The sequence below is a fragment of the Bradyrhizobium sp. LLZ17 genome (genome assembly GCF_041200145.1).
Lineage (GTDB): Bacteria > Pseudomonadota > Alphaproteobacteria > Rhizobiales > Xanthobacteraceae > Bradyrhizobium.
On the sequence record NZ_CP165734.1, the window covers coordinates 6,816,545 to 7,047,230 of the forward strand.

A 230,686-nucleotide genomic window follows, 5' to 3' on the forward strand; every position below is an offset into this window, starting at 1 on the left:
GGCCGACTTCATGCGGCAGGTGGCGAAGATCTGGCTCGCAGTCGGGATCGGCGGACTTCTGTTCCGCACCGTGCACCTATTCTTCATCCGCGACGTCGAGACCGGCCTGGTCTGGATGACCAAGATCCTGACCGACCCGTTCCACGACCTGATGCTGTATCGCGCTGCTCCGCTCGCGCTGATGCGTGGCGAGCTGATGGATCCCGGCCTGCACCTCAACCCCGAGCACACGCTGGGCCTGATCGGCGAGCCCACGCTCGAAGAGCAGCACGCCTGAACGCGCCGTTGCCCAGACCACAAATATCTATTGCGTGCGTCATGCCCGGGCTCGTCCCGGGCATCCACGTGTTGGGGACTTCCTCGCCTCTCATCACGTGCGGGGAAGTGGAATTGAGCGCCGCCACAGACGCCGTCATTCCGGGACGATGCGCAGCATCGAACCCGGAATCTCGAGATTCCGGGTTCGGCTCTTTGAGCCGCCCCGGAACGACTGTGGCTTGCAGTGGAGAATCGACCTCAGCGTCCAAAGCGCTTGGCCAGCATCTCTTTCAGGATCTGCCGCTTGATGGCCTTGTTGGTGAGCACGCCGTCATGCCACCAGAAGCCGTCGGCCTTCATCTTTTCGGCGGCGCGGACGAAGCGGTCGGCGACTTCGGTGAAATCGGCATCGCTGTAGTTCAGGCTGAAGATCAGCCGTCCGCTGCCGACCCAGCTCAGCGACAGGCCTTCGGCCCGCAAATAATATTGCAGCATCCAGTTGTAGCGGGACGGTGTGGTGTATTTCACCGTCCAGATCGACGACAGGTTGGCGACCTGCACCGGCAGGCCTGCGTCGGTCAGCATCCGGTTGAGCTGTTGCGCGCGGCCGTTCCAGGTCTCCTCCAGCCCGTCATAGATCGCGCGGAAGTTCGGGCTGGCGAGCCGGCTCAGGAACTCGTCCATCGCCGTCATGACGTAGGGATGCGAATTGAAGGTGCCGCGGGCAAAGCAGACGTCGGCGGGACGATCGTCGCGGAAGCGGCGCATCAGCTCGCGTCTGCCGCAGACCACGCCGACCGGCAGGCCGCCGGCGAGGCTCTTGCCGTAGGTCACCATGTCGGCCTTGACGTGGAAATATTCCTGGGCGCCGCCGGCGGCGAGACGAAAGCCGACGAAGACTTCGTCGAAGATCAGCACGATGCCGCGCTGGTCGCAGACCTCGCGCAGCTGCTTCAGCCATTCGGTATAGGCGGCGCGATCGAAATTGGCGCCGCGGGACGAGTCGACCAGCGCGGAATCGCCGGGCGCGTTGCCGTTCGGATGCAGCGCCTGCAGCGGATTGACCAGCACGCAGGCGATGTCACGGCGGGTGCGCAGCACGTGCAGCGTCTTCTCGGACATTTCGGCAAGCGTGTAGGTCTCGTGCGCGGTGACGGGATTGCCGACGCCGGGCTGCACGTCGCCCCACCAGCCGTGATAGGCGCCGGCAAAACGAACCAGATGCGTGCGTTTGGTGTGGTAGCGCGCAAGCCGCACCGCCTGCATCACGGCCTCGGTGCCGGACATGTGGAACGAGACCTCGTCGAGGCCCGAGATCTGGCACAGCCGCGTGACGTTTTCGAGGATGACGGGATGGTAGGGTCCGAGCACCGGTCCGAGCGCGTGCGCTCGCTTCTCGGATCCCTCGATGCACTCCTTGTAGAAGTCGTTGCCGAAGATGTTGACGCCGTAGGAGCCGGTAAGATCGTAGAAGGTGTTGCCGTCGACATCAGTGACGGTAACGCCGCGCGAGGACTCCATGAAGGTCGAGGTGCCCAGATGCTCGCGGACCAGGCGCGAGAACTGGAACGGCACGCGATAGCTTTCGGTGAAATTCAGGTCGGAGATCTTCTCGGCTGCTTCCTTCGTCATCGTGCGGCCCTTGGGGTAGCGCTCGGCGTAGAGGGATGCGAGACGGAAGAAGGCATCCTTGCGCTGCATCACCACATTCGCCGGCGCGCCGTCGCAACCGAAATACTGATCGCCGGTAAACTCGTAGAACGGCAGCAGCCGGGCCACCCGGCGCGACATCTTGGAGTGCCCGGCGAGCGACCGGTGCTTGGCGCGGGACAACGCAATCCGCGCCTTGATCTTCGGAAAGGCGGCGGCAGCGGACGCTGCGGCGGCCACGGACATCGAGAGAATCGGGAGTGTCGTTTCCATGACAACAAGCGCTAATACTGCGAGCTGACAGATTCATGACAGTCAAAGCCCTCATCGCCTCTTTCACCCAGCAGGAAGACCTCAACTTCCTGCTGACCAATCGCATCCCCCGCGCCGCGCTGACCCGCTTCATGGGCTGGTTCTCGAAGATCGAGAATCCGCTGCTGCGGGACGGCTCGATCGCGCTGTGGAAGCTGTTCTCCGATCTCGATCTGTCGGAGGCCAAGAAAGATCATTTCAGGAGCCTGCACGATTGCTTCACCCGGGAGCTCAAGCCGGGCCTGCGGCCGTTCGATCCGGACCCCGCGGTGGTCGCGAGCCCCTCGGACGGCATTGTCGGAGCCCACGGACGGATCGCCGACACCGAGCTGTTCCAGGTGAAGGGCGCGCCCTATTCGCTGCTCGACTTGCTCGGCGATCCCGCGCTGGTCGAGCAGCACCGCAACGGAAGCTTCGTGACGCTGCGGCTGACCTCGAGCATGTATCACCGCTTCCACGCCCCGTATGATGCGCATATCGATCGCGTCACGTTGATCCATGGCGACGTCTGGAACGTCAATCCGATCGCGTTGAAACGGGTCGAGCGGCTGTTCTGCAAGAACGAGCGTGCGGTGATCCGCACACATCTGTCGACCGGCGAGGCGGTGACGCTGGTGCCGGTCGCGGCGATCCTGGTCGCGAGCATCCGCCTGCATTTCCTCGATACGGTGCTGAACGCGCAGACACGCGGCCGGGTCAACTTCCCCTGCGACGTCAAGGTGAGCAAGGGCGAGGAGCTCGGCTGGTTCGAGCACGGCTCGACCATCATCATCCTGGCGCCCGGCGATTTTACCTTCTGCGACGGCATCACTGAGGGCACGCGCATCCGCGCTGGAGAAGCGTTGCTGAGGAAACACTAGCCTTCAATCTGCCGCGTCGGCCGCCTATATCGTCGGCGGGGCTCTTCGACGATACGGATGTGGTTATGGCGCGGGCGCCGGTCATCGCGGCGGGTGGTATTGTGCTGCGGCGTGGCGAGACGCCGCTGATCGCGATCGTGCGCCAGCGCAAACGCAATGAGTGGGTCTTGCCCAAGGGCAAGCTCGACGACGGCGAAACGCCGAAGCAAGCCGCGCACCGCGAAGTGCTGGAGGAGACCGGACACGAGGTCGCAATCCATGAGTTTCTGGGGACGCTCGTCTACCAGTCCGGCGGGCGCTCCAAGGCCGTGCATTTCTGGCGCATGGAAGCCGAGGGCGGCCAGGTCCGAATGCTGATGAACGACATCAAGGCGGTCGACTGGCTGCCGCTGGAGCAGGCGATCGCGCGGCTCTCGCGCGAATATGAGCGCATCTTCCTGACCCAGATCGGCCCGATCGCGCTCGCGGCCGCAGGCGTTGTGCCCGATGCTGAAATCATGCCGCCGCCCGCGACCGGGAATGTCGATGCAGCGATGCAGAGGTTGAGGCCGGCCAAGGCTGCCTCGGTCGGCGAACTGCGCCAGGGCTTGTTGCAGAAGATGAAAGCGTGGCTGCGCGGCGAGGCGTGAGCCGTAACGAGAGGACTATCGCGCCGCGTTGACGGTGCACCCTCGCCCCTTGTGGGAGAGGGTGGCTCGCCGCAGAGCGGCGAGACGGGTGAGGGGTCTCTCTCCGCGTGCAAGCCCCTCGCATTGGAGTTCGCTGAAGCAACCCCTCATCCGGCGCTTCGCGCCACCTTCTCCCACAAGGGGAGAAGGAAGAGGTCACCGCCGCTCGTTTTTCTCTCTTGGCGCCTGCTTGCGCGGCGCTGCGGGGCGTTGCGCGCCGGGGATGCGCTGCTGGAATCCACCCGGTCGCTGCATGCCTGGCTGTTGAGCCGGGGCCGGCTGGCCCGGCTGCAATCCGGTGCGCGGCGGTTGCGCCTGCGGCGCTGTACCCGGCTGCGATGGCACGACTCCGCCAGGCTGCGCCGGAGTCTGTCCGCCGCGCAGGGGCTGGGTCTGCTGTGCGCCGCCGGGTTGCGTGCCTGCTCCGGTGCGCGGCGCGCCTGCCGGTTGACTGGTGCCCTGCTGACCCTGGCCCGCGCGCGGCGCGGCCGGCTGCGCGGGGCCGCCCTGACGTTGCGGCGGCTGCACGCCTTGGCGATTCGGCGCTCCGGGCTGCTGCTGGCCTGGACGATTGTTCTGTCCCGGCTGGCCGTTCGGCCGCTGCGGTTGTTGGCCGGGCGTGGTGGTCGGCCGCAATTGCTGCTGCCGCGGCGGCTGGGCCGGTCGCGGAATGCGGCTGCTCGCGGCGGGATTGGCGCGGCGGAACTCGCGCTGTTCGGTGACGATCTGCCGGCCGGTGGCCTGCGCCGCATGCACCTGGCTGACGAAGCCGCGGTCGCGCGCGATCTGCTGCGGCGGAATCGTGATCGGGATCGCCGCAAAGCGCATGCCGCCGGCGCCGACTGCACCGGGCCGGATCGCAAAGCCGCTCGCGGCTTGCGTCAGCGCGCCGAGCCGCGCGCCGCTGCTGCGGTCGTTGACGTCGATATGCCCGACCCGCCCGTCGGCATCGGGATAGAGCTTGATATTGACGTTGTTGGCGGTGCTCGCGGCCGCATTCTCGGGGACGTCGACCACGCCGGTGGTGCCGCGGATACCGAGCGTTGCGGTCGGCGTCGCGATCTTCATGTCGCCGGTTTTCGCCACCGCCGCCGCAACGAAGGCGACCGTGCCCTTGCCGATGTCGAAGATCGCCGAATTCTGCTTGCCGCCGTCCTCGTAGACGTAGTTGTCGATGGTGATCTTGGCGCTGGCGGAAAGGTTGAACGTGGTCGCATCGTTGAAGGTGATGCCGAGCGCGGAGCTCGACGAGGTCTGCACGACGTCGTTGAGATAGATGTCGTCGCGCACTTTCAGGGGATATGAATTCTTGTCGCGGATCACGGTCGCGATTCCCGTCACGGTCGCGACGTTGCCGATCGGCTCGACAGCGGCAGGCTGCGCATCCGCCGCCGGCGCCGGAGAGGCCGATGGTGTCGGGGACGGAGCGGGCGTCGGCTGTGCTTGCGGCTGCGCCTGCGCAAGCTCGATCGTGTCGGACGCACACGCATTGCCCGCGCCGGCCAGCGGCAACACCAGCAGCGGAAGCGCAAACACGAAGCGGCGCCAAGCCACCATCAAAGTCACAATGAAGTCCCGGTGAGAGCGCGAGGGCGAGATCGACCGATATCAACCGGAGCTGGCTGAATGGCGGATGAACATCTGTTGCATAGGAGGGGCCAACGTTCAAACGCCACGTCCGGCGTCAGGGCAGGGCTATCGCATATGGGATTTGGGCGCTGTGAGCGCGCGCCTCGTCCTTCGAGACGACCGCTTCGCGGTCTCCTCAGGATGAGGCTAATCGGAATCGGAGCCCGTTGAACTGCTGCCGCAAACTCGGTCCTCATCCTGAGGGCCCGCCAAAGGCGGGCGTCTCGAAGGATGGCCACAGAGAAATCTGCCTCATATGCGATGGCCCTGTGGTGTCAGGGAATGGGTCTGGGATATTTCAAATGGTCATGCCCGGGACAAGCCCGGGCATGACCATGAGTATGCCGTTGCGACCGCGTTACTCTCAGCTCACCCGCTTCCAGGTCTGGCCGCCGCAGAACATGCCGCCGAAGGCGCAGCCCTGCACGCGCATGGCATTCGGACCCCTCATCGCGATCGTGGAGTCGTAGTTGCGGCCAGAGTTGGGATCGTGGATGCGGCCGCTCCACTTGGCGCCGTCAGGCTTCATGTTGATCAGGATCCGCTCATTGGTTTTCTCGGCATAGCCGCAGAGATTGGTGCCGCACTGCTCGACGCGGACGTTGCCCTTGTTCTCTTCGGTCGCCCACACGCCGAGCGGCGTGTTCGCGGCCGGCGCAGGCGCAGCGGCGATCGGAGCCGGAGCGGGCGCATCAGCTGGTGCAGTCGCAACCGGCGCGGGCGCGGCAACGGGCGGCGGCTGCATGGTCGTGTCGACGGACGGCGCGGCAGCAACAGTCGTAGCCGGGGTAGCCGGAGCAACCGCCGGGGCTGCCGGAACAGTCGCCTGCACTGGCGGCGGCTGCACCGGCGCCTGCTGCACCGGCGCCGGCGCGGGCTGCGTCGTCGCGCTCGGCGTGGTGTCGTCGTCCTTGGAGCCGAGACCGTTGAGGTTGATGTTGTTCAGCTTGATCGGCTTGTCCGAGAGGCCGGGCGCCATGATGGTGATGCAGTCGAGCGAGGCGCAGTTGCGCGGCGTCTCGATGCGGACGCGCTGGCCTTCGATCTGAAACGAGATCGAATTGCCGGCATGGGCTGTGGCGGTCGAAGCGAGGAAGAGCGCGGTGGCGGCGATGTAGAGCTTGTTCATGACAACCTCCCAGAATTCATGGTCCCGATGACCTGAAGTCGGTGAACGACTGAATGTGGTTCGACCCTAGGCCGGGCTGGTGCCATGTTCTGTGATGAAGGTCACAACGAATCCGGGGCCGCCAGAGTGAGGCAAGCGCACGTTCAGCCGCCATTGGATTGCGTCAATTTTGAATGCGGCAAACCGCCCGGCGACCGGTGAGCCCTGATCGATGCGAGCGACGGCGCTGCTAGACCATGCCGAGCACGATGGCGCCGACGAAGGCCATGGCGAGGTACGCGGTGATAACGCTCAGTCTTCCGACGAACGTCATGACGCTGCTCCGTGGAATCGCTCTCTCGGGCGCGCTGCTTTGCGCGCCACGATCATGGTTAACAGAATGTTACCTCCCGAAAAAGTCAGCCTCGCTGTCATTCGTCTCCCCGCGGCGAGAACCAGGCGCCCCCGCATGGTTAAGGAAGCCTGAAATCAACACGTTGAAGAGTCTTTAAGTAAATTCACCGAACGTGCGCGCATGACGCGCGGAGTTCGTTTGTATCTCGTCGGCTCCATCGTCCTTGTTTCGCTCGCGGGTTGCGGACGCGGCTTCTTCCAGGCCGAACGTGAACCGTGGCGGGCCGAGGCCGAGGCGGCATGCCTGAAATCCGGCGCGGTCAAGGAGAGCGCGGACATTGTTCGCATCGATCCGATCTCCGGCCCGGGCATGTGCGGCGCCGAGTTTCCGCTGAAGGTCGCGGCCATCGGCGAAGGCTCATCGAGCTATGGTTTTGCCGACGAGGAGTTGCGCCCGCCCGGCAGCATCGGCAACCAACCGCGCTGGCCGGTGGCCCAGCCGCAGTCGAACTATCCGCCGGCCGGCTATCCGCAGCGGTCGAATTATCCCGAGAGCGCGGTGCGCCAGCCCTCCGGTTATGGCGGGTCTTCCGGCCCGGTGTCGCTCAGCGCGCCCGGCGTGGCCCCGCAGGAAGACGAGATTGATTTGCCGCCCGAAGGCACCGACGCCGCGGGTGCCGCGCGCTACATGAATGCGCCGAGCTATCCCGCGCGGCAGCCTACGCCGTACTCGCAAGCCCCTGCGCAGCAACCGCCACCACGCTTCGGTCCCGCGCAGGGCAACCCCGTCACCGCTGTCGGTCCAGTCGCAGTGAAGCCGACCGCGACGCTGGCCTGTCCGATCGTGTCCGAGCTCGACCGCTGGTTCGCCGACAGCGTGCAGCCCGCAGCGATGCGCTGGTTCGGCGCCCGCGTGGTCGAAATCAAACAGATCTCCGCCTATTCCTGCCGCGGCATGAACGGCAACCCGAGCGCCCACATTTCCGAGCACGCATTCGGCAATGCGCTCGACGTCGCTGCCTTCGTGCTCGCCGACGGTCGCCGCATCACCGTGAAGGACGGCTGGCGCGGCATGCCGGAAGAGCAGGGCTTCTTGCGCGACGTGCAATCCGGTGCCTGCGCGCATTTCACCACGGTGCTCGCGCCGGGCTCGAACGTCTACCACTACGATCACATCCACGTCGATCTGATGCGCCGCGCCAGCCGCCGCCTGATCTGCCAGCCCGCCGCCGTTTCCGGCGAAGAGGTCGCCGCGCGCGCGGGTGGCCGCAATCCTTACGCGAACGCCCGCGATCCCTCCGTCACCGGCTCCCTCGGTGCGCACAAGAGCAAGCACGAGAAGATCAACGAGGAAGACGAGTTCTCGGACGATTAGGCGTCGCGCGCAGTACGCCGCATCTTCAGCAGGGCCAGGCTGGGGCGCAAAAATTTGCGCGGCCGGGATTTTAACCCAAGTCGTTGAATTGCGATCATTAATCGCTCCCTGACGGGTTTCGCCGGGAGTTGGCACAGTCGCTGCAATGAGAGTGCTGCAACGAAGCGGCGCTGCCGGCGCTGTGAGCCAACGGAACCGTCATGCAGATGCCAGTGACCCCGCCTCACTCCGATCTCGAGCAGCGCGTGCTGTCGCGCATCACGGAGCAGCGCTGGCTCGAGCTGGCATCCGAGTTGATCCGGACCGGCCAGCCGCGCTCCGGCAACCCGCTCGATCCCGACCTGCCGCCCGCGGAGGAAGAGGCCATCTCCATGCTGGTCGCCGGCAAGCTCGAAGCTATGGGCATGGAGGTCACCAAGCACAGCGCGCAGCCGCATCGGCCGAATGTGCTCGGCGTCCTCAGGGGACGCGAGGGCGCGCCCTCGCTGATCCTCAACGATCACCTCGACACCTATCCGGTCGCCGAACCCGAGAAATGGCACATGACGGATTTCGATCCGTTCAAGGCCACCCGTCACGGCGACCTGCTTTATGCGCGCGGCACCTCCGATACGCGCGGCAACCTCGCCGCGTCGCTGCTCGCGGTGCAGGCGCTCGTCGAAGCCGGCGTCAAGCTCAACGGAACCCTGATGTGCTGCTACACCGTCGACGAGGAGCGCAACGGCACCGAAGGCTCCATCTACATGCTCGACAAGGTCGGCCTCACGGCGGATTACGAGATCACCGCCGAGCCGACGGCGTGGGGCGACGCGTCCAGCGATTGGGGCATGAACCTCTCGGTCGCCAATTCGGGCCATTGCCTGATCGAGGTGGCGGTCCAGGGGATCAAGTCGCACATCTGGCGCCCGGACATCAGCGTCAATGCCATCATGGAAGCGGCAAAGCTGTTGCCGAAGCTGCAGGACATGGCGTTCACGCATGTGCCGAGCAAGTTCATGGGGCACACGCCACCCTGCTGCTCGGTGGTGCGAATCCGCGCTGGCTTGCCCGGCGAGATGCAGTTCTCGCCCGATGCCTGCACCATGACGCTCGCAGTCGTGGGGATCGTGCCCGGCATGACGCTTGCGAGCGTGATCTCGGACATCGAAGGCCTCGGGCACGAAACATTTGCCGGCCTCAACGATGTGAAGGTCGAAGTCCGCCAGGTCCCGGGATCGCTGTTCGTCAACGCCACCGAGCCGGTGCCGATCGAGGAAGAGCCTTGCCGCTCCCTGCGCGCGGTCTACCGGCGCCTGATGGGGCGCGAGCCCGGCGTCAATCGCAAGAACGCCTTCAACGACACCATCCGCTTTCGCGAGGCCGGCATCAATGCCGTGACCTTCGGCCCCGGTGAGGACGGCTGGGCCGTGGACAACGAGAACATCTCGATCACCAAATCGGTGATGGCAACGCGGATCTACGCGCTGACCATCATGCAGATTCTGGGAGTGCGCATATGAGCGTCGAGGCGAGCCACATGGTCATTCCGATCTCCGCGGATCGCACCCGACGGGGCAGCCTGCGCCTTCCGAAGATCCCGCGATCCATCCTGCTTTCGGCGCTCACCGTCGCCGTGCTGCTGGCGACATGGACCGTCGTGACGGAGATGGGCTGGGCCAACGAGCTGTTCCTGCCGAAGCCGCAGGCGGTGTGGGCTGCGTTCGTCAAGACCATGACCAAGGGTTATCAGGGCGCGACGCTGCTCCAGCATCTCGGTGCGAGCCTGTATCGCATCCTCACGGCTTTCGCGCTGGCCTGCATCGTCGGTATTCCGCTCGGCGTGCTCATGGGCGTGTCGCGCAATGCACGTGCGCTGCTCAATCCGCTGATCGAATTCTACCGGCCGCTGCCGCCGCTCGGTCTCTATACGCTGCTGGTGATGTGGCTCGGCATCGGCGAGAGCTCGAAGCTGTCGCTGCTGTTCCTCGCCGGCCTGCCGGGGATCGTCATCTCGACCATCCAGGCCGTCACCAGCGTCGATCCTGTCTATGTGCGCGCCGCGCAATCGCTCGGCGCGACCCGTCGCGACCTGCTGTTCCACGTCTATTTGCCGGCGGCGGGACCCTTGATCCTGGCCGGCATGCGCATCTCGCTCGGCTTCACCTACACCGTTCTCGTTGCCGCCGAGATCGTCGCGGCATCCGCCGGGATCGGCTGGATGATCTGGGATGCCGCGAAATTCCTGCTGTCCGACGTGGTGATCATGGGCCTGATCGTGCTCGGCCTCACTGGCGTTGTACTCGACCTCGCGATGCGCGCCATCGCGAAATTGCTGATGCCGTGGGCCTGAATTCAATTCTGATCGAGGGGAAATCGATATGATCAAGAGACTTGTTGCCACGCTCGCTGTCACAACGCTGGCGCTTACGGCCATCGCGCGTGCCGAGGACAAGCCGACCAAAGTGACTGTCGGCTATCTCAACCTGGTGAACGCCCAGCTCGTAACGAAACATCTCGGGCTGCTCGCCAAGGAGATGCCGGGTATCGATATCAAATACGTCAAGATCGGCGGCGGCGGCGACATGCTACGCGCGATCGCCGGCAACGACCTCGACTTCGGCGGCCTCGGCAATCCGCCGACCGCGATCGGCACGACCAGGGCTCTGCCGATCAAGGGCATTCTCGTCATCAACATGCTCGACTATGTCGAGGCAATGGTGGTTCGCACCGACAAGAACATCACGTCGCTAAAGGACCTCAAGGGCAAGACGGTCGCGGCCCCGTTCGGCTCGACCACGCATTATCTGCTGCTTCAGGCGCTGAAGGACGAGGGCGTCGATCCCACCTCGCTGAAGATCCTGGACCTCGCGCCGTCGGACATCGCGGCGGCCTGGCTGCGCGGCGACATCGATGCCGCCTGGTTCTGGGAGCCCAATCTCGACAAGGCCGTGAAGAACGGCGGAAAGATCCTCGTGACCTCGGGTGAGATGGCAAAGCGCGGGTACCCGACCTGGGACATCGGCGTGGTGATGAACGCGTTCGCGGAGAAATATCCGTCTTACGTCGAGAAGTTCGTCAAGGCCGAGTGCGAAGGCATCGATTTCTGGCTGAAAAACCCGGAGAAGACGGCCGAAATCATCGCCGAAGAACTGTCGCTGCCGTTGCCGGATGCGACCCGGATGATGAACGGCACCGGGATGGTCCCCTGCAGCAAGCAGCTCACGGAGGAGTATCTCGGCACGTCGGCGAAGAAGGGCAAGTTCGTCGAGACGCTGCTGTCGACCGCCGACTTCCTGGTCAAGCAGGAACGCCTGCCGAAACTGCTGCCGCGCACCGACTTCGAAACCTTCATCCAGCCCGCCTATCTCGAAAAGGTGGTCGGCCACTGACGAGTTGGACGCGATCATGGGGTGGCAGCCCGTCCTGAGTATGTGCGCTGCGTTGCAATCCGACCGGAGACCTCCTAGCCTTCGAGGCAGTCACTCGAAGGGAGAGCGATTGTGGGGCGCAGTGATGCGCATGAGGTGGTCGATGCTCTTGAGCCGTGCGCCGAGCTGCGAACGGCCGGGACTGGACGTTATGTGCTGAAGGCCCTGGACAAGCCCGATCTCGATCTGGTGATGCGGACCGGCCGTCTCGCGACCTATCAGAACCGCGAATATCTGTTGCGCGAAGGCGCGCCGGCGGACGGCATCCACATCATCCTGAGCGGAATCGTCGAGAGCACACATGCAGGCACGCAAGGCCGCGAACTGATGCTGTCGACCTGGGAGGCCGGCGACTTCGTCGGCGCTCCCTATATTCTCGGCGATCACCGCCATAGCTGGTCGGCACGCGCGCTCGGCCGGGTCGAGGCGCTGCATCTCGACCAGGACGCGGTCCGCCGGCTGATCGCGCAATCGCCTTCATTCGCGGTGGCGCTGATCGAGTGCCTCGGCTTCAAAGGTGAGACCTATTCGATGCTGGCGCAGACGCTGGCGGGCCAGAAAGCGGCCGAACGGCTGGTGCTGCTTCTGGTCAAGCTGTGCGAGAACGCCGCCCAGGACGAGCACGGCCCGATCTCGCTCGGCCGCATCACGCAAGCCAATCTCGCGCGCATGATCGGTGCGACCCGCCAGTCGATCAGCCTGATCCTCAATCGTCTCCAGGACGATGGCATCATCTCGACCGGTCCGACCAAGATGGTCGTCAACGATCTCGCCGCGCTGCGCAAGCAGGTGACCGAGTAGGCAAGTTCATTTCGCCCGATAGGCCGCCAGAAACATCCGCGTCGCGCTGTCGACGACTTCGGCGATGCGTTCTTCCGACGGCAGCGGTGCGGCCTGGAAGACGAAGGGGAGAAACAGCGAGGCCTTGGACAGTTCCATGAACTGCGAGGCGGCAAGATCGCAATCGTCGATCTTGAGATCGCCGGAGGCGACATGGGCCTTGAGATAGTCGGACAGTCGGTTGATGGTCTTGTCCAGCACGCGCAAGTAATAGCGGCGGCCGACATCGGGCATGCGCTCGGCGATCGCCATCACGGTGCGGATCGCCGATCCGCCGCCGGGCCGGCAGAGCAAATGGATGTAAGCCTGGCCGAAATCCTTCAGCGTGGTCTCGGCATCGCGGGCTGGGTCGAAATTGAACACGACCTGCCCGTGCTGGAGCGCTTCCTGCTCGAGGATGGCTTCGAACAGCGCCGACTTGTCGGCGAAGTAGACGTAGAGCGTGCCCTTGGAGACGGCGGCGGCGCGCGCGATCTCGCCCATGCTGGCGCCATCGAAGCCGAGATCCATGAACACCTTGCGGGCACCGTCCAGGATCTGGCGGCGCTTGGAGCTGTCCTCCTCCGGGACGAGGTCCCGATGTTCGCGGCTGGTGACAACCATTGGTTCAGCGTCTCGAAAGGTTTTTGGGTCGGGTCCAGGGCCTTGAAACCCGAACAAAGGATTCGGCCCTGTAGGGTTCGTCCCGGACATTATCTATATTGACCGAACCGTTCGGTCAATGGTATTTGGGATGGGCGAGGGGGACCCGGCTGCATGACGGCCCTCCCTGTTCGTGCTCTTTATTGGGGAGGCCGTGATGGCCGTATCGAGAGATCAGGCTGCGCGCGTCCTCCGTCAGGAAGCGGTGGAGACGGCGGCGGAGCAGGCGGGCAGCGAAGCTGGGACCGAGAAACCGGCCCCGCCTGCCGAGCAGTTGCGCTCTCATGTGGCCGAAGAGACCAAGCGCCGCACCAGCGAAGCGCCGGAGAAGCCCGTGACCGACAAGCCGGCCCCGACTGCTGCTGCGGGTGCTCCCAAATCCGGCAAACGCAAATTCGTCATGATGGGCATCGGCCTCGTGCTGGCGCTCGCGGCGGCGAGCTATGCCGGTTACTACACGCTGGTCGGACGCTTCTTCGTCTCGACCGACGACGCCTATGTCCGCGCCAACAACACCATGCTGGGCGCGCGCGTGGCTGGCCATATCTCCACGATCCTGGCGACCGACAACAAGCTGGTGCATGCCGGCGACACCATCCTGCGCATTGACGACGGCGACTACAAGATCGCGGTCGACGCCGCGGCGGCCAGGATAGCGACCCAGCAGGCCACCATCGACCGGATCGGTCGGCAGATCGCGGCGCTCGACAGCCAGGTCGTGCAGGCCAAGGCGCAATTCGTCTCGGCAGAAGCGGGCCTCAAGCGCGCCGATCTCGACTATGAGCGCCAGCAGGCGCTGAGCAGCAAGGGCTTTGCCTCGCGCGCCACGTTCGAAACCTCGGAAGCCGGACGCGATCAGGGCGCCGCCGCGGTCAAGGCCGCGCAGGCCGCCTACGACGTCTCGGTCAGCAATGTCGACGTCGCCAAGGCGCAGCAGGCCGAAGCGCAGGCGCAGCTCGCCGAGCTCAAGACCACGCTCGCCAAGGCCGAGCGCGACCTCTCCTTCACCGCGGTACGCGCGCCGGTCGACGGCATCTTCTCCAACCGTCTGGTCAGCGCGGGCGACTTCATCGCCGTCGGCCAGCGGCTCGGCAATGTCGTACCGCTCGACGACGTTTATATCGACGCCAATTTCAAGGAAACTCAGCTCAAGCGCATCCGCCCCGGGCAGCCGGTGACGATCAAGGTCGATGCCTACGGCATGCGCAAGTTCTCCGGCGTCGTCGACAGCATCGCGGCGGGCGCGGGCTCGGTGTTCACGCTGCTGCCGCCGGACAACGCCACCGGCAACTTCACCAAGATCGTGCAGCGCGTGCCGGTCCGCATCCGCGTGCCCAAGTCGGTCGCAAGGCAGAACCTGCTGCGCGCCGGCATGTCGGTCTATGCGAGCGTCGACACCAACAAGGGTGCCGCCGACGCCGACAGCGAGATCGATCTCGACGATCCCACCATGATCCATCCGCAGTAGGATTGCTGCAATGAGGTCATACGCACTCTTGCTCCAGGCGCAGGTGCGCTCCCTCTCCCGCTTGCGGGAGAGGGCTGGGGAGAGGGTGTCTCCTCCAGGGAGACTCTCCAGGAGGATAGAGCCCTCACCTGACGCGCTCTTTGAGCGCGCCGACCTCTCCCGCAAGCGGGAGAGGTGCACCGACCCCGCGGCTTGCAGCGATCAGAGCTGACAGATGGCAACCGCCACGACTGCTTCACCTGCCATGATGGCGGCCGACGTTTCGGAGCGCATCGCGCCGAAGCGGCTGATCGCGTTCATCGTCATGGTGTTCGGGATGTTCATGTCGATCCTGGACATTCAAATCGTCTCGGCGTCCTTGAGCGAGATTCAGGCCGGCCTGTCGGCAAGCTCGAGCGAAGTCTCCTGGGTCCAGACCGCCTATCTGATTGCCGAAGTGATCGCGATCCCGCTATCGGGATTCCTGTCGCGCGCCTTCGGCACGCGGCTGCTGTTCGCGATCTCGGCGGCCGGATTCACCCTGTCGAGCCTCGCCTGCGGTTTTGCCACCACGATCGAGGAGATGATCCTCTGGCGCGCGCTCCAGGGTTTTCTCGGCGCCGGCATGATCCCGACGGTGTTCGCCTCCGCCTATACAGTTTTCCCGCGTTCGAAATTCCACATCGTTGGTCCCATCATCGGTCTGGTCGCGACGCTGGCGCCGACGATCGGACCGACGGTCGGCGGCTACATCACCGATCTGATGTCGTGGAATTGGCTGTTCTTCATCAACGTCGTGCCCGGCATCGGCATCACCCTCGGCGTGCTGGCACTGGTCGATTTCGACGAGCCGCATTTCGAGCTGCTCGACCGCTTCGACTGGTGGGGTCTGATGTTCATGGCCGGCTTTCTCGGCACGCTGGAATATGTGCTGGAGGAAGGTCCGCAATATGAATGGCTGCAGGACACGACCGTGGCGATCTGCGCGTGGATCTGCCTCGTCTGCGCAATTGCCTTCTTCGTGCGCGTCTTCACCGCCGCCGAGCCGATCGTCAATCTGCGCACCTTCACCGACCGCAATTTCGCCGTCGGCTCGACGCTGCAATTCTGCATCGGCATCGGCCTCTACGGCCTGACCTACATCTACCCGCGCTATCTCGCCGAGGTGCGCGGCTACAGCGCGCTGATGATCGGCGACACCTTGTTCGTGTCGGGCATCACCATGTTCCTTGTCGCGCCGCTGGTCGGCCGGCTGATGGCGAGCGTCGACATGCGCTACATGATCGCGTTCGGCCTGGTCGTGTTCGCGCTCGGCTCCTATCAGATGACCTGGATCACGCGCGACTACGACTTCTACGAGCTGCTCGTGCCGCAGATCCTGCGCGGCATCGGCATGATGTTCGCGATGGTGCCGACCAACAACATCGCGCTGGGCACGCTGGCGCCGGAACGGGTGAAGAACGCGAGCGGCCTGTTCAACCTGATGCGCAATCTCGGCGGCGCGGTCGGGCTCGCCGTCATCAACACCGTGCTCAACGACCGCACCGACCTCCACATCGCCCGCCTCCAGGACCGCGTGACCTGGGGCAACACGACCGCGACCGAAACGCTGAACATGTTCATGCAGAAATTCCAGGGGCTCGGCGACTCCTCGCTGATGGCGATGAAGCAGCTCAGCCAGATCGTGCACCGGCAGGCCGTGGTGATGAGCTTCGGCGACGCCTTCTTCATCCTGACGCTGTTCTATCTCGGCCTCAGCCTGCTGGTCACGTTGCTGAACAAGCCGGCCTCGCCGTTCGGCGCCGGCGGTGACGCGCACTGACGCTACGCAAATGGGACGAGCCATACACTCGGTGTCATCGCCCGGCTTGACCGGGCGATCCAGTATTCCAGAGACATCAGTAGCTTAAGGAGAAGCCGCGGCGTACTGGATGCCCCGGTCAAGCCGGGGCATGACAGCGCAGAATGGGGGAGCGGCGGTTGCACACCACGGCATCCCGCATCAAATTGCAACACTCGCGCGCAATCTCGCGCGGGCCCCGTTGCAAATCGCGGACGACACATCTATAAAGCGCGCCTCATTCATTGAAACCGGGGAGGGATTTGCATGATTTCGTCGCATTCGCAGATCGTACGCCCGCGCTCGATGATGTTCTGGCTCGGTATGTGCTCGGCCCTGTAGAGGCCCTTTCCGCCAGTTTCGATTGGGCCCCAGGGTCCCGATCTCTCCGCTTCCCAAGTCCAAGTCAAAGTTGAATGACGCCGTTTCGGCCCTCGCGGCCGGGCTGCGTCCATCGATGGAGCCGGCCCGCGCCAGAGCGGCCGGATGATGCCATGACCACTCTGTCCAAACGGCCCGCGGCGATCCGCGTGGTGCTGCCGTTCGTATTCCGGCACTGGCTCAAGCAGCCGGGGCGTACGCTCGTCGTTGCCGGCAGCCTGTTAGGGGCGACCGTGGCCGACCTGTTCATGCCGGTGTTCTCGGGGCACCTGATCGATGCGCTGACGCGCGGCCCGTCCGATCCCGAGGCGCGTCACGCGGCGCTGATCGCGTTGGGCGGCATCGTCGTCCTCGGCGCGGCCTCGATGGTGCTGCGGCTGACCGGGCTCCAGGTGATCGTGCCGTTCACGCTCAAGATCATGTCCGATGTGGCGCAGGATGCCTTCATGCGTGTCCAGCGCTTCTCGACCGATTGGCACGCCAATTCGTTCGCAGGCTCCACGGTGCGCAAGGTCACCCGCGGCATGTGGGCGCTCGACCTGTTGAACGACACCATCCTGCTGGCGCTACTGCCTTCGCTGTTCGTGCTGGTCGGCTCGATGATCCTGCTCGGCGTGCACTGGGCCTCGCTCGGCGCGGTGATCGCGCTCGGCGCGGCGACCTATGTCATCACGACGGTGCTGTTCTCGACGCGCTACATCGCGCCGGCCGCTCGAGTCTCCAATGCCTGGGACACCAAGGTCGGCGGCACGCTGGCGGATGCGCTGACCTGCAATGCGGTGGTGAAATCGTTCGGTGCCGAAGCGCGCGAGGATGCGCGGCTTGCACGCGTGATCAAGCGATGGCGCGTGCGGGTGCGGCGAACCTGGTTGCGCTACAACTACACCGCCATGACGCAGCTCTCGCTGTTGTTGTGCCTGCGGGGGTCGGTGATCGGCGGATCGGTGCTGCTGTGGATGTCCGGGCATGCCTCGCCCGGCGACGTCACCTATGTGCTGACCAGCTACTACGTCATCCACGCTTACTTGCGCGATGTCGGCATGCACATCAACAACCTCCAGCGCTCGGTCAACGACATGGAGGAGCTGGTGGCGATCCATGACGAGCCGATCGGCATCGCCGATGCCGCCGGGGCGCGGCCGATCGCGATCGTTGGCGGCGAGATCGTGTTCGACGACGTCACGTTCCACTATGGCGGCCATCGCGCGCCGCTGTACGACGGGCTGTCGGTGAGGATCCGTGCCGGCGAGCGCGTCGGCCTGGTCGGCCGCTCCGGCTCCGGCAAGACGGCTTTCGTCAAGCTGGTGCAGCGGCTCTATGACGTCAGCGGCGGCCGCGTCCTGATCGACGGGCAGGACATCGCCAAGGCCACGCAGCAATCGCTGCGCAGCCAGATCGCGATCGTGCAGCAGGACCCGATCCTGTTTCACCGCTCGCTCGCCGAGAACATCGCCTATGGCCGGCCTGGTGCCAGCCTGGAGGCGATCGAGCAGGCGGCGCGGCTCGCCAATGCGCACGACTTCATCCTGCGTCTGCCGAAGGGCTACGGCACGCTGGTCGGCGAGCGCGGCGTCAAACTGTCCGGCGGCGAGCGGCAGCGTGTGGCGCTGGCGCGTGCTTTCCTGGCGGATGCGCCGGTGCTGATCCTGGACGAGGCGACGTCGAGCCTCGATTCGGAATCGGAGGCGCTGATCCAGCAGGCCATGGAGCGGCTGATGAAAGGCCGCACCTCGATCGTGATCGCGCACCGGCTGTCGACGGTACGCAGCCTCGATCGCATCCTGGTGTTCGACCGCGGCGAGATCGTCGAGCAGGGCACGCACGGCCTGCTCGCGGCCAAACCGAGCGGCATCTATCGCAGCCTGTTCGAGCGCCAGGTGGTGGAGCTCGGGCATATCGCAGCAGCGGAATGAAAAATGGCGCGTGGCCGACGGAGCAGTCTCCGGAAAGCCACGCCGCCAGGAATGGACTGACATGAAAGACCTGACACGCGGCTCCATCGTGAGCCACATCCTGCACATGGCGCCCCCGATCATGGTCGGCATGGTCACGATCATGATCTGCCAGCTCGTCGATCTCTACTTCGTCTCCGGATTGGGCGATGCCGCGGTTGCGGGGGTCGCCGGGGCCGGCAATGCGGGATTTCTCGTCAACGCACTGATGCAGGTGCTCGGCGTCGGCGCGGTGGCGCTGATCGCGCACGCCGTCGGACGCAAGGACCGCGACGATGCGAACCTGATCTTCAATCAGGCGATCGTGCTGTCCGTGGTGTTCGGCGTGTTGACCCTGGTCGCGGGTGCCGCGCTGTCGCGGCTCTACATGCGTTCGATCGCCGCGGACCAGGCCACGATCGAGGCCGGGACCACTTATCTGTTGTGGTTCATGCCGGCTCTCGCGCTGCAATTCGCGACCCAGGTGATGGCATCCGCGCTACGGGCCACCGGCATCGTGCGGCCCGCGATGATGGTGCAGGCGCTTGCCGTCGGCCTCAACATCGCGCTGGCGCCGGTCCTGATCATGGGCTGGGGCACCGGCTATCCGCTCGGCGTTGCCGGTGCGGGGCTGGCAAGTTCGATCGCGGTGCTGATCGGCGTTGCGATGCTGCTCGCGTATTTCCGCAAGGTCGAGCGCTACGTCGCGTTCAATCCGGCGCAGTGGCGCCCGCAGCTACGCCATCTGAAGCGCATCCTCAATGTCGGTCTGCCCGCCGGCGGCGAGTTCGCGATGATGTTCATCTTCATGGCGGTGGTCTATTACGTGCTGCGCGATTTCGGCGCAGCGGCGCAGGCGGGTTTCGGGATCGGGCAGCGCGTCCTCGGCCTGATCCAGATGCCCGCGCTTGCGGTTGCGCTCGCCGCCGGGCCGATCGCTGGCCAGAACGTGGGTGCCGGCAATAGCGCGCGCGTGCGGGAAACCTTCGTCAAGGCCGCGCTGATCGCCAGCGGTGTGATGATCGGCTTCCTCTGCGTTGCGCAGTTCAAGCCGGAGCTCTTGCTCGCCGGCTTCTCGAACGACCGGGAAACCATGGCGATCGCCTTCCTGTTCCTGCGGATCATCTCGCTCAACATGGTGGCCCAGGGCCTGATCTTCACCTGCTCGAGCATGTTCCAGGGCCTCGGCAACACCAAGCCGGTGCTGTGGAGCTCGGCAACGCGCGTATTCACCTACTCGCTGCCTGCCCTCTGGCTCTCGACGCGGCCGGGCTTTCGGATGGAGCACGTCTGGTACCTGTCGCTCGCGGCGACCACGTTGCAGGCGTCTCTCAGCTTGTGGCTGCTGCGCCGCGAATTCAGGAAGCAGTTGGGGCGTCCGAAAGAGAAAGTTGCAGAACCGGCGAGCCCTGAGCCCGTCGTGCCGCTCGCACGTGAGCCCGCGTAACGACAGCATGTTTCATCCCAGCAGCTCCGGCTCATTTGCCGGGGCTGTCAGGTGTCGCTAGAGCGTACTGATACTGTTCCAGACGAGGCCGACGCCCGACAGGAACAGGAGGCCGAGCACGACGTCGCCAAAATGCTTGTCGCTCAGCGCGTGATAGACGCGCGCGCCGGCCCATGCGCCGATCAGCGTGCCGGGAAAGGCGACCAGCGCGAGCCACACCACCTTCAGCGCGACCAGGCCCGACGTCGTCTGCAACACCAACGCGGCCGCGAGCACCGTGAAATTGAAGAGCTGGAAGATGCCGCGCCGCTCGTGCTTGTTCCAGCCGCGGATGTTGGCCCACAGGATCGGCAGCGGCCCGGACAATCCGGCAAGGCCGCCCAAGATGCCGCCGGCAAAGCCGATCGCGCCGTCGGCGATGCGGCCGCCGAACTTGATGGCGAGCGGCTTCTTGTTCAGATAGAGCGCGGTCGAGAAGATCAGCAGTAGCACGCCGACGCTCAGCTTGAAGATCTTTGGATCGGCGGAAGCCACCATCATGGTGCCCAGCGGCACGCCGACCAGCCCGCCGATCAGGAACGGCCAGACCAGCGAGAGGTCAAAGCTCTTCCACATCGACGGCAACGTCGAGGTCTGTGCGATCACCGAGCAGATCAGCACCAGCGGCACCGCGAGCGAGGGCGGCAGCACGTATAGCCAGATGCCGAGCGCCATCAGCGCCGTGCCGAATCCGGCCAGCCCCGAGACGAAGCCGCCGGCCAGCGCGCCGAACAGCAGCAGCGCGTAGTTGGACGTGTCCACCAATCAATCCCTGTCGTTACCGGCCATCGCGAACGGTTGATCGCCGTCTGCGGCATAGCACGGCGGCGGCGGGGAGCGTCAATTCAGTGCTATCCGTCGCCGCGTGCCTGCAGTGCGCTCCCGCCACCCGTATCAGCATCAACGAATTCTGCTACACGATCTGCCTCGTGTCGGCGGGCCTGTGCAGCGCGCTGACGAGGATGCGCAGCGCCTCCGTCAATTCCGGTCGGTTGCGCGCCGCGCCGAGCGAGACACGCGCCGCATGGGGCGGTATTCCGTCGACTGCGAAGGCATCGCCGGCAACGACCGCGAGCCCATTTCGCAACAGATGCGCCGCGACGTCGGGCCGCCCATCGGGTAGTGTGAGCCAGAGATGATGGGCGGTTGGCTTGGCCAGGAACTGAAAGCCCTTCAGCGCGCGCTGCGCCAGTTGCTGGCGCCCGACGGCCTCGTTGCGGATGGCGGCGATAATGCGATCGGCGATGCCGTTCTCCAGCCAGTGCGTCACCAGCGCGACCATCAGCGGCGGCGGCATCTGCACATTGGCTTGCAGATAGCCGCGCATCTCCTGCTGCGAATGGCTGTCGGGCGTCAGCAGATAGGCGACACGCAACGCCGGCGCGATGCATTTCGACAGCGTGGTCGCCAGATATGTCCGCTCCGGAATGAGATTGGCGATTGGCGACGCCGCGCGATCGAGCAGCCCATAGGCGTCGTCCTCGATCAGCAAAGTGCCGGCATCGCGGATGATCTTCGCGATCGCGCCACGCCGCCCGGCGGAGAGCGTCGCTGTGGTCGGATTGTGCAGGGTCGGAATGAGGTAGACGGCCTTTGGCTTGTGCGTGCGACAGGCCTTTGCCAGTGCGTCGGGAACAATGCCGCCCTCATCCATGGCCACGCCGACGAGCTTGACGCCGAGCCGCGCGGCGGCAGCCTTGATGCCGGGAAAGGTGAGCGCTTCCGTCAGCACGACATCGCCGGGCCGCGCGAGATCGGCGAGCAGGTTGAACAGAATCGTCTGTGCGCCCGGAAAGATCACGAGCCGGTCGGCATGCGCATGCGGAACGCGGGCGCGCAGCCATCGCGCCGCGACCTCGCGCTCATGTACGCTGCCGCCGGGCGGCTGGTAGTTGAGATACGCCGTCAGGCCCGATTGCGCGCGGATCGCCTCCAAACCGGTCATGATGCGCTCGTCGAGCTGCGCCTCCAGCGGATGCGGCGGCACGTTCATCGAGAGGTCGATCGCGACGGGATGCGGCAGATCGACCGCGCGGCGGGCGCTGGTCTCGGACACAAACGATCCCTGGCCGACGCGGGCCTCCATGATGCCGCGGCGCCGCGCCTCGGTGTAGGCGCGCGTCACAGTGGTGAGGTCGATGCCGAGGGCTTTTGCCAGTGCGCGCTGGGTCGGCAATTGTTGTCCGCGCACCAGCCGGCCGGCGGCGATGTCGGCCTCCATGGCCTCGACGATGCGCTGGTAGCGCGGCCCGCTCAGCTCCGAGATTGTAGGGGTCCAATCCATGCAATTTAAGCCGTATCGTTTGAATGTATGGATGCAAGATATTATTGTACGGATCGTGCAAAAGGAAGAGGTGTGGCCATGGCGACGGTCTCTCTGGCAAAGGCGATGTGGCGCGGCTTTCGCGGCAAGTGCCCGAACTGCGGCGAAGGGCACGCGTTCGGCCGCTTCCTGAAGGTGGCCGATAGCTGCGACCATTGCGGCGAGGAGCTGTTTCACCAGCGCGCCGACGACTTTCCCGCCTATCTCGTGATGGTCGTGGTTGGCCACCTCGTGGTGCCGGCGATCCTCGCGGTCGAGACTGCTTATGCGCCGGCCGTCTGGCTGCAGCTTGCGGTGTGGCTCCCGGTGACGCTGTTTGCCTCGCTCGCGCTGCTGCAACCGACCAAGGGCGCGCGCGATCGTCGGGCTGCAATGGCAGATCGGCATGCATGGCTTCGAAGCGAGCAAGCTGCGGCGTGAGGCCGGCCTGCTTGCGCCGGTTCTAGTGAAGGCGCAGACGCGCGCGGCGTAAGCAACGTTTACATCCCGGGCTCGGCCGCTACACTCCATCGCATCAACAAAAGCGATGGAAACGCCGATGACCGCACGCTCGAAGACCTTCCTGCTCTGTCACGGTGCGTGGTCCGGCGGATGGTCCTGGAAGAAGATGCATCCGCTGATGGCGCAGGTCGGGCACCGCCTGGTCACGCCGACCTATACCGGGCTCGGTGAGCGCGCGCATCTCGCAGGTCCAGCGATCGATCTCGATACCCATATCCAGGACATCCTCAACGTCATCAAGTTCGAGGACCTCCGCGACCTCGTGCTGCTCGGCCACAGCTATGGCGGCATGGTCGCCACGGGTGTTGCCGATCGCGCGCGAGAGCGCATCACGCAACTGATTTATCTCGACGCCTTCGTGCCGCGCGACGGCCAGTCGCTGTTTGATCTCAATGAAGGCGGGCGTGAGCCGATGCGCAAGGCAGCAAGCTCGGGTGACGGCTATCGCATTCCGCCGAACCCGCCGCCGCCGGATACGCCGCAAGCCGATCTCGACTGGCTCAATGCGCGCCGCGTGGCCATGCCGATCAAATGTTTCGAGACGAGACTGAAGCTCGAACACGGCGAGCCGGCGATGCCGCGCAGCTACATCTACTGCAAGCGCATTCCACCGGGCGATGTGTTCGGGCAGTTCGCCAAAAGGACCAAGAACGAAGATGGCTGGCGCTATGTCGAGCTGGAAGCCAGTCATGCGCCGAATGTTACCGCGCCGGAGGCGCTGATGGGCGTGTTGAGCGAGATCGTCGGCTGACTCACAGCCGTCATTCCGGGGCGTGCGCAGCACGAACCCGGAATCCATCAGGCGGCAGAGTCGGTGGACGAATGGATTCCCGGTTCTCGCTTCGCGAGCCCCGGAATGACGGCGGTGGTCTAAAATGGTGAGGGGCCCGGCACGTTAGCGCCGAACCCCTCGTTGCTTCCTTAGCAAGACGCGTTTTCTTCACGCGAACCGGAAAACCACTTCGCGCGAAAACGCTTTAGAGTATCAGCCGGCCTGTAAGCCGGGTTCTGTAGGGCACCGCCTGCTTGCGCCGGCGATACGTGACGGCCATTCCTCTGGGACCATGTTTGCACATGGCCTCGAGCAACCTACCCGGACGGCGGGCCTGACATCGCCCCGCGGCGTTATCGCTTGCGCGATCGGCCCGCATTTGCCGTCCCTATTCGGTTTTGCTCCCGGTGGGGTTTACCATGCCGGCTCCGTTGCCGAAGCCGCGGTGCGCTCTTACCGCACCTTTTCACCCTTACCCGCCTGCGCAGCTTGCGCTGCTTCGGCGTGGCGAGCCCGAGGGCCTGTCACGCCATGGCCCCGAAGGGGCGAAGGCGGGCGGTTCGTTCTCTGTGGCACTTTCCCTGAGGTCACCCTCGCCGGACGTTATCCGGCACCGCATGTCAAGGGAGCCCGGACTTTCCTCCCCGGCGGCCTTTCGGCACTTGCAGGGGCGGCCGTCCGGCCGACTGACGGCTTACGCATGGGCCATTTGTGACGGTTCCGTCAAGCGGAGATCGCCGCGCACGCGGCCTGCAAATAATTTATCCTGAAGATGTCGTCTGGTGTGCACCCCGTTCGACTGGGTGTCGGCGATCCAGCCGAACAACAGGAGCTAAGGAATGCAATATCTGCTGCTGATCTACCGGAACGAAGCGAAACTGAGCAACATGTCCCCCGCCGACCGTCAGGCGGTGTCGGCGGAGTACGGCGTTTATACGCAGTCCATCATCCAGAGTGGCAACTTCAAGGCCGGCGACGGACTTCAGCCGACAACGACGGCGACCACCGTGCGCGTGCGCGAAGGAAAGACCCTGACGACCGACGGCCCATTTGCGGAGACCCGCGAACAGCTCGGCGGCTATTATCTGGTCGAGGCCAAGGATCTCGACACTGCCATTGCCCTGGCTGCGCGGATTCCCGAAGCCAGGGAAGGGTCGATCGAGGTCAGGCCGGTCATGATCTACAAGTGATCTCTCCTGCCGACATCGAAAAGATCTTCCGCGACGAGGCGGGGCGGGCGCTGGCCACGCTGATCCGCCTCGTCGGTGATTTCGATCTTGCCGAAGATGCGCTCCAGGACGCCTTTGCCGTCGCGCTGGAGCGCTGGTCGGCGTGCGAGGTCCCCGACAATCCGCGCGCCTGGCTGGTCAACGTCGCCCGCAACAAGGCAATCGACCGCATTCGCCGCCAGGTTGCGTTTCGCGCCAGGCAGCAGGCGCTGGTGCACGAGCTCGAGCTCAATGCCCAAGGGCCCGACGAGCCGGCGGCGACACTCGACGACGATATGCTGCGGCTGATCTTCACCTGCTGCCATCCGGCGTTCGCGGCCGAAGTCCGGGTCGCGCTCACGCTGCGCACCGTCTGCGGCCTCTCCACAGCGCAGGTGGCGCGCGCGTTCCTCGTCGGCGAGGAGGCGATGGCACAGCGCCTCGTCCGCGCCAAGCAGAAGATCAGGCTCGCCGGCATTCCCTACGAGGTGCCGGAGCATGCCGCGCTGGCGCCGCGGCTCAACGGCGTGCTCGCCGTGATCTATCTCGTCTTCACCGAAGGTTATGTCGCGACCTCAGGCGCGGATTTGATGCGGCCCGATCTCGCGGTCGAGGCGATCAGGCTCGGCCGGTTGCTCGACCGGCTGATGCCGGATCGCGCCGGGATCAAGGGCCTGCTTGCGTTGATGCTGCTGCACGATGCGCGCCGCGCCGGGCGCGAAACGGCTGCGGGCGACATCGTGCTGCTGGAAGAGCAGGACCGTTCGCTGTGGGATCGCGCGCAGATCGAGCAGGGATTGCAGTTGGTGGACGACGCGTTGCGCGTGCCCGGCCGGCCGCAGCCCTATGTGGTGCAGGCGGCGATTGCCGCGCTGCATGCCCGGGCGCCGAGCTTTGAGCAGACCGATTGGCCGCAGATCGCGGGGCTCTACGAAGTGCTGCTGCGTATCAGTCCGTCGCCGGTGATCGAGCTCAACCACGCTGCCGCAGTCTCGATGGTCGACGGTCCTGCGCGCGCGCTCGATCTCGTGGATGCCATCGCGGCACGCGGTCGGCTCGATGGCTACGAGCTGCTGCCGGCGGTGCGCGCGGATTTGTTGCGAAGGCTTGGGCGCAAGGAGGAAGCGCGCGAAGCGTACGCAGCGGCGACCGGGGCGACGCAGTTGGAGCCGCTGCGGAGGCTGTATGCGCGGCGGGTGAGGGAGATGGACTAGCGGCCACATCCTCCGTCATTGCGAGCGCAGCGAAGCAATCCAGTCTGCCTCCTCTGAAACAGTCTGGATTGCTTCGTCGCAAGAGCTCCTCGCAATGACGAGCCTGTGGTTAGCATCGTCACTTTGATGCGACGTTGGTCCCTTCCGCCGGCAGGCTCGCCAGCAGCGCCTGCAAGGTCGACAGCGTCGAGTGATCGGCGACACCGTCGAGTCGCGCCGGGCGGAAATGGCGCTGGAAGGCGGTGACGACTTCCATCGTCGATGCGTCGTATTTGCCGGTCAGCGGCACGCCATAGCCATATCGGGCGAGTGCCTGCTGCAGGCTCAGCACCTCGTCGCTGATGGTGCCGAGCATCAGGCTCTCGCCGCGCACCACGGGTGCGGGCGTGACCCAATGACCGACGCCGGAATTGGCCAGCGAATGCCACGGAAATTTTTCGCCGGGGTCCTTCTTGCGCGCGGGCGCCACGTCGGAATGACCGAGCACCCGCTGCGCCGACACTTTTCGGCGAAGCATGATGCCGCGGCAAAGCGCGATCACGGCCGCGATCTGGCGCAGCGGGTACTCGGGATAGCCCCAATCGTGGCCGCGATTGACGATCTCTATCCCGATCGAGCAGGAGTTGATGTCGTCCTCGCCGGCCCAGGACGAGACGCCGGCATGCCAGGCGCGCCTGGCTTCCGGTACGCATTGCACGATGCGGCCGTCCTCGAGCACGACGTAATGCGCCGACACTTCGGTCCCTGCCGTGCACAGACGCGCCAGCGCGCCCTCGACATCGGGCATGCCGGTGTAGTGCAGCACGATCATGTCGGGCTGCCGTCCCTTGTTGCGCTCGCCGTGATTGGGCGAGGGGATGATGTCGGAGACGATCGAGGAATCCGGCTCGAACGTCCGCATGTTCGCCGCGGCCTTGGGAACCGGGAGAACGCGCTGACGCTTCGAGTCAGTTCCAGACGGCGTGGACGGACCGGACGGCATAAACAGCTCAAGTCGGACAGGGGAGTGGGCCAAGCCCTTCTCTTTACTATTCCTTTACCGTCCGCTTCGCGCAATCGCGCGGTGCGGTTAACGGGTGCATTTTGGGCTTAGTGTGTGGATGACGCATCACCGTCCCTTCACCTTTTCGACTTGTAACCGAGCGATCAACGCTTTCTTAACGCTAAGGGCCGTTACTAAGAGGTGAAGAGCCGACCCGCGTCCGGAGGCGGCCAAAGCGTTCTTGGCTCGAAATTCCATGGCTGCCCGACAAATTCCACTGGGAACACCGGGCGTGCCACCTGGGACGACCGGGCTCGGCAAGCATGCTGGACAGAGGTTGGGTCGTGGAACCGCCGCGACGCGGAATCATTCGAGGCGTGATGGGCTTTCTCGCCCCCGATATCATCCGGTCGTTCGGCAGGCACGGCGCATGAGTTCCGTGCCCCACATTCCCGTGCTTGGCCGCGAGGCGATCGATCATCTCGCGCCGCGCGAGGGCGGCATCTATGTTGATGCGACGTTCGGCGCCGGTGGTTATAGCCGAGCGATACTCGACGTGCCGGGAACCCGCCTGATCGCGATCGATCGCGATCGCACGGCGATCGCCGGTGGCGCCGAGCTGGTCGAGCGTTCCGCCGGCCGGCTGACGCTGGTCGAGGACCGTTTCTCGAATCTCGCCGAGGTCTGCGCGACCCAAGGCATCGACGCCGTCGATGGCGTGGTGATGGACGTCGGCGTCTCCTCGATGCAGCTCGACCAGGCCGGCCGCGGCTTCTCGTTCCGCCTCGACGGGCCGCTCGACATGCGGATGGGGCAGGCGGGGCCGACCGCGGCTGACATCGTCGCCCGCGCCTCGGAAAGCGATCTCGCCGACATCATCTATCTCTTCGGCGAGGAGCGGCATTCGCGACGCGTGGCCCGCGCCATTGTGGCGGACCGGCAGGAGACTCCCTTCACGACGACGCGGTCCCTCGCCGATCTCGTCGGCAGGGTGGTTCGCTCCAAGCCGGGGGACATTCATCCGGCGACCCGGACGTTCCAGGCCCTGCGCATCTTCGTCAATGAAGAGCTCGAGGAGCTTCAGACCGCGCTTGCGGCGGCCGAGCGCGTGCTCAGGCCGGGCGGCCGTCTCGTGGTCGTCTCGTTTCATTCGCTGGAAGACCGCATCGTCAAGAATTTCCTTAGCCTGCGCTCAAAGACCGGCGGCGGCTCGCGGCATCTGCCGGAAATGGCGCAGGCGGCGCCGAGCTTCGAGCTGTTGACGCGGCGGCCGGTCGTCGCCGGCGAGGAGGAAATCGCGCACAATCCGCGCGCCCGTTCCGCAAAGCTGCGCGCCGCCGAACGCACCTCGGCGCCGGCGCATGAGGACAGCGAGCCGTCCTCCTGGCCAAAACTCTCCGACGTCATGAGGGGTGGCTAGCGCATGCGCATCATCCACCTCCTCGTCATCGGCGCGCTGATCTTCGCGGCGGCCTATGTCTACCGGATCAAGATGGACTCCACCGCCCGCACCGAGAAGGTGCTGCGGCTGCATGCGGAAATCCGCGAGCAGCGCGACGCAATCGCGTCGCTGCGTTCCGACTGGGCCAAGCTCGACGCGCCGTTACGCTTGCAAGGCCTCGCCGAGCGGCATCTGCCGCTCAAGCCGATCAACGCCACGCAATATGACTCATTGAAGAACCTGCCCGAGCGGCCGCCGCGCTTGTTCAGGCCGGGCGAGCCCGATCCGATCGGGTCCATGATCAGCACCATCGAAGCCGCGAGCGATCCGGATACGGTGACGGGCTCCGTGCCTCATCCCGAGGACAAGCAATGAGTCCCGCGACCCCTGCGAAACCCGTTGAACCCTGGCGGCAGCGATTGATCCGCAGCCTGCTCTACGGGCGCAATGTCGATCGCGCCGCGAAGGCGCGGGCACGCGTCGGGCTCGCAATACTCGCCTTTGCGGTGGTCTACCTCCTGATCGGCAGCCGGCTCGTGATGTTCGCGATCGGCGCCGACGCCCACAGTGCGCGGCGCGCTGCGGCGCAGGAGGTGGTTGCGACCGCGCGGCCCGACATCGTCGACCGCAACGGCGCGATCCTCGCGACCGACGTCAAGGCGTCGAGCCTGTTCGGCGAGCCGCGCCGTATCATCGACAAGGACGAGGCGATCGAGCTTCTGACCGCGACCGTGCCCGACCTCGACGAGGCCGAGGTGCGCGAGCGCCTGTCGTCGCGCAAGGGTTTCGTCTGGCTGAAGCGCGAGATCACGGCGAAGCAGCAGCAGGACATCCACAAGCTCGGCATTCCCGGCATCGGCTTCCTGCGCGAGAACAAGCGCGTCTATCCGAGCGGCAACGAGGTCGCCCACCTCATCGGTCTGGTCAACATCGACAACCAGGGCATCGCCGGCATGGAGAAGTGGCTCGACAATCAAGGGCTCGCCGATCTCCACCGCGCGGGCTTCGCCACCGACCGCCTGCAAAAGCCGATCGAGCTGTCGGTCGATCTGCGCGTCGAGCACGCGCTGCGCGACGAGCTGTTGAAGGCCAAGGCGAAGTTCCACTCCAAGGCCGCGTCCGGCCTTGTCACCAACGTCAACACCGGCGAGATCGTGGCGATGGTGTCGGTGCCGGATTTCGACCCGAACAATCCGAAAGAAGCCCACGATCCCGATCGCATCAACCGCCTGACCACGGGCGTCTACGAGATGGGTTCGACCTTCAAGGCCTTCACGCTGGCGATGGCGCTCGATACCGGCAAGTACGGTCTCGACTCGATGTGGGACGCACGAGGGGCGCTGCACTACGGCAAATTCGCTATCCATGACGATGAGCCCAAGGGCCGCTTCCTCTCCATGAAGGAGGTTTTCACCTTCTCCTCCAACGTCGGTGCGGCGCGGATTGCCCTTGCGCAGGGCGTCGAAGCGCACAAGGCATTTCTGCGCAAGATGGGGCAGCTCGATCGGCTGCGCACCGAACTGCCGGAGAGTGCCTCGCCGATCCTGCCGCGGCGCTGGAGTGAGCTGAACACCATCACCATCGCGTTCGGCCACGGCATGGCGGTTGCGCCGTTGCAGGCGGTGATGGGCGTCAGCGCGCTTGCGAACGGCGGTCTTCTGATTCCGCCGACCTTCCTCAAACGCTCGGAGGAGGAAGCACGGGCCATCGCCAAGCGCGTGATCAAGCCTGAGACCTCGGAAAAGATGCGCTTCCTGATGCGGCTCAACGCCGAAATCGGCACCGCGCGCAAGGCCGACGTGAAGGGTTACTACATCGGTGGCAAGACGGGGACCGCAGAGAAGGTCGTCAATGGCCGTTATGCCAAGAAGCGCGTGCTGACCGCCTTCACCGCGATCCTTCCGGCGGACAAGCCGCGTTATCAGCTCCTGATCATGCTCGACGAGCCGCAGCCGCTGAAGGAGACCTACGGCTTCATCACCTCGGGCTGGAACGCCGTGCCCACGGCCGGCAATGTCATTGCCCGCATTGGACCGCTTTTGGGCATCGAACCCCGCTTCGACCTGCCGCCGTCCGACCGCCTTATTCTTGCGGCATCGAGAACAACTCAGTAATCAACGGGGAAGCCATTGCCGCCGTTGAGTCGGGGTTTCCCGAAGATTGGGCCTCCACCACGGCGTCTCGACTGGAAGACCATGAAGCTGCGCGACCTCTTAGGTCAGGATGTCCTGGGCAATGATGCCGCAATCGAGCCCGCCGTTGCGGCGGTCGACGTGACGGGGCTTGCCCTCGACAGCCGTGCGGTCAAGCCGGGGGATTTGTTCTTTGCGCTCGCGGGCAGCAAGACCGACGGTGCACGCTTCGTCGATGCTGCCATCGCCGCAGGTGCGGCGGCGGTCGTCGGCGATCATGCGCCAGCCGGTTGCAAGGTGCCCTTCATCACCATTGCCAATCCGCGCCGCGCGCTGGCGCTGGCCGCGGCCAAATTCTTCCCCGCCCAACCTGCGACGATAGCCGCGGTCACCGGCACCAGCGGCAAAACGTCGGTCGCCGCGTTCACGCGCCAGATCTGGGAGCGGCTCGGGCATGCCTCGGCCAGCATCGGCACCATCGGCCTGGTCTCGCCGAAGCGGACGGTCTATGGCTCGCTGACGACGCCGGATCCGATCGCGCTGCATCGGCAGCTCGACCAGATCGCCCACGACGGCGTCACGCATCTTGCGTTCGAGGCGTCCTCGCACGGGCTCGATCAATATCGCCTCGACGGCGTGCGCGTCTCGGCCGGCGGCTTCACCAATCTCTCGCGCGACCACATGGATTACCATCCGACCGTCGCGCACTATCTTGCAGCGAAACTGCGGCTGTTCCGGGAGCTGGTCGCGCCGGGCGGCGCGGCCGTGATCTCGGCCGATCATGATTGCTCGGCCGAAGCGATCGATGCGGCGAAGGCCCGCGGCCTGCGTGTGATGGCGGTCGGCCGCAACGGCGATGGCGCCGGCGAGGGCATCCGCCTCACCGAAGCCGAGGTCGATGGTTTTTCGCAAAAGCTTGCACTGGAGCATCGCGGCAAACGTCATGCGATCCGGCTGCCGCTGGTCGGCGAATTCCAGATCGAGAACGCGCTGGTGTCGGCCGGGCTTGCCATCGGCACCGGCAGCGATGCGGCCATTGTGTTCGCGAGCCTCGAACATCTCGAAGGCGCCAAGGGGCGCCTGGAGCGTGTCGGCGAGCGCAACGGCGCGCCGATCTTCGTCGACTACGCGCACAAGCCCGATGCGCTGGCCAAGGCATTGCAGGCGTTGCGGCCTTACGCCAAGCGCAGGCTGGTCGTCGTGTTCGGCGCCGGCGGAGATCGTGATGCCGGCAAGCGGCCGATCATGGGCGAGATCGCGGCGGACAATGCCGATCGTGTCATCGTCACCGACGACAATCCGCGCAGCGAGAAGCCGGAAGCCATTCGCGCCGCCATTCTCGCGACCGCCAAGGGCGCCCGAGAGATCGGCGACCGTGCCGCCGCGATCCGCACGGCGATCGAGGAACTGGAAGACGGCGATGCACTGCTTGTCGCCGGCAAGGGCCACGAGACCGGGCAGATCGTCGGCGGCGAGGTGCTGCCCTTCAGTGATCACGAGGCGGTCGCCGCCGCATTAGCGTCGAGGGTCGCATGAACGCGCCGATATGGACCGTGGCCGAAGTCGCACGCGCGCTGGGCGCTGCGGGTTCGTTTCCGGTCACGCCGATCGACTTCGTCACCCAGGACAGCCGGCTGGTGAAGCCGGGCAGTCTGTTCGTCGCACTGAGCGGCACCCCGAGCGGCGGCTTCATCTCCGCCTTCGCCAGCGCGCGAGACGGCTGGGAGTTCGCGGACAAGGCGGAAGCCTCCGGCGCGGTGGCAATGATCGTGCCGCACGAGATCGCGGGCATCCGCATTCCCCAGATCGTCGTCAAGGATACGCTGATCGATGGCTTGTGGGGTCTCGCGCGCGCTGCACGCGCGCGCTTCAACGGACCTGTGATCGGCCTCACCGGCAGCGCCGGCAAGACCAGCACCAAGGAATTCCTCGCTGCCTATCCCGGCGCCTATGCGAGCCCGTCGAGCTTCAACAATTTCTGGGGCGTGCCGCTGACGCTGTGCAATGCCAGGCCCGATGCCAGTCTCTGGGTTGTCGAAATGGGCATGAACCAGCGAGGCGAGATCGCGCGGCTCAGCGACTTGACGCGGCCGACGGTCGCGCTGGTGGTCAACGTCCAGCCCGTGCATCTGGAAAAGCTCGGTTCGCTCGACGCGATCCGCCGCGAGAAGGTGTCGATTGCGCTCGGTCTGCGGTCGGATGGTGTGCTGGTACTGCCGGCCGGGATCAAGGCACCCGACTGGAAGGGCAAGGTGGTCCGTTTCGGCGAGAGCGCCGAAGTGCACGAGATCACGCACGCGCCGCACGGCGAGAGCTGGCAGGTGGTCGCCGCGATCGGCAAGACGGAAATCGCGTTCAGCCTGACCCCGGGGGCGCCGCACCGGGTGCAGAATGCGCTGGCTGCGCTCGCCTCGATCTATGCCGCGAAGCTCGATGCGGCGACGCTCGCGATCAAGTTCGATCGGGTCGGCATCATGACCGGCCGAGGAGTCGAGCAGGCGGTCGGCGGCGTCACCGTGATCGACGACAGCTTCAACGGCAATCCGGCCAGCGTGGCTGCTGCGCTGCAAAGCCTCCAGGCGCGACACATGAGCGGTGGCCGCCGCATTGCGGTGCTCGGCGACATGCTCGAGCTGGGCGACGACGCGCCCGGCTATCACACCGGCATGGCCGCGCATCTTGCCGGTATCGACGGCGTCTATTGCGTCGGTCCCCTGATGCGCCACCTCTACGACGTGCTTCCCGCCGGCAAAGGCCTCGGCTGGCACGACGATCCCGCCACGCTGAAGCCGAACGATGTTGCGTCGCTCCTGAAGGCAGGCGATGTCGTGGTTGTCAAGGGCAGCAAGAAGATGTTCTGGGTCAACAAGTTTGTGCCTGCCCTAGTGGCCGCCTTGCAGGCAAAGGCGTAAACTGCTTGGAAGCGCTGTTCCCATTCCCAGCTTGTTGCGGAGCGACGCTAGCAGGTTTCTTGTGGTGAAGTTTGCTAGAGGTCGCCCGCCCCATGATGAAGACCAGCCAATGCGCGCGAGGCGAGTCTGCGTCTGAAGAAGCCCGCGTGCGAAAGGCGCCATAGGATCGTCTGAATGTTTTACTGGCTGATCGAACTCTCCAACACATTTCCGGGCTTTGGTGCGATTTGCACCGTCTTGAACGTCTTCCGCTACATCACATTCCGCACCGGCGGCGCCGTCGTCACCGGCGCGCTGTTCGTGTTCCTGTTCGGGCCCTGGATCATCGATCATCTGCGCATCCGCCAGGGCAAGGGCCAGCCGATCCGGGCCGACGGCCCGCAATCGCATCTCAGCAAGAAAGGCACGCCCACCATGGGTGGGCTGATGATCCTGTCCGGCCTCACGGTCGGCACGGTGCTATGGGCCAATCCGCTCAACCCGTATGTCTGGATCGTGCTCGCGGTGACGCTCGGCTTCGGCTTCGTCGGCTTCTATGACGATTACCTCAAGGTGACGAAACAGACCACGACCGGGTTCGGCGGCAAGCTTCGCCTGCTGATCGAGGGGGTGATCGCGCTGGTCGCCTGCTACGCGTTGGTGCGGCTGAACCGCGATCCCGCCTCGACTGCGCTGACGATTCCCTTCTTTAAGGACACGGTCCTGCATTTCGGCTGGTTCTTCGTCGTCTTCGGCGCCTTCGTCATCGTCGGCGCCGGCAACGCGGTGAACCTCACCGACGGCCTCGACGGCTTGGCAATCGTCCCCGTGATGATCGCGACCGCGAGCTTTGCCATGATCGCCTATCTTGCCGGCAACGCGGTGTTCGCCGATTACCTCCAGATCAAATATGTCGCGGGCACCGGCGAACTCGCGGTGCTCTGCGGCGCGCTATTGGGAGCGGGCCTCGGTTTCCTCTGGTTCAACGCGCCGCCGGCCTCGATCTTCATGGGCGACACCGGCTCGCTTGCGCTCGGCGGCATGCTGGGTGCGATTGCGGTCGCGGTGAAGCACGAGATCGTGCTCGCGGTGATCGGCGGATTGTTCGTGTTGGAGGCGGTCTCGGTCATCGTGCAGGTGGTGTCGTTCAAGCTCACGGGAAAGCGCATCTTCCGCATGGCGCCGATCCACCACCATTTCGAGCAACTCGGCTGGACCGAGCCGCAGATCGTGATCCGGTTCTGGATCATCTCGGTCATGCTGGCGCTCGCCGGGCTGTCGACGTTGAAGCTGCGGTGATGATGGTCTCGGTGAATCAAACTTGCCGTCTTTCCGGGGCGACGCGTCAGCGTCGAACCCGGATCTCGAGATTCTCTGGTGCGCAATTGCGCACCATAGTTCTCGCTTCGCGAGCCCCGGAATGACAGAGCCGCCATCATGATCCCCGTCACCTCCTTTGCCGGCAAGACGGTCGCGGTGTTCGGCCTTGGCGGCTCGGGGCTGGCATCCTGCCATGCACTGAAGGCCGGCGGCGCCGAGGTGATCGCCGGTGACGACAGCGCCGAGAATGTCGCCAGGGCCGCCCAGGCCGGGTTCGTCACTGCGGATTTGCGCAACGTCTCCTGGGGGAATTTCGCGGCTCTCGTGCTCGCGCCTGGCGTGCCGCTAACTCATCCTGTGCCGCATTGGAGCGTGCTGAAGGCGCGCGAGGCCGCAATCGAGGTGATCGGCGACATCGAACTGTTCTGCCGCGAGCGGCGGCGGCATGCGCCTGATGCGCCGTTCGTCGCGATCACCGGCACCAATGGCAAGTCGACCACGACGGCGCTGATCGCGCACCTGACCAAGGTCGCCGGCTACGACACCCAGATGGGCGGCAACATCGGCACCGCGATCCTGTCGCTGGAGCGGCCGCGCATGGGCCGCGTCCACGTCATCGAGATGTCGTCCTACCAGATTGACCTCACGCCCTCGCTCGATCCCTCCGTCGGCATTCTGCTCAATGTCAGCGAGGACCACATCGATCGCCACGGCACCATCGCGCATTACGCCGCGGTGAAGGAGCGCCTTGTTGCCGGGGTGCAGGCCGCTGGCACCGCGATCGTCGGCGTCGACGACGGCTTCTGCCGCGATATCGCCGACCGGCTCGACCGCGCGGGCAAGAACGTGGTGCGCATTTCCGTCAAGAACCCGCTGGCGAGCGGCATTTATGTCGAGCACAGCACGATTATGCGCGCCGCGGGCGGCGCGAAGAGCGAGGTCGCGAAGCTCGGCGGCATCGGTTCGTTGCGCGGCCTGCACAATGCGCAGAACGCGGCGTGCGCCGCAGCCGCCGCGCTCGCGATGGGCATCAGCCAGGATGTGCTGCAGGACGGCCTGCGCAGCTTTCCGGGCCTCGCCCACCGCATGGAACAGGTCGGCCGCCGCGCCAACGTGCTGTTCGTCAACGATTCCAAGGGCACCAACGCGGATGCCACTGCACATGCGCTGTCGTCCTTTGCCGACATCTTCTGGATCGCCGGTGGCAAGCCCAAGGCGGGGGGATCACCAGTTTGACCGGCTACTTCCCGCGGATCCGAAAAGCCTACCTGATCGGCGAAGCCGCGCCGGAATTTTCCGCCACGCTGGGCGCCCAGGTCCCGCACGAGATCAGTCAGACGCTCGATGTCGCGGTCGCGCAGGCCGCGCGCGATGCGGAAGCATCAGGCTTGACCGAGCCGGTAGTGCTGTTGTCGCCGGCCTGCGCCTCCTTCGACCAGTATCGGAACTTCGAAATCCGCGGCACCAGGTTCCGCGAGCTGGTGCAGGCGCTGCCGGGTGTGAAGCCGGCGGTGTGAGACGCGCAGTCTCCTCATGCCCGCAGTCATCGCCCGCGAAGGCGGGCGATCCAGTACTCCGTGACAGCTGTGATTCATCGAGAAGCCGCGGCGTACTGGATGCCCCGCCTTCGCGGGGCATGACGAGCATTTGAGGCGGCACTCTCCTTCTATCGCCAAACATCCACTGTTCCTTAACCCTCCGGTAACCAACCTCGGCGACCAATGGACCGACCTCTGTCCGAAAGTCGGCCGCGCATGCTCTCCCGTGAAGAACGCACCCCCTTTACCGAGTGGTGGTGGACCGTCGACAAGCCGCTGCTCGGCGCGATCCTGGTGTTGATGCTGACCGGCGTCATCCTGTCGCTGGCCGCGAGCCCGCCGGTTGCGACCCGCATCGGGCTCGATCCCTTCCACTTCTTCAGCCGCCACGTGCTGTTCCTGTTGCCGTCCTGCATTGTGCTCGTCGGCGTCTCCTTCCTGTCGCCGCGGGCGATCCGGCGTTCGGCGCTGATTATCTTTGCCGTCAGCATCATCCTGATCGTGGTGACGCTGGCTATTGGCCCCGAGGTGAAGGGCTCGCGGCGCTGGATCACGCTGCTCGGCGTCAACATCCAGGCCTCCGAAATCGCCAAGCCGTCGTTTGTCGTCATCGCGGCCTGGCTGTTCGCGGAATCGACCAAGCGCCCGGAGATGCCCGCGACCTCGATGGCGCTGGTGCTGCTGTTGATGCTGGTCTCGCTGCTGATCATGGAGCCGGATTTCGGCCAGACCATGCTGATCCTGATGGTGTGGGGCTCGCTGTTCTTCATCGCGGGCATGCGCATGATCTGGGTGTTCGGCCTCGCGGGCGCCGCCGCCGCGGGCCTGTTCAGCGCCTATCTCTTCGTTCCCCACGTCGCCGGACGCATCAAGCGCTTTATGAACCCGGCCTCCGGCGACACCTTCCAGGTCGATACCGCGATGGAGGCTTTCTACAACGGCGGATGGTTCGGGCTCGGGCCGGGCGAGGGCATCGCGAAACGCAGCCTGCCGGACAGCCACACCGACTTCGTGTTCGCGGTGGCCGCCGAAGAGTTCGGCATCATCCTGTGCCTCGCCATGCTGGCGCTGTTCGCCTTCGTCGTGATCCGCACCCTGTCGCGCGCCTATTCCAATGAGGACATGTTCTCGCGTTTTGCGGCGTCCGGCCTTGCCATCCTGTTCGGGGTGCAGGCCGCGATCAACATGTCGGTCAACCTCCAGCTCATCCCAGCCAAGGGCATGACGCTGCCCTTCATCTCCTATGGCGGCTCCTCGATCGTGTCACTCTCCTACGGCGTCGGCATGATGCTGGCGCTGACCCGGCTGCGACCGCGCACCGAGGTCGAGGCAAGCGGCCACGCTGAGGCGATGCGCAGCTACGCGTAGTTCTTCGTCATTGTGAGCGCAGCGAAGCAATCCACGAATCCTTTCGCGGTGGCAGTCTGGATTGCCTCGCTGCGCTCGCAATGACGGGAGAGACACTGTAAAACTTCCCCAGCATGGACAATTCTCCCTTGATTCTGCTCGCCGCGGGCGGCACCGGCGGCCATTTGTTTCCCGCCGAGGCGCTTGGGGTCGAACTGATCCGGCGCGGCTTTCGCGTGCGCCTCGTCACCGACGAGCGCGCGCTGCGCTATAGCGGTCTGTTCAGCAAGGACATGATCGACGTCGTCGCGAGTGAAACCGCGCGCGGCCGCAATCCGTTGCAGCTCGCCTATGCCGGGCTCACGCTCGCCACCGGCACGCTGTCCGCATACCGCTTGATCAAGCGATTGAAGCCGGTCGCTGTGGTCGGCTTCGGCGGCTATCCGACATTGCCGCCGCTGGTCGCAGCAAAATTGGCTGGCGTGCCCGGGATCATCCACGAGGCCAACGCCGTGCTCGGCCGCGCCAACCGGTTTCTCGCAGGCCGCGTCCGCGCGATCGCAACATCTCTGCCGGGCGTGCTCGACCGCGATCCCGCGCTATCGGGCAAGACCACGACGGTCGGCACGCCGATGCGGCCGGCGGTCCTTGCCGCTGCCGCCATGCCATATGCCGCACCCGAAGTGAATGGTCCGCTGCGCCTGCTCGTCGTCGGCGGCAGCCAGGGCGCACGCATCATGGCCGATGTCGTGCCGGGCGCGATCGAACGGCTCGAGCCCGCGCTGTGGGGCCGGCTGATCCTGACCCAGCAGGTGCGCGACGAGGACATGGCGCGCGTGCGCGCGGTGTACGACAAGCTGAAGATCAATGCCGAGCTCGCGCCGTTCTTCACGGATTTGCCGGCGCGGCTCGCCTCCAACCATCTGGTGGTGTCGCGCTCCGGCGCCGGCACCGTGGCCGAGCTCGCCGCGATCGGCCGGCCCTCGATCCTGGTGCCGCTGCCGGGCTCGATCGACCAGGACCAGTTCGCCAACGCCGGCGTGCTGGCCAAGGTTGACGGCGCGATCTCGCATCCCGCAGCCCGAGTTCTCGTCCGACCGGCTCGCCGCCGAGATCTCCGCCTTCGCCGCCGAACCCGCGCGTCTTGCCGCCATGGCAGGGGCGGCCCGTAGCGCCGGCCGGCTCGATGCGGCGGAGCGGCTGGCTGATCTGGTGGTCAAAGTCGCGGGAATCTGAGCCTAAACGGACCGATTTTCGTATTTTTGCCGTCATGGCCGGGCTTGTCCCGGCCATCCACGTCTTGCATGAAGTAGCTTGGGATTCGTGGATGGCCGGGAGCACCTTGCGCAAAGACGCGCTTCGCGCTTATGCCCGGGCATGACGACGGAACGACGGAACAGAGCATGAGACTGCCGCGCGAGATCGGACCCATCCACTTCGTCGGGATCGGCGGGATCGGCATGAGCGGCATCGCCGAGGTGCTGGTCAATCTCGGCTACGCGGTGCAGGGCTCGGACGCCTCGGACAATTACAATCTCGACCGTCTGCGCAAGAAGGGCGCAAAGGTCTCGGTCGGTCACGCCGCGGAGAATGTCGATGGGGCCGCGGTCGTCGTGGTGTCCTCGGCGATCAAGCGCGACAATCCGGAACTGATGGCCGCGCGCGCGCAGCGCATTCCGGTGGTGCGCCGCGCCGAGATGCTGGCCGAGCTGATGCGGCTCAAAAGCTGCGTTGCGATCGCCGGCACCCATGGCAAGACCACGACCACCACGATGGTCGCGACGCTGCTCGACGCCGGCGGGCTCGATCCCACCGTCATCAATGGCGGCATCATCAACGCCTACGGCTCCAACGCGCGCCTCGGCGCCGGCGACTGGATGGTGGTGGAAGCCGACGAGAGTGACGGTACTTTTTTGAAGCTCCCGACCGAGGTCGCGATCGTCACCAATGTCGATCCCGAGCATCTCGACCACTTCAAGACTTTTGAGGCCGTGCAGGACGCGTTTCGGCTTTTCGTGGAGAACCTGCCGTTCTACGGCTTCGCCGTGATGTGCATCGATCACCCCGTCGTGCAAACCCTGGTCGGCAAGATCGAGGATCGCCGCATCATGACGTATGGCGAGAATCCGCAGGCCGATGCGCGGCTGGTCGATCTCACGCCGATGGGCGGCGGATCGAAGTTCAAGGTTGCGTTCCGTGATCGCAAGTCCGGCGCTGTGCACGAGATCGCCGATCTCATGCTGCCGATGCCGGGCCGCCACAACGCGTCCAACGCGACGGCCGCAATCGCTGTCGCGCGCGAGCTCGGCGTCTCCGATGATGCGATCCGCGCGGCGATCGCTGGCTTCGGCGGCGTCAAGCGCCGCTTCACCAAGACCGGCGAATATAACGGCGTTGCCGTGATAGACGATTACGGCCATCACCCGGTCGAGATCGCGGCGGTGCTCAAGGCAGCGCGCGAATCCACCAACGGCAAGATCGTCGCGGTGGTGCAGCCGCATCGCTACACCCGCCTGCAATCGTTGTTCGAGGAATTTTGCACCTGCTTCAACGATGCCGACGCGGTGATCGTCGCGGACGTCTATGCCGCGGGTGAGACTGCGATCGAAGGCATCGACCGCGATCATTTTGTCGCGGGCCTGCGCGCGCACGGCCACCGCGAGGTGATCCCGCTGCCGGCGGCGACTGAACTCGCGGGGATCGTCAAGGGATTGGCGAAGTCGGGCGATCTCGTCGTGTGCCTCGGTGCCGGCAACATCACGCAATGGGCGTATGCATTGCCGGGTGAATTGAAAGCGTTGGGGTGAGGGCGGTGGGATTTCCCGACATCACCCCCGCTCTCAAAGCCGCGATGCCCGAGCTGCGCGGCCGCCTGCTGGCGAACCAGTCGCTCGCTGAGCTGACCTGGTTTCGCGTCGGCGGTCCGGCACAGGTGCTGTTCACACCGGCCGATGAGGACGATCTCGCTTATTGCCTGGCACATCTGCCGAGCGACATCCCGGTCTACGTCGTCGGGGTCGGCTCCAATCTCATCGTGCGCGACGGTGGCATTGCCGGCGTTGTGATCCGGCTGGCGCCGCGCGCCTTTGGCGATGCGAGTGCAAGCGGTGACGTCGTCACGGCCGGCGCGGCCGCACTCGACAAGCGCGTGGCGGAAGTGGCGGCTGGCGCTGATATCGCCGGCCTCGAATTCTACTTCGGCATTCCCGGCACGATCGGCGGCGCGCTGCGCATGAATGCGGGCGCCAATGGTGGCGAGACTAAGGACGTGCTGATCGAGGCGCGAGGTGTCGGGCGCGACGGCACGAAGCATGTCTTCACCAACGCCGAGATGAACTTCGTCTATCGCAACAGCGGCGTCGATTCCTCCATCATCTTTACGTCCGCGCGCTTTCGCGGCGAGATCAGGGATCCTGATGCGATCCGCGCGCGCATGGCGGAGGTGCAGAGCCACCGCGAGACCGCGCAGCCGATTCGGGAGAAGACCGGTGGCTCGACCTTCAAGAATCCGCCAGGCCATTCCGCCTGGAAACTGATCGACGCCGCCGGCTGCCGCGGCTTGCGCGTCGGCGGCGCGCAGGTGTCCAAAATGCACTGCAATTTCCTGATCAACACGGGCGAGGCCACCGCGCACGACATCGAGACGCTGGGCGAGACCGTGCGCGAACGGGTGAAGGCAAACTCTGGAATTGAGCTACATTGGGAAATCAAGCGGATCGGGATTTCCCTCTAACAGTCATTCCGGGGGCGCGCAGCGCAACCCGGATCTCGAGATTCCGGGTCTGGTGCTTGCGCACCATCCCGGAATGACGAAATGCGAGGCAGCGAATGCGCATCACCATCCTCTTCGGCGGCTCCAATCGCGAGCGTCTGGTTTCGGTCGCCTCCGCACAGGCGCTGCATCAGGCGCTGCCCGAGGCCGATCTCTGGTTCTGGGATATCGAGGATAAGGTCCACACCGTTTCCTCGAAGCAACTGCTTGAACATGCCCGTCCTTTCGAGGACGAGTTCAAGCCGGGCACGCGCGGCATTGCGCTGGAGCAGGCGCTCGACCAGGCCAAGCTGGAAGATCGCGTGCTGGTGCTCAGCCTGCATGGCGGCCGTGCCGAGAACGGCGAATTGCAGGTGATGTGCGAGGCGCGCGGCGTGGCCTTCACCGGATCGGGTTCGGCCTCCTCGCATCTCGCCTTTGACAAGATCGCCGCCAAACGGTTTGCCGCCTTCGCCGGCGTGACGCCGCCGGCGAACATTGCGCTCGACGACATCGACGAGGCCTTTGCCGAATACGGCCGGCTGATCGCAAAACCGGCGCGCGACGGATCGAGCTATGGCCTGATCTTCGTCAACGCCAAGCAGGATCTGGTCGCCGTCCGCAACGCGGCGAAGCACGAAGAATATGTCGTCGAGCCCTATATTGCCGGTGTGGAGGCGACCTGCGGCGTGTTGGAGCGGCCGGACGGTTCGATCATCGCGCTGCCGCCGATCGAAATCATTCCGGGCGAAGGCAATTTCGACTACGCAGCAAAATATCTCTTGAGTTCGACCCAGGAGATCTGCCCCGGGCGCTTCACGGCGGAGGTCACGGCCGCGCTGAAGCAGCAGGCGATGCTGGCGCACCGCGCGATGTCCTGCACCGGCTATTCCCGTTCCGACTTCATCGTCTCGGACAAGGGCTTGGTTTATCTCGAAACCAACACGTTGCCCGGGCTGACCAAGTCCTCGCTCTATCCCAAGTCGCTGAAGGCCGAGGGCATCGCGTTCGTCGACTTCCTGCGCGGCCTGATCGAGCTCGCTGAGCGGCGGGTGCGGAAATAATTAGGATTGGTTAACGCGTCCAAGGGCGAAACGGCCCGGTTTGGCGGCCAAAACCGGTCAAATGCCGGACATCGCGGCATAAATGCCTCACAGGGCTGGGCAAAAAGCATCCCGCGTTAACGAACTTTACCTTTTGTTTACCAGGAAGTCCGAAGGTTAACGCTGGCGGCGCATATGGCGTTTTGGCTGCCGGCGCGTGAGCTGCTGCGGATCTGTCCGGCAGCAGCGAACGCTTTGAAGGGGAGAGGCTTCTTCTACCGAAGACCAGTACCCGGCCCGGCAAGTCCGAGACGTCATGTTCGCCAGGACCCGCGCGCGATGTTGCGGGTAAACTGTTGACGAGCTCGTGCAATGGATGGTGCAGGAAGCCTCACCCGATCACTTGTAAGATCGCTGAGGCCCCAAACTGACCTGAAGGCGGCCGCCGTTGGAGCGGTCGTGCTTCTGCGCGAGTGGGTGCAGGAAAAAGCGCCAGGAAAGACTTCACCAGAAGCGCGCCGGCGCCAAAGACAAAGTCAGGACGAAGGCCAAGCCCGTGATCGAGCGCACCCCGCCGCCGCGCATGGTCGCGCTGGTCGAGCGCTATTTGCCGCGCCGGGTCGGCATCGGCATGACCGTGCTGCTCCTGATCGGAAGCTGCGGCTTCGGTATCGTCAAGGGCGGCCACCTCCAGGATTTCATCGCCGCCGTCAGCGACGCGCGCAATGCGATGGCCAACTCCGCCGGCTTCCGCATCACCTCGGTCGTGATCAACGGCCGCAAGCAGCTCAGCCAGGACGAGATTCTGGCGATCGGCGGCGTCAGCGGCCGCTCCTCGCTGCTGTTCCTCGACGCCGACGGCGTGCGCGACAAGCTGAAGGCCAATCCCTGGATCGCGGATGCAACCGTGCTGAAGCTCTATCCGGGCCGGCTCATGATCGAGATCACCGAGCGCCAGCCGTTCGCGCTGTGGCAGGAGGGCGGTCGGCTCTCCGTCATCGCCGACGACGGCGCCCTGCTCGAACCCTATGTCTCGCGCCGGTTCCTGTCGTTGCCGCTCGTGGTCGGCAAGGGTGCCGACACCCAGGCGCGCGATTTCCTCGCGCTGCTGGCGCGCTATCCGCAAGTGAATTCGGTGACGAAAGCCGCGATCCTCGTCGGTGAGCGGCGCTGGAACCTGAGACTGAAGGACGGCCTCGACATCCGCCTGCCCGAGCAGGACGTCGGCAACGCACTTGCCGCGCTCTCCAGGCTCGACAAGGACGAAAAGCTGTTCTCCCGCGACATCGTCGCAGTCGACATGCGCCTGCCCGATCGTCTGGTGGTGCAGCTGTCCGATGACGCCGCCAAAGCGCGCGAGGACCTGTTCAAGGACAAGAAGAAAAAGAAGGCCGGGGACTCCGCATGACCGGTCTCGATCGCACCCAGACGCCGAAGACGCGCCAGATGCCGCACAAGCGCGGCGGTCTCGTCGCCTGCCTCGACATCGGCACCAGCAAGATCGCCTGCATGATCGCCCGGCTGAAGCCGTCGGCGCCGAGCGAAGCCTTGGGCGGCCGCACCCATGCGGTGGAGTTGATCGGTTACAGCCAGATCCAGTCGCGCGGCATGAAGGCCGGCGCGGTGGTCGATCTCGCCGAATGCGAGCAGGCGGTGCGTCAGGCCGTTGGCCTCGCGGAGAAAATGGCCAAGGTGCGGGTCGAGTCCGTGCTGCTGTCGGTCTCCGGCGGCCGGCTCTCCGGCCAACTCGTCGAAGCTGCAGCCGACATCCGCGGCGGCGCGGTGACGCCCGCCGACGTCAGCCGCGTTACCTCCACCGGCATGCGCCACGCCACCGGCGATGGCCGCACGGTGCTGCATGCACTTCCGGTCGGCTACACGCTCGACGGCGTCAAGGGCATTCGCGATCCGCGCGGCATGGTCGCGCGCCAGTTCGGCGTCGACATGAATGTCGTCACCTGCGACGCCATGGTGGCGCGCAACCTGATGCTGGCGGTGGAACGCTGCCACCTCAACGTCGAAGCCATGGCGGCGAGCCCTTATGTCGCCGGTCTGTCGGTGCTGACCGACGACGAAGCCGATCTCGGCGCAGCCGTGGTCGAGATGGGCGCGGGCACCACCACGATCGCGGTCTATTCCGGCGGCCGCTTCGTGCACGCGGCCGGATTTGCGGTCGGTGGGCAACACATCACGATGGATCTCGCGCGCGGACTCTCGGCGACCATTGCCGATGCCGAGCGGATCAAGACGTTATACGGAACGGTCCTCACCGGCGGATCGGACTCGCGCGAGCTGATGTCTGTACCGACGGCCGGTGACGAGCAGGATCTGCCGCAGATCGTTTCGCGCGCCACCATTGCCAACATCGTCAAGCACCGTGCCGAGGAAGTCTTCGAAATGGTTCGGGACAAGCTGAAGGATTCGCCCTTCGCTGCAGAGCCCAAGGGCCGTGTCGTGCTCTCGGGCGGCGCCTCGCAGCTCACCGGTCTCGTCGAACTCGGAACGCAAATTCTCGGCCGGCCCGTGCGGGTCGGACGTCCGCTCGGCTTTGGCCGGCTGCCCAACGAGGCGAAGAACGCCGCGTTCGCGGTGCCGGCCGGACTACTCGTCTACCCGCAATATGTTCACCACGAACATGTCGAACCGCGGCATACGCGGCAGCAGGTCAAGACAGGGACCGGCGGTTATTTCGGAAAGGTCGGACGATGGCTACGCGAGGGCTTTTGATGATTCCTTTCCGCAATTCCCGACTTTCACCAACTCCCGCGGCCGCCGGCCGGGGCGAACCCACGCGCGCGTGATCGAGAGGCAAACATGACCATCAGTATCAATGCTCCTGATATTCACGAACTGAAGCCGCGGATCACCGTGTTCGGCGTCGGCGGAGCCGGCGGCAACGCCGTCAACAACATGATCACGGCGGGGCTCCAGGGCGTCGATTTCGTGGTCGCCAATACCGACGCGCAGGCGCTGACGATGTCGAAGGCGCAGCGCATCGTGCAGATGGGCACGGCGGCGACGCAAGGACTGGGCGCAGGCTCGCAGCCAGTGGTCGGCGCGGCCGCGGCCGAAGAGGTGATGGACGAGCTTCGCGACCATCTCTCGGGCGCCAACATGGTGTTCGTCACCGCCGGCATGGGCGGCGGCACCGGCACCGGTGCTGCTCCCGTCATCGCCAAGATTGCGCGTGAGATGGGCATTCTCACTGTCGGTGTCGTGACCAAGCCGTTCCACTTCGAGGGCGGTCGCCGCATGCGCACCGCGGAAGCCGGCATCAACGAGTTGCACAAGGTCGTCGATACGCTGCTGATCATCCCGAACCAGAATCTGTTCCGGGTCGCCAACGAGAAGACCACCTTCGCCGACGCCTTCGCGATGGCCGACCAGGTGCTCTACTCGGGCGTCGCCTGCATCACCGACCTGATGGTCAAGGAAGGCCTGATCAATCTCGACTTCGCCGACGTGAGGGCGGTGATGAAGGAGATGGGCAAGGCGATGATGGGTACGGGCGAAGCCTCCGGCGACAAGCGCGCGCTGACCGCCGCCGAAGCCGCGATTGCCAACCCGCTGATCGACGATAGCTCGATGAAGGGTGCCAAGGGCCTTCTGATCTCGATCACCGGCGGCAAGGACCTCACCTTGTTCGAGGTCGACGAAGCCGCGACCCGCATCCGCGAGGAAGTCGACCAGGACGCCAACATCATCGTCGGCGCGACCTTCGACGAAGCGCTCGACGGCCTGATCCGCGTCTCGGTCGTTGCCACCGGCATCGAGCAGGCCGCGATCGCCCGCAACGCCCAGGCCACCAGCGCTCCGGTTGCGAATCCGGCACCGCAGGCCCAGCAGGCGCCGGCGCCTGCTGCTGCTGCCGAGAGCCGCCTCGCCGACCTGACGGCACGGCTCCGCGCCGACAACCAGCGCCTGGCGGATCGTGCCCAGAAGCTGGAAACGCAGACCCCGGCCGGCGCGCCCGCGCCGCGTCCCAATGTCGAGCGTGCGGCGCTCGCGGCGATTGCCGCCGCCGTCGCGGACGTCCCGCACGCGCCTGCGCCGATGCAGACCTATGGCGACGTCACCGTGCGTCCGATCGCGCAGAAGCCGACGCTGTTCCCGGAGCCCGATCAGGTGCCGACGGCGGTGCATGAGCCGATGATGCCGGACACCTTCATCCCGCCGCAGGCCGAGCGCGCGCCCGTGCGTGCCCCGCGGATGCCGCGCCTCGAGGAACTGCCGATGCCGGCGCAGGCCGAGATTCGTCAGGCCCGTGGCGAAATGGAGGAAGAGACTCCGCAAAAGACCCGCCTGTCGCTGCTGCAGCGCCTCGCCAATGTCGGTCTCGGCCGTCGCGACGAGGAGACCGAGGCGCCGGTCGCAGCCCGCACCACCGGTCCGGCGATGCCGGCGCTGCCCGAGCGCAAGCCGCAGCGGTCGGTTGCGCAGCAGATCGCAGCCAGCGAGCCGGTGTCCGAATATGCCCGCCGGCCCGCACCGCAGGGTCTCGACGCCCATGGCCGCCCGGCACCTGTTGCGCCGGCGCCACAGGGAGACGACCATCTTGATATCCCGGCCTTCCTGCGGCGTCAGGCGACCTGAGGATTGTTACAACAAGGCGGACGAAAAAAGGTCCCGGCGGGAAGCTCGCCGGGACCTTTCCTTTTGATCCGTGCATATCCGGGTTGTTCGCTCAAGCAACTGATTTTAAATCATTAATTACCTGTTCGGTGTTTCAGTAAAGCTGCCGATAACGGTCCCGAACTCCGGCGCAATTTGGTTAAGCCTTGGCGCGAATACGGCAGGTTTGGGGTAACAATCGGTAAAAAACCGTGAGTTGGCGCTGTTTGGGGCAGTGACTATGGTCTGGCGTGACTTGGGGATACGGATTCGGACGGTCGGCCTTGGCCGGTTAGTCGGGCTTTGTATAAGTCGCAGTTGGTCGTGGTGGGGCGGTTCCTGATGAAATTTAGCCGGCAAACAACGCTTCGTGCGCAAGCCTCCGTGGCCGGCGTCGGCGTTCATTCCGGTCTTCCCGTCACTCTCACGCTTGGACCTGCACCTGTCGATGCAGGTTTTATTTTTGTCCGCACCGGCCTTGAGGGAAGTGACCGCGAAGTTCAGGCGACCGCCGAGCAGGTGATCGCGACCGATTTCGCCACCGTCCTCGGTGATCGCAGCGGTCCGCTGGTCTCGACCGCCGAGCATGTGCTGGCTGCGCTGCGCGGCATGGGCGTCGACAACGCCATCATCGAGATCGACGGTTCGGAAGTACCGATCATGGACGGCAGCGCCGCCGCGTTCATCGCGGCGATCGATCAGGCCGGAATCGTCAGCCAGCCGGCGCAGCGCCGGTCCATCCAGGTCTTGAAGCCGGTTTCGGTCAGGATCGGCGACTCCTTCGGCGAGATCCGGCCGTATGCCAACGGGTTCCGTGCCGAGGTCGAGATCGATTTCACCAATCCCGTCATCGGCCAGCAGAGCTACGCCTTGGACCTCAACCCGGAGCGTTTCCGCCGCGAAGTCGGCCGGGCCCGGACGTTTGGCCTGATGGGCGATGTTGCGCGGCTCTGGAGCGCGGGCTATGCGCTCGGCGCCTCCTTTGACAACACCGTCGTATTCGACGACGAGCGGCTGCTCAATACCGAGGGCCTGCGCTACGCCGACGAATGCGCCCGCCACAAGGTGCTCGACGTGATCGGCGACCTCGCGCTGGCCGGCTTGCCGCTGCTTGGCGCCTACCGCTCGGTGCGCGGCGGTCACAAGCTCAACCATGCTGTCCTCACCGCGCTGCTCGCCGACCGTACCGCCTGGCGGGTGGTCGAGGGCGAGGCGGCCCGCCGCACCACGCGTCCGGTCGTCGAGGTCGGTAGCGGCATGGTTGGCGGCCGGATCGCCGCGGCCTACGGACCGGACGTTTCCTGAACGATCTGGTATGGCAGCCGTTCGGCTACTGCTGTCCCCGGGAAACTCCTGGTAACGCTGATCGGCTAGGATTGCGGCACGTTCGCCTTAATCCGGGCGGAATGGCTGCCTATCCCATTGGTTAACGATCGTTTTTCGGTTACATCGGCGTGGTCGCATGGCAGGCACCACGGTTATGCTCGCGCTCATGACGGGGTCATGGGCCGGCGGGCACCGCATCACAGGGCGCAGGTCTTAAATTCATGTCGGCACAGCGTATGACGCGTGGATATCTCTCGGGTTGGCCAAAGGCTTCGATCAGCGCCCGTGCGCTGCTCCAGGCTGCGACCTTCTTCTTGCTCGCGCTGCCGCTTGGCGGCTGCGGCACCGGCGCGCTCTGGGACAAGTTCACCGCCAAGGACGACACTTTCGTCGAGGAGCCCGCCGACAAGATCTACAATGAGGGCCTGTACCTCATGAACGAAAAGAAGGACATGAAAGCGGCGACCAAGAAGTTCGAAGAGGTCGACCGCCAGCATCCTTATTCCGAATGGGCGCGCAAATCGCTGCTGATGTCGGCCTATGCGTCTTATCAGGGCGGCGACTATGATAGCTGCATCGGTGCGGCCACCCGCTATGTCACCCTGCATCCCGGCAGCCCGGATGCGGCCTACGCGCAGTACCTGATCGCCGCCTCGCATTACGACCAGATCCCGGACATCAGCCGCGACCAGGGCCGGACCGAGAAGGCGATCGCCGCGCTGGAAGAGGTGAACCGCAAATATCCGAACTCGGAATATGCAGTCTCCGCCAAGGCCAAGATCGAAGGCGCCCGCGACCAGCTCGCGGGCAAGGAAATGAATGTCGGCCGCTATTACATGCAGAAGCGCGACTACACGGCCGCGATCAACCGCTACAAGGCGGTGGTGACCCAGTATCAGACCACGCGTCATGTCGAGGAGGCGCTGTTCCGGCTCACCGAGGCCTATATGGCGATCGGCATCGTCGGCGAGGCGCAGACCGCGGCCGCCGTGCTCGGCCACAATTTTCCTGACAGCCGCTGGTACAAGGACGCCTATAATCTTGTAAAATCCGGCGGTCTCGAACCGAGCGAGAATCAGGGGTCCTGGATGAGCCGGACCTTCAAGAAAATCGGTCTGTAGGTCTCGGCCAGGAACTGAATTCCCATGCTGGCGCGTCTGTCGATCCGTGACATCGTCCTGATCGAACGGCTCGATATCGAATTCGCCTCCGGCCTTGCGGTTTTGACCGGCGAGACCGGGGCGGGCAAATCCATCCTGCTCGATGCCTTTGCGCTGGCGCTCGGCGGTCGCGGCGATGCCGGCCTCGTCCGTCACGGCTTGGAGCAGGGGCAGGTCACTGCCGTATTCGATGTCCCCAAGAATCACCCCGCGACCAAAATTCTGGCCGAGAACGGCCTGGAGGATAATGGCGAGATGATCCTGCGCCGGGTCCAGCTCGCCGATGGCCGCACCCGCGCCTTCATCAACGACCAGTCGATCAGCGTGCAGACGCTGAAGGCGGTCGGCGCCGCACTGGTCGAAATCCATGGCCAGCACGACGAACGCGCGCTGGTCGATGCCGCCACCCACCGCCGCCTGCTCGACGCATTTTCCGGACTGGAGAAGGACGTCGCGATCGTCGAATCGCTGTGGGACGCGCGACGCACTGCGAACACTGCGCTGGAAGAGCATCGCGCCGGCATGGAGCGCGCCGCGCGCGAGGCCGATTATTTGCGCCATGCCTCCGACGAGCTAAAGCAGCTTGCGCCCAGGGACGGTGAGGAGACCTCGCTCGCCTCCCGCCGCACCACCATGATGCAGGGCGAGAAGATCGCCTCCGACCTGCGCGAGGCGCAGGAGGTCGTCGGCGGGCACAATTCGCCGGTCGCGGCACTCGCGGCCGCAGTGCGCCGGCTGGAACGCCGCGGCGTCAACTCGCCTGCGCTGGTCGAGCCCGCGGTGAAGGCGATCGATATCGCGATCAACGCGCTGGAGGAGGCCGATCAGCATCTCCAGGCCGCCTTGGCTGCGACCGATTTCGATCCGGGCGAGCTCGAGCGCATCGAGGAGCGGTTGTTCGCGTTGCGCGCCGCCTCGCGCAAATATTCGACGCCGGTCGATGGGCTCGCCGCGCTCGCCGCCAAATATGCCGCCGATGTCGTGCTGATCGATGCCGGCGCCTCGCGCCTGAAGAAGCTGGAGCAGGCCGCGATCGAGGCCGATGCGCGCTATGCCGCCGCCGCCAAAAAACTGTCGATGGCACGGCAAAAGTCCGCCGAGAAGCTCAACAAGGCCGTCAATGCCGAGCTTGCCCCGCTCAAGCTCGAACGCGCGAAATTCATGACCCAGGTCGAGACGGACGAGAGTTCGCCGGGGCCTCAAGGGTTCGACCGCGTCGAGTTCTGGGTGCAGACCAACCCCGGCACCAAACCGGGTCCGCTGATGAAGGTCGCCTCCGGCGGCGAGCTGTCGCGTTTCCTGCTGGCGCTGAAGGTCGTGCTGTCCGACCGCGGCTCGGCGCCAACCCTGGTGTTCGACGAAATCGACACCGGCGTCGGTGGCGCGGTCGCGGACGCCATCGGCGCGCGGCTCGCGCGGCTTGCCGGCAAGGTGCAGGTGATGGCCGTGACCCACGCCCCGCAGGTCGCCGCCCGCGCCGACCAGCATCTCCTCATTTCCAAGGATGCGCTGGACAAGGGCAAGCGCGTCGCCACCCGCGTCAATGCGCTCGCCGCCGACCACCGCCGCGAGGAGATCGCGCGAATGCTGGCAGGGGCGGAGATCACGGCCGAGGCGAGGGCGGCCGCGGACCGGCTGCTCAAGGCGGCGACGGCGTAGCTTTGTCGTTCCGGGGCGATGCGAAGCATCGAACCCGGAACCTCGAGATGTGAGTTCGGCCTTGCGGACCGGCCCCCGGAATGACGGAGTTAATTGCAGATCGACTCGTAACGGATCATGCCATTTCGGATTGTCTTTCTCGATCAGTTGAATCTTCCAGGCACGCTTCCACTTCTTCAGTTCTTTTTCGCGCGTTATCGCCGAGACCGGATCATCATAAGCCTCGAACCAAACCAGCTGCGTGATGCTGTATTTCGCCGTAAAGCCCGGAACTGCTTTGATTTGATGCTCATAGACACGGCGTATGAGGTCATTGGTGACGCCGACGTAGATTGCTCCGTCGCGCCGGCTTGCTAGGATGTAGACGTAATACGCCATGACTTCCGAGCCCTTCCCAATTGTCGTTCCGGGGTGCACGAAGTGCGAGCCTGGAATCTCGAGGTTCCGGGTCTGGTCCTTCGGACCATCCCGGAACGACGAGACACAACCTAAAGTATAATGGCAAGAGCAGCAAAATCCAAGGCACGGCCGCTTCCCGACGTCGCCGGCCTCACCAAGGCGCAGGCCAAGGTCGAGCACATGCGGCTCGCGCTCGAACTCGATGGCCACGACAAGCGCTACTATCAGGACGACGCGCCTTCGGTCAGCGACGCCGAATATGACGCGCTGCGCCAGCGCTTCAACGCGATCGAGCAGCGCTTTCCGGAATTCGTCAGCGCGGACTCGCCCTCGCAGAAGGTCGGCGCTGCGCCGTCCGGACGGTTCAAGAAGGTGCGGCATGCCGTTCCCATGCTGTCGCTCGACAACGCCTTTGCGGAAGAGGACGTGCGCGACTTCGTCGGCCGCATCGTGCGGTTCCTGAAGCTTGCCGATGACAAGGTCGACTTCTCCGCCGAACCGAAGATCGACGGCCTCTCGATGTCGCTGCGCTATGAAGGTGGCGAACTCGTCACCGCGGCGACGCGCGGCGACGGCGCGGTGGGCGAGGACGTCACCGCCAACATCCGCACGCTCGAGGACGTTCCGCAGAAGCTGAAGGGGCGCAACGTCCCCGACATCTGCGAAGTGCGCGGCGAGGTCTACATGACCAAGCAGGCCTTTCTTGCGCTCAACGAGCGGCAGAAGGCGGCGGGCGACACTGTGTTCGCAAATCCTCGCAATTCTGCTGCAGGCTCGCTCCGGCAGAAGGATCCGACCATCACTGCGTCGCGTCCGCTTGGCTTCTTTGCGTATGCCTGGGGCGAAATGAGCGCGATGCCCGAGGGTACACAGACCGGCATGATCCACTGGTTCGAGCGCTGCGGCTTTAAGACCAATCCACTGACCAAATTGTGCCGTTCGGTCGAGGAACTGCTCGCCTTCCATCACGCGATCGAGCAGCAGCGCGCCGAGCTCGACTACGACATCGACGGCGTGGTCTACAAGGTCGACCGCATCGACTGGCAGGAGCGGCTGGGCTTCGTCTCACGCACGCCACGCTGGGGCATCGCGCACAAATTCCCGGCCGAGCAGGCCATGACGGTGCTGCGCGACATCGAGATCCAGGTCGGCCGCACCGGCTCGTTCACCCCGGTCGGCAAGCTGGAGCCGGTCGGCGTCGGCGGCGTGATCGTGCAGAACGTCACGCTGCATAACGAGGACTATATCAAGGGCATCGGCAACAAGGGCGAGGTATTGCGCGAGGGCCGCGACATCCGGATCGGCGACACCGTGGTAATCCAGCGCGCCGGCGACGTCATCCCCCAGGTCGTCGACGTCGTCATCGACAAGCGGCCGCCGAGCGCCAAGGAGTTCCACTTTCCCAAGAAATGCCCGTGCCCGCTACACACCGACGTCACGCGCGAGGAAACCGCGACCGGCGAAGAGGGCTCGCGTGCCCGTTGCACCGGTGAGTTCGCCTGCCCCTATCAGAAGATCGAGCACCTCAAGCTGTTCGTATCGCGGCGCGCCTTCGACATCGACGGCCTCGGCGAGAAGCAGCTGCAGTATTTCTTCGACCAGGGCTTGGTGAAGGAGCCCGCCGACATCTTCACGCTGGAGAAGCGCAATTCAAAACTAAAGCTCGAGGACATCGAAGGCTACGGCGAAACCTCCGTACGCAATCTCTTCGCCGCCATCGAGAGCCGGCGCAGAATCGCGCTGGAGCGCTTCATCTACGCGCTGGGCATGCGCCATGTCGGTGAGACCACGGGCTTGGCGCTGGCGCGCGGCTACGGTTCCTGGGACGCTTTCCACGATGCCAGTCTCAAAGTCGCCGAGGGCGACGAGGAGGCGATCGCCGAGATGGACGCGCTCGACCAGATCGGACAGACGGTGATCAAGAGCATCGCGGATTATTTCGGCGAGAGCCACAATCGCGGCATCGTCGAGCGGCTGACCAGAGAAGTCGAGATCGTCGACGCCGAGAAGCCGAAGAGCAACTCGGCCGTCGCCGGCAAGACGGTGGTGTTCACGGGCTCGCTGGAGAAGATGACGCGCGACGAAGCCAAGGCCACCGCGGAGCGGCTCGGCGCAAAAGTGTCGGGCTCGGTGTCGAAGAAGACCGACCTCGTGGTCGCCGGCCCCGGCGCGGGCTCGAAGCTTGCGGACGCCAACAAGCACCGCGTCAAGGTGCTGACCGAAGACGAGTGGCTGACGCTGATCGGGGAATGAGAGGATTCTTTCCTTCTCCCACAAGGGGAGAAGGAAGAAAGCGGCGTCCCCCCTCACATCATCCCGCTCTCTTCCTCTTCCGCTTGCTCGATCAGCGTCTCGCTCACCACCATCTCGCGGCGGGGAACGATGAAGATCATCGTGCAGGCGCACAGCAGCGATATCGCCAGCACGGCGGAGGTCAGTGGCAGCGTCGTGGCGGAGTGGCCGCCGAGATAGGCGCCGAACTGCGACATCAGCGCGCCGATACCCTGTTGCAGGAAGCCCATGGCGCCGGACGCGGTGCCGGCGGCCTCCGGGCGGATGCTGATCGCGCCGGCCGCTGAGTTCGCCATCACGAATGCGTTGCCGGCCATCACGATCATCTGTGTGCCGAACAACCAGGCGGGGGCTTCGTTCCACCCGGCAAAACTCCAGAGCAGATTCAGAATGCTGCCGCAGAGCTGGAGTGACAGTCCGAACCAGATCAGTTTCTCCAGCGCGTGCCGCGGCGCAAAGCGCACGCAAAGGAGATTGCCGACCAGGTAGGCGAAGCCGGTCGTTGCGAACCATGCGCCGTATTCGGCGCTGGTCCGGCCCATCTGCATCACCACGATGTAGGGACCGCCGCCGGCGAAGGTGAAGATGATTTGCGAGGCCAGCACCTGGCACATCACATAGCCGACGAAGGCGCGGTTTCGCATCAGCATGCCGAAATCGCCGCGGAAGCCGCTGCCGGCGGCACGGGTGCGGCGCGTCTCCGGCAGCGCGACCGCGATGCCGGCGGCGACCGCAATTGCGCCGATCGTGATGGCGTAGAAGATGGCGCGCCAGCCGAAGGCGGTCTCGATCAGACCGCCGGTGAGCGGCGAGACCATCTGCCCGATCATCAGCGCCGCGATCACGAGGCTGATCATGGAGGCGACGCGATCGCGCTCGTAGATGTCGCGGATGATGGCGCGGCTCACCACCATGCCGGCCGCGCCGCCCAGCGCCTGGAAGAAGCGCGCCGCGATCAGCTGCGGCAGGCTTTGCGCGAAGATGCAGGCGACGCTCGCCGCCACCATCAGCGCCAGCCCTCCGAGCAGCACCGGGCGCCGCCCGAACTTGTCCGACAGCGGCCCCATGATGAGCTGCGACAGCGCGATCCCGACCATATAGAGCGACACCGTCATCTGCGCGATTGAGATGTCGCTGCCGAAACTTGTCGCCAGCACCGGCAGCGCCGGAACCAGCATGTAGAGCGAGATCGGCGCGACCCCGGTCATGACGACCAGCAACAGCAACACCAGCCGCGAGGTCGCGAGGTTTGCCGTTGCCGGTCCCGGCTTGCTGACGATGCCGTGCATGCGTGTCGGTCTCGCAAATAGATGGAATCGGACTGTAGCGTCCTCGCGCACGACGGAAATCGGCGTTTCGGAATGCGGCTATACGGATTTTGGGATGGCTATGGCGAAGGCCGAGGCGAGCCGAAGCGCTCCGGATTGCGGCGCGACGTACGTGCCGCACGATCGGTGTCATTCCCCGCGAAGGCGGGGAATCCAGTATTCCAGAGCAGCAGTGATTGAATCGAGAGGCCGCGGGGTACTGGATGCCCCGCCTGCGCGGGGCATGAACAGCCGTGGTGGAGAAGTAGCCTTGCACAAATCGCGTAGCGGTATGCGCGCTAGGCCTTCAGCTCCGCCGTCGCCTGGTCGAGCCAGCTCTTGGTCGCCTCGTCGAGCGCCGGGCCCACCTCGGCGCGAACGCGCGCATGGTAGGCATTGAGCCAGGCGAGCTCGTCCTTGCCCAGCATCGCCACGTCGATCAGCCGCCGGTCGATCGGCGCCAGCGTCAGCGTCTCGAACGCGTTCATGGATTTCTCGGCGCCCTTGATCTCGGCGGCGATCACCAGCTCGAGATTCTCGATGCGGATACCGAAGCTGTCGGTCTTGTAATAGCCGGGCTCGTTGGAGAGGATCATGCCGCGCTTCAGCGGCGTGGTCCCGAGTTTCGAGATCCGCGCCGGCCCTTCGTGCACGCTGAGATAGCTGCCGACGCCGTGACCGGTGCCGTGCTCGAAGTCGACGCCGGCGGCCCAGAGATATTGCCGCGCCAGCGTGTCGAGCTGCGCGCCCGTCGCGCCGTCAGGAAACACCGCGCGCGCGATCGCGATATGGCCGCGCAGCACGCGGGTGAAGCGGTCGCGCATCTCGCCCGTCGGCTCGCCCACGGCCATGGTGCGGGTGACGTCGGTGGTGCCGTCTTCATACTGCGCACCGGAATCGATCAGCAGCAGATCGCCGGGCGCGATCCGCCGGTTGCTCTTGCGGGTGACGCGGTAGTGCACGATGGCACCATTCGGGCCGGTGCCGGAGATGGTCGGGAAGGAGACGTCCTTCAGGGCGCCGGTATCGCGGCGAAACGTCTCCAGCGCCTCCACCGCGTCGATCTCGGTGAGCTTGCCGCTTGGCGCCTCGCGGTCGATGAAGCCGAGGAAATGCGCCAGTGCCACGGCGTCGCGCCGATGCGCGGTCCGCGTGCCGGCGATCTCGGTCGTGTTCTTGACCGCCTTCAGCAGCGCAATCGGATCGCTGCCACGCAGCGGCTTGCCGCCGGCCACCGAAATCAACCGGCTGAGCGCGTCGGCCGCCGTGGCGTTGTCGAGCGCAATCGCGGCCCCGCTCTTGGCCAGAGCCATCAGCGTCGGCGTCAGCGCGTCCGGGTCGCGCACGTCGGCGGAGTGCTCGAGATGATCGCGCGAGAGGTTGGAGAGCTTGCGGTGGTCGATGAAGACGGTCGGCCGGCCGACCTTCGGCACCAGCGCGTAGGACAGCGGCAGCGGCGTATGGGCGACGTCGGCGCCGCGGATGTTGAAGGTCCAGGCGACCGCGTGACTGTCGGAGAGGACCAGCGCGTCTGCGCCGAGCTTGCCGACTTCGCTTTGGATCTGCGCGACCTTCTCTGCCTCGGCGACGCCGGCATATTGCAGGCCGTGGATCGCAACCGGCGCTAGCGGCGGCTGCGGCCGGTCCTGCCAGATCGCGTCAACAGGATTGCTGTCGACCGCGACCAGCTCGGCGCCCGCCTTGGCGCAGGCGGCGGACAAGCGCTCGGCTGCCGCAAAAGTGTGCAGCCACGGATCAAATCCTAGGCGGTCGCCGGCCTTCAAGTGCGCCGACACCCAGCTCTCCGGCGGCGGATCGATCAGCGACTCGATCCCCCAGGCTTTTGCGTCGACCTGCTTCGCCGCCTGGATCGTATAGCGGCCATCGACGAAGACCGCGGCCTTCTGGGCCAGAACGACGGCAAGTCCCGCCGATCCGGTAAAGCCGGTCAGCCAGGCCAGCCGCTCTTCGGACGAGGGCACGTATTCATTCTGCTGCTGATCGGCGCGCGGAACGACGAAGCCGGTCAGCTTGCGGCGGGCGAGCTCTTCGCGGAGCGCGGAGAGCCGGGCTGTCAGTGCGACGCCGGCCTCTGGCTCCTCAAAAGTCTGGAAGTGCGCTTCGAACATGTGGATCACTTTAGGATCATGGGGATCGGTCCGCAATGTAGACGCATTTGAGGCCGCATCTGGCACGGACTGTACTTGAAAAAGTTCCGCTTGAGTCGAGTGGAGTAAAGGGTTGCAGCCTTCGAGCTTCGTCCGGACAACAGGGAAATTCGAGCAAGTGTTTCTACTCAACGGCGAGGGGATACACGATGCCTGCGTTCACGTTTGAGAAGATTTCGCCGCCGGCGCGCCGCGCTCCGGCCGGAACGACACCGAAGAAGAAGGCGCGGGGTCTGATCAGCCAGATGATCGATCGTTTCGCCGAGCGCCGCGCTCGCCGCGCCTTGCGCGCATCGGCGCGCACTGACGACAAGCCGGCGAAGTAGCGCGGCATTGGGGATGCCGTAGGGTAGGCAAAGGCGCCCTTGCGCCGTGCCCACCACCTTCTCTCCAATCGCGATCTCGATGGTGGGCACGCTTCCGCCTTCGCTCTTCGAGCTACGGCGGACAAGTCGCTTTACTTATCCTGCAGCGATTCGTTCACCCCACCTTCCTGAGCAACAGACTGCTCCACCCCTCGATCCGCAGGTGCCGCAGCGGCACGAGACCGCGGGCACGATAGGCGGCGATCACCGCGGGCGCCTGGTGCGTCAACAGGCCGGAGAGGATGACGCGCGCACCCGGCGCGAGATGCCGTGTCATCGGACCCGCCAATTGCCTTAACGGATTGGCAAGGATGTTGGCCAGCACCAGGTCGAATGGTCCGCATCGGCCGAAATCCGGCGCGGCGAAGCCGGTGGCGCGGATCACCCGCACATGATTGCCGACTTCATTCAGGGCGGCGTTCTCCGCCGCCACGCGCACGGAGGGCGGGTCGATGTCCGAGGCCAGCACCGCGCGATGCAGGGCCTTCGCCGCCGCAATCCCGAGCACGCCGGTCCCGGTGCCGAGGTCGAGCACGCGCGTCGGGCGCGCGTGTTTCAAGACATGGTCAAGCAGCAGTAAACAGCCACGCGTGGTGCCGTGATGTCCGGTGCCGAAGGCGAGCGCCGCCTCGATCTCGATGGCGAGCTTGTTCGGCGCCACGCGGTCGCGGTCATGGCTGCCGTGCACGACGAAGCGCCCGGCCGGCACCGGGACGAGATCTTCCAGGCTGGCCTTGACCCAGTCCTTGGCTTCGATCGTGTCGAAGACAAGCGTCGCAGCGATCTCAGTTCCTGCAGAAGTTGCAAGGAGTTCGCGCAGCAATTGCTGATCCGGCGCCGCGGCGAAATGCAGCGTGACGTCCCATTCTCCATCGGGCCGCTCGAATGCGGCGACCGCTGCATCGCCGTCGAGAAAGATCTCCGTGAGCACGTCGACGACGCGCTTGGCGGCGGCCTCGTTACCGATCGAGAAGCTGGCGCGATGGGTGGGCAAAGGCTGCATTCGGAGTTCCGTCCAGTTCAATTTTTGGAACTTTTGCTCCAACTTTCGCGTAAAATTGCGCTCAGAGATTAACTTGCCCGCAGGTTGTATTCCGTACGTTTACGGATGTGGCAACCAGCCAACACAGCTTGAAATAGATATGGAGGCGAGTCTTGAAGTGCATGGTTTCGAAGTTCTGGTCGGACGAGTCGGGCGCGACCGCGATCGAATACGGCCTGATCGCGGCCGGTATCGCGCTGGCGATCATCACCGTGGTCAACGGCCTCGGTACCAGCCTGAACGACAAGTTCGGTTCGATTAGCAGCTCCTTGAAGTAATTTCTGCCTCCGATTTCCCAGCGGAGCTACTTTCTTCATAGACGGCTTTCGTGACGAGCGCCCGCTGGGGGATTGCCCCCTGGCGGGCGAAATCGTTTTGGGGGGCGTCACCGCCGCATATTCGAAAGGGGTAGACCACCATCCACAGGCTGTTCGCTCATTCTCCCCATCCCATCCACGGCCTTATGCCCCGCTTGTCCCGCGGCTTCTCCCCAGCTTGCTCCGGGCTTGTAGCGCGAGGACCGGGTCAGGTTTTCACCGCTTCACTACAGGCCTCTCAACAGGCCTGTCCCCTTGCTATCCACAGGCCTATCCACGGCTTGCGAACAGGCTGCGGTGATCCCGCAAGATCGCCTGCGCCGCATTGTGGCCGGGGGCACCGGTGACGCCGCCGCCGGGATGGGCGCCGGAGCCGCAATGGTAGAGGCCCTTCAGGGGCCTCGGTAGTCGGCGTGACCCAGCATCGGCCGGGCCGAGAACAGCTGGTTCAAGCTCAGCGCGCCGTGGAAAATGTCGCCACCGAGCAGGCCGAACTGCCGTTCGAGGTCAAGCGGTGACAGGATCTGGCGGCCGAGTACGCTGGTCCCAAAGCCCGGCGCATAGCTGTCCACCGTCGCGATCATGAGATCGGCGACCTCCTCGCGATGGTCGTCCCACGATGTTCCGTCGGGCAGTTCGGGCGCGACGTGCTGGCAGAACAGGCTCGCGACGTGTTGTCCTGCCGGCGCAAGCGTGTCGTCGAGCGTCGAGGGGATCAGCATCTCGACGATCGGCTGACGGCTCCAGCCCTGCGCCCGCGCACCGAGATAAGCGCGGTCCATGTAGCCGAGGCTCGGCGCCAGGATGATGCCGGAGGTGAGGTGATCGCCGTCGCCCGGCAGCGCCGCGAACGAGGGCAGGCGGTCCAGCGCCACATTCATGCGGAAGGTGCCGGAGCCGTTCTTCCAGTGGCGGATGCGGGTGAGGAAATCGCCGGGCAGGGCGTCGGCAGCGACCAGCCGGGTGTAGAGCAGCTTTGGATTGACGTTGGACGCGACATATTTTGCGCGGATGGTCTCGCCGTTCTCCAGCACCACGCCTACGGCGCGGTCGCGCTCGACGATCACCTCGCGCACACCGGCATCGGTGTCGATCATGACGCCGCGGTCGCGCGCGGTGCGGGCCATCGCCCGCGTGATCGCGCCCATGCCGCCGATGGCGTGACCCCAGACGCCCTTCTTCCCGTTCACCTCGCCGAAGGCGTGATGCAGCATCACATAGGCCGAGCCGGCGGCGTAGGGGCTCGCATAATTGCCGACGATGGCGTCGAAGCCGAACAGCGCCTTGACGAGGTCGTGCTCGAACCGCTCGTCCAGCATCTCGCCGGCCGAGCGGGTGAAGAGATCGAGCAGGCTGCGGCCCTGCTCCAGGGTCAGCCCGCGCAGGATGTTGGCGCTTTGCAGCGCGTTCACGGCCTCACGGATTGCACTCATGCCAAAACCGGCGAGCAGGTTCGGTGGTGCACGCAGCACGAACTGCCGCAGCACATCGGCGATGTCTTCCAGTTCGCGGGAGAAACCGTCGAGGGCATCGGCGTCATGCGCGCTGAGCCGCGCGACGGAGGCTTTGGTCCGCCCCTCGCCGGTGAGGAGATAGCTGCCGTCGGGCGCGGGCAAGAAATTCTGCGCGCGCCGCTCGACGATCCGCAGGCCCTGCTCCGCGAGCTTCAAGTCGCGGATCACCTGCGGATTGAGCAGGCTCACGGTGTAGGCCGCGACCGAATTGCGGAAGCCCGGATGAAACTCCTCCGTCACGGCCGCCCCGCCGACCACCTTGCGGCGCTCGACGATGTGCACGCGCAGCCCCGCCGCGGCAAGATAGCACGCACAGGTGAGGCCGTTATGGCCAGCGCCAATGATGACGACGTCGGTTTCGGTCATGATTCCCTGGCGGTGTCATTCCTGGGCGTGCGAAGCGCGAACGATGGTGCGCAATTGCGCACCTGAGAATCTCGGGGTTCCGGGTTCGATGCTCCGGGCCGCGCTTCGCGGTCCCGTCGCATCGTCCCGGAACGACCGTCTTATATCAAGCATTGCTCTCGACACCATCACGAGACCATTTATTGCCCGTTCAGGCGCCGTGTGCTCCATTGCGCGCGTCCGGCGCCCGCCGGGTTTATCCGCCGGAGCTCCCATGGATTCGATCGCGCAGCCCGCCGCCACGGAGCAACCGTCCTCGTCGCGCAACCGGCTGCTGTTGACGGTCTACACGGCCGCGATCTTCGTCAGCGCGCTGCTGCTGTTCTCGGTGCAGCCGCTGTTCACGAAAATGGTGCTGCCGCGGCTCGGCGGCTCGCCCGCGGTGTGGTCGGTGGCGATGGTGTTCTTCCAGTCGCTGCTGCTGGCCGGCTATGCCTACGCGCATCTCCTGATGCAGATCAAGAACCGCGTCGTTCCCGTCGTGGTTCATCTCGCGCTGCTGGTCGCAGCCTTCGTCACGCTGCCGCTCGGCATCGCCGGCGCCTATGGCGAGCCGCCGTCGTCCGGCTACGCGTTCTGGCTGCTCGGCCTGTTCGTGATGTCGATCGGTCTGCCGTTCTTCGCGCTGGCCGCCAACAATCCGCTGCTGCAAGCCTGGTTCGTTCGCACCGGGCATCCTGACGGGCGCGATCCGTATTTCCTCTACGCCTCCTCGAATATCGGCAGCTTCCTCGCGCTGTTGTCCTATCCGTTCCTGCTCGAGCCGGTCTTCACCCTGCACACGCAGAACCGGCTCTGGACCGGCGGCTACGGCCTCCTGATCGTCCTGATCGCGGCCTGCGCTGTGCTGCTGTTGCGCTCGCCGAAGCTGGCTATGGTTGATGCGCAAACCGAGCAGGCGAATGCACCGGCGCCCGGGGTCGTGACACGGCTGCGCTGGATATTCTTGGCCGCTGTGCCGTCCGGCCTGCTGATCGCCGTGACCGCGCATATCTCCACCGACGTCGCGGCGGCGCCGCTATTATGGGTGCTGCCGCTGTCGCTGTACCTGTTGACCTGGGTTGTCGTGTTCCAGTCGCGGCCGCTGTTGCCGCACAAATGGATGCTGATGCTGCAGCCGGTCGCGATCGCGGGCGTCATCTTCCTGCTCGCCTTCGGCGGTGAGCAGAATTTGCTGCTCACGCTCGGCGGCCATCAATTGTGCTTCTTCGTCATCGCCATGGCCTGCCACGGCGAATTGGCGCGGACACGGCCGCCCTCGAAATATCTCACCGGCTTCTATGTCGCGCTGTCGTTCGGCGGCATGATCGGCGGGCTGTTTGCGGGCCTGGTGGCGCCCTTCACCTTCTCATGGATCGCCGAATATCCGATCCTGGTGGCGCTCGCCGCGCTGTGCCGGCCTTCGGTCAACGAGCGTTTTGCCGGCATCGCCAAATGGTACTGGCTGGTGCTCGCCGTGGTCGCGGTCGCGCTGGTGGTGCCGTCCTACACCACGGGCGCTCTGCCGGCCTGGTTCGAGGATCACCGCGTCGGGATTGCCGGCGCCGTCGGCGTGCTGGCAGCGCTTCTCGCGATCGCGGTCAACGTCGGCCGCTGGAAGATCTTTGCCACCGTCGCGCTGGCGCTGGCATTGATCCGGATCTATCCGGCGGACGAGGGCCGCGTCACGACCGTGCGCAGCTTCTTCGGCGTGCACAAGATCGTGGTGACGCCGGGCGGCTATTTCCATGTGCTGATGCACGGAACCACCATTCACGGCGCCGAGCGCTTCCGCAACAATGACGGCACACCGGTTACCGGCCGGCCCGAGCCGATCACCTACTATCACAAGGACGGCGGCATCGGTCAGGCCATCACCGCGATCCGCGAGCGCAAGGGCGCGCCGCTGAAAGTCGCAGCCATCGGCGTCGGATCGGGCACGCTCGCCTGCGCCGCGGAGCCCGGCGACAGCTGGAAATTCTTCGAGATCGACCAGTCCATGGTCGATGCCGCGCGTGACCCGAAGAATTTCCGTTACATCTCGAGCTGCCTGCCGGACCTGAAGCCGGTGATCGGGGACGCACGCCTCACCTTCGCGAGGGAGCCCGACGGCGCCTACGACCTCATTATCGTCGATGCCTATTCGTCGGATGCGATCCCGATCCATCTTGCGACCGAAGAGGCGATGGCGATCTACAAGGACAAGCTCGCCCCGCACGGCGCCGTGGTGATGCACGTCTCCAACCGGCATCTCGATCTCGAGCCCGTCGTGGTCGGCATCGCCGATGCCAACGATCTCAAGAGCTGGGTCTACGACGAGGATTCCGGCCGCGATGCCGACTACATCTTCTCCACCGACGTGGTCATCTCCGCGCGGGAGGCGGAGGATGTCGGCAGGCTCGCCTCCTCCAAGCAGTGGGAGGAGACCGAGGCGGACGAGAAGGTGCGGGTCTGGACCGACGATTACTCCAACATTCTCGGCGCGCTGTACCGGCGCTTGCGGTACGGCGAGCAGTAACGCCGTAGTTTGTAGCCCGGATGGAGCGTAGCGTAATCCGGGGCCGCTCGCAGGTGGCGGGCGCCGTTGCCGGATTTCGCTGCGCTCCATCCGGGCTACAAGGCGGACGAACGTTACGGTTCGACCGGCGTCCCTGCCGGCAACGCGAGGCCCTTTTCGCCGGCGACCTGGCGCAACAGGTCCGGCCTGTCCGAGATGATGCCGTTCACCCCGGTCTCGATCATCCGCGCCATGTCCTCAGGCTTGTTGACGGTCCAGACCACGACGCGCAGCCCGAGCGCATGGGCCTCGAGACCAGCGCCACCGTCACATCGCCGAAATAGGGTGACCAGATCGCACCGCCCGCGGCCTTGATCGTCCGCGGCAGCGAGCCGCCGTGATCGGCGGGGCTGAAGCCCGCCGTCCAGTTGCTCGGCTTGTCGAGCGCGATGGTGGGCGCCGGGCCGCGCTGCAGCGTCAGGTACACGGTCGGAATCGCCGGTGTCTGCTGCTGAACGAGAAGCAGCGTTCGCCAGTCGAACGACTGGATCATGACGCGATCGGAGAACTGCTCGGCCTCGATCAGCCCGAGCAGCTTTGCGACGAAGGCCTGCGGGTCGAGGGATTGATCCGGATGGTCCGGATCGATCTTGGTCTCGATGTTGAACCGCACCCGTGTGTTGCCGGACTTTCGCACCAGCGCAAACACCTCGCGCAAGGTGGGAATGCGCGTGCCCGGGATGGTGCGCTGGCCGGGGAATTGCTTTGCATAGGCGCTGTCGGGCCGAAGCTGGCCGACGTCGTAGGTCCTGACATCGGCAAACTGCAGTTTCACGAAGGGCGTGCCGGGCGCGGCGACATAGGCGCCGTTCGCATCCCGCGCCAAATCCGGATTGAGCCCGCGCTCATGCGACACGACGACTTCGCCGTCGGCGGTCACGCCGACGTCGAGCTCCAGCGTGTCCACGCCCATCGAGAGCGCGTTGGCGAAAGCCGGCAGGGTGTTTTCCGGCAGCAGCGCCCGCCCGCCGCGATGCGCCTCGAGATCGAAAGTCGAATCAAGAGCCATGGCGCGTCCTGCAATGAGAGATAACAGCACGGTCAAGATGGTCGCAGCAGGTGATGGCATGGTGTCTCGAAGGGCAAGCGAAAAGGGTTGGAATTAAACGCATTTTGGCGTCGGTGGCCCATTCTACAGGCTTTTGCGGCTGTTGAAAGCTTCGCCCGCGGCTTGGATTGCGCTCGTCCGGCGGCTATGTACTCATAGCGGCCTTGGAATCCCGACAGTGCAGCTGAAACGCGACCACCGCATCATCCGCAGCCGGCATTTTCGCAAGATGCAGCGGCGGCATTTCATCGTCTTCGACGTGCTGCCGTTCGTCGGCACCCTGGTCGCTGTGGGCCTGTTGTTCTACCGACCGATCGGCGCAACGGAGCTCAGCCTGTTCTTTGGCTTTTGGCTGATCACCGGCCTCGGCCTCACCGTCGGCTATCACCGCCTGTTCACCCACCGCGCCTTTGCCACCTCGACTGCGATGAGCGCGATCCTGATCATCATGGGATCGATGGCCGGCCGCGGCCCGATGCTGTCCTGGGCGGCGATGCACCGGCGCCATCACGAACTGTCCGATCACGAAGGCGATCTGCATTCGCCGCTTCTGCACGGCGACGGCGTGCTCGGCCGCTTGCGTGGCTTCCTGCATGCGCACCTGACCTGGATGATCGAGCACGACTATCCCAACGTCGCGCATTACGTACCTGACCTGATGGCGAACCGCATGCTGGTCGCCGTCAACAGCTATTACTATAGCTGGGTCGCGCTCGGGCTGCTGCTGCCGGCCGCGATCGGCGGGCTTGCCACAATGAGCGCATGGGGTGCGCTGAGCGGGCTGCTCTGGGGCGGCGTGGTGCGCATGTTCGTGGTCGAGCAGACCATGTCGGCCATCAACTCCGTCATGCACACATTCGGCGCGCAGCCCTTCGTTACGCGCGACGACAACAGCCGCAATCTCGGCGTGATGGCCTGGCTCGCCTGGGGGAGGGTTGGCACAATAACCATCACGCCTTTCCATATTCCGCCGCTTTCGGTCTGCGCTGGTTCGAGTTCGATGCCGGCTTCATCTTCATCCGCGCGCTGGAGGCGCTTGGGCTCGCCTGGGACGTCAAGGTGCCGAGCGAGGACAAGATCGCCCGGCGCACGCTGCGGCAGCCGGGCGACGCTGCGCCCGACCTGGAAACGGGCTGAGCATCATCGCCGGCGTTGCCGGCGATGATGCGGCCTTGCACCGATGCTGTTCAACGACTACCCCTTTCTCCTGGTCTTCCTGCCGGCGGCATTGCTGATCTACCGCCTGGCGGATCCCTATCCGGGATTGCGCATCGGTGTGCAGGTCGCGCTGTCGTTGGCCTTCTATGCCTGGGGCAGCCCGTTTTTCATCCTGCTGCTGATCGCCTCGATCGCAATCAACTGGCTCGCATCGATCGCCTATGGCCGCATGAAATGGCCGGCGCTTCTCACGCTCGTGATCTTGGTCGATATCGGCGTGCTGGCGCTGTTCAAATACGCCAACTTCGTGCTCGCCAATGTCGGCGTCGTGCTGGGCACGAGGCTGCCGACGCTCGATATCGGGCTGCCGCTCGGCATCTCGTTCTTCACCTTCCACCACATCATGTATCTGGTCGACCTGAAGCGCGGCAAGGCGCCGCTCTGTCCGCTCGACCGCTACGCGCTCTACATCAGCTTCTTCCCGCAGGCGATTGCCGGGCCGCTGGCGCGCTGGTCCGAGGTGATGCATCAGTTCGGCAAGCCGGTCTACGTGCCGGGCTGGCAGCGGCAGTTCTGTGTCGCGACCTGCTTCATCGCGCTCGGCCTGTTCGAGAAGGTCGTGATCGCCGATAGCATCGCGCATCTGCTCGACCCGATCTACATCCAGGCTGCGAGCGAGCCGCTCGGAAACGGCGATGCCTGGCTCGCCTTCTGCTTCTCCTTCCAGATCCTGTTCGACTTCTCCGGCTATTCCGACATCGCGATCGGCCTTGGGCTGTTGTTCGGCGTGCAGCTGCCCTACAATTTCAATGCGCCGTTGCGCTCGACCAGCATCCAGGATTTCTGGCAGCGCTGGCACATCACGCTGATGCAGTTCCTGCGCGATTACGTCTTCTATCCACTGATCAATCTGCGCCTGCTGCCGCGCCGCTGGCTGCCGGTCCAGTTCTTCGGCGCGATGCTGATGACGATGGCCCTTTGCGGCTTGTGGCACGGCGCGAGCTGGACCTTTGTGCTGTGGGGCGTGCTGCACAGCGTGGCGCTGGTCGCCTGCGCATTGTGGCGCCGCTACGGACCTGATTTTCCGTCATGGCTGGGCTGGGCGCTCACCGTGCTGTTTGTGCTCGCAACGGGCGTAATTTTTCGCGCAGGATCGGTCGAGGCCGCCTGGCATGTCTTCGCGGGGCTTCTCCAGCCGCCGCCGCTCGGGCGCGGACAGCATCTGTGGCCGCTGATCGCAGCGCCGCTGCTTGCCTTCCTGTTGCCGGCCAGTCAGGACATCGTGGCCGTGTTCACGCGTCGTCCGAAACCGTGGCTCGCGGGCCTGCTCGGCATTGTCCTGTTCGCATTGCTGCTCCAGATGGGTGGTCGGGATCTCCATGAGTTCGTCTACTTCAAGTTCTGAGACCGACCCGGGCTGGGGCCGGAGCCTGCTGGCGTGCTTCGGCACGCTGATCAGCGCTGCGTCGCTCGTGCTCGCGCTGATGGTGCTGGTCGATCCCTATGACAGCGGCAAGCTCGGCCTGCTCGGTATCAACGGCGTCGACAACCGCCTCACGCAAATCACGGCTGCGAGCCGCGCGCGAGACCCGGATTTCAACGCCGCTATCCTCGGCAATTCAACCGCGCAGATGATCGAGCCGGCCACGCTATCGCGGGCCACAGGCTTGCGCTTCGTGCAGCTCTATATGACCGGCGCGATTCCACGCGAGCAGCTCGCCGTGCTCGACTTCTTCCTGCGGCACCATGAGCAAGTCGGCGCGCTGGTGATCGCAGCCGATCCGGGCTGGTGCGTGCATACGCGGCCAAAGGACGAGGGCGTTCCGTTCCCTTATTGGCTCTACGACAAGAGCCTCGTCACCTATGCAGCGCGGCTGATGTCCTGGCAGGCGATCGAGCAGGCGTTTCAGCGGCTCAGCATCGGGCTTGGCTGGCGGAAACGGATGAACCCGGATGGTTTCGTCAGCTACGAGGACATCTGGCCACCAGGCCAATTCAGGGAGGTCGGATGGCCCAGGGATCCCGTCCCGGCTGCGTCCCCGGAGATGCGGGTGAGGTTTCCCGAGATCGCCGCGCTAGCGGAGATCGTCGGAAAGTTGCCGGCGAATGTGCCGATCGTGATCGTCGTCCCGCCCACCTTTGCGGCCACCGTACCAAAACCCGGCACGGATCTGGCGCTGGACCGCGCCGCCTGCGACGCGGCATTGAGGACGATCGTAGTGGGGCGGCCGCGCAGCAATTTCGTCAGCTATCGCGTCGACAATGAGCTGACCCGCGATCGCGGCAATTTTGCCGACTTCATCCACTACCGCTCGAAGCTGGCCGGCGCGATCGAGCAGGGCGTTGTCGCGAGCCTGCGTGACGGCGAGAGGGCGAGGATCGACTTCTGAGCCGTCGCCGGATCAGACGATCTCCTCGAAACTGCCGTCAAGCCAGAGCTTGCGCGCCAGCTTCCGCTGGATCTTGCCGCTGGTGGTTTTGGGCAGCGCGCCGGGACGGATCAGCGCGATGTGGCGTGCGGAGAGCTCATGGCTATCGGCGATCGCTTCGCGGATCCGGCCCCTGATCTCGGCCGGATCGATGCTGTGGCGGGCGGTGCGCTCGACCTCCTGGACGATGACGAGCGCTTCCTCGCCGCTCTCGTCCGACACCGAGAATGCCGCGCCGCAGTTTTCGCGCAAGCCATCGTCGAGCGACTGCACGGTGCGCTCGATGTCCTGCGGATAATGGTTGATGCCGCGGATGATGATGAGGTCCTTGATGCGGCCGGTGACGAACAGATCGCCGGTGGCGGCGAGGAAGCCCAGATCTCCGGTGCGGAGCCAGAGCCCGGTCTCGCCGGCGATCTCCGCACCGAGGCCCTCGTGCGTGGCCGTGTCGTTGCGCCAATAGGCGCGAGCGACGTTGGCGCCGCTGACCCAGATCTCGCCGACGCGATCGGCCGCCAGGCGCGTGCGGCGTTCCGGCTCGACGATCGCGATCCGCTCGCCGGCAAGCGCGCGCCCGCAGCCCACCACGATCTGCGCATCGTCGGGATCGGTCGGCGCCTCCGTCACATGCGCCTGGAGCACTGCGCGGCCCACGCTGCGTGTGAGATGGCTGCCCCCACGCGTCCCGCCCGAGATCAGAAGGGTCGCCTCCGCCATGCCGTAAGCGGGATACATCGCGCGCGGATCGAATCCGTGCGGCGCGAAGGTCGCGATGAACCGCTCAATGGTTTCTGCATGAATCGGCTCGGCGCCGTTGAGCGCAACTTTGAGCGAGGACAGGTCAATGCCCTGCATCTGATCGGCGCGATAGCGGCTGACGCAGAGGTCGAAACCGAAATTGGGGCTGCACGCCACTTCCGCGCGATAATGCGAGATCGTGCGCAGCCAGCCAAGCGGCCGCTGCATGAAAGCGTTCGGCGCCATCAGCACGCAAGGCGCGCCGACATAGAGCGCTTGCAGCGCGTTCAGGATCAGCCCCATGTCGTGATAGAGCGGTACCCAATTGACATATGTCGATCGCCTGGTGTTGCCGAGCGCAAGCCGGATCATCTCGAGATTGGCGAGCAGATTGGCGTGGCTTACCATCACGCCTTTGGGCTCGGATGTGGAGCCTGACGTGTATTGCAGGAAGGCGATGTCGTCCGGTGCCGGCTCGGGCAGGTCGACCGTTGCGCTGGCGTCCGCGGCGAGATCGATTTCGATCCACCGGATGTTCTCCTGCGCGAAGCGCGCTTGCAAATCGCCGCGCAGCGCGAAGGCCGAGGTGGTCAGCGCAATCGCCGGTTCGCAATTGGCGAGGATGGCGGCGCTGGCGTCACGGGCGCTGTTTCGCCGCGGCATCATCATGGGCACGGCGATAATGCCAGCCATCAGGCAGCCGAAGAATGCCGCCATGAATTCGATGCCGGGCGGAAACACCAGGATGGCGCGCTCGCCCGGCTGCGCGACCATTGTCAGGCGCGACGCGAGCGCGCGTGAGGCGTCATGTAATTGGCGGAAGGTGAGGACCGCTTCCTCCGTCCCGCGATCGGAGACGAAGACATAGGCGCGATCGTTGCCCTGGTCCGCCGCACGGCGGGCCAGCAGCGCCACCAGCGAGCGAGGGGTTTGCATCCGGGTTGCGCCGGCTCAGCCGCTCTCAGGCGGCGGAGCGGATAGCGCGCTTGTCCGCCAGAAATCGCGACAGCGCCTCGACCGTGGGGTGGTCGTAAAAGTCGTCCGTCGACAGTTCGAGCTCGAGCTTCTCCTCAAGTTCCATCATGAGGTAGACGAGCATCGCCGAATCGAGGCCGAGACGGTTGAACTTTGTGCAGGTATCGACCCGGTCCGTCGAAATTCGCAGGAGATTGGCTAGCGCACTAACGCAGAAATCCGAAATCTGCTCGCGAGTCATGTGATCTCCCAGAAATAATGGGAAAGACAATACGGGCGACCCCGAGCTTGTCAATTTAGCCGAAACCCCGCGGCGCCAAAGGTTGGGGACTGTTGCTTTCCTGCGTCGCCGGCTGCTCAATTGATGAACAGGCTGCAGGCCTTGCCGTCGACACCAGCGCGCCAGCGCGGTGCCGCAGGGCTGATGGCGCGGCATGCTGGAGGGATTTGGCCGCGGCGACGCGGCGTTCAGATAGTGTCAGTTCTGGTAGTAATAGCCGCGCGGCTGATAATACGGCCGGGGCTGTTGCTGCTGATAGTAATAGCCCTGCTGGCCGTAGCCCTGGTCGTAAGATTGCTGCGGCTGCTGCTGGTAGACCTGCGCGCCGTAGGCGCGGCTGGTCATGCGCGGCGCCGGGTAGCGTGCGCCGGTGTCGCTGCCGTCGGCCGGATAGATGTAGTTGTCATCCTGCGGCATGTAGCGGCGGGCAGGCTGTGCCGGCGGCGTCAGATTCACGGGATCGCCGGTCGTTGCATATTGCTGCTCGTCGGCGGGCTGCTGGGCGCGGGCCACTGCATTGTTGGCGCGCCCGCGCGGGTTGCGGGCCAGCGCCACCTGTGCCGAGCCGGTCAACGTCACCGTGGTATTGAGCACGCCCTGCTCCTGCACCAGCGCATAAAGCGTGCTGGCATTCTGGCGCGACAGCCGCACGCAGCCATGCGAGGCCGGCGTACCCAGACGGCCGACCGAGTCGGTGCCGTGGATGGCGTGCCCGATCTTGGTGAAGAAGATCGAATGCGGCATCGGTGCGTCGTCGAATTCCTTGGAGTAGTGATCTTCTTCCATGCGGAAGGCGCGGAATGATCCGTTCGGCGTCTCGCGCGAGGGGATGCCAGTCGACACCGGCCAGTGGTAGCGCGTGACGCCGTCGACAGCGACGGTCATCTGCTGATTGTCCTTGTCGATGGTGATGTCGACTTTGGCCTGCGCGGTGCCCGCGCTCAAAAACATCAAGGAGGTGAAAGCAATGAAAAAGGAACGCATCTGACGTCTGGCCTCCGGCCTGTCCTTGCAAGCGCCGCGGCTCTCCGTCCCCCGGCGTGCATTATGCCTGCAATCCGGCTTTCGTTCCAGCGGCCTGCCAAGCTAACGTTCCCGCCATCGTTAACGTGATGCCGGGCGTAAGCAAGGCCGCTTTGTGCCGCGTCGCCTGCGGCGGTGCTGACATTTTCGCGAGCGGGCTGTGCGTTCACAACGCCGACAATTCGTCACAAAGGTGCAACCATTTGGCCGCTCCAGGCGTTGAACATGGCTTGCCTCGACAGGCGGCTTCCGCCGCCTGCTCACCCCTGGGATCGAAGATGAACAAAGCCCGTATCGCCGCCGCGCATCTACCGGCGCGTTTGCCTGTCCGCCTGGTTTTCGCAGGTGCAGCCGTCCTTCTCGCGCTGCTGTCGCTGCCGTATCCCGGCCATGCCCAGGGCATCGTGCGCGGTGCCCAGGAGGGCTCCTACGAGGGTAACCGGATTGCGGGCCCTGTGGGCGGCGCGGTCGGAGGTGTCGTCGGCGCCGGTGTCGGTGGCGCCGTCGGTGCCGTAGACGGCATCCTGGGCATTCCCTATCACGGCCGCCGCCATTGCCGCGGCTACTATGATGGTTATCACCACTTCCGCTGCTACAGGTGAGCTTTCACCGCCGTCATTCTGGGGAGCCCGCAAGGCGCCCCCGGGGATGACGAGCCTCGGTCAATTCTTCAGCCGGTATCCTGTCCGGAAAATCCACCAGATCACGCCCAGGCAGATCGCGAGGAACGCCAGCGTCATGCCGAAGCTGACGAAGATGCTGACGTCGGCGATTTCGTAAAAGCTCCAGCGGAAGCCCGAAATCAGATAGACGACCGGGTTGAGCAGCGCCACGGTGCGCCAGGCCGGCGGCAGCATGTCGACGGAATAGAAGCTGCCGCCGAGGAAGGTCAGCGGCGTCACCACCAGCATCGGGATCATCTGGAGCTTCTCGAAGCCGTCGGCCCAGATGCCGATGACGAAGCCGAACAGGCTGAAGGTCACCGCGGTCAGGACCAGGAAGACCAGCATCCAGATCGGATGCTGGATGTGCAGCGGCACGAACAAGCCGGCGGTTGCGAGGATGATCAGGCCGAGGATGATCGACTTGGTCGCGGCCGCGCCGACATAGCCGAGCACGATCTCGAAATAGGAGATCGGCGCCGACAGGATCTCGTAGATCGTGCCGACGAATTTCGGGAAGTAGATGCCGAACGAGGCATTGGCGATGCTCTGGGTCAGTACCGAAAGCATGATCAGGCCCGGCACGATGAAGGTGCCGTAGCTGACGCCTTCGACCTGGCTGATGCGCGAGCCGATCGCGGCGCCGAACACCACGAAATAGAGCGAGGTCGAAACCACCGGCGAGACGATGCTTTGCAGCAGCGTGCGCCAGGTGCGTGCCATTTCGAACAGGTAAATGGCGAGGACAGCGCGGTGGTTCATGACGTCCTCACGAGATCGACGAAGATGTCCTCGAGCGACGATTGCGTCGTGTCGAGATCATTGAAGCGGACGCCGGCATCGCGGAGATCGCTGAGCAGGCTGGTGATGCCGGTGCGCTCGCCCTTGGTGTCGTAGTCGTAGACCAGCGTCGCGCCGCTGTCGCAGAGGTCGAGCTGGTACTGGGCGAGGCTGTCCGGCAGCGCGCTGAGCCTGGTTTGCAAATGCAGCGTCAGCCGCTTCTTGCCGAGCTTCTGCATCAAGGTCGCCTTGTCCTCGACCAGAACGAGCTCGCCCTTGTTGATGACGCCGATGCGGTCGGCCATCTCCTCGGCTTCCTCGATGTAGTGCGTGGTGAGAATGATGGTCACGCCGGATTGCTGCAGCGTGCGCACGACTTCCCACATGCCCTTGCGCAGCTCGACGTCGACACCGGCGGTCGGCTCGTCCAGGAACAGGATCTGCGGCTCGTGCGACAGCGCTTTCGCGATCATCACGCGGCGCTTCATGCCGCCGGAGAGCGTGATGATCTTGTTGTCCTTCTTGTCCCAGAGCGACAGGTCCTTCAGCACCTTCTCGATATGGGCCGGGTTCTTAGGCTTGCCGAACAGGCCGCGGGAAAAGCTCACGGTCGCCCACACGCTTTCGAAGGCGTCGGTGTGCAGTTCCTGCGGCACGAGCCCGATCAGCGAGCGCGCCTTGCGGTAGGAGGTCTGGATGTTCTCGCCGCCGACCAAAACCTTGCCTTCGCTCGGATTGGCAATGCCGCAGATAATCGAGATCAGCGTGGTCTTGCCGGCGCCGTTGGGACCGAGCAGCGCGAAGATCTCGCCGTGCTTGATCTCGAGATTGACGTTTTTGAGCGCCTTGAAGCCGGACCCATAGGTTTTCGACAGATTGGCGACGGAGATGACGGAGGACATGATGGCCGTGAGGTGGGGGAAGGGAGGCGCTGGAACCCGCGCCGTGTCGGCGCAGACCAGCGGAGCCCTGAAATAGGAAGGGCTTTGCCCGGTCGCAATTGGCGAGAGAAAAATGGTCTCAAAACAGGCCCTTCAAGGGCACGTTTCAGGCAAGTTGTTGCGCGATGGTCACGGGTTGCGGCTAAGATCGTCGCTCACGCGGCTCTTTGTTGCGTCTGCGAGCGGGCCATGGCTACGATTCCGGCCAATTGCGAAGTGTCCCCAGGGAAAAGATCGATGAGACCGAACGGCCGTCACACAGCCGGCATCAGCCAGTTGTCCACCATCCGCATGTGGGCGATCTGCCTGCTCCTGCTGTCAGCTATCGCCATGAGCCCGACCGCTGCCAAGGCGGCGCCCAGCCAGGCAGCCGCCAGCACGCATGTCTACCTGCTTCGTGGCGTGCTCAACATCTTCTCGCTCGGGCTCGACACCATCGGCTCGAGGCTCGAGGCGCAGGGCATCCCGGTGACGGTTGCCAACTTCGTCTCCTGGTCCTCGCTCGCCGATGAGGCCGCAACGAACTACAAGGCCGGCCGGCTCAAGACCATCGTGCTGGTCGGGCATTCCTCGGGTGCGACCGCGCTACCCGACATGATCGCCAAGCTCAACCGCCTCGGCGTGCCTGTGAAGCTCGCGATCGGCCTCGATTCCGTGTTCAAGACCAAGCTCACCACCGGCGCCGAGCGCTACATCAACATCTATATCGGCGACGGTCCCGGCGAGCCTGTGCGTGCAGCCAACGGCTTTCGCGGCAAGCTCGACAATGTCGATGTCCGCGGCTCCGGCGTCGGCCACATCACGATCGACAAGAACGAGGCGATCCAGCGCCGCGTGATCGCCGAGATCGACGCCGCGATCGCGCGGTCGCGCGCGCCGGCACCGGTTGCCGAGCCCGGCGCGCCAAGGCCTGCACGAGCCGCGGCGGCCATTGCGCCGGCGCACAACTGAGGCCGGGCGCTCACGTCGAGGCGGACAATCGGTTTGGGCCGCAGCGCGTAATCCAATGCGCTAGCGGCCCGCGCTCAGCCCGCTGTCGAAGATATCGCGAGCCTACTGGCGCGGCGGCTGTGTCCGTGCCCCAAATTCCACCCATTCGGCCGTCACTAAGCCCCCGGGGGAGGCCTTTGCCTGCCGCGGTGGGACTGCTGGACTGATGATTGATTCAAGGCGAATTGTGGTGCTGGCAGCGATTGCGCTGCTCGCCTTCAGCACCGGCATGGCCGCAGGCTCGCCCGCCAAGACCAAGCCCGCCGCGGTCGCGCCTGCCGCCGCGCCGCCTCCGCCGGCCGAGCCGCTGCCACCCCCGAAAATCTACCTGTTTCGCGGCGCCATGGGGCCGATCTTCTCGACCGGCATGGACCGGCTCAGCGAGAAGCTGACGCAGGCCGGTTTTTCGGCTGACGTCTATGAATTCACCATCTGCCGATGGATCGGCAATCGCGCTATCGCGAGCTACAAGGAATCGCCGGCGCCGATCGTGCTGATCGGCCATTCCATGGGCGGGTTGTGCTCGGTAATCATCGCCGAGATGGCAGCCAAGGAGAACATTCCGATCAGCCTCGTCATCACTATCGACCCCGCGCATGCGACCGACGACGTGCCGCTCAATGTCGAGCGCTTCATCAACATCTTCCTTTCCGACAGCGTGCTTGGCGGCGGTAACGTCGTGGCGGTGCCGGGCTTCCGTGGCCATTATGCGAGCTACGACCTCAAGGAGAACTCGCGGGTCAGCCACATCAATATCGAGAAGTCCGACGACATCCATCGCCAGATCCTCGAGATGGTGACGCAGTTGCCGCGCATTCCGCCCCAGACCGAGGCCGATGCCGTACCGCTGCGCTATCTCGTGCCCGGCGATACGCTGGTCGAATTGTGGGATAGCGGCGTGCGGCTGCCGGTGCGCCGCGGCGACACCATGGAGAGCATCGCCGCCGCCAATCGCGTGCCGCTGTGGTCGCTCGCGCAGAGCAACTCGCTGCCGGAGAACGCACCGCTCACCCCCGGCCAGTCGATCATCGTCCCGCGTCATTTGACGCCGCCGGACACCGCCGCCGCGATGGCGGTGCCGCCGCCGGCTCCGTCCAGGCGCAAGTAGGGCGTTTTATCTCTCCGAAAGCTGCGGGCGGTTGAAACTCGTCATGCCCGGGCTTGTCCCGCCTGCGCGGCCGAGCCGCTTCGTGGAGGCGAAGGCCCGGGCTTCCACGTTCTTGTTGCCGCGGGAAAGATCGTGGATGGCCGGGACAAGCCCGGCCATGACGTCAAGTCAAGATTAAACATTCGACCCGTTGATCGCGTCGATCACGGCGTCGGTCACCTCTTTCGTCGACGCAGTTCCGCCGACGTCGGGTGTCAGCACGCCGGCCGCGCAGACGCGCTCGACCGCCGCCATCAGCCGCACCGCGGCGTTCTTCTCGCCGAGATGCTCGAGCATCTGCGCGCCGGTCCAGAACGTCGCCACCGGATTGGCGATACCCTTGCCGGTGATGTCGAACGCCGAGCCGTGGATCGGCTCGAACATCGAGGGAAGCGCCGCTGCGGATCGATGTTGCCGGTCGGCGCCACGCCGAGGCTGCCCGCCAGCGCACCGGCGAGGTCGGAGAGGATGTCGGCGTGGAGGTTGGTCGCAACGATCGTGTCGAGGCTCTTCGGATGCAGCGTCATGCGCACCGTCATGGCGTCGACCAGCATCTTGTCCCAGGCGACGTCAGGGAATTCGGCCGCGACCTCGGCCGCGATCTCGTCCCACATCACCATGCCGTGGCGCTGCGCGTTCGACTTGGTCACCACGGTCAGGAACTTGCGCGGGCGCGACTGCGCCAGCTTGAATGCATAGCGCATGATCCGCGTCACGCCGACGCGGGTGAACACCGCCACTTCGGTGCCGACTTCTTCCGGCAGGCCACGATGAGCGCGGCCGCCCATGCCGGCATATTCGCCTTCCGAATTCTCGCGCACGATCACCCAATCGAGATCGCCGACGCCGACATTGCGCAGCGGCGAGGCAACGCCCGGGAGGATCTTGGTTGGCCGCACATTGGCGTATTGATCAAAACCCTGGCAGATCGGCAGGCGCAGGCCCCACAGCGTGATGTGGTCGGGCACGTCGGGCGCCCCGACCGCGCCGAAATAGATCGCGTCAAATTTCTTGAGTTCAGCGAGACCGTCGGCCGGCATCATCACGCCGTGTTTCTTGTAATAGTCCGAGCCCCAGTCGAACGTCTTGATATTGAAGGCGATATCGCCGCTGCGTTTTGCAAGTGCCTCCAGCACGCGAATTCCGGCCGAGATGACCTCGGGCCCGATGCCATCAGCGGGAATCGCTGCAATCGAATGGGTGCGCATGGAAAAGCTCCGTTAGGGATATCAGTGGGATTGCGTGACGGGTTCGGCGGGCGCGGTCTGCGCCCGCGACAATAGCAGGGTGAGCACGTTGAGAGAACGAGCAGGCCGGCAACGAATTAAGCCCGTCGGCGGGCTGCCGCTGGCAGCCGTATGCCTGCGCAGCTATGCGCGGGAGACGTGAGGAGCTATGACGTTGGCCTGGACAGAAGGTGCGATGCGATGACCGGTCAGAAAGCTTCGAACGAATTGCGGGTTGCGATCGCCGGATTGGGCTCGATCGGCAGCAAGATCGCGACTGCGCTCGATCAGGGCATCGAGGGGCTGGTGCTTTCGGCCGTCGCGGTGCGCGATGCCGCAAAGCATCAGCCTTTCCTGAAAAGCCTTCGCCATCCGCCGCTGGTTTTGCCGATCGAGCAACTCGGCGACGTCGCCGATATCGTCGTCGAATGCGCGCCGAGCAGCCAACTGCGCGCGATCGTCGAGCCCGCGGTGAAACGCGGCAAGGCCGCAGTCGTCGTCAGCGTCGGCGGACTGCTCGACAATTTTGATCTGGTCGATCTCGCCCGCGCCAATGGCGGCCGCATCATGGTGCCGACCGGCGCGCTGATCGGCCTCGATGCGGTCAACGCCGCCGCGGTCGGCACCATCCATTCGGTGAAGATGGTCACGCGCAAGCCGATGGACGGGCTGAAGGGCGCGCCGTTCATCGTCCAGAACAATATCGACATTGATCATCTGCGCGAGCCGCTCAAGCTGTTCGAGGGCACGGCGCGCGAGGCTGCAAAAGGCTTTCCGGCCAATCTCAATGTCGCGGTGGCGCTGTCGCTCGCCGGCGTCGGGCCCGATCGCACGCAGGTGGAGATCTGGGCCGACCCGACCGTGACGCGCAATGTTCACCGCATCGAGGTCGAGGCGGATTCCGCGCGCTTCTCGATGGCCATCGAGAACATCCCGTCCGAAAATCCCAAGACCGGGTTGATCACGGCGCTGTCGGTGATCGCGCTGCTGCGTAAGCAGCGCGCCACGCTGTCCGTGGGGACGTGATTCTCAAGCGCCGGTGACGCGCCAGATCACGTTGCCGACGTCGTCGGCCATCAGCAGCGATTTATCCGGGCCGATCGCCACGCCGACCGGGCGGCCGTAGGACTCTTTCTCGTCCGGCGCCAGGAAGCCCGACAGGATGTCGCGCGCCGGGCCGGAGGGTTTTCCGTTCTCGAACGGGATGAACACCACCTTGTAGCCGGACAGCGTGCTCCGATTCCATGAGCCATGCTGGCCGATCACCATGCCGTCCGGAAAACCCGGCAACGTGCCCGCCGGCATCCAGCACAGGCCGAGCGAAGCGGTGTGGCCGCCGAGCGCGTAATCGGGCGTGAGCGCCTTGGCGACCATCGCCGGATCCTGCGGGACGCGATCGTCGACCGTCTTGCCCCAGTAGCAATAGGGCCAGCCGTAGAAGCCGCCGTCGCGCACCGAGGTGAGATAGTCCGGCGGCGTCTCGTCGCCGAGCCCGTCGCGCTCGTTGACGACGGTCCACAGCAGATTCGTGGTTGGCTCCCAGGCCAATCCAACCGGATTGCGCAGACCGCCGGCGAAGATGCGATGGGTGCCGGCCTCGAGATCGAGCTCGTAGACCGCGGCGCGGCCTTGCTCGACCTCCATGCCCATCTCGGCAATGTTGGTGAGCGAGCCGACGCCGGCATAGAGCTTCTTGCCGTCGGGACTTGCCAGCAGGCTCCGGGTCCAGTGTCCGCTCGGCTTGAAATTGGTGAGCCGCTTGCCCGGCGCGGTGATGCGGTCGGCATTCGCGACATAGGGAAACGCCATCACGCCGTCGGTGTTGCCGACATAAAAGGTGTCGCCGACCAGCGCCATGCCGAACGGCTGGCTCAGGTTTTCCATGAAGGCGCCGCGCATTTCGGCGACGCCGTCGCCGTCCTTGTCGCGCAACAGCGTGATGCGGTTGGCGCTGACGCCGAGCGCCGCGGCCCGGCGCATCGTCGCCTGCATCGCGTAGTGAAACACGCTCCGCGGGGTGCCTGCGATCTGCGTCGCTTCGGCGATCAGAACGTCGCCATTGGGCAGCACCTCGATCCAGCGCGGGTGGTCGAGGCCGGTGGCGAACGCATTGACCTTGAGACCGGGCGCGGCCGTCGGCTTCTGGCCCTCGCTCCAGCCCCGCGCGCTGGGCATCTTCAGGGTCGGCAGCGCCCCTTGCGGCTTTGCTTCGGGAATCGCCGGCGCCTCGCCCCAGGCCGGGGCGGGCGCGGTCCCCGACAGCTTTCGCCATTGCAGCGCGAGGCCGCCGACGAATGCGACGAATTGCGCAAAGATGCTGGAAAAAGTCATGAGAGGCCCCTGTTTGCGCGCGCATCCAACTTGGTGGCGACGAAAAGGTCAACCTTCGCGGAACTCAGTGCAGCTTTATTGTCGTGGAATGGCAGCCGACCGAATTTGCATGGACAGCAGGCGTTCAGCGGCCGATCTGCCGCTCCAGCCCGCGCGCCGCGCGAAACTCGTCGAGGTGATGGATGTTCGGCGCAAGCGCGGCCTCCTTGGACAGGAGATGATAGACCCGCGCGACCACGCGCTGCTTCTGCTTCGTCCGCCCCCGCGGCAGCGCCCGCGCCTTGCGGACGGCGGTGACCGCGTGCTCGCGAAAATATTCGTAGGCGTCCGACATGGCTCGATGCTCTGCAGCTATTGCATGCTTCGAGCGGCTAACGGGCGAGCGGAGGGGGCGGTTCCTTGTCCGGGAGATGGCTGCGTGCGCGAAAAACTCTCCGTGTCGTCCCGGCGAAGGCCGGGACAACATTGGGAGATGTGGGCGCTTGCTACGCTCGCAACGGTCGCGCCGTCGCTCCGCGCCTCAGCGCGGCGACAAGAACGGAATGATCATCGGCACTCGGCGGCAATAGGCGCCGTAGGCATCCTCGCCGAGCTCCTTTGACAGGAACACCTCTTCCATCCGGCCCTTCTGCCACATGCCGAGCGAGATCAGGATGGCGCCGAGGATCGTCGTGACCATGCCGATCGCGATGCCGGTGACGAGCATGCCGAAGATCAATCCCGTGTAGATCGGGTGACGCACGATGCCGTAAGGGCCGGTGTCGATGACGCGGTGGTCTTCCTTGTGAGTGATGGTGTTGGACCAGAATTTTCCGAGATGCAGCCGGCCCCACCAGGCGAAGGCGATGCCGGCGATCGAGAGGATCGCGGCGAAGGCGATCCCGGTGTTGCCGAGCACCCAGAGCGGCTTCCAGCCCAGGATCTCCGCAACCCACGGTGTGTACAGGATGCCGCCGACCAGGATCGGCAGGCTGTAGCGCTGCGACTCCAGCGTCATGACCTGCTTCTTGGTCCGGCCCTGCCAGAACGAGGCGCCCACCCAGCTGGCGAGAAAGGCGAGCCAGATCAGCGCCAGCAGTTCGGTCGGCCAGGCCGTGGTCCAGCCGCCCCAGGCGACGGAGAGAAGTTTGCTGAAATCGAAGGACATGCGGAAAGGTTCTTTGGTTTGGGCGGCGGCCTCAGCTCGCGCGCGAGGACAGCGCGTGATGCTTGATGGCGTCGGAGGGCTGCTGGCCGTTGCGGGCGAGCAGATGGGTGATGGTTTCGTGCAGCACCGGCTCGATCGGGCGCGGCGCATAGCCGAGCTCGGTGCGCGCCTTGCCGATCGAAAGATCGCTCGCGGCAAGCGCAATGCGCACGCCTTCGGCGGTGCCGTTCGGCGGCCGGCGCGTGACGTGATCGGAGAGATATTCGAGCAGGATGCCGGAGAACTCGGCGATCCTGCCGGGAACGACGACCGGAAACTGCCGGCGGCCGCTCATCGCGGACATCATCCTCAGGATCTGGCCGAGCCGGACGCAATCGCCGCCGAGGATGTAGCGCTGGCCGGCGCGGCCGCGCTCCATCGCCAGCACCAGGCCCATGGCGACGTCGCGGACGTCGACGAGATTGACCAGGAAGTCGAGATGCGGCTGCACCTTCTTCTGCAGGAAGTACCACAGCATCGCGGTCGGCGGCGTCAGATTGTGGTCGGCGGCGCCGATCGGCATGGTCGGCGTGCCGATCACGAGCGGGAAGCCCGCGGCCGCAGCCTTCGCGGCGTGATGTTCGGCGAGCGACTTCGAGCGCGTATAGGCGCCGGGCATCGCGTCCGCCGGCTGCAGAGCCTCTTCGGCGGGCGTGCCATTGAGGTTCGAATAGGGAAACAGGATCGATTCCGTCGAGCAGTGCAGGAAGCGCGACACGCCGCGCTTCATCGCGGATGCGAGCACCACCTCGGTGCCGCGGTAATTGACGTCGTGGAAGGCCTGCTTGTCGGCGACCCACATGCCGGGCAGGCCGGCGAGATGGTAGACCTGATCGACGCCGGCAACCGCGGCATCGACCGCGCCACTATCCAGCACCGATCCCTGCGCATATTCAACGTCCGCGCTCGCCGCGGCCGGCGGCCGGACGTCGAGCACGCGCACCCGCTGCCCACGGGCGCGGAGCGCTTCGACGAGATGCTGTCCGATGAAACCACTGCCACCGGTAACCAGGACGAGAGTCATGAAGAAGGTTTGCTGTTCCGCTCTGGAAGCTATCGGGTTGAAAGGGAGCTGGTCGGAAGAGGCGCGAGAATCGCAGCGAGATCGCGACGAAAACCCAGTGCAATGAATAATTTTGCCATGACGAACATCGGTCCAAGCAGGAAATGGGTGGGGTGGTCGACCATTGACGGCTGCCGCTCCTCAAATACCCTGTGGCCGACGATCTGCGATGCGATACCAGACCCGATCAGCACCGCAAAAATCGACCACATGATGGCGAGCGAGACCTGATTGCCGATTGCGGTTGCGACCGAAAGCAGCACGATCATCGCCGCGAGGATGCCGAGGCCAATCCCGGCGTCCAGCATCAGCCAATATACCAGCACCGGCAGGGCCAAAATCACCGCCAGGCTCACCTCGATCCCGAATATCTGGAAATGGACCAGCGTCAGCGGCAGCGTCGCACCGGTGAAGAGCAGGAGAATGCCGACCACATGCATCACGCAATTCCAGGGATCGCGGTGGTATTCGACATAATCCGCCAGTTGGCGTTGAAAATAGCCAGCCATCTCGGTCTCGTGCAGCACAGGGTCGGGAAGGACGAAAACAGGCTATAGCACCGGAGTGGGCAGTGCACAAACCGGCACTATTGTCGCGCAGAACCGTGCTGTCGCGCTGTGAGACAGGTCACAAAATGGCCGGACTTCAAAGGGTTCCGTCAGGCGCCGAGGCGCGCACGCTCAATGTTTCCTGGCGGGCTTTTTCGTCGCGGGCGCGGGTGCCGCAGCGGGGCGCGCCGGCTCGTCCTCGGGCAGCTTGGCAAAGGTGAGGATTTGCAGCTGGCCATTGACCGCGGAGGTCGGCCGGGCGCGATCGAGCAACTGCTCCTCGCCCAGCCCGATCGGCTGAAGCCGCTTGGTCGAAATCTTGAACGTGTTCACCAGCACGTCGCGGATCGCGTCCGCCCGGCGCTGGCTCAGGATCGCATTGGCCTCTCGTGTCTTCGTATTGGATTCGACATGGCCGACGATCAGGAACGTGTAGGGCAGCAGCGAGGCGTGCACCAGCGCGTCCGCGAGCCGGCCGACGGTCTGGTAGGAGTCCGGCTGGATGATCGGCGTGTCGGCGTCGAACTGGATCTGCGCGGTGAAGGTGGGTAGCTTGGCGAGGTCGGGCGCGATCAGCGGACGGTTCACCGGCCCCGGATCGTTCTTGATCCTGGCCTTGGCCCGCTCCATCACCTGCTGCTTCAGCGCGGGAATATCGACCTCGGCGGCCTCCTCGAAATGATTGAGCTTGCCGACGATGTCGTCGCGGGTCGGCGGAGCCGTCTGCCCGGCTGCGGCGCCCGCGAGCAAAGCAAGACCAAGAAAGCTACCGAGAGCGATGCCAATTCGGGAGGTGGTAAGCCCGGTCGCGCGCATCATCGGTATCCCGCGTCGTCGACGGCCTTCAGGCAGTTGTTGCTGATGCCCTTGGGCATCGAGACCAGGCAGGGGACCGACTTGCTGGTCTCCTTGGTCGAGCCGCCGCAGATCTTGACGATTTCGCGCTGGCAGGCGTTCGCCACCGTGACGCGGGCGGCGACGCGCTTCAGGATGGCGTCGAACGCCGTGAGGTAGTCGGTCTGGCATTGCGGCGACAGCACGTCGCGGTTGCGGGACAGGCACTCCTTCAGCCGGGTCGAATCCGGATTGACGCCGCGGCAATTCGCCACGATTTCCGCGCCGCAACTTTTCGCCAGCAGCCCGAGCGAATCGCCAAAGCTCATGGTCTCCGCCGCCGCAAGCGACGGCATGACCAATGCCAGCAAGATCAGTGTGATGGGGCCCCGAACCATGGCCGCATCTGATACGGGGAAGTTCGCGATGGTCAAGGGGCGTGGAAGGAAGAAACTCGGCGGCGTAACGCCGCCGCAACAGGGCCGGCCCTCACGCCCGCTGCACAAAGCTGTCCACGACCTTCTTCTCGCCGGCCTTGTCGAAGGCGATGGTGAGCTTGTTGCCGTCGACCTTGGTGACGCGGCCGTAGCCGAATTTCTGGTGGAAGACGCGGTCGGCGAGCGAAAAATCCGAGGTCGTGCCGGTCGATTTGGCCACCAGTTCGCCCTCGATCGTCATCGGCCCGCGCCGGCGCGACGAGAAGCTGCCGAAATCCGGCGAGGACGAAAACGACGAGGTCTGTTCCTCAAAGCCACCCTGGCCGCCGCCACTGCGTCCGCCGCCGCCGCGGTTGCGATTGGCCTGGGCGCGCTGCCAGCCCGGAGTCGAATAGGTGGAGCCGAACGCCTCCATGTCGTCGAAGCGCGAGGCCCCGTAGCCGCCTGTGCCGCCCCAAGCCGAGCCGCCCTTGGATTCCGTGATCTCGACATTGGCCGCAGGCAATTCGTCCAGGAAGCGCGACGGGATCGTGGTTGTCCAGGTGCCGTGGATCCGCCGGTTGGTCGCAAAATAGATCTTGGCGCGACGCCTCGCACGGGTCAGGCCGACATGGCCGAGGCGACGCTCTTCCTCGAGGCCGGCGCGACCCTGTTCGTCCAGCGTGCGCTGGCTCGGGAACAGGCCTTCCTCCCAGCCGGGCAGGAACACGTTGTCGAATTCGAGCCCCTTGGCCGAATGCAGCGTCATCAGCGACACCGCATCCTCGTCGGCGCCGCTGTCGCGGTCCATCACCAGCGAAATGTGTTCGAGAAATCCTTGCAGGTTCTCGAACTCCTCCATCGAGCGCACGAGCTCTTTCAAGTTCTCCAGCCGGCCGGCAGCGTCCGCCGAGCGGTCCTTCTGCCACATCTCGGTGTAGCCGCTCTCGTCGAGCACGATCTGGGCGAGATCTGTATGCGCGGTGACCTCGCGCTGCGCGCGCCAGCGGTCGAACTGGGTGACGAGATCGCGCAGTGACCCGCGTGCCTTCGGCTTCAATTCGTCGGTGTCGACCACGGCACGCGCGGCCTCGAACAGCGGAATGCGGCGCTTGCGGGCGTGATCGTGCAGCATCTGCACGGTGGCATCGCCCAAGCCCCTCTTGGGGGTGTTGACGATGCGCTCGAAGGCGAGATCATCGGCGGGTGAATTGATCACGCGCAGATAAGCCAGCGCGTCGCGGATTTCGGCGCGCTCGTAGAAGCGCGGGCCGCCGATCACGCGATAGGGCAGCCCGAGCGTGACGAAGCGATCTTCGAACTCGCGCATCTGGTAGGACGCGCGCACGAGAATCGCGATCTCGTTGAGCTTGTCGCCTTGGCGCTGGATCTGCTCGATCTCCTCGCCGATGCCGCGCGCTTCCTCTTCCGAATCCCACGATCCCGTCACCGTGACCTTCTCGCCGTCCTGGTCCTCAGTGCGCAGCGTCTTGCCGAGCCGGCCTTCATTGTGCGCGATCAGGTGCGAGGCGGCGGCGAGGATGTGGCCGGTCGAGCGGTAGTTGCGCTCGAGGCGAATGACCTTGGCGCCGGGAAAATCGTGCTCGAAACGCAGGATGTTGTCGACCTCCGCCCCGCGCCAGCCATAGATCGACTGGTCGTCGTCGCCGACGCAGCAGATGTTTTTGACATGGGGGGCGGCCACTGGCGCGCTAACCGCATGCTCCGTCATTCCGGGGCGATGCGTTGCATCGAACCCGGAATCTCGAGCTGATGGCCCATCTCCAGATTCCGGGTTCGGCTCTTCGAGGCGCCCCGGAATGACAGTAGGGGCGGTTGGCTTCGTCGGCGCCTGCGACAGCAGCCGCAGCCACAGATACTGCGCGACGTTGGTGTCCTGGTATTCGTCGACCAGGATGAATTTGAAGCGCTGTTGATACTGCCGGAGGATGTCCGGGTGCTCGCGGAAGATGCGGATGTCTTCCAGCAGCAGATCGCCGAAATCGGCGGCGTTCAGGATCTTCAGCCGTTCCTGGTAGCTCGCATAGAGCTTGCCGCCCTTGCCGTTGGCGAACGTTGCGGCTTCGCCGGCGGGCACCTGCGACGGCGTCAGGCCGCGGTTCTTCCAGCCGTCGATCAGCCCGGCCAGCATCCGCGCCGGCCAGCGCTTGTCGTCGATGTTGTCGGCTTGCAAGAGCTGCTTCAGGAGCCGCACCTGGTCGTCGACGTCGAGCACGGTGAAGTTCGACTTGAGCTGCGCCAGCTCCGCATGGGTGCGCAGGATGCGGCCGCCGATGGAGTGGAAGGTGCCGAGCCACGGCATGCCCTCGACGGCCTGGCCGAGCATCTGGCCGAGCCGGTGCTTCATCTCGCGCGCGGCCTTGTTGGTGAAGGTCACCGACAGGATCTCGCTCGGGCGGGCGCGACCCTGGCTCAGGATATGCGCAATGCGCGTGGTCAGGACGCGGGTCTTGCCGGTGCCGGCGCCGGCCAGCACCAGAACCGGGCCGTCCAGCGTCTCCACGGCGTCGCGCTGCTCGGGATTGAGCCCGGACAAATATTTCGGTCCCACCGAGGCGCGCGCACGCGCGGCGATGCCGCCGGCCGCGGGCTGGTGGTCGGGAACGCTCTCGGAGGTGATTTTGCTCGGCTCGGTCATGCGAATCATTTGGCCCCACGATGGCACCGCGGGGTGGTGGAAGGGAGCCTATAGCAGGGATTGGTGGCTATATGGGGTCGCGGGGAGGGGTTTTCCACGTGCGCCGGACGCTGATTTGTTCCAAGCGGGCGCGCGAATTTCCGCATGACCTGGTCCGGAACAATCGTTCCGAGGTCGAGATTGTCCCTGCAAGCGAGCCGCGGTGGCAAGCCACCCGATCGCAGACAGACATCAAGACAGAGGTTTGACCATGCTTGGCTGGGTTGTGACGTTTCTGGTTATCGCACTGATCGCCGGCATTCTGGGCTTTGGCGGCATCGCGGGCGCTTCAGTTGAAATCGCCAAGATCATCTTCTTCATCGCGGTCGTGCTGTTCCTGGTCTCGGCCGTGGTCGGTCTCGCCCGCGGCCGCAACAGGGTCTAGCGGTGTTATCCTCATGGTGAGGAGCGCGGAACGCCCATCTCGAACCATGAAGGCCCGACTGTGGCCTTGCATCCTTCGAGACGCCCGCTTCGCGGCTCCTCAGGATCAGGAGTTAGAGCGTCACCGCTTCGAGGGCATCGCCACGCTCCGGCCGGTGCCCTCGGGCCGCGGCAGGGTGCCGTGGGTCTTGGCGACCCCTGCGATACGCTGCTGGATGTCGGGCGGAAACGGCGCAACGCGCCGCGCAGTCATGTCCATGTGGAGCGACATGTTTTCGGACGTGGCCGACAGCCAGCCCTCGGTGGCGTGCCTCAGCTCCTCGAACGTATGCAGCCGCTTGTCGTCGGCTTCCAGCAACCACACCAGAATCTGCACGGGATCGCCGAGGTGGATCTCGCGCAAGTAACGCACATGGCATTCGGCGGTGAAAGTCGAGCCGTGGCGCTCTTTCTTGTAGGTGGGCCCGATCCCGAGCTCGAGCCAGAACTCGTCGATCGCCCGGTCGAACATCACATTGTAATAGGCCATATTGAGATGGCCGTTATAGTCGATCCATTGCGGCTCGATCTGCATGGTCGATGAGCGGAACGGTTCGGGCTTGAGCGCAGCTTTGGCAGTCTCCGGCATCTGTCCGTCCCTCGCTATGCGTCCGGTCGCTTGACTTGACCGGTGAGATGTCCTTTGCCACGGTTTGTCTCGTCGGGAGGACCATCCGTGGGTACGACCATCACCAATAATCCGCCGCGGCCGGCGCCGAAAGCCCTCGCGAGCGCGCTGGAGCAGCTTGCTGCACGCTTCGGCAACCGCCTCATCACCTCGCAGGCGGTTCGCGAGCAGCACGGCCACACCGCGACATGGCTCGCCAACCAGCCGCCCGATGGGGTGGTGATGGCGCAGCACACCGCCGACATCCAGGACGTGGTGCGGATCTGCGCGAAGAACGGCGTGCCCGTCATCGCCTTCGGCACCGGCACCTCGCTTGAGGGCCAGGTCAACGCGCCCGCCGGCGGCATCTCGATCGATCTGCGCGACATGAACAAGGTGCTCGCGGTTCATGCCGAGGACCTCGACTGCGTGATCCAGCCTGGCGTCACCCGCAAGGCGCTGAACGAGCATCTGCGCGACCAAGGCCTGTTCTTCCCGATCGATCCCGGCGCGGACGCTTCGCTCGGCGGAATGGCCTCGACCCGCGCTTCCGGCACCAATGCGGTGCGCTATGGCACCATGCGAGACAGCGTGATCGCGCTGAAGGTGGTGCGCGGCGACGGCGAGATCATCACGACCGGCACGCGCGCCAAGAAATCCGCGGCCGGCTACGACCTTACGCATCTGTTCGTCGGCGCCGAAGGCACGCTCGGCATCATCTCGGAATTGACCATCCGCCTGCGCGGTATCCCGGAGACGATCGCGGCCGGCGCGGTGTCGTTCGAGACCGTGCACGGGGCGTGTCAGGCCGTGATCCTGGCGATCCAGACCGGCATTCCCGTGGCGCGCATCGAGCTGCTCAACGCCGCCCAGGTGAAGGCCTGCAACGCCTATTCGAAGCTGACGCTGCCGGAGACGCCGCTCTTGCTGATGGAATTCCACGGCAGCGAGATCGAGGTCGGCGAGCAGTCCAAGGCCTTCGGCGAGATTGCCAGGGAATGCGGCGGCGGCGATTTCTCCTGGACCACCAAGCCGGAGGATCGCACAAAACTGTGGCAGGCGCGGCACGACGCCTATTGGTCGGTGAAGGCGCTGCGGCCCGGCGACAGCATCGGCGTGGTCGCGACCGACGTCTGCGTGCCGATCTCGCGGCTCGCCGAATGCGTCGGCGAGACCGAGGAAGATCTCAAGCGGCTCAATTTGTTGTCGCCGATCGTGGGCCATGTCGGCGACGGCAATTTCCACTGCTCGTTGGTCTGCGACACCAACGATGCCGACGAGATGGCGCGCGGCGAGGAGTTCATGCACCGCCTGGTCGAGCGCGCCCAGGCAATGGACGGCACCTGCACCGGCGAGCACGGCATTGGGCAGGGCAAGCAGAAATATCTCAGGGCGGAACTGGGCCCGGAGGCGCTGGACGCCATGCGTGCGCTGAAAAAGGCACTCGATCCGCAGAACATCTTCAATCCCGGCAAGATCGTGCCGGAGGCGTAGCGCACGGCGTTGCGCCCGTTTATGCTCGTTCCGTTACCACGGAGCGAGGCAATGCGGTGGTTTGCGCGCACGACGCGGAACGACATCTGGGACGAACCGATCGAGTCGCCGCTCGGCGACATCGACGCGGCTGAGCGCATCCGCGCCATCTGTCATGCCGCGAGCGCAGCTGCTTCGCGGAGCGACAAGCGCGAGAGCGAGCGCTATGAGCGCGCCGCGAAAGTCGCGATGGAAATCGCGATGAAGATCTCGGATGACCTGATGCGCGACGACGCCGTCCACCGCATCGTCGGTCTCTGCATGACAGCCAACGACACCAAGACCGCGCAGATCCTGTATCGCGCGATCCACGCCAGCTGGATCCGCGAGACGATCCAGCGCGATCATCCGACGTTGTCTTCGTAATCGCTCATTGTTGCTGCGAACGCGGTGCGCTCCCTACCCCGCTTGCGAGGGAGGGCCGGGGAGAGGGTGCTTCCGCAACGGGGATAATCCTCAAGAGGAGAGACCCTCACCCGGCGCGCAAAGAGCGCGCCGACCTCTCCCGCACGCGGGAGAGGTGAAGCGAGTTCGCGGCTCAACCGGTGTAACTCAATGCTATTCCGCTTTCGCCAACGTTCGCACGGCCTCGTCCACGCTGTGGAAGACGTGCTCGCGGGACAGGACATCGAACAACCTGAAGCGCTCGAACGCATCCTGCGCACGCACCGACTCCAGCCGCGCCAGTGCCACCGTGACACCCTGCTCGCTGCATGCCTTGAACAGGTCGAGCAGGATCTGCGCGGCGGTGAAGTCGATCTCCACCATGCCGCTCGCCTCCAGCACCAGCAGTTGCGGCGTGGTGGTCGTCAGAACGTTGCTCACGTCGCTGCGGAAGCCGGGCGCGTTGAGGAACGATAGCGGCGCCTGCAGCCCGATCACCGCGACACCGGTAATGCGCTCGCCGGTGACGTGCGGATGGGTCGGCCACCAGATCGTCGTGCCGGGCACGCGCTCGAACTCGACCAGCCTGGCACGCGTCGTGCTCCAGATCCCGTGCAGCAGCGACAGCACGATGCCGAGGAACGCGCCCTGTTGGATCGGCAGCACGATGATCAGCGCGGCTGTTGCAACGATCAGCAAAAACTCGCTGAAGGACTGGCGATAAATCGTGACGATCTGATTCAAGCGGATGATCCGCAGCGCGACGAACAGCAGGATGCCGCCGAGCGCTGCATCCGGAACGTGCTGCAACAGCCCGGTCCCGAACGCGAGCAACGCCAGCACGATTGCCGCGGCGGCCAGGCCCGCAAGCTGCGACTGTCCGCCGGTCTCGGCGACGATCCCCGTCCGCGGCGGGCTGGCATTGACCGGGAACGCGCCGAAAAGGCCGGCCAGCACGCCGCCGGCGCCGGCGCCGAGGAAGTCGCGATCGACATCGGCAGGCTTGTCGGGGTCGGATGGGAACGACCGCGTCGTCGCAGCGGTTTGCACCATCACCACGATCGTGATCACGAAGGCGAGCGGCACCAAGCGCACCCATTGCTCCGGCGCAAGCTCAGGCAAGGTCGGTCGCGGCAGCGTGCCCGGCACTATGCCGACGACGTTGACGCCCTTGCTCTCGAGCCCCAGCCCGATCACAGCAAGCGTCGCGGCCACCAGCCCGATCAGCGCGCCTGGAATTTTTGGACTGACCTTCTCCGAGACGAAGACCACCGCCAGCACGCCGAAGCCGATGCAAAAAGTCACGGGATTGGTCCGGCCGAGCTCGGTTGCCAGCACGCCGATGCGATCGAGCGTCGGGCCGCTTGGTGACTGCAATCCGAGCACGCCCGGCAATTGCGACACGATGATGTGCACGGAGATGCCGGCAAGGAAGCCGACCATGACGGGCACCGACAACAGATTGGCGATGCCGCCGAGCCGGAAAGCGCCGCCGGCGAGCATCATCGCGCCGACCATTAGCGCCAGCGCGATCGCAAGGCCCTGATATTCCGGCGAGCCGGTAGCGGCCAGTGCCGCAAGTCCGCCGGCGAAGATCGGCGTGATCGTGGAGTCCGCGCCCAGCGAGAGAAAGCGGTTGCCGCCGAGCAGCGCGAAGCCGACCGAGCCCGCCATGAAGGCGAAGAAGCCGATCTGCGGCGCGAAGCCGCCGAGCCGCGCGGTGGCCATCTGCTCGGGGATGGCAATCGCCGCGAGCGTCAGGCCTGCAATGAGATCGCCGGAGAGGGAATAGGATGCAAGCGACCGGAACACCGGCCATGCTTGCTTCGCTGTGTCTTTGGCGTGAGCGTCGTGCGGCATCGCTGTGAAGTCCCCGGAAAGCTGGCATCGGTCGTCAGACTACAGCATTTCCGGAATGGAAGGCGGCGGGGCGCGCAACTCCCCGGCCATCAACAGAATTGTCGCGGTGATGATTTGTTCTCTGCGGCCCCTCAGCCGTCATTGCGAGGAGATCTTGCGACGAAGCAATCCAGAATCTCTCCACGGAAACACTCTGGAGCGCTTCCCTTCATTCGCCATGACGGAGGACATCTTCGTCCTCCGTCTCGCACCTGCCTCAGTACCTGCCGCGGTCGCCGTGTCCCATCTCTCCGCCGCGGCCGCCGCCGCCACCCATGCCCATGCCGAGCCCGATTCCAACACCGATGCCGATGCCTTGCATGACGGCGCCGGGCGGCGGTCCTCGATCCGGCGGCGCGCGCTCGACGACCACTTCATCGGGCGGAGGCCGGCGCTTGGGCGGCGTGTCGACGACCTTGCGCTTCGGCGGCGTGTCGTCGACGCGCTTCTTGATGACCGGCGCGACGATCGGATTGATCGGGCTTGCCGGCGTCGAAGGCGTCGTGCACGGGCAGGTTGGCGCCAGCGCGACGGCGATCGGAGCAGGGGCCGCAGCCGCCGCAACCGGCAAGACATAGTTGCGGTTCTGCACGCGCAGCAGTAGCCTGCGCGCGGTCGCCGCGAGGTCGCTGTTGTCCCAATTGGCGAGATAGGCCTCGAACGACGCGCGGGTGTTGATCGCGACCGCGCGATCCCACGCCAGCATCTGGCGCCGGCGTTCCAGCACGGTGCGCAGGCGCGGCGTGCGGACGTCCTGACGGTACAATTCGACATAGGCCTGATACGCCGGCACGGTGTCGTCGGCGAGCACGAGCTCATAGGCGACCTTGGCATCCTTGCCCTGCAAATCCTTGCGCCAGTCCTCGACGCTGCGCGTGGCGCTGGCGAGCGCCGTCGAGGCTGCGCCCGGAGCAGGCGGCTGCTGGCCGCCGCTGTCGCCGAAGAACTTGAAGTCGGTCGTCAGTGACGAGCTTTCCCACGGGATCTGCCGTCCGTCGGTCGATTGCGCCACGGAGATGCGGATGCGCTTAAACGCTTCCTCGATCGGGATGTTCGGCTGCTTCGCAACCGTCAAAGCGGCGGTGGTGTAGGGACTGTCGAGGCCGGAGCCATCCTCGGCTTCCGCACCGGGCGAGGTCGAATAGGAGATGAAGGTGCCCTGCGCGCCGGCCTTGGTGTCGACGATCGCAAGGCCGTGGCCGGCACCGCTCAGCGCCGGGAACGGATTGTTGCGGCAGGCATCGAGCATGAAGATGCGCGCACGCGTCGGCAGCGCGCCGAGCGTGTTGAGAAGGTCGTTCAGCCGCACCCCCTGAAGCGGAATGTCGGCCTCGCGTTTCGGATCGAGATCGACCGGGACCAGATAGTTCTCGCCGTCGATCTGGAGGCCGTGGCCGGCATAGAACACCAGCGCGGTGGTATCGGCGCCGCTGGCGCTGACCTTGCCGGCGAAATCGGAGATCGCCTGCCGCATCTCGCTCTGGCCCAGATTGGGCGCGGTGGTGACGTTGAAGCCGGCATTGCCGAGCAGCTCCGCCATGCCCTTGGCATCGTTGGCGGCGTTGGGCAATTCCGGCACCGTGCGATAGGCCGATTGCCCGATCACCAGCGCAAGCCGCGCTTCGGCCGCGGCATCTGTCGGGGTCATCATTTGTGTGAGCGCAAGAAGACCGGACGCAAGAAATAAATTGCAAAGGACTGGACGGCGCATCGTGTCACCTCCATCGGCAATGGCGCGAGGATGTCATCTTTTCTAGTAGTCCGCCATGACTCTGTCTGTGCGCTATCTCACGCTCTCGCGTGCCGCAAGATGGGGCAGGAGGTCTGCCGGAGCTGACGCGTCAAGCAGTGCCGCTTCAGAACAGGCCGCGGTCCCAAGGCGGGTCCGGTGAAAAGCGCGCGGCGAGAAAGTCGATGAAGGCGCGCACTTTTGCCGGCGGCCGGCGGTCGGGCAGGTAGACCGCATGCACCGCGGAGGACTGCATCTCCGGCTGGTCGAGCGGAAGTGCGACCAGCGTGCCGGCGCGCAAATCGTCTGCGATGATGAAGGTGGGTTGTCGCGCCAGCCCAAGTCCGGCCAGCGTTGCCGCGCGCAGCGCATCGCCGTTGTTGGCGCGCAGATTGCCGGAGACCTGGACCCGGATCTCGCCGTCCGCGCCGAACAGCCATTCCGCCGCGCTCGCCTGCTGCGACAGCGTGTAGCCAAGACAATTATGCGCGGCGAGGTCGGCCACGCTGCGCGGCGTGCCGTGCTTCGCAAGATAAGAGGGCGCGGCGCAGACCACCAGGCGGTTCGGTGCGAGCCGTCGCGCCACCATGCTGGAGTCGCGCAGCTTGCCGATGCGGATGGCGAGGTCCCAGCCTTCCTCGGCGAGGTCGACGAGGCGGTCGTTGAGGCCTAGCTCGACCGTGACCTCGGGATGGCGTTCGGAGAACTCCGCGATGAGCGGCGCGATCTGCCTGGTGCCGAACACCACGGGCACGTTGACGCGCAGCAGCCCGCGCGGCTCGACGCGCTCGCGCGCGACAGCGGCGTCTGCGGCCTCCATGTCGGCGATAATTCGCTCAGAGGATTCGAGGTAACTGCGTCCAGGCTCGGTGATCGACAGCCGCCGGGTGGTGCGGTGGAATAGCTTGATGCCGAGCCGTGCCTCCAGCGATGCGATGTGCTTCGTGACCATGGTCTGCGACAGGCCCATGGCCCGGGCCGCGCCGGACAGGCTGCCGTTCGCCGCCACCTTGGCGAAGACTTCCAGGCTGGTCAGGCGATCGAGCATTCATCTCACTCTATTGGTGTGAGGTATATTTCCATAATAGCTTATTATCATCTCAATGGGAATAGATCAGAGTGCGCCGCAACAAGGAGATAGCCATGATCGATTCCCGAACCGCCCCTTACGCCGCGCTGGTGCTGCGCGTGACCCTGGGCGCGCTCTTCCTGGCCCATGCCAGCCTGAAACTGTTCGTCTTCACTCCCGCCGGGACCGCAAAATTCTTCGGCAGCCTCGGCTTCCCGCCGGAGCTCGCCTATCTCGTGATGACGGTCGAGGTGCTCAGCGGCATCGCTCTTATCCTCGGCGTCTGGACCCGTTATGCGGCGCTCGCCGGCATCCCGGTGCTGCTCGGCGCGATCTTCACGGTGCATGGTGCGGCCGGCTTCTTCTTCACCAATCCGAAGGGCGGCTGGGAATTCCCCGCCTTCTGGGCGATTGCACTCGCGGCGCAGGCGCTGCTCGGCGACGGTGCGTTTGCGCTGCGCCCCTCGCGCGATGTCGAGGCGGCGAACGGAACGCTGAGCGCCGCACTTTCGCGCTGATCTCGTTCCATCGTTGAATTGAGCGAACTGCGGGATCCCGGTCCCGCAGCTTTTTGCTGCGTCCGCATCCATCTGCGTTCGGCATCGATCCATACCTGAATTGGATCGATCTGCGTCAATCTCGCGCGGACCGTCATTCGGTCGCGATGCCGCATGGTCGAAAACATCGGCAAACATAGGCGTTCCACCGCATCTCTGCCGGCGTGCTGGCTCTCATGCGCTCGTAGCGCCGATCGACCGCAACCCTTGCCTGCCCCGTCGCTTTGGCCATACAGTCCGCGCAACAGGCTGCAGGCAACGACTGCAGCTGCGAAGAAAAAACATTCGGGAGAGACAGCACCATGACCATCGTGCCCGTCAGCCGTCGCACGTTCATCAAGTCGTCGACGGCAGTGACCGCCGGCCTCGTGCTCTCTCCCGCGATCATCGGCCGCGCCGAAGCCGCGACCTTGAAGCTGAAATGCTCCTCATCGCTGCCGAACGACCCCAAATACGCCAACGGTCGCGTCTACTACGACAATCTCGTCAAGAACTTGAAGGCGAACGGGCTCGGCGAGCAGGTCGAGGTCGCCTTCTTCCCGGACAACCAATTGGGCCAGGAAATCGACGTCATCAACTCGGTGAAGCTCGGCGTCATCGACCTGATGGTGTCGGGCTCGTCGATCTCGGCCAATCTGGTGCCGCTCGTCGGCACGTTCGATCTCGGCTACCTGTTCGCGAGCTTCCCGCAGCAGACCAAGGCGTTCGACGCCGGCGCAGCCAAGCCGATCGAAGATGCGCTGCTCAAGGGCGGCAACATCCGCATCATCGCCTGGGCCTATAATTTCGGCTCGCGCAGCGTGCTCGCCAGAAAGCCGGTGAAGACCCCGGAGGATCTCGCCGGTCTGAAGATCAGAACGTTGCCCAATCCGGTGATCACCGAATGCCTGCGTCTGATGGGCGCGGCCGCGACGCCGCTGGCCTTCGGCGAGATCTACACGGCCTTGCAGGCCGGGGTGCTCGATGGTCTCGAGCACGATCCGCCGACGATCCTTGCCAGCAAGTTCTTCGAGACGGCAAAATTCTATGCGCTGACGCAGCACAATTTCTCGCCGCTCGCGATCTATTTCAGCGACACCACCTACAACCGCATGGATCCGAAACTGCGTGACGGCTTCCTCGATGCCGCGAAGAAGGCCGCGGCCGATACCCGCGCGCATGGGCTTGCGGTGGAGAAGGAAGCGCTGGCAGCGCTGACCGAGAAGGGCGTGACGGTGGCCGAATGCGACCGCGAGGCCTTCCGCAAGCGCGTGCTGCCGCAGACCGACAACTTCATCAAGGCGCGGCCGGAGTCCAAGCCCGTCATCGACATCATCCGCGCCACGCAAGCCTGAGATGGTCAGGCCTGAGATGGCGATGACGAGCGCCGTTTCCCTCTCGGGCGGCCGTCACGGAAGCATCAGCCTCCTGCTTCGCGTGAGCGATGCGATCGCGGCCATCCTGCTCGCCGCCGACCTCGTGGTGGTCTGTGCCTCCGTGCTGCTGCGGTATCTTTTCAACGCGCCGGTCGAATGGTCGGATGACGTCGCGCGCGGCCTGATGGTCGGTTCGGCCTTCTTCGGCGCGGCAAGCGCGCTCGCACGCGGCGAGAATGTCGGTGTGTCCTTCTTTCGCGATCTCTTGCCGCTGCGGCTGCGCGCGCTGGTCGATGCCGCCAGTGCGCTGCTGATCGTGCTGATCTCCGGCTACGTCGCCTATAATGCGGTCAAGCTGGGCTCGCTGACGGTCGGGCAGACCACCGGCTCGGGCCTGCCGCTGGAACTGACGTTCTACCCGATGGGCGTCGGCGCGCTGTTCATGACGGTGTTTGCGATTGATCATCTCTGCGCCCGGCCGCTCCCCGACATCATCAGGGGCTTCGTTGCCATTGCCGTGCTGACCGGCCTCTACCTCGCCTGGGACTATCTGTCGCCGTCTTCGGTGCCGTCGTCGGGCACGCTGATGCTGATCGGCTTCTTCGTCACGCTGTTCGGTGGTCTGCCGATCGGCTTTGCGCTGGCGCTCGCCGCACTGATCTTCATCTGGGTCGAAGGCGCGCTGCCCGGCGTCATCTTTGCGCAGCAGATGGCGCGTGGCATCGACAATTTCGTCCTGCTGGCGATCCCATTCTTCATTCTCGTCGGCTACCTCATGGAAGCCAACGGCATGTCGGTGCGGCTGATCGAGCTGTTGCAGCGTGGCGTCGGCCGCATGCGGGGCGGGCTGAACGTCGTGATGGTGGCCTCGATGGTGCTGTTCTCGGGCATCTCGGGCTCGAAGATGGCGGATGTCGCGGCCGTCGGCTCCGTGCTGATTCCGGCGGCGCGGCGCTCCAGGCAGAATCCGGGCAGCGCGGTGGCGCTGCTCGCGGCATCCGCGGTGATGGCGGAAACCATTCCGCCCTGCATCAACCTGATCATCCTCGGCTTCGTGGCGAATTTGTCGATCGGCGGTTTGTTTATCGCGGGGCTCCTGCCGGCGGCGCTGATGGCGCTGGTCCTGATCGCGGTCTCCATCATCTTCGGCAAGCGGCCGGCTGCTGCCGAGGAGATCGAGCCGCAGATGCCGGTGTCGGGCTTGTGGAGCGGCGCGATCGCCTCGTTCGGCCTCATCTTCATGATCTTCTTCGGCTTCAAGAGCGGCTTTGCCACGGCGACGGAAATTTCTGCCTTCGCGGTGGCCTATGCGCTGGTCGTCGGCAGCCTGGTGTTCCGCGAGCTCAGCTTCACATCCGCCGCGCACAGCTTTGTCCAGGCCGCGACCCGGGCGGGGCTCGTGCTGTTCATCGTCGCTGCCGCGCAATCGCTTGCCTTCACGCTGACCTTGCAGCAGGTGCCGCACGCGGTGGGCGAAATCATGCTCGGATTGTCCAAGACCAGCGGGGTCTGGCTGTTCATGCTGCTGGCGATCGCCGTGCTGATCGTGATGGGCTCGGTGCTGGAAGGCGCCGCCGCCCTCATCATCTTCGGGCCGCTGCTGCTGCCGGTCGCGGTAGAGCTCGGCATCGATCCGCTGCATTTCGGCGTCGTGCTCGTCGTCGCGATGGGCATTGGCCTGTTCGCGCCGCCGCTCGGGCTCGGGCTGTACGGCGCCTGCCTGATCGGCAATGTGCCGATCGAGCAAACGGTGAAGCCGATCATGGGATATCTGGGCCTGCTGCTGCTCTGCCTGCTGGTGATCGCGTTCGTGCCGTCGCTCTCCACCGCACTGCCGCGCGCATTCGGCTATTGAAGGAGTTCTCCGTGAAGGTTCTGCTCGCCCACACGCCCGAGATGCGGCGCAACTACTACGGCGATCGCAGCCTCAACGGCTTGCGCTCGATCGCCGAGGTGATCCTGCACGAGGGCGATCAGCCGCTCGACGCTGCCGGCCTCGTGAACGCGGCGAAAGAGGCTGACATCATCGTGGCCGACCGCATGACCGAGGGCCGCGGCGAGATCTTTCCACAACTGCCACACCTGCGCGCTTTCGTCCGCTGTGCCGTCGACATCCGCAACGTCGACGTCGAGGCCGCCTCGCAAGCCGGCGTGCTCGTGACCCGCGCCGGCCCCGGCTTCGTGCAGGCCGTGGTCGAGCTTGCGCTCGGCTTCATGGTTGATCTGTCCCGCGGCGTGTCGCGGGCAACGGCCGACTACCACGCCGGCCGCAAGCCGGAGGCGCGGATGGGCCGCCAGCTCGGCGGCAGCAAGATCGGTATCATCGGCTATGGCAGCATCGGGCGCTATCTTGCCGAGGTGGCGAAGGTGCTGCGCATGGACGTGCTGGTGTCCGACCCGTTTGCGACTGTCAACGACAGCGCGATCAGACAGGTTACGCTCGATGAGCTCCTGACCGCATCGGACTACGTCGTCTGCCTCGCGATCGCCAACGAGCAGACCGAGAAGCTGATCGGGGAGGCGGCGCTGGCGCGCATGCAAAAGCGTGCCGTCTTCATCAATCTCTCGCGTGGCAATCTCGTCGACGAGGCAGCACTGGCCCGGGCGCTATTGGAGAACCGCATCGCGGGCGCGGCGATGGACGTCGGACGCGCGCCCGACCAGATGCCGACGCCGGAGCTTGCGAAATTGCCGAACGTCATCGCCACGCCGCATGTCGGCGGCCTGACGCCGCAGGCGATCGAATACCAGTCGCTGGAAACCGTGCGGCAGGTCGAGGCGATTATCAAGGGCGAGGCTCCGCAGGGCGCCGTCAACGCCGAGCGCTGGACCCGGCGCGGCTGAAAGCGCGCTCTGCCTTGAACCTCGTCCCGGCCCGCGACGTCAAAGTTCCATGCCGGGAAAATGGTTCATGAAGCGTCTGAGACCGAGTCGATGAAGTTTCTGACCGCTTCGGCGTGGGCGACCCTGATCGGTGTGTTGCTGAGCGCCTGCGCTAGCCCTACGTTCGACGAGGACAACAAACCTCCTTATGGCCAGTCAAACGGCAAGCGGCCCGATCGCTAGCAACCGAAGCGGTTGCAGGAAGGGCTGATCGCCTTACAACCGATCAACCGCCCTGAACGTCCCGTCCTTCTGGATCACCGTCAAAAACACCTTGGGAGAGGTGTCCATCGCGCGCGCGCCGAGCGTGATGATGCTGCCGCTGATCTCGAAGCGGCCGACTTCGTGGAAGATCCGCATCAGGTCCGCCCGCGTCGGATTCCGTCCGAGTTGTTCCAGCGCCGCGGCGACGAGGCGCCCGGAGATATAGCCTTCGAGCGACACGAAATCGGGCGTCAGCGTCGGGTCGAACGCTTTCTGCGCCGCCTGGTAGTCGGCCACGAGCTTCAGCGACCGGTCCCACGGAAACGGTACGACCTGCGAGACGATGACGCCGTCCCCCTCGGCTCCGAGTTCTCTGGCGAGCGCAACGGCGCCGACGAACGAGATGTTGACGAAAGTTGGCGAGACGCCGCTGCGGTGTGCGAGCTTGATGAATTCGGCGCAGGGACCATAAGTCCCGACCATGACGATGGCCTCGGGCTCGGCGCGCTTGATCACCCGCCAGGCCGCGCCGACCGCCCTTGTGTTGCGCTCGAAGGTGCCTTCGGCGGCAAGCTCGAGCCCGCGCTTGGCAAGCGCGCGCTTCACGCCCGCAAGACCGTCGCGGCCGAACGAATCGTCCTGGTAGAAGATGCCGATGCGGGTGAAGTGGCGATCTTCGGTGAGGTGCTTGATCCACGTCTCGGCTTCCGCGCCGTAGCTGGCGCGAATGTTGACGACGTTCGAGAGCTCGGCATCGCGCAAGAAGTCGGCGCCGCTGAGCGGCCCGATGAAGGGAACGTTGCTCGCGCTGGTGATCGGGATGGTCGCCATCGCGGTCGGCGTTCCCACTGCGCCGATCAGCGCGAACACCTTGTCGTCCTCGATCAACCGCAGCGTCTGTGCCACCGAACGGTCGGGATCGTAGCCGTCGTCGCGGCTGATGAGCTGCAGCTTCCGCCCATGGACGCCGCCCTTTGCGTTGATTTCCGTGAACGCCACGACGACGCCTTGTCGCATGCGTTGTCCGAGCGCGGAGGAGGGGCCTTCGAGTGCGGCGGCCTGACCGAAAAGGATCGCATCCTCACTGACGCCGATCTCATCGCCTCTGGCCGTGAGGTTGGTCGCGGCCAACAATGCGATGGTCAGGACGATGCATCTGGCTGATCGAAATCGATACATCAGGACGTCTTGCCGGGTACGGAGAGCGCTTTCGAGAAAGCTATCGCAGCGGCCTGAACAGCTCGCTAACCGGCGACGGTTTGGCGGCCCGTATTACTGCGGGGAAGCCGGCATCTCGCGTCCCTAAAGGTTCAGGTCATTCCTGCACTTCATTAACCACGCCGGGTCATGCGGAATAGCCGGGTTCCGAAATTGCAAAGTTCTTAACCGCAGGCCTGTTCCGATCGTCGCTCCGAGGAATCAACCAGAGGTTCGGTTGGGGTCGGGCGCGGAGAGGACGGCGGCTTCAGGATGGGCGATCGCGATCAGAATGATCAGGATCGGAGGCGGATGACCGGACGGTGGGGTCTCGCGCCGCTGTTCGCGCTCTATCGTCCTGCGCTGGTCGCAGCCGGGCTCGGGCTCTTGTTCGCGCTGGCGGGCGCTGCGGGGGTGGCGCGGTGGGAAGACCGCGTCAACGGGATCGAGTTCGACAGCGCGGCCGAAACCGAAGCGATCGTCATTCAGAACGGCATGAACGAATATATCAGCCGGCTGGTTGCGCTGCGCACTTTGTTCGAGTCGATCAACGAGGACATCACCCGCAGCGAGTTCGAGTCCTTCAGCGCCCGACTATTCGAACGTCACCCGGGCATGCTGCGCATTGCCTGGCTGCCGCGCGTCAACCGCAAGGAGCGCGCCGAATACGAGGCGGCCGCGGTCACGGACGGCATCTCCGGTTATCGCATCAAGTCGCTCCAGGGCGAGAGCTTTGCAACCGCGCCGCAGAGCGACGAATATTTTCCGGTCTTCTACTCGACGCAGCCGAAGACCTCGCCCGTCTACGGGATGGACTATGCGACCGTTCCGGAACGGCGCGCGGTGCTCGAGCGCGCCCGCGACAACGATCGCATCTCCGCCATCCGCACCCGCCTGTACGAGCCGAGGGAGGGCGGGCGCTTGCCCGACGTCCTCGTCGCCGTTCCCGTTTATGCCAAGGGCACCTCGCGCGAGACGGTCGCGGACCGGCGTCGCAATCTGGCGGGCTACGTCATCGGCGTGTTCGACCTGGCGCTGCTGATGCAGGACATTCGTGTGACGACCGGCGCAAGCCCCGCGATCAGCATGAACGTCTATCCGCCGTTCACGGGGCAAATCGTGAGCCTCGACCAGATCCTGCCGGATTATTCGTCGACGGCCACCGCGCCGCAGTCGATGCGCGACGTCGCGCAGGGCCTGCACTGGTCCGGTCATCTCAAGATCGGAGATACCGATTGGCAGGTGCGTGCGATGCCGACGGCCGGCGGTCCGCTGGAGATGGCTTACGACCGCACGGTCACGGTGCTCACAGTAGGTGTGCTACTCACATTCTCGCTTGCGATCTATCTGATGCTGGCCAGCCGCAATTCGCGGCGGCTGTCGCTGGCGAACCGGCGCGTGCTCGAGCTTGCCCAGACCGACATCCTGACCGGCCTGCCGAATCGCGCGTTTTTTTCTCGGGCGGCTTGACGAGCTCAACGGTCAGTTGAATGACTCTGGTGCGTCCTTCTCGATCCTGATGCTCGATCTCGACCGCTTCAAGAACGTCAACGACTCCCTCGGTCATGGCGCTGGCGATGCGCTGCTGCGTCAGGTAGCGCAGCGGCTGAAATCCGCGCTGTGGGCGGGCGACGTGCTGGCACGGCTCGGCGGCGACGAATTCGCCATCATCCGGCAAGGCGGCGAGGACCAGCGTGCGTGCGCGATCGAGCTGGCGGGGCGGATCGCCAAGCTCGTGGCGGAGCCGTTTCCGCTGCCCGGTCACCGCGTCGAGATCGGCACCAGCATCGGCATTGCCATCGCACCGGATCACGGCAGCGACCAGGAGCAGTTGCTGAAGAAGGCCGACCTTGCACTGTACCGCTCGAAATCGGCGGGCCGCAACTGCTTCACCGTCTACGACGAGGCGATGTCGACCGAGCTCGAAGCGCGCAACACGCTGGAAGGGGGATTTGCGCGACGCCATCGCGCTTTGCCAGCTGGAGGTGCACTATCAGCCGTTCGTCGATGCTCTCTGCGGGGCGCGGCGTGGCTTCGAGGCGCTGGTGCGCTGGCGGCATCCGACCCGCGGCCTGATCCCGCCCGACCAGTTCATCGCGCTTGCGGAGGAGACCGGGCTGATCGTGCCGCTCGGCGAGTTGGTGCTGCGTCGCGCCTGCGCGGATGCCGCCGCCTGGCCCTCGGAGCTGATCGTCGCCGTCAACCTGTCGCCGATCCAGTTCAAGGAGCCCGATCTGTTCGACACGATCTGTGCGGCACTGCGCGATTCCGGGCTGCCGCCGCAACGGCTCGAGATCGAAATCACCGAATCCGTCCTGCTCGAGCGTGGCACCGAGAACCACGCCTTCATGGAGCGGCTGAAGCACATCGGCATCGAGCTCGCGCTCGACGATTTCGGCACCGGCTACTCGTCGCTCAGCTACCTCACCGCGTTCCCGTTCGACAAGATCAAGATCGACAAGTCGTTCATCCGCAACCTCACGCACCAGCCGCGCAGCTCCGCCATCATCGCCTCGATCGTGACACTGGCGCGCGGCCTGGACATGTCGGTGACCGCCGAGGGCGTCGAGACCCGCGAGGAGTACGACCGCCTGAAGGCGCTCGGCGTCAACTTCGCGCAAGGCTATCTGTTCGGCCGCCCGCAGCCGATCGAGCGGATTCTGTTCGACGCGCCTGCCAAACCCTCGCAGCGCGACGCCGCCTGAGCTGACCGCCCGACCGGCATGCGCGAAAATCGCTTGACCAGGTCATTCCCGGATGGTCGGAAGGATCGTCCAGGGATGAAACACAATGCGGCTTCCGTTCTTCTACGGCTGGGTCGTTGTCGCGGTGACGTTCGTCACCATGGCGATCGGCGTCAACGCGCGCACGGCCTTCTCGTTATTCTTTCCTCCCATCGTCTCCGAATTCGGCTGGGAGCGCGGCGTCACCGCCGGCGCGTTTTCGTTCGGCTTCGTGGTCTCCGGCGTCGTCAGCCCGCTGATCGGCCGGCTGATGGATCGCGCGGGACCGCGCGCGGTGATGGAACTCGGCGTCTTGCTGATGGGCGGCGGGCTGCTGCTGGCACCGCTGACCAGCGCGCCATGGCATCTCTATGTCACCATCGGCGTCATGGTCGGCGCGGGCTCTGTGTGTCTCGGCTATTCCGGCCAGTCGCTGTTCCTGCCGAACTGGTTCATCCGCAAGCGCGGCTTTGCCATCGGCATCGCCTTTGCCGGCGTCGGTATGGGCTCGGTGACGCTGCTGCCATGGGTACAGCACATGATCGAGCAGACCGGCTGGCGCACTGCCTGCACCGCGATGGGGCTGATGGTCCTGATCGTGCTGGCGCCGATCAATTTGTTCCTGCACAAGCGGCCCGACGATATCGGCCTTCAGCCCGACGGCGACGCCGCGCCCGCTCCGGGTGCTGCAAAACCGGTCTCCAACATCGTCGACCCCGTCTGGGCCAACACTGACTGGACGCTTCGGCGTGCGCTTTCGACGGCGCGCTTCTGGTGGATTGCGCTCGGCTATTTCGGCGGCCTGTACATCTGGTATGCCGTGCAGGTGCACCAGACCAAATTCCTGCTCGACATCGGCTTCAGCCCGAGCGTCGCGGTCTGGGCGCTCGGGATCGTCAGCCTGCTCGGCATTCCCGGCCAGATCCTGCTCGGCCATGTCTCCGACCGGATCGGGCGGGAATGGGTCTGGGCCATCAGCTGCGCGGGGTTTGCGATCTGTTTCGCGGCGCTGATGGCGCTGAAATATCAGCCCTCGTTCTGGCTCGTCTATCTCATGGTGTTCACGCAAGGCGCGCTCGGTTATGGCCTCACCTCCATCATGGGCGCGGTGGTGTTCGAGATTTTTCAGGGCCGGCACCAGGGCAGCATCTTCGGCACGATCATGCTGGCCGCCCTTGCAGGCGGCGCGGCGGGTCCCTGGGTAACGGGCGTGCTTTATGATCGCGTCGGCGACTACACGCTCGCCTTTGCCATCGCCATCGTGGTGAGCGGGTTATCGGCGTTTTCGATCTGGCAAGCGGCCCCTCGCAAGGTGCGCGCCGTGGCCGGCCGTCTGCACGAGCTCAAGTCTGGCTCCGCCGCGCAATAAGCGTCGGATTACCTGCGGCTCCTTCGCGGAACGTTAAGCATGTCGCGTCTTGGGCAGGGCGCGGCCGGGCTGTACAAACGTCTTGGACACTATCGGAGCGTTAGCTTTTGGCCGATTGCCGCATCTTCCCGATGCCTCCGGGTCAAACGATGTCTGCCTCCGATGTTGTGACAGAAATTCCGGACCTGCTGCTGGCCGCGCTCGAATGCGCGGAGGATGGCATCGTCATCCTTGATGACGCGCGCCGGATCACGCATTTCAACGCCGGGGCCGAGCGGATCTGGAAGCTCGCGCGGACCGAGGTGCTCGGCCGCGACGGGGAAATTCTCTCGCTCAAATGCCTCCAGGCCGCCCCCGTTACGGAGTTCCGCGACGAGATCAGCCTCGTGCGCCCTGACGGCACCCGCATCAGGGCGGCCGTCGCGCTGTCCTGCGCGATGATCGCGGGCGCCGCTCATCACGTCCTGTTCGTGCGCGACGTCACCGTCGAGGCGGAGCGCCGCGCAAGAATTGGACTTCTCGATGCGGTATCGGACCAGACCAACCGTGCTGTCATTGTCACCGACGTCGGACAGAAGATCCGTTACGTCAATGCCGCCTTCACTCATCTGTTCGGCTTCACCAGCGCGGAAGCCGAGGGGCGGCACGCGGCGGAGCTCATCGCCGGCCGCCACACCGATCGCAGAGCCGTCGCGAAACTGATCAAGCGCCTGACGCGAGGCGGCCCGCGCGGCGAAATCGAGACGCTGGCCTACGACAAGAACGGCGAAGAGATCTGGGTGTGCGCCCGGATCGACGCCTTCCGCGACAAGAAGGGCCGGGCCAAGCATATCTTCTCGCTGCTTGAGGACATCACCGAGACCAGGCAGTTGCGCTCGCTCCAGCAGCTCATCATGGGCGCGCTTGCCGACGAGGTTCCGATCACCGAGATCGCCGACCGGCTGTGCCGCCGGGTCGAGGAGATCGCACCCGACGTGGTCTGCTCCCTGCTGCACGTCGATGCCGCGGGTCTCGTTCATCCACTCGGCGGTCCAAGCTTGCCCGAGGACTATTCCCGCGCACTGGACGGCCTTGCGATCGGGCCCGACGTCGGCTCCTGCGGCACGGCTGCCTTCTACGGCGAGCCGGTTCTGGCGATCGATCTCGACACCGATCCGCGCTGGCAGCCCTACAAGGCGATGCCGCTCGGGATTGGCCTGCGCGCCTGCTGGTCCACCCCGGTCAAGGCCAAGGACGGCCGTGTCATCGCCACCTTCGCCTTTTACTATCGGGAGATCGCGCGCGCCGAGCAATTGGCACCGGCGGATCGTCGATGCCTGCGTCAACCTCGGCGCCTTCGCGATCGAGCGCAAGGAGGCCCGCGCCGAGATCGCGCGGCTCGCCTATCACGACATCCTCACCGGCCTGCCCAACCGCGCGCAGCTGCGGCATCTGATCACCACGGCGATCGCCGCCTGTCCGACCGGCAGCCACGTCGCGCTCGCCTTCCTCGACCTCGACCATTTCAAGGACGTCAACGATACGCTCGGCCATGCCGCCGGCGACGAGCTGCTGATCCAGCTCGCGCAGCGCCTGCGCGAGCATATCGGTCCCGAAGACATGCTGGGACGGCTCGGCGGCGACGAGTTCGTCATCCTGCTGCCATATCGCGACGCCGAGAGCGCCGAGCGTGTCGCGGCCGAGATTACGGAGGCGCTGGCCGCGCCATTGCGGCTTGGCTCCAGGCAGTTGCAGATGTCGGCGAGCATCGGCATCAGCCTCTATCCCGATCACGCCACCGACATCGACACGCTGATGCAGCAGGCCGATGCCGCCATGTACATGGCCAAGCAGGCCGGTCGCTCCACCCATCGCCTCTTCAGCGCCGAGATGAACGGCCTCACCGAGCAGCGGCTGGCGCTGATCGCAGCGCTCCGCCGCGCCATCGCGGAGGGGACGCTGACGCTCAGCTACCAGCCGCAGATCCGCAGCTGCGACGGCGCCATTCACGGCATCGAGGCGCTGGCGCGCTGGCACGACGCCGTGCTCGGCGACGTCTCGCCGGCCAAATTCATCCCGCTCGCCGAGGAGTGCGGCCTGATCGAGCAGATCGGCCTGTGGTCGGTGCGCGAGGCCTGCCGGCAAATGGCGAAGTGGCGCCGCGCCGGGCTCGACATTCCTTGCGTCTCGGTGAACTTGTCGCCGCTCAATTTCCGCAACGTCACCCTTGCCGCGCGGCTCAAGGATATCCTCGCCGAATACGCGCTGCCGCCCGGCGCGCTGATGCTCGAGATCACCGAGGGCACGTTCATGCAGGACGGCGCCGCCGCGCTGGAGACGATGCATGCGATCCGCGCGCTCGGCGTCGGGCTTTCGGTCGATGATTTCGGCACCGGCTATTCCAGTCTCAGCCGGCTCGCCCATCTGCCGATCCGCGAATTGAAGATCGACCGCAGTTTCATGCGCGACATCGAGCGTGACCCGGGCGCAGTCGCGGTCGTCACCGCCGTGGTGCGCGTCGGTCAGGGCCTCGGCATGACCGTCGTTGCCGAAGGCGTCGAGACCGCGGCACAGCGCAAGATGCTGTCCGAGCTCGGCTGCGATGTCGTGCAGGGCTTTCTCTACGCGCCCGCGCTGGCGCCGGTCGCATTCGAACGCTGGCTGATCGAGCACTGCGCCGAGCAGGCGAGGGCGATGCTGAGCCGGCTCGATGTCGCGCCGGCGGGGCGCGACCCGGTGAAGCGCTCGGCCTAAGGCGCCCGTACTCCAGGTACGGTCGGCCCGCAAAGCACGCTTAAATCTTCATTGCTCTTGCCGCCTGTTCCAGACTGGCCGGCACAATCATACGATGAAACGGGGCTATCGTCGCAAGATAGATACGCCCCAGTCGGTTATGGCAATGCACGACGGTACCCGCGACCAGCTCGCGCCCATGTGCTGCATCGGCGCGCAGCTGGATGGTGACGCGGAAGTCGAGATGCCAGTCATCCTCGCCCAGGACCAACTCCGTCGCGCTCTTTGACAGCACCGGGAAGAAGCCGATAACCGGCCCACGCGCCGCTGCGGCAAGACCGACGGCGCGCGACGATTTGACGGCGACCGTCGCCATCACCACATCGCGGACACGCGTGAGCGCACGAATCCACCACGCCTGTCGCTCGAGCGCGGCGCGGGCCAGCACCTCTACATCATCGCTGGCCCCCGCCGGCAGTTGAATTGCATAAGCATCCAACAGGTCCGCGCCCGCATAGAGCGGCGCGAGCACGCTGTTGCTGGGCATGGGCATGGCGCGCGCTTTGGTCATGCGATGAGCTACCGATGCTGGGGGCGTAGCGCAGTTGGCGTTGCGGACGATGTTGCCGCCGCAGCCATTTTTTATATCGATGCGCTCTGCACCGCAACAATGCGGCGGCGACATGTCTCAGTAGGTCAAGGGCGAGATGCCTCCCAACCGCTCTCACTCCGACGTCAACCCCGTCCTCCGCCGCAAATCCCCAATCGCGCGCAAGAAACTATCCGCCGGCGTGGTCTCCGGATCGATCAGCCGGTGCAGCCGAAATCCGTCCTCCAGCGCCAGCACGACCGAAGCCATCCACGGCGGATTCAGCTTGTCGCCTCTCCCGTTGCTCTTCAGCGTGGCCTCGATGATGTCGGCGATCAGCTTGCGCCGCGCCCGCAGGCGTTTTGCGAGCTCGGGCCGGCGCTTCTCGGCGCGTGCGACGAACAGGATCATCTCCATTTGCAGCAGCGGCGAGCGGCCGAGCGGGTCCTGCCGGCTGCGATCCATCGCTTTCAGCGCCGCGATGAAATCGTCGAGATTGTCGTGCTGCGCGAGGATCTCCATGTTGCGCCGGATCGACTGCTCGACATGGTCCTCGAGCATGGCGATGATCAGCTCGTCCTTGCTCTTGAAGTTGGAATAGAACGCGCCGCGGGTGAAGCCCGCCGCAGCTGCAATTGCCTCGATGGTGGCGCCCCCGATGCCGTCGTCCTCGAACACGCGGGCGGCTGCTTCGAACAGCTTGTCCCGCGTGTCGTCCCTGGTCGGCCTGGTTCTCACCCTTGACATCCGGACAGTTTAGGGCAGAATGCAACTCGATACAACAATGTATCCAGTTGATAATCTCAGGGATGGGTTACGCGGGCATCGGGGGCAGCCGGCGTATTCGTGTCATGCGGCAACCGATGTGAGGTCACCATGAACGAGCAAGTGCAACCCGCGGGCGGCGATCCGCTGTTCAATCCGCTGTCGCCGGATTTCATTCGCAATCCCTATCCGCATTATGCGCGGCTGCGCACCACCGAGCCGGTCCACGTGACGCAGTTCGGATCGTTCGTGACCAGTCGTCATGCCGAGGTCAGCCTAGTGATGCGCGACAAGCGCTTCGGCAAGGATTTTGTCGAGCGCACCAAGCGCCGCTATGGCCCCGAGATCATGAGCGAGCCGGTGTTCCGCAGCATGGCTCACTGGATGCTGCAGGCCGATCCGCCCGACCACACCCGCCTGCGCGGCCTCGTGGTGAAGGCCTTCACCGCCCGGCGGGTCGAAGACATGCGGCCGCGCATTCAGGCGATCGTCGATCAGGCCATCGACGCGGTGATCGACCGCGGCCACATGGACCTGATCGAGGATTTCGCCTTCCGCCTGCCGGTCACCATCATCTGCGAGATGCTCGGAATCCCGGAGGATCATCGGGAGGTCTTCTACAACAGCTCGCGCGATGGAGGGCGGCTGCTCGACCCGGTGCCGATGTCGCCCGAGGAGATCGCGAAGGCCAACGCCGCCAACATGATGGCGCAGATGTATTTTCAGCAGCTGTTCGAATTGCGCCGCCGCACTCCCGGGGATGATCTCATCACCCAGCTGGTGCAGGCCGAGGAGGACGGCAGCAAGCTCAGCAATGAAGAGTTGACCGCCAACATCATCCTGCTGTTCGGTGCCGGCCACGAGACCACCGTCAACCTGATCGGCAACGGCCTGCTGGCGCTTCATCGCAATCCCGACCAGCTTGCTCTGCTGAAGGTGCAGCCGGACCTGATCACCAACGCAATCGAGGAATTCCTGCGCTACGATTCCTCGGTGCAGATGACCGGGCGCGTCACGCTGGAGGAGATCGACGATCTCGGCGGCGTCAAGGTCCCCAAGGGCGAGACCGTGCTCTGCCTGCTCGGCTCGGCCAACCGCGATCCGGCAGTCTATCCGGACCAGCCCGACCGCCTCGACATCACCCGGCCCAATGTCAGGCCGCTGTCGTTCGGCGGCGGCATCCATTTCTGCCTGGGGGCCCAATTGGCGCGGATCGAGGCCGAGATCGCCATCGCCACGCTGCTGCGGCGGCTGCCGGATTTGCGCATCGACGACGTCGAGAACCCGGAATGGCGGTCGACCTTCGTGCTGCGCGGCCTCAAGCAGCTTCCGGCAAGCTGGTAATAGCCGTCAGCGTTGGTTCTACGAGCGCTCTACCTCATCCTGAGGAGCCCGCCCTAAAGGCGGGCGTCTCGAAGGATGGCCGCAGGCGGGGGCCTCTATGGTTCGAGACGGCGCTTGCGCGCCTCCTCACCATGAGGATCTCGCACCGGGGTTAACCGCCGCGCCCAACAGTCGCTGTGACTTCGCCACACTTCCCCCTATATAAGAGGCTGTTCCGGCGCGCCTGAAGCCTCTGCGGCCAAGGTTTGGCGGCCAAGGTTTGGCCCGGTTGCCGGTTTGGCCGAGGGGAGACCCGTGCAGACGACGCTGCTCGGATTGGCGATTGCCTTCATCTTAGCGCTGCTGGCCGCGTTGATCGGGCCTTACTTCGTCGACTGGAACCAGTTCAGGCCCCAGTTCGAGGCGGAGGCGAGCCGTATCATCGGCGTGCCGGTGCGGGTGGCGGGCGAGCTGGACGCGCGGCTGCTGCCGGCGCCGACGTTGCGGCTGCGGGCGGTCACCTTCGGTGGCAACAACGATCTCGGCCGGCTGCGCGCCGACAAGCTCGATGTCGAGTTCAGCCTGAGCTCGCTGATGCGCGGCGAATGGCGTGCGACCGAGCTCACCGTCAACGGCATGGCGGTGGATCTCGGCCTCGACGCCAAAGGACGGGTCGACCTGCCGTCGACCGCGAGCGGCACCTTCAATCTGGCCTCGCTTGCCATCGAGCGGCTCAACCTCACCGGCCGCATCGCGCTGCATGACGCCGCCAGCCATTCGACACTGGAGCTCAACGACATCGCCTTCTCCGGCGACGTGCGCTCGCTCGCCGGCTCCGTGCGCGGTGACGGCAATTTCACCGCCGGGCGCACGCGCTATCCGTTCCGCATCTCCTCCGGCCCGAGCCCCGACGGCAGCGCCACCCGTCTTCACCTCAACATCGATCCAGGCGAGCGTGCCATTTTGGCCGATCTCGAAGGCGTGCTTGCCTTCGACAACCGCCTGCCGAAATTTGAGGGCGCGTTGACGCTGGCCGTGCCGGCGACACGGAAGCCGGGCGAGAGCGGGCCCACGCCCTGGAAGCTCACCGCAAAGCTCAAGGCCGACCCGGCCGGTGCCAAGTTCGACCAGATCGACGCGAGCTTCGGCAATGATGACGCAGCGCTGAAGGTCGGCGGCGTCGGCGATCTCAGGTTCGGTGCGTCGCCGCTGCTGCGCGCGGTGCTGTCGGCGCGTCAGGTCGATGCCGACAAGCTGGCCGGCAAGGATGATGCCGAGCCGCTGCGCATCCTGCCGGCGCTGCGCGCGGGCCTCGCCGCGATCCCGCAGGCACCGATCCCGGCGCAGATCGAGTTCAATTCCGACCAGATCATGCTGGGTGGCCGCCCGCTCCAGAACATCTCGGCGGAGCTGACGACTGACGGAAGATCGTGGACGTTCCAGCGGCTGGATTTGCGCGCGCCCGGCATGACGCAGCTGGCGCTGAACGGGGCCGCGCCGGGCTCCGACAGTTTCAGCGGCCGCCTCAGCGTCGAATCCTCCGATCCTGATACGCTGGTGGCCTGGCTCCAGGGCCGCAGCGAGGTCAACCGCCGCAGCACGCGGCCGCTGCGCCTGGCAGGCGATGTGACCATCGCCGCAAACCATTTCGCGATCGAGAAGCTGAAGGCCGATATCGAAGGCGGCACTGTGGAGGGACGGATCGCTTTCGTGCAGACCGGCGTGAACAAAGGCTCGCGGATCGACGCCGAGCTGAAAGCGGACCGGCTCGACCTCGATGCCGCCGCGAGTTTTGTCCGCGCGCTGGCGGGACCGCAGGGCGAATGGCCGGAAGAAGCAAAGCTCTCGCTCGACGTCGGCCGCGCGATCTCCGCCGGCCAGGAGCTGCGGCCGTTCGCGGCCAGGCTCGGCTATGGCGCGACATCGCTGTCGCTGGAGCAGTTGCGGTTCGGTCAGCCGAACGGTGTGACCACCGAGGCGAGCGGCAGCTTCGACCGCACCCAGGCGACGGGCCGCCTCGCGCTGAAATCCTCGGCCAACTCGCTGCGCGATCTCACCGCGCTGCTCGAGCCGATCGCGCCCGCGGTGCGCGCGCGGTTCGATGCTCTCCCGTCACCGCCCGGCGCGACCCGCCTCAAGCTCGATCTCAGCCTCGACAAGAACGCCGAACATGCCGACCGCAGCGACGCCCGCGCCGTGTTCGACCTCGATGCGCCGCAGCTCAAGGCCATTGCGACGCTGGCTGCGCAGACGCCGGCGGCCGCGCTCAATGGCATCGACATCGACCGCCTCCGCAACAGCGACTTCACGCTGGACGCGAAAGTGTCGACGCCGCAGGCGGGTGCGCTGCTGGCGCTGCTCGGCCTCGATCGCATCGTCGCCGCAGGCGAGGGCGCCTCGCAGTTCGAAGGAAAGCTGAGCGGCGCGTGGCGCCGGTCGCTGCAATTGAACGCCAAGCTCAGTGGCGGCGCGCTGGAGGCGGATGCCCTGGGCAGTGTCGAATTGTCTGGGCCGGAGCCCAAGGCCAATGTGAACTTGCATGTGCGCAACGCCAATCTGGCACCGCTGTTCGGGACCAGTCCGGCCGACAAATCCGCCCAGAGCGTCAGCCTGTCCTCCCGCCTCACGCTGTCCGGCAATCGGCTGACTTTTGACGATCTCGACAGCGCTGCCGCAGGTTCGCATCTGCGCGGCCATCTCGCCATGACCCTGGATCAGGAGAAGAGCGTCGATGGCGAAGTCGGGCTGGACACGCTCGATCTCATGCCCACGCTCGCGGTGGCCCTGGGTGCGGCCGGACGAGACGCTGGAGAGCCGCTGAGCGCGGGACTCGTCACGGGCTGGCGTGGCCGGATCGCCTTCCAGGCGTTGCGCGGAACTTTACCGGGCGCAATCGAGCTGCGTCCGTTCAGCGGCACGATCAGGAGTGACGGCCAGTCGCTCGCGCTCGACGCGCTCAAGGGCAGCATTGGGGGCGGCGAGATGACCGCAAGCCTCGATGCGCGCAACGGCGCCAACGGCCTTGCGCTGAGTGCGCGCGTCGATCTCAGCAATGTCGATGCGGCGAGTTTGCGCTACCGCGATCTCGCTTTGCCGAAGGGGCGCGCGTCGCTGCAGATGGCGCTGACGAGTCAGGGCCGCAGCGTCGCGGCGCTGACCGGCGCGCTCGCCGGCAACGGTACCGTGACGCTCGACTCGGCTGAAATCAACGGGCTCAATCCGCGTGCCTTCGAGATCGCCATTCGCGCCAGCGACAGCGGCCAGGTCTCCGACGACAACCGGCTGCGCCAGCTGGTCGACCCGGCGCTCTCGGCAGGCCCGATCACGGTCGCTTCCGCGCAGATCCCGTTCACGATTCGCGACGGCCGGCTGCGCGTCGGCGCCACGCCGCTGGAAGCGAAGAACGCCCGCGCCATCGTTTCCGGCGGCTACGATATTCCCGCGGACCAGGCCGATATCCGCGCCAGCCTGACGCCGATCATGACCGGGCTCTCCGGCGCCCCGCCGGAAATTCAGGTGTTTGCGGCGGGCCCGCCCGACAAGCTCAACCGCAGCGTCGATCTCGCGCCGCTGTCGTCATGGCTTGCGGTGCGCACCATCGATCGCGAGACGCGCCGGCTGGATGCCATCGAGCGCGGCGAACCGCCGCCGGCCACCGCCGCACTGCCGACACTGGTCTCTCCCGACCCCGCGCCCGAATCGTCGCTCACCGATGTGCCGATGCCTGGTCGCGATCCGCGCCGCGCACCGCCGAAGCCCAAATCTGAGCCAAGGTCTGAGCCAAAGGCCGAGCCAAGGGTCGCGCCGACGCCGAAGGCCCCGCAGGCCGCGCCCGCCGCGCCGAGCCCGCCGCTTGCGAGCCAGCAGATCGCGCCGCTGCCGCCGCCGATCGAGGTGAGGCCGGCCCCCGGCCCGCCGCCGCCAAGGCCCAAGCCGAAGCCGCCGCTGGTGCTGACGCCACAGAATCCGTAGAGCAGGTTTGGTTTGCACTGAACGGGCCGCGGGCTCGCTTGACCTCGCCCGCTTGCGGGAGAGCATAGGCCGCCTTTGGCGGCCGTCATCTAAGAACGCCAAGGCGCCGCCTCGGCTATGCCGAAGGCGCGGGTGAGGGCTTTGTCCGCTGGGGGATCGTCCCGTTGGGGAGACACCCTCACCCCAACCCTCTCCCGCAAGCGGGAGAGGGAGCGCACCTTCCGTGTTACGCGCCGCTAAACCCATTCCCCCGCATTTTAACGAATTTTGCCCGGCAAAACTGATCTGCCGGTTTTACCGGATTCTCGCGTTTGGTCCCTAGTGTCGGTTCCAGAGGAATTCGACGTCCTGCCGATCAAGGCAGGGCGAGCCGCCAAGAACTGGGGTGATCGACATGAACGGGGCAAAATCGCTTCTACACGATCTGGACGATGCCATCGCACGCGGCACCGACGAAAGCCGGGTGAAGGCGTTGTGGCATGCGACCGATATTTTGATCACCGGCCGCTATAGCGACGACGAGATCAGCATGTTCGGCGAGGTCATCGGGCGGCTCGCAGACGAGATCGAGGTCGCTGCACGCACGCAGCTCTCGGAATTGATGGCGGCCTGCGATCACGCGCCGCTCAACGTCGTCGAAAAACTCGCTCTCGACGACGAGATCGACGTCGCCGGTCCCGTATTGCGCGACTCTACCCGGCTCGACGAGAAGATGCTGGTCGAGAGCGCCATGACCAAGGGCCAGTCGCATCTGCTCGCGATCGCCCAGCGCAAGTCGATCGGCGAGGCCGTGACCGACGTGCTGGTCAAGCGCGGTGACCAGGAGGTCGTGACCTCCGTCGCCAGGAACGAGGGCGCGCGTTTCTCCGGCTCGGGCCTGCTGCACATGGTCAGGCGCGCCGAGGGCGACTCGATCCTCGCCGAGCAACTCGGCCTGCGCAAGGACGTGCCGCGGCACATCTTCCAGCAGCTCATTTCCAAGGCCTCCGAAGACGTCCGCCGCCGGCTCGAGCACGAGCGGCCCGAGATGATGGCGCAGCTGCAGAGCTCGGTCACCGAGGTCACCGGCGATTTGCAGTCCAAGTTCGGCCCGTCCTCGCGCAGCTACTTCGTTGCCAAGCGCGTGGTGACGACGCAATACCGTCAGGGCAACCTCAACCAGGACTCGATTTCGAACTATGCGCGCCAGCACCGTCTCGACGAGGTGCAGATCGGCCTCTCGCTGCTCTCGTCGCTGCCGGTCGACGTGATCGAGCGCGCGATGATGGACCGCAACCGCGAGATCCTGCTGGTGCTGTGCAAGGCGCTCGATTTCTCCTGGGACACGACCATGTCGCTGCTGTTCCTCGGCGCCAAGGACCATTTGATCACGGCGCGCGAGCTCCACGACAACGAGCGCGATTTCGGCCGGCTCAAGACCGAGACCTCGCGCAGCGTCCTGAAGTTCTACCAGTCGCGCAAGAACAATGCCGGCGCCGATCCCGCCCAGGGTCGTCAGCCCGAGCTCCACATGCACTGAGCAAGTGCACTGAGCCTCATTCGGGAATTGGCAGGAGAGTATTTGCTATGTTGCCTCAATTCGGCACCGCAATTCGCAAGACCAAAAGCCTCAACGCCGAGACCGGCGGGTCGGCTCCGGACAAGGCTTCCGTCGACGCCGCATGGCTCGCGCTGGAAGCCGCCAACGATCTCGGCGATCACGCCGCGATCGAAGCCTGTCGCCGTGTCATCGATGCCGAGCTGAACGGCACCGCCGCCGGCAGCTCGGATATCGATCTCGTGCTGGGGTATTTCAGGTAGGGCGTGGGCCTTCGGGGGGTAGATCTCCGGCTCTCAGCCGCAATTCCAGACCGCGCCGATCGGGGTGCGCGTCCAGCACGGACCGAAGCTGCCGCCATTGTAGCGAGGGCCGGCAAAGCCGGGCCGGCCGAAATAGTGCCAGTCGCCGTCATAGCCGTAATAGGCGGGCACCGGGTCGATATACCAGGGACGCCGGTTGTTGCGCGCATAGCGCCGCAGCCCATTCTTCTGCACGAAGAGCGGCTGACTGTTGCTCAGGGGCTGACGATAGCCCGGCAGGAAGCCGTAGCCATGCCAGCTTTGCGCCGGCTTCTTGTGCACGGGCGCAGCCGGCGCGGTGACCGGCAGCAGCGACAGGGCGACGGCAACAAATAGACATGAAAGGCGCGACATGGATCGACCATAGACAGCCAATTGCGCGAACGCCATTCAAATCCGGGTGCGATTTTCTTGCGGATTTGTACGAATTTGTGGACGACGGCATGCGCGGTTCGCGACACGCCGCTACTCGAATCGCGAGCTAGTTTTCCAGCATCGATCGAACGGTCCGAGCGAGATCAGCGGTGCGTTCCACCACATGATCCGCGCCTGCCGCTTCAAGCTCGTCCCGGCTACCATACCCCCAAAGCACGCCAAGGCCGCGCATCCGGACCGCGTGGGCGCCGACAATGTCATGCCGGCGGTCTCCGACCATCAGCGCCTCCGCAGCGATGAAGTCCTGTTCGGACAGGATTTGGGCGAGCAATTCCGGCTTGTGATCGAGCTTGCCACCGTCCACCGAGCCGTAGATTCCGTCGAAATATCCGGCGAGATTCAAGTGCCCTGCGATGCGTCGCGCAAAGACCTCGCGCTTCGACGTGGCAATGTAGAGGCGTAAGCCCGCCCGCTGCATCTCTCCAAGCGCCTCGCCAATGCCGGGGTAAAGCTCGCTTCCGAGAAAGCCGCTTTCGCCGTAGTGCCGGCGATAGGCCACCACGGCGGCGTCGAGGCGGTCGTCGCCATATCTCCGCAGCAAAGCGCGCAGCACGTCTTCGAGCGGCGGCCCGATGAAGGCCGTAATGTCCAGCGCTTCGTCAGGAGAGTGTCCCAGCGCGCGCAGTGCAGCGAGGCAGCTTGCGGCAATGCCGGGCCGGGAATCGATCAGGGTCCCGTCGAGATCAAGCAGGACTGTGTGGCGTCTGGACATCTTCGAAACGTACCATCGTTATGGCCATACGGCCCAGTGCGTAGGATGGGGAGAGCTCTTGCGAAACCCATCGTTGCCTCCGCGCTGAAGCGTGATGGGTTTCGCCTTCGCTCTGGCCCATCCTACTTGCTTGCCGGTTGGAAGAACTGGCCGTCATTGGAGTGGCTACCGCGCCGAATGCGATAAATCACCACGTCGTTGCCGTGACGCTGCGTGCTGCGCTCGAGGACATAATTCGATTTCTCCAGCACACGGCGCGACGCCGCGTTGCCGACAACGATCAAGCCGATCAGGGACGGCAACGCGAGTTGCGACAGTCCGATGTGCGTCAGCGCGGTCGCGATCTCGCTTGCCAGTCCCTGGCCCCAGAGCGTGCGTTTGATCGCATAGGCAATCTCGATCTCGTCTGTGTCATCCACCAGGATGTGCCGGAGTCCCGCTCGCCCCGCGAACGCTCCGTCTCGCGTTCTCAGTGCCCAGAGCCCGAAGCCGTGCTGATCCCAATGGGCCATGTTGACGGTGAGATACGACTTCGTCGCCTCGGCCGAACGTACGCCGCCGATGTAGCGGGACACCTCGGGATCGAGGTGAAGCGCAACGAGATCCGCAAGGTGGTGTTCGGCCAGTCTCTCGGCGGTGAGGCTGGTGGTTGTGAACTGATCCATGAAACCAGATAGCCGATGTCGAGCTGGTCACGATGCCGGGGACAGCCGATGTTGGCATCGTGAACCTGTTTTCCCCGACGGGTCAACCGTGGCAGTGAGGAGCTCGGATTTCGATTGGCTCCATTCGCGTTACGGCCAGAGATTTCGTACATGCGTAACCCGTTGATCTCACAGCTTCCGTCTACTGTGCATGGGGTTGTTTTCGCAGTTTTGGTTTCGAGGGGCCTATCCCACCCCTAACGCCACCGCGACATTGTAGGTCAGAAAGCTAGCGGCATAGGCCAGCACCAGCATGTACCCGAACGTCGTCGCCATCCAGACCCAGCTTCCGGTCTCGCGCCGGATCACGGCCAGTGTGGACGCGCATTGCGGAGCGAAAATGTACCAGGCGAGCATCGACAGCGCGGTCGCGAGCGACCATTTCGTCGCCAGCACCTGTCCGATCTGCTCGGCGGCTTCCTTGCCGCCTTCGATCGCGTAGACGGTGCCGAGCGCCGCGACCGCGACCTCCCGCGCCGCCATGCCCGGGATCAGCGCCACCGCGATCTGCCAGTTGAAGCCGACCGGCGCGAGCAGCGGCGCGATCGCGTGACCGATGATCGCGGCCAGGCTGAAGTTGATGGCAGGCTCGGTGGCACCCGCCGGCGGCTGCGGGAACGAAGCCAAAAACCAGATCAGCACCATCATCGAGAAGATCGTGGTGCCGGCGCGGTGCAAGAACATTTTTGCGCGCGTATAGACGCCGATCGCGATCGATTTCAGGCGCGGCATCTTGTAGTCGGGCAGCTCCAGCATGAAGGGCGCCGGCGCGTAGTCGCGCAGCATGAAGAACTTGATCAGGAACGAGACCAGCAGCGCGCTGATGATGCCGGCGGCGTAGAGGCCGAACATCACGAGGCCCTGGAGGTTGACGAAGCCCCAGACGTCCTTCGCCGGAATGAAGGCGGAGATGATCAGCGTATAGACCGGAATGCGCGCCGAGCAGGTCATCAGCGGCGCGATCAGGATCGTGGTCAGCCGGTCGCGCTTGTTGTCGATCACCCGCGTCGCCATGATGCCGGGAATGGCGCAGGCAAAGCTCGACAGAAGCGGAATGAAGGCGCGGCCGTGCAGGCCGGCGCCGCCCATGATGCGGTCCATCAGGAACGCGGCGCGCGCCATGTAACCGAAATCTTCCAAGAGCAGGATGAACAGGAAGATGATGATGATCTGCGGCAGGAACACGACCACGCTGCCGACGCCGGAGATCACCCCGTTCTGAACGAAGCTCTGCAACAGGCCGGCGGGGAGGGTGGCGTGCACGAACTGGCCGAGCGCATCGAAGCCGGAGTTGAGCAGCTCCATCAGCGGCTGCGCCCAGGCGAACACCGCCTGGAACATCACGAACAGGATAGCCGCGAGCACCACGAGCCCGCCGACGGGATGCAGCACCACGGCGTCGATCCGCGCGGTCCAGGTGTCGGGGCTAGCAGGCAGGCTGACGCAGTCGGCGATGATGCGGTCGGCGTCGCGCTGCGTGGCGCGCAGCTCGGAGACGCTGAGCGCGCGCCAGCTGTTCTCGGCGGGCTCGGCCGCGAGCCTTGCCGAGATATCGTCGGTCAGGTTCAAGAGGTCTGCGGTGCCGTTTTTGCGCACCGCGATCGATGTGACCACGGGCACGCCGAGTTCCTTGGCGAGCCGCTCGACGTCGACGCTGATACCGCGTCGGCTCGCGATATCGAACATGTTGAGCACCAGCAGCAGTGGCCGGCCGGTGCGCTTGAGTTCGAGCAGCAGGCGGATAGTCAGCCGCAGGTTGGTCGCATCGGCGACGCACAGCACAAGATCGGGCAGCGCCTCGCCCGAGGCCTTGCCGAGCACGAAGTCGCGGGTGATCTCTTCGTCCGGGCTGCGGCCGCGCAGCGAATAGGTGCCGGGCAGGTCGACCACCGAGACCTGGCGTCCCAACGGGGTGACGAAGAAGCCCTCCTTGCGTTCCACCGTGACGCCCGGATAGTTCGCGACCTTTTGCCGGCTGCCGGTCAGCGCATTGAACAGCGAGGTCTTGCCGCTGTTTGGCGTGCCCACCAGGGCGAGATGCAGCAGGGGTGCTTCCATTTGCTTAAAGGCCTTGGATCAAATATCCGGTCGCTGTCTACGCGACGATGATGGCCATGGCTTCGCGACGGCGCACCGCGATGGTGATGTTGTCGACGCGAACCGCGATCGGGTCGCGCCCGACCAGCCCTTCGTGCAGGACCTCGACCCGGGCCCCCTCGACGAAGCCGAGCTCGATCAGTCGGCTCTCGAGCTCGATGTCCGAGAGCGCCGAGCCTGCGTCCTTGGCGGAAAGGTGCTGAATGACGCCGGTGTAGCCGCGCTGGGCCAGACCCAGCGGCAAAAGCGGGCGCGTATCATGGGTGTCGGTCATGCCCTGTATTTTCAACGCAAGGCATCGAGGTCAAGCGCGCTCGCTCGCGGAAGCTGCACCTTAGAGCGATTTTAAAGTGCGGATCACGAAAGTGTGGGGCAAGCACCCCGGCGCTTACTGGGCCGGGACCTTTTCCGGCTGGACCGCCATGGCGCGGCTCTTGAAGTAGTCGAGCACGAACAGCCGGATCGCCGAGGATAGATTGCCCTGCTGACGACCGCCGTCGATTTCGCCAACGAGCTCGGACAACGTCATGTTGCGCAGGCTCGAAATCTCCTTCATGCCGTTCCAGAACGCCTCTTCCAGGCTGACGCTGGTCTTGTGGCCGGCGACCACGATTGATCGTTTCACGACCGGCGACTTCATGGCTGCTCCTCGCGATCGATCCGGTGCTGGTCCAGACGCTCCTTCGCCTGGTCCGCCCGCGTCTCCTCCGCCGACCGCTCCGCCTTGGTGCGGCCGAACTTCGCCCGGTTGGCGTCCGCCTGCTTCGCCGAGGTTTCCCGCTCGGCGCGCTTCCTGAAACGATTCAGGTTGATGACGTTCCCCATGCCGCGTCTCCATCACCCGATCCTTTTCAGACAGGATGAAACATCCAGAAACCAGGCGCCGCACCGCGCCCCAAGAGACTTGATCTGAGACTTGATCGCCATTCGCTTCTCCTCGTCAATCGGCCTGTCGGCCATCAAACGATGAATTTCGCCCCCCGCGAGGGGGAGACGAATGCGTAGCACGCATCCTTGCCGCGACATTGACGGTAATCAAATCCTCTCCGTTAAGCCTCATAATTGTGAGCGTCCGGGCTCCGTATCACTACGGATGACTATCGGAATTCGGAATTTATCCCGGCCTCGTCATCTTGTCCGGCTGCACCAAACGATCGAACTCGTCCGCTGAGACGAAGCCCAGCCGCAGCGCTTCTTCCTTCAGCGTGGTGCCGTTGGCGTGCGCGGTCTTCGCCACCTTGGCTGCGTTGTCGTAGCCGATCTTCGGCGCGAGTGCGGTGACCAGCATCAGCGAACGCTCCATCAGCTCCTTGATGTGCTTTTCGTCGGCGCGGATGCCGCTGACGCAATGCTCGGTAAAGGAGCGCGCGGCGTCCGCCAGCAGGCGGATCGAGTGCAGCATGTTGTAGGCCAGCACGGGCTTGTAGACGTTGAGCTCGAAATGGCCCTGGCTGCCGCCGACCGTGATCGCGGTGTGATTGCCGAACACTTGGCAGCACACCATCGTCATCGCCTCGCATTGCGTCGGATTGACCTTGCCCGGCATGATCGATGAGCCCGGCTCGTTCTCCGGCAGGACCAGTTCGCCGAGACCGGACCGCGGGCCCGATCCGAGCAGGCGGATGTCGTTGGCGATCTTGAACAGCCCCGTCGCCACCGAATTGATGGCGCCGTGCACCAGGACATACGCGTCGTTGGAAGCCAGCGCCTCGAATTTGTTGGCGGCGCTGGTGAGCGGCAATTTGGTGATCGTGGCCGCGTGCTTGGCGAACAGTTTTGCAAAGCGAGGGCTCGAGTTGAGCCCGGTGCCGACGGCGGTGCCGCCCTGCGCCAGCGGATAGAGGTCCTTCACCGCAACCTTCAGCCGCGCGATCCCGCTTTCGACCTGCGCGGCATAGCCGGAAAACTCCTGGCCGAGCGTCAGCGGCGTCGCGTCCTGGGTGTGCGTGCGGCCAATCTTGACGATCCTCGCAAACTCTTTCTCCTTCTTGCGAAGCGCGCCCAGCAGTTCACTCAGCGCGGGAACGAGGTCGTCCGTGATGCGGCCGGCGGCCGCGATATGCATCGCGGTCGGGAAGGAATCGTTTGAGGACTGGCTCATGTTGACGTGATCGTTGGGGTGCACCGGCTTCTTGGTGCCGAGTTCGCCGCCCAAAAGCTCATTGGCCCGGTTTGCGATCACCTCGTTGAGGTTCATGTTGCTCTGCGTGCCCGAGCCGGTCTGCCACACCACCAGCGGAAAGTGGTCGTCCAGCTTGCCCTCGATCACCTCGCGGGCGGCGCGGATGATGGCATTGGCGCGGCGCTGGTCGAGCAAGCCGAGCTCGCGGTTGGACTGCGCTGCGGCGAGCTTGACGATGCCAAGCGCATGCACCAACGAGATCGGCATGCGGTCGATGCCGATGCGAAAATTCTGGCGCGAGCGTTCAGTCTGGGCCCCCCAATAGCGATCAGACGGGACCTCGATCGGACCAAAACTGTCGGTCTCGGTGCGGGTCGCGGAGCGTGAGGGGCGGGCAGTCTTTGATCCGGCGGTCTTGGCCATGAGCACATCCATTCTGCCGCACGAAATATCGCGCGGTCTCTTCATGTGCTCATCTATATAGGGACTTGGCCGGGCGCGACGATCTCGCGCCCAACCTGGATCATTTCTTGCGGAAACGATCGAGCCGCACGACTTCGGCGCCGCCCTGGCTGGGCGGGGTCGGCTCCTCCGTGGTCTCCGCCTTGTCGCCGACGGGCGCGGGGACCGACACGGCTGAAGCAGCGGGGGTCGCCGGCAAGTTCTCGGGCGCGACATCGGCGACGTCGGAGGCCTCGAACTGGAGGCCGAATTTCACGGACGGGTCGAGGAAGCTCTTGATGGCGCTGAACGGCACGATCAGCCGCTCCGAATGCCGCCGAAGGACAGGCCGACCTCGAAGCGGTCTTCGAGCACGGTCAGGTCCCAGAACTGGTGCTGGAGGATGATCGTCATCTCTTCCGGATATTGCGCGAGCAGCCGCGACGAGATCTTCACGCCGTCGGCCTTCGAGGCGAATGTGATGAAGAAATGATGCTCGCCCGGCAATCCGCTGGCTGCTGCATCGGTCAGCACCTTACGCACCACCCCGCGCATCGCGTCGGTTGCCAGCACGTCGTATCGGATATGGTCGGTCGCCATGGTGGTCCTGTTGCATTCCAGGAGACGGGCCCTGCCGGCCCGACTCGCCAAGCCGCAATAGTACCGCGCCTGACGGGTCAGCAGGAGTCCCCGCCGGGAAGGAAATAAGAGGTAAGTGGAGGCTTCTGTTGCCAGGTGCCTCCGAACCCCGCCTAACGGAGCTTAACCCGTTAGGACTTCAAGATGGTCTTTCAAACTGCGTTACGCAGCCTGAGCAACCGGAGCAAAGTTGTCGTTGGCAACTATTGCATAGCCCGATAACGGCGGAACAATACCGGGAAAAAGTTCGCCCTTTACGCCCTCGTCGATCCTATTTCGCCCCCGCCAAAACCCGCCTCTCGGCAGGCTGAAGCCCGAAAATCGGTGGGCTTTGGTGGAGGCGCCGGGTACCGCCCCCGGGTCCGAATGGTTTATTGCGACGACCGTTTATTTCCATAGCCGGCGAACCGGCACCCCCAATATAGGGGGCAAACATTTCAAATGACAGGTGTTTCGAGCGGGAATCCCGCGGTTCCCTTTGGGATAGGTTGCGGACGGCCTTGGCCCGGCGGCGGACCGCGTTCTAAGCTGTTGGCATGTCCCCGGATTCAGCACCGGCCGCGCAAGTGCCGGATCTCACCGCCGTCCACAGCCTTCCGCCCAGCCTGCCGGCGCTGTTCATGGCCTTTGCCCGGATGTCGCTGGCCGGTTTCGGCGGGGTTCTGGTGTTTGCCCGGCGAGCCATGGTCGAGCAGCACGGCTGGATGACGGCGGACGAGTTCAACGAGACCTTTGCGCTCTGCCATTTCCTGCCCGGGCCCAATATCGTCAATCTGTCGATGGTGTTCGGGTCGCGGCTGCGGGGCATCGCCGGGGGCGTTGCCGCCTTTGCCGGGCTGTTGCTGCCGCCGACACTGATCATGACCGGGCTCGCGATCGTCTACGCCCGTTTCGGCGATGTGGACGTGCTGCGCCGCAGCCTTGCCGGCATCTCCTGTGCCGCGGTCGGCCTGTTAATCGCCGTGGTGTTCCGCATGATGACGCCGCTGTTCAAGCGGATGGACGCGGTCGCGCTCATCCTGATGCTCGCGGTGTTCACAGCCATCGGCGTGCTTCGCCTGCCGCTCCAGGCGGTGCTGCTGGTCGCGATCCCTCTCAGCATCGCGGTGAGCTTCGTCGTGCGACGGAAGGTAGCAGCATGAGCGGCGAGAACCCGATCTGGGCGTTGATCACCACCTTTGGTCTGATGTCACTATTCGCGGTCGGCGGCGCCGCGGCCGCAGTGCCCGAGATGCATCGCATCGCGGTCGACGTGCATCACTGGATGACCGACAAGCAGTTTGCCGACGCCTATGCGATCGCGCAGCTCTCGCCCGGTCCCAATGTCCTGATCGTTACGTTGATCGGCTATGCCGTCGCCGGCATTCCCGGCGCGCTGGCCGCAACGCTGGCGATGTGCCTGCCAACGGCGTTGCTTGCCTATTATGTCAGCCGGCTCCTGAACCGACCGAGCCAATCGCGCTGGCCCGCGCTGATCCAGGCTGCGCTGGTTCCGCTCTCGATCGGCTTGATGGCCGCGAGCGCCCTGATCCTGGCCCAGGCGACAGATCGCAGCATTGCTGCGCTGCTTCTGACCGCGACGGTTGCAGTGATAGCATCCGTCTCGCGCGTCAATCCGTTGTGGCTTCTGCTCGCAGGGGGCGTGTTGGGTTTTGCTGGCATTGTGTGATGAAAATCGCTACGCAATGACCCGGGCGGGGGGAACGATTTCCAGCCGATTAGAACAACAGTGCTCGTGACTTAGGAGTCACGGAGGAGACATGCATGGCCGATACAATGGGCCACTCGGCGACAGCAACCAGAAACACCTCGGTCGCGATCGGTTTCTGTCTGCTGGCCCTGGCGCCGCAGATTTTCGAATTCATCTGGTCGATCGGAACCATCTTTGGCTGGGGCGGCGGCCGTGGCCCGGCCACAGTCCTGATCAGCCATGCAACGGCGCTGTTCGCAGGCGCACCTGCTGCGCTGCTCGGAGCCGTCGGTGGTGACACCAAGAAGGCGTCGTCCGATGTGCTGCTCGCGCTGATCTATTCCTATCCGCTGTTTGCGGTGGCGATCCTCACGATCTTCATGACGATCAGGTCGGCGCAGGACTATGTCGGCGGCATCGTTCTGATGGCGCTCGCATTGTTCGCGCTGTGGGCCTCGAGCGATCTGCAGGGCATGCGCGGCTTCTCCTTTGGCGCAGGTACGGCGCCGCGGATGTTTGGCGGGCTGCTTGTCGCGCTCGGCGCCGGGATCGCGTTGACGGGACTGCTAACCGACGGGCCGGCGATGGCGCACTATGCCTGGCGCGGGCCCCTGTTCGTCATGATCTCGATTGTCTTCTTCGCCCTGGCGATTCGTCCGCTTGGCGTGGTGGTCACCGCCTTCACGAGCTTCCTGATCGCGGCGATGGGCACGCATGAGACGCGTTGGGTCGAAGCGATCATCGTCGGCGCCTGCCTGACGCTCGGCTGCGCGCTGCTCTTTCCCTACGTGCTCGGGCTGCCGATGCCGATGTTCCCGCGCTTCCTGGCTCAGTGAGGGTTTGATGTTCGATCTCTTCCACAATCTGGGCCTCGGTTTCGGTGTGGTATTTCAGATCTCCTGGTGGTCACCCTGGTGGCTCTACGGCCTGTCGCTGCCGATCTCGATCAACATTCTCATGTGCCTGATTGGCGCATTGGTTGGCACGCTTGTCGGCGTGCTGCCCGGCATTGGCACTGTCGCAACCGTGGCGATGCTCCTGCCGATCACGTTCGGACTGCCGCCGGTCGGCGCGCTGATCATGCTCGCCGGCATCTATTACGGTGCCCAGTATGGCGGCTCGACCACGTCGATCCTGGTCAATATTCCCGGTGAGGCGACATCGGTCGTCACGGCCATCGACGGCCACGCGATGGCGAAACAGGGCCGTGCCGGCCCGGCGCTGGCGATCGCAGCAATCGGCTCGTTCTTTGCCGGCTGCGTCGCGACCGTCCTAATCGCCGTGCTCGGCGCGCCCTTGACCAAGCTCGCGCTGGCGTTCGGCCCGGCCGAATATTTCTCGCTCATGGTACTCGGCCTGATTTTCGCGGTGGTACTGGCCAAGGGCTCGGTACTGAAGGCGATCGCGATGATCGTGTTCGGCCTGTTGCTGTCGATGGTCGGCTCCGACATCGAGACCGGCGCCTCGCGCATGGCGTTCAACATTCCGGAGCTTGCCGACGGCTTGGGCTTCGCGACGGTGGCCATGGGCGTGTTTGGTTTCGCGGAGATCATCCGCAATCTCGACGCCGGCGCCGAGATGAACCGCGATCTGGTGCAGCAGAAGATCACCGGCCTGATGCCGACCAGGAAGGACCTGATCGACTCGACGCCCGCGATCCTACGCGGCACCGTGCTCGGCTCGATCCTCGGCATCCTGCCGGGTGGCGGCGCTGTCATCGCGTCCTTTGCCTCCTACACCCTCGAGAAGAAGATCGCCAAGAATCCCTCGCGGTTCGGCCGCGGTGCGATCGAGGGCGTGGCGGCACCGGAAAGCGCCAATAACGCCGCGGCACAGACCTCCTTCATCCCGCTGCTGACGCTCGGCATCCCGCCGAACGCGGTGATGGCGTTGATGGTGGGTGCGATGACCATTCATGGCATCGTGCCGGGTCCCCAAGTGATGCAGAAGCAGCCGGAACTCGTCTGGGGCATGATCGCCTCGATGTGGATCGGCAATCTGATGCTGATCATCATCAACCTGCCGCTGGTCGGAATCTGGGTGCGGTTGTTGCGTGTGCCCTACCGCCTGATGTTCCCCTCAATCGTGATCTTCTGCGCGATCGGCATCTACTCGGTGAACAACGCGCCGGTTGACGTCATCCTCGCGGGCGTGTTCGGCCTGATCGGCTATTGGCTGATCAAGCACGATTTCGAGCCGGCGCCGCTGCTGCTCGGTATGGTGCTCGGCCCGCTGATGGAAGAGAACCTGCGCCGGGCGCTGCTGATCTCACGCGGCGACTGGACCGTGTTCCTGACGCGTCCGTTGTCGGCCGCACTGTTGGCGATCGCGGCCTTCCTGCTGGTGCTCACGGTGCTGCCTTTCCTGCGGGCCAAGCGGGACGAGGTGTTCACCGAATCCGAGAACTGATCGCCAGCACAATCAAAGTGATAGGCGAGGGGGCGGGATGCGAGTTCCGCCCCTTGTCGTTTGCTGCGGGAAGGCTCACTTTTCCGGGTATAATCGGTCGAGGCGGCGAATCGATGCTGTCGCTGCGCCGAGGCGGCCATTAAGTTCGCCGTCCTCCCAAAAGGCTGCCGTTTTTCCAAAGGTTTTTGGCACATGCACCAGTATCAGGACCTGCTCGAGCGGATTCTTTCAGACGGCGCCGAGAAGACCGACCGGACCGGCACCGGCACGCTGTCGGTGTTCGGCCATCAGATGCGCTTCAATCTGTCCGCCGGTTTCCCGATGCTGACCACCAAGCGGCTGCCGCTGAAGGCGATCGTGCATGAGCTGCTGTGGTTTCTGAAAGGCGACACCAACGTCAAATATCTGCGCGACAATGGCGTCACCATTTGGGACGAGTGGGCGGACGCTAATGGCGATCTCGGCCCGGTCTATGGCCATCAATGGCGCTCCTGGCCGGCACCGGACGGCCGCAGCATCGATCAGATCGCCAACGTCATCGACATGATCAAGCGCAACCCGGACTCGCGCCGCCTGATCGTCTCGGCCTGGAATCCGGCTGAGGTCGACAAGATGGCGCTGCCGCCGTGCCACTGCCTGTTCCAGTTCTATGTCGCGAACGGAAAGCTGTCATGCCAGCTCTATCAGCGCTCGGCCGACGTGTTCCTCGGCGTGCCCTTCAACATCGCCTCCTACGCGCTCCTCACCCTGATGGTCGCGCAAGTCACAGGTTTGAAGCCCGGCGACTTCGTGCACTCGTTCGGCGACACCCACCTTTATTCCAACCATCTGGAGCAGGCGCGGCTTCAATTGACGCGCGCGCCGCGTGCGCTGCCGGTGATGCGGATCAACCCGGACGTGAAGGACATTTTTTCCTTCCGCTACGAGGATTTTGAGCTCGTCGGCTACGATCCGCATCCGCACATCAAGGCGGCGGTCGCGGTTTAGCGCTGATGTCTTTCAACATCCGCCGTGCGCGTCCAGGCGAAGCCGGGCTCGTTCTGTCCTTCATCCGCGAACTCGCTGCGTACGAAAAACTGTCGCACGAGGTCGAGGCAACCGAGGCGATGATTGCGGAGGCGCTGTTCGGCAGCGATCCGCGGCTTTGTTGCGCACTCGCCGAATGGAATGGCGAGCCGGTCGGCTTTGCGGTCTGGTTCGTCAATTTCTCGACCTTCAGCGGCCGTCACGGCATCTATCTCGAGGATCTGTATGTGCGGCCGTCACATCGAGGTCACGGTCTCGGCAAGGCGTTGCTGGTTTATCTTGCCAGGGAATGTGTCGAGAACGGCTGGTCGCGCCTGCAATGGGCGGTGCTCGACTGGAATGCGCCGTCGATTGCGTTCTACAAATCGCTCGGCGCGGACATGATGGACGACTGGACGCTGTGCCGCGTCACCGGGCCTGCGCTGTCGCGGCTTGCGGGGAGCGGGACCTGATGGAGATCGTTTTCGTTTTAGCGGTCGCGGAGAACGGCGTCATCGGTGCCAAAGGTGCCATCCCGTGGCGACTGAAAGCTGACATGCAGCGCTTCAAGGCGCTCACGATCGGCAAGCCGGTCGTCATGGGCCGCAAGACGTTTGAATCCCTGCCTCGGCCGCTGTCCGGGCGAACCAATATCGTCGTCACGCGCGACGCCGGCTATCGCGCAGTCGGCGCGGTCGTCACGACCTCGAACGCAGATGCGGCCGCGGTGGCGCGGGGCGATGCCCTGCGGCGCTCGGTCGCCGAGATCGCGGTGATCGGCGGTGCCGAAATCTACCGGCAATGGTTCGATCGTGCCGATCGCCTCGAAGTGACGGAAGTGCATGCGCGGCCCGAAGGCGACACACATTTCGACATCGATAAGGCAGAGTGGGAGGAGACGAGCCGCGTCCGACACCGGGCCGGCCCGGACGACAGTGCCGACTACTCCTATGTGACATATCGTCGGCGGTCACCCAATTAACCGCATTCGCCAATGTTTACATTGACTTTTCCGCTCCCGAGCATAGCTCGTGGGACGGTCATGGCCGCGTTGTAAGGGACCTGCCGGTCCCCTATAAAGCCGGCACCGGACAATGCGGGCCGGGTCAGTTCTAGTCCTGGTCTGCCGAGGAGAGCATCGAATGCCGTGGAAGAATCAGGGCGGTGGCCCGTGGGGCTCGGGTCCGAAGGGGCCATGGGGCTCAGGCCCGCAACCGGTCGGGCCGAGGCCGCCGGATCTGGAAGACCTTCTGCGGCGTGGCCAGGACCGGCTGCAGCAGATCATGCCCGGCGGCTATTTCTCCGGCATCGGCATCACGCTGATCCTGCTCATCATCATCGCGCTCTGGCTGTTGTCCGGCTTCTTCAGGGTACAATCCGAAGAACAAGGCGTGGTGCTGCGCTTTGGCAAGCATGTGCGCACCGTCGATCCCGGCCTGAACTACCATCTGCCCTATCCGATCGAGACGGTGCTGCTGCCGAAGGCGCTGCGCGTGTCCACCATTTCCATCGGCATGACGCTGATCGACGATCCGGCCCGGCGCGGGCGCTCGATCCGTGACGTGCCCGAAGAGAGCCTGATGCTGACCGGCGACGAGAACATCGTCGATGTCGACTTCACCGTGTTGTGGCGCATCAAGCCCAACGGGGTCGGCAATTTCCTGTTCAATATCCAGAATCCCGAGGGCACCGTGAAGGCGGTCGCCGAAAGCGCGATGCGCGAGGTGATCGGTCGCTCCAATATCCAGCCGATCCTGACCGGGGCGCGGACGCAGACTGAAGCCACCGTGCAGGACCTGATGCAGAAGACGCTCGACGGCTACGGCGCGGGCATCCAGATCACCCAGGTGCAGATGCAGAAAGTGGATCCGCCGGCGCAGGTGATCGATGCCTTCCGCGACGTGCAGGCGGCGCGGGCCAACCTCGAGCAGTTGCAAAACGAAGCCCAGACCTATGCGAACAAGGTCGTGCCGGATGCGCGTGGCCGCGCGGCCAAAATCCTGCAGGACGCCGAAGGTTACAAGGAGCAGGCGGTCGCCGAGGCCAAGGGCCAGAGCGCTCGCTTCCTGAAGGTCTACGAGGAATACAAGAAGGCGCCCGACGTGACGCGTGAACGGATCTATCTGGAGACGATGGAGCGCGTGCTCGGCGGCTCCGAGAAGCTGATTTATGACGGAGGCTCCTCGGGCCAGGGCGTCGTGCCTTATCTGCCGCTCAATGAATTGACGGCCAAGCGGCCTGCCACCACCGGCCAGCCGTCGAGCGGAGGCACCCGATGAGGTCTCCGGTTACAGGCATCGTGGCGCTGCTTGCGCTGCTGCTGGTGATGATCGTCGCCTACATGTCGCTGTTCACGGTGCAGCAGACCGAGCAGACCATCGTGCTGCAATTCGGCAAGCCGGTGGACGTCGTCACCGACCCCGGGCTGCACTTCAAGGCGCCCTGGAACTCGGTGATTAACATCGACAAGCGGATTCTCGATCTCGAGAACCCGTCGCAGGAGGTCATTGCCTCCGACCAGAAGCGGCTCGTGGTCGATGCCTTTGCGCGCTACCGCATCAAGGACGCGCTGCGCTTCTATCAGAGCGTGGGCTCGATCCAGGCCGCGAACCTGCAACTCACCTCGCTCTTGAACGCGGCCCTGCGCCGCGTGCTCGGCGAGGTCAATTTCATCACCGTGGTGCGGGATGATCGCGAGAAGCTGATGGGACGCATCCGCGAGCAACTCGACCACGAAGCCGATGGTTACGGCATCGAGGTCGTCGACGTCCGGATCCGCCGCGCCGATCTGCCCGAGCAGAACAGCCAGGCGGTGTACCAGCGCATGCAGACCGAACGTCAACGCGAAGCGGCCGAGTTCCGCGCGCAGGGCGGCCAGAAGGCGCAGGAGATCCGCTCCAAGGCCGATCGCGAGGCAACGGTGATCATCGCGGAGGCGAACTCGACCGCCGAACAGACCCGCGGCGTCGGCGACGCCGAGCGCAACCGCCTGTTCGCGGAAGCCTATGGCAAGGATGCTGACTTCTTCGCATTCTACCGATCGATGTCGGCCTATGAAAACGGGCTGAAGTCGAGCGATACCCGCTTCCTGCTGCGGCCGGACTCGGATTTCTTCCGCTATTTCGGTAACCCGGGCGGCAAGACGGCCACCGAGACACCTGCGAAGCCATAAGCCAGACCAAGGGCGGCGCTTCTGCCGCCCTTGGTCCAGACAAGAACTGAATAACGGGAGGTTCCAATCCGATGAGGTCCATTGCGTTCGCCGACTTCCTCATCGGCCTAGGCATCCTGTTCGTGCTCGAAGGCCTGATGTTCGCGGCAAGTCCCAGTTGGATGCGCAAGGCCATGAAGAGCGCAATCACCACGCCGGACAACATCCTGCGCGCTGTCGGGATCGGCTCGGCTGTGGCCGGATTGATCCTGATCTGGGTTATCCGGCGGCCGATTTAGAGGGCCGCATCAACGCCAAAGTGAAGGCGAGGGGCCGCTTTTCGCCGTATTGTCCGGGCCCTGAGGCCCGTTAAGCTCCGTGCTTGCGCCGTCCCCCGGTTCGAGCGCAGTCTGGAGTCGAATCCTTGTTCTCTCTGGAGACCGCTATGACCGCTGCCACCATTGCCATGACCCGCTTGCGCCCGATCCGCTTGCGATTTGGGCTGGCTGCGATCGCCATCGGCGCCTTCAGCGCGCTGGGCTCGCCGGCCTATGCGCGCGGACCGGAGGGCATCGCCGACGTCGCCGAGAAGGTGATCGACGCGGTCGTGAACATTTCGACTTCGCAGACCGTCGACGCCAAGACCAGCGGCGGCGGCAGCAACACCATGCCGCAACTTCCTCCCGGCTCGCCGTTTGAGGAATTCTTCGACGACTTCTTCAAGAACCGCCGCGGACCCGGTGGCGGCAGCAAGGGTGGCGACAACAACCCGACGCCGCGCAAGACCAACTCGCTCGGCTCCGGCTTCATCATCGACACCTCCGGTGTCGTGGTCACAAACAACCACGTCATCGCGGATGCCGACGAGATCAACGTCATTCTCAACGACGGCAGCAAGATCAAGGCCGAGCTGGTCGGCGTCGACAAGAAGACCGATCTCGCCGTGCTGAAGTTCAAGCCGCCGAAGCCGCTGGTGTCAGTGAAGTTCGGCGACTCCGACAAGCTGCGCCTGGGCGACTGGGTGGTTGCGATCGGCAACCCCTTCAGCCTCGGCGGCACCGTGACGGCCGGTATCGTCTCGGCCAAGAACCGCGACATCTCGTCGGGCCCGTATGACAGCTACATCCAGACCGACGCGGCCATCAACCGCGGCAATTCCGGTGGCCCGCTGTTCAACCTCGATGGCGACGTCGTCGGGGTCAACACCCTGATTATCTCGCCCTCCGGCGGCTCGATCGGCATCGGCTTCGCCGTGCCGTCGAAGACGGTCGCGGGCGTCGTCGACCAGCTCCGCCAGTTCGGTGAGTTGCGCCGCGGCTGGCTCGGCGTGCGCATCCAGAGCGTGACTGACGAGATCGCGGAGAGCCTCAACATCAAGCCGCCGCGGGGCGCGCTGGTTGCCGGTGTCGACGACAAGGGTCCGGCCAAGCCCGCCGGCATCGAGCCCGGCGACGTCGTCGTCAAATTCGACGGCAAGGACGTCAAGGACCCGAAGGATCTCTCCCGCGTCGTCGCCGACACGGCGGTCGGCAAGGAGGTCGACGTCGTCATCATCCGCAAGGGCCAGGAAGAAACCAAGAAGGTTGCGCTCGGCCGGCTCCAGGATGCCGACAAGGTGCAGGCCGCCGTGAAGACCGACGAGCCCGCGCCGGAGAAGCCCGTGACCCAAAAGGCGCTCGGCCTCGATCTCGCCGCGCTCAGCAAGGATCTGCGCGCGCGTTACAAGATCAAGGACACCGTCAAGGGCGTGGTCGTCACCAATGTCGAGGCCAGTTCGGATGCCGCCGAGAAGCGGCTCTCCCCCGGCGATGTCATCGTCGAGGTGGCGCAGGAGGCGGTGTCGAGCGGCGCCGATATCCAGAACCGGGTCGACCAGCTCAAGAAGGACGGCAAGAAGTCCGTGCTGTTGCTGGTCTCGAACGGCGATGGCGAACTGCGGTTCGTGGCGTTGAGCGTGCAGTAACGGCACGAGCAGCCACACATTCACTTTCATGCTCTGCGAAACCGGGGCATCCAGTACGCCGCGGCTTTTCCGTATCGTCGCCCTGTCTCTGGAATACTGGATCACCCGCTTTCGCGGGTGATGACCGCGGAGAGGAGACTATTCCTCCACGAACTCCTCGCGCTTGTACCCCTGCGCATACAGCAGCGCGGTGAGATCGCCGTGATCGATCCGCGCGGCCGCCGCGGCCGCCACGGCTGGCTTGGCGTGATACGCTACGCCCAATCCCGCCGCCTGGATCATCGCGAGATCGTTGGCGCCGTCGCCGACCACGAGCGAGTCGACATCGTCGAGATCGAAGGATTCCATCAAGTCCACCAGCGTCGCGAGCTTGGCCGCGCGGCCTAAGATCGGCTCCTTCACCTCGCCGGCGAACTTGCCGTCGCGCACGACCAGCTCGTTGGCACGGTTCTCCTGGAAGCCGAGCTGTGCGGCGACCGCGCGCGTGAACAGCGTGAAGCCGCCGGAGACCAGACAGGTGTAGGCGCCGTGCGCGCGCATGGTCGCGACCAGCTCACGGCCTCCCGGCGTCAGCGTGATGCGTTCGGCCAGCACCTTGTCGACGACGTCTGCGGGAAGGTCCTTCAGAAGCGCAACGCGCTCGCGCAGTGCCGGCTCGAATTCGATCTCGCCGCGCATCGCACGTTCGGTGATGGCGGCCACGTGGGCCTTCAGTCCGGCGAAATCGGCGAGTTCGTCGATGCATTCCTGGCCGATCATGGTGGAATCCATGTCGGCGAGAAAAAGCCTCTTGCGCCGGAAGCCGGCCGGCTGCACGACGATGTCGATCGGCAGGTCGCCGCGAAGCTCGCGCAACCGCTGTTCGATGGCGTGACGGTCGCCTTCGAGGTTACTGTCCGCGCCGAAGGGAATGTCGACCGCGACCCCGTCGAACAGCCAGTGCGCCGGTGCTGCCTTGGGCAGCACGGCACGGGCGCCGTCGACGATGGTGCTGTCGAGGGCGGGATTGGCGGGATTGCAGATCAGCGTGGCGACAAGGGACATTTGAGGTTTTCGTGAGCGAGGGGCAAGTCGGCGGAAGGCATGTTGGCAAGGCGGTGCTTATCGCAGGCCCGACCGCCAGCGGCAAGTCGGCCCTGGCGCTCGAGCTCGCGCTCGCCAGCAATGGCGTCGTGATCAATGCCGATTCCATGCAGGTCTATCGCGACCTCCGCATCATCACGGCGCGCCCGACCCATGGCGACGAGGCGCGCGTGCCGCATCGCCTCTATGGCCATGTCGATGCTGCCGTGAATTTCTCGGCCGGCGCCTGGGTGAGCGACGCCGCGAGGGCACTCGAAGAGGCGCAGGCGCAGGATCGCCTGCCGATCTTCATCGGCGGCACCGGGCTGTATTTCAAGGCGTTGACGGCCGGGCTCTCGGTCGTGCCGCCGATCCCGGCGGAGGTGCGCGAGAGCGTACGGGCGCGGCTGGAGCAGAACGGCGTCGAGGCGCTGCACGCGGAACTCGCGCGCCGCGATCCGCGCGCGGCCGACCGATTGAACCTGCGCGACCGCAGCCGCATCGCGCGCGCGCTCGAAGTGATTGAGGCGACCGGCCGCTCGCTGCTCGACTGGCACCGCGAGGGGAGCCGCCGCTGTTGCCGAAGGACAGTTTTCGCGCGGTGTTCCTTAGCCCGGAGCGCGACGAGCTCTATGCCCGCATCGATGCTCGCTTCGACGCCATGCTGGGGGCCGGTGCAGTGAGGGAAATCGAGCGGCTGGTTGCCAGGCGGCTCGACCCACTTCTGCCGGCCATGAAGGCGCATGGCGTGCCGGCATTGATGCGGCACCTGCGCGGCGAGCTCAGTCTGGACGAGGCCGCCTCCATCGGGCGCGCCGATACCCGCCACTACGCCAAGCGGCAATTCACCTGGTTCCGGCACCAATTGCCCGAGTTCGAGTGGGTGAAGCCCGAGGAGGCGAGGGGGTGGCTGGCCGCTGTCGTCAATGCGGCGCGGGACCCGGAATGACGGGGTTTTGTGCGTCGCCTCGCGAATTTGCTCTCGCCGAACTCGGGGAACGCCGCTACACTGCCAAAATCGCGCGGGAACGGCCGCATTGCCTTGACATCCGGGCTTTGGCCGCTATGTTCGCGCAACCTTTGGGAAGCTGAGCGCCAGCCATGCGTAATATTATTACCAAACTCCTTATCGCCGTCGTACCCAGGCACACCGCCGGGGGTGGCTAGCTGCCATCCGCATGACAGGCGGTGTGCATGGGCCCTCTTCGGGGCCTTTTTTATTTCCCGAACCCGACACGAACGAAGCCGCTGGCAACAGCGCATCCGGAGCAAGCCAATGAGTGACAAGAGCCACGATCCGAACCAGATGACCGGCGCCGCGATGATCGTCCGCGCGCTCATCGATCATGGCGTGACGGATATCTTCGGCTATCCCGGCGGCGCGGTGCTTCCGATCTATGACGAGATCTTCCAGCAGAGCGAGGTCCAGCACATCCTGGTCCGCCATGAGCAGGGCGCCGGCCATGCTGCTGAAGGCTACGCGCGCTCGACCGGAAAGCCGGGTGTTGCGCTGGTGACCTCCGGTCCGGGGGCCACCAACATGGTGACGCCGCTCACCGACGCGCTGATGGATTCGATCCCGCTGGTCTGCATCTCCGGCCAGGTCCCGACGCATCTGATCGGCAACGACGCATTCCAGGAATGCGACACCGTCGGCATCACGCGCCCCTGCACCAAGCACAATTGGCTGGTGCGCGATGTCAACGATCTCGCAAAAGTGCTGCACGAGGCCTTCTATGTCGCGACCTCCGGCCGTCCCGGCCCGGTGCTGGTCGACGTGCCGAAGGACGTGCAGTTTGCGACCGGCACCTATCATCCGCCGCGCAAGTCCGACGTGCACCGCTCCTACGCGCCGCGGGTGAAAGGCGACGCGACGCAGATCCGCAAGGCGGTGGCGCTGCTCGCAGGCGCCAAGCGCCCGGTGATCTACAGCGGCGGCGGCGTCATCAATTCCGGTCCCGAAGCCACCAAGCTGCTACGCGAGCTGGTCGAGGTCACCGGCTTTCCGATCACCTCGACGCTGATGGGCCTCGGCGCCTATCCGGCGTCGGGCAAGAACTGGCTCGGCATGCTCGGCATGCACGGCACCTACGAAGCCAACATGACCATGCATGATTGCGACGTCATGCTGTGCGTCGGCGCGCGCTTCGACGACCGCATCACCGGCCGCGTCGACGCGTTCTCGCCGCATTCGAAGAAGATCCACATCGACATCGATCCGTCCTCGATCAACAAGAACATCCGGGTCGACGTGCCGATCATCGGCGACTGCGGCAACATCCTGGGCGACATCCTCCAGGTGTTCAAGGCGGAGGCGAAGAAGCCCGACATCAAGGCGTGGTGGCAGCAGATCGCCCAGTGGCGCGCCCGCAACTCGCTGTATTACAAGAAGAGCAGCGATATCATCCTGCCGCAGCACGCGATTCAGAGCCTGTTCGAGGCGACGCGCGGCAGGGACACCTACATCACGACCGAGGTCGGCCAGCACCAGATGTGGGCCGCACAGTTCTTCGGCTTCGAGGAGCCGCATCGCTGGATGACCTCGGGCGGTCTCGGCACGATGGGCTACGGCCTGCCGGCCGCGGTCGGCGTGCAGGTGGCCCATCCCGACAGTCTCGTCATCGACATCGCCGGCGACGCCTCGGTGCAGATGACGATGCAGGAAATGTCGACGGCGGTGCAGTACGAGCTGCCGATCAAGATCTTCATCCTGAACAACCAGTACATGGGCATGGTGCGGCAGTGGCAGCAACTGCTGCATGGCAACCGGCTGTCGCATTCCTACTCGGAAGCGCTGCCGGATTTCGTCAAGCTCGCGGAGGCCTATGGCGGCGTCGGCATTCAGGTGCACAAGCCTTCCGATCTCGACGGCGCCATCCAGGAGATGATCTCGGTCAAGCGCCCGGTGCTGTTCGACTGCCGCGTCGCGGCGCTGGAAAATTGCTTCCCGATGATCCCGTCCGGCAAGGCGCACAATGAGATGCTGTTGCCGGAGCAGGCCAATGACGAGGCCACGGCAAAGGCGTTTGCCGGCGGCAAGGCGCTGGTGTGAGCGCGATCGTTACAAACTCCGCTGTCATCGCCCGGCTTGACCGGGCGATCCAGTACGCCGAGGCCTCTCGATCACTCTCGGGGGCTTCTGGAATACCAGATCCCCGCCTTCGCGGGGATAACAGGTGTGAGCAATGGTCCATGGAAGGGCTACGATGTTCGACCTGAGGGAGCTCGATCGCGCGCACAAGATCGTGGGGCAGGCGATGCCGCCGACGCCGGCGCATGTCTGGCCGCTGCTGAACCAGCGGGTCGGCACCGAGGTCGTGGTCAAGCACGAGAACCACACCCCGGTCGGCGCCTTCAAGGTGCGCGGCGGGCTGGTCTATCTCGATCGGCTCAAGCGCGAGCGGCCGAACGTTCCCGGCATCATCTCGGCGACGCGCGGCAATCACGGCCAGAGCCTCGCTTTTGCCGCGAACCGCCATGGCGTTCCAGCGGTGATCTATGTGCCGCGCGGCAATTCGGTCGAGAAGAACCGTGCGATGAAAGCCTTTGGCGCCGAGCTCGTCGAGCACGGCGAGGACTTTCAGGCCGCGCGCGAGGAGGCCGGACACCGCGCGCAGTTCGCCGGGCTCCACATGGTGCCGTCGTTCCACACCGACCTCGTGCTGGGTGTCGCGACCTATGCGCTCGAACTGTTCAGGGCCGCGCCTGACCTTGATGTCCTCTATGTGCCGATCGGGCAGGGCTCCGGCATCTGCGGCTGCATCTTGGCGCGCGACCTGCTCGGCTTGAAGACCGAGATTGTCGGCGTGCAGTCGACCGAGGCGCCGTCCTACGCGCTGTCGTTCGCCGCGGGGAAGATCGTGACGACCGAGACCAGCAATACGCTCGCCGACGGCATGGCGACGCGGATTCCCGATCCGGAAGCGCTTGCCATCATCCGCAAGGGCGCCTCGCGCATCGTCCAGGTGACGGACGACGAAGTCGCCGCAGCAATCCGCGCCTACTGGACCGACACGCACAATCTCGCTGAAGGCGCCGGAGCCGCCGCGCTCGCCGCGGCGCTTCAGGAAAAGACAAAACTGTCAGGCAGGCGCGTCGGTCTCGTGCTGTCCGGCGGCAACATCGATTTTGATCTGTTCCGCCGTTGGGTCGGGACGGACGTGCCAGCGATGGCGTGACGAGAGACAAGAGGGGACGACAATGAATCAGCCCGCATCCGCCTATTTCATCGAGGAGCGTCACGATCCCAGCGAGACGCATACGCTCTCCGTGCTCGTGCAGAACGAACCGGGCGTGCTCGCGCGCGTGATCGGCCTGTTCTCCGGGCGCGGCTACAACATCGAAAGCCTCACGGTGTCGGAGACCGAGAGCCAGAAGCATCTCTCGCGCATCACCATCGTCACCACGGGTACGCCGATGGTGATCGAACAGATCAAGCACCAGCTCGACCGCATGATTCCGGTCTACCGCGTCGTCGACATGACGCTGACCAAGCGCTCGATCGAGCGCGAACTCGCCATGGTCAAGGTGCGCGGACAGGGCGATCACCGCGTCGAAGCGCTGCGGCTTGCGGATGCGTTCCGCGCCCGCGTGATCGATGCCACCACCGAGAGCTTTGTGTTCGAGATCACAGGCAATAGCGAAAAAATCAACCAGTTTATCGATCTGATGCGCCCGCTCGGCCTTGTCGAGGTGTCGCGCACCGGCGTTGCCGCGATCGGCCGCGGGCCCGAAGGGATGTGACCCATGCTCGCGCGCGACTGGTACTATAACGAGCGCAACCGGATCGGCATCGGGCCCGCGGTCGCCTCGATTTACGACAGCCACGATGACGCCGATCTGCGCGCGCGCGCCGCGCTCAAGATGCTCGGCGTGCAGCGGGGCTGGCGCATCGCCGATATCGGCTGTGGCAACGGTGTGCTGGCGACCGAAGCCGCGCTGATGGGTGCCGAGGTCGATGCCATCGACATCTCGCCGGCGATGCTGGCGCTGGCCGAGATCTATGCCCGCGATCGCAAGGCGCCTGTCCGTACGCAATCGGCGGGCCTGCTCAGCTTCTCGTACCAGCCGGAAAGCTACGATCTGATCGTCAGCGAGTTCACGCTGCACCATCTGCCGGATTTCTGGAAGGCGGTGGCGATGTCGCGGATCTATCGCGCGCTGAAGCCGGGCGCGAGCTTCTATCTGCGCGATATTGTTTATGTCTCGATGCCCGACGCCGTCGACCGCGACGTCGAGCAATGGGCCGACTTCCAAACCAACAACCACGATTTCTCGCGCGAGAGCGTGATGGCGCATATGCGCGACGAATATTCCACCTTCGGCTGGGTGATGGAGCGGATGCTGACCGATGTCGGCTTCACGCTGGTCTCGGTCGACTACCACGCGCCGATGCACGGCACTTATCTGCTGCGGAAACCCAAGGCCGGCGAGCAAGCATGAAGCTGGCCGATATCCTCATTGCCATCCTGGTGGCGATCATCTGGGGCCTTGCCTTCGTGGCGAGCCGGATCGCGCTCGACGAGTTTTCGCCGGAGCTGATGACTGCGATGCGCTTCCTCATCGCCGCGGTGCCTTGCCTGTTCGTTCGCAAGCCCAAGATCGCATGGTCGCTCTTGATCGCGATCAGCTTCACGCTGTTCCTCGGTCAGTTCCTGAGCCAGGCCTATGGCATCGCGCATGGGGTGCCGGTGGGCTTGACCTCCGTCGTTGTGCAGAGCCAGGCGCTGTTCACCATCGGCTTCGCCGCGCTCGCATTTGGTGAGCGCCCCACGCCGGTGCAGACGCTGGGCGTCGTCATCGCGGCAGTCGGCCTGCTGATGATCTGCGGCACTGTCGGCTACGATTTCAGCGTCGCTGCGTTCGGGGTGCTGATGATCGCGCCGGTCAGTTTTGCTATCGGCAACGTTTTGCTGCGGGGAGCCCGTGGCGTGCCGATGTTCGACCTCTTCGCGTGGCTGTGCCTCACTTCCGCAGTGCCGTTGTTCGCACTCGCGCTGGCCGTCGATGGGCCGGCGCCGACCTGGCAGGCGGTGATCCACATGTCGCTGAGGGGCCTCATGTGCCTGCTCGTGATCGGTGCCATCTCCACCAGCATTGCCTATTGGCTGTGGGGCCGGCTGCTGCGTGATTATCCGGCGGCCCAAGTGGTGCCGTTCGCCCTGCTCGTGCCGTTCGTCGGTTCTGCCGCCTCCAGCATCGTGTTCGGCGAGAAGTTCGGCCCGCTGCGCCTCGCCGGCATGCTGACCGTCATCGGCGGCATCGCGGTGATGGTGCTGGTCAGGCGGCCGCACGCGCTGCCGAACACCGCGTGAGGTGAATATGGCCTATTCGCTCTTCTATGCCTTTCTCGCCTTCATGGTGGTGATGTACTTCACCCCCGGGCCGAACAACATCATGCTGCTCGCCTCGGGCCTGACCTATGGCTTTCGGCGCACCATCCCCCACATCGCCGGCATCGTCATCGGCTTCGCCTTCATGATCGGCGCTGTCGGCCTTGGGCTCGGCACCGTCTTCCTGGCGTATCCGATCCTTGAGACGATTTTGAAATACGCCGGCGCGGCCTACCTGCTTTATCTCGCCGCCGTGATCGCCTTCTCCGGCCCGGCCAAGCCGGGCCAGGCAAGCGCCCGCGGGCCGATGACCTTCTGGGGCGCGGCCATGTTCCAGTGGATCAACGCCAAGGGCTGGGTGATCGTGATCGGGACCATCACCGCCTATGCGGCGATTGCCCGGTTTCCAATCAACATCGCGATCCAGACCCTGATCAGCCTGCTCGTGGGCACGGTCTCAACCGTGGTCTGGGCGCTCTTCGGCAGCGCGCTGCGGCCGGTCCTGACCTCCGAGCGGCTGGTCCGCGTCTTCAACGTGTTGATGGCGATCCTGCTGTTGGCATCGCTCTACCCTGTTTTCATGGATGCATGATGCCGCGGATTTCCATGCAGAAACGGGTTTCCCAGGGGGCCGAAAATGCTCTAGACAGCCCCCGAAATCCGCAAATTTCACCGCCCCCGAGACCTGACCAACGGCCGCTTCCGGCCCCTGAATGAGGAAATGACCATGCGTGTTTATTACGATCGCGACGCCGACCTGAACCTGATCAAGGGCAAGAAGGTGGTCATCGTCGGCTATGGCAGCCAGGGCCACGCCCATGCGCTCAACCTCAAGGATTCCGGCGTCAAGGACGTCGCGATCGCGCTTCGCAAGGGTTCGGCCTCGGCCAAGAAGGCGGAAGCTGCCGGCTTCAAGGTGATGGAAGTCGCCGAGGCTGCCAAATGGGGCGATCTTGTCATGATGCTGACCCCGGACGAGCTCCAGGGCGACATCTATCGCGAGCACCTGCACGACAACATGAAGAAGGGCGCAGCGCTCGTCTTCGCGCACGGCCTCAACGTCCACTTCAACCTGCTGGATCCGCGCGCCGACCTCGACGTGCTCATGATCGCGCCGAAGGGCCCCGGCCACACCGTGCGCTCGGAGTATCAACGCGGCGGCGGCGTGCCCTGCCTGATCGCGATCGCCAAGGATTCGTCCGGCAACGCGCATGACCTCGGCCTGTCCTACGCCTCCGCCATCGGCGGCGGTCGCGCCGGCATCATCGAGACCTCGTTCAAGGAAGAGTGCGAGACCGACCTGTTCGGCGAGCAGGTCGTGCTCTGTGGCGGCCTGGTCGAGCTGATCAAGAGTGGCTACGAGACCCTGGTCGAAGCCGGCTACGCCCCGGAGATGGCCTATTTCGAGTGCCTGCACGAAGTGAAGCTGATCGTCGACCTGATCTATGAAGGCGGCATCGCCAACATGAACTACTCGATCTCCAACACGGCCGAGTACGGCGAGTACGTCACCGGGCCGCGCATCGTCACCGACGAGACCAAGAAGGAGATGAAGCGGGTTCTGAACGACATCCAGTCGGGTAAGTTCGCGCGCGACTGGATGCTCGAGAACAAGGTCAACCAGACCTCGTTCAAGGCAACCCGCGCCAAGCTCGCCCAGCACCCGATCGAGGAAGTGGGCGCGAAGCTGCGCGACATGATGCCCTGGATCAAGAAGGGCGCGCTGGTCGACAAGAGCAAGAACTAAGGTCTGGGTCCCCCGGACGCAGCGCAACACTGCTGGCGATGCGAAGCATCGTCCGGCGGCGTGCGTTGCTGGTCCGGGGAGATACCTGCGCGCCATTCCTAACCGGAGTGCCCGGCGTGGGGTGGGGTACTGATCGGTATGGAGATGCCTCCGGCATCCATCCGTAGGACTACCGAGTTCAATTTGCGATAGCCGGTTCAACCAAATCTTAGCGTTGCAAGGGCGATGGTGGGCCGTTCGCTCGAACCACAGACGCGCAATGCTGAAAGCTTGGCGAAGGCTGGCCGGATCGCCGGGATCGTCTGTGACGATCCTGGGCCTGCTGTTTTCGTTCGTCGTCGTCGCCTTGTTTCTCGTCGATCTGGCCGTCCGCTATCGAGAAGCGGTCGCGTCTGCCAAAACCGATGCTCTCAATCTCTCGGCCATTCTGGCCGAACACGCCGCGATGACGTTCGAAGACATCGATCGCGTGTTGCTTGAGGCGCAGGCGATCCGCAACGACGCTTCGTCGGGAAAATACGCCGATCCCGGTGCCGCCAACGCCGCGTTGCGGCAACTGGTCAAGAGCTCGTCGATTCTTGTCGCAGTGGGTTGGACCGATGCATCCGGAACGGTCGTTGCGCACTCCTACGACCACGCGCTGCCTCGCAACAACATCTCCGACATGGCGCACTTCGTCGCGCAGCGCGATGGTGCCGGCAGCGGATTGTTCGTTGCTCCACCCTATCGCTCGGCGGGCGGCGACAAATGGTTCAGTGCGGCGTCGCGCCGTTTGAGCAACCCGGATGGGAGCTTTGCGGGCATCGTCACGGCGCCGCTGGATCAATCCTTTCTCCTCAAGATCTACCGCAAGATCGATCTTGGCCCGAATGGCTCGGTGGTGCTGCTCCATCGCAACGGGCGGATCCTCGCGCGCGTGCCGGAGCAGAACAAGGTGCTGGGGATGTTGGTCGCCGACGGGCCGCTGTTCAACCAGTATCTGCCGGTCTCCGAGGTCGGGTCATACGAACTGACGAGTCCCGTCGACGGCGTCGCGCGCATCGCGGGCTACAAAGCCGTGTCCGGTCTGCCGCTGGTTCTGGTCGTGACCTACGCGCGCGCTCACGTGCTGCAGCCATGGTATCGGCATCTCTACACCTTTGGACCACTCGCTGCTGCGATCGTCGCCATCCTTCTGATCGGCACCTTTCTGCTGCGGCGGCAAACGAATGCGCTTGCGGCCGCGAGCTCCAGGTTTGACGTCGCGTTGAGCAACATGCCGCATGGGCTCAGCATGTTCGATGCCGACGAGAAGCTGCTGGTCGCCAACAGTCGTTATCGCGAGATTTATCACCTCACGGAGTCGCAGGTCGAGCCTGGAACGCCGCTCAGCAGCATCGTCCGTGGCTACAAGAGCGTTGCAGGCGATCTCGATGTCAGGGAGTTCCTCGACGGCGCAAGGCACCGGACTCCGAGGATCATCACACTCGCCGATGGCCGGACCATCTCGATCGTGCGAACGCCGATGCTGGATGGTGGCTGGGTCGCGACCCATCAGGATATCACCGAGAGGCAGCGAGACGAGATCCTGCTGGCCGAAAATGCCGCCGAACTGAAGCTGATCAACGCGCGGTTCGATGTCGCGATCAATAACATGAATCAGGGCCTGTGCCTGTTTGACGCAGACAAGAACCTGGTCGTTTCCAACTGCCGGTACCAGCAGATGTACGATCTGCCGGACGAACTCGTCAGGCCCGGTACGCCGCTGCAGCGGATATTGCAGCACTATCAGGATCGCGGCGAAACCAGCTCGCTGAGCGTCGATCAGCATGTCCAGCTCATGCCGAAACAGCGACAGCAGGATTACGAGCTGAAAGACCACCGCCAGATCCTGATCCAGCGCAAGCCGCTGCCCGACGGCGGCTGGGTCGCGACGCACGAAGACGTCACCGAGCAGAAACGTGGCGAGCAAATGTTGGCGCAGAAAGCTGCGGAGCTCGAGGCCATCAACTTGCGCTTCGATGCCGCCCTCAACAACATGTCCCAAGGGCTTTGCATGTTCGATGCGGAGCAGAGGATCGTGGTGTCGAACGCGCGCTATTGCGACATTTACCACATTGACTACAGCCGGATCAGACCCGGAATCACGCTGGCGCAAATTCTCGAGTATCGTCGCGAGCAAGGTACGCATTTCGTCGATGTCGCACCCGACGTCTATCTCGATCGCAACGTGAAGCAGCTCAACGAGACCCGAGAACTTGCGGACGGGCGTGTCGTCGCGATTGCGCGGCACATGATGCAGGACGGTGGCTGGCTCACGACCCATGAGGACATCACCGATCGGGCGAGAAACGAGAAGCGTATCGCGTATCTCGCGCAGCACGATCTGCTCACGGGTCTGGCGAACCGCGCCGTGTTCTCGGAAAAGCTCGACGAAGCGGCAAAGCGTTTGCAAAGGCATGGCGCGACATTCACCGTGCTGATGCTCGATCTCGACCGGTTCAAGCTGGTCAACGATACGCTCGGTCACGCCGCAGGCGACCAGTTGCTGGTCGAGGTCGCGCGCCGACTGAGTTCGTCGCTGCGCAATACGGACGTGTTGGCCCGTCTCGGCGGCGATGAATTTGCGATCATCCAGGAGAACGAAAGCAATCAGAGCGAAGGTGCGATCGCACTGGCGCTGAGGATCATTGGCCTCATCGAGCAACCGTTCGATCTCGGCAGCAACCGCGTCAGCGTCGGTACCAGCATCGGGATCGCCTTTGCGCCTGAGCATGGCGTCAGCCCCGAGACGTTGCTACAGAAGGCTGACCTCGCACTTTATGCCACGAAATCCGGCGGCCGAAACGATTTCCGCATCTTCCAGACCGACATGACGGAAGCTGCCGACACGCAAAAGTGGATGGAGGGCGAACTGCGGGACGCCATTGATCGCAATGAATTCGAGCTGCACTACCAGCCCGTGATTGATGTTCGGACGCGCGCGACGACGAGCCTGGAGTGCTTCGTGCGCTGGCATCACCCTTCGAAGGGCGTGCTGCCGCCTGCGCAGTTCCTGGCCGCTGCCGAGGCGTCCGGACTGATGTTGCCACTTGGTGAATGGATCTTGCGGCAGGCTTGCCTGGATGCGTCCGCCTGGCCGGCGCACATCCGCGTCGCCGTCAATATGAGCGCCGTCCAGTTCCACAAGCCCAACATCCTGGATATCGTCCTGTGCGCGCTGGTCGAGTCGGGGCTGTCGCCCGAGCGGCTCGAACTCGAAATTCCCGACGCTGCACTCGTCGAGGGGAATCTGGCGGCTCACCTGCTCACGGTGCGGCAGCTGAAGAACCTGGGCATTGGCGTCGTGCTCGATAATTGCGGGGTGGGCTATTCCGCTGCAAGCTACCTCCAGAGCTTTCCATTCGACAAATTCAAGATCGACCGGGCGATCGTGCAGGGCTGCGCGACGCGAAGGGACTGCGCCGCCGTGGTCGCCTCCGCCGTCGCATTGGCGCGCGGTCTCGATGTCACGACGGTCGCGAAAGGTGTCGAACTCCCCGCGCAATTCGAGGCCTTGAAAGCGGCCGGAGTAGACTTCGCGCAAGGATATCTGTTCGGGCGGCCGGTGCCGAACTCCGAACTCGACTTCAAGGCGATCTTGCCGGTGCAGAACGTCGCGTGATGGCATGATCTCCGCCGGAACGCAGGCGGCTCATTGTTCAGGATGCAGAAGATGAACTTGGAGAACGGCCTGATCGATCAACTCGAGGCGACGCTGGCCAGCCGCGAGCTGTCAAAGCGTGCCGAGCTCCTGCGAAAGGTCGCCGATCTCTTCGTGTTCGGCTCGGGCAAATTTACGAACGAGCAGATCGATCTATTCGACGAGGTGATGAGCACGCTGCTCCGGACCATCGAATGTGCCGCCCGGGCGTCGTTCGGGAGCCGTCTTTCCAGATTGCCCGACGCACCCCGCCGGACCATCCGTCTATTGGCGTTTGACGACGCGCCGGAGGTGGCGATGCCGATACTTGAGCACTCGCCACGGCTCGACGAGGCGACGTTGGCGGAGAACGCGAGGACCAAGAGCCAGGATCACCTGCTGGCCATCGCCGGTCGAACCCAGTTGACGGAACCCGTCACCGATGTCCTCGTCGGACGCGGCAACAACGATGTTGCGGTACGGGCCGCAAGCAATGGCGGCGCCAGATTCTCGCCACAGGGTATGTCCAGCCTCGTCGGGCGCGCGCGAGACAATAGCGCGCTCGCGATGTGCATCTGGGCCCGCCCGGATATTCCGCGCGAGACCTTGCTGAAATTGTTTGTCCATGCATCCGAGATGGTGCGATCCAAGTTGGAGACGGCTGATCCACGCCAGGCAACTCTGATCCAGAGTGCCATTGCGGAGGGCTCCAATAAGCTTCAGACGGTAGCGCGAGCAGGCTCAAGCGAGCACGCCCGGGCGTTGGCCGAGGTGAAATCCCTGCATTCGGTCGGGCAACTCGACGAGGCACGCGTGCTGGGCTTCATCGGCGAGCGAAGTTTTGACAAGACTGCCGTTGCCCTGTCGCTCATGAGCGACCTGCCGATTGGAGCGATCGAGCGTGCGCTGGTCCGCTCCGAGCCCGAGCAGATTCTCATTCTCGCCAAAGCCGTCGGTTTATCCTGGGACGCGACGAAGGCGATCTTGACGTTTCAGCCCGGCGCAGCCCACGAGGCGAAAGAACGATTGGAGCAATGCTTTGCGAGCTTCCTGCGGCTGAAGCCGAATACCGCGAAGGCGGCGCTCCAGTTCTATCGGCTCCGGGAGCGCGCAGGGCAGGGTGCTTCGCACTAGCCCCCGGTGGTCGAACCACGCTTGCTCGCTGGCCTCCCGAAGCGTTGCGGCTTATTCTTCGCCGGCTACAAACCTGCATTTTCCGAACTGCTCGCGGTCGGCGCGGCAGGGGCCTGGAAAGACGCCAGGTACTCGCGGATCGATTGGTCGGGGATCGCCTTGCGCGCAATCAGGTGGTGAACGCAGTTCGCGGCAAGGTCGAACGAACGGTAGCAATGATGAGCAATCATTGCGAGATGTTTCAGTTGCTCGACCGTCATCTCGGCTGGCCGCATGAAGTTTCGCACATAGACGATGTCAGCCTCCAGCAACTGGTTCATGGCCGCATACGGATTGGACGGGTCGCTCAACGGGGCGATCATGCGCCGGTTGATCGCCGTAAAAGCGTGGGGAACGAACCCTTGTTTGCGCAATTCGACGTCGATATCGCCGAATGTCGGCTGCTCCTTGTAGAGGCAAAGAAACGAGACCTCCGTTTGGATGGCGACCGCCTGCTTCAGCTTTTGGCGCCCGCTTCCGAAGACAGCCAGTTCGGAGCCCTGAACGTCGATTTTCAGCAAATCCAGATCGCGGATTTCGGCGATATCGTCGAGCCTGCGGGTCTGGACCGGATGTTCACTGACCACGCTGCCCCATTCGGCGAATTTAGCGAAATGCGACAGAACATTCTGATCCGGAAGCAGCAGGCTTGTCATTCCCGGTGTTCGGCAGAAGCGCAGTTTCGCCTTGTGCCCGTTTCCGAGGACATAGTGATAGTAGCTCTCCAGGTCGCTCTTGCGGGCATTGAGCACAGCGAGCGCCTCGTCCTGCGGTTCAAAACCAACGACGGTGCAAAGTCTTCGTTGCAGCATCGCTTTGTAGGGCGGGTCACCGTCAATCGGGTTGGCCCCGACATCGACCACCGACGTCAGTCGCGCCGGCTGGATCAGACCGTTGAGTAGATCCGGTTCGTTGTTGTTCATGTGACCGCCGTGACCACTTCTCGTTGTTCGGGCAGATTGGATCGCGATGCAATGGCGACTCGAAGAAGTCGCGCGTCGAAAGGCATAGGTTTGACAACAGTATTCGTTGTCTGTGGCGCTAGGTATATCGCAGACGACGATGCGGGATAAATGGATTCCTTTGCGCAAAGTCAACAACGGCGGAAGCAAACACGATCAAGACGAACATCAACGAACGCGGCTGAAGCAAACAGCCAGTCGGATGGAGTGGGATAAGAGTAGCCAAGAGGCCGACGCATCCGAGGGAGACGATGCGAACTGAACGGCAGGCTCTTTGCTGGTCAACGCGGTCGCGCGATGAGGAACGCGGACCACTGCGAATCTACAGAGTTCAGGCAGGGTACACTCAACGTGCCCGGCGCGGGTGCACGGTCCGTCCTGCGGACGGTTGCTCTTGGATCGATGCCCGCGGGTTTAAATCGCAATATACGTTCGAGCGGCCAGAAGCTGACGCCAGGCATTGAGCTCTCGTACTGTATGAGCAGTCATAGCCCATCTCACCTCCCATCACGCACCATGGGTAATCATAGGATATGCGAGAGGCTGGTGCGTCGGCAGTGGGCGGGCTCGGCGCCGCCAACGCCAGCAAAAGCAGAATGGTATGCATGATTGGTGCTTCTCGTAGGTGGTCTGAAGAGCCCGCCAGCTACGCTGGCGGGCTGAGGTCGTTGGCCGAGACGTCTAATTTGTTGTCTCGCCAAAATCTACACGGCGTTTCCGCAACTCCTTAGCGGTGGGTAGGATCTTCTCCTCTGCCTGGATGAATCGCATTTCTTTGAAGCCCTCCGGCTCCTCCACTTGCGCCGCTGCTCCCCATGCCGGAATTCCCTGCGCCGCTAGCTCCGACGCCTCCCGTGCCAGCTCCGGTTGTCCCGCCACCGCTCACCCCGGCTCCTGCGCCACTTCCAGCCCCAGTTCCGGCCCCTGCACCGGCCCCGGCCCCAGCGCCACCAGCTCCACCAGTGCCACCGGCTCCTTGAGCATAAGCTCCCGTCATCGAGGCCGCGGCGAGCAGCGCACACGTGAAGATCGACAAGATCGTATTTCGCATTTCACAACTCCAGTTTGATTGCAGGTGCGGGACAAACTGAGCGGAGCGTGAACGTTCCTATTGGGCAGACATGAGGGTTTGCGGCTGGCGCTTGTTAGTGCCGCTGCTCCAGGCGAGTAGGCGCATCTCCGTCGCGCGTCATCGTGGCCAGGGCTAATCGCGATGATCGAGATGCTCCGACGTGAGCATACGCAAAAAGACCGTAGTCGGAGGTCTGTTGGAATAGTCGCTTGCGGGGAATTGACGGCGGCGACGATGGCGAAGGGCATGCAGCGCTGGCTGCTCGGCGAACCTATGCAGAATCCTCCGAATCGCTCAGAAGCGACTCACTTCTCCTTCTCCTTGCCCGATAGCACGTCGAAATAGGTCCGCTTCGAGTCATCAGCGCCGGAGCCGTAGGCATAGTTGGACGAAGGGGTCTGGTATCCCGGCGGCGGCTCTACGAGGCTCCTCCGCGTGGGTTCTCCCGTGAACGGCTTCTGTTCGCTGCTGCCGCTCTTGAACAACGTACCGAACAAGCCACCTGAGTAGCCGAGCTGGGCAGGGCTCAGAGTCGGTTGATTCGGGCTGACCCCCGGCTGGACGGGATCAGAGTTCTCCCGTGGTGCTGCTACGCGGCCGGCATCGAGTTCTTTCGGCGTCAAGGGTTGGGCAGCCACATACGGGTCGACCGCCCTGTTGCCTCCACTTTTCTTCCTTGCGGCAGCGGCTTCCCTGCGCCGCCTCTCGTCGGGATCCTTGGGCCAGTTAGGTGCGACCTTGGCTCCTTCGGCTGAAGTCGGCTGCGGCAAATCGAGTTTGGGCGGAACCACCAAGGGCGACCGCTCGCGATATTCGATGCCGGGAGTTTCCATGCTCTTTGCGCCGAGACCGGACATGAGGTTGTCGATGATCCTCTCCTCGAAGGTTCTATCGTCGTCCTCATCGTCATCGCCGGCGCGGGCCACACCTGCCGAACATACCAGACCGACACCCAGCATCACGGCGGCGAACTTCAGCCGGCGCCTCATACCCTGCCCGGGGCGCCCGACGATCGACCTGGTGGTGAAGCTGCCCATTGAATACCGTCCGTAATCGAGAATTTTCACGTGATGCCGTTCGCGCAGGACAAGGTTGATCTGCGGCAATGTCGGCGCTTTTACGACCACGTTCCAGCAGAATCGATATGACGGGAAGCGTCGAGCCGGCAACCTATTCGCAAGACATTCGTGGAGCATGAGGCTCCCCGGAACCGCCGCCAATCGGGGGGAAATGCGGACCGAATCCAGGCGCCACGACTCGCCGAACGTCAACGGGATCGATTCTGGTCCGCCACCAATGGCTGAGATGGAGATGCCGCGTAAGCATCACGGCACGGGCGGGGAAATCGGGCAGGTTTGGCCTGCCATCGAGGCGGACATGGTGCGGTTGGGGACAAGTGTATATTGAACGATTCCAGCGAAAATACGACGTTTTATCAAGCGCTTGCAGGCCATTCTTCGGTTCAAGCAATCGTGATATTTGTGCAACAATCGCTGGAAAACGGCCGTTCCCTGCCCAAACCGAGGCAATCGATCATTGATTGATCAGGTCCGATCGTTTCTTATCCCGTTGCGACGGAGGGGGGCATCCCGAGGTCGTCCCGTCTAAGTCTTTCGCTTAAGTCCCTCGCGTTTATGCGGGTGTGTCCCAAGACGCGATCGGCTCTAGCGGTGATTAGAGGGGGAGCGGGGAATTGGCCGTCCGGTCAATGACCGTCCCTGGAGAGCAAACTTGGAGGTTAACATGAACTTTAAGAGCCTTTTGCTCGGCTCAGTGGCGGGTCTGGTCGCCGCTGGCGGAGCCCAGGCAGCCGATCTTCCGTTGAAGGCCAAGGCCGTCGAATACGTGAGGATCTGCTCCCTGTACGGTGCGGGTTTCTACTACATCCCGGGCACCGACACCTGCATCAAGCTGGGCGGCTATCTGCGCGCCGACTTGATCCTGGGCGGTGCTGGCGACTACAGCTTCCGGCAGGGCTCGTCAGCCGGTACGAACAACCGTCTGACCGACTACTACCATAGCCGCGCTCGTCAGGACCTCACGGTCGATACGCGCACTGCGACCGAGTACGGCGTGGTACGCACCTTCGCCGATCTGGTCTTCACCTGGGACTCGACCTCGGTCACCGGCAGCACCCCGTCGGCGTTTTCGACCGGTTCCGCCTCGCTCGGCCTCTACCATGCGTTCATCCAGTTCGCTGGCTTCACCTTCGGCCGGACGGTCTCGATCTTCGACGCTCCGTGGCAGAGCTATCCCGCTGGCGGTCCCGATACGCTTCCGGGCGGCAGCAACAACGTGACCGGCATCAACCAGGTTGCCTATACGGCTGACTTCGGCCAGGGCGTCACCGCTTCGATCGCGTTGCAGGACATGACGACGGCGGCCGGTGGCCAGTCGAACCTCTTTAACACCAACGGGTTCACAGCTGCTGGTTTCATCACGGGCACCTATGGCGCCAATGATTGGGGTGGCACGCGTTCGCCCGACATCGTCGGTCAGGTCCGCGTCGACCAGGCCTGGGGTCTGGCCCAGATTTCGGCCGTCGCGCATGAGATCCACTCCGCGTACTACGGCACGACCGAACCCACTGACCATCCCGCCGATAAGTGGGGCTGGGCGGTTCAGGGTGCGTTGTCCATCAAGAACATCCCGACAGGGGCTGGCGACAGCATCAACCTGCAGGCTGTCTACACCGATGGCGCATCTCGGTACAACTTCCAGAGCTTGTTCCCGCAGGCCTTCTTCATGTACGGCGGCAGCAGCGCGGCGTACCAGAGCATCGGCGTGGCCGGAATTGCTGACGGCGTCTTCGGCACCATTGGTGGCGTGAACACCGGTATCGATACCGTCAAGACCTGGGGCTTCCGCGGTGGTTATACCCACAACTGGAACCCATACTGGGCGTCGGGCATCTACGGTGCGTATGCTCAGTTGAAGTATGGCGATACGGGCAAGGCACTCATCTGCGCCGGCTTCGCTACGCTTGCAGTCGCGGGTTCTACCTGTAATCCCGACTTCAACTTCGCGGCTGTCGGCATCAACACCGCGTGGACCCCGGTCAAGAACCTGACCTTCACCGCGGACCTGAGCTACTCGGTTCTGGACCAGAAGTACTCGGGCTTCATCGCCGCCCCGGCGTTTGCAGCCGCTGCCAAGCCGGCAGCTGTGTACGAGCTGAAGGACCAGAGCTCGCTCCAGATGCTGCTGCGCGCTCAGCGTAACTTCTAAGACTTAATTCTGAGCCGATACCAAAGGCCCCCAGCGGTTTCGCTGGGGGTCTACTTTTTGCGGGTCAGCTTGAACATCTTCGCCGCGCGAAAATTGGAGATGCCGTGTTAGGGTCGCAAATCGTCGGAGTTACATGATGCGCGCGCTTCCCTTTCTCCTCCTGGTTTGGATTGCAATGTCCGTGGCCGGTCCAGCCGCGGCTCAACGGTTCGGCGGCGATTATCCGGTTTGCCTGCAGAAGTGGGAGTGGGGCGGCGGCACTTCGATTTCGTGCCGGTATAGTTCGTGGGAAGAGTGTAGAGCGTCCGCTGCGGGACTTTCCGCCATGTGCTTGGCGAACCCTTATGTGCAACGGCCGTCCTATCCAGACCGCGGTCCACGTCCGCGATAGCTGCGATCGCGGCCACCGCAATTGCCCGGCATCGATATTCTCGCGCGCGAATCTAGGTACCCGCACGGTCGTTTCGCGCCTTGAGGCGCAGGTCTGGCCGTTGTTCTCTCCATGAAAGCCGACTAGAGTTTTTGTGCGAATTCGCCAGAGCACAAATCCTTCATCCAGAAACCCAATCACATGTCGCAGCAAAGCCGAAACAAGGGAGCTTCGGCCCCTTCACTGCATACGTCGGCTATTCTGGACCAGGCCGTTGCGGCGCACCGTTCTGGCAATCTGTCGGAAGCAGAGCGGACTTACGCGGCCATCCTGAGGGGAAGCCGAACGCATCCCATCGCGCTTCATATGCTGGGGCTGTTGCACGCCCAACGTGGCAATTTCGCGGATGCCGAGCCATTGCTCAAGAAGGCTGCCCGGGTCGATCCCGGCAATCCCGACGTTCTTTTCAACTATGCCAACGTGCTGCGCGCATTGAACAAGCCAGACGATGCGCTCGCCTGGCTTGCCAAAACGATTGCGCTGTCGCCCGACTTCGCGGACGCCTATGTGAATCGCGGAGCGATCCTGATGGCACGGCAGGAGCTTCGCGGCGCGATCGCGGAATTTGATCGCGCCATTGCGATCGCGCCATCGAGCGCAGCGTTCGCAAACCGAGGCAGTGCGTTCCAGCAGCTCGGCCAGCTGGACCAGGCGCATGACAGCTACCAAAGGGCCGTCGAGCTTGTGCCTTCGAATCCGCATAACCATTTCGTCCTGTCTGAGGTCCTTGCCCAAATGGGCCGGCACGACGAAGCCATCGCAGCGCTCGAAAAAACGGTCGCGCTGAACAAGGCTTTCCCGTTCGCGTTGAGCAAGCTCGTTGCTGCCAGGCGGAAGCGTGGCGACTGGCGCAGTTTCGAACGTGAACAGGCCGCGCTGGACGAGGCGGTCGAATCCGGCGTGGCGGTCGACCCCTTCACCTTCTTTCATACCTCGTCGTCTCCCGCGCACCAATTGACCTGTGCCAAGACCTATGTCGCCGAGGTCGCACCGGACCGAGGTGCCGCGAGACCTGGAACTCCGTCGCCGGTTTCCCGGCTGCGGGTCGCGTACATGTCTGCCGATTTTTGCAATCACGCCGTCGCGCATTTGGCGGCTGGCCTCTTCGAGGCGCACGATCGCGAGCGCTTCGACGTCAGCGCTATCTCCTACGGACCGGACGACCGGGGCAAGATGCGCGACCGCCTCAAGGCCGCATTTGAACGCTTTGATGATGTCAGCCACGTTCCCGACGAGGACGTGGTCAAGCTGATACGCCAGCTCGACATTGAGGTGCTCGTCGACCTGGGCGGCTTCACCGCCGGTGCGCGGCCGAAAATCCTGGCGCGCCGGGCGGCTCCCATCCAGGTCAACTATCTCGGTTTTCCCGGCACCATGGGCGCGTCCTATATGGACTACATCATGGCCGACCCGATCGTGATCCCCGAAGCAGAGCAGAAGTATTACGCCGAGAAGGTGATTTACCTCCCTCATAGCTATCAGGCGACCGACGCAAAGCGACCGATCCTGCCAAAGCTACCGGCCCGGAGCGAGGTCGGACTTGCGGATGATGCATTCGTCTACTGCGCGTTCAACAGAACGTCCAAGATCACGCCGGTGCTGTTCGATGTCTGGATGAGGCTGCTTGGCAAAACCGCCGGCAGCGTCCTTTGGCTGCTTGATGCGGACCCGATCGCCAGGGAGAACCTGAGGCGTGAAGCCGTTGCGCGCGGCATCGCCGCCGAACGAATCGTGTTCGCCCCATTCGCGGCTGCCGACGAACATTTGGCGCGCCACCAGCTGGCGGATCTGTACCTCGACACATTGCCTTACAACGCCCATACCGCGGCCAGCGACGCTCTTTGGGCTGGCTTGCCCGTCCTGACCTGTCTCGGCACCGCCTTTGCGGGACGTGTCGCAGCCAGTCTCTTGAATGCTGTCGGCCTTCCTGAGCTGGTGACGCGATCGCTGGACGAATATGAGACCCTAGCGCTTCGGATCGCGCATGATTCCGAACTTCGAACCGCCCTCAAGAGCAAGCTGGCGGCGCATCGGTCCACTTGGCCTCTGTTCGATACTGTGGGTATGACGCGACACATCGAAAACGCCTTCAACGAAATATGGCGCCGGCATCGCGCTGGCGAAGCGCCGGCCTCGTTTGCCGTCTAGACCTGCTCTCTCGAGCTGGCGACGCGGTCGGCGCTCGCTATGTGGCGTCCTGACTAAGTGGTCTAGGGATGAATCTGGTGCGCGCGCGAGGAAACGCCGCCCGTGGGCTCGTGGTCCCGCGAGCGGCGCAGAGCGCAACGCATCAGAAACGATCGGTTACTGCGACCGGTCCGAGGTCCAGCCCTTGTACTCGGCGACATTGTTCCGGGTCACGAGCTTCGAGGGCAGGAGCTCGACCGTCGAGGCTGGCTTCTGGCCGTTGAGTATGCCGACACCGATCTGCACCGCGCGCCGCGCCATGAAGAACGGGTCCTGCGAAGCGGACGCCTGGATCTGCGCCGCCGCCGGGTCCTTGAGCGCGGCCTCGATGTCGGGCGCGCCATCGACCGCGGTGATGATCATGCCGGTGCGGTTTTGCTGGCGCGCCGCGAGGTCGGTGCCGATCGCCTGCGGATCGTTGATGGCGAAAATAGCGTCGATCTTGGGGAAGCGGGTCAGATAGCCTTGCGCGACGGTGAGGCCGCCTTCGCGCGAGCCCTTGGCGTCCTGGTCGCTGGACAACACCTTGATGCCGGGATTCTTCGAGAAAACATTCTTGCAGCCGGTGACGCGGTCGATCACGGCGGAAACCTGCGGCCCGTTCTCGATGATGACGTCGCCCTTGCCGCCCAGCTTGTCGACGATGTACTGGCAGGAAATCTCGCCGGCCTGGACGTTGTTGGTGGTCACGGTGGCATCGGCGCCTTCGGCCGCGGTGTCGACCGCGACGACCACGATGCCTGCCGCCTGCGCCTTCTTGATCGCCGGCCCGATCGCCTTGGGATCACCGGGGTTCAACAGGATCAGGTCGACGCCGGCGGCGATGAAATTGTCGATCTGGGTGACCTGCTTGCCGAGGTCGTATTCGAAGCCAACGGTGGTGATCTTGACATTGGGATTGGTCTTCTTGGCCTCGAACTCGGCGCCCTTCGACAGCGCGACGAAGAACGGGTTGCCCATCGATCCCAGCGAGACGCCGATCGACTTCAGCTCTTTGGCAAAGGACGGCGCGGTGCTCAGGGCAAGCGCCATCGCGGCGCCGGCGAGCGTGATCGTCTTCAACATTGGCTTCCTCCCTGGTCTATCTTCAATCCGGCACGGCAGACCAGTTGCCGTAACGGAATCTCGCGTCATCAAACCTGTGCGCGCTTCATTTTCAAGTGCCGCAAGCCTGCTCGGCCAGCCGATACCGTCGCGTGCGACCGCGCCGAGGATCGCCAAACCCTTGATCCCATATTGCCAGACATCGCATGCCCCGATCAAGACGTGGCAGCGGTGTTCACTCGCTCCCTTCCATGTGGTTGCGGTCCACAACCCGCAACGTCTGTCGCACCATGCCGTCGACAATGGCCGCCGACTCGCTTGGTCGCAGATGAATCGCCGTGGACTTGAGCAGCGATGGCAACACCGCTTGCTCGAGCCGCTCCTCATAAGCGCGGCGCATCATGTCAAATGATTGAAGGCCGGGTCCCGCCAGGATGACGTGATGTGGGCGCAGCACCGATATCGTCGCCGCGACCGCCTCGGCAAGTGCGCGGCCTGCCTGCTGGAACAGGTGCTCGAGGCGCGGATCGCCGTCCAGCGTCCGCTCGCGCAGCAGAGCCATCTGCGCTTCGGACGGCTGTTGCGAGTCCGCAGGCGGCAGGTCGAGAAACGTGCGGGCGTCGCGGTAGAGCGCATAATCGGCAAGATAGGCCTCGATGCAGCCGCGCTGCCCGCAGCGGCATTGCGGACCGTCCGGCGCCAATTTGACATGGCCGAGCTCGCTGCCGGCGCCCCAGCGCGCTTCACCGTCGACGACGACACCCATTCCGATGCCGTGACCGACCATGATGGTGGCGGAGAGGCCCTGGGCCAATGCCGGTTCGGCGGCTGTGAGCGTGAGCGCAACGGCGACGGCGTCGTTCGCCATCACGACGTCGACGCCGAACGCCCGACGTAGCGGCGTTGCCAGATCGACGTCGGTGATCGACAGTGCCGGACTCCAGAGGGTCCAGCCGGTGTCGACGTTGACGATGCCCTGCAGCGCAAGCCCAATTCCCAACAGCTGACGGCGTGGCGTCGCCGTCGCGTCGAGCATCGCATTGATCTGCCCGATCACGAGATCGCGCAGTCCGCCTGCATCGAGAGCGCGCGTCGGCAGCGCAAGGCGCGACTGCGCCAGGCCGGAGCCCCTGAAATCCGCGATCAGCGTCTCGATCAGGTTCATGCGGACGGAGACCGCGACGATGCGCCCAAAGTCAGGGTTCAGGGTCAGCAGCACGGCCGGCCGGCCACGGCGTCGGCCATTCAGCCCGTCCGCATCCTCTTCGTCGGGATCGTCGGACCATGAGGTTGCCGCTGTCTCGGTCTCGCACAGCAACTCTTCCGCGATCAGGCTCGACGTCAGGCCCGAAATGGTGGGGAAGCTTAGCCCTGTATTGCGGGCGAGTTCCACGCGCGGCAACGGCCCCAGGCGCCGCAAGACTTCGACCAGGCGGCCGCGGTTCGATCCGCGAGGCACGCTTGAAAAAGGTCTGGGCAGCTCAGTGGCCATGGTCCCTTTAATTCGGCAAAGTGAAATTAATCAACGCGTGCGCCGGTAGCAGGCTCGAAAAAACACAGCTACCAATCCGTATTTACTATTGTCTCGCCTCATGTACTATTTAGACTTGAAGAAGGCGCAGGTACATCCTGAATCCGGCAATTGTCTCTGTGACATTTCTTCGCGACGTAAATAAAAAAGGGCGCCAAGGGTGCCAAGGAAGCCAAGGGAGATGGACATGAACGGATCAATGAAGAAATTGATAGTGCCGCTGCTCGCGACCGCCGCTGCGTTCGCGCTTGCCACGGGTGCGGCGCAGGCCCAGCAGAAAAAGACCATCGCGCTCGTCACCAATGCCGCGGCCGATTTCTGGACCATAGCCGGCCGTGGGCTCGAGAAGGCTCAGAAGGAGCACCCGGAATACGACATCCAGTTGATCGTCACCAACGATGCGACCGCGGCCGGCCAGCGGCGCGAACTGGACGACCTGCTGGTGCGCGGCGTCGCCGGCATCTCCATCTCGGTCGACGATGCGCCGCACGCAACCGAAGAGCTCAACAAGGTCGCGTCCCAGACCGTGTTGATCACGACGGACAGCGACGCGCCGCAGAGCAAGCGACTCGCCTATATCGGCACCGACAACGTCGCGGCCGGGCGGCAAGCAGGCGAGGAGTTCAAGAAGGCCTTGCCGAACGGCGGCAAGATTGCGCTATTCGTCGGCACGATGGATGCGGACAACGCCCGCGAGCGAGTGCAGGGTATCAAGGATGCGATCGCCGGCACCAAGATCGAGCTGGTCGACGTGTTCACGGACCAGGTGGACTCCGCCAAGGCCAAGGCGAACATGGAGAACGTGCTCGTCAAATATCCCGACATCGCACTGCTGTCCGGCCTTTGGAGCTACGAGACTCCGCTGATCTATGACGCGGTCAAGGCGGCGGGCAAGGCCGGCAAGGTGAAGATCGTCGGCTTCGACGAGGACCAGCGCACGCTGCGGGGAATTTCCGACGGCACGATCGAGTCGACGGTGGTGCAGCAGCCGTTCGAATTCGGCTATCTCTCCGCCACCAACATCATCAAGACGCTGAAGGGCGACAAGTCCTGGATTCCCGCTGACAGCAAGCTGATCGTGCCGACCCAGGTGATCAACAAGACCAACGTCGCGGAGTTCACCGCTCACATGAAGGAGCTGCTGAAGAAGTGAACCTCTGTACCTTTCGACGCCCGGCGAGCATGCCGTCGGGCGTCGGTTGGGAGGACGTGAATGGCGGAAATCCTGTTCGAACTCGCCGGGATCAGCAAGTCCTATCCCGGGGTGATGGCGCTCAACGATGTCAGCCTGCGCGTGTACCGTGGCGAAGTGTTGGGCCTGATCGGCGAGAACGGCGCCGGCAAGTCGACTTTGATGCGCGTGCTGGGCGGCGTGATCGCGCCAAGCGCGGGCGTGATCCGCATCGGCGGCGCTGACCATGCCGAATTGACGGTGAGCCAGGCGACGCAGACCGGCATCGCCTTCGTGCACCAGGAACTGAACCTGTTCGAGAATCTCGACGTCGCCGCCAACGTCTTCATCGGACGCGAGAAGCTCGTCGGCGGCCCGCTGAAGCTGGTGGACAGCACGCAGATGCGCGCGCGCGTGACGCCGCTGCTGCAGCGGCTGGGCGCCGATTTCACCCCTGACACGCTGGTCGACAATTTGTCCATCGCCCAACGTCAGATGGTGGAGATCGCCAAGGCGCTCTCGATCGACGCCCGCGTGATCATCATGGACGAGCCGACGTCGAGCCTGACGATTTCCGAGACCGAGCGTCTGCTGGAGGTGATTGCCGATCTGAAGGCGCACGGCATCGCAGTGATCTATATCTCCCACCGGCTCGGCGAGATCATGACCTGCGCCGATCGCGTCGTGGTGCTGCGCGACGGGCGCACGGTGGGAGAGCTGGCGCGAGACCAGCTCAGCCACGCCGCAATGATCCGGTTGATGATCGGCCGCGACCTCAAAGCGCTGCATACGCCGCCGAAACGGCCGCCGCAGCCGGGCGGCTGCGACATCGTCGGCCTCGTGACGTCGGCGTTCCCCGACCGGCAGATTGACCTTTCCGTGCGGCATGGCGAGATCCTCGGACTGGCAGGACTGGTGGGCGCTGGCCGTACCTCGCTGGCCCGCGCGGCTTTCGGTATCGATCCGGTGCTGGGAGGCGAGATCAGGATCGACAACGCGCCGGTCGATGTCGCGTCGCCCCGGGATGCGATCAGGCAAGGCATCTATCTGGTGCCGGAGGACCGCAAGAAAACCGGGCTCGTGCTGGAACTGCCTATCCGCGAGAATGTGACGCTGGCGAGCCTGCTGAATTACGCGCGGATGTGGCTGGTCAACGGCGCGTCCGAGCGTAAGGTGGCGAAGGAGCAGGTCAGGCGGCTCTCCATCAAGGTGCCGAGCGTCGATATGGAGGCCGTGACCCTCTCCGGCGGTAACCAGCAGAAAGTCGTGCTGGGCAAGTGGCTTTCCATGCAGCCCCGCGTGATGTTCTTCGATGAGCCGACCCGCGGCATCGATGTCGGTGCCAAGAGCGAGATCTACGCCCTGATGCGCGAACTCGCCGACCAGGGCGTTGCGATCGTGATGATCTCCTCGGACATGGAGGAGGTCATCGGTGTCTCCGATCGGGTCGCGGTGATGCACGAAGGCAGCGTCAGCGGTGTGCTGGAGCGACCGCAATTCAGTGAATACAACGTGCTGCGGCTTGCGATCGGCCAGGCGCTGGAAACCGTGGAAGCCGCTGCCCCATGAACAAAAAAGAACTCGGCCTCGGCCTGCTGCTCGTGGTGATTTCCGTCATCACGGGCATGATCAATCCGGCCTTCCTGTCGGTGGTGAACCTGCTGAACATGGCCAATCTGATCGGCCTGTTCGGCGTGTTTGCGCTTGGCGAAGGGCTCGTGATCATCACCGGCGGCATCGACCTTTCGCTCGGCTCGATGTTCGCGCTGCTCGGTGTCGTTTTCGTCGACCTTCTGACGACATACCAGGTTCCCTGGCCCTTGGCGCTGCTGGCCGTGTTGCTGGGTGGACTGATGCTGGGGGCCGTTCAGGGGATCCTGATCACCCGGCTGAAAATGCAGCCCTTCATCGTGACGCTGTGCGGGTTGCTGATCTATCGCGGCGCGGCCCGCTACTACACGACCGACTCGACGCGCGGCTTCGGCTACGGCGACGAGGCCGGGACCTTGAGCAGCATTGCCTCCGGCCATGTGGCAGGCATCCCGAACACCTTCATCCTCCTGATCATCCTTGCGCTGGTCCTCGGCGTGCTGCTGCACCGCTCGGTCTACGGACGCTGGCTTTATGCCGTCGGCAAGAACGAGGAGGCGGCGCGCTTCTCCGGCATCAACACCAATATGGTGATCGCAACTGCGTATATCATCAGTGGTGGGCTCGCCGGAGTTGCGACGGTCTTGTTCGTGTTCTACACGAACTCGGTGTCTCCGAGCTCCTTCGGCAATTTCTATGAGCTCTATGCGATCGCGGCTGCCGTGCTGGGCGGGTGCAGCCTGCGCGGCGGCGAGGGTTCAATTCTCGGTATCGTGCTGGGGACTGCGCTGCTGCAGGTGCTGCAGAACCTCGTGAACATCCTCGGCATCCCCAATTCGCTGAACTTCGCGGTGATGGGGACGGTGATTCTGATCGGCGTGTTGGCGGACCAGCAATTGCAGGAACGACGCCGGCGCAAGCTGGCGCTGGCCGGCCTCGCCCGCACGGCACCGAAATCGACGCCTGGACAAGGACAACAGGGCGCGTCAGCACCACCGCGCGGCGCGGATCCGTTGCCGGTGAGAACGGGCGACCAGGCATAAGGGATCCAGGCTCCAGTTAACACGAGGCCACTTCGTCGGCGACTGGCCCATGCACCGTGGGTCTCGTGTGCCCTGGTGCCGGCAAGGCCGAACTGAGCGGGATTGTGCCACGCGCCTTCCTCCGACATGATGACGGGGATTATTGGGGGGAGACCATGCGATCTGTCGTCGTCACCGGCGCGTCCACCGGCATCGGCTGGGCCATTGCGAAATTCTTGATTGGACGCGGCTATCGCGTCTTCGGCAGCGTCCGCAAGCAGGCCGATGCTGATCGGCTCACCGGCGAATTCGGCGCCAATTTCACGCCGCTGCTGTTCGACGTCACCGACGAAGCCGCCGTGCTGGCCGCCGCGCGAACGGTGCGCGAGGCGCTGGGCGGCGAGACGCTGGCCGGCCTCGTCAACAATGCCGGCGTCGCAGTCGCTGGTCCCGTGCTCGAACTGTCGGCGGATGATTTCCGCCGCCAGATGGACATCAACGTCATCGGTCCCGTGATCGCGACGCAGGCGTTCGGGCCGCTGCTCGGTTCGGATCCGTTGCTGATGGGACCAAAGGGCCGGATCGTGATGATCAGCTCGGTCGCCGGCAAGAACGGCAATCCGCTGTCGGCGCCTTACTGCACCTCCAAGCACGCTATCGAGGGCCTCTCGGAGAGCCTGCGCCGCGAGCTGATGCTGTTCGGCATCGATGTCATCATTGTCGCGCCCGGTGCGGTGAAGACGCCGATCTGGAGCAAAGCGGAGCAGATGGATCTGTCGGTCTACAAGAACTCGCCTTATTTGCCCGCGCTCAACAAGGTCATGGCCTTCATGATGAAGCTCGGCGAGACCGGCCTGCCGGCCGAGCGGATCGCGGAAATCGTGTTCGAGGCGCTCACGGCTGCGAAGCCCAAGGTCCGCTACCAGATCACGCCGGATCCGATGCGCCATCTGATCGCGGCCACGCTGCCCAAGCGCGTGGTCGATCGCATCATCGCCAAGCGTCTCGGGCTACTGCCGCAGGGCTGAGCCATGGTGAGGATGAAACGGTTACCCGAGCTCGCGGCGGAGCTCGCCGAGCGGCAGGTCGGTGCGATCGTCACGATGGGCGGTAACGTGGCCGCGCTCGCGGCCAAGCGGGCAACCTCGGCCATTCCGATCGTGTTTCTCACCGGGGACGCCGACGAGGTCATCGAATAGACGCTGCCACAGGTTTTCGGTGGGTGGGCGGAGGTTGAAATGCCGGCTTATGTGATTTTCGACGTCGAAATCAGGGATTTGCAGCAGTACCAAAGTTTCATGTCGGGCGTGAAACCGGCGTTGGAGGCCGCAGGCGCCAGGTATCTGGCGCGAGGCGGGGCTCACAAGGTCTACGAGGGAGATTGGGAGCCCCGCAGGATTGTGCTCCTGGAATTCCCGTCCGTCGCGGCGTGGGAGGCCTTCTACGATGGCGCGATCTACCGGGGGCTCAAATCCATCCGGGATGCCTGCAGTTCTGCCCGCCTGGTCAGCGTCGAGGGCCTCGACTAGACGCCAAGTCTGTTTTGGCAGCGCGGCATCGCTTTGGCGAAGATGAGTTCGACGCGGAGGCCGCGCGCCCATCGGCCCCGCTAACAATAAGCCAACGTCGGGTCGCCGCGCGCGTTGCTTGTCTGTGACCGTTCCACTACAGTTTTATGACACGGCGCAGGCTTTCCGGCTGCGCCGAAAGCCGCAGGCCGGTTTAGACGGCTTGGCATCACCGCCGGACCAGCTGTTGCGTGTCGTCGATGGCGTCCGCGCCGAATCCAGGTCCTTCCGCCACCGCCGTTCTGGCGAGCGTTGCCGCGCTCGGAATCTGGCGTTTGCTCGCTGTCGCGGCGCCGCATCTTGCGGCCATTGCCCTGATGTACGAGACCGAGACCGATTTCGGCTCGCGTCTCTTGTTCGTGCTGGCCTGGAGCATCCTCAACTGCTTCTGGATCACGCTGCTGCGGCGGCCCGCGCTCTCGGGCGCGCTGTCGCTGACCATGGTGGTGGTGCTGGTGCTGCTGTCGCGGCTCAAGCACGACGTCGTGCAGATGACGGTCAATTTCATCGACCTGATGATGATCGACCGCGACACGGTCGCGTTCCTGTTTGCGATTTTTCCGAACCTGCGCTGGTCGGTGATCGGGGCAGGTCTCGTCACGCTGCCGCTGATGTATGCGCTGTGGTGGCTCGATCCGTTCCGCATCCGCCGTTTGCCGGCACTCGCCTGTAAGCTCGCCTGCCTCGCCGCACTGGTTGGTTATTCGCTCTATCATCCCGATGAAGCCTGGCGCGGCTATTACGACGACGGCTATCTCTCGAAATTCTTCCGCTCCGGCGTCAGCGCAGTCTCCGACTTCGCGCAATACGGCTTCATGGAGTCGGCCGGCTCGACCAACGAACGGCTCAATATGCCGCTGGTCGATGCGTGCCATCCCGCGGGACGCCGGCCGAACATCATCATGATCCATGATGAATCCAGTTTCGACATCCGCGCCGCGCAAGGCATCAAGGTGCCCGCTGGCTATGGCAGTCACTTCAAGTCCTTTGACGGAAAGCAGCGCACGTTCCTGGCGGAGAGCAACGGCGGTCCGAGCTGGTTCACCGAATACAACGTGCTCGCCGGCCTCTCATCGCGCTCGTTCGGCCGCTTCGCCTATTTCGTGACGCGCATCGCGTCCGGCCGCGTCGAGCGCGGCCTGCCGCTGGCGCTGCGCCGCTGCGGCTACGACACCATGTCGCTCTACCCCGCCTATGGCGGCTTCATGGGTGCGCGCAGCTTTCAGACGACGACCGGGATCGAGCGCTTCTTCGACTCGAAGGATCTCGGCGCCAAGGACGTCGAGCCTGATAGCTTCTTCTATGACAGGGCGCTCCGGCTGATGGGTGAGCGCAAGCCGAACAAGCCGCTGTTCACCTTCGTCTATCTTGGCGCCAATCATTTCCCCTGGGAGACGCGTTTTCGCCCCGACCTGATGCCGAACTGGCGCGCGCAAGGCAACGCTCCTTCGATCGACGAATATCTGCGACGGCAGGCCATGAGCGCCGAGCAATACAAGACCTTCATCGCCGGCCTGAAGAAGACCTTTCCAGGCGAACCCTTCCTGATCGTGCGCTATGGCGACCATCAGCCGGAATTCGCGCCGCAGATCCTCGAGCCCGGACTCGACGAAGGCGCGATCGGCAAAAAGCTCGACGATTACGATCCGCGTCTCTACGCGACCTATTACGCGATCGACGCCGTCAATTTCGAGCCGGTCAGAAGCGATGCCGTAATGGACACGATCGACGGTGCCTATCTGCCGCTGGTAATCCAGGAAGCCGCCGGCATTCCGCTCGATCCCTCCTTTGCCGAGCAGAAGGAGATCATGCTCCGCTGCAAAGGCCTGTTCTACGCCTGCAAGGATGGCGCCGAGGCGCGGCGGCTGAACCGGCTGCTCATCGACGCGGGCATGATCCATGGGCTCTAGCGCTTCTGCACCCGCTGCCTGGATTTTTGCCAAGATATATCGTATTACGATATATTAATGTTTCGGGTCTCCGCGCCGTTTTCAAACTAAAGTCTGAGCCGAAAGTGCCCGCTATCACCGACTTGTAATTGGAACGGCGCTTCACCACCCAAACTTCGTCACGATTGCTCCCATCATTCGACGCATCGCCGCCCTGCTTTTTCGGCGACACGATGTCCGTCCCTCGTCCACCCTTCCTTGCAGGAGTATCGTCCATGCGAGCGCTTGATGCTGCGCGTCTTGCATTTGCCCTCACGCTGGTCAGTCCCCTCGTCCATGCCGCCGAACCGTCGCATGAGATCAAGGGTCTGTATCTGATGACCGACTATCCGGCGATCACGGTGCGCCCCGGCACCACCACCAACGTTGCGTTGCGCTTGCAGGATTACGGGCTGTCGCCGGAGCGCTACCAGCTCTCGGTCGCAGGCGTTCCCAGCGGCTGGACCGCGACGCTGCTCGGCGGCGGACAGCCGGTCGGCGCGGCGATGCCGGCCCCTGATGGCAGCGTCGCATTGCAGCTCAGGCTCGATGTCCCCGCCGGCAACGATCTCAGCGCACACACGCTCACGGTCAAGGCCGAAGGGCAGGGCACCAACGCGGAGCTGCCGATCGCGGTGTCGCTTGCCAAGGAGCTGCCCGCCAAGCTCAGCGTGAAGTCCAGCCTACCCTCGCTGCGCGGCACTCCGAAATCCAACTTCGACTACACGCTCTCGATCAAGAACGATTCGGGCCGCAACCTCGTCGCCAGCTTCGCTGCGGAAGCGCCGGCCAATTTCGAGACCTCGTTCACCGAAGCCTACGGCACCCAGGAGCTGTCCTCGATCCCGATCGACGCCGGCCAGTCCAAGGACGTCAAGCTGAAGGTCCGTCCTCCGAGCACGATCGATGCCGGTCATTTCCCGGTCAAGGTCACCGTGAAGGCGGAGGACGCTTCGGCATCGACCGAGCTTGCGCTCGACGTGGTCGGCCAACCGCAACTCCAGATCTCCGGCCGCGACGGCCTGTTGAGTGCGCGTGCAGTGGCAGGGCGGCAGAGCTCGATTCCGATCGTCGTGACCAACACCGGCACGGCGCCGGCCGAGAACATCGCGCTCGCCGGGAGCGCGCCGACCGGATGGAAGGTGACGTTCGAGCCGGCGACGATCGAGCGCCTCGTCCCCGGCAAGGACAGCGAGGTCCAGGCACTGGTGACGCCGAGCGACAAGTCGCTGGCCGGTGACTACCAGGCCACGCTCCGCGCCACCTCGCGCGGCGAGAGCGCGTCCAGCCAGTTCCGCGTCACCGTCGGCACCTCGACGGCATGGGGCATGGCGGGCGCGGGCGTCATCGGGGTCGCGCTGCTGCTGATGCTGGGCGCCGTTGCGAGGTTCGGACGGCGATGAGCGATCAACAGAACGAAATCCCAACGACCGCCTCCAAAACGACTGCCTCGGATCCCGTCATCACCGCGCGCGGGCTGACGAGGCGCTACGGCAAGATCGAGGTCGTGGATGCCATCGACTTCGACATCGGTCGTGGCGAGGTGTTCGGCCTGCTCGGACCGAATGGCGCCGGCAAGACCACGACCATCCTGATGATGCTCGGCTTAACCGAGATCTCGTCCGGCGAGGTCAGCGTGCTCGGTTTCAATCCGGCGCGCGAGCCGCTGAAGGTCAAGCGGCGCGTCGGATATCTGCCGGATGCGGTTGGCTTTTACGATCAGCTCACCGCGACTGAAAACCTGGCCTATACCGCCAAGCTGATGGGCCTGGCGCGCGCCCAGCGCGGGCGGCGGATCGAGGCAGCCTTGGCGCGGGTCGGCCTGGCCGAGGTCGCGTCGCGGCGCGTCGCCACCTTCTCGCGCGGCATGCGCCAGCGGCTGGGCCTTGCCGAGATCATCGTCAAGCGCGCCGAGATCGCGATCCTGGACGAGCCGACCTCCGGGCTCGATCCGCAGGCCACCCAGGAATTCCTCGCATTGATCGGGGAGTTGAAAGCCGAGGGCGTGACGGTGCTGCTGTCCTCCCACATGCTCGACCAGGTGCAGCGCATTTGCGATCGCGTTGCGCTGTTCCAGGCCGGCCGCATCGTGCTGATGGGCGCGGTGCCGGAGCTGGCGGTCAAGGTGCTCGGCGCCGGCTTCGTCGTGGAAGTCGAGGCCGAGGGGCTCGGCATCGCGCGGCGGCTCGCGATGATCCCCGGCGTGACCCAGGTCGAGACGCTTGCCGCCGATCGCTTCCGCATGACCGCGGAACGGGACGTGCGGCCGGACGCGGCGCGGGCCGTGGTCGCGGTCGATGGATCGCTGCGAAGATTGTCGGTCGACGAGCCGAGCCTGGAGGCGATCTATGCGCGGTATTTCCAGGCCCAGCCCACGGGGGACGTTCGTCATGCGGCGTGAGGGTTCACCGTTCCAGGGTCTGTCCACCGTCTTCGTCAAGGAGCTCGCGGATCACATCTCCAGCGTCCGCATGCTGATGCTGGAGCTGCTGATCGTGTTCACTGCGCTTGCCGCGCTCTACGAGGCGATCAACAGCCTGCGGCAGAACACCGCCGAAGATCCGTTCCTGCTGCTGCGTCTTTTCACCATCGACCAGGCGCCGCTGCCGTCCTTTGTTGCGATCCTCGGATTCCTCATTCCGCTGATGGCGATCGGCCTTGGCTTCGACGCCGTCAACAGCGAGCACAACCGGCGGACGCTGTCTCGTATCCTGGCGCAGCCGATCTATCGCGATGCGCTGCTGATGGGGAAATTTCTTGCAGCGCTCGCCACCATCGGCATCAGCCTCGCCGCCTTATGGCTCCTGGTGATCGGCCTCGGCCTGATCTTCCTCGGCGTGCCGCCGGGCGGGGAAGAGATCGCGCGCTCGCTGGTGTTTCTGGTGGTCGCGATCTTCTATGCGGGCGTCTGGCTGTCGCTGGCGATGCTTCTCTCGATCGTGTTCCGCTCGCCCGCGACCGCCGCGCTGGTCTCGCTCGGCATCTGGCTATTCCTGACCGTGCTGTGGCCGATGTTGGCCCCTGCGATCGCGCAGGCGATCGCACCGGTCGATCCGCGCTACGCAATGCTCGGCCTGAATGACCCCGCGACTGCGGTCTGGACCCAGGAACTGCTGCGGCTGTCGCCCAACGACCTGTTCGGCGAGGCGATGCTCGCGGTGCTGTCGCCGACGACGCGCACGCTCGGTCCGGTCTTCCTCGATCAGCTCCGCGGCGCCGTTATGGGCGCGCCGCTCCCGTTCGGCGAAAGCGTCATGATCGCATGGCCGCAGACCGTCGGCCTTATCGCGGGCACTATCGTGCTGTTTGCGTTCGGCTATGTGCTGTTCCAGCGGCAGGAGGTGCGAGCCTAAACTGATTGCGGTTTGCCCTCTCTTCCTCCAGAGACGGGCGAGAGAGGGTGGCCGGAGTTCCCCGCCGCGGCCACCCTCTCAACTCTCACCTATGGTCGCCCGATCTTCTCCCATAGCCATCTGGCAACCGCATCGGGCGAGGAGTTCGCGTCGTTGCCGGCGGCGCGCAAATTTGCTTCTCGCATCGTGGCGATGTCGATCTTGCCCAACAGCGGCTTCAGCGCGGCTTGCAATCGTTCGTCGCCGGCGCGTTTCGGTGCCAGCAACAGAATCGCATCGTAAGGCGGGATCGCCTGTTTGACATCGTCGAGCACGACGAGATCGTATTTCGCGATCAGTCCGTCGCTGGTATACCCCGCAATCACGTCGACCTCGCCGCTGGCGACCGCCGCATACATGAAGTCCGGCTGCATCTGCCGCTGCGCACGGAACTGAAGGCCGTAAGCTTTTGCAGCCCCGCCCATTCCGGGCGCGAGAAGAATTCGTAGTCGCCGGCGATCGACAGCGTCGATGCATGGCCCGCGAGATCGGCGATGGTGCGGATGCCGAGCGCGTCAGCGCGCTTCTTCGGCATCACCAGCGCATAGGCGTTCTCGAAGCCGAGCTCTCCGAGCAGGGTGATGTGGTCCCTAGCAAGTGCCGTCTTCAACTCCGCCACCAGTTCCGCGCGTGGCTTGATGTCGGTGCGGTGCAACTGGTTGGCCCAGAGCGTGCCGGAGTAATCGACATAGAGGTCGATGTCGCCGGCCTTCAGGGCCCCGAAGATCACGCTGGAACCGAGGCCCGATCGCGCGCTGGCCGGAAGGCCGGCCGCCTGCAGGCGATCCCTGAGCAGCGCCGACAACACATATTGCTCAGCAAACGTCTTGGCGCCGACCGCGTAGCCCGACGGCGAACGCCCCATGGTCGGCACCAGCGTCGCTGCGACAAGCGCGGCGATGCCAATCACGCCGACCCCCGCACGCAGACGGCTGCGGTGGCGCAGGCCGCTCTCGATCAGGCCGAGCAGTTGGTCGACGGCCAGCGCCAGCAGCGCAGACGCAACGCAGCCGAACAGCACGAACACCCAGTTTTGGGTTTGCAGCCCTGCGAAGATGTAGTTGCCGAGGCTGGTCTGTCCGATCGGTGTCGACAGTGTCGCGGTTCCGATCACCCACACCGCGGCGGTTCGGATGCCGGCCATCATCACCGGCAGGGCCAGCGGCAGCTCGACCATCACGAGCGACTGCCGCGCGGTCATGCCGACCCCCTCGGCGGCTTCGATCAGTGCCGGGTCGATGCCGTTAAGCCCGGTGATGCCGTTGCGCAGCACCGGCAGCATCGAATAAAGCGCGAGCGCCAGCATCGCCGGCAGGAAGCCGAACGCCGAGAAGGAGATGCCGAACCACGCCAGTGTCACGGACGCCGCAGCCAGCAGCAGCGGGTAGAACAGCGCGAGCAGCGCCAGTCCCGGCACGGTCTGCACGATGCTGGCGAGCGCGAGGAGGATACTTCGCGGTGCAGGTCGGTTGCGGGTGAGAATTGCCAGCGGCAGGCTGATGACCAGGCCGAGCGCAAGCGCGGCAAGGCTTACCCGCACGTGGTTGCCGAGATAATCGGGCAAATGCGACAGCGCCTCGCCCCAGCGTGGATCGGAGAAGAGGCTCATGCCGCACCGCTTTGCGGCAGCAGCGCATTCAGCCGCTCGACCTGGCGCCGCGGTGTCCGCAACAGCTCCAGCACATAGCTATCGCTGCTTTTCGAGAGCGCTGCCGGCGTGCCCTGTGCCAGCAGCTTTCCGCCGCGCATCACGGCGATACGATCGGCGAGCAGGATCGCCTCCGTCATGTCGTGCGTGATCATCACGGTGGTCAGTCCGAGTTTGCGATGCAAGCCGCGAAAGTCGTCGCCGAGTGCATCGCGGGTGAGGGGATCGAGTGCGCCGAACGGCTCGTCCATCAGCACGATGCGGGGGCGTGCCGCGAGCGCCCGCGCAACGCCGACGCGCTGGCGCTGACCGCCGGAGAGCGCATCGGGCAGGCGGTCGCGATGCGCGCTGCGATCGAGTTGCACGAGCTCGATCAACTCGTCGATCCGCGCAGCGATGGCGGCCGCCGGCTCGCCCAGCAGCTTCGGTGTGATCCCGATATTGTCGGCGACGCTGAGATGCGGGAACAGCCCGCCGCTCTGGAAGACGTACCCGATCCGGCGCCGGAGCGCGACCGGGTCGATGTTTTGGACGTCCTCGCCCTCGACCGTGATGGTGCCGCCATCGGCCTCGATCAGCCGGTTGGCAAGCCGCAGCAGCGTCGTCTTGCCCGAGCCCGAGCCGCCGACGACGGCCACGAACTCGCCCTCGGCAATGTCGAGCGATACGCCGTCCACCGCCTTGAGGCGGCCGAAGCTCTTGGTGACCTGTGCATAGCCAATCATCGGCCGGGAAGGCATCAGACGCGCGCTCGGTTTGCTCGCCCCCAGGGAAGGGCGAAGGGGATGACCGGACCATCCGTACCACGCTTGGCGGCTTGATTGAACTTGGCCGCGCGAGAGGCTAAGGCATCGACCTGGGACCGGAGGAAACATATGACGACGCCCACGGCAGTGGCGCTGGAGGACACCAAGGTTGCGTTCCGGTTGGGGGACGGGCGGGTCTATACGGCGGTGGAGAAGGCGCATCTGACGGTGGCCCAAGGCGAATTCGTCGCCATTGTTGGTCCGACCGGCTGCGGGAAATCCACCCTGCTCAACGTCGCGGCCGGCCTGCTGAAGCCCGCCGCCGGCAAAGTCCAGATCTTCGACCGGCCGCTCGCCGGGCTGAACCGGGACGCCGGCTACCTGTTCCAGGCGGATGCGCTGTTCCCCTGGAAGACCGCGCTCGACAATGTCGCGATCGGGCTCGAGATCAGGGCACGCCCCGCGCCGAGGCGCTTCCGCGGGCGCAGACATGGCTGACCTCGGTCGGCCTCGGCGCCTTCGCCAACCGTTACCCGCACATGCTCTCGGGAGGCCAGCGCAAGCGCGTGGCGCTGGCGCAGGTGCTGATCCGGGATCCAAAGATCCTCCTGATGGACGAGCCGTTCGGGCCGCTCGATGCACAAACCCGGCAAGTCATGGGCAATCTCCTGCTCGAGCTCTGGAACGCGGACCGCAAGGCCGTGCTGTTCGTGACCCATGATCTGGAAGAGGCGATCGCGCTCGCCGACCGCGTCGTGATCATGTCGGCAGGGCCGTCCTCGCGCATTATTGGCGACTGGCGCGTGACGCTTCCGCGCCCGCGCGACATCTTCGAGGTGCGGCTGGACAAGGCGTTCCACGCACTCCATCGCGAGATCTGGAGCGTGCTCAAGGACGAGGTGATGAAGGGCTACGCCCAGTCCACCCAAGCGGTGGAGGCGGTCTGATGTCGCGCGTGACGCTGCTTGCGCTGCAAGTCCTGGTCGCCATTGTCTGCATCGTGCTGTGGCAGTTGTTGTCGACCGTTCCCATCTTCGGCAAGATACTGCTGCCGCCGTTCTTTTTCTCCAATCCGATCGACGTGTTCAGCCAGATCGTCAAATGGTTTGCGAGCGGCGTGATCTGGAAGCATCTCGCCATCACCTTGTGGGAATCCATTCTGGCCTTCGTGATCGGATCGCTCAGTGGCGTGCTGGTGGGGTTCTGGTTCGCGCGGCAGCCGCTGGTCGCCGCGGTGTTCGATCCCTATGTGAAGATGGCCAACGCTTTGCCGCGCGTCGTGCTCGCGCCGATCTTCGCGCTGTGGCTCGGCCTCGGCATCTGGTCGAAGGTCGCGCTCGGCGTGACGCTGGTGTTTTTCATCGTCTTCTTCAACGTCTATCAGGGCGTCAAGGAAGTCAGCCGCACCGTGCTCGACAACGGCCGTATGCTCGGCATGAGCGAGGGACAGCTGATGCGCCACGTCTATTGGCCGTCGGCGCTGTCCTGGATGTTCTCGTCGCTGCATACGTCGGTCGGCTTCGCCGTGGTCGGCGCCGTCGTCGGCGAATATCTGGGATCGGCCGCAGGGCTCGGCTACCTGATCCAGCAGGCCGAAGGCGTGTTCGACGTCGCCGGCGTATTCGCCGGCATGTTCGTGCTGTCGGCCTTTGTTATCCTGATCGACTTCGGGGTGACCCTGGTGGAGCGGCGGCTATTGGTGTGGCGACCGACCGTGGACGGCCGCGGATAGCCGTAAACGGTCCGCGCAAGGGGATTCATGGATGATCCTCCCCATCAACAATGGTTGTTACGCACACATGCTATTGCGCCGAAATGCGCGATGGCGAGTTGCACTTAGGCAGTGCTTCTCAAGCCAGTCCCGCTGCTCTATGGTGCCGCCAGCCGAACGGAGGAAACCAATGAAGAACACGATTGCCAGGCTTGCCGGCGCGCTGCTCGCGCTGACGCTCAGCGCGGGTTTTGCCGCAGCGCAAAGCAAGGTCACCGTCGCGATCGGCGGCGGTGCCTGTCTGTGCTATCTCCCGACGGTGCTGGCAAAGCAGCTCGGCGAATACGACAAAGCCGGCCTCAATGTCGAGCTGGTCGATCTCAAGGGCGGCTCGGACGCGCTCAAGGCCGTGCTTGGCGGCAGTGCCGACGTGGTCTCCGGCTATTTCGATCATTGCGTCAACCTGGCGGCCAAGAAGCAGGAGCTGCAAGCTTTCGTGGTCTATGATCGCTATCCGGGCCTCGTGCTGGTGGTCTCGCCCTCGCACACCAACGAAATCAAGTCGGTCAAGGATCTCGCCGGCAAGAAGGTCGGCGTCAGCGCGCCCGGCTCCTCCACTGATTTCTTCCTCAAATACATGCTCAAGAAGAACGGGCTCGATCCGGCTGGCACCGCCGTGATCGGCGTCGGCCTCGGCGCCACCGCGGTCGCCGCGATGGAGCAGGGGCAGATCGACGCTGCCGTGATGCTCGATCCTTCCGTCACCGTGCTCCAGGGCAGCCATCCGGATCTGCGCATCCTCAGCGACACCCGCACGCAGAAAGACACGCTCGAGACGTTCGGCGGCGAATATCCGGGCGGTGCGCTGTACTCGACCGCGGCCTGGGTCAATGACCACGACAAAGAGGTGCAGGGGCTCACCAACGCGATCCTCGGCACGCTCGCCTGGATCCATTCGCACTCGCCTGAAGAGATCATGGCGAAGATGCCGGAAGAGATGGTCGGCAAGAACAAGGACCTCTATCTCGCCGCACTGAAGAACACGATCCCGATGTTCTCGGAGACCGGCAAGATGGATCCGAAGGGTGCGGATGCCGTGCTCGCGGTGTTCAGCGTCGGCTCGCCGGAGGTGGCGAACGCCAAGATCGACGTCAGCAAGACCTTTACCAACAAGTACGTCGAGCAGGCCAAGAAGACGACGGGGATGAACGCCAAATAAGTGACGCGATCCCGCGGTAATCAGGCCTCATGACCTCACCTGTCATTCATCGCGTCGCGACGCTTGATCTTGCCGTGCGCCCGGTCGTGTGGCCGTTCGCGGAAGAGCGGCGCGCCGAGATCGAGGCGCATTTCGCCGAGAAGCAGCGCGAGCGGCCCAAAATCTGGAACGGCCGCGTCCTGCTTGGACGGGATGCCGTGTTCACCGATGGCCATCTCGCCGCGACCTATTTCGAGACCGACTTCGCGAGCTTCCTCGCCTGGCGCGACTGGGGCTTTCCGGATCCGGCCGTCTTCAATGGTTTTGGCATGGGCGCGCTGCGCGCCTCCGACGGCGCCTTTGTGTTGGGCGAGATGTCGCACCACACCGTCAATGCAGGCCGCATCTATTTCCCGTCGGGTACGCCCGACCTCGACGATGTCAGGGATGGCGCGCTCGACATTCCCGGCAGCGTCATCCGGGAGATCGCGGAGGAGACCGGCCTGTTCCCCGCCAACTATGCGGCAGAGGCAGACTGGCACTGCGTCGTCAGCGGCCGCGCGATTGCAATGATTCAGATCCTCAACCTCGACCTGCCGGGCGAGACGGTTCGCGCCCGGATCGAAGCCAATCTGGCGGAGCAGCACGAGCCCGAGCTGTCGGCCATTCATCTCGTGCGCGGGATGGATGATCTCGCGCCCACCATGCCGCGATTTGTCACGGCGTTCATCGCGCAGCAGTTTGCTTCGCGCTGACGCGCGAAGGCTTGACATCGCGTCGCTCAGCCCATGTGATGGGCGAAAGCGAAAACAAAATCGCAATGCACAATCGTCCAGGGAGGTTTAGATGCGCCTGCGCATGGCTGCCCGCTTGGTCCATGAACTGTTGATCGCGATTGCGGCGGACACCACCTCCGGCAAGCAGTAGCGGCGGAGAGCGACGGTGCTGGAGGTCAGCGGGCTCGTGAAGCGGTTTGGTGGCTTCACCGCCGTCAACAACGTCTCGTTCAAGGTTGATCAAGGCGAGATCCTTGGCCTGATCGGCCCGAACGGTTCGGGCAAGAGCACGATCTTCAACATGCTCTCCGGCACGCTGGCGCCGACCTCCGGATCGATCATGTTCGCCGGCGCGGAGATCGCCGGACTTGCGCCGCACCGGATCATCAACCGCGGCATCGGCCGCACCTTCCAGATTCCGCGCCCGTTCCGCCGCCTGAGCATTTTCGAGAACGTCGCGCTCGCCGGCTTCTACGGCCAGGGCCGCCACAGCCGCGCCAAAGCAGAGCAGGCGGCCGAGCGTTCGCTCGCGATGGTGGGCCTGCCGACCGATCGCCGCGCCAGCGTCGACGGCCTCGGCGCCGCCGGCCTCAAGAAACTCGAGCTCGCCAAGGCACTCGCGACCGCGCCAAAACTGCTGCTCGCCGACGAGAGCCTCGGCGGCCTCGACGAGGCCGAGATGTATCAGGCGGCCGACATGCTGCGCAACATCCGCGACGAGCTCGGCATCACTATCATCTGGGTCGAGCACATCATGGGCGTGCTGATGCGCGTCGTCGATCGCGTCATGGTGCTCGATCACGGCGAAAAAAATCTCGGAGGGGCTGCCGAGCGCGGTTGCGGGCGATCCACGCGTGATCGAAGTCTATCTCGGCACCGATGCCGAGACCACCCAGGCGGCCGCCGCCGAAGCGCGCCGCCGGGCCGGAGGCTAGGCGATGCTGGAGCTGCGATCCGTCAGCGCCGGCTACGGCACGTTCCAGGCGCTGTTCGACGTCGATCTCGACGTGAAGGCCGGCGAGGCCGTCGGCGTGATCGGCCCGAACGGCGCCGGCAAGACCACCCTGATGCGCGTGATCTCGGGCCTGCTCCGTCCCTCGCGCGGGTCGATCAAAATGGAAAGCGTCGATGTCGTCGCGACGCCGGCGCACAAGATCGTCAGCCTCGGCATCGCGCATGTGCCGGAGAACCGGAGGCTGTTTCCGCAGCTTTCGGTCGACGACAATCTCAAGATGGGCGCCTTCATGAAGGAGGCGCGCGGCCACTATGCCGAGCGGCTGGAGGTCGTGTTCGACCTGTTTCCGCGCCTGAAGGAACGCCGTCACCAGATGGCCGGCACCATGTCTGGCGGCGAGCAGCAGATGTGCGCGATCGGGCGTGCCCTGATGTCCAATCCAAAGCTCCTGCTGCTCGACGAGCCCTCCGCCGGGCTCGCGCCGGTGGTGGTGCAGCAGGTGTTCGAGCTGGTGAAGCGGATCCGCGCCCGCGGGCTGACGGTGCTGATCGTCGAGCAGAACGTGCAGCAGGTGCTGCGCGTGGTCGATCGCGCCTATCTGATCGAGGCCGGCACGATCAGGGCGTCCGGCACCTCGGCGGAGATGCTGGCGAGCGACACGGTCAAGGAAGCGTATCTCGGGGTGTGAAGGGGGCGGGCGAGGGCATGCAGGCATTGCTGGACATTTTCGACATCTATCTGCTGGAAGCCGTGATCAACGGCATCCTGCTCGGCGGCGTGTTGGCGCTGCTCGCGCTCGGCCTCAACTTGATCTTCGGCGTCATCGACGTGACCTGGATTTGCTACGCCGAGCTCGTGATGATCGGCATGTACGCGATGTACTTCCTGGTGCAGTATTACGGCATCAGCTATTTCATCGCCGCGCCGCTCACCATCCTGCTCGTCGCGATGCTCGGCGCGCTGCTGCACTACCTCGTGATCGCGCCGCTGCTGACGGCGCCGCCGATCAACCAGCTGCTTGCGACCGGCGGCGTGTTGTTCGTGCTCCAGAGTTTTGCCACCGTCGCCTTCGGCATCGATTTCCGCAATCTCGGCATCCGCCTGCCCGTGCTCGCTTTCGGCGACATGAATTTCAGCTACGCGCGACTGCTGTCGTTCGCTGCCGCGCTGGCCGGCATGGTCGCGGTCTATCTCTTCATGACCCGCACGTTCACCGGCACGGCGATACGCGCCATCTCGCAGGACCGGCAGATCATGGCGCTGATGGGGGTCGACACCAAGAAGATCTACCTCATCACCTCCGCGATCGGCGGTGGCCTGGCCGGGCTCGCGGCCTGCCTGCTGGTGCTGCAATACGACGTGCACCCCTTCGTCGGCCTGTCGTTCGGACCGATCACCTTCCTGATCTGCGTGCTCGGCGGCCTTGGCAATTTTATCGGCGGCTTCATCGCCGCCTTCCTGTTCGCGGAGATCATTTCGCTCGGCGGATTGTTCTCCGATCTCGAATGGGGCTACGTGCTCGCCTTCGCCTTCTTCATCGTCATGATGTTCATCCGGCCTGCGGGCCTGCTCGCGAGGCGCCGATGATCGGGCAAGGCCGGCTTTTGGCGTGGGCAATCGGGCTCGCGGCGCTGATCGCGCTGCCGTTCGTCGATCGCGAGCCCTATCATCTGCACATCCTGGTGCTGATCCTGGTCTGGTCGTTCGCCTATACGTCCTGGTCGATGATGGGACGGTTCGGCCTGGTCTCGCTGGGACACGGCGGCTTCATGGGGATCGGCGCTTATGTCACGGCGCTGTTGTGGAATCATCTCGGCCTGTCGCCCTGGATCGGCATTCCCATCAGCATGATCGCGGCCGGTGTGCTGGCGCTGATCGTCGGTTATCCCTGCTTCCGCTTCCGCATCACCGGGCATTATTTCGTGCTGGTGACGCTGGCGCTGTCCGGCATCGTGCTTCAAGTCATCACGGCGACGCGCGACTATACCGGCGGCTCGCTCGGCTATACGCCGAACCGCGCCTCCGGCAGCAAGCTGCTGGCGCTGCAATTCGACGACAAGACGACCTGGTATCTGGTCGCGCTTGGGATCTGGCTCGGGGGCATCATCGTCTGGCACCTGGTCGACCGCAGCATGAGCCGCTACGCGCTCGAGGCGATCTCCGAGGACGAGGACGCCGCAGCTGCCGCCGGGGTCGACGTCACCGCGGAAAAATTGAAGATCACGCTGATCAGCGCGCTGATGACGGCGCTGGCGGGCGCGCTCTACTGCCAATACCAGATGTTCATCACGCCCGACACCGTCAGCGGCATCGCGGTCTCGCTCCAGATGGTGTTTGCGGCGATCGTCGGCGGCCTGTTCGTCTCGCTCGGACCGACCGTCGGCGCGGTCATCACCATCCTGCTCGCGGAGACCCTTCGCATCGGCTTCGGCACCAAGGCGGTGGGCTGGGACAATCTGGTCTATGGCGTGCTGCTGGTGCTTTTCATCATATTCCTTCCGAAGGGCATCCTTGGTAGCGTGCTCGACCGATTGAAGCCGCAACGCAAGGTGTCCCGCGCTCATGAGCAAGAAGCCGTCCAAATCGCTCGCCCAGGAACTTGACCGCTACATCACGCCGTTCCGCCACGACGGATCGGGCAAGTTTCATCTCAAGGCGCACAAGACCAACGCGAAGGGCGACCTCGACAAGGACAAGGCGCAGGAGATTCTTGAAGCCAACAAGAAGCGCCTCGCCGAGTTTCAGGAAAAGCTCTACGCCCAGGATCGCTGGTCGCTTCTCATCGTGCTCCAGGGCATGGACGCCGGCGGCAAGGATTCCGCGATCAAGGCGATCTTCGAAGGCATCAACCCGCAGGGCTGCGAGGTTCATGCGTTCAAGCAACCGAGCAAGGAGGAGCTCGATCACGACTTCCTCTGGCGCCACGTGATCGCGCTGCCGGAGCGCGGCCATATCGGCATCTTCAACCGCTCCTATTACGAGGAATGCCTGGTGACCCGCGTGCACCCGGAGATCCTCGCCAAGGAGAAGCTGCCGCAGAAGCTCGTGACCAGGAACATCTGGACGGAGCGGTTCGAGGACATCTCCGGCTTCGAGCGCTATCTCTGCCGCAACGGCACCGTGGTGCTGAAATTCTTCCTCAATCTCTCCAAGGACGAGCAGCGCGAGCGCTTCCTCGACCGTCTGGAAGACCCGTCCAAGCAGTGGAAGTTTTCCATGGACGACATCAAGGAGCGCGCGCTGTGGCCGCGCTACCAGGCTGTCTACCAGGACATCGTCCGCCATACCGCAACGGCGCATGCGCCCTGGTACGTCGTGCCCGCCGATCACAAATGGTTCGCGCGCGTCGTGATCGGCTCGGTGATCGTCGCGGCGCTGGAGCGGTTGGACCTGCGCTTTCCCCGTGCCGACAAGGCTTCGCTCGCCGAATTCAAGGCGGTCAGCGAGGCGCTGGAGAAGGAGAAGAAGGGGAGGGGAAGCGTTAAGTTGCAGCGAGCGCCGAACGATCTCCGCTCTCGTAGGGTGGGCAAACCGTAAGCGTGCTACAAGTCCTGCGATTTCGCGAAAACAACCCCATGCACAGTAGCCGATGGTCGTGAAATCAATGGCTTGCCCGCCGGCGCGAATGATATTCGGAATCAGCGAATTTCGTTTGACCCGTCGGGCAAAACAGGGGCATGATGTCACCATGCCCCCGTCGCCTCCTCAATACCCGCGGCCCCACCAGTAGCAGAAGCGTTCCACGTTGGCGGGCAGGCCGGTCTCGTAATTCGCCCATTTCTCGTATTTCGGCAGCTTCACTTCCTTCATGGCGGTGTCGAAGCATTTGCCGGCGTCGGCTGCTTTCTTCACCTCGGCGGACAGATCCTCCATGTAGGCGATGTCGTCCTCGACATCCTTCTTGGTGCCGAGCCGGCCGCCGGCATTCGGATGGCCCGGGATCATCCGCTCCCAGTCGAGCGCGGCGAGCTTCTTCAGCGAGGCGATGTATTCCAGCGGTGAGGCGTTGTCGGGAATGTTGCGAAACTGAACCGCCTCGATCGGCGCGAAGTCGACCACGAAGATCAGCTTCTCCTTCGGCAGCCGCATCACCAGCGAGTTGTCGGAATGGTTGCGGCCGACATAGTCGAGCTCCAGCGTGGTGCCGCCGAGCGTGATGGTCTTCTTCCCGTCGACCACCTGGTCGGGCATCACGACGTCTGCCAGCAGTGCATTCTGCTTCTTGAGCTCGAGCAGCCGCTCCTTGGTGCGACGATGGGCGATAAAGGTGGCGCCAAGATCTTTGAACGGCTGGCCGCCGGCGATGTGGTCGTAATGATGATGGCTGTAGATGACGTATTTGATCGGTTTGTCGGTGACCGCCTTGATCGCGTCGATATAGGGCTTTGCGGGACGCAAATAGGAGATCGGATCAGTTGCGATCACGCCCTGCGGCGTGACCACGAACATCGACTGATGGCCGCCATAGCGGAAGATGTAGACGTTCTCGGTGCCCTCGACCTTCCTGGTCGAGGTCTGCGGCGGAGACTGCGCGAACGCTGATCCGGTCACGAGGGCTACGACAACCGCGATGCAAAATGATGCTTTCATCTCTGGCTTTCTGGAAAAGGGGAGTGCGGGAGAGGCGGGTACTCTCCGAGACAAACTCTGCGAAAGGGCATTTATTCCAGCCTATCTGCGGCCAATCCGCCGCCGACAAGCGATAGACGCGTCCGCAAATGTGATCCACACCCGATTGATGCCGCTTGACAGTTTTGTGTCACGGGAGGACCATCCAAGCGGTCGCGAACAAGCGACAAGGTCCACATCGAGAGCAAGGGGAGGTCTATGACACCACCTCCGCAGAACCCGCCGCGTTGAATGCGATGGAGCTCATTCGGACTATCGCATAGCGGCAGAAACGCGAACGGCACGCCGGGTCAAGGTCTAGAGGGCTGCATCAGTAAGGCAGAGCCCCTACCTGCCCGGCGCTGTGCTTTCTTGCAAGGCGCTCGTCGTGTCAGATGTCTTCGTGTCGGATTCCTTGGCGCGAGCTAACTGCCGGACGAGGTAACTGGCGCAAATATCCCGATTTCCTTCACTCCTCCTCCTCCTCGCCGTCATTCCGGGTCCGATTCCCGGAATGACGGGAGAGAATCTCTGTGCCCCCCGGCATTCGAGCTGCCGCTCGTCTTCGTTGAGCCGCGGTTTTGCATTTTGCGTTGCGGCAAATGCCAAGAGATTGTCGCCTCATCGGCAAACTTCCGACACAGGACGCGGGCGAATAACGCCAATCCGACATGACGCATGCGTTTCGGCGGTGGCGATTCCGACTCCGCCGGAGCGCATCTATTTTTTAAGGAATCCTCGTGTCGCATAAGCTTGCCCGGGCGCTTCTCGCCGCTCTCTTCCTCGTCATCTCATCCTTCTCCGGCGCTCGCGCCGAGCCGGCCGCGGCTGCGGCCAACCAAGCGGCCGCGCTGTCGCCGGACGAGGCCAGGCGCGCGCTGGAGACGCTTCAGGACGACAAGAAGCGCGCGCAGATGATCGAGACCTTGCGTGCGATCGCGAGCGCCTCGGGTCCGCAGCAGCCTGCGCCCGAGCAGACATCAGCGATCCCGCTCGCAGCCGACGGCCTCGGTGCGCAACTCCTGCTCAGCGTGTCCGAGGAGATCGGCGAGATTTCGCGCGAGGTCGCCGATATGGCCCGAACGCTCACGCATTTCCCCGCGTTCTATTACTGGGTGGTTCGGACCGCGAATGACCCTGCCGCCTATGATCTCCTGATCGAGATCGCCTGGAAGCTCGCGCTGGTGTTCGGCTGCGCCCTCGCGGCAGAGTGGGTGATCTTCCGCCTGATGCGGCGCCCCCTGGCATACCTCGAACGGCGCGCGCCGCAAAACGCGCGCCTGCCGGCGCAAGTGCTGCCCATTGCCGATCCGCCGTCATCGGTGGCCGACGTCACGTCTTTGCCTGAATTGCACAAGCGCCGCCACAGTCTCGCGCGTGCCTGGCAATTGTTGCTGCGACTGCCCTTCGTGTTCGGACGCCTCGTGCTCGAACTGCTCCCGGTATTCTTCTTTGTCGGCGTGGCGACGGCGCTGCTCGGAACCGAGATCGGCGATCCCGCAACCGTCCGCCTCGTGATCCTCGCGGTGGCGAACGCCTATGCTTTCTCGCGCGGACTCATCTGCGTCGTGCGTGCGCTGGCAGGTCCGTTCGGCCTGTTTCCGGTCCGCGCCGAGACTGCCGCCTATGTCGAGATCTGGGCGCGCCGCATCGTCGGCTTCGGCGTGTCCGGCATCGCCTTCGCCAATGTGGCGCTGCTGCTCGGCCTGCATCGCGCCGGCTACGCGGCGCTGCTGCGCATGGTGATGCTGGTCGTGCATCTGTTCATCGCCGTCATCATCCTGCAATGCCGCCGCCAGGTCGCCGACGCCATTCGCGCACCGGCCGGCCGGCAGGGCATCGCGGCGGGGCTGCGCAACCGCATCGCGGGCGGCTGGCATTATCTCGCCATCGCGCTCGATCTCGCGCTGTGGACGGTGTGGGCGCTCAACATCCGCAACGGCTACTCACTGCTGCTGCAATATTTCGTCGGCACGATCGCGGTGGCGCTGGTCACGCGGATCGCCATCATGGTGACGCTGGGCCTGATCGACCGCGGCTTTCGCATCAATCCCGAGATACTTCAGCGCTTTCCAGGGCTGGAGATCCGCGCCAACCGCTATCTGCCGCTGCTGCGAAAGATCGTCTCGGGCGTCATCGCCTTTATCGGCGTCGTCGCCGTGCTCGAAGTCTGGGGTGTCGACGCCATCGTCTGGTTCTATGGCGGCCAGATCGGCAGCCGGCTGCTCTCCGCCGTGGCGACGATCGGCGTTGCCGTGTTCATCGCCGCGGCGATCTGGGAAGCCAGCAACGCGTTGCTGGATCGCCAGATCAATACGCTGTCGCGGGACGGGCACTATGCCCGCGCCGCGCGGCTGCGCACCTTCCAGCCGATGCTGCGGACTGCGTTGCTGTGCGTGATCGCAACCGTCGTCGGCCTCACCGCGTTGAGCGAGATCGGCGTCAATGTCGCGCCGCTGCTCGCGGGTGCCGGCATTGTCGGCATCGCCATCGGCTTCGGCTCGCAGAAGCTGGTGCAGGATCTCATCACCGGGCTGTTCCTGTTGCTGGAGAACACGGTGCAAGTCGGCGACACCGTCAGCGTGTCGGGCCTCACCGGGGTGGTCGAGAACGTCTCGATCCGCACCATTCGGCTCCGCGCCGGCGACGGCGCCGTGCACATCGTGCCGTTCAGCGCGGTGACGACCATCACCAATGCCAGCCGTGGCGCCGGCAACGCATCCGTCAGCGTCAACGTCGCCTACAAGGAGGACACCGACCGCGCCGGGCAGATCCTCAAGGACATCGTCGACGAGATGCGCCGCGAGCCGGAATTCCGTGGATTAATCCGCGGTGACCTCGAGCTCTGGGGCATCGACAAGGTCGACGGCGCGATGGTGTCGATTGTCGGCCAGATCCGGTGCACCGAGACGGGCCGCTGGCCGGTCCAGCGCGAATTCAACCGCCGCATGAAGCAACGTTTCCAGCAGCACGGCATCGAAATCGCATCCGCCACCCAGACGATTTTGATGCACGTTGCGCCCCCGGCCGATGTCGCCACAAACCTGACGCCACGGCGGGCGGCGGGATAAATTCCGGCTTGTCTCCGCTCAGTTGGCGGCGTTCACTCGGACGAGGCGGGCCCGGCCAGGCCTCATCACAAGCCCTCATCCTGAGGGCCCGCCAAAGGCGGGCGTCTCGAAGGATGCGCTGCGAGCCGGGGTCTTCGTGGTTCGAGACGCGCGGAGACGCGCTCCTCACCATGAGGAGAGGGAGCGTCGCCCTGTTAACCCTTGCATCGCGCGCTGCGATCTGCACTAAAATTCTCGCTGCGGTGCGAGATCACAATCGCGGCCTGCGAGGCAACGTCCTTGATCTCAACTGAGCACTGGCCGACAATGCTTCCCCTTCAATAAGAAATTCCGTGGGGGATTCGTGAATAGACTTGCCCGCGTCGTTGCCCAAACGACATCGCCCGATCCCGCTCACGGCATGGCGCTGCTGCGCGATCCCCTCCTCAACAAGGGCACCGCCTTCACGGAAGCGGAGCGCGGTGCGCTCGGCTTGCGCGGCCTGTTGCCGCCATGTGTGCTGACGATCGAGACGCAGGTCGAGCGCGTGCTCACCAATCTGCGCGCGCTGCCGACCGATTTGGAGAAATACGTCGCGCTCAATGCGCTGCACGACCGCAACGAGGCGCTGTTCTTCCGCGTCGTCGTCGACAATATCGACGAGATCCAGCCGATCATCTACACGCCGACCGTTGGGCTGGCCTGCCAGAAATACGGCCTGATCTTCCAGCGGCCGCGCGGCATGTTCATCTCCTCGCGCGATCGCGGCCAGATCGGCGAGATCCTGAAGAACTGGCCTTATCCGGCCAAACTCATCGTCGTGACCGATGGCGAGCGCATCCTCGGTCTCGGCGATCTTGGTGCCAATGGCATGGGCATCCCCGTTGGAAAGCTCGCGCTCTATTCGGCCTGTGCCGGGGTGCATCCCGAGCATTGCCTGCCGATCGTGCTCGACGTCGGCACCAACAACGAGGAGCTTCTGAACGATCCCTATTATCTCGGCCTGTGCGAGCGGCGGCTCACGGGCGCAGCCTATGACAGTTTCGTCGACGAATTCATGGTTGCCGCGCGAAAGACGTTTCCGGGCGTGCTGATCCAGTTCGAGGATTTCGCCAATCACTCGGCGTTCAAGCTGCTGCACAAGTACCGCGACGAGACCTGCGTCTTCAATGACGACATCCAGGGCACCGCGGCGGTGGCGCTCGCCGGTTTGTTTTCGGCGCTGCGCATCTCCGGCGGGAAGCTGAGTGAGCAGCGCATCCTGTTCCTGGGCGCGGGCGAGGCCGCAACCGGCATCGCCGATCTCGTGGTCTCCGCGATGATGGCGGAGGGCGCCACCGAGGCCGAAGCGCTCCGGCGCAACTGGCTGGTGGATTCCCGCGGGCTCGTCGTCAGCGGCCGCGCCGGCCTTTCGGGCCACAAGCTCCGCTATGCGCATACCGAGCAGGCGCCGATCACCGATTTCCTCACCGCGATCAAGACGCTGAAGCCGACGGCGATTATCGGCGTTGCCGCGGTCGGCGGTGCGTTCACGCCCGAGGTGCTGAAGGCGATGGCCGAACTCAACGAGCATCCGATCGTGTTCGCGCTGTCCAACCCGACCTCGAAGGCCGAGTGCTCGGCGGAGGATGCCTATCGCTACACCGCAGGCCGCGCGCTGTTCGCCTGCGGCAGCCCCTACGACCCGGTGACGCTCAACGGCCGCACCTTCGTGCCGCGGCAGGGCAACAACTCCTACATCTTCCCGGGCGTCGGCCTCGGCGTCATCGCCAGCCGATCGCGGTTAGTCACGGACGAGATGTTCATGGCGGCGGCCCATTCGCTCGCCAACTGCGTCGGCAAGGACGACCTCGCACAGGGCAGTCTCTATCCGGCATTGCCGCAGATCCGCGAGGTCTCCATCGGGATTGCCGCTGCGGTCGCGGACGTCGCCTATCAGCGTGGATTGGCCGACGGTCCCGCGCCGAACGACGTCAAGGCGCTGGTCCAATCGCAAATGTACGAGCCGCGGTACTGACGTCTGACGACTTTTGACTGACTCGATCTGGCGGCTGGCTCGGTCACCTCTCCCGCTTGCGGGAGAGGTCGGCGCACTTGCGCCGGGTGAGGGCTCTATCCTCTTGGGGAGTCCCACTGCGGAGACACCCTCACCCCAACCCTCTCCCGCAAGCGGGAGAGGGAGCGCACCGCCCTCGCAGGTCGCAACGCGCCTCATCAGGGCAGCACGGCGATACTATTCCAGGTAGAATGCCGTTGCGCGGCACGATCCTATATGCGACGATCTGTAGCATACGAGAACTCAAGCTGCTGGGTAGGCCACCATGGACGATCGTTTGCCCGACCTGGGCGACCTCGAGCACGAGGTCATGCAACTGGTTTGGGCCCATGGTCCGGTGACGGCCGAGGTCGTGCGCGAGCGGCTGTCGCGGCCGCTGAAGGATCGACCGTGCGCACGGTGCTGCGCCGGCTGGAAGAAAAGGGCTATGCGAACCACACCGTGGACGGTCGAACCTATGTCTACCACGCTGCCGAACCACGGGCGCAGGTCGCGGCCAAGGCGGTGCAGCGGATTGTCGACTGGTTCTGCAACGGCTCGATGGAAGAGGTCCTTGTCGGCATGGTCGACAACGCGATGCTCGACCAGCAGCAATTGCGCACACTGGCCGACCAGGTCGCCAAGGCGAAGAAGGCGAGGGGAGTGAAGAAAGAATGATCGCAACTCTGGCTGAGGCGGCGCTACGCTCCTTCGTGCTGGGAGGCGTCGTCTGGTTCGGTCTCAACCTGTTTCGGGTGCGCAATCCGCACGTCCATATGACGGCGTGGGTCGTCGTGCTGCTGGCATCGCTGGCGATGCCTTTCGTGATGCATTGGCCGACGCTCACGGTCGATCGCCTGCCCCTGTCCCTGCCGATGGCGGACGAACTCTGGCCGGCCGATATGTCGATGCTGGAGGCGCCGCAGCCGGCCTTGCCGGTTGCCCCCAGCACTGCCGTCGCGCTGCCGGTGAAAAGCGGTCCCTCGGTCCATTGGGGGTTGGTGGCGACGATCGTCTACGCCGGCGTCGCCTGCTTGCTGCTGCTGCGGCTGGCAATTGGCCTTTGCCTGACCTGGCGCCTGGCACGCGCGGCGAAGCCGATGCAGGCTCCGCACATGATCGATGCCGATGTTCGCGTCAGCCGCGACGTCGGCGGCCCCGTCACCTTCGGCTCGACCATTCTGGTGCCGCCGCAATTTTTCGGCTGGGACGCGAAAAAGCGCCTCGCAGTGCTCGCGCATGAGGGCGCGCATGTCGCCAACGGTGATTTCTACGTCCTGCTGCTTGCCTCGCTCAACCGCGTGGTGTTCTGGTTCAGCCCGTTCTCGTGGTGGCAGCTCGCGCATCTGGCCGAGCTTGCCGAGATCATCAGCGATGCCCAGGCGATCGAGGTGATCGAGGACCGGCTGTCCTATGCCGAAATCCTGCTCGACGTCGCAACCTCGGTGAAGCCGCGACCGATGGAGCTCGCGATGGCGCGGGTCGCGACCGTGCGTGCCCGCGTCGAGCGCATCATCACGGCCGCTGCGCTGCCCGTTGCCGTCGGTTGGCGCAAACGGCTGTGGATCGCGGCGGCGATCGTGCCGGTCGTCATCGTCTCCACCGGCATGATCGCCTATCGCACGCCGGACCCGGCGCCGTTCGCAACAAATCTCGGTGAAGAGCCGGCGCAGCATTATCGTCCGTTCGTCAATTTCTACGCCATGGGGCCCGCCTCGGTGTTCGCCGTCTTCCGCGACGGCGACGAGCTCTACGGCCAGCTCACCGGACAGCGCAAGCTGCGCCTGTCGATCGGCAATGACGGCACGGCCTCCTATGCGGGTTGGTTCGGCGAGATCACGTTCCCGCTCGATGCGGAGCGCAGATCCCCCGAGCTGATGCTGCATATGAACGGCCGCGACGTGCGCGCGGTGCGCGTTGCGAAAATGCCGCTGCCGGCCGCGGACCCGACCTCGCTCGATCAATATGCGGGCTGGTACAGGATCGCGCCCAACCGCGTGCTCACCGTGCGCAGCGACGGCGATCGTCTGCAAGTGCAGGAAACCGGGCAGGGCGGATCGCAGGTTCTCGCCGAGGGCGCCGATGCGTTTTCCGTGCACGGCGATCATCTCCTGATCTTCCTGCGCGACGAGCAAGCCAGAGTGTCGCGCGTGCTGGTCCACAGCGAGGTCTTCGGCGCGCGACTCGCACCGCGGATCGACGCAGCCGTGGCTCAGGCGGTCGAGGCCGACTTCGCCCGCCGCCTCGCCGAAGTTCCGGATCGATTCCGCGAGCAGGTCCCGGCCGCGGGCGGCAAGGAGATGATCTTGCGCGGCATCGAGGACCTGCGCGCCGGCACGCCGAGCTACGATCGCATGAGCGCGCCGCTCGCCGCCAAGATCCACGGCCAGCTCGAGCAATTGCACGCGACATTCGTCGCACTCGGCGCGATCGAGTCGATCTTCTTCCGCGGCGTCGGCCCCGGCGGCTATGACATCTACGGCGCGAAGTTCGCGAACGGTACGGCGGAATTCCGTCTGCTGCTCGAGCCCGACGGCAAGGCCGGCGACGTGACCTTCCGTGCCGACGGCAATGACGAACTCGGCGGCATCATGCCTTGCTCGGAGCAGGCGAACCTGCGCGGCCGCGCCGGCACCTCGCCGATCAGGATCATGGTCTATAACGAGCTGGGCGAGGACATCCAGGTCTTCAATCTCGACGCGGACGGCAACCGCAAGACGCAGAGCGTGGTCAGGCCCAACATGAGCTGGGCCTCCCTGACCACCGTGAACGATCCCTGGGTGATCGCCGACAAGTCGGGACGTTGCCTCGAGGTCCTGGTGCCGGGCCGGCAGACCCGTTTCCACAATGTCGAGGCTTCGAGTCTCGGCGCGCGGCCGGGGCGCGCGGCACGGCGCGCCGTTCCGATCGCCAACGGCGAGGAGATGTTGCGGAGCTACATCGAAAGCGTCGGCAGGGGCCAGCCGGACTACGAGCGCATGACGTCGGAGGTCGCCGACATCACGCGTCAGCAGCTTCCGTTCGACCAGGCGATCCTGACGCGGCTCGGCGCGTTGCGCGCGATTTCGTTCCGTGGCGTCACCGCGCTCGACAGCGACATCTACATCGCCCAGTTCGCCAACGGGTCGGCGGAGTGGCGCATCGGCGTCAGGAACGGCACCATCACCAAGATCGCGCTGGGGCCGAATTTCTAGGCCTCTCCCGCGCATGCGCTGGATTACGGATGCGCGTTCGATCGGCTTCAATCTCCGCTTGCAAAGGCCTGGCTCAAGTGTTACGTTCCGTAGCATACGGATCGTAGCTTGATGCGGCGACGTCGGCCGCCGTCGGACTGCTGGAAGAATCGGGCGTTCGTCATGAGCAATTCCGCAAAGGCCGAGGCCGTGCTGGCGCTTCATCGTTTCGGGATGGGGCCGCGACCCGGTTCGATTGCTGCCGTCGGGGGCGACCCGCGCGGCGCGCTGATTGCCGAGCTCGATCGGCCGCTGGTGCTGACCGCTGCGGCCAGCCTGCCTTCCAGCGCGAAAGCCTATCGCACCGTGGCCGACGCCAACGCACGGCGAGCGGCGCGTGCCAAGCAGGCCCAGCTGCAGGCAAAGAAGCAGCAGGCGGCTGCGACGCCGATGATGTCGGAAGACCAAACGCAAGGGCAGGCCCCGGGCGCCGAGAAGGACGCCGCGGCGATGGCGGCCAAGCAGGCCGCCGAAGCCGTTCCCGATCCCGGACGGCCGATCTATTTGCAGGAAGCCAAGCTGCGCATCGAAGCCGCGCTCGGCGCGGACATCGGCTTCGCCGAACGGCTGGTGTGGTTCTGGTCCAATCATTTCTGCATCTCGGCCTACAAGATCCAGAGCATGTCGGGTGCCTACGAGCGCGAGGCGGTTCGCGCCAATGCGCTCGGCCGCTTCGCCGATCTGCTTCAGGCGGTCGAGGGCCATCCGGCGATGCTGTTCTATCTCGACAATCTCGGCTCGATGGGCGCGAACTCGATTGCGGGCATCAACCGCAACCGCGGGCTCAACGAAAACATTGCGCGCGAGATCATGGAGCTGCACACGCTCGGTGTTCGCGCCGGCTACACCCAGGACGACGTGATCAGCTTCGCCAATGTGTTGACGGGATGGACGCTCGTGCCACCCGGCGTCAATCCCGAGCACGGCGGCGAGTTCACCTTCAACCCGCGGCTTCACGAGCCCGGCGGGCAGACGGTCCTCGGCAAGCGCTACGAGCAGGAGGACGTCGAGCAGGGCCGTGCCGTGCTGCGCGACCTTGCCGCACATCCGGCGACCGCGACCCATGTCGCGACCAAGCTCGCACGGCATTTCGTGGCCGACGAGCCGCCTCCGGCCCTGGTCGAACACATGGCAGAGACGTTTCGCGACACCGGCGGCGATCTCAAGCAGGTCGCGATTGCGATGGTCTCGTCGGACGACGCGTGGCGCGTGCCGCCGTCAAAACTCAAGCGTCCGGGCGAATGGGGCGTAGGCATGGTGCGCGCGACCGGCCTCAGGGAGGTCGATCCCGCACTCTTCACCGGGGCCCAGGACCTGCTCGGCGAGGGACTGTGGCGCCCGTCGGCGCCCAAGGGCTTTCCCGACGACGAGGCCAGCTGGATCGACGGCATTGGCCGGCGGCTCGACATCGCCAACAATTTTGCCGAGCGCGTGGCGGCCACCGCGGATCCGCAGGTGATCATCGAGGATGTCTTCGCATCCGAGATCACAGCAGAGGTGAAGCAGGCGGTCGGTCGCGCCGAGAGCCGGCAGCAGGCGCTGGCGTTGTTGTTCATGTCGGCGGATTTTCAGAGGAGGTGAGCATGGGCGTCGCCAATCATTTGCCCACGCGGCGCGAACTTCTGGTCGGCTCCGGCGCGCTGTTTGCGTGGAGCCAGATGCCGCGGCTCGCACGCGCCGAAGGGCGTGATCCGCGCCTGCTCGTCATCGTCCTGCGCGGCGCGCTCGACGGCCTTGGTGCGGTCGCGCCGGTCGGTGATCCCGACTGGATCTCGCTGCGCGGCGATGGCGCGCTGACGCTGGACGGCAAGGCGCCGGCGCTGCCGCTCGATGCCTTCTTTGCGCTCAATCCGGCGATGCCGAACCTGCACCGGCTCTACAAGACCGGCAAGGCCTCGATCGTTCATGCCACAGCGACGCCCTATCGCGAGCGCTCGCATTTCGACGGCCAGGACGTGCTGGAGAGCGGATTCACCAAGCCCGGCGCGACCTCCTCGGGATGGCTCAACCGCGCGCTGCTCGCACTGGAGTCGGGCGGGCGCGTCGACCCGCGCGGCAGCCGCGCGCTCGGCATCGGCGCGGTGACGCCGCTGGTGGTGCGCGGTACCGCGCCGGTGATGACATGGGTGCCGCAAAAACTGCTGCCGGCGAGCGAGGACACCCAGAGCCGCCTGCTCGATCTCTACCAACACACCGACCCGAAGCTCGCGACCGTGCTTCAGGCGCGCATCAAGCTTGCCTCGCTCGCCGGTGCGCCCGGCACCGGCGATCCGATGTCGGACGATCCGACCTTGATGCCGCCCGGCATCGAGCGTGTGCGCGCCTATTTCGCCGAAGCCGCGGGCACCGCGGCGCGCTATCTCGCCAAGCCCGACGGCCCGCGCGTCGGCGCCATGGGCTTCGTCGGCTGGGACACGCATATCGCGGAAGGTGCTGCGTCAGGCCAGCTCTACAATCTGCTCGGGGCGCTCGACGGTGCCTTTGCCGCGATCGAAAAGAATATGGGCGAGGCCTGGGGCGAGACGGTCGTCGCGGTCGTCACCGAGTTCGGCCGCACCGCGCGCATCAACGGCACGCAAGGCACCGACCACGGCACCGGCACGGTCGCCTTCCTCATCGGCGGCGCGCTCGCCGGCGGCCGCGTGATCGCGGACTGGCCGGGACTGAAATCGGCGCAGCTGTTCGAGGACCGCGATCTCAAGCCGACCACCGATCTTCGCGCAGTGCTGAAAGGCCTGCTGCGGGATCATCTGCGCGTCGAGGAGAAGGTGCTCGCCGAAACGGTCTTCCCCGGCAGCGCGGACGTCAAAGCGATCGGCGGCCTCGTCGGCTGACGGGGCCATCGCAACTGGATCGGGTTCATGATGTGCACACTGACGCAACGGGAGCTCGACTTTCTCGCCAGCCTGACAACGGGCTGGCGGCGGCTCTATCGGCGCGAGCTCATGCGGCTCCTGAAGGGCGACATCAGGACCGGTGAGGCTCAGTCGGACGGGCGCCCGATCATCTGGCGCATCGTATCGGGCTGATTTTCGCAAGGTTGTCCCGATCCAGGACATGCGACTGTGGTGGAATCGCCACAGCCGGCGCGAAACGATGGTGGCCCTAAGGCCGCTTTTGTTCAGCCAAGGTTCTGCCCTCATTGCCCACCGAAACTCCGGGTTGTTCGGAGGGCGCATCATGTCTCGCTTCGCACGTGCCGAAACTGCCCGGATTTGCCTTGCAACCTCGTGCCGCCAATCGGCCCGGCTGCTGCTCGCGATCGTCGCCGCGGCATCGCTCGCGGCCTGCGCCCAATCGCCGGTCGGCCGCCAGAAGGCCGATCTGGTCGGCACCAGCAGGCAGGCGGTGATCGAGCGTCCGCACAGGGTGGCGGCGCTGCATCCGCGGCCGATCCACCGGGCGCGTCCGTCCGATGATGCAGGAAGCATGCAGACGGCCTCGCGAGGCGTTGCCAGCTTCTATTCGGATACGGAGACCGCCAGCGGCGAGAGGTTCGACAAGAACGAACTGACCGCGGCCCATCCGACGCTGCCGTTCGGCACAAAGCTGCGCGTCACCGATGTCTCGTCCGGCCGCTTCGTCACCGTCAGAGTCAACGATCGCGGACCCTATGTCCGCGGCCGCGTGGTCGACATCTCTCCGTCCGCGGCCGAGGCTCTTGGCATGGTGGACAGGGGCGTCGCCAATGTCAGGCTCGACGTCGTGCAATAGCGCGTGATCGATCGGCGTCGAACGGGCGGCTTAACCGGCTGTTAGCCGCTCTCGCGCACGATGGCTGTCCAGACAAAATAGCGGCTGCCAATTGGGAGCCTTTGGGGGAGGCGGCGTTTGAACGCGATCCAGTATCTCGAAGATCAGGCCGCACGCGCCGAGCGGATCGCCAAACGGATCACGGATACCAGGACGATCGAACAGCTCCTGACCTTCGCAGGCGAACGCCGCCGCGAAATCGAGCTCATCGCCGCAAGGCGACGGCAGGCTTAACTCCGGCAGACCATCCCTGCGCCATGCATTGACGATGCGCGATCAGCTATGGCTCTCGACGAAATCGCTGAGATAGTCCGGCAGCTCCATGCCCTCGATATCGCAGCGAGCCCGAATTTCACGGGCGACGTCGATCGAGATGTCCTTCATCCAGTGCTCGAGCGTGTTGAAGGAGATCACCTTGACGGGATCGTTGAAGCAGCCGGCGACGAGCTCGCGGATGGTCGCGTCGATGTCGCTTCGCTCGACGCGGATCTCGGTCGCCTCGTCGCGACGATCGATCACGACGAACAGGGTCTGGTCGGCGCCATAGGGCACCGTTGGATCGGGCATGCTGGTTTCGAGCATCTCGGGCACTCACGCCTCGGCTTCCGATCCCCGACAACCGCAGAATCGGCGAGAAGGTTCCTAGCTTGCTGAGAGGCCCGGCGTGCACGTGCAGATATCGCATCTACCCGCAATCAGAGAAACTCTCTCCAGCGCGATAATTCTAGGACGTGCTCGGGCGACAGGATCTCGGTGACCAGCGGCGGCTGCGGTCTCGTGTGGATCTCGTAGAGATGCCTCGTGGTCTCCGGCTTGGCCATGAAGGCCGAGATGCATTCGTCGAGCGTCCCTTCGCTGACCTGGTAGGGCTCCCGCTCAGGTCTTCGCTGGTTGGCAAGCGACGGCCATTTATGCAGCGCGGCGCGCGCGCCGAAATCGACCTTTGAATCCGTAACCGGTGCGTCCCCCATCGGCTCCGCCTCACGCAAAAAGAACCCCAGCACACAAGTTTTGCTTGGGTGCCGGGGCCCACATCAATCGCTACATCTCAATGCCACGCCCACCAACGCAGCGGCCGGGAAATGGTTCCGGGCGGCCCATGGCGGCTCAGCTCGCGGCCGCTGCTATCCTGTGCCCTGGGCTGGCATGCCCGTGAGCGTTCTCGTCGCCACGCCGCACCTCCGGCGGAAGCCCGGCAAAGCGCCGCAAGGCCTCGGCCATCTGCACCCGGCCCGAGACGCCGGTGATCACCACGTCCACCATCACGAAGGACGAGTGGAAATGGCCACGGGCCTTGAACTGCTGGACCGGCACGCCGGCGGCCGCCATGGCGTCGGCATAGGCGATGCCCTCGTCGCGCAACGGATCGAACTCGCAGGTCACAACGAAGGCCGGCGGCAGTCCCGCGACCTTGCCGCGCAGCGGCGAGACGCGCGGGTCGGTGCGGTCGGCCGGTGAGCAATAGAGGTCCCAGAACCAGTACATCAACGAACGCGTCAGGAAATAGCCGGACGCATTGTCGTTGTAGGACGCACGATCGAAGCTGCAATCGGTGACGGGGCACACCAGGAGCTGGCCTGCGATCTCCGGCCCGCCGCGGTCGCGTGCGAGCTGGCAGGTGACGGCGGCGATGTTGCCGCCGGCGCTCCAGCCCGCCACCAGCACCGGGCCCGGCTGGCCGCCGAGTTCGGCCGCGTGCTCGGCGATCCAGCGCGTTGCCGCATAGCCGTCCTCGGCCGCCGCGGGAAAACGATGCTCCGGCGCGCGGCGGTAGCCGACGCTGACGAAGATCATGCCGGTTCGCCGCACCATGTCCCGGCAGAACGGATCATCGGACTGCTCGTCGCCGAGCACCCAGCCGCCACCATGGAAATAGACCACGACCGGATGCGGCCCCGGCGTTGCAGGCTTGTAGACACGATAGGGCAGGGGACCGTCGGCGCCGGGCAGCGTGCCGTCGGTGACGGCGCCGACCGGCCGTCCCGCTGGGCGGCCCTTGTTGAATTCGTCGACGAAGGCGCGCGCGCCGAGCGCGCCCATCGACTCGATCGGCGGCAGGTTGAGTGATGCCAGCAGGTTCAGCACCAGCCGCACATCGGGTTGCAGGCGGACCACCTCGCCGTCATGGCATTGTGCGGCGACATCGGGGCCGCTGAGCTTGAAGCCGAGCATGCCGCGGCTCGCGACCTCGTCGCAGATGCTGCGATAGGGGCCGACGCCGCCCGTATAGGGCATCAGCGCGTGCACCTTGCCGGGCACGTTGGCGCCCGTGTACCAGGTGTTGGCAAGCCGGTGCAGCGTCAGCGTCGCACAGTCGGCCATGTGCCGGCCCCAGCCGGCCTGCGCCGTCTCGGTGGCTTCGATCGTGGTGAAGCCGGCGTCACGCAGTGCGGCAAGCCGCTCGACCACCCAGTCGACATGCTGCTCGATCGACACCGCCATGTTCGACAGCACCGACGGACTGCCGGGACCGGTGATCATGAAGAAGTTCGGAAAGCCCGCGACGGTAAGGCCAAGATAGGTCTGCGGCCCCTGCGCCCAGACGTCGGACAGCGACTTGCCGCCGCGTCCGGTGATCGGATGCACGGCGCGGATCGCGCCGGTCATGGCGTCGAAGCCGGTCGCGAACACGATGACGTCGACATCGAAGCTGCGCTTCCCGGTGGTGATGCCACCCGCGCTGATTGCCTTGATCGGCTCCTGCCGCAGATTGACCAGGGTGACGTTCGGCCGGTTGTAGGTGGCGTAATAATTCGTATCGAGGCACGGGCGTTTTGCGCCGAACGGATGATCGTGCGGTGTGAGCGCTGCGGCGGTTTCGGGATCCTTGACAATGGCGCGGATCTTTTCCCGGATCAGGTCCGCGACGATGTTGTTGCCGTCGATGTCGACGCCCTGATCGGCCCAGAGCTGGGTCAGGATGTAGATCAGGTCGCCCTTGCCCCAGGCCTCCTCGAAGCGCGCGCGCAGTTCGGCCTCGCTCAATTGCCAGCTAACCGCCGTCTGCTGCGGGTAGGGCACGCCGGTCATCGACTGGCGCGCCTGTTCGCGATAGCCGGCGCGGTCGCCCTGCAGCAGGCTCATGCGGCCGGACGGGGCGGGGCCGTTATGGGCTGGCAGCGCGAAATTCGGGGTGCGCTGGAACACGGTTAGATGCGCGGCCTGTTCGGCGATCAACGGGATCGACTGGATCCCTGAGGAGCCGGTGCCGATCACCGCGACGCGTTTTCCCGCAAGATTGACACCGCCATGCGGCCAGCGTCCGGTGAAATAGACCTCACCGCCAAATTGGCTAACGCCGTCGATTTCCGGCGGCTTCGGCGCCGAGAGGCAGCCCGTGGCCATGACGTAATGGCGGCAGGACACGGGCGCACCATTGTCGGTGCCGAGCTGCCACCGTTCGGTCGCTTCGTCCCATCTGGCTTCCGTGACCTTGGTCTTGAAGCGGATGTCGCGCCTGAGCTCATAGCGGTCGGCGACGAAGCCGAGATAGCGCAGGATCTCGGGCTGGGTCGCGTATTTCTCCGACCAGGTCCAGGCGGCTTCGAGTTCCGGATCGAACGTGTAGCTGTAGTCGATGGTCTGGATATCGCAGCGCGCGCCGGGATAGCGGTTCCAGTACCAGGTACCCCCGACATCGCCGGCCTCTTCGAGCACGACCGTCGTGAACCCCGCCTTGCGCAGGCGGTGGAGCAGATAGAGGCCGGCAAATCCGGCGCCAACCACGGCGACGTCGACCTGTTGGGTTGTTCCACTTGCCGACTTGGACTCGCGTGTGGCGACCGTTGCGTCAGGCATGGCTTTCCTCCGGTGCTTTATTTTGCCGTCAGGCTATCGCCGCCGACCCGGCTTGTCATCAAAACAAGCGCAATCTGCGGTAGCGGTTTGCGGCGTCATCGTGGCCGCGCGAACGTTGCTTCGATGCACGCATCGCGATGCACAATGGCCGTGATTGCCCGGGCTAATCATGACCGATCCGTCTGTGTATGCTTGCGGCTACAAGCCACGCGTACCGACCGGGCGTCATGACAGAGTTGAGCGAGCGGACCAAAGCCAACATGGACGTCGTCCTGGAGGAGACGTGCCGCCAATTGCCGCATGGCGGCGATCACGACAGCCGCCGCTTCATCGCCGAGCGCCTGATCGAGGCAGCGCGATCCGGCCATTCAACGCTCGGCGAACTCGGCATCGTCGCGCGGCGCGCGCTCGCGGAGATTATCGGCAAGGGCGGTTAGGTTTGCAGTCGATGGGACAGTCCGGACCTGGGCGCCAGGTTCGGCTGCGACGTTCCTGCCAGAATGCAAACGGGGCGGGCGCTTCAAGTCTCATTTGGACTGCGAGCGATGAACTCGGCCGCACGGGTGCGCAATATCCCATGTTCGGCGAGCAACTGCGCTGCAGGGCTTCGCGTCTCCGGAAATATGCCGATCAGCATGTTCGCACCGGTTACCGCGGGGCGTCCAAGTTCATACGCATGGATTTCTGCACGCTGTTCTGCGCGTTGGAATGCGGCGGTGGGTTTGGCGTCCTCGTCATTCTGGGTGACGATATTGTCGAGCTCCCGATCGATATAGGCTTTGATGCTCGCTCTCATGCCGCCGATGTCGGCGTTGCAAGCCTGCATCACGGCGACGGCGTCGGCATCGTCGAGGAGCGCGAGCAGGAGATGCTCCAGCGTAGCGTATTGATGATGCCGCTCCGTGGCATAGCCGAGGGCGCGGAGCCTTGTTGTCTGGAGCGCCGGCGAGAGCGGGCGGCGAAACTCCATGAACGCGTCGACCTGCCTCAGCCGCGCGACTGGATCGAGGGTCGCCAGCAGATTCTGCTTGTCGGCCATCGGCAATACCAGCCGCGTTGCGATGATGTCGGCGACGCGTCCCGGATCGCGGGTCTGTTCGAGCAAGGGCCATACCCCCGGGATGCGGATGTCACGGGCCGCCGTATAACGTTCGAAGCGCCTGACGGCGCGAAGGATCAGTTCCGGTGCATCGGGGATCGGCCCCTCCGAGAGGGCAACAATCTCCGCCTCGTATGCGCCGCTGCCGGTGACGAAGCGTTGGATCAGGACGCGGCGATTGACTTGCGTGAGCACTTTCAGCGTCCCGTCAGGAAGCGGTTCAAGTTCGAGCAGTTGGGCGAGGACGCCGATTGCATGGACATCCCCGTCCCCCGGCTCGTCGGTGCCTTGCTCCTTCTGGATCGCCAGCACCACCTCGCGCTGTCGTCCGAAGGCGTGGTCGAGCGCCTGCATGGTCTTTGGGCGTCCAACGAACAAAGGGTACGTCGCAGTCGGGAAGGGGACCAGGTCCCGCAACGGAACGGCGGGGTAGGTTGCCAATCCGGCTTGAGGTCCTGCTGCGTGCGCGCTTGCGGGTGGCGCCTGACCGTTGCGTCGGTCGGCCTGGAGCAGCGCCGACATGGTGTTCCAGTCGGTGAGGCCGAAGATCCTGGAGACCAGGTCCAGGCTCTCGCCGTGACTTATGTTGATAGCTTTGGTCTGGAGTTGGTCGCGCAGGGTCTGCGCCATAGCCTTCGCATCGCGAAAATCGCGCATCGGTGTCGTCCTTTGCTATGAGCGAACCAGGCGTGTCAGGTGGTTGCGTTGCTGACCCGGTCGCTCGGGCAAAGGCAGGCCGAAAACGGCTTCGATACGTTCACCGTCCCGTGGAGGGTGCAACCGGCCGGTCGTATCAACCGAACGAAAAAGTGACCCAAAGTGCGCTCGCTGTCAATCGCAACGGCGCCCGCGGCGAAGCTTGCCTCGCTGCCGGCCGCAGACGTAACCTGCCGGGGAACCTTTCCGCGCATCGAGATGTCCGAAGATGCGGTCCCTGCTTGCGCTCGTTGCGGCTTCCGTCGTGCTCTGCTGCGCCGATGTGGCCGCGGCTCAGGCGGTCGGCCAGTTTCCGTTCGCCTTGACGCGGGAAGGCCAGATGCTCGGCGCCGTCGAAGGCGAGGTGGCCTCCTTCAGAGGGCTTGCCTATGCGGCGCCGCCGGTCGGCGCGCTGCGCTGGCGTCCGCCGCAGCCGATGCCCGAAAGCTCGGAGATGCGCACCGTCTACGACTACGGTGCGCCGTGCCTGCAACCGTCGCTGCCGGGCGCGAGCGAGGACTGCCTGACGCTCAACGTGTTTCGTCCGTTCGGGGTCGACGGCCCGTTGCCGGTGATGGTGTTCGTTCACGGCGGTGGTTTTGTGACCGGCACCGCGAACGATCTGCTGTTCGACGGCGCAAAGCTGGCGCAGGCCGGCGTCATCGTGGTGACCGTGAATTATCGTCTCGGCGCGTTCGGCTGGCTCACTGAGCCCGCGCTGCCGGAGGGCGCCTCCGGCAATTACGGATTGATGGACCAGATCGCAGCGCTGCACTGGGTCCACGACAACATCGCGGCGTTCGGCGGCGATCCCAACAACGTCACCCTGTTCGGGAACGGCGCCGGCGCGACATCGATCGCGCTGTTGATGCTGTGCGCGCAATCGCGCGATCTGTTTCAGAAAGCCATTCTGCAATCGGTGCCCGGCCGTGCGCGGCTGCACTCGCCGCAGGAGGCAGAAGCTGTGGGCCGCCAATTCGTGGCCGCGCTCGGGCAGGGGGCGGATTTACGCGCAGCCACGCTCGCACGGCTGCTTGCAGCTGAAAAGAAATTGCTGGAAAAATCGCCGCGCAGTTTTGCGCCGGCAATCGATGGACGCCTGGTGACCGAGGACGTCGCCGCGGGATTTGCGGCGGGACATGAGAGCCGCATTCCCCTGATGATCGGCTCGAATGATGACGAGACGCGGTTTGGCGGCGAGCTTGAGATCAAGGAAGCGCTGTGGTCCATAGGCGACAGCATCGACGCGCTTCGCAAGCTTTATCCAGACGCTGCGACGCCTTCGGGCTTCGCGGCGCGTCTCTATACAGACAAGGTCTTCTCCGAGCCGGTGCGATTGCTGGCTCGCCTCCATGCGGCAACCGGCGCGCCGACCTTCCGCTATCGCTTTGGCTATGTGCCGGAAGCCCGGCGCAGAAATCCCGACGAAGGGCACGGGCGGGAGCTGCAATTCGTCTTTGGTGTAGAAGGGGTGCCCGGTGCGGGGATCTTCTCGCGAAGAGATCGCGAGGTCGCCAGCCGCTTGCGCACCTATTGGATCAACTTCGCCAGGAGCGGCGATCCCAACGGCGCCGGTTTGCCGCATTGGGACGCCGCCGACCGCCTGCTGCTGATCACGAACGATCGCATCGCGAGCGGCGACGACCCCTGGTCGGAGCGTCTGGACCGGCTGGCGCGTGAGAGCAAAAACTGAGTTGGAGTTACGCCGCGAGTTCGACGCGGGGCGCCGGTGTCAGCCGGTCTTCCTCCAGATAGTCCATCGCGCCGTCCTTCTCGACGGCGTAGAACTGCTGGCCTTCCCTGGATTTGAAGGCGGCGCGAACGACGCCGCGGCGGCCCTTGTCACTGTTGACGACGTCCCCCAGCGCAAACTTCTTCATCTCACGTCTCACTTGCCTTCTGGCCGATTCCTGTGGCCACAGCTGGATTGTGAGAGGCAAATCGTTAACGCCTTGCTAACCATCACGGTTTCCCTATGCTCATCTCATATGGCGCGGCTGTTGCGCGCGCATTGCTGCGAAACAGGCGAGCCGACATCCATGACGCGATTACCGACCTTCTTCCTCTCCCACGGCGGCGGCCCGTGGCCCTTCATGGAGGACCGCCGCATGCAATACGCCAAGACTGCCGCGGAATTCGCCCGGCTGCCGCAGCTTCTGCCGGCGCAGCCGAAGGCGGTGCTCGTCATCACCGGTCACTGGGAGGCCGAGGCATTCACGGTGTCGAGCTCGGCGCATCCGCCCATGGTGTATGACTATTACGGTTTCCCCGAGCACACCTATCATCTCAAATACCCCGCGCCGGGCAAGCCCGAACTGGCCGCAGAGGTGAAGGCACTCCTCACGCGCGCGGGGCTCGATTGCCGGGAGGATGCCAATCAGGGTTTTGATCACGGCACCTTCGTGCCGCTCGGCTTGATGTATCCAAACGCCGATATGCCGATCGTGCTGTTGTCGCTGAAGTCGAGTTACGATGCGGCCGAACACGTCAAGGTCGGGCAGGCGATCGCCTCGTTGCGCGACGAGGGCATTTTGATCGTCGGCAGCGGGCTCACCTATCACAACATGCGCGGCTTCGGACGCGCCGAGTCCAAGCCGGTCTCCTATGATTTCGAAGCCTATCTGAACGATGCCATCAGTGCGCCGGATGCGGCGCGCCGCAACGCGATGCTGGTCGGCTGGCAGAACGCACCGACTGCGCGCCTCGCCCATCCCCGCGAAGATCACCTGCTGCCGCTGATGGTGGCGGCCGGTGCGGCCGGCAGCGACGTCGGCCGGCGCGTCTTCGTCGACGAGGTCGCGAATGTGGCCATGGCGTCGTATGTGTTTGGCGGCTGATTCTGGCCGTCCCTAGATTTTATGCTGAGCCATTATTTTGTAATCCCCCGGAACGCACTTGTAATGCTGAATATGCCAGCTTTCAGAACGGTAGACGGGATGATCTTCCTTCCATTTGGCTAAGCCAGCTTGACCTCCGATGGCGCAGCTCTGAAACGTCACCGCGCTGTCTAGTGCCGAGCTGGTGACGATTTCTTCGATGCAAGCGGTGGATGACAAATGGCAAAGCACAGCGACAACTGTCACAAACATCTGGCCCTCAAATTGATTTCGAAAAATAAGCGGTAAAAAGTATTCAGCCTTCATACCAGAATGGTTGCTGCTCGAAAAGCATCACCACTCGCCGGCGCAAAGAATACCGTGCGTCCCCTGTTACCACCGGGCCCTTAAAGCATCCTGGGCCGGCTCAGGTTTCTATGCCCGCTCTATCGCGTGGATAGGATGGCGGTCACGCCGTGCGGCGGGAGGCGATCAGGTCGCGATACAGCGTGGCGTACTCGCCCGCCCGGTTGCGCCAGGAGACGTCGGTCGAGAGGCCGGCCAGCTGCAATTTTCGCCAAGCCGGCTTGTCATGGAAGGCGAAGCTCGCACGTCCGAGCGCTGCCGAGAGGTTTTTGGATGTGACCGGTCCGAACGTGAAGCCCGTCGCCGCGTCGCTGACGGTGTCCGCAAGACCGCCGACGCGCGACACGATCGGCACGGCGCCATAACGCAGCGCGCAGAGCTGGGTCAGGCCGCACGGCTCGAACCGCGACGGCACCACGAGCGCATCGGAGCCGGCCTGGATCAGATGGGCGAGCGCTTCGTCATAGCCGATCACGGCCGCGATCCGGCCCTGATGCCCGCGTGCGGTCGCCTGATAACGATCCTGTAGCTCGGCATCGCCGCTGCCGAGCAGTGCCAATTGCATTCCATCGGTCAGGATGGTGGGCATCGCCTCGAGCAGGAGATCGAGCCCCTTCTGCCACGACAGCCGGCTGATGACGCCGAGCAGCAGCGCATCCGGCCGCGGATCGAGGCCGAGCCGCTGTTGCAGCGCTGCCTTGTTGGCCGACCGAAACGACAGCTCTTCGGCGCTGAAGCGATAGGCGATGTGCGGATCGGTGTGCGGATTCCAGACCGAAACGTCGATGCCATTGAGGATGCCGCTCAGCACGCCGGCGCGCTCGCGCAACAGGCCGCCCAGTCCCATGCCGCCTTCGTCGCTCTGGATCTCCTGCGCATAGGTCGGCGACACCGTGGTGATGCGATCGGCGAGTTGCAGCCCGGCTTTGAGAAAGCTGATGCCGCCGAAATATTCGAGGCCATGGACGTCGAACGACGCCTGCGGGGGCAGGCCGATCGCACCGGCCAGCTCGCGCGAAAACTTGCCCTGATAGGCCATGTTGTGAATGGTCATCACGGTGCCGGGCCGCGGGCGGTTGTCGTAGTGCAGATAGGCCGGCGCGAGCCCGGCCTGCCAGTCATGGGCATGCACGATGTCGGGCACGAACGCGGGAACGAGGCCGTGGCCGATGTCGGCGGCGATGCGCGACAGCGCAGCGAAGCGCACGCCATTGTCGGGCCAGTCGAGGCCCTCGGCCGTGACATAGGGATTGCCGGGCCGCGCATAGAGATGCGGCACGTCCAGAACCAGCAGATCGAGCCCGTCGCGCGAGCCTGCGAGCAGGCGGCCCGGACCGCCGAAATAGTCCGGCCAGCGCCGGATTTCCTCGGCGCCCGCGAGCTGCCGCATCACGTCGGGATAGCCCGGCATCAGCGTGCGCACCTCGACGCCATGGGCCTTCAACGCGATCGGCAGCGCACCGGCGACATCCGCGAGGCCGCCGGTCTTGAGGATGGGATAGACTTCAGATGCGACCGCGAGGACGCGAACAGGCGTCATGTATTGAGCCTGTCGATCATCGGCTGGGTGACGAGGGAGATGCCCTGCTCGGTGGTGCGGAAGCGCTTTGCGTCGAATTCGGGATCGTCGCCGATGACGAGTCCCTCGGGAATCTCCACGCCGCGATCAATCACGACGTTCTTCAGCCGCGCGCCACGGCCGACATTGACGTAAGGCATGATCACGGCGTTCTCGACATTGGCGTAGGAGTTGATGCGTACGCCGGTGAACAGCAGCGAGCGGCGCAGCGACGCGCCCGAGATGATGCAGCCGCCGGAGACCAACGAGCTCACCGCCTGGCCGCGCCGGCTTTCCTCATCATGGACGAATTTCGCCGGCGGCGTGATCTCCGAATAGGACCAGATCGGCCACGCCCGGTCGAACAGGTCGAGCTCGGGCACCACGTCGGTCAGGTCGATGTTGGCGGCCCAATAGGCATCGACGGTGCCGACGTCGCGCCAATAGGCGCGCGGGTCGTTGCCGGTTCGCACGCAGGAGCTGGAGTATTGATGCGCGATCGCGCGGCCATTCTTGACGATATAGGGAATGATATCCTTGCCGAAATCGTGGTTGGAGTTCGGATCCTCGGCATCACGCTTCAACTCGTCGAACAGGAACTTCGCGTCGAATACGTAGATGCCCATGCTGGCGAGCGAGACGTCCGGCTTGCCCGGCATCGGCGGCGGATCGGCCGGCTTCTCCAGGAACGACTTGATCCAGCCGTTCTCGTCGATATGCATGATGCCGAAGCCGGACGATTCAGCTCGCGGCATTTCGAGGCAGCCGACGGTGACGTCGGCGCCGCTGTCGACGTGCTGGCGCAGCATCACCTCGTAGTCCATCTTGTAGATGTGGTCGCCCGCGAGCACGACGATGAACCGGCAGGCGTGCGGCTCGACGATGTCGATGTTCTGGTAGACCGCGTCGGCCGTGCCGACATACCACATCGACTCCGAGACGCGCTGGCTGGCCGGAAGAATGTCAAAGCTTTCGTTGCGCTCGGGGCGGAAGAAGTTCCAGCCCATCTGCAAATGCCGGATCAGGCTGTGCGCCTTGTACTGGGTGGCGACCGCGATGCGGCGGATGCCGGAGTTCACCGCGTTCGACAGCGCGAAATCGATGATGCGGGATTTGCCGCCGAAGTACACCGCGGGCTTGGCGCGCCGGTCGGTCAGCTCCAGGAGCCGGCTGCCGCGTCCGCCGGCCAGGACAAACGCCAGCGCTTGACGGGCAAGCGGCTCAGGTCTCGCGGCACTCATGTCATCCTCCCACATTCCATCGCACGCCAAGGCCTTTGCGAGAAGCCTCTCGGCCGCGCACTCTTGGAACCGATACTAACGGTACGAACACTAAATCGGGAAGGTGCTTATTGGTTGCGAACGCGCGGGAAGCTTAATGCTTTGCCGCGGTCGTGGACGGGCGGAAGCGCGCAGGGTCCGGGCGCGGGGCCGGATCAGAATTGAGGCAGATGCGGGCCGTCTTGTGCGGTGCACCATCTTCCGCTGTCTCCTGCGGACATTGGTGAGCGCGCCGTTGGTCAAAGCGAAAACCACACGATCAGGCTCATGCAGGCGAAATGCGCGAGCACGATCGCGGCGAGATGCAGCGGGCCGGCTGTGAGGCGAAGCCATCGCATCTCGCCGCCCCCGCCTAGAGCCGTATCCGTTCCGATGAATCGGAACGGGGCTCTAGATTCCTGTTTTGCCGCGTTTTCTTCACGCGAACCGGTATCCACTTCGCTCGAAAACGCGCTAGTTCGATCCGGCGGCCGCGGCGGTGAAGCTGCGGTCGACGGCCTGGCTCACGTCGAGCTTCTTCGGCAGGATGCCGTAGCGCGTCGAGCGGTCGGACGCCTCCTGCACGTCCTTTACCACGTTCTCATCGATCGGAATCGGGCTGGTGCGCTGCGCCGTGTAGGCCGAGAGCAGCACGTCCTCCGGCAGCTTGGTCAGCTCGGCCGTGTTCCTTGCGTATTCGCCGAGGTGATCCAGCGACCACAGCCGTGCCTTGTTGAGGCGCTGCACCAGGTCCTGCACCGCCGCGCGCTTGGTGGCGATGGCGTTGTCGGAGGCGACGATGAAGGTGATGGTCGGCGTCAGGCCTTCGCCGTCGGCGATCACGCGGGCCTTGTCCTTCAGCGTTGCAAACGAGACGTAGGGCTCCCACACCGCCCATGCATCGATCGAGCCGGCGACCAGTGCGATCTTGGCATCGACCGGGCCGAGCGGCGCGAAGGTCGCATCCTCCAGCTTGATCTGCGCTTTCTCCAGCGTCGCATCGATCAGGAACTGGCCCCAGCCCCCGCGTGTGCCGGCGAGGCGTTTTCCCTTGAGGTCGGCGGCCGATTTGATCGGCGAATCCTGGCGTACCAGGATCGCCTGCGTCTTCGCATCCGAGCGGGTGCCGCCGATCGCCTTGATCGGCGCACCGGCCGCGTAGACCGACAGGAACGAGAGATCGCCGGTATAGCCGACGTCGAGCGCACCGGCATTGAGCGCCTCCAGAATCGGGGCGGCCGCGGGGAATTCCGACCATTCGATTTTGTAGGGCAGGTCCTTGGCGTAGCCGGAGATTTCGAGCAGCGAACGGTTGCCGCCCTTCTGGTCGCCGACGCGCAGCACGACGGTGTCGGCCGCGAACGAAGCGGCCGCCGTCGACAAGGTCACGGCCGCCGCGAACAGCGAGGCCGCGAGTCGGCGCGTGATGGAATGATCGTGGGAGTTGATGCTCATATGCTCTGTCTTGTTGTCTTGCTCACGACGCGTGAGCGAGCGATGCAGCTGGATCATCAAGTCTATGAGCGCGCGTGGTGCAGTCAATGAAATGGCCGACCGTATTGCGCGCACGCCAGACAAGGACGTTTCAACGAATGGCCGCTTTCGAGAACGTGCCGTGCACGCGCGCGAAACTGCATCAAAACAACGCAGGTGAAAACATGGAGGTGACGGAGTCGTGATTGTGACAGCGAGCCACAATGGCCGCGAAAATCGTTTCGTCGTTCCCGCGGGTGCCGATGGAGAGAATGACTTCACCGCGCGTTACATTCGAAATTCCATTTCATTGACGATGCGGCGGGCGCGCCGCATGATTTGCCCATGCATCAACGCGGCGTGTGAAGCGCCGATGCAAAGATTCTCTCTCGACGCAGCTCCGCACGGAACATGCGCAACGCGTACCGTTGCGCAGGCGGAGGAGCCGTACCAGCGCAGGAGCTACAGCCCGATGACCAACGAGACCAGACGCGGCGGATCGACCCTCGACCGCCGTCACTTGCTCCGGGCGGGCCTCGCGGCAGCTTTTGCCGCGCCGCTCGGGACTCTTGGCGCGCAGGCCTTCGCGCCGCGCGCGCCAGCGTCTGGCATCGATCTCTCGGAATCTCCGCTGTGCCGGACGGCGTCCGAGGCCCCCGCGCTCACCGGCGCGCCGCGCAAGCTGAAGCTGTCGTGGAATGCCGGCGCGGTCTGCCTCGCGCCATTGCCGGTCGCCATTGAGCAGGGCTTCTTCCAGAAGCAGAATCTCGACGTCGAACTCGTCAATTATTCCGGCTCGACCGACCAGTTGCTAGAGGCGATCGCGACCGGAAAGAGCGATGCCGGTCTCGGCATGGCGCTGCGCTGGCTGAAGCCGCTGGAGCAGGGCTTTGACGTCAAGATCGCTGCCGGCACCCATGGCGGCTGCATGCGCGTGCTCAGCCACGCCGATTCCGGCGTGAGCAAGCTCGCCGATCTCAAGGGCAAGATCGTCGCCGTCGGCGATCTCGCCGGTCCGGACAAGAACTTCTTCTCGATCCAGCTCGCCAAGCTCGGCATCGATCCGAACAAAGACGTCGACTGGCGCGCCTATCCCGGCAACCTGCTCAACGTTGCCGTGGAAAAGGGCGAGGTGCAGGCCTTCCTGTCCTCCGACCCGCTGGCCTATCTCTGGCTAAAGGACAGCCGATACAAGGAAGTGGCTTCCAATCTCGACGGCGATTACCGCGACAAGAGCTGCTGCATCGTGGGCCTCCGGGGCAGCCTCGTACGCGAAGAGCCGCAGGTCGCGCGCGCCATCACGCAGGCGTTGCTCGACGCCGCGATGTTCACTTCGCAGAACCCGACCGTGGCGGCAAAGTCGTTCCAGCCCTATGCACCGAAGGCGGCGTCGCTCGCCGATATCGAGGGCATGGTGCGCTACCACACCCATCATCACCATCCCACAGGCGAGGTGCTCAAGCGCGAGCTCAAGGCCTATGCCGACGATTTGAAGAGCGTGCAGGTCTTCAAGCAGAGCACCGATACCGCCAAATTCGCGGAGCGTATCTATGTCGACGTATTCGCTGTCTGACGGGCTTGCCTCGGGCGCGCCGCGCCTGGCGCGCGCGCCGCTGGTTGCGTGGGTGCGGGAATCCGGTGTCGGCGGTCTTGCCAGCGTCGCCTGGATCGCCTTCGGGCTGTCCTGCCTGTTATGGGAAGACGTCGGGGACTGGTCGCGCACGCATTCGCTCGGCATCGCGGCCTTCATCGTTGCCGCGGTCGCGCTGTTCGGAACTGTCGGCGCAGACTATCTGGGATCGGCCGGCCGCGGCTTGCGCCAACGCGCGCCGTGGCTGATTGCGCTTGGTGCCTTCCTGACGCTGTGGGAGCTCGTGACCGCCAAATTCGCCTGGCTGCCGCTGCCGTTCTTTCCACCGCCGCAATCGATCGTCGAAGTCTATACCGATGATCTGCCAAAGCTGCTCGACAGCGTCTTTGCCTCGGTCAAGCTCCAGCTCGGCGGCTATCTGATTGGCGCCTGCGTCGGCTTCCTCACCGGCGTCTCGATCGGCTGGTCGCGCGCGGTGGGCTATTGGGTACATCCGGTGCTGCGCTTCATCGGCCCGCTGCCGGCGACCGCCTGGTTGCCGATCGCCTTCTTCACCTTCCCCTCGAGCTGGAGCGCCTCGACCTTCCTGATCGCACTTGCAACCGGGTTTCCGGTCGCCGTGCTGACGTGGTCGGGCGTGGCGAGCGTCAGCAGCGCCTATTACGACGTCGCGCGCACCCTGGGCGCCAAGCCGTCCTTCCTGGTGCTGAAGGTCGCGATCCCGGCCGCGCTTCCGCACGTCTTCGTCGGCCTGTTCATGGGGCTCGGCTCGTCGTTCGCCGTGCTCGTCATCGCCGAGATGATCGGCGTCAAGGCCGGGCTCGGCTGGTACCTGCAATGGGCGCAGGGCTGGGCCGCCTACGCCAACATGTATGCGGCGCTGATCGTGATGTCGCTGCTCTGCTCCGGCGCAATCACGCTGCTGTTTGCGATCCGCGATCGCCTGCTGGTCTGGCAGAAGGGGACGGTGAAATGGTAGAAGCAGCTGTCGCAGAAGCGGTCACGCATCCGCTCGCCGGCGCCGCGCTCGATATCGAGCAGGTCAGCCACGCCTTCGACATCGACGGTGCCGAGCTTCCGGTCCTCAGCGATGTCAGCATCGCTGTGGAGCCCGGCGAGTTCGTCGCGCTGCTCGGCCCGTCCGGCTGCGGCAAGTCGACCTTGCTGCGTCTCGTCGCGGGCCTCGACAAGCCGAAAGCAGGAACGCTGCGCGAGGACGAGAGCCGCATCAGAAGCCCGCATCCTTCGCGCGTCGTCGTGTTCCAGGATCCGACGCTGTTTCCCTGGCGCTCGGCCTGGGACAATGTCGCGCTCGGGCTGGAAGCGCAGGGTATTCTGAGGAGCCAGCGCCACCGCGTCGATGCCGCGCTCGACCTCGTCGGGCTGTCGGATTTCCGCAATGCCTATCCGCACCAGCTTTCCGGCGGCATGGCGCAGCGCGTCGCGCTGGCGCGTGCGCTGGTCAACGATCCCAAAATCCTGATCCTGGATGAGCCGCTCGGCAAGCTCGACTCGCTCACCCGCATCACCATGCAGGCCGAGCTGGTCTCGCTGTGGCAGCGCAAGGGTTTTACCACGCTGCTAGTGACGCATGATGCCGAGGAAGCGCTGGTGCTCGCCAACCGCGTCATCGTCTTCAGCGACCGTCCGGCGCGCGTCAAGGCCGATATCCGGGTCGACCGGCCTTATCCGCGCCATCGCGGTGATCCTTATCTGGCTGATCTGCGCCGCCAGATCCTCGGCCTGCTGGGATTGGATGCCACATGGTGAGTTCTGTAGCCAAAGGGCGCGCGGCCCACAGCGAGCCCGACTACATCGCACGCGCAGAAGCATTGGCCGAACGCTTCGCCGCGCGTGCGGCCGAGCACGACCGCACCGCCAGTTTCCCGTTCGAGAATTTCCGCGAGCTTTCTGAGGCAGGCCTGCTGTCGCTGACTGTGCCCGCAGCCCATGGCGGGGCGGGCGCCGGCGCCAGATACAGCGCGCGCGTCGTTGGCATCATCGGCAAGGCCGATCCGTCGACCGCGCTGGTGCTGTCGATGCATTACATCAACCATCTGGTGATGGGACGGAGCCCGGCCTGGCCGTTACGGCTGGCGCGGAAGCTCGCGCGCGAGGCAGTCGAGGGCCTTGCGCTTGTCAACGCGTTGCGCGTCGAGCCGGAGCTTGGCTCACCAGCGCGCGGCGGCCTGCCGGCGACGATCGCTCGGCGCACCGAGACCGGCTGGCGCCTGACCGGCCACAAGATCTATTCGACGGGATCGCCGATCCTGAAATGGTACCTGGTCTGGGCGCGAACCGACGAGGCCGAGCCCCGGGTCGGACAATTCCTGGTGCCGGCGGGCCTGCCGGGCACGCGCGTCGTCGAGACCTGGGACCATCACGGCTTGCGCGCCAGCGGCAGCCACGACGTCATCTTCGAGGACGTCGTGATCCCGCTCGATGCCGAGGTCGATGTCCGCAAGCCTGCGGACTGGCGCGGGCCCGACGTTACGCAGGCGACCGTCCATACGATTCTGGTCGCCGCGATCTATGACGGTGTCGCCCGCGCCGCGCGCGACTGGCTGATCTCGTTCCTGAAGCAGCGCGTTCCGGCCAGCCTTGGCGCGCCGCTGGCAAGCTTGCCCCGCGCGCAAGAGATCCTCGGCGCCATCGAGGCCCGGCTCGCGGTCAATGCGCGGTTGATCTCATCCTTCGCGGGTGATTTCGACGAGGGTGTCGAGCTCTCCGCCTCGGAGGCGAACGTCATCAAGCTGACCGTAACCAACAATGCCGTTGCCGTGGTCGAGGACGCGCTGTCGCTGACCGGCAATCACGGTCTCTCCCGCACCAATCCGCTGGAGCGGCATTATCGCGACGTCCTTTGTGGCCGCGTGCACACGCCGCAGGACGATTCCACGCGCATCGGCCTCGGCCGTGCCGCATTGGGACTTTAGGTTTCTGCCAAACAATCAGGGAGACGATCATGTCGGTCGAGTTCATCGGCTTTATCGCCAACAGCAATGCTTCCGAGACCATCTTACGCCAGGGGCAGGTGCTCGATCCGGCTTACATCGAGACGGTCGCGAAGGCGCACGAGTTCGCGGGTTTCGACCGCGCGCTGCTGGCGTTCCACTCCACCACGCCGGATGCGCTCCAGGTTGCCCAGCACGTGCTGACCATCACCAAGTCGCTGAAAGTGATGATTGCACAGCGGCCGGGCTTCACCGCGCCGACGCTGCTGGCGCGTCAGCTTGCGACGCTTGACCAGCTCTATGGCGGTCGCGTCTCGCTGCACGTCATCACCGGTGGCAATGCGATCGAGCTCAGACAGGACGGCAACACGCTCGACGACAAGGACGAGCGTTACGCCCGCACCAGCGAATTCCTCGACGTGGTGCGGCTGGAATGGACCAGCGACGAGCCGTTCAACTACAGCGGCAAGTACTACAACGTGGAGAACGGCTTTTCGCAGGTGAAGCCGCTCCAGACGGGTGGCATCTACACCTTCGTCGGCGGCGGCTCGGATGCCGCAATCGAAGTCGCGGGCAAGCATGCCGACACGTTTGCGCTGTGGGGTGAGTCCTACGCGCAGGTGCGCGACGTCACTGCGCGGGTGCGCGCGGCAGCCGCCAAGCATGGCAAGCCGGCGCCGCGCTTCAGCCTTTCGGTGCGGCCGATCCTTGCCGATACCGAGGAGCAGGCGTGGAGAAAGGCAGAGACCATTCTGGAGCGGGCCACCGCGCTACAGGACCAGACCGGCTATCGCCGGCCCAATCACGCGACCGATGGCGCCAAGCGGTTGTTGGCGCTCGCCGACCAGGGCAGCCGGATCGACAAGCGGCTCTGGACCGAAATCGCAAAGCTCACCGGCGCCAACAGCAACACCACGGCCTTGGTCGGCACGCCTGAGCAGGTCGCCGAGGTCTTCGCCGACTACTACGATCTCGGCGTCAGCCACTTCCTGATCCGGGGCTTCGATCCGCTTCCCGACGCCGTCGAATACGGCCGCGAACTGATCCCGCTGACGCGCGAACTCATCGCCAAGCGCCAGGTGACCCATGGCGAGGCGGCGGAATGATCCGTCTCGTGCTGGCCGGCGCGCTGCTGCTCGGTTCGCTCGAACTTGTGGCAGCGCAAACCACGCTTCGGATCGGCGATCAGAAGGGCAATTCGCAGGCCGTCATGGAGGCCGCAGGCGTGCTGAAGGACGTTCCGTACAAGATCGAGTGGAAGGAGTTTCCGGCGGCCGCGCCGCTGCTGGAAGCGCTCAGCGCCGGCGCGATCGAGACCGGGCTCGTTGGCGATGCGCCTTTCACTTTTGCCGCCGCGTCCGGCGCGCCGGTGAAAGCGATCGCCGCGATCCGCCAGACTCGCGAGGGCCTTGCGATCCTGGTGCCCGAGAACTCCCCGATCAAGAGTTTCGCTGATTTGCGCGGCAAGAAAATCGCAACCGGTCGCGGCTCGATCGGCCATCAGCTGATCCTGGCCGCGCTGGAGAAGAACGGCTGGGGTGCGAGCGACGTGCAGATTGCATTCCTGGCGCCATCGGACGCCAAGATCGCCTGCACGCAAGGCTCGGTCGATGCGTGGTCGACATGGGAGCCCTATGTCAGCCAGGAGGAGGTGCTGTTCAGATCACGCCGCATCATCACCTCCGAAGGCCTGACGCCGGGGCTGAGCTTCCAGGTAGCGCGGCCCGACGCCATCCGTGACAAACGCGCGGAGCTGACCGACTTCATCCGCCGCCTCACCACGGCGCGGGCGTGGTCGCTGAACAATGTGAATAGCTATGCCGAGACCTGGGGCAAGCTGATGAACATCCCGACCGCCGCGCCGCTAAACTGGCTCTCGCGCGCAAAGATCCGGATCGCGCCGATCGAGGACGGCGTGGTCGCCGACGAACAGAACACGATCGATCTCTATTTTCGCTGGGGCCTGATCAAGCAGAAGCTCGATGCCGCCGAGGTCGTCGATCGATCGTTCGCTGGCGCGATTGCGAAAGCGGGGTTGTAGGGCAAGCCTCGTGTCCCGGACGCGGTGCAGCTCCGGCGTCATTCCGGGGCGCGACGAAGTCGCGAACTATGATGCGCAATTGCGCATCTGAGAATCCATTCATCTACAATCATTGCGGCCCGATGGATTCCGGGTTCGCCCTCGGGCGCCCCGGAATGACGATTGAGGGTGGCAGAGTTCGCGAGTCTCCTCAAGCATCCGTGAAGCGGAAAGAACGCATTCCAGCCCTATCCAGTTTTTCGAAACGTTTCTTCTGCATTCCGTGACGCCGACAACATCCCCATTGCTATTTGCGCCACCTCCCTTGCGACGCGGTCCATCCCGTCAAAAATCAAGCAGACGACCGCATCGGGAGACCTGGCCATGGGCCTGCAAGAAACAAAAATCGAATCGCTTCCTTTCGTCACCGCTGAACTGAACTATCTCGCGCCGGTTTCCGGCAAACCGCGCACCTATGCTTTCGATCCGCCCCCGGGCGAACCGAAAAGCACATCGCTGCCGGAGCCGCATCAGGTCCCGATCTTCGACGCGCGGCTGATCGCCGACAACTTCTCGCTCGATCGTGAAGGCTTTGCGCTGGTGCGCCATCCGAACCAGGTCAAGGACTTCTACAACGACGACGAAGTGAGGGCGGTCTACTATCCCGCTGTCGAAGCCTTTCTCCGCGCGACGCTGAAGGCCGACCGCGTCGTCATTTTCGATCACACCGTGCGCAGGCGCGTTGACGGTGCCCCCGATCTTCGCGACGGTGGCCCGCGCCAGCCTGCGACCCGCGTCCATGTCGACCAGACCGCGACCTCGGGTGCCAACCGCGTGCGTGAGCATGTGCCTCATGAAGCCGAGGAGTTGCTCAAGGGCCGCGTGCAGGTGATCAATCTCTGGCGACCGATCCGCGGTCCCCTGCGCGATTCACCGCTCGCGATGGCCGACGGCACGACGGTCGCGCCTGACGATCTCGTCGCCTCCGACCTGATCTATCCCAATCGTCGCGGCGAGACCTATTCGGTGAAATACAATCCGAACCACCGCTGGTTCTATTTCCCCGAGATGAGCGCCGACGAGGCGCTGCTGCTCAAGTGCTACGATTCCGCAACCGACGGTCGCACCCGTTTCGCACCCCACACCGCCTTCGTCGATCCGACCACGCCGGCAGATGCGGCGCCGCGCGAGAGCATCGAGGTGCGCACGCTGGTCTTCCACAAACAGTAACAATGTGTGATGGCGCTGCCGGAACTTCCCGGCAGTGCCCCAGGAACCCAGGGAACCAACAAACGTTTGCGCCCCGGGCAGGGCCAACCCGGAGCATTGCCGTGCGAGCGCAGACCACGCTATTCACTTGCCTTGCCAGTGTTTCGCTTTCTGCTGTTTCCGTTGCACAAGCCGAAAGCGGACTTGCCTCATACTACGGCTACGGAAAAGCCGGCAAAGGCGAGTTGACCTGCGCGCACCGGACGCGCCCGTTCGGCAGCGTGCTGAGGGTGTCCTATGGCGGCCGCTCGATCCAGTGCCGCGTCAATGATCGCGGTCCTTTCATCCGGGGCCGCATTGTCGATCTCTCCATTCCCGCCGCCCGCGCGCTCGGCATGATGAGCGCCGGAGTGGTCCGCGTCTCGGTGGAATAGGCCATCGTTCGGGCTATAGTGCCGCCCAAGCAAGGCGAGGGGGCACAATGGCGAGGATCAGGGTTGGGCTCATAGGCTGCGGCTTCGTCTCGGAGCTGCATATGTATGCGTTCCGGCGTGTCTACGGCGTGGATGTCGAGGTCGCGGCGGTGGCCGCGCGCGGCGACCACGTCGCGGAGTTCGCAGGCCGGCACCAGATCCCGCGCGTCTACCGCAGCTTCGCGGAAGCGATCGCCGACCGGGAGCTTGATGTCATTGACATCTGCACGCCGCCCAATCTCCACGCCGAGATGATCGTCGCCGGCATGCAGGCCGGCAAGCATGTGATCTGCGAAAAGCCGTTCGCGGGGTATTTCGGCCGCGATGGCGACGCTCGGCCGATTGGGAAGCACGTAGCCAAGGCTCTGATGTATGAGCGCGTGCTGGAGGAGATGTACGCGACGCGCGCGGCGATCGAGCGCACCGGAAAACTCTTCATGTATGCCGAGGATTGGATCTACGCGCCCGCGGTGACCAAGACGGCGGAGATCATCAAGGCGACCAGAGACAAGATCCTGTTCATGAAAGGCGAGGAGAGTCATTCCGGCTCGCACGCCGCCCATGCCGCGCAATGGGCGATGACCGGCGGCGGCTCGCTGATCCGCATGGGATGCCATCCGCTTTCGGCCGTGCTCTATCTCAAGCAGGTCGAGGCCAAGGCGCGCGGCGAGACCATCCGCGTCGCCAGCGTCAGCTGCGATGTCGGCAACGTCACAGCTTGCCTGAAGCCCGAGGAGCGCACCTACATCAAAGCCAATCCGGTGGATGTCGAAGACTGGGGCACGCTGACCGCCACCTTCTCCGACGGCACCAAGGCTACCGTGTTCTCCGGCGACATGATCATGGGCGGCGTGCGCAATCTGATCGAGACCTACACGAGCGGCGGCTCGCTGTTCGCCAACATCACCCCGAACACGCATCTGATGAGCTACCAAACCTCCGAGGAGAAGCTCGCCAGCGTCTACATTACCGAAAAGGTCGACCGCAAAACCGGTTGGCAATATGTCTGCCTCGAGGAGGAATGGACCCGCGGCTATCTCCAGGAGATTCAGGATTTCATGGAATGCGCCGCGACGGGACGGCAGCCGTTATCCGATCTCGCGTTGGCGTATGAGACCATCAAGGTGAACTATGCGGGGTATTGGGCTGCGGAGGAGGGGAGAAGGGTGGTGTTGTAAGGATAGCGTGAGGTCGACGCGCGCGCTGCAAATCCTTCTCCCCTTGTGGGAGAAGGTGGCGCGGAGCGCCGGATGAGGGGTCTGTTTCGGTAAATCCGGTGAGAGTTGGGCGTGCCGACAGATACCCCTCACCCGTCTCGCCGCGCGGCGAGCCACCCTCTCCCACAAGGGGAGAGGGTGCATTGAGCATCTCACGCCCCGTAAGTCGAACCCTTCGGCAGCGGAAACACTGGATCCTTCGTCCTGATATTCGTCGGCCACACCACCGAGATGTGCTCGCCGGCGTTCTGCATCACCACCGGAGTCGAGCGTTCGTTCTGGCCGGAGAGCGGCGTGCCCGGCGGGAAGAATTTGACGCCGTAGCCCTGGATGGTGCCGCCGGCGGGAATGTCGACGTCAAGCGCGGCTTTGCGAATGGCGTCGGGCTCGAAGCTGCCGTATTTCTCCTTGGCGACGGGCAGCACATTGTTGAGCAAGACCCAGGTCTGGTTGAAGCCCATCGAGCAATGCGGCGGCACGTCTGTGGCGCCCATCTTGGCCTGGTAACGCGAGACCATGGTCTTGATCAGATCGCCCATGCCTGGCGCGAGTTTTGACGGATCCAGCAGTTGCGCCGGTACCGGGTCGATGTTGCAGAAATGGTCGATGTCGGGGCCGAAGGTCGCGCGCAGCTTGTCGAGCTGGCTGTAACCGGCGCCGGCACCGAACAGCATCTTGAAGCGCAGGCCGCTCTCGCGGGCCTGGCGCAGGAACAGGGTGATGTCCGGGTTGTAGCCGGCATGCGAAATCACATCGGCCTTGGCGCGCTTGATCTTCGTGACCAGCACCGACAGGTCCGGTGCCGAAGCCGAATAGCCCTCCTTCAAGACAACCTGAAGTCCGGCCTCCTTGGCATAGGATTCGTCTGCGGCGGCGACGCCGACGCCATATGGGCCGTCCTCGTGGATCAGCGCGATCCGGACGTCCTTCGGCTCCATGCCGAGCTTGCCCTTGGCGTGCTCGCTCATGAAGCCGGCAAAGGCCTGGCCATACTGATCCGAATGGATCTGCGCGCGAAACACATAGTGCAGGTTCTTGTCCTTGAACACGGCGGTCGAGACCGCGGTCGTGATCCAGAGAATCTTCTTCTGCTGCTCCACCTTCGCCGCCATCGGCACCGCGTGCGCGCTGGAATAGACGCCGTTGATGATGTCGATCTTTTCCTGGCTGATCAGGCGTTCGGCCTCGTTGATGGCGACGTCGGCCTTGCTCTGGGAGTCGGCCGCAACGGGCACGATCCTGGTCTTGCCGCCGATGCCGCCTTTCTCGTTGACGAGGTCGATGGCGATCTGTGCGCCGACCGATGAGGCGACCGAGCCGCCGGCGGCAAACGGGCCGGTCAGGTCGTAGATCAGCCCGATGCGCAATGTTTCGGCCTGTGCCTGGGCCCGGGTCCAATCGAGGCTGAGTGCGGCGGCAGCGGCCGCCGATGTCTTCAGCAGCTGCCTGCGTGAAGTGGGCATCCTATCCTCCCCTCAAAACCATCTTGTGATTGGTTGTTGTTTTTTTCGAAGTATGGGGAGTGGCACGGCGGAAAGTCAACATCGCCCAAGGTCGATACGCGGTGCGCCGCGGCCACAACGCATCTGCGAGAAGCAAGGAAAAGCTCATCGCTCGCAAGCGAGCGATGAGCTCGATGTCAGCGTGAAACGATTACTGCGACAGCTTCACGAAGTCCGGAAACTTCAGCTTGCCCTCGGCGATTTTCTCGGGCCAGACCACGACCTGCTTGGAATCCTGCCACTGGAAGACGAGGCCCGTCACGGTGCCGGGGCCGGACTTGATGCCGTGGGTGAATTCGTCGTCCTTGCCGTAAAACTGGATCCGGCCGATCGTGCCCTCGTAATTGGTCTTCTCCATCTCCGCGACCATCTTGTCGGGATCCGTCGAGCCGGCGCGCTTGATCGCATCGGTGATGATGTAGACGTCGTCATAGGCCGTGTAGCCGGTATAGGCCGGCGGCGTGCCGAACTTGGCCGCGAAGGCCGCCGCGAACGGCTTGGTCTTGGGTGTCACGGCGACGTCAGGTGTCGCCACGGCCAGCGACGGCACGCCATCGGCGGCGCCATTGGTGTCCTTCCAGAACGTCGGGCTCAGCGCCTGCGCGCTGATGCCGAACATCGGGATCGGCACCTGCTGGTTCTTCCACTGCACCGTCGGCTGCACGCCGACATGCGAGATGCCGGTGACGATCACGTCGGGCTTCTTGCCCTCCATGTTGTTGAAGATCGGCGTGAAGTCGGTGGTATCCGGCGAGAAGCGCACATGCTCGACCACCTTGAGCCCGGCCTTGGGCAGGCAGGCCTCGTAGCCGACGTCGAGCGGCTTGGTCCAGGCGGCGTCCTCGCTCATGATTGCGACCGTCTTGAACTTGAGCTTGTCGACCAGGAGATCCTTGGCGGCGTCGCAGACGATCTGGGCTTGCGCTGCCGAGGTCAAATAACCGTGGAAAGTATACTTGTTCTTCTCGTAGTCGTTGTGGATCGCCTTGGTGATCTCGTTCGATGCCGCGCCCGGCGTGATCAGCGGCATCTTCAGCCGCGCCGCCCACGGCTCCAGCGCCAGCACGACCTCGCTGATATAGCTCGCGATCACGGCGGAGACCTTGTCCTCGCTCACCGCGCGCTGGAATGCGCGCACGGAATCTGCTGACGAGCTCTTGTTGTCGTAGGTGACGATCTCGACCTTGCGGCCGAGGATGCCGCCCTTGGCGTTGATCTCGTCGGCGGCGATCTGCGCGCCGCCCGGTGTGGCTGCACCTGCAATCGACTGCACCTCGGCGATGACGCCGATCTTGATCGGGTCGTTCGACTGTGCGTAGGCCGGGACGGCGAGGCATACCGCCAGCGCGGAGGCGAAAAGCAAGTTGCTGCTCAATTTCGTCGATGATCGCATGGTCGTTTCCTTTCTTGTTCTGTTGTTTACGTTGCGAACTAGAGAAAGTCGGCACCGGCCTCCGCGGCGAACCGGCCGGGATCGCCCTCCCAAACGATGCGGGCGTGTTCGAGCACATAAACGCGGTCGGCATGCGGCAGCGCGAAGGTGACGTTCTGCTCGCCGAGCAGCACGGTGATCGAGGTGGTCTGCCGCAGCTTCTCCAGCGCCTTGGACAAGAGTTCGAGGATGACGGGCGCAAGTCCCAACGTCGGTTCGTCGAGGATCAGGATCTGCGGCTGCATCATCAACGCGCGGCCGATCGCGAGCATCTGCTGTTCGCCGCCGGAGAGTGTCTGCGCCAGCTGGCCCTGCCGCTCTTTCAGGATCGGGAACAGCTCGAACAGCCAGGCGAGCTGGGTGGCGCGTTTCTCGTCGGTGAGATGCTGGCCGCCGAGATCGAGATTTTCCCGCACGCTCATCTCGCCGAAAAGCTCGCGCGATTCCGGGCATTGCACCAGGCCGCTCCGGGCGATCTTGGCTGGGCTCGTACCGCGCAGCGTCTCACCGCCACGCACGATCTCGCCGCTATAGGGAAGGAAGCCGGAGATGGTGTTGAACAGCGTCGTCTTGCCGGCGCCGTTCAGTCCGACGATGGAGACGAACTCGCCCTCGTGGACGTGGATCGAGACGTTCTCCAGTGCCTGCGCCTTGCCATAGAACACGCTGACATTGTCGACCTGGAGCAGGGGCACCTTGTCCTTGAAGCTGGTCTCCGGCCGCGCATGGCTCTCGAGCGCGCCGCCGAGATAGACCCGTCGCACGGTCTCGTTCTTCATGACGTCGTCGGCCTTGCCGGTGACGATCTCCTCGCCGAGATACATCGCGAGCACGCGGTCGACGAGGGCCGCGACGCTCTTGACGTTGTGGTCGACCAGCATCACCGCGCGGCCCTCGTCGCGAAAACTGCGGATCAGGTCGGAAAAGACGTCGACCTCGGCGCGCGTCAGGCCTGCAAACGGCTCGTCCACCAGCACGACCTTGGGATCGCGTGCGATCGCCTTGGCGAGTTCGAGCCGGCGCAAATCGGCGAAGGGCAGCGTCGGCGGCCGGCGGTTCATCACCGCGCCCAGCCCGACGCGATCCGCGATCCACTTGGCGCGCTCGAGCAGCGCCTTGTCCGGGAACAGCATGAAAAGGCTGTCCGGCAGCAGCGCCACCATGATGTTCTCCAGCACGGTCTGTCTGTTCAGCGGTCGGGAGTGCTGGAACACCATGCCAAAACCTTTGCGCGCGATCCTGTGCGCGGGCAGGCCTGCGACATTCTCGCCCTCGAAGATCACGTCGCCGGCGGTCGGGCGCTCGATGCCCATCACGCTCTTCATCGCAGTCGACTTGCCGGAGCCGTTCGGCCCGATCAGGCCGAAGATCTCGCCGCTGTTGACCTCGAAGCCGAGGTTCTTCACCGCCGTCAATCCGCCGAAGCGCTTGGTCAGGCCGCGGACTTCGAGCACGGGTCGGTTTGCAATCCTCTGGTCCATTACGAGCGTGCCTCGCGCGAGAGGGCCGCTCCGAGGAAGCCGCCGGGGAAGAACAGAACGACGAGGAGGGCGACCGCCGAGACGATGAAGGTCGCAAGTTCGCCGGTTGGCCGCAGGAATTCGCCGGCCACGATCAGGAAGATCGCCCCTAGCGCTGCCCCGAGCACCGTGCGTCTTCCGCCGAGCACGGCCGCAACGATCACGTTCACGCCGACCGCGACATCGACGACGGTGCCGACCGATGCGGTGCCGAAGTAGAACACCAGCAATGCGCCGGATAGGCCCGAGAAGAACGCGCTGACGACGAAGGCGGCGAGCTTGTGCTTGACGATGTTGAAGCCGAGTGCGCCGGCCTGCACCGGATCCTGACCGCTGGCTTGCAGCACGAGCCCGACCGGCGACTGCGACAGCCCATAGAGGATCGCCGCGGAGATCGTCATGAAGCCGAGCGCGATCCAGTAATTGGTGCCGGCGTTGATCGAAATGACGTCGGGGATGGTGAGACCGATCTCACCGCCGGTGAGATCTGCAAACACCACGATGAAGTTTTGCAGCATCAGCACCGCGACCAGCGTGGTCAGGCCGAAATACGGCCCGCGCACCCGCAACGCCGGCAGCGCCAGCACGAGGCCGGCTATGACCGAGGCGAGTGCGCCGAGCACGATGCAGAGATAGACCGACCAGCCGAACTGGGCATTGAGGATGCCGGCGGTGTAGGCGCCGACGCCGATCAGGAAGGTCGGCCCGAAATTCACTTCGCCAGCGAAGCCGAACAGCAGGTCCCAGGCCATCGCGAACACGCCGAAATAGAACGCGACGGTGAGCAGACCAAGCACATAGCCGGAGACGTAAAGCGGCAATGTTGCCGCGATTACCACCAGCGCAAGCGAGACAAAGAACAGGCGCGACGTAAAGAAGCTTGCCATCTCAGCGCCTCCCCAGAAGGCCCTGGGGCCGGATGTACATCACGAACACGAGGAGCAGGAGCGCCGGAATGGTGCGGTAGGCCGGTGATACCAAATAGGCCGTGAAGGTCTCGAGATAACCGACCACGAAGGCCGCGATCAACGAGCCGGAGACACTGCCGAGGCCGCCGAGCACCACGATCGAGAACGCGCTCGCGGTCAGCGGTCCGACGCTGTAGGAACTGACACCCAGAAACATCCCAAGCAGCACGCCGGCAATGCCGGCGAGGATGCCGTAGATCGCCCACACCACGACATAGATGTTGGTGAGCTCGAGCCCGAGCAGGGTGACGCCGCGCGGGTTCATCGAGGCGGCCAGCACCGCCTTGCCGGTGCGGGTGCGGTTCACCAGCAGCCACAACAGGGCGATGACGAGGCAGCAGACGATCGCGGTGAAAATCTCGTTCTTCGGTGTGCGCACGCCGAGCACGTCGACGACGCCCTCGACGATCGGCAGCACGGTCTTGGCGTTGTTGGTGAAGAAGTAGGCGATCAGCTCCTGGATCATGATGCCCCAGAGCAGCGTGCCGGTCAGGACGAAGATCTCCTTCTCCTCATTGGGGATGCGCCGGGAGTCCTGGATCGGCTTCACGACGGCGAAATAGGTGGCGAACGCCGCGACGAGGGCAACGACGACCCCGATCAGTGCGCCGGCATAAGTGCCGACGTTCAGGATGCTGGCGGCGGCCCAGGCCGCCACCGCTGCTGCCACCATGATGGCGCCGTGCGAGAGATTGAGAACGCCGGAGACGCCGAAGATCAGCGTGAAGCCGGTGGCACCGAGGGCGTAAAGAGCGCTGATGGCAAAGCCATCGATCAGAATCTGGAATACTCGCATCTAAGATCGGCCAAGAGTCCTGCTGGAGGGAAGGTGCTGCGGGGCGCCGCATGTAGAAGCTCCCGGGAGGTGGTCCCGGGAGCGTGTCCTGCTAGTTCGAGAGCTTGATGAAGCTCGGGAACTTGATGTCGACCTTGGCGACTTCCTTGGGCCAGACCGCGCTCTGCTTGCCGTCCTGCCATTGCAGCATCAGCCCGGTGATCAGGCCCTTGCCGTATTTGATCGAGTGGGTGAACGGATCGTCCTTGCCGTAGAACTGAACGCGGCCGATCGTGCCTTCCCAGTCGGTCTTCTCCAGCGCGTCGACCAGCTTGTCGGCATCCGTCGAGCCGGCCCGCTTCACCGCGTCCGCGATGTAATAGACTTCGTCATAGGCGGTGTAACCGGCATAGGACGGATAATTGCCGAACTTCTTCTTGAAGTTTTCCGCGAACGGCACCGACTTCGGCGTCACCGCCACGCCCGGCCCCGAGACGCCCTGATAGAGCACGCCTTCGGCCGCCTGGTTGGTGTCCTTGCCGAAGGTCTCGTTGGTCGCCTGCGACGAGATGCCGAACATCGGGATCGGCACCTGCTGGTTCTTCCACTGCACCGTCGGCTGCACGCCGACATGGGAGATGCCGGTGATGATCACGTCGGGCTTGGCGCCCTCGATCTTGTTGAAGATCGGTGTGAAGTCGGTGGTGTCGGGCGAGAAGCGGATGTGGTCGAGCACCTTCAGCCCGATCTTGGGCAGGCATTCCTCATAGCCGACATCGAGCGGCTTGGTCCAGGCGGCATCCTCGCTCGTGATGACGGCCGTCTTCATGTGCATCTTGTCGACGAGAAGGTCCTTGGCACCATCGCAGACCGAGAGCGCGAGTGCTGCCGAGGTCAGATAGCCGTGGAAAGTATACTTGTTCTTCTCGTAATCGGCGTGAACGCTCTTGCTGATCTCGTTGGAGGCCGCGCCTGGTGTGACGAACGGCGTCTTCAGCCGTGAAGCCCAGGGCTCCAGCGCCAACACCACCTCGCTGATATAGCTCGCGATGACCGCGTTGACCTTGTCCTCGTTGACCGCGCGCTGGAATGCGCGCACCGAGTCTGCCGAGGAGGAGTGATTGTCGTAGCCGATGATCTCGATCTTGCGGCCGTCGACGCCACCGGCGGCGTTGATCTCGTCGGCGGCGAGCTGTGCCGCCTGCGGAATGGAGGCGCCGGCAATCGCCTGAGCTTCCGCGATCACGCCGATCCTGATCGGATCCGCCGCGAATGCCGCGCCTGACGCCATCGTCAGCGTCCCGACCGCGGCCGCACCAAATGCCATTCGCAATGCAACAGAGTATCGCATGTTATTTCTCTCCCTTGAACAAGCCTCTAATGAGCTATTGCGCGGGACTATAGCGGTGAGGTCATTCTCGGCAAGCGAAACTGCATTCAGGATTATGCGAGGAGAACTAAAGTCTAGCGCGGCGCAAAGCTTTCACGCGCAGGCATGCAGATTTCGGCGGCGGGCATGCGATTGCATGCAGGCGTACAACTGTGTCATCGTGATCATCGTCGGCGCACATTGAGTGGCTTGAGGCGGGCAGGGTCGAATGGCGCGAGATCGACATTGCGCGTTGCGCCTTCGACGATCAGCTCCGCCAGCGCTTCGCCCGTTGCGGGGGCGTTGAGGATACCCCAGACACCATGTCCGGTCGCAACATACAGGCCGTCATCCTGCGGCACGCGGCCAATCAACGGCAAGCCGTCCTCGGTCACCGGACGAAAGCAGGCCTGTGTCGCGATGATCTTCTCCGGCCGGAACAGTGGCGATAGTCGCTCCGACATTCGTTGCAAGTTGTGCAGACGGTTGTACTCGGGCTTCACGTCGGCCGGATCGGTGGGGAAGGCAGCGGTGTCGGGCCAAGCGGTCACATAGGTGCTGCCGTCGGGGCGAGGGAACACCTCGATGGGGGTGACCGCGCCGTAGATCTCCATCTCGAGAAACAAGGCGTCTGCCGACACATGCGTGCCGGTGTCGTACACGATGCTCGGGCCGCGTTGACCATAAAGGGCGGGCATGTTCATCCAGATCGCGGCGAGCAGCGACCAGGGACCCATCGCGATCACGATGGCATCCGCTTCAATGATGCTGCCTTCGACCTCGACGCCTTTCGCGCGGGTCCCATGCGGATCGCGGCCGATGCCGGTGACGCGGCCGAAGCGAAGCTCGGCGCCTTGCGCGAGCGCCGCGTTCATCATGGCCGACGTGAACTTTTGCGGATGAACGATCGCGGTCGTCTCGGTGGTGCCAAGGGGCTGCCCGATCACGATGCCATCGCTGAGCCAGTCGAATGCCGATGGTGCAGTCCGCCGCGGATCGCCATCGGGCACAACATGGCCGGCATACGCGCTCATCGGGCGATAGCCCCAATCGCCCTCGATCTCTTGCGGCAGTCGCGCGTGAAGCGCAAAGCTGCGCCGCGCCAGCGCGTCGAGCGGCGTTCCGCTACACCAGTCGCGCGCCAGGAATCCGCCGGCCTTGCCGGAGGCCGCGGCCGCCACTTCGGTCCGTTCCACGACGATGACCTCGACGCCGTGCCGGCGGAGGAAGTAAGCGGTGCAGGCCCCGATCACGCCGCCGCCGCAGATCACAACGCGCATGGTTGGTTTCCTGACCCGAGTCTATCGTTGGGAGCCAAGCGTAGCACGCAAAGTTTGAGGCGCCAGCGGGGAGCGCGGGCGCCTCGTCGCAATTCAGCTCGCGCATGCTCAGCCCGGCCCGGCACCCTGCGTTGCCGTGTACACCGCATAGAGCGACTGGCTCGCGGCCATGAACAGGCGATTGCGCTTGGGCCCGCCGAAGCAGATGTTGCCGCACACTTCCGGCAGGCGGATGCGGCCCAGCAACTTGCCCTCCGGCGACCACACCGTCACGCCGTTGTAGCCGACGGCGCGGCCCGCATTACTGGAGGTCCAGACATTGCCGTTGACGTCGCAGCGTACGCCGTCCGGCCCACACTTCACGCCGTCGATAACGCAATCGGCAAACCGCTTCTTGTTGGAGAGCTTGTTGTCGCTGCCGACGTCGAACACGAAGATCTCGCCATTGCCGCCCGGGCCGGTGTCGCCCGGGCCCTTGCCGGTCGAGACGACGTAGAGCTTCTTGAAGTCGGGCGAGAAGCAGAGGCCATTCGGATCGGGCAGCTGGTCCTCGCTGACGACGAGGTCGATACGGCCCGAGGGATCGATGCGATAGCAGTTGGTCGGCAGCTCGCGCTTGCTCGGTGCGAAGCCGGCCGGCTGGCCGATCCGTGGGTTGAGCTTGCCGGGCGCATTGCCCGGTCCGCCCGCCGCATCGGGCTCCCCTTCATAGAGCTGGCCGCCATAGGGCGGGTCGGTGAACCAGTAGCTGCCGTCGGGATGCGCGACGACGTCGTTCGGCGAGTTCAGGCGCTTGCCATTGTAGTTGTCGCACAGCACGGTGGCAGTGCCGTCATGCTCATAGCGTGTGACCCGTCGGGTCAGGTGCTCGCAGGAGAGCTGGCGGCCCTGGAAGTCGAACGTGTTGCCGTTGGAGTTGTTGGAGGGCGAGCGGAATACGCTGACGCGGCCGTCGTCCTCGCTCCAGCGCATCTGCCGGTTGTTGGGAATATCGCTCCACAACAGATACCGGCCCTGTGCGCTCCACGCCGGACCTTCCGCCCAGAGCACGCCCGTGTAGAGCCGCTTGATGGAGGTGTTGGGTTGCGCAAGGTCATTGAAGGCCGGATCGACGGCGATGATGTCGGGGTCCCAGAAATAGGTGGTCGGCGCGCCATGGGGGCCGAAGTCGCGCGGCGGGGTGGTGATCGTCGTGGGCGGCGCGGCGGGGCTGGCTTGCGCCAGCGCGGTGCTCGTTCCGGCCATTGTGGCTGCGGCCCCGAGCGCAAGCCCTTGAACCAGCGTCCGTCGTGAAAGCGCAGTCTCCTGGTCACGCTGTTGTTGGCGCGTCATCGCGTCCTCCCGGATCATTTCACTGGCCGGTTGATCCGGCCGAGCACGACAAGGTTAGTTCGGTCCGCGGCCGGTTGCGAGTGCCATCTGGCATCCTCGCGTAACCGCGAGCGCAATCAATTCACGTTCCGATTTCGTCGCGATTGTGCGCAAATTGCGTCATCACCGAGAACCGAAAACGTTCCGGGCCGTCACACGAAAATTTTGTTTGCATGAAGATCACGCGTCGCCCGTTCGGGCCGTGTCAAGCATTGACCTCGCGGCCGATCCTGGCAGAACTTGCGGCTGAAACAGCCGGAGCTGATTGTGCAAGCCGCTATCATGTTGATCGTACTGCTCGGGATCGGGTTTGCGGGTGGTTATTTCACGCGCGATTTCGTTTCCCGCAAACGGCGGGCGGAGGCTCGCCGCTGGCGTGAGTACATGCAGCCCGACTGGCTCCCCGCCGCCGCGGCCGCCAACACCAACGAGATCGCCTTGCCGGCCACCGGTGAACTCGGCCAAATGCTCGATCGCTGGGAAAGCAGAGCCCGCGCCCGCCGCGCGGGTTAGCGGTCCACCTCGCGCGCCGATCGGTCTGCATCAGTTGTCGTCATTCCGGGGCGCGCGGAGCGCGAGCCCGGAATCCATCATGCAGCGGGTTACGCCGAGAAATGGATTCCGGGCTCGCGCAAAGTGGCGCGCCCCGGAATGACGGAAGGATGTATGTCCGACTGCCCGGGAGGCATCCCTGCAGTCAGGTCAGCTCCGCTGACCATCTTTTGGCGTTGCAGTGGCGCCCATTTCTCGTCTAGAACCGCCGTATCGAGCCTCCCGGCAACCAACCGTCAACGGTTTTGACCGAGGATCTGAAGGCTCAAAAGGGTCTGGCAATGCTGATTCGCGGCCAAATTGATGGGATTTCGAGGGAGGTGGCTCTGGCCGCCGCCACGATCCCGGCCGCGCTGCTGCCTACCCTCCTGATCGGCGGGCTTCTTCTTAGCTGCCCCTGAGGGCCGGCTGGGCGCCATGCGCCTGGGCGCTCAGGGGATGTACGAGATCAGCGGCCCCCGTTAGCGCCCCCAGCAACGACCGGCGCGAAAGCTCAAAAGGAAATCTGAAATGGCCTCCGTGAACAAGTCCGACAAGGACCGCGTCATCATTTTCGACACCACGCTGCGCGACGGCGAGCAATGTCCCGGCGCTACCATGACCTTCGAGGAGAAGCTCGAGGTCGCCGAGATGCTGGACGATATGGGCGTCGATGTCATCGAAGCCGGCTTTCCGATCACCTCCGAAGGCGACTTCCAGGCGGTGAGCGAAATCGCCCGCCGCTCCAAGAATGCGGTGATCGCCGGCCTGTCCCGCGCGCACCCGGCAGATATCGACCGTTGCGCCGAGGCGGTGAAATTCGCCAAGCGCGGCCGCGTCCATACCGTGATAGCGACCTCGCCGCTGCATATGCGCGTGAAGTTGAACAAGACCCCGGAGCAGGTGCTCGAGACCTCGGTCGCGATGGTCGCGCGCGCGCGCAACCAGATCGACGACGTCGAATGGTCGGCCGAGGACGGCACCCGCAGCGAGATGGATTATCTGTGCCGCATCGTCGAAGCGGTCATCAAGGCCGGCGCCACCACGGTCAACATTCCGGACACGGTCGGCTACACCACGCCGGACGAATACACGCACTTCATGAAGACGCTGATCGAGCGCGTGCCGAACTCCGACAAGGCGGTGTTCTCCGTGCACTGCCACAACGACCTCGGCATGGCGGTGGCGAACTCGCTGGCCGGCGTCATCGGCGGCGCGCGCCAGGTCGAATGCACCATCAACGGCATCGGCGAGCGCGCCGGCAACGCCGCGCTGGAAGAGATCGTGATGGCGATCAACGTGCGCAACGACAAATTCCCCTTCTGGAACAAGATCGACACGACGCAGCTCACCCGCGCCTCGAAAGTGGTATCGGCGGCGACCTCGTTCCCGGTGCAGTACAACAAGGCGATCGTCGGCCGGAACGCGTTCGCGCATGAGAGCGGCATCCATCAGGACGGCGTGCTGAAGGACGCGTCCACCTACGAGATCATGCGGCCCGAAATGGTCGGCCTGAAGCAGTCCTCGCTGGTGCTCGGCAAGCATTCCGGCCGCCATGCCTTCGTGCACAAGCTGGAGGAGATGGGCTACAAGCTCGGTCCGAACCAGCTGGAAGATGCGTTCACGCGGATGAAGGCCTTGGCCGACCGCAAGAAGGACATCTACGACGAGGACATCGAGGCGCTGGTCGACGAGGAGATGGCGGCGTCGCACGACCGCATCAAGCTGACTTCGCTCACGGTGATCGCCGGCACGCACGGTCCGCAGCGCGCGACCATGAAGCTCGACGTCGACGGCCAGATCAAGATCGAGGAGGCCGAGGGCAACGGTCCGGTGGATGCGGTGTTCAACTGCATCAAGGCGCTGGTGCCGCATGAGGCCAAGCTCGACCTGTATCAGGTCCACGCCGTGACCCAGGGGACCGACGCGCAGGCCGAGGTCTCGGTACGGCTGTCGCATGAGGGACGTGCGATGACCGCGCGCGCGGCGGATCCGGATACGTTGGTGGCGTCGGCGAAGGCCTATCTCGGCGCGCTCAACAAGATCGTCATGAAGCGCCAGCGCGACGCCGTGACCACGGCAGCGGCGAGCTGACGAACGAAGTTCGTCATTCCGGGGCTCGCGAAGCGAGAACCCGGAATCTCGAGATTCCGGATTCGGTCCTACGGACCGCTCCGGAATGACTCTGCATTTGCGGCGAATAGCTGCCCTGCTAACGGCCAATAGCAGTTCGATGCGTGAGCCGCTATTGATCTCCCGGCTAGAGGATAGGCGGCCGCGTTAGGCTGCCCAAGAGAATATACAAGGGAGACATCATGCGCACCTTCGCGATCGCGGCGTCCATCGCGGTCCTGGCACTTGGCTTGGCCGGCCCGGCATCGGCCGAGTCGCCGATCATCATCAAGTTCAGCCACGTGGTCGCCACCGACACGCCGAAGGGCAAGGCGTCGGAGAAGTTCAAGGAGCTCGCCGAGAAATACACCGGCGGCAAGGTCAAGATCGAGATCTATCCGAACTCGTCGCTCTACAAGGACAAGGAAGAGCTAGAGGCGCTCCAGCTCGGCAGCGTGCAGATGCTGGCGCCGTCCAACTCGAAATTCGGCCCGCTCGGCATCCGCGAATTCGAGGTGTTCGATCTGCCCTACATCCTTCCCGACCTGAAGACGCTGCGGAAGGTGACGGAAGGCCCGCTCGGCGCGCGGCTGCTCAAGCTGCTCGAGCCCAAGGGCATCACCGGGCTTGCTTATTGGGACAACGGCTTCAAGCAGATGAGCGCCAACAAGAAGCTCATCACGCCGGCGGACTATCAAGGCGTCAAGTTCCGCATCCAGTCCTCGCGCGTGCTCCAGGCGCAGTTCAAGGCGCTCGGCTCGCTGCCGCAGGTGATGGCGTTCTCGGAAGTCTATCAGGCGCTCCAGACCGGCGTGGTCGACGGGCAGGAGAACACCTGGTCGAACATCTATACCCAGAAGATGCACGAGGTGCAGAAGTACATCACCGAGACCAACCACGGTTATATCGGCTATGTCGTGATCGTGAACAAGAAGTTCTGGGACGATCTGCCGGCCGACATCCGCGACCAGCTTGCGAAGGCGATGAAGGAGGCGACCGACTTCAATAACGCGCAGTCGCAGAAGGAGAACGACGACGCGCTCGCCGAGATCAGGAAGAGCGGCAAGAGCGAGATCATCAAGCTCGCCCCGGAGCAGGACGAGGCGATGCGCAAGGCGATGGAGCCGGTCTACAAGGACGCGGCGAGCCGCGTCGGCCAGCCGCTGATCGACGAATTCCAGAAGGAAGCCAAGAGCACGACAAACTAACTCGGTTACATGGATGTATAGTGCAGGCAAGAATGGCTCCTGTGCACCGCATGGGAGCCCTTTTTGTTGCGAATGATTTCAGTTTGCGTCTGAACAGACGTTAACGGCGACTACATTTCTGCAGGAACGCGCTTCCTGTCCAAGTTGTAAGTTGCGCGCGGAGGCCGCCGGGCTCATCTTCAAACCATCCTTTCCAGAGGAGGTTGTTATGAGAAAGTTCACCATCGCCGCCATCGCCGCGCTCAGCATCGCCGGCTCGGGCGCGGTCTACGCTCAATTTCACCGCCCGTGGATGGAGCACTTCCACCACATGCGCATGAACCCAGAAGACCGCGCCGCCATGGTCGACGCACGGATCGCTGCCGTCCATGCCGGGCTGAAGCTCAATGTCGACCAGGAGAAGTTGTGGCCGCCGGTCGAGACCGCCGTGCGCGACTTCGCCAAGCTGCGGATCGACCGCGCCAATGCGCGGATGAATGCCGGTCCAGGCGATGCCAACAAGGATGCCGACAAACCCGAAGATCCGGTTGCCCGTCTGCGCCAGCGTGCCGAGGACATGGGTGCGACTTCCGCGGCGCTTAAGAACATCGCCGACGCCGCCGATCCTCTGTACAAAACGCTCGATGAGGGCCAAAAGCGGCGCCTCGCCGTCCTGACCCGCCACCGTGGCCCGTTCGGCGGCGGCGAGGACGGTCTGCGGCATCGGTTTATGGACCGCTTCCACGGCGGGGATCGCTTTAACCGGGACGGTGGCGGGGACCGGGAAGGCCGATTGTGAGCGGACCGGGATTTCCCGGGATCTAGCCTTGGCGAAGCCGCTGGAATCCAGCGGCTTTTCGCATTTCGGGGCCTGTGGAAGAACCTTGGAAAACCTGCGCTGCATCGCTTGCCATACCCGGATCGCTTTGCTAAACGACCGGCCTCGCAAGGCTTTTGACCGCCTTTCGGGCGCATAGCTCAGTTGGTAGAGCAGCTGACTCTTAATCAGCGGGTCCCAGGTTCGAGCCCTGGTGCGCCCACCACCCTCAAGAGGTTGGCCCGCAAGGGCTTTTTTAGTTTCCCCGGCAGAACAAAGCGGGTCTCGTGCGACGTTTTTCGTGGTCGTACGTCGCACGCCGTGCGACGAGTTCATGTTTTCTCAGAATTTCTTAGCCGGATCCGATCCGCGGCGATCATATGTGGCCAGCATAGGTCCTAGGGACTATCCACGTCAGAATTGAGCGTTGGCGTCCTCTTCGCAAGACGCCGTTGTCGAACAAGATGGAGAAGAGAGTCCGCCTTGCCACCCCCCTGGATTTTGGAAGCAATCCTTCCGAAGTCTGAGAGATCCCGACGTGTTGGATACGTCCGCCGGCGTGTTACCCAAGGTCCCGCCCACTCAAGCGAGATAGCCGGAAGCGCCGTCCCACAGTAACTTCAATGCCGTCACGACCAGCAGTCCGTAGCAAGCACGATAGATCTGACGCTGGTCCAGCGAGCCGTGAAGTCGCCAACCCAGCCATACGCCGCCGGGAATGGCGAACAGACAAATCGCCATCAAGGTCCAGACGCTGGCGGTCGGTTTGACCAGCAGCAGCCACGGCACCGCCTTGGTCGCGTTGCCGACGGTGAAGAACAGGCTTGTCGTTCCGGCGTAGATTTCCTTGCTGAGGCCGAGGGGCAGTAGATACATCGCAAGCGGCGGCCCGCCTGAATGCGCCACCATCGTGGTTATTCCCGAGGCAAGACCGGCGGTGATTGCCTTCGGCCTGGACCGCGGACGTGTAGCAATTTCCGCGCCTGCAACCAGCCATAGGCCAACAAAGATCAGAGTGAGCACCGCCATCAAAATTGCGATCGCGCGATGGTCGAGTAAGCGGAACACCAGGTAGCCAAACCCGATGCCAATTACGAGTCCCGGCAACAGCAGCGCAAGGTCAGGCTTCGACCAGGTCGAAGGCTTCCAGTACAGCAGCGCGAACAGATCCATCGCGATGAACAAGGGCGCGAGCAGACCACCGGCGGTGACCGGGTCCATCACGCACGACAGTAGTGGAATGCCGACGATGGAGAATCCGCCACCGAACGCTCCCTTCATGAAACAGATCAGGAAGACGCCGGCAAAGGCGACCATGATCGTGGTGAGCGTCAACTCCATGGGAGATCTCCATTGGTTGCTCCGGGCAATGCGACGCCTTTGGCGCAACCGCTCCTCGAGCGGACCGCGCCTTGATTGAGGAAGTCTTCGCATCCCCGGTAAGATTGGGTTGATGTGGCCAGAATGACCCGATACAGTTCTCGGTGCAATGAGAACATTGAACTCGGTGCAATAAATGTCGAAGCCCGAATATCTGAAGCTCGCTGATGCAATTGCCTCGGAAATAGCTGCAGGCGCCTTCAAGCCGGGCGACCGCCTGCCGCCTCAGCGCAATTTTGCTTGCGAGCGTAAGATCGCCGTCTCGACGGCGGGCCGCGTCTACGCCGAGCTACTGCGCCGCGGGCTCGTCGTCGGCGAGATAGGTAGGGGCACCTTCATCTCGGGCAATGCCAGGCGCGGAGCGGCAGCGCCAAG

184 protein-coding genes, 1 tRNA gene, 2 other RNA genes and 17 pseudogenes (2 of these 204 cut by a window edge) are annotated in these 230,686 nt (G+C 64.5%); 132 read left to right on the plus strand and 72 right to left on the minus strand.

Annotated elements, in window-relative coordinates; all coding sequences use genetic code 11:
* Positions 1-277: the 3' end of a hypothetical protein gene (locus AB8Z38_RS32715; protein ID WP_369721704.1), read on the plus strand. 383 nt of this gene lie to the left of the window's left edge; 277 of the gene's 660 nt are visible here — the last part of the coding sequence; its start codon lies beyond the left edge, outside the window; it ends in the stop codon at positions 275-277.
* A 239-nt stretch (positions 278-516) separates the two neighbouring features.
* Here the strand turns inward: AB8Z38_RS32715 and AB8Z38_RS32720 are convergent, their stop codons facing one another.
* The gene (locus AB8Z38_RS32720; protein ID WP_369721705.1) at positions 517-2,181 is read right to left on the minus strand and encodes an aminotransferase class III-fold pyridoxal phosphate-dependent enzyme; all 1,665 of its coding nucleotides are present in this window, start codon (positions 2,179-2,181) and stop codon (positions 517-519) included.
* Positions 2,182-2,216: 35 nt separating this feature from the next.
* On the opposite strand from AB8Z38_RS32720, the gene asd reads away from it, so the two are divergent.
* Both asd and AB8Z38_RS32730 read left to right on the plus strand, forming a co-directional pair.
* A complete protein-coding gene (gene asd, locus AB8Z38_RS32725) occupies positions 2,217-3,080 on the plus strand; it encodes an archaetidylserine decarboxylase (RefSeq protein WP_369721706.1) in 864 nt (287 codons plus the stop codon).
* A gap of 65 nt (positions 3,081-3,145) precedes the next feature.
* A complete protein-coding gene (locus AB8Z38_RS32730; protein ID WP_369721707.1) occupies positions 3,146-3,709 on the plus strand; it encodes an NUDIX hydrolase in 564 nt (187 codons plus the stop codon).
* 195 nt (positions 3,710-3,904) lie between these two features.
* Here AB8Z38_RS32730 and AB8Z38_RS32735 read toward each other — a convergent pair whose 3' ends face one another.
* On the minus strand, positions 3,905-5,305 hold the full coding sequence (locus tag AB8Z38_RS32735) for a FecR domain-containing protein (protein ID WP_369726661.1): 1,401 nt from the start codon (positions 5,303-5,305) through the stop codon (positions 3,905-3,907).
* Positions 5,306-5,741: 436 nt separating this feature from the next.
* The gene (locus tag AB8Z38_RS32740) at positions 5,742-6,506 is read right to left on the minus strand and encodes a DUF2147 domain-containing protein (RefSeq protein ID WP_369721708.1); all 765 of its coding nucleotides are present in this window, start codon (positions 6,504-6,506) and stop codon (positions 5,742-5,744) included.
* 514 nt (positions 6,507-7,020) lie between these two features.
* On the opposite strand from AB8Z38_RS32740, the gene AB8Z38_RS32745 reads away from it, so the two are divergent.
* From AB8Z38_RS32745 to AB8Z38_RS32765, 5 genes are all read left to right on the plus strand, one after another.
* Positions 7,021-8,214: an extensin family protein gene (locus AB8Z38_RS32745; RefSeq protein ID WP_369721709.1), complete on the plus strand. Its 1,194-nt coding sequence runs from the start codon at positions 7,021-7,023 to the stop codon at positions 8,212-8,214.
* 200 nt (positions 8,215-8,414) lie between these two features.
* Positions 8,415-9,713, plus strand: coding sequence for a M20 family metallopeptidase (locus tag AB8Z38_RS32750; RefSeq protein ID WP_369721710.1), 1,299 nt, complete (start codon positions 8,415-8,417; stop codon positions 9,711-9,713).
* On the plus strand, positions 9,710-10,543 hold the full coding sequence (locus tag AB8Z38_RS32755) for an ABC transporter permease (RefSeq protein WP_369721711.1): 834 nt from the start codon (positions 9,710-9,712) through the stop codon (positions 10,541-10,543). The genes AB8Z38_RS32750 and AB8Z38_RS32755 overlap by 4 nt, the downstream gene beginning before the upstream one ends.
* Positions 10,544-10,571: 28 nt before the next feature.
* The gene (locus AB8Z38_RS32760; protein ID WP_369721712.1) at positions 10,572-11,582 is read left to right on the plus strand and encodes an aliphatic sulfonate ABC transporter substrate-binding protein; all 1,011 of its coding nucleotides are present in this window, start codon (positions 10,572-10,574) and stop codon (positions 11,580-11,582) included.
* Positions 11,583-11,693: 111 nt separating this feature from the next.
* A complete protein-coding gene (locus AB8Z38_RS32765) occupies positions 11,694-12,422 on the plus strand; it encodes a Crp/Fnr family transcriptional regulator (protein WP_369721713.1) in 729 nt (242 codons plus the stop codon).
* A 6-nt stretch (positions 12,423-12,428) separates the two neighbouring features.
* On the opposite strand, the gene AB8Z38_RS32770 is transcribed toward AB8Z38_RS32765, so the two are convergent.
* On the minus strand, positions 12,429-13,064 hold the full coding sequence (locus AB8Z38_RS32770) for a TetR/AcrR family transcriptional regulator (protein ID WP_369721714.1): 636 nt from the start codon (positions 13,062-13,064) through the stop codon (positions 12,429-12,431).
* A gap of 196 nt (positions 13,065-13,260) precedes the next feature.
* Between AB8Z38_RS32770 and AB8Z38_RS32775 the strand changes: the two genes are divergently transcribed.
* From AB8Z38_RS32775 to AB8Z38_RS32790, 4 genes are all read left to right on the plus strand, one after another.
* On the plus strand, positions 13,261-14,571 hold the full coding sequence (locus tag AB8Z38_RS32775; protein ID WP_369721715.1) for an HlyD family efflux transporter periplasmic adaptor subunit: 1,311 nt from the start codon (positions 13,261-13,263) through the stop codon (positions 14,569-14,571).
* A gap of 214 nt (positions 14,572-14,785) precedes the next feature.
* Positions 14,786-16,372 carry a DHA2 family efflux MFS transporter permease subunit gene (locus AB8Z38_RS32780; protein WP_369721716.1) on the plus strand — a complete coding sequence of 529 codons (1,587 nt, stop codon included), beginning with the start codon at positions 14,786-14,788 and terminating at the stop codon, positions 16,370-16,372.
* A gap of 512 nt (positions 16,373-16,884) precedes the next feature.
* The gene (locus tag AB8Z38_RS32785; protein WP_369721717.1) at positions 16,885-18,684 is read left to right on the plus strand and encodes an ABC transporter ATP-binding protein; all 1,800 of its coding nucleotides are present in this window, start codon (positions 16,885-16,887) and stop codon (positions 18,682-18,684) included.
* Between the two features lie 61 nt (positions 18,685-18,745).
* The gene (locus AB8Z38_RS32790; protein WP_369721718.1) at positions 18,746-20,149 is read left to right on the plus strand and encodes an MATE family efflux transporter; all 1,404 of its coding nucleotides are present in this window, start codon (positions 18,746-18,748) and stop codon (positions 20,147-20,149) included.
* A gap of 57 nt (positions 20,150-20,206) precedes the next feature.
* Here AB8Z38_RS32790 and AB8Z38_RS32795 read toward each other — a convergent pair whose 3' ends face one another.
* Positions 20,207-20,950, minus strand: a complete 744-nt coding sequence (locus AB8Z38_RS32795; protein WP_369721719.1) for a sulfite exporter TauE/SafE family protein — start codon at positions 20,948-20,950, stop codon at positions 20,207-20,209.
* Between the two features lie 151 nt (positions 20,951-21,101).
* Positions 21,102-22,472 carry a PLP-dependent aminotransferase family protein gene (locus AB8Z38_RS32800; protein WP_369721720.1) on the minus strand — a complete coding sequence of 457 codons (1,371 nt, stop codon included), beginning with the start codon at positions 22,470-22,472 and terminating at the stop codon, positions 21,102-21,104.
* Positions 22,473-22,544: 72 nt separating this feature from the next.
* On the opposite strand from AB8Z38_RS32800, the pseudogene AB8Z38_RS32805 reads away from it, so the two are divergent.
* Positions 22,545-22,983 (plus strand): annotated as a pseudogene (locus AB8Z38_RS32805) (DUF983 domain-containing protein).
* 66 nt (positions 22,984-23,049) lie between these two features.
* A complete protein-coding gene (locus tag AB8Z38_RS32810) occupies positions 23,050-23,763 on the plus strand; it encodes an alpha/beta fold hydrolase (protein WP_369721721.1) in 714 nt (237 codons plus the stop codon).
* Between the two features lie 230 nt (positions 23,764-23,993).
* Here AB8Z38_RS32810 and rnpB read toward each other — a convergent pair.
* Positions 23,994-24,474, minus strand: an RNA gene (rnpB, locus tag AB8Z38_RS32815) — RNase P RNA component class A.
* Between the two features lie 149 nt (positions 24,475-24,623).
* On the opposite strand from rnpB, the gene AB8Z38_RS32820 reads away from it, so the two are divergent.
* A complete protein-coding gene (locus tag AB8Z38_RS32820) occupies positions 24,624-24,974 on the plus strand; it encodes a YciI family protein (protein ID WP_369721722.1) in 351 nt (116 codons plus the stop codon).
* On the plus strand, positions 24,974-26,206 hold the full coding sequence (locus AB8Z38_RS32825; protein ID WP_369726662.1) for an RNA polymerase sigma factor: 1,233 nt from the start codon (positions 24,974-24,976) through the stop codon (positions 26,204-26,206). Before AB8Z38_RS32820 ends, AB8Z38_RS32825 begins: the two co-directional genes overlap by 1 nt.
* 118 nt (positions 26,207-26,324) lie before the next feature.
* Here the strand turns inward: AB8Z38_RS32825 and AB8Z38_RS32830 are convergent, their stop codons facing one another.
* Entirely contained in the window at positions 26,325-27,107 is a 783-nt protein-coding gene (locus AB8Z38_RS32830; RefSeq protein ID WP_369721723.1) for an N-acetylmuramoyl-L-alanine amidase, read from the minus strand.
* A gap of 511 nt (positions 27,108-27,618) precedes the next feature.
* Here AB8Z38_RS32830 and rsmH point away from each other — a divergent pair.
* The 18 genes and pseudogenes from rsmH (at position 27,619) to recN (ending at position 51,407) form a co-directional block, all read left to right on the plus strand.
* Positions 27,619-28,608, plus strand: coding sequence for a 16S rRNA (cytosine(1402)-N(4))-methyltransferase RsmH (rsmH, locus tag AB8Z38_RS32835; protein ID WP_369721724.1), 990 nt, complete (start codon positions 27,619-27,621; stop codon positions 28,606-28,608).
* Between the two features lie 3 nt (positions 28,609-28,611).
* Positions 28,612-29,004, plus strand: coding sequence for a hypothetical protein (locus AB8Z38_RS32840; RefSeq protein ID WP_369721725.1), 393 nt, complete (start codon positions 28,612-28,614; stop codon positions 29,002-29,004).
* Complete coding sequence (locus AB8Z38_RS32845) at positions 29,001-30,743, plus strand: peptidoglycan D,D-transpeptidase FtsI family protein (RefSeq protein WP_369721726.1); 1,743 nt, start codon at positions 29,001-29,003, stop codon at positions 30,741-30,743. The genes AB8Z38_RS32840 and AB8Z38_RS32845 overlap by 4 nt, the downstream gene beginning before the upstream one ends.
* Positions 30,744-30,824: 81 nt before the next feature.
* A complete protein-coding gene (locus AB8Z38_RS32850) occupies positions 30,825-32,297 on the plus strand; it encodes a UDP-N-acetylmuramoyl-L-alanyl-D-glutamate--2,6-diaminopimelate ligase (protein WP_369721727.1) in 1,473 nt (490 codons plus the stop codon).
* A complete protein-coding gene (gene murF, locus AB8Z38_RS32855; RefSeq protein ID WP_369721728.1) occupies positions 32,294-33,673 on the plus strand; it encodes a UDP-N-acetylmuramoyl-tripeptide--D-alanyl-D-alanine ligase in 1,380 nt (459 codons plus the stop codon). Before AB8Z38_RS32850 ends, murF begins: the two co-directional genes overlap by 4 nt.
* A gap of 174 nt (positions 33,674-33,847) precedes the next feature.
* A complete protein-coding gene (gene mraY / locus AB8Z38_RS32860; protein WP_369721729.1) occupies positions 33,848-34,951 on the plus strand; it encodes a phospho-N-acetylmuramoyl-pentapeptide-transferase in 1,104 nt (367 codons plus the stop codon).
* 138 nt (positions 34,952-35,089) lie between these two features.
* Positions 35,090-36,489, plus strand: a pseudogene (gene murD / locus AB8Z38_RS32865) (UDP-N-acetylmuramoyl-L-alanine--D-glutamate ligase).
* A gap of 237 nt (positions 36,490-36,726) precedes the next feature.
* Positions 36,727-37,878, plus strand: coding sequence for a putative lipid II flippase FtsW (ftsW, locus tag AB8Z38_RS32870; RefSeq protein ID WP_369721730.1), 1,152 nt, complete (start codon positions 36,727-36,729; stop codon positions 37,876-37,878).
* 113 nt (positions 37,879-37,991) lie between these two features.
* A pseudogene (murG, locus tag AB8Z38_RS32875) lies at positions 37,992-39,093 on the plus strand (undecaprenyldiphospho-muramoylpentapeptide beta-N-acetylglucosaminyltransferase).
* 167 nt (positions 39,094-39,260) lie between these two features.
* Entirely contained in the window at positions 39,261-40,664 is a 1,404-nt protein-coding gene (gene murC, locus AB8Z38_RS32880) for a UDP-N-acetylmuramate--L-alanine ligase (RefSeq protein ID WP_369721731.1), read from the plus strand.
* Between the two features lie 5 nt (positions 40,665-40,669).
* The gene (murB, locus tag AB8Z38_RS32885; protein ID WP_369721732.1) at positions 40,670-41,590 is read left to right on the plus strand and encodes a UDP-N-acetylmuramate dehydrogenase; all 921 of its coding nucleotides are present in this window, start codon (positions 40,670-40,672) and stop codon (positions 41,588-41,590) included.
* A gap of 95 nt (positions 41,591-41,685) precedes the next feature.
* The gene (locus AB8Z38_RS32890; RefSeq protein WP_369721733.1) at positions 41,686-42,672 is read left to right on the plus strand and encodes a D-alanine--D-alanine ligase; all 987 of its coding nucleotides are present in this window, start codon (positions 41,686-41,688) and stop codon (positions 42,670-42,672) included.
* Positions 42,673-43,023: 351 nt separating this feature from the next.
* Positions 43,024-44,059: pseudogene (locus tag AB8Z38_RS32895) on the plus strand (cell division protein FtsQ/DivIB).
* Entirely contained in the window at positions 44,056-45,378 is a 1,323-nt protein-coding gene (gene ftsA / locus AB8Z38_RS32900) for a cell division protein FtsA (RefSeq protein WP_369721734.1), read from the plus strand. The pseudogene AB8Z38_RS32895 and the gene ftsA overlap by 4 nt, the downstream one beginning before the upstream one ends.
* Before the next feature lie 87 nt (positions 45,379-45,465).
* Positions 45,466-47,244, plus strand: a complete 1,779-nt coding sequence (ftsZ, locus tag AB8Z38_RS32905) for a cell division protein FtsZ (protein WP_369721735.1) — start codon at positions 45,466-45,468, stop codon at positions 47,242-47,244.
* 360 nt (positions 47,245-47,604) lie between these two features.
* Entirely contained in the window at positions 47,605-48,567 is a 963-nt protein-coding gene (gene lpxC / locus AB8Z38_RS32910) for a UDP-3-O-acyl-N-acetylglucosamine deacetylase (protein ID WP_369721736.1), read from the plus strand.
* Between the two features lie 242 nt (positions 48,568-48,809).
* The gene (locus tag AB8Z38_RS32915; protein ID WP_369721737.1) at positions 48,810-49,709 is read left to right on the plus strand and encodes an outer membrane protein assembly factor BamD; all 900 of its coding nucleotides are present in this window, start codon (positions 48,810-48,812) and stop codon (positions 49,707-49,709) included.
* Between the two features lie 24 nt (positions 49,710-49,733).
* Complete coding sequence (gene recN, locus AB8Z38_RS32920; RefSeq protein ID WP_369721738.1) at positions 49,734-51,407, plus strand: DNA repair protein RecN; 1,674 nt, start codon at positions 49,734-49,736, stop codon at positions 51,405-51,407.
* 89 nt (positions 51,408-51,496) lie between these two features.
* Here recN and AB8Z38_RS32925 read toward each other — a convergent pair.
* Positions 51,497-51,785, minus strand: a pseudogene (locus AB8Z38_RS32925) (GIY-YIG nuclease family protein).
* 120 nt (positions 51,786-51,905) lie between these two features.
* On the opposite strand from AB8Z38_RS32925, the gene ligA reads away from it, so the two are divergent.
* A complete protein-coding gene (gene ligA, locus AB8Z38_RS32930; protein ID WP_369721739.1) occupies positions 51,906-54,059 on the plus strand; it encodes an NAD-dependent DNA ligase LigA in 2,154 nt (717 codons plus the stop codon).
* 53 nt (positions 54,060-54,112) lie between these two features.
* On the opposite strand, the gene AB8Z38_RS32935 is transcribed toward ligA, so the two are convergent.
* A complete protein-coding gene (locus tag AB8Z38_RS32935; RefSeq protein ID WP_369721740.1) occupies positions 54,113-55,387 on the minus strand; it encodes a multidrug effflux MFS transporter in 1,275 nt (424 codons plus the stop codon).
* Positions 55,388-55,704: 317 nt separating this feature from the next.
* A complete protein-coding gene (locus tag AB8Z38_RS32940) occupies positions 55,705-57,534 on the minus strand; it encodes an aminopeptidase P family protein (protein WP_369721741.1) in 1,830 nt (609 codons plus the stop codon).
* Between the two features lie 188 nt (positions 57,535-57,722).
* Between AB8Z38_RS32940 and AB8Z38_RS32945 the strand changes: the two genes are divergently transcribed.
* Positions 57,723-57,899: a hypothetical protein gene (locus AB8Z38_RS32945; RefSeq protein WP_369721742.1), complete on the plus strand. Its 177-nt coding sequence runs from the start codon at positions 57,723-57,725 to the stop codon at positions 57,897-57,899.
* 154 nt (positions 57,900-58,053) lie between these two features.
* Here the strand turns inward: AB8Z38_RS32945 and AB8Z38_RS32950 are convergent, their stop codons facing one another.
* Entirely contained in the window at positions 58,054-58,941 is an 888-nt protein-coding gene (locus AB8Z38_RS32950) for a 50S ribosomal protein L11 methyltransferase (RefSeq protein WP_369721743.1), read from the minus strand.
* A gap of 161 nt (positions 58,942-59,102) precedes the next feature.
* On the opposite strand from AB8Z38_RS32950, the gene AB8Z38_RS32955 reads away from it, so the two are divergent.
* The gene (locus AB8Z38_RS32955) at positions 59,103-59,258 is read left to right on the plus strand and encodes a Flp family type IVb pilin (RefSeq protein WP_369726663.1); all 156 of its coding nucleotides are present in this window, start codon (positions 59,103-59,105) and stop codon (positions 59,256-59,258) included.
* Positions 59,259-59,567: 309 nt separating this feature from the next.
* Here the strand turns inward: AB8Z38_RS32955 and AB8Z38_RS32960 are convergent.
* Positions 59,568-61,177: pseudogene (locus AB8Z38_RS32960) on the minus strand (phytoene desaturase family protein).
* A gap of 253 nt (positions 61,178-61,430) precedes the next feature.
* On the opposite strand from AB8Z38_RS32960, the gene AB8Z38_RS32965 reads away from it, so the two are divergent.
* Positions 61,431-63,713 (plus strand): fused MFS/spermidine synthase, encoded by a 2,283-nt coding sequence (locus AB8Z38_RS32965; RefSeq protein ID WP_369721744.1) that lies wholly within the window; start codon positions 61,431-61,433, stop codon positions 63,711-63,713.
* A gap of 113 nt (positions 63,714-63,826) precedes the next feature.
* On the opposite strand, the pseudogene AB8Z38_RS32970 reads toward AB8Z38_RS32965, so the two are convergent.
* Positions 63,827-64,821: pseudogene (locus AB8Z38_RS32970) on the minus strand (glycerophosphodiester phosphodiesterase).
* A 157-nt stretch (positions 64,822-64,978) separates the two neighbouring features.
* On the opposite strand from AB8Z38_RS32970, the gene AB8Z38_RS32975 reads away from it, so the two are divergent.
* From AB8Z38_RS32975 to AB8Z38_RS32985, 3 genes are read left to right on the plus strand one after another with little or no spacing between them, the layout of a single operon-like run.
* A complete protein-coding gene (locus AB8Z38_RS32975) occupies positions 64,979-65,965 on the plus strand; it encodes an acyl-CoA desaturase (protein WP_369721745.1) in 987 nt (328 codons plus the stop codon).
* A gap of 15 nt (positions 65,966-65,980) precedes the next feature.
* Positions 65,981-67,363 carry an MBOAT family protein gene (locus AB8Z38_RS32980; RefSeq protein WP_369721746.1) on the plus strand — a complete coding sequence of 461 codons (1,383 nt, stop codon included), beginning with the start codon at positions 65,981-65,983 and terminating at the stop codon, positions 67,361-67,363.
* Entirely contained in the window at positions 67,338-68,348 is a 1,011-nt protein-coding gene (locus tag AB8Z38_RS32985) for a hypothetical protein (RefSeq protein WP_369721747.1), read from the plus strand. Before AB8Z38_RS32980 ends, AB8Z38_RS32985 begins: the two co-directional genes overlap by 26 nt.
* Before the next feature lie 12 nt (positions 68,349-68,360).
* Here AB8Z38_RS32985 and AB8Z38_RS32990 read toward each other — a convergent pair whose 3' ends face one another.
* The 3 genes from AB8Z38_RS32990 to AB8Z38_RS33000 all read right to left on the minus strand — a co-directional run bounded on the left by AB8Z38_RS32990 (position 68,361) and on the right by AB8Z38_RS33000 (position 71,364).
* Entirely contained in the window at positions 68,361-70,061 is a 1,701-nt protein-coding gene (locus tag AB8Z38_RS32990) for a fatty acyl-AMP ligase (protein WP_369721748.1), read from the minus strand.
* A 25-nt stretch (positions 70,062-70,086) separates the two neighbouring features.
* Entirely contained in the window at positions 70,087-70,341 is a 255-nt protein-coding gene (locus AB8Z38_RS32995; RefSeq protein ID WP_369721749.1) for an acyl carrier protein, read from the minus strand.
* 237 nt (positions 70,342-70,578) lie between these two features.
* On the minus strand, positions 70,579-71,364 hold the full coding sequence (locus tag AB8Z38_RS33000; RefSeq protein WP_369721750.1) for a L,D-transpeptidase: 786 nt from the start codon (positions 71,362-71,364) through the stop codon (positions 70,579-70,581).
* Between the two features lie 317 nt (positions 71,365-71,681).
* Here AB8Z38_RS33000 and AB8Z38_RS33005 point away from each other — a divergent pair, with 317 nt between their 5' ends.
* Complete coding sequence (locus AB8Z38_RS33005; RefSeq protein ID WP_369721751.1) at positions 71,682-72,005, plus strand: hypothetical protein; 324 nt, start codon at positions 71,682-71,684, stop codon at positions 72,003-72,005.
* Positions 72,006-72,065: 60 nt separating this feature from the next.
* Here the strand turns inward: AB8Z38_RS33005 and AB8Z38_RS33010 are convergent, their stop codons facing one another.
* Entirely contained in the window at positions 72,066-72,827 is a 762-nt protein-coding gene (locus tag AB8Z38_RS33010; RefSeq protein ID WP_369721752.1) for an ABC transporter permease, read from the minus strand.
* Positions 72,824-73,747, minus strand: a complete 924-nt coding sequence (locus tag AB8Z38_RS33015; protein ID WP_369721753.1) for an ABC transporter ATP-binding protein — start codon at positions 73,745-73,747, stop codon at positions 72,824-72,826. Before AB8Z38_RS33015 ends, AB8Z38_RS33010 begins: the two co-directional genes overlap by 4 nt.
* Before the next feature lie 276 nt (positions 73,748-74,023).
* Between AB8Z38_RS33015 and AB8Z38_RS33020 the strand changes: the two genes are divergently transcribed.
* Entirely contained in the window at positions 74,024-74,737 is a 714-nt protein-coding gene (locus AB8Z38_RS33020) for a hypothetical protein (RefSeq protein WP_369721754.1), read from the plus strand.
* Positions 74,738-74,942: 205 nt separating this feature from the next.
* Entirely contained in the window at positions 74,943-75,884 is a 942-nt protein-coding gene (locus AB8Z38_RS33025; RefSeq protein ID WP_369721755.1) for a LysM peptidoglycan-binding domain-containing protein, read from the plus strand.
* A gap of 174 nt (positions 75,885-76,058) precedes the next feature.
* On the opposite strand, the pseudogene AB8Z38_RS33030 reads toward AB8Z38_RS33025, so the two are convergent.
* Positions 76,059-77,131 (minus strand): annotated as a pseudogene (locus AB8Z38_RS33030) (tartrate dehydrogenase).
* A 219-nt stretch (positions 77,132-77,350) separates the two neighbouring features.
* Here AB8Z38_RS33030 and AB8Z38_RS33035 point away from each other — a divergent pair.
* Positions 77,351-78,175 (plus strand): aspartate dehydrogenase, encoded by an 825-nt coding sequence (locus tag AB8Z38_RS33035; protein ID WP_369721756.1) that lies wholly within the window; start codon positions 77,351-77,353, stop codon positions 78,173-78,175.
* 3 nt (positions 78,176-78,178) lie between these two features.
* Here AB8Z38_RS33035 and AB8Z38_RS33040 read toward each other — a convergent pair whose 3' ends face one another.
* From AB8Z38_RS33040 to AB8Z38_RS33075, 8 genes are all read right to left on the minus strand, one after another.
* Positions 78,179-79,480 carry a sorbosone dehydrogenase family protein gene (locus tag AB8Z38_RS33040; RefSeq protein WP_369721757.1) on the minus strand — a complete coding sequence of 434 codons (1,302 nt, stop codon included), beginning with the start codon at positions 79,478-79,480 and terminating at the stop codon, positions 78,179-78,181.
* A 124-nt stretch (positions 79,481-79,604) separates the two neighbouring features.
* Positions 79,605-79,814: a hypothetical protein gene (locus AB8Z38_RS33045; protein ID WP_369721758.1), complete on the minus strand. Its 210-nt coding sequence runs from the start codon at positions 79,812-79,814 to the stop codon at positions 79,605-79,607.
* 186 nt (positions 79,815-80,000) lie between these two features.
* Positions 80,001-80,627: an isoprenylcysteine carboxylmethyltransferase family protein gene (locus AB8Z38_RS33050; protein ID WP_369721759.1), complete on the minus strand. Its 627-nt coding sequence runs from the start codon at positions 80,625-80,627 to the stop codon at positions 80,001-80,003.
* A 31-nt stretch (positions 80,628-80,658) separates the two neighbouring features.
* Positions 80,659-81,690 (minus strand): NAD-dependent epimerase/dehydratase family protein, encoded by a 1,032-nt coding sequence (locus AB8Z38_RS33055; protein WP_369721760.1) that lies wholly within the window; start codon positions 81,688-81,690, stop codon positions 80,659-80,661.
* A gap of 29 nt (positions 81,691-81,719) precedes the next feature.
* The gene (locus tag AB8Z38_RS33060; RefSeq protein WP_369721761.1) at positions 81,720-82,256 is read right to left on the minus strand and encodes a DUF962 domain-containing protein; all 537 of its coding nucleotides are present in this window, start codon (positions 82,254-82,256) and stop codon (positions 81,720-81,722) included.
* Between the two features lie 153 nt (positions 82,257-82,409).
* Positions 82,410-83,093 carry an OmpA family protein gene (locus AB8Z38_RS33065; RefSeq protein WP_369721762.1) on the minus strand — a complete coding sequence of 228 codons (684 nt, stop codon included), beginning with the start codon at positions 83,091-83,093 and terminating at the stop codon, positions 82,410-82,412.
* Positions 83,093-83,509, minus strand: a complete 417-nt coding sequence (locus tag AB8Z38_RS33070) for a hypothetical protein (RefSeq protein ID WP_369721763.1) — start codon at positions 83,507-83,509, stop codon at positions 83,093-83,095. Before AB8Z38_RS33070 ends, AB8Z38_RS33065 begins: the two co-directional genes overlap by 1 nt.
* A gap of 91 nt (positions 83,510-83,600) precedes the next feature.
* Complete coding sequence (locus AB8Z38_RS33075; protein ID WP_369721764.1) at positions 83,601-86,195, minus strand: ATP-dependent helicase; 2,595 nt, start codon at positions 86,193-86,195, stop codon at positions 83,601-83,603.
* A gap of 241 nt (positions 86,196-86,436) precedes the next feature.
* Between AB8Z38_RS33075 and AB8Z38_RS33080 the strand changes: the two genes are divergently transcribed.
* Positions 86,437-86,610 (plus strand): DUF1328 domain-containing protein, encoded by a 174-nt coding sequence (locus tag AB8Z38_RS33080; RefSeq protein WP_200512274.1) that lies wholly within the window; start codon positions 86,437-86,439, stop codon positions 86,608-86,610.
* Between the two features lie 120 nt (positions 86,611-86,730).
* On the opposite strand, the gene AB8Z38_RS33085 is transcribed toward AB8Z38_RS33080, so the two are convergent.
* On the minus strand, positions 86,731-87,237 hold the full coding sequence (locus AB8Z38_RS33085) for a thioesterase family protein (protein WP_369721765.1): 507 nt from the start codon (positions 87,235-87,237) through the stop codon (positions 86,731-86,733).
* 87 nt (positions 87,238-87,324) lie between these two features.
* Between AB8Z38_RS33085 and AB8Z38_RS33090 the strand changes: the two genes are divergently transcribed.
* Positions 87,325-88,749, plus strand: coding sequence for an FAD-binding oxidoreductase (locus AB8Z38_RS33090; protein WP_369721766.1), 1,425 nt, complete (start codon positions 87,325-87,327; stop codon positions 88,747-88,749).
* Positions 88,750-88,800: 51 nt separating this feature from the next.
* Positions 88,801-89,154, plus strand: coding sequence for a hypothetical protein (locus AB8Z38_RS33095; protein ID WP_369721767.1), 354 nt, complete (start codon positions 88,801-88,803; stop codon positions 89,152-89,154).
* A gap of 192 nt (positions 89,155-89,346) precedes the next feature.
* Here the strand turns inward: AB8Z38_RS33095 and AB8Z38_RS33100 are convergent, their stop codons facing one another.
* From AB8Z38_RS33100 to AB8Z38_RS33110, 3 genes are all read right to left on the minus strand, one after another.
* Positions 89,347-91,032: a SulP family inorganic anion transporter gene (locus AB8Z38_RS33100; RefSeq protein WP_369721768.1), complete on the minus strand. Its 1,686-nt coding sequence runs from the start codon at positions 91,030-91,032 to the stop codon at positions 89,347-89,349.
* Positions 91,033-91,288: 256 nt separating this feature from the next.
* A complete protein-coding gene (locus AB8Z38_RS33105) occupies positions 91,289-92,782 on the minus strand; it encodes a caspase domain-containing protein (RefSeq protein WP_369721769.1) in 1,494 nt (497 codons plus the stop codon).
* A gap of 145 nt (positions 92,783-92,927) precedes the next feature.
* A complete protein-coding gene (locus AB8Z38_RS33110; RefSeq protein ID WP_369721770.1) occupies positions 92,928-93,848 on the minus strand; it encodes a LysR family transcriptional regulator in 921 nt (306 codons plus the stop codon).
* A 95-nt stretch (positions 93,849-93,943) separates the two neighbouring features.
* Between AB8Z38_RS33110 and AB8Z38_RS33115 the strand changes: the two genes are divergently transcribed.
* From AB8Z38_RS33115 to AB8Z38_RS33135, 5 genes are all read left to right on the plus strand, one after another.
* Positions 93,944-94,387 (plus strand): DoxX family protein, encoded by a 444-nt coding sequence (locus tag AB8Z38_RS33115; protein ID WP_369721771.1) that lies wholly within the window; start codon positions 93,944-93,946, stop codon positions 94,385-94,387.
* A 341-nt stretch (positions 94,388-94,728) separates the two neighbouring features.
* Positions 94,729-95,760 (plus strand): TRAP transporter substrate-binding protein, encoded by a 1,032-nt coding sequence (locus AB8Z38_RS33120; RefSeq protein ID WP_369721772.1) that lies wholly within the window; start codon positions 94,729-94,731, stop codon positions 95,758-95,760.
* 22 nt (positions 95,761-95,782) lie between these two features.
* Positions 95,783-97,636 (plus strand): TRAP transporter large permease subunit, encoded by a 1,854-nt coding sequence (locus AB8Z38_RS33125; protein WP_369721773.1) that lies wholly within the window; start codon positions 95,783-95,785, stop codon positions 97,634-97,636.
* Positions 97,637-97,647: 11 nt separating this feature from the next.
* Positions 97,648-98,625, plus strand: coding sequence for a hydroxyacid dehydrogenase (locus AB8Z38_RS33130; RefSeq protein WP_369721774.1), 978 nt, complete (start codon positions 97,648-97,650; stop codon positions 98,623-98,625).
* 90 nt (positions 98,626-98,715) lie between these two features.
* Positions 98,716-98,847, plus strand: a complete 132-nt coding sequence (locus AB8Z38_RS33135) for a hypothetical protein (RefSeq protein WP_369721775.1) — start codon at positions 98,716-98,718, stop codon at positions 98,845-98,847.
* A gap of 33 nt (positions 98,848-98,880) precedes the next feature.
* Here AB8Z38_RS33135 and AB8Z38_RS33140 read toward each other — a convergent pair whose 3' ends face one another.
* Positions 98,881-100,047: an ABC transporter substrate-binding protein gene (locus AB8Z38_RS33140; RefSeq protein ID WP_369721776.1), complete on the minus strand. Its 1,167-nt coding sequence runs from the start codon at positions 100,045-100,047 to the stop codon at positions 98,881-98,883.
* Between the two features lie 330 nt (positions 100,048-100,377).
* On the opposite strand from AB8Z38_RS33140, the pseudogene AB8Z38_RS33145 reads away from it, so the two are divergent.
* From AB8Z38_RS33145 to AB8Z38_RS33155, 3 genes and pseudogenes are all read left to right on the plus strand, one after another.
* Positions 100,378-102,770, plus strand: a pseudogene (locus AB8Z38_RS33145) (EAL domain-containing protein).
* Positions 102,771-102,855: 85 nt separating this feature from the next.
* Positions 102,856-104,157 carry an MFS transporter gene (locus AB8Z38_RS33150; RefSeq protein ID WP_369721777.1) on the plus strand — a complete coding sequence of 434 codons (1,302 nt, stop codon included), beginning with the start codon at positions 102,856-102,858 and terminating at the stop codon, positions 104,155-104,157.
* Positions 104,158-104,306: 149 nt separating this feature from the next.
* Positions 104,307-106,890 (plus strand): annotated as a pseudogene (locus tag AB8Z38_RS33155) (EAL domain-containing protein).
* 40 nt (positions 106,891-106,930) lie between these two features.
* Here AB8Z38_RS33155 and AB8Z38_RS33160 read toward each other — a convergent pair.
* Together AB8Z38_RS33160 and AB8Z38_RS33165 are read right to left on the minus strand one after the other, a co-directional pair.
* Complete coding sequence (locus AB8Z38_RS33160; protein ID WP_369721778.1) at positions 106,931-107,440, minus strand: DUF2867 domain-containing protein; 510 nt, start codon at positions 107,438-107,440, stop codon at positions 106,931-106,933.
* A gap of 153 nt (positions 107,441-107,593) precedes the next feature.
* On the minus strand, positions 107,594-108,205 hold the full coding sequence (locus AB8Z38_RS33165; protein ID WP_369721779.1) for a TetR/AcrR family transcriptional regulator: 612 nt from the start codon (positions 108,203-108,205) through the stop codon (positions 107,594-107,596).
* A gap of 129 nt (positions 108,206-108,334) precedes the next feature.
* Between AB8Z38_RS33165 and AB8Z38_RS33170 the strand changes: the two genes are divergently transcribed.
* From AB8Z38_RS33170 to AB8Z38_RS33185, 4 genes are all read left to right on the plus strand, one after another.
* Positions 108,335-109,567: a cytochrome P450 gene (locus tag AB8Z38_RS33170; RefSeq protein ID WP_369721780.1), complete on the plus strand. Its 1,233-nt coding sequence runs from the start codon at positions 108,335-108,337 to the stop codon at positions 109,565-109,567.
* A 294-nt stretch (positions 109,568-109,861) separates the two neighbouring features.
* The gene (locus AB8Z38_RS33175; RefSeq protein ID WP_369721781.1) at positions 109,862-113,518 is read left to right on the plus strand and encodes an AsmA-like C-terminal region-containing protein; all 3,657 of its coding nucleotides are present in this window, start codon (positions 109,862-109,864) and stop codon (positions 113,516-113,518) included.
* A 394-nt stretch (positions 113,519-113,912) separates the two neighbouring features.
* The gene (locus AB8Z38_RS33180) at positions 113,913-115,037 is read left to right on the plus strand and encodes a DUF2336 domain-containing protein (RefSeq protein ID WP_369721782.1); all 1,125 of its coding nucleotides are present in this window, start codon (positions 113,913-113,915) and stop codon (positions 115,035-115,037) included.
* 47 nt (positions 115,038-115,084) lie between these two features.
* A complete protein-coding gene (locus AB8Z38_RS33185; protein ID WP_369721783.1) occupies positions 115,085-115,318 on the plus strand; it encodes a hypothetical protein in 234 nt (77 codons plus the stop codon).
* Positions 115,319-115,351: 33 nt separating this feature from the next.
* On the opposite strand, the gene AB8Z38_RS33190 is transcribed toward AB8Z38_RS33185, so the two are convergent.
* From AB8Z38_RS33190 to ssrA, 10 genes and pseudogenes are all read right to left on the minus strand, one after another.
* Positions 115,352-115,711 carry a hypothetical protein gene (locus tag AB8Z38_RS33190; RefSeq protein WP_369721784.1) on the minus strand — a complete coding sequence of 120 codons (360 nt, stop codon included), beginning with the start codon at positions 115,709-115,711 and terminating at the stop codon, positions 115,352-115,354.
* Positions 115,712-115,838: 127 nt separating this feature from the next.
* Positions 115,839-116,504: an HAD hydrolase-like protein gene (locus AB8Z38_RS33195; protein WP_369721785.1), complete on the minus strand. Its 666-nt coding sequence runs from the start codon at positions 116,502-116,504 to the stop codon at positions 115,839-115,841.
* Between the two features lie 122 nt (positions 116,505-116,626).
* A complete protein-coding gene (locus AB8Z38_RS33200) occupies positions 116,627-117,169 on the minus strand; it encodes a GNAT family N-acetyltransferase (RefSeq protein WP_369721786.1) in 543 nt (180 codons plus the stop codon).
* A 225-nt stretch (positions 117,170-117,394) separates the two neighbouring features.
* On the minus strand, positions 117,395-119,266 hold the full coding sequence (locus AB8Z38_RS33205) for a ferrous iron transporter B (RefSeq protein ID WP_369721787.1): 1,872 nt from the start codon (positions 119,264-119,266) through the stop codon (positions 117,395-117,397).
* Positions 119,267-119,303: 37 nt separating this feature from the next.
* Positions 119,304-119,579, minus strand: a complete 276-nt coding sequence (locus AB8Z38_RS33210; RefSeq protein ID WP_369721788.1) for a ferrous iron transport protein A — start codon at positions 119,577-119,579, stop codon at positions 119,304-119,306.
* A 114-nt stretch (positions 119,580-119,693) separates the two neighbouring features.
* Positions 119,694-119,945 (minus strand): ribbon-helix-helix domain-containing protein, encoded by a 252-nt coding sequence (locus AB8Z38_RS33215; RefSeq protein WP_369721789.1) that lies wholly within the window; start codon positions 119,943-119,945, stop codon positions 119,694-119,696.
* Positions 119,942-120,130 carry a DUF4169 family protein gene (locus AB8Z38_RS33220; protein WP_369721790.1) on the minus strand — a complete coding sequence of 63 codons (189 nt, stop codon included), beginning with the start codon at positions 120,128-120,130 and terminating at the stop codon, positions 119,942-119,944. The genes AB8Z38_RS33215 and AB8Z38_RS33220 overlap by 4 nt, the downstream gene beginning before the upstream one ends.
* 289 nt (positions 120,131-120,419) lie before the next feature.
* Positions 120,420-121,862: a class II fumarate hydratase gene (gene fumC / locus AB8Z38_RS33225; protein WP_369726664.1), complete on the minus strand. Its 1,443-nt coding sequence runs from the start codon at positions 121,860-121,862 to the stop codon at positions 120,420-120,422.
* 88 nt (positions 121,863-121,950) lie between these two features.
* Positions 121,951-122,468, minus strand: a pseudogene (locus tag AB8Z38_RS33230) (SspB family protein).
* A 114-nt stretch (positions 122,469-122,582) separates the two neighbouring features.
* Positions 122,583-122,958, minus strand: a transfer-messenger RNA (tmRNA) gene (ssrA, locus tag AB8Z38_RS33235).
* An 85-nt stretch (positions 122,959-123,043) separates the two neighbouring features.
* Here ssrA and AB8Z38_RS33240 point away from each other — a divergent pair.
* The 11 genes from AB8Z38_RS33240 (at position 123,044) to AB8Z38_RS33290 (ending at position 132,725) form a co-directional block, all read left to right on the plus strand.
* Complete coding sequence (locus AB8Z38_RS33240; RefSeq protein ID WP_369721791.1) at positions 123,044-123,649, plus strand: chromate transporter; 606 nt, start codon at positions 123,044-123,046, stop codon at positions 123,647-123,649.
* Positions 123,646-124,176 (plus strand): chromate transporter, encoded by a 531-nt coding sequence (locus tag AB8Z38_RS33245; protein WP_369721792.1) that lies wholly within the window; start codon positions 123,646-123,648, stop codon positions 124,174-124,176. The genes AB8Z38_RS33240 and AB8Z38_RS33245 overlap by 4 nt, the downstream gene beginning before the upstream one ends.
* Before the next feature lie 95 nt (positions 124,177-124,271).
* Positions 124,272-125,033, plus strand: coding sequence for a tripartite tricarboxylate transporter TctB family protein (locus AB8Z38_RS33250; protein ID WP_369721793.1), 762 nt, complete (start codon positions 124,272-124,274; stop codon positions 125,031-125,033).
* A gap of 7 nt (positions 125,034-125,040) precedes the next feature.
* Entirely contained in the window at positions 125,041-126,606 is a 1,566-nt protein-coding gene (locus AB8Z38_RS33255; protein ID WP_369721794.1) for a tripartite tricarboxylate transporter permease, read from the plus strand.
* Between the two features lie 192 nt (positions 126,607-126,798).
* Entirely contained in the window at positions 126,799-127,593 is a 795-nt protein-coding gene (locus tag AB8Z38_RS33260) for a thymidylate synthase (RefSeq protein WP_369721795.1), read from the plus strand.
* Positions 127,594-127,598: 5 nt separating this feature from the next.
* Entirely contained in the window at positions 127,599-128,084 is a 486-nt protein-coding gene (locus AB8Z38_RS33265; protein ID WP_369721796.1) for an N-acetyltransferase family protein, read from the plus strand.
* Positions 128,084-128,593: a dihydrofolate reductase gene (locus AB8Z38_RS33270; RefSeq protein WP_369721797.1), complete on the plus strand. Its 510-nt coding sequence runs from the start codon at positions 128,084-128,086 to the stop codon at positions 128,591-128,593. The genes AB8Z38_RS33265 and AB8Z38_RS33270 overlap by 1 nt, the downstream gene beginning before the upstream one ends.
* A 160-nt stretch (positions 128,594-128,753) precedes the next feature.
* Positions 128,754-129,890, plus strand: a complete 1,137-nt coding sequence (gene hflK, locus AB8Z38_RS33275; RefSeq protein WP_369721798.1) for an FtsH protease activity modulator HflK — start codon at positions 128,754-128,756, stop codon at positions 129,888-129,890.
* Positions 129,887-130,783 carry a protease modulator HflC gene (gene hflC, locus AB8Z38_RS33280; RefSeq protein ID WP_369721799.1) on the plus strand — a complete coding sequence of 299 codons (897 nt, stop codon included), beginning with the start codon at positions 129,887-129,889 and terminating at the stop codon, positions 130,781-130,783. The genes hflK and hflC overlap by 4 nt, the downstream gene beginning before the upstream one ends.
* 71 nt (positions 130,784-130,854) lie before the next feature.
* Positions 130,855-131,061 (plus strand): DUF2065 domain-containing protein, encoded by a 207-nt coding sequence (locus tag AB8Z38_RS33285; RefSeq protein ID WP_369721800.1) that lies wholly within the window; start codon positions 130,855-130,857, stop codon positions 131,059-131,061.
* 146 nt (positions 131,062-131,207) lie between these two features.
* Entirely contained in the window at positions 131,208-132,725 is a 1,518-nt protein-coding gene (locus AB8Z38_RS33290; protein ID WP_369721801.1) for a Do family serine endopeptidase, read from the plus strand.
* 138 nt (positions 132,726-132,863) lie between these two features.
* Here AB8Z38_RS33290 and serB read toward each other — a convergent pair whose 3' ends face one another.
* Entirely contained in the window at positions 132,864-133,769 is a 906-nt protein-coding gene (serB, locus tag AB8Z38_RS33295; RefSeq protein WP_369721802.1) for a phosphoserine phosphatase SerB, read from the minus strand.
* An 11-nt stretch (positions 133,770-133,780) separates the two neighbouring features.
* On the opposite strand from serB, the pseudogene miaA reads away from it, so the two are divergent.
* From miaA to AB8Z38_RS33345, 10 genes and pseudogenes are all read left to right on the plus strand, one after another.
* A pseudogene (gene miaA, locus AB8Z38_RS33300) lies at positions 133,781-134,736 on the plus strand (tRNA (adenosine(37)-N6)-dimethylallyltransferase MiaA).
* 327 nt (positions 134,737-135,063) lie between these two features.
* Positions 135,064-136,839 (plus strand): acetolactate synthase 3 large subunit, encoded by a 1,776-nt coding sequence (locus AB8Z38_RS33305; RefSeq protein WP_369721803.1) that lies wholly within the window; start codon positions 135,064-135,066, stop codon positions 136,837-136,839.
* A gap of 154 nt (positions 136,840-136,993) precedes the next feature.
* A complete protein-coding gene (locus tag AB8Z38_RS33310) occupies positions 136,994-137,965 on the plus strand; it encodes a threonine dehydratase (RefSeq protein ID WP_369721804.1) in 972 nt (323 codons plus the stop codon).
* 22 nt (positions 137,966-137,987) lie between these two features.
* The gene (gene ilvN, locus AB8Z38_RS33315) at positions 137,988-138,530 is read left to right on the plus strand and encodes an acetolactate synthase small subunit (RefSeq protein WP_369721805.1); all 543 of its coding nucleotides are present in this window, start codon (positions 137,988-137,990) and stop codon (positions 138,528-138,530) included.
* A 3-nt stretch (positions 138,531-138,533) separates the two neighbouring features.
* Positions 138,534-139,229: a class I SAM-dependent methyltransferase gene (locus AB8Z38_RS33320; protein ID WP_369721806.1), complete on the plus strand. Its 696-nt coding sequence runs from the start codon at positions 138,534-138,536 to the stop codon at positions 139,227-139,229.
* Positions 139,226-140,101, plus strand: a complete 876-nt coding sequence (locus AB8Z38_RS33325; RefSeq protein ID WP_369721807.1) for an EamA family transporter — start codon at positions 139,226-139,228, stop codon at positions 140,099-140,101. The genes AB8Z38_RS33320 and AB8Z38_RS33325 overlap by 4 nt, the downstream gene beginning before the upstream one ends.
* A 7-nt stretch (positions 140,102-140,108) precedes the next feature.
* A complete protein-coding gene (locus AB8Z38_RS33330; RefSeq protein ID WP_369721808.1) occupies positions 140,109-140,711 on the plus strand; it encodes a LysE family translocator in 603 nt (200 codons plus the stop codon).
* A gap of 135 nt (positions 140,712-140,846) precedes the next feature.
* The gene (ilvC, locus tag AB8Z38_RS33335; protein ID WP_369721809.1) at positions 140,847-141,866 is read left to right on the plus strand and encodes a ketol-acid reductoisomerase; all 1,020 of its coding nucleotides are present in this window, start codon (positions 140,847-140,849) and stop codon (positions 141,864-141,866) included.
* Positions 141,867-142,170: 304 nt separating this feature from the next.
* A complete protein-coding gene (locus AB8Z38_RS33340) occupies positions 142,171-145,509 on the plus strand; it encodes a PAS-domain containing protein (RefSeq protein WP_369721810.1) in 3,339 nt (1,112 codons plus the stop codon).
* Positions 145,510-145,662: 153 nt separating this feature from the next.
* Positions 145,663-146,661 (plus strand): DUF2336 domain-containing protein, encoded by a 999-nt coding sequence (locus AB8Z38_RS33345; RefSeq protein WP_369721811.1) that lies wholly within the window; start codon positions 145,663-145,665, stop codon positions 146,659-146,661.
* Between the two features lie 65 nt (positions 146,662-146,726).
* On the opposite strand, the gene AB8Z38_RS33350 is transcribed toward AB8Z38_RS33345, so the two are convergent.
* The 3 genes from AB8Z38_RS33350 to AB8Z38_RS33360 all read right to left on the minus strand — a co-directional run bounded on the left by AB8Z38_RS33350 (position 146,727) and on the right by AB8Z38_RS33360 (position 149,771).
* Positions 146,727-147,623 carry an FkbM family methyltransferase gene (locus tag AB8Z38_RS33350; protein WP_369721812.1) on the minus strand — a complete coding sequence of 299 codons (897 nt, stop codon included), beginning with the start codon at positions 147,621-147,623 and terminating at the stop codon, positions 146,727-146,729.
* A 385-nt stretch (positions 147,624-148,008) separates the two neighbouring features.
* Positions 148,009-148,269: a DUF3551 domain-containing protein gene (locus AB8Z38_RS33355; protein ID WP_369721813.1), complete on the minus strand. Its 261-nt coding sequence runs from the start codon at positions 148,267-148,269 to the stop codon at positions 148,009-148,011.
* 770 nt (positions 148,270-149,039) lie between these two features.
* Complete coding sequence (locus AB8Z38_RS33360) at positions 149,040-149,771, minus strand: hypothetical protein (protein ID WP_369726665.1); 732 nt, start codon at positions 149,769-149,771, stop codon at positions 149,040-149,042.
* 706 nt (positions 149,772-150,477) lie between these two features.
* On the opposite strand from AB8Z38_RS33360, the gene AB8Z38_RS33365 reads away from it, so the two are divergent.
* From AB8Z38_RS33365 to AB8Z38_RS33380, 4 genes and pseudogenes are all read left to right on the plus strand, one after another.
* The gene (locus AB8Z38_RS33365; RefSeq protein WP_369721814.1) at positions 150,478-151,962 is read left to right on the plus strand and encodes a porin; all 1,485 of its coding nucleotides are present in this window, start codon (positions 150,478-150,480) and stop codon (positions 151,960-151,962) included.
* Between the two features lie 136 nt (positions 151,963-152,098).
* Entirely contained in the window at positions 152,099-152,353 is a 255-nt protein-coding gene (locus AB8Z38_RS33370) for a DUF3551 domain-containing protein (protein WP_369721815.1), read from the plus strand.
* 180 nt (positions 152,354-152,533) lie between these two features.
* A pseudogene (locus tag AB8Z38_RS33375) lies at positions 152,534-153,121 on the plus strand (tetratricopeptide repeat protein); the annotation flags it as partial.
* Positions 153,122-153,127: 6 nt separating this feature from the next.
* Complete coding sequence (locus tag AB8Z38_RS33380; RefSeq protein WP_369726666.1) at positions 153,128-154,540, plus strand: UDP-N-acetylglucosamine-peptide N-acetylglucosaminyltransferase; 1,413 nt, start codon at positions 153,128-153,130, stop codon at positions 154,538-154,540.
* Between the two features lie 156 nt (positions 154,541-154,696).
* Here AB8Z38_RS33380 and AB8Z38_RS33385 read toward each other — a convergent pair whose 3' ends face one another.
* Both AB8Z38_RS33385 and AB8Z38_RS33390 read right to left on the minus strand, forming a co-directional pair.
* Positions 154,697-155,644 (minus strand): ABC transporter substrate-binding protein, encoded by a 948-nt coding sequence (locus tag AB8Z38_RS33385; RefSeq protein WP_369721816.1) that lies wholly within the window; start codon positions 155,642-155,644, stop codon positions 154,697-154,699.
* Between the two features lie 214 nt (positions 155,645-155,858).
* Positions 155,859-157,115, minus strand: coding sequence for an ROK family protein (locus tag AB8Z38_RS33390; RefSeq protein WP_369721817.1), 1,257 nt, complete (start codon positions 157,113-157,115; stop codon positions 155,859-155,861).
* Positions 157,116-157,341: 226 nt separating this feature from the next.
* Between AB8Z38_RS33390 and AB8Z38_RS33395 the strand changes: the two genes are divergently transcribed.
* The 10 genes from AB8Z38_RS33395 to AB8Z38_RS33440 all read left to right on the plus strand — a co-directional run bounded on the left by AB8Z38_RS33395 (position 157,342) and on the right by AB8Z38_RS33440 (position 167,786).
* Complete coding sequence (locus AB8Z38_RS33395) at positions 157,342-158,307, plus strand: sugar-binding protein (protein ID WP_369721818.1); 966 nt, start codon at positions 157,342-157,344, stop codon at positions 158,305-158,307.
* Between the two features lie 60 nt (positions 158,308-158,367).
* Entirely contained in the window at positions 158,368-159,894 is a 1,527-nt protein-coding gene (locus tag AB8Z38_RS33400; protein ID WP_369721819.1) for a sugar ABC transporter ATP-binding protein, read from the plus strand.
* Positions 159,891-160,958: an ABC transporter permease gene (locus tag AB8Z38_RS33405; protein ID WP_369721820.1), complete on the plus strand. Its 1,068-nt coding sequence runs from the start codon at positions 159,891-159,893 to the stop codon at positions 160,956-160,958. Before AB8Z38_RS33400 ends, AB8Z38_RS33405 begins: the two co-directional genes overlap by 4 nt.
* A gap of 155 nt (positions 160,959-161,113) precedes the next feature.
* Positions 161,114-161,965 carry an SDR family oxidoreductase gene (locus AB8Z38_RS33410; protein WP_369721821.1) on the plus strand — a complete coding sequence of 284 codons (852 nt, stop codon included), beginning with the start codon at positions 161,114-161,116 and terminating at the stop codon, positions 161,963-161,965.
* Between the two features lie 12 nt (positions 161,966-161,977).
* A complete protein-coding gene (locus AB8Z38_RS33415; protein WP_369721822.1) occupies positions 161,978-162,136 on the plus strand; it encodes a hypothetical protein in 159 nt (52 codons plus the stop codon).
* Between the two features lie 39 nt (positions 162,137-162,175).
* Entirely contained in the window at positions 162,176-162,466 is a 291-nt protein-coding gene (locus AB8Z38_RS33420) for a DUF1330 domain-containing protein (protein ID WP_369721823.1), read from the plus strand.
* Between the two features lie 239 nt (positions 162,467-162,705).
* Entirely contained in the window at positions 162,706-164,415 is a 1,710-nt protein-coding gene (locus AB8Z38_RS33425) for a sulfatase-like hydrolase/transferase (protein ID WP_369721824.1), read from the plus strand.
* 254 nt (positions 164,416-164,669) lie between these two features.
* Positions 164,670-165,836 carry an NEW3 domain-containing protein gene (locus tag AB8Z38_RS33430; protein WP_369721825.1) on the plus strand — a complete coding sequence of 389 codons (1,167 nt, stop codon included), beginning with the start codon at positions 164,670-164,672 and terminating at the stop codon, positions 165,834-165,836.
* Positions 165,833-166,834 carry an ABC transporter ATP-binding protein gene (locus AB8Z38_RS33435; RefSeq protein ID WP_369721826.1) on the plus strand — a complete coding sequence of 334 codons (1,002 nt, stop codon included), beginning with the start codon at positions 165,833-165,835 and terminating at the stop codon, positions 166,832-166,834. The genes AB8Z38_RS33430 and AB8Z38_RS33435 overlap by 4 nt, the downstream gene beginning before the upstream one ends.
* Positions 166,824-167,786: an ABC transporter permease gene (locus AB8Z38_RS33440; protein ID WP_369721827.1), complete on the plus strand. Its 963-nt coding sequence runs from the start codon at positions 166,824-166,826 to the stop codon at positions 167,784-167,786. The genes AB8Z38_RS33435 and AB8Z38_RS33440 overlap by 11 nt, the downstream gene beginning before the upstream one ends.
* 89 nt (positions 167,787-167,875) lie before the next feature.
* Here AB8Z38_RS33440 and AB8Z38_RS33445 read toward each other — a convergent pair.
* Together AB8Z38_RS33445 and AB8Z38_RS33450 are read right to left on the minus strand one after the other, a co-directional pair.
* A pseudogene (locus tag AB8Z38_RS33445) lies at positions 167,876-169,434 on the minus strand (ABC transporter permease/substrate-binding protein).
* Positions 169,431-170,213, minus strand: a complete 783-nt coding sequence (locus AB8Z38_RS33450) for an ATP-binding cassette domain-containing protein (RefSeq protein ID WP_369721828.1) — start codon at positions 170,211-170,213, stop codon at positions 169,431-169,433. Before AB8Z38_RS33450 ends, AB8Z38_RS33445 begins: the two are co-directional and overlap by 4 nt.
* Positions 170,214-170,348: 135 nt before the next feature.
* Here AB8Z38_RS33450 and AB8Z38_RS33455 point away from each other — a divergent pair.
* From AB8Z38_RS33455 to AB8Z38_RS33500, 10 genes and pseudogenes are all read left to right on the plus strand, one after another.
* Positions 170,349-171,166, plus strand: a pseudogene (locus AB8Z38_RS33455) (ABC transporter ATP-binding protein).
* The gene (locus AB8Z38_RS33460; RefSeq protein ID WP_369721829.1) at positions 171,166-171,951 is read left to right on the plus strand and encodes an ABC transporter permease; all 786 of its coding nucleotides are present in this window, start codon (positions 171,166-171,168) and stop codon (positions 171,949-171,951) included. Before AB8Z38_RS33455 ends, AB8Z38_RS33460 begins: the two are co-directional and overlap by 1 nt.
* Before the next feature lie 169 nt (positions 171,952-172,120).
* On the plus strand, positions 172,121-173,149 hold the full coding sequence (locus AB8Z38_RS33465) for an ABC transporter substrate-binding protein (RefSeq protein ID WP_369721830.1): 1,029 nt from the start codon (positions 172,121-172,123) through the stop codon (positions 173,147-173,149).
* A 29-nt stretch (positions 173,150-173,178) separates the two neighbouring features.
* Positions 173,179-173,883, plus strand: coding sequence for an NUDIX hydrolase (locus AB8Z38_RS33470; protein ID WP_369721831.1), 705 nt, complete (start codon positions 173,179-173,181; stop codon positions 173,881-173,883).
* 208 nt (positions 173,884-174,091) lie between these two features.
* A pseudogene (locus tag AB8Z38_RS33475) lies at positions 174,092-174,499 on the plus strand (ATP-binding cassette domain-containing protein); the annotation flags it as partial.
* 229 nt (positions 174,500-174,728) lie between these two features.
* Entirely contained in the window at positions 174,729-174,839 is a 111-nt protein-coding gene (locus tag AB8Z38_RS33480) for a hypothetical protein (protein WP_369726667.1), read from the plus strand.
* A 3-nt stretch (positions 174,840-174,842) separates the two neighbouring features.
* Positions 174,843-175,547, plus strand: a complete 705-nt coding sequence (locus AB8Z38_RS33485) for an ABC transporter ATP-binding protein (protein ID WP_369721832.1) — start codon at positions 174,843-174,845, stop codon at positions 175,545-175,547.
* A 17-nt stretch (positions 175,548-175,564) separates the two neighbouring features.
* Positions 175,565-176,446 (plus strand): branched-chain amino acid ABC transporter permease, encoded by an 882-nt coding sequence (locus tag AB8Z38_RS33490; protein WP_369726668.1) that lies wholly within the window; start codon positions 175,565-175,567, stop codon positions 176,444-176,446.
* Positions 176,443-177,462 carry a branched-chain amino acid ABC transporter permease gene (locus AB8Z38_RS33495; RefSeq protein WP_369721833.1) on the plus strand — a complete coding sequence of 340 codons (1,020 nt, stop codon included), beginning with the start codon at positions 176,443-176,445 and terminating at the stop codon, positions 177,460-177,462. The genes AB8Z38_RS33490 and AB8Z38_RS33495 overlap by 4 nt, the downstream gene beginning before the upstream one ends.
* Positions 177,422-178,396, plus strand: coding sequence for a polyphosphate kinase 2 family protein (locus AB8Z38_RS33500; RefSeq protein ID WP_369721834.1), 975 nt, complete (start codon positions 177,422-177,424; stop codon positions 178,394-178,396). Before AB8Z38_RS33495 ends, AB8Z38_RS33500 begins: the two co-directional genes overlap by 41 nt.
* A 168-nt stretch (positions 178,397-178,564) precedes the next feature.
* On the opposite strand, the gene AB8Z38_RS33505 is transcribed toward AB8Z38_RS33500, so the two are convergent.
* Positions 178,565-179,449 (minus strand): MBL fold metallo-hydrolase, encoded by an 885-nt coding sequence (locus AB8Z38_RS33505; protein ID WP_369721835.1) that lies wholly within the window; start codon positions 179,447-179,449, stop codon positions 178,565-178,567.
* A gap of 758 nt (positions 179,450-180,207) precedes the next feature.
* Here AB8Z38_RS33505 and AB8Z38_RS33510 point away from each other — a divergent pair.
* The 9 genes and pseudogenes from AB8Z38_RS33510 to AB8Z38_RS33550 all read left to right on the plus strand — a co-directional run bounded on the left by AB8Z38_RS33510 (position 180,208) and on the right by AB8Z38_RS33550 (position 191,772).
* Positions 180,208-182,538: a mechanosensitive ion channel domain-containing protein gene (locus AB8Z38_RS33510; protein ID WP_369721836.1), complete on the plus strand. Its 2,331-nt coding sequence runs from the start codon at positions 180,208-180,210 to the stop codon at positions 182,536-182,538.
* A gap of 343 nt (positions 182,539-182,881) precedes the next feature.
* Positions 182,882-184,534 (plus strand): NAD-dependent malic enzyme, encoded by a 1,653-nt coding sequence (locus AB8Z38_RS33515; protein ID WP_369721837.1) that lies wholly within the window; start codon positions 182,882-182,884, stop codon positions 184,532-184,534.
* 304 nt (positions 184,535-184,838) lie between these two features.
* A pseudogene (locus AB8Z38_RS33520) lies at positions 184,839-185,230 on the plus strand (BlaI/MecI/CopY family transcriptional regulator).
* Positions 185,227-187,746: a M56 family metallopeptidase gene (locus tag AB8Z38_RS33525; protein WP_369721838.1), complete on the plus strand. Its 2,520-nt coding sequence runs from the start codon at positions 185,227-185,229 to the stop codon at positions 187,744-187,746. The pseudogene AB8Z38_RS33520 and the gene AB8Z38_RS33525 overlap by 4 nt, the downstream one beginning before the upstream one ends.
* A gap of 162 nt (positions 187,747-187,908) precedes the next feature.
* Entirely contained in the window at positions 187,909-189,366 is a 1,458-nt protein-coding gene (locus AB8Z38_RS33530) for a DUF1800 family protein (RefSeq protein WP_369721839.1), read from the plus strand.
* Between the two features lie 2 nt (positions 189,367-189,368).
* Positions 189,369-190,619: a DUF1501 domain-containing protein gene (locus tag AB8Z38_RS33535; RefSeq protein ID WP_369721840.1), complete on the plus strand. Its 1,251-nt coding sequence runs from the start codon at positions 189,369-189,371 to the stop codon at positions 190,617-190,619.
* Between the two features lie 27 nt (positions 190,620-190,646).
* The gene (locus AB8Z38_RS33540) at positions 190,647-190,814 is read left to right on the plus strand and encodes a hypothetical protein (protein WP_369721841.1); all 168 of its coding nucleotides are present in this window, start codon (positions 190,647-190,649) and stop codon (positions 190,812-190,814) included.
* Between the two features lie 151 nt (positions 190,815-190,965).
* Entirely contained in the window at positions 190,966-191,499 is a 534-nt protein-coding gene (locus tag AB8Z38_RS33545) for a septal ring lytic transglycosylase RlpA family protein (protein WP_369721842.1), read from the plus strand.
* Positions 191,500-191,616: 117 nt separating this feature from the next.
* A complete protein-coding gene (locus AB8Z38_RS33550) occupies positions 191,617-191,772 on the plus strand; it encodes a hypothetical protein (RefSeq protein WP_369721843.1) in 156 nt (51 codons plus the stop codon).
* 42 nt (positions 191,773-191,814) lie between these two features.
* On the opposite strand, the gene AB8Z38_RS33555 is transcribed toward AB8Z38_RS33550, so the two are convergent.
* The 3 genes from AB8Z38_RS33555 to AB8Z38_RS33565 form a co-directional block, all read right to left on the minus strand.
* Positions 191,815-192,120 carry a hypothetical protein gene (locus AB8Z38_RS33555; RefSeq protein ID WP_369726669.1) on the minus strand — a complete coding sequence of 102 codons (306 nt, stop codon included), beginning with the start codon at positions 192,118-192,120 and terminating at the stop codon, positions 191,815-191,817.
* A 113-nt stretch (positions 192,121-192,233) separates the two neighbouring features.
* A complete protein-coding gene (locus AB8Z38_RS33560) occupies positions 192,234-192,509 on the minus strand; it encodes a hypothetical protein (RefSeq protein ID WP_369721844.1) in 276 nt (91 codons plus the stop codon).
* A gap of 136 nt (positions 192,510-192,645) precedes the next feature.
* A complete protein-coding gene (locus tag AB8Z38_RS33565; protein ID WP_369721845.1) occupies positions 192,646-195,336 on the minus strand; it encodes an alpha/beta hydrolase fold domain-containing protein in 2,691 nt (896 codons plus the stop codon).
* A gap of 188 nt (positions 195,337-195,524) precedes the next feature.
* Between AB8Z38_RS33565 and AB8Z38_RS33570 the strand changes: the two genes are divergently transcribed.
* Positions 195,525-195,773, plus strand: coding sequence for a hypothetical protein (locus tag AB8Z38_RS33570; RefSeq protein WP_369721846.1), 249 nt, complete (start codon positions 195,525-195,527; stop codon positions 195,771-195,773).
* 83 nt (positions 195,774-195,856) lie between these two features.
* Here the strand turns inward: AB8Z38_RS33570 and AB8Z38_RS33575 are convergent, their stop codons facing one another.
* The gene (locus tag AB8Z38_RS33575) at positions 195,857-197,092 is read right to left on the minus strand and encodes an LON peptidase substrate-binding domain-containing protein (RefSeq protein WP_369721847.1); all 1,236 of its coding nucleotides are present in this window, start codon (positions 197,090-197,092) and stop codon (positions 195,857-195,859) included.
* 268 nt (positions 197,093-197,360) lie between these two features.
* On the opposite strand from AB8Z38_RS33575, the gene AB8Z38_RS33580 reads away from it, so the two are divergent.
* Positions 197,361-198,824, plus strand: a complete 1,464-nt coding sequence (locus AB8Z38_RS33580; protein WP_369721848.1) for a carboxylesterase/lipase family protein — start codon at positions 197,361-197,363, stop codon at positions 198,822-198,824.
* Positions 198,825-198,831: 7 nt separating this feature from the next.
* On the opposite strand, the gene AB8Z38_RS33585 is transcribed toward AB8Z38_RS33580, so the two are convergent.
* Positions 198,832-199,011 (minus strand): hypothetical protein, encoded by a 180-nt coding sequence (locus AB8Z38_RS33585; RefSeq protein ID WP_369721849.1) that lies wholly within the window; start codon positions 199,009-199,011, stop codon positions 198,832-198,834.
* Positions 199,012-199,170: 159 nt separating this feature from the next.
* Here AB8Z38_RS33585 and AB8Z38_RS33590 point away from each other — a divergent pair, with 159 nt between their 5' ends.
* A complete protein-coding gene (locus AB8Z38_RS33590) occupies positions 199,171-199,968 on the plus strand; it encodes a class III extradiol ring-cleavage dioxygenase (protein ID WP_369721850.1) in 798 nt (265 codons plus the stop codon).
* A 12-nt stretch (positions 199,969-199,980) separates the two neighbouring features.
* Here AB8Z38_RS33590 and AB8Z38_RS33595 read toward each other — a convergent pair whose 3' ends face one another.
* The 4 genes from AB8Z38_RS33595 to AB8Z38_RS33610 form a co-directional block, all read right to left on the minus strand.
* Entirely contained in the window at positions 199,981-200,274 is a 294-nt protein-coding gene (locus AB8Z38_RS33595) for a hypothetical protein (RefSeq protein ID WP_369721851.1), read from the minus strand.
* A 142-nt stretch (positions 200,275-200,416) separates the two neighbouring features.
* Positions 200,417-201,853: a glycogen synthase GlgA gene (gene glgA, locus AB8Z38_RS33600; protein WP_369721852.1), complete on the minus strand. Its 1,437-nt coding sequence runs from the start codon at positions 201,851-201,853 to the stop codon at positions 200,417-200,419.
* Positions 201,850-203,112: a glucose-1-phosphate adenylyltransferase gene (gene glgC, locus AB8Z38_RS33605; protein ID WP_369721853.1), complete on the minus strand. Its 1,263-nt coding sequence runs from the start codon at positions 203,110-203,112 to the stop codon at positions 201,850-201,852. The genes glgA and glgC overlap by 4 nt, the downstream gene beginning before the upstream one ends.
* Positions 203,113-203,604: 492 nt before the next feature.
* On the minus strand, positions 203,605-204,585 hold the full coding sequence (locus tag AB8Z38_RS33610) for an ABC transporter substrate-binding protein (RefSeq protein ID WP_369721854.1): 981 nt from the start codon (positions 204,583-204,585) through the stop codon (positions 203,605-203,607).
* 490 nt (positions 204,586-205,075) lie between these two features.
* Between AB8Z38_RS33610 and AB8Z38_RS33615 the strand changes: the two genes are divergently transcribed.
* The 9 genes from AB8Z38_RS33615 (at position 205,076) to AB8Z38_RS33655 (ending at position 214,028) form a co-directional block, all read left to right on the plus strand.
* Complete coding sequence (locus AB8Z38_RS33615; protein WP_369721855.1) at positions 205,076-206,176, plus strand: ABC transporter substrate-binding protein; 1,101 nt, start codon at positions 205,076-205,078, stop codon at positions 206,174-206,176.
* Complete coding sequence (locus tag AB8Z38_RS33620; protein WP_369721856.1) at positions 206,154-207,173, plus strand: ABC transporter permease; 1,020 nt, start codon at positions 206,154-206,156, stop codon at positions 207,171-207,173. Before AB8Z38_RS33615 ends, AB8Z38_RS33620 begins: the two co-directional genes overlap by 23 nt.
* Entirely contained in the window at positions 207,167-207,964 is a 798-nt protein-coding gene (locus AB8Z38_RS33625; RefSeq protein WP_369721857.1) for an ABC transporter ATP-binding protein, read from the plus strand. The genes AB8Z38_RS33620 and AB8Z38_RS33625 overlap by 7 nt, the downstream gene beginning before the upstream one ends.
* The gene (locus AB8Z38_RS33630) at positions 207,958-209,130 is read left to right on the plus strand and encodes an acyl-CoA dehydrogenase family protein (protein ID WP_369721858.1); all 1,173 of its coding nucleotides are present in this window, start codon (positions 207,958-207,960) and stop codon (positions 209,128-209,130) included. Before AB8Z38_RS33625 ends, AB8Z38_RS33630 begins: the two co-directional genes overlap by 7 nt.
* A gap of 29 nt (positions 209,131-209,159) precedes the next feature.
* Positions 209,160-210,254 (plus strand): LLM class flavin-dependent oxidoreductase, encoded by a 1,095-nt coding sequence (locus tag AB8Z38_RS33635; RefSeq protein WP_369721859.1) that lies wholly within the window; start codon positions 209,160-209,162, stop codon positions 210,252-210,254.
* On the plus strand, positions 210,251-211,189 hold the full coding sequence (locus AB8Z38_RS33640; protein ID WP_369721860.1) for an ABC transporter substrate-binding protein: 939 nt from the start codon (positions 210,251-210,253) through the stop codon (positions 211,187-211,189). Before AB8Z38_RS33635 ends, AB8Z38_RS33640 begins: the two co-directional genes overlap by 4 nt.
* A gap of 363 nt (positions 211,190-211,552) precedes the next feature.
* Positions 211,553-212,398, plus strand: a complete 846-nt coding sequence (locus AB8Z38_RS33645) for a CmcJ/NvfI family oxidoreductase (protein WP_369721861.1) — start codon at positions 211,553-211,555, stop codon at positions 212,396-212,398.
* 101 nt (positions 212,399-212,499) lie between these two features.
* The gene (locus AB8Z38_RS33650; protein WP_369721862.1) at positions 212,500-212,811 is read left to right on the plus strand and encodes a septal ring lytic transglycosylase RlpA family protein; all 312 of its coding nucleotides are present in this window, start codon (positions 212,500-212,502) and stop codon (positions 212,809-212,811) included.
* Positions 212,812-212,858: 47 nt separating this feature from the next.
* Entirely contained in the window at positions 212,859-214,028 is a 1,170-nt protein-coding gene (locus AB8Z38_RS33655; protein ID WP_369721863.1) for a Gfo/Idh/MocA family protein, read from the plus strand.
* 191 nt (positions 214,029-214,219) lie between these two features.
* On the opposite strand, the gene AB8Z38_RS33660 is transcribed toward AB8Z38_RS33655, so the two are convergent.
* From AB8Z38_RS33660 to AB8Z38_RS33695, 8 genes are all read right to left on the minus strand, one after another.
* Positions 214,220-215,530: an ABC transporter substrate-binding protein gene (locus AB8Z38_RS33660; RefSeq protein WP_369721864.1), complete on the minus strand. Its 1,311-nt coding sequence runs from the start codon at positions 215,528-215,530 to the stop codon at positions 214,220-214,222.
* A gap of 190 nt (positions 215,531-215,720) precedes the next feature.
* The gene (locus AB8Z38_RS33665; RefSeq protein ID WP_369721865.1) at positions 215,721-216,962 is read right to left on the minus strand and encodes an ABC transporter substrate-binding protein; all 1,242 of its coding nucleotides are present in this window, start codon (positions 216,960-216,962) and stop codon (positions 215,721-215,723) included.
* A 38-nt stretch (positions 216,963-217,000) separates the two neighbouring features.
* Complete coding sequence (locus AB8Z38_RS33670; protein ID WP_369721866.1) at positions 217,001-218,482, minus strand: ATP-binding cassette domain-containing protein; 1,482 nt, start codon at positions 218,480-218,482, stop codon at positions 217,001-217,003.
* A complete protein-coding gene (locus tag AB8Z38_RS33675; RefSeq protein WP_369721867.1) occupies positions 218,482-219,408 on the minus strand; it encodes a branched-chain amino acid ABC transporter permease in 927 nt (308 codons plus the stop codon). Before AB8Z38_RS33675 ends, AB8Z38_RS33670 begins: the two co-directional genes overlap by 1 nt.
* A 1-nt stretch (position 219,409) precedes the next feature.
* Positions 219,410-220,285 carry a branched-chain amino acid ABC transporter permease gene (locus AB8Z38_RS33680; RefSeq protein WP_369721868.1) on the minus strand — a complete coding sequence of 292 codons (876 nt, stop codon included), beginning with the start codon at positions 220,283-220,285 and terminating at the stop codon, positions 219,410-219,412.
* Positions 220,286-220,376: 91 nt separating this feature from the next.
* The gene (locus AB8Z38_RS33685) at positions 220,377-221,555 is read right to left on the minus strand and encodes an ABC transporter substrate-binding protein (RefSeq protein WP_369726670.1); all 1,179 of its coding nucleotides are present in this window, start codon (positions 221,553-221,555) and stop codon (positions 220,377-220,379) included.
* Between the two features lie 263 nt (positions 221,556-221,818).
* Positions 221,819-222,913: an NAD(P)/FAD-dependent oxidoreductase gene (locus AB8Z38_RS33690; RefSeq protein WP_369721869.1), complete on the minus strand. Its 1,095-nt coding sequence runs from the start codon at positions 222,911-222,913 to the stop codon at positions 221,819-221,821.
* A gap of 108 nt (positions 222,914-223,021) precedes the next feature.
* Positions 223,022-224,245: an SMP-30/gluconolactonase/LRE family protein gene (locus tag AB8Z38_RS33695; protein ID WP_369721870.1), complete on the minus strand. Its 1,224-nt coding sequence runs from the start codon at positions 224,243-224,245 to the stop codon at positions 223,022-223,024.
* Positions 224,246-224,566: 321 nt separating this feature from the next.
* Between AB8Z38_RS33695 and AB8Z38_RS33700 the strand changes: the two genes are divergently transcribed.
* The 5 genes from AB8Z38_RS33700 (at position 224,567) to AB8Z38_RS33720 (ending at position 229,157) form a co-directional block, all read left to right on the plus strand.
* On the plus strand, positions 224,567-224,797 hold the full coding sequence (locus AB8Z38_RS33700; RefSeq protein WP_369726671.1) for a hypothetical protein: 231 nt from the start codon (positions 224,567-224,569) through the stop codon (positions 224,795-224,797).
* A gap of 549 nt (positions 224,798-225,346) precedes the next feature.
* Complete coding sequence (locus AB8Z38_RS33705; RefSeq protein ID WP_369721871.1) at positions 225,347-226,909, plus strand: 2-isopropylmalate synthase; 1,563 nt, start codon at positions 225,347-225,349, stop codon at positions 226,907-226,909.
* Between the two features lie 221 nt (positions 226,910-227,130).
* Positions 227,131-228,135, plus strand: coding sequence for a TRAP transporter substrate-binding protein (locus AB8Z38_RS33710; protein ID WP_369721872.1), 1,005 nt, complete (start codon positions 227,131-227,133; stop codon positions 228,133-228,135).
* A gap of 208 nt (positions 228,136-228,343) precedes the next feature.
* Complete coding sequence (locus AB8Z38_RS33715) at positions 228,344-228,913, plus strand: Spy/CpxP family protein refolding chaperone (protein WP_369721873.1); 570 nt, start codon at positions 228,344-228,346, stop codon at positions 228,911-228,913.
* A gap of 168 nt (positions 228,914-229,081) precedes the next feature.
* Positions 229,082-229,157 (plus strand) — tRNA-Lys (locus tag AB8Z38_RS33720).
* Positions 229,158-229,513: 356 nt separating this feature from the next.
* Here the strand turns inward: AB8Z38_RS33720 and AB8Z38_RS33725 are convergent.
* The gene (locus AB8Z38_RS33725; protein WP_369721874.1) at positions 229,514-230,272 is read right to left on the minus strand and encodes a sulfite exporter TauE/SafE family protein; all 759 of its coding nucleotides are present in this window, start codon (positions 230,270-230,272) and stop codon (positions 229,514-229,516) included.
* A gap of 175 nt (positions 230,273-230,447) precedes the next feature.
* Between AB8Z38_RS33725 and AB8Z38_RS33730 the strand changes: the two genes are divergently transcribed.
* Positions 230,448-230,686, plus strand: partial view of a PLP-dependent aminotransferase family protein gene (locus tag AB8Z38_RS33730; RefSeq protein WP_369721875.1) — the beginning only. The gene runs 1,105 nt beyond the window's last position; the window shows 239 of its 1,344 coding nt (coding positions 1-239); its start codon is at positions 230,448-230,450; the stop codon falls past the right edge of the window.

Excerpts from the sequence above, each read along its gene's own strand:
- AB8Z38_RS33490 (WP_369726668.1), top strand. The coding sequence starts at position 175,565 with ATGCAGGCATTGCTGGACATTTTCGACATCTATCTGCTGGAAGCCGTG.
- AB8Z38_RS33555 (WP_369726669.1), bottom strand. The coding sequence starts at position 192,120 with ATGCTCGAAACCAGCATGCCCGATCCAACGGTGCCCTATGGCGCCGAC.
- AB8Z38_RS33100 (WP_369721768.1), bottom strand. The coding sequence starts at position 91,032 with ATGCCGCACGACGCTCACGCCAAAGACACAGCGAAGCAAGCATGGCCG.
- AB8Z38_RS33655 (WP_369721863.1), top strand. The coding sequence starts at position 212,859 with ATGGCGAGGATCAGGGTTGGGCTCATAGGCTGCGGCTTCGTCTCGGAG.
- AB8Z38_RS33115 (WP_369721771.1), top strand. The coding sequence starts at position 93,944 with ATGATCGATTCCCGAACCGCCCCTTACGCCGCGCTGGTGCTGCGCGTG.
- AB8Z38_RS33180 (WP_369721782.1), top strand. The coding sequence starts at position 113,913 with ATGAACGGGGCAAAATCGCTTCTACACGATCTGGACGATGCCATCGCA.
- AB8Z38_RS33195 (WP_369721785.1), bottom strand. The coding sequence starts at position 116,504 with ATGTCCAGACGCCACACAGTCCTGCTTGATCTCGACGGGACCCTGATC.
- AB8Z38_RS33170 (WP_369721780.1), top strand. The coding sequence starts at position 108,335 with ATGAACGAGCAAGTGCAACCCGCGGGCGGCGATCCGCTGTTCAATCCG.
- AB8Z38_RS33305 (WP_369721803.1), top strand. The coding sequence starts at position 135,064 with ATGAGTGACAAGAGCCACGATCCGAACCAGATGACCGGCGCCGCGATG.
- AB8Z38_RS33665 (WP_369721865.1), bottom strand. The coding sequence starts at position 216,962 with ATGCGATCATCGACGAAATTGAGCAGCAACTTGCTTTTCGCCTCCGCG.
- ftsZ (WP_369721735.1), top strand. The coding sequence starts at position 45,466 with ATGACCATCAGTATCAATGCTCCTGATATTCACGAACTGAAGCCGCGG.
- AB8Z38_RS33485 (WP_369721832.1), top strand. The coding sequence starts at position 174,843 with ATGCTGGAGCTGCGATCCGTCAGCGCCGGCTACGGCACGTTCCAGGCG.
- AB8Z38_RS33025 (WP_369721755.1), top strand. The coding sequence starts at position 74,943 with ATGATTGATTCAAGGCGAATTGTGGTGCTGGCAGCGATTGCGCTGCTC.
- AB8Z38_RS33095 (WP_369721767.1), top strand. The coding sequence starts at position 88,801 with ATGCGGTGGTTTGCGCGCACGACGCGGAACGACATCTGGGACGAACCG.
- AB8Z38_RS33065 (WP_369721762.1), bottom strand. The coding sequence starts at position 83,093 with ATGCGCGCGACCGGGCTTACCACCTCCCGAATTGGCATCGCTCTCGGT.
- AB8Z38_RS33070 (WP_369721763.1), bottom strand. The coding sequence starts at position 83,509 with ATGGTTCGGGGCCCCATCACACTGATCTTGCTGGCATTGGTCATGCCG.
- AB8Z38_RS33725 (WP_369721874.1), bottom strand. The coding sequence starts at position 230,272 with ATGGAGTTGACGCTCACCACGATCATGGTCGCCTTTGCCGGCGTCTTC.
- glgC (WP_369721853.1), bottom strand. The coding sequence starts at position 203,112 with ATGAGTGCCGCGAGACCTGAGCCGCTTGCCCGTCAAGCGCTGGCGTTT.
- murF (WP_369721728.1), top strand. The coding sequence starts at position 32,294 with ATGAACGCGCCGATATGGACCGTGGCCGAAGTCGCACGCGCGCTGGGC.
- AB8Z38_RS32770 (WP_369721714.1), bottom strand. The coding sequence starts at position 13,064 with ATGGTTGTCACCAGCCGCGAACATCGGGACCTCGTCCCGGAGGAGGAC.
- AB8Z38_RS33630 (WP_369721858.1), top strand. The coding sequence starts at position 207,958 with ATGGTGAGTTCTGTAGCCAAAGGGCGCGCGGCCCACAGCGAGCCCGAC.
- AB8Z38_RS33670 (WP_369721866.1), bottom strand. The coding sequence starts at position 218,482 with ATGGACCAGAGGATTGCAAACCGACCCGTGCTCGAAGTCCGCGGCCTG.
- AB8Z38_RS32780 (WP_369721716.1), top strand. The coding sequence starts at position 14,786 with ATGGCAACCGCCACGACTGCTTCACCTGCCATGATGGCGGCCGACGTT.
- serB (WP_369721802.1), bottom strand. The coding sequence starts at position 133,769 with ATGTCCCTTGTCGCCACGCTGATCTGCAATCCCGCCAATCCCGCCCTC.
- AB8Z38_RS33700 (WP_369726671.1), top strand. The coding sequence starts at position 224,567 with ATGTTGATCGTACTGCTCGGGATCGGGTTTGCGGGTGGTTATTTCACG.
- AB8Z38_RS33220 (WP_369721790.1), bottom strand. The coding sequence starts at position 120,130 with ATGGGGAACGTCATCAACCTGAATCGTTTCAGGAAGCGCGCCGAGCGG.
- AB8Z38_RS33085 (WP_369721765.1), bottom strand. The coding sequence starts at position 87,237 with ATGCCGGAGACTGCCAAAGCTGCGCTCAAGCCCGAACCGTTCCGCTCA.
- AB8Z38_RS33150 (WP_369721777.1), top strand. The coding sequence starts at position 102,856 with ATGCGGCTTCCGTTCTTCTACGGCTGGGTCGTTGTCGCGGTGACGTTC.
- AB8Z38_RS33590 (WP_369721850.1), top strand. The coding sequence starts at position 199,171 with ATGACGCGATTACCGACCTTCTTCCTCTCCCACGGCGGCGGCCCGTGG.
- AB8Z38_RS33050 (WP_369721759.1), bottom strand. The coding sequence starts at position 80,627 with ATGTCCTTCGATTTCAGCAAACTTCTCTCCGTCGCCTGGGGCGGCTGG.
- AB8Z38_RS33530 (WP_369721839.1), top strand. The coding sequence starts at position 187,909 with ATGAGCAATTCCGCAAAGGCCGAGGCCGTGCTGGCGCTTCATCGTTTC.
- AB8Z38_RS33675 (WP_369721867.1), bottom strand. The coding sequence starts at position 219,408 with ATGGCAAGCTTCTTTACGTCGCGCCTGTTCTTTGTCTCGCTTGCGCTG.
- AB8Z38_RS33160 (WP_369721778.1), bottom strand. The coding sequence starts at position 107,440 with ATGACCAAAGCGCGCGCCATGCCCATGCCCAGCAACAGCGTGCTCGCG.
- AB8Z38_RS33320 (WP_369721806.1), top strand. The coding sequence starts at position 138,534 with ATGCTCGCGCGCGACTGGTACTATAACGAGCGCAACCGGATCGGCATC.
- AB8Z38_RS33465 (WP_369721830.1), top strand. The coding sequence starts at position 172,121 with ATGAAGAACACGATTGCCAGGCTTGCCGGCGCGCTGCTCGCGCTGACG.
- AB8Z38_RS33450 (WP_369721828.1), bottom strand. The coding sequence starts at position 170,213 with ATGCCTTCCCGGCCGATGATTGGCTATGCACAGGTCACCAAGAGCTTC.
- AB8Z38_RS33430 (WP_369721825.1), top strand. The coding sequence starts at position 164,670 with ATGCGAGCGCTTGATGCTGCGCGTCTTGCATTTGCCCTCACGCTGGTC.
- AB8Z38_RS33010 (WP_369721752.1), bottom strand. The coding sequence starts at position 72,827 with ATGAACCACCGCGCTGTCCTCGCCATTTACCTGTTCGAAATGGCACGC.
- AB8Z38_RS33135 (WP_369721775.1), top strand. The coding sequence starts at position 98,716 with ATGAAGTTTCTGACCGCTTCGGCGTGGGCGACCCTGATCGGTGTGTTG.
- AB8Z38_RS32845 (WP_369721726.1), top strand. The coding sequence starts at position 29,001 with ATGAGTCCCGCGACCCCTGCGAAACCCGTTGAACCCTGGCGGCAGCGA.
- AB8Z38_RS33635 (WP_369721859.1), top strand. The coding sequence starts at position 209,160 with ATGTCGGTCGAGTTCATCGGCTTTATCGCCAACAGCAATGCTTCCGAG.
- ligA (WP_369721739.1), top strand. The coding sequence starts at position 51,906 with ATGGCAAGAGCAGCAAAATCCAAGGCACGGCCGCTTCCCGACGTCGCC.
- AB8Z38_RS33420 (WP_369721823.1), top strand. The coding sequence starts at position 162,176 with ATGCCGGCTTATGTGATTTTCGACGTCGAAATCAGGGATTTGCAGCAG.
- AB8Z38_RS33240 (WP_369721791.1), top strand. The coding sequence starts at position 123,044 with ATGTCCCCGGATTCAGCACCGGCCGCGCAAGTGCCGGATCTCACCGCC.
- AB8Z38_RS33260 (WP_369721795.1), top strand. The coding sequence starts at position 126,799 with ATGCACCAGTATCAGGACCTGCTCGAGCGGATTCTTTCAGACGGCGCC.
- AB8Z38_RS33415 (WP_369721822.1), top strand. The coding sequence starts at position 161,978 with ATGAAACGGTTACCCGAGCTCGCGGCGGAGCTCGCCGAGCGGCAGGTC.
- AB8Z38_RS32730 (WP_369721707.1), top strand. The coding sequence starts at position 3,146 with ATGGCGCGGGCGCCGGTCATCGCGGCGGGTGGTATTGTGCTGCGGCGT.
- AB8Z38_RS33570 (WP_369721846.1), top strand. The coding sequence starts at position 195,525 with ATGCTTGCGGCTACAAGCCACGCGTACCGACCGGGCGTCATGACAGAG.
- AB8Z38_RS33500 (WP_369721834.1), top strand. The coding sequence starts at position 177,422 with ATGAGCAAGAAGCCGTCCAAATCGCTCGCCCAGGAACTTGACCGCTAC.
- AB8Z38_RS33125 (WP_369721773.1), top strand. The coding sequence starts at position 95,783 with ATGACGAGCGCCGTTTCCCTCTCGGGCGGCCGTCACGGAAGCATCAGC.
- AB8Z38_RS32935 (WP_369721740.1), bottom strand. The coding sequence starts at position 55,387 with ATGCACGGCATCGTCAGCAAGCCGGGACCGGCAACGGCAAACCTCGCG.
- AB8Z38_RS32990 (WP_369721748.1), bottom strand. The coding sequence starts at position 70,061 with ATGCAAACCCCTCGCTCGCTGGTGGCGCTGCTGGCCCGCCGTGCGGCG.
- AB8Z38_RS33620 (WP_369721856.1), top strand. The coding sequence starts at position 206,154 with ATGTCGACGTATTCGCTGTCTGACGGGCTTGCCTCGGGCGCGCCGCGC.
- AB8Z38_RS32740 (WP_369721708.1), bottom strand. The coding sequence starts at position 6,506 with ATGAACAAGCTCTACATCGCCGCCACCGCGCTCTTCCTCGCTTCGACC.
- AB8Z38_RS33250 (WP_369721793.1), top strand. The coding sequence starts at position 124,272 with ATGGCCGATACAATGGGCCACTCGGCGACAGCAACCAGAAACACCTCG.
- AB8Z38_RS32955 (WP_369726663.1), top strand. The coding sequence starts at position 59,103 with ATGGTTTCGAAGTTCTGGTCGGACGAGTCGGGCGCGACCGCGATCGAA.
- AB8Z38_RS33270 (WP_369721797.1), top strand. The coding sequence starts at position 128,084 with ATGGAGATCGTTTTCGTTTTAGCGGTCGCGGAGAACGGCGTCATCGGT.
- AB8Z38_RS33505 (WP_369721835.1), bottom strand. The coding sequence starts at position 179,449 with ATGAAAGCATCATTTTGCATCGCGGTTGTCGTAGCCCTCGTGACCGGA.
- AB8Z38_RS33105 (WP_369721769.1), bottom strand. The coding sequence starts at position 92,782 with ATGCGCCGTCCAGTCCTTTGCAATTTATTTCTTGCGTCCGGTCTTCTT.
- AB8Z38_RS33190 (WP_369721784.1), bottom strand. The coding sequence starts at position 115,711 with ATGTCGCGCCTTTCATGTCTATTTGTTGCCGTCGCCCTGTCGCTGCTG.
- fumC (WP_369726664.1), bottom strand. The coding sequence starts at position 121,862 with ATGGATGTGCTCATGGCCAAGACCGCCGGATCAAAGACTGCCCGCCCC.
- AB8Z38_RS32945 (WP_369721742.1), top strand. The coding sequence starts at position 57,723 with ATGCCTGCGTTCACGTTTGAGAAGATTTCGCCGCCGGCGCGCCGCGCT.
- AB8Z38_RS33370 (WP_369721815.1), top strand. The coding sequence starts at position 152,099 with ATGCGCGCGCTTCCCTTTCTCCTCCTGGTTTGGATTGCAATGTCCGTG.
- AB8Z38_RS32940 (WP_369721741.1), bottom strand. The coding sequence starts at position 57,534 with ATGTTCGAAGCGCACTTCCAGACTTTTGAGGAGCCAGAGGCCGGCGTC.
- AB8Z38_RS32995 (WP_369721749.1), bottom strand. The coding sequence starts at position 70,341 with ATGACTCGCGAGCAGATTTCGGATTTCTGCGTTAGTGCGCTAGCCAAT.
- AB8Z38_RS33560 (WP_369721844.1), bottom strand. The coding sequence starts at position 192,509 with ATGGGGGACGCACCGGTTACGGATTCAAAGGTCGATTTCGGCGCGCGC.
- lpxC (WP_369721736.1), top strand. The coding sequence starts at position 47,605 with ATGAAATTTAGCCGGCAAACAACGCTTCGTGCGCAAGCCTCCGTGGCC.
- AB8Z38_RS33365 (WP_369721814.1), top strand. The coding sequence starts at position 150,478 with ATGAACTTTAAGAGCCTTTTGCTCGGCTCAGTGGCGGGTCTGGTCGCC.
- AB8Z38_RS33640 (WP_369721860.1), top strand. The coding sequence starts at position 210,251 with ATGATCCGTCTCGTGCTGGCCGGCGCGCTGCTGCTCGGTTCGCTCGAA.
- AB8Z38_RS33020 (WP_369721754.1), top strand. The coding sequence starts at position 74,024 with ATGAGACCGAACGGCCGTCACACAGCCGGCATCAGCCAGTTGTCCACC.
- AB8Z38_RS33290 (WP_369721801.1), top strand. The coding sequence starts at position 131,208 with ATGACCGCTGCCACCATTGCCATGACCCGCTTGCGCCCGATCCGCTTG.
- AB8Z38_RS33580 (WP_369721848.1), top strand. The coding sequence starts at position 197,361 with ATGCGGTCCCTGCTTGCGCTCGTTGCGGCTTCCGTCGTGCTCTGCTGC.
- AB8Z38_RS33410 (WP_369721821.1), top strand. The coding sequence starts at position 161,114 with ATGCGATCTGTCGTCGTCACCGGCGCGTCCACCGGCATCGGCTGGGCC.
- AB8Z38_RS33390 (WP_369721817.1), bottom strand. The coding sequence starts at position 157,115 with ATGGCCACTGAGCTGCCCAGACCTTTTTCAAGCGTGCCTCGCGGATCG.
- AB8Z38_RS33055 (WP_369721760.1), bottom strand. The coding sequence starts at position 81,690 with ATGACTCTCGTCCTGGTTACCGGTGGCAGTGGTTTCATCGGACAGCAT.
- AB8Z38_RS33610 (WP_369721854.1), bottom strand. The coding sequence starts at position 204,585 with ATGAGCATCAACTCCCACGATCATTCCATCACGCGCCGACTCGCGGCC.
- AB8Z38_RS33645 (WP_369721861.1), top strand. The coding sequence starts at position 211,553 with ATGGGCCTGCAAGAAACAAAAATCGAATCGCTTCCTTTCGTCACCGCT.
- AB8Z38_RS33685 (WP_369726670.1), bottom strand. The coding sequence starts at position 221,555 with ATGGCGTCAGGCGCGGCATTCGCGGCGGATCCGATCAGGATCGGCGTG.
- AB8Z38_RS33325 (WP_369721807.1), top strand. The coding sequence starts at position 139,226 with ATGAAGCTGGCCGATATCCTCATTGCCATCCTGGTGGCGATCATCTGG.
- AB8Z38_RS33585 (WP_369721849.1), bottom strand. The coding sequence starts at position 199,011 with ATGAAGAAGTTTGCGCTGGGGGACGTCGTCAACAGTGACAAGGGCCGC.
- ftsW (WP_369721730.1), top strand. The coding sequence starts at position 36,727 with ATGCTCTCCCGTGAAGAACGCACCCCCTTTACCGAGTGGTGGTGGACC.
- AB8Z38_RS33140 (WP_369721776.1), bottom strand. The coding sequence starts at position 100,047 with ATGTATCGATTTCGATCAGCCAGATGCATCGTCCTGACCATCGCATTG.
- AB8Z38_RS33000 (WP_369721750.1), bottom strand. The coding sequence starts at position 71,364 with ATGCGTTCCTTTTTCATTGCTTTCACCTCCTTGATGTTTTTGAGCGCG.
- AB8Z38_RS32820 (WP_369721722.1), top strand. The coding sequence starts at position 24,624 with ATGCAATATCTGCTGCTGATCTACCGGAACGAAGCGAAACTGAGCAAC.
- AB8Z38_RS33210 (WP_369721788.1), bottom strand. The coding sequence starts at position 119,579 with ATGACCGACACCCATGATACGCGCCCGCTTTTGCCGCTGGGTCTGGCC.
- AB8Z38_RS33245 (WP_369721792.1), top strand. The coding sequence starts at position 123,646 with ATGAGCGGCGAGAACCCGATCTGGGCGTTGATCACCACCTTTGGTCTG.
- AB8Z38_RS33695 (WP_369721870.1), bottom strand. The coding sequence starts at position 224,245 with ATGACGCGCCAACAACAGCGTGACCAGGAGACTGCGCTTTCACGACGG.
- AB8Z38_RS33355 (WP_369721813.1), bottom strand. The coding sequence starts at position 148,269 with ATGCATACCATTCTGCTTTTGCTGGCGTTGGCGGCGCCGAGCCCGCCC.
- AB8Z38_RS32755 (WP_369721711.1), top strand. The coding sequence starts at position 9,710 with ATGAGCGTCGAGGCGAGCCACATGGTCATTCCGATCTCCGCGGATCGC.
- AB8Z38_RS32745 (WP_369721709.1), top strand. The coding sequence starts at position 7,021 with ATGACGCGCGGAGTTCGTTTGTATCTCGTCGGCTCCATCGTCCTTGTT.
- AB8Z38_RS33535 (WP_369721840.1), top strand. The coding sequence starts at position 189,369 with ATGGGCGTCGCCAATCATTTGCCCACGCGGCGCGAACTTCTGGTCGGC.
- AB8Z38_RS33350 (WP_369721812.1), bottom strand. The coding sequence starts at position 147,623 with ATGAACAACAACGAACCGGATCTACTCAACGGTCTGATCCAGCCGGCG.
- AB8Z38_RS33575 (WP_369721847.1), bottom strand. The coding sequence starts at position 197,092 with ATGCGCGATTTTCGCGATGCGAAGGCTATGGCGCAGACCCTGCGCGAC.
- AB8Z38_RS33680 (WP_369721868.1), bottom strand. The coding sequence starts at position 220,285 with ATGCGAGTATTCCAGATTCTGATCGATGGCTTTGCCATCAGCGCTCTT.
- AB8Z38_RS33660 (WP_369721864.1), bottom strand. The coding sequence starts at position 215,530 with ATGCCCACTTCACGCAGGCAGCTGCTGAAGACATCGGCGGCCGCTGCC.
- AB8Z38_RS32985 (WP_369721747.1), top strand. The coding sequence starts at position 67,338 with ATGAGTTCGTCTACTTCAAGTTCTGAGACCGACCCGGGCTGGGGCCGG.
- AB8Z38_RS32735 (WP_369726661.1), bottom strand. The coding sequence starts at position 5,305 with ATGGTGGCTTGGCGCCGCTTCGTGTTTGCGCTTCCGCTGCTGGTGTTG.
- AB8Z38_RS33200 (WP_369721786.1), bottom strand. The coding sequence starts at position 117,169 with ATGGATCAGTTCACAACCACCAGCCTCACCGCCGAGAGACTGGCCGAA.
- AB8Z38_RS33215 (WP_369721789.1), bottom strand. The coding sequence starts at position 119,945 with ATGAAGTCGCCGGTCGTGAAACGATCAATCGTGGTCGCCGGCCACAAG.
- ilvC (WP_369721809.1), top strand. The coding sequence starts at position 140,847 with ATGCGTGTTTATTACGATCGCGACGCCGACCTGAACCTGATCAAGGGC.
- AB8Z38_RS32915 (WP_369721737.1), top strand. The coding sequence starts at position 48,810 with ATGTCGGCACAGCGTATGACGCGTGGATATCTCTCGGGTTGGCCAAAG.
- AB8Z38_RS33035 (WP_369721756.1), top strand. The coding sequence starts at position 77,351 with ATGACCGGTCAGAAAGCTTCGAACGAATTGCGGGTTGCGATCGCCGGA.
- AB8Z38_RS33330 (WP_369721808.1), top strand. The coding sequence starts at position 140,109 with ATGGCCTATTCGCTCTTCTATGCCTTTCTCGCCTTCATGGTGGTGATG.
- AB8Z38_RS33075 (WP_369721764.1), bottom strand. The coding sequence starts at position 86,195 with ATGATTCGCATGACCGAGCCGAGCAAAATCACCTCCGAGAGCGTTCCC.
- AB8Z38_RS33360 (WP_369726665.1), bottom strand. The coding sequence starts at position 149,771 with ATGGGCAGCTTCACCACCAGGTCGATCGTCGGGCGCCCCGGGCAGGGT.
- AB8Z38_RS33435 (WP_369721826.1), top strand. The coding sequence starts at position 165,833 with ATGAGCGATCAACAGAACGAAATCCCAACGACCGCCTCCAAAACGACT.
- AB8Z38_RS32775 (WP_369721715.1), top strand. The coding sequence starts at position 13,261 with ATGGCCGTATCGAGAGATCAGGCTGCGCGCGTCCTCCGTCAGGAAGCG.
- ilvN (WP_369721805.1), top strand. The coding sequence starts at position 137,988 with ATGAATCAGCCCGCATCCGCCTATTTCATCGAGGAGCGTCACGATCCC.
- AB8Z38_RS32830 (WP_369721723.1), bottom strand. The coding sequence starts at position 27,107 with ATGCGGACGTTCGAGCCGGATTCCTCGATCGTCTCCGACATCATCCCC.
- AB8Z38_RS32850 (WP_369721727.1), top strand. The coding sequence starts at position 30,825 with ATGAAGCTGCGCGACCTCTTAGGTCAGGATGTCCTGGGCAATGATGCC.
- AB8Z38_RS33705 (WP_369721871.1), top strand. The coding sequence starts at position 225,347 with ATGGCCTCCGTGAACAAGTCCGACAAGGACCGCGTCATCATTTTCGAC.
- AB8Z38_RS32810 (WP_369721721.1), top strand. The coding sequence starts at position 23,050 with ATGACCGCACGCTCGAAGACCTTCCTGCTCTGTCACGGTGCGTGGTCC.
- AB8Z38_RS33595 (WP_369721851.1), bottom strand. The coding sequence starts at position 200,274 with ATGAAGGCTGAATACTTTTTACCGCTTATTTTTCGAAATCAATTTGAG.
- AB8Z38_RS33310 (WP_369721804.1), top strand. The coding sequence starts at position 136,994 with ATGTTCGACCTGAGGGAGCTCGATCGCGCGCACAAGATCGTGGGGCAG.
- murC (WP_369721731.1), top strand. The coding sequence starts at position 39,261 with ATGAGACTGCCGCGCGAGATCGGACCCATCCACTTCGTCGGGATCGGC.
- AB8Z38_RS32720 (WP_369721705.1), bottom strand. The coding sequence starts at position 2,181 with ATGGAAACGACACTCCCGATTCTCTCGATGTCCGTGGCCGCCGCAGCG.
- glgA (WP_369721852.1), bottom strand. The coding sequence starts at position 201,853 with ATGACGCCTGTTCGCGTCCTCGCGGTCGCATCTGAAGTCTATCCCATC.
- AB8Z38_RS33040 (WP_369721757.1), bottom strand. The coding sequence starts at position 79,480 with ATGACTTTTTCCAGCATCTTTGCGCAATTCGTCGCATTCGTCGGCGGC.
- recN (WP_369721738.1), top strand. The coding sequence starts at position 49,734 with ATGCTGGCGCGTCTGTCGATCCGTGACATCGTCCTGATCGAACGGCTC.
- AB8Z38_RS33495 (WP_369721833.1), top strand. The coding sequence starts at position 176,443 with ATGATCGGGCAAGGCCGGCTTTTGGCGTGGGCAATCGGGCTCGCGGCG.
- AB8Z38_RS32785 (WP_369721717.1), top strand. The coding sequence starts at position 16,885 with ATGACCACTCTGTCCAAACGGCCCGCGGCGATCCGCGTGGTGCTGCCG.
- AB8Z38_RS33540 (WP_369721841.1), top strand. The coding sequence starts at position 190,647 with ATGATGTGCACACTGACGCAACGGGAGCTCGACTTTCTCGCCAGCCTG.
- AB8Z38_RS33395 (WP_369721818.1), top strand. The coding sequence starts at position 157,342 with ATGAACGGATCAATGAAGAAATTGATAGTGCCGCTGCTCGCGACCGCC.
- AB8Z38_RS32750 (WP_369721710.1), top strand. The coding sequence starts at position 8,415 with ATGCAGATGCCAGTGACCCCGCCTCACTCCGATCTCGAGCAGCGCGTG.
- AB8Z38_RS33625 (WP_369721857.1), top strand. The coding sequence starts at position 207,167 with ATGGTAGAAGCAGCTGTCGCAGAAGCGGTCACGCATCCGCTCGCCGGC.
- AB8Z38_RS33165 (WP_369721779.1), bottom strand. The coding sequence starts at position 108,205 with ATGTCAAGGGTGAGAACCAGGCCGACCAGGGACGACACGCGGGACAAG.
- AB8Z38_RS32760 (WP_369721712.1), top strand. The coding sequence starts at position 10,572 with ATGATCAAGAGACTTGTTGCCACGCTCGCTGTCACAACGCTGGCGCTT.
- AB8Z38_RS33690 (WP_369721869.1), bottom strand. The coding sequence starts at position 222,913 with ATGCGCGTTGTGATCTGCGGCGGCGGCGTGATCGGGGCCTGCACCGCT.
- ftsA (WP_369721734.1), top strand. The coding sequence starts at position 44,056 with ATGACCGGTCTCGATCGCACCCAGACGCCGAAGACGCGCCAGATGCCG.
- AB8Z38_RS33565 (WP_369721845.1), bottom strand. The coding sequence starts at position 195,336 with ATGCCTGACGCAACGGTCGCCACACGCGAGTCCAAGTCGGCAAGTGGA.
- hflC (WP_369721799.1), top strand. The coding sequence starts at position 129,887 with ATGAGGTCTCCGGTTACAGGCATCGTGGCGCTGCTTGCGCTGCTGCTG.
- hflK (WP_369721798.1), top strand. The coding sequence starts at position 128,754 with ATGCCGTGGAAGAATCAGGGCGGTGGCCCGTGGGGCTCGGGTCCGAAG.
- AB8Z38_RS33470 (WP_369721831.1), top strand. The coding sequence starts at position 173,179 with ATGACCTCACCTGTCATTCATCGCGTCGCGACGCTTGATCTTGCCGTG.
- AB8Z38_RS33045 (WP_369721758.1), bottom strand. The coding sequence starts at position 79,814 with ATGTCGGACGCCTACGAATATTTTCGCGAGCACGCGGTCACCGCCGTC.
- AB8Z38_RS33425 (WP_369721824.1), top strand. The coding sequence starts at position 162,706 with ATGGCGTCCGCGCCGAATCCAGGTCCTTCCGCCACCGCCGTTCTGGCG.
- mraY (WP_369721729.1), top strand. The coding sequence starts at position 33,848 with ATGTTTTACTGGCTGATCGAACTCTCCAACACATTTCCGGGCTTTGGT.
- AB8Z38_RS32980 (WP_369721746.1), top strand. The coding sequence starts at position 65,981 with ATGCTGTTCAACGACTACCCCTTTCTCCTGGTCTTCCTGCCGGCGGCA.
- AB8Z38_RS33405 (WP_369721820.1), top strand. The coding sequence starts at position 159,891 with ATGAACAAAAAAGAACTCGGCCTCGGCCTGCTGCTCGTGGTGATTTCC.
- asd (WP_369721706.1), top strand. The coding sequence starts at position 2,217 with ATGACAGTCAAAGCCCTCATCGCCTCTTTCACCCAGCAGGAAGACCTC.
- AB8Z38_RS33545 (WP_369721842.1), top strand. The coding sequence starts at position 190,966 with ATGTCTCGCTTCGCACGTGCCGAAACTGCCCGGATTTGCCTTGCAACC.
- AB8Z38_RS33385 (WP_369721816.1), bottom strand. The coding sequence starts at position 155,644 with ATGTTGAAGACGATCACGCTCGCCGGCGCCGCGATGGCGCTTGCCCTG.
- AB8Z38_RS33525 (WP_369721838.1), top strand. The coding sequence starts at position 185,227 with ATGATCGCAACTCTGGCTGAGGCGGCGCTACGCTCCTTCGTGCTGGGA.
- AB8Z38_RS33710 (WP_369721872.1), top strand. The coding sequence starts at position 227,131 with ATGCGCACCTTCGCGATCGCGGCGTCCATCGCGGTCCTGGCACTTGGC.
- rsmH (WP_369721724.1), top strand. The coding sequence starts at position 27,619 with ATGAGTTCCGTGCCCCACATTCCCGTGCTTGGCCGCGAGGCGATCGAT.
- AB8Z38_RS32890 (WP_369721733.1), top strand. The coding sequence starts at position 41,686 with ATGCGCATCACCATCCTCTTCGGCGGCTCCAATCGCGAGCGTCTGGTT.
- AB8Z38_RS33255 (WP_369721794.1), top strand. The coding sequence starts at position 125,041 with ATGTTCGATCTCTTCCACAATCTGGGCCTCGGTTTCGGTGTGGTATTT.
- AB8Z38_RS33285 (WP_369721800.1), top strand. The coding sequence starts at position 130,855 with ATGAGGTCCATTGCGTTCGCCGACTTCCTCATCGGCCTAGGCATCCTG.
- AB8Z38_RS33460 (WP_369721829.1), top strand. The coding sequence starts at position 171,166 with ATGTCGCGCGTGACGCTGCTTGCGCTGCAAGTCCTGGTCGCCATTGTC.
- AB8Z38_RS33120 (WP_369721772.1), top strand. The coding sequence starts at position 94,729 with ATGACCATCGTGCCCGTCAGCCGTCGCACGTTCATCAAGTCGTCGACG.
- AB8Z38_RS33400 (WP_369721819.1), top strand. The coding sequence starts at position 158,368 with ATGGCGGAAATCCTGTTCGAACTCGCCGGGATCAGCAAGTCCTATCCC.
- AB8Z38_RS32950 (WP_369721743.1), bottom strand. The coding sequence starts at position 58,941 with ATGCAGCCTTTGCCCACCCATCGCGCCAGCTTCTCGATCGGTAACGAG.
- AB8Z38_RS33015 (WP_369721753.1), bottom strand. The coding sequence starts at position 73,747 with ATGTCCTCCGTCATCTCCGTCGCCAATCTGTCGAAAACCTATGGGTCC.
- AB8Z38_RS33005 (WP_369721751.1), top strand. The coding sequence starts at position 71,682 with ATGAACAAAGCCCGTATCGCCGCCGCGCATCTACCGGCGCGTTTGCCT.
- AB8Z38_RS33440 (WP_369721827.1), top strand. The coding sequence starts at position 166,824 with ATGCGGCGTGAGGGTTCACCGTTCCAGGGTCTGTCCACCGTCTTCGTC.
- AB8Z38_RS33615 (WP_369721855.1), top strand. The coding sequence starts at position 205,076 with ATGACCAACGAGACCAGACGCGGCGGATCGACCCTCGACCGCCGTCAC.
- AB8Z38_RS33110 (WP_369721770.1), bottom strand. The coding sequence starts at position 93,848 with ATGCTCGATCGCCTGACCAGCCTGGAAGTCTTCGCCAAGGTGGCGGCG.
- AB8Z38_RS32965 (WP_369721744.1), top strand. The coding sequence starts at position 61,431 with ATGGATTCGATCGCGCAGCCCGCCGCCACGGAGCAACCGTCCTCGTCG.
- AB8Z38_RS32800 (WP_369721720.1), bottom strand. The coding sequence starts at position 22,472 with ATGGATTGGACCCCTACAATCTCGGAGCTGAGCGGGCCGCGCTACCAG.
- AB8Z38_RS32840 (WP_369721725.1), top strand. The coding sequence starts at position 28,612 with ATGCGCATCATCCACCTCCTCGTCATCGGCGCGCTGATCTTCGCGGCG.
- AB8Z38_RS32790 (WP_369721718.1), top strand. The coding sequence starts at position 18,746 with ATGAAAGACCTGACACGCGGCTCCATCGTGAGCCACATCCTGCACATG.
- AB8Z38_RS33185 (WP_369721783.1), top strand. The coding sequence starts at position 115,085 with ATGTTGCCTCAATTCGGCACCGCAATTCGCAAGACCAAAAGCCTCAAC.
- AB8Z38_RS33715 (WP_369721873.1), top strand. The coding sequence starts at position 228,344 with ATGAGAAAGTTCACCATCGCCGCCATCGCCGCGCTCAGCATCGCCGGC.
- AB8Z38_RS33380 (WP_369726666.1), top strand. The coding sequence starts at position 153,128 with ATGGGCCGGCACGACGAAGCCATCGCAGCGCTCGAAAAAACGGTCGCG.
- AB8Z38_RS33205 (WP_369721787.1), bottom strand. The coding sequence starts at position 119,266 with ATGGAAGCACCCCTGCTGCATCTCGCCCTGGTGGGCACGCCAAACAGC.
- AB8Z38_RS33080 (WP_200512274.1), top strand. The coding sequence starts at position 86,437 with ATGCTTGGCTGGGTTGTGACGTTTCTGGTTATCGCACTGATCGCCGGC.
- AB8Z38_RS33265 (WP_369721796.1), top strand. The coding sequence starts at position 127,599 with ATGTCTTTCAACATCCGCCGTGCGCGTCCAGGCGAAGCCGGGCTCGTT.